Below are 230686 nucleotides of genomic sequence, written 5' to 3'. Positions count from 1 at the left end.
TCATTTCAATGGTGAACGTATTGGAACGCGTCAATTTCGTGATTTATTAGATGATCTGATTAAAGAATGGCCGGCTGTGGATCTGGCAAATCAACCTTTAAAACTCTTAAGCCATAAAGCCGATCAGCTCCTGGATGAATTATTAAATGGTTTACCCGGAGCGGAGGAACGGTTTAGTTGGCATGAAATAAAGCATAATAAATTGTTTATGGGGGCATGGGTTAATTGGTTGACGTTAAAAGATGAAGTGATGAACTGCTTTAGCGAATTGTCGCTTGCTGAATTTCCTGGACTGGTACGATGCAAAGAACGATTGGAAGAGTTTGCTCGAATTCTGATGTGCTTTACTCAGGAAAGTAATAATAAAATACGTTGGTTGGAGCGTTTTAAACATACTTTAGTTTTTCACATTACTCCCTACGATGTTGCAGAAACGTTCAGTCACTTGCTCCGGCGCCAAGAGTGTACTTATGTATTTACTTCGGCAACGTTAACTATTGCAGACTCTTTCGATTGTTTTTGTAAACCACTTGGATTACATGGGGCGAGAACATTATTGTTGCCGAGTCCTTTTGATTATCGACAACAAGCCTTACTTTATTTGCCGAGAGGATTACCCGATCCAAAAGATTCAGCCTATTATGAATTATTAGTATCACGAGCCATTCCTTTAATTGAAGCCTTAGGGGGCCGCTGTTTTTTTCTGTTTACCAGTCATAAAGCATTAAAACAAGTTGCTCAAATGATGAGCAATAATTTAAACTACCCCTTATTAATTCAGGGAACAGAGGCAAAACCAATTTTATTGGAGCGTTTTAGGCAATTAGGCAATGCGGTTTTATTGGGAACCGCCACTTTTTGGGAAGGAGTGGATGTCAAAGGTGACGCGCTTTCTTGCGTTATTATTGATAAGTTGCCATTCTCCAGTCCGGTTGATCCCGTAATTCGTGGTAGAATGGCTTACTTAAAAGAAAAAGGTTTGTCAGGTTTTGATGAGCTCTCTTTACCGGGGGCCGTAATTGCCCTAAAGCAAGGGGTAGGGCGGTTGATTCGGGATAATACTGATAAAGGGGTTCTAATGATTGCCGATCCTCGTCTAACCAGCAGAGATTATGGTGGACGTATTTTAGCCAGTTTACCCCAATTACCAAAAACACGAGATGAGCAAAAAGTGCTTTCATTTATTAAAGAATTAGAGCTGGATTATGAAACTGCTAGCGATTGATACATCAACAGAAACGGCCAGTGTCGCTTTACTTACTGGTAAAGAATTACTTTGTGAAGAACAAAGTAATCAAAAAACACATGCACAATTTATTTTACCGATGATTGATAGGCTAATGGCCCTCGCCAGTTTACAAATGCATCAGCTGGATGGCATAGTATTTGGTCGTGGCCCCGGAAGTTTTACCGGTTTGCGTATTGCATGCAGTATTGCTAAAGGATTGGCTTATGCTCATGATTTGCATTTGATTCCAGTGAGTAGCTTAGTCGCTATCGCTTGGTCGGTTCGCCAGAAAAAACAGCTGAACCAGATCCCTATATTGGCCGTGCTCGATGCGCGTATGCAGGAAATGTACTGGGCTTATTTTGCTCCAGATCAATGGACAGCAGAGGAACATGTTAATCCAGTGCATGAACTCAGTCTTCCTAGCAATCAACCTATAACCCTTGCAGGAGTAGGGGCAGACTTATATTGGGAGGCGTTTACACCGGAAGTTAAATCACAAATTATTGATAAAATAACAGTGAATCCTTCTGCGGCGGCTATGATTCAATTTGCGCAATTTTTTGGGCAAAAACCCATTTCAGTTGCTCAAGCTCAACCTGTATATGTACGTAATAAAGTGACTTAAGTTCATTGGAGAATTTTGTGGATAAAAAACTATTGGAAATATTGGTGTGTCCTTTATGTAAAGGAAAATTATTATTAAAAAAACAGGAACTTATCTGTAAATTCGATCGATTGGCATTTCCTATCCATGATGATATTCCTGTGATGTTAGAGCATGAAGCTCGAGTTATTTCATTGGAAGAAAAGGATACGCTGTAACATTAAACGGCACTTGTCGATTTACTCAAAATCGAGTCATCGAGCTCCGAATACCGATTTGCGGTGGAGCAAATAAAAACTCATCCAGATTCCTGAGAAAGGGAACTGGATGAAAGGAAAACCTCATTTGAAAGACATTAAGTAATATCTTTATCTTGATCCGAAGGTTTTGTAATGTATTTTTTTCGCCAATACAACAAAAATGCAGGAATCATCATGATTAGAATTCCCATAGAGAAAACCAAGCGAAAATGATTTGCGCCACCAAAATTCATAAATTCAACTGGTGGAATAAAACCAACAATTAAAGTCATAGTGCAGCCACATAAACCCAGAATACAGGTCAGATAGTAACCCGCTTTTTTGCCGGGTATTGCGAAAGGTCTATGAAGATGTGCGTATTTGCTTTTTAATTTCCAAGCGGCAATGAACATCAAAACATACATCATGATGTAGAGTTCAGTGCTTAAGGCAGTAAATAGCCAATAAATAGCATTAACACTCGGAAATAAGAGAAAACCACTGCATAAAAGCGTCACCAAAATCGCTTGAGTTATTAAAATTCGTGAGGCCATTCCGCGTTTGTTTAATTGACACATAAACTTCGGTAAGAAGTTATGATTAGCTGCCATAAGCAAGCCTTTAGCTGGCGAAATGATCCAATTGATCATACTGCCTAAACTGCCCAAAAGTAATAATGCAATTAAGATAGGTAACAGCCACTCAAGATTATACGCATGAAAAAAGTTAGTAAAGGCTTGCAGTACGCCGTCAATGAGACTAATCTTCTCTTTTGGAAGAACAAAAGCGATAGCTAACGAGCCGAAAATCATCGTTGTTAGGATAAGCAATACTGAAAAAAACATTGCTCGAGGAAAATTGGTTTGTGGGTTATGCACATTGCGGACATGGACCGCTGCAAGCTCCATACCTAAAAAGGAAGTCATAATTGCAGTCAGTGATACCCAGGATTGGCTGTCTTTCCAGTGCGGTATCAAATGCTCTAAGCTCATATTAATTGCTATAGGGTTTCCTTTAATAACCCAAATAAGGGCAAGAAAAATAATAAACCCCATGGGGAGTATCATTCCTACAATGGCACAAAGACCGGCAAAATGTGCTGAAGCGCGTAACCCAGATAATGCGATTAGAGTTAATGACCAAAAAATAACTAGAATTACTGAAATCAAGTAATATTTATTTTGTGCCAGTTCAGGATTGATTAAATAGGCCAAAACACCTGCTATAAAGGATAAAATTGTGGGGTACCAGACTAGGGTATTGATCCATTGCAACCAGATGGTAAAAAAAGCAAGATTCTCACCGTAAGCATGCTTCACCCAGCTGTAAATTCCGCCTTCCTCATCCGACCACGTTGAGGACAATTCTGCTGCTACTAAAGCCACTGGGATTAAGAAAACAATTGCGGAAAAGATAAAGAAAAAAATTAATGAAGAACCGAATAGGGCGGTTCCCGGTAAATTTCTTATACTATCAATTGCACCAGTAATTAGTAACACTAAGGCCAGGACAGATATTTTTTCAGAGGACCAGTTGTTCATTAATCAAATCGACTTGTTAAAATGCTAGGCATTATATAGGAAGTTAGCAATGGACGTTACTATTTATTTTACCATATGGAGGCAATTTTGTTGCTTCTAATTCAAATAATTACGGTGGAATACAAATTATATCTTAGTCTAGGCATTCAATACCTATTTTATCGTAGGTTTACAGACAGGTTTTTACAGGAGAGGAAGTGCAAAGGCTGTTTAGTCAATAAAAAACCTGTCAATAATCTTTTAAAATTATAAACCTTTTGAGCTCTCTATGTTAGGGATTGTCTCATAGGAGTCAGATTTTTTAATTCTGAGTTTCTTAAAGAACGAATTATTGTTACTCATCTGGCTGTGAGACTCAAAATCTCTTTTCAAACACTTCAAGAAATTATCAAATTCGAGAAAAATTTCGATCTTTAATTGATAATCACTTTCTTTATACTCGCTATTTGTTTTATAAAATACTACCGCTTCATTACTTAGAGCGGTAATTTCTTTTTGTAACTCAGGCTTTGATTTACAGGAACTACTGAGTTTCATGGCATGCTCGGTCAATTCAACAAATCTTTCTTTATATGTTTCTATTTTCATATTAAATCCTTTTAAATTATAGAGTTACTCCTCATCGCATGAAAGAAAAAGCAAAAACCATGCCGGCTCGTTCGCTTGAGTTGTTCATTTCCCGCTGTCTCGAGTTCCATAGCCTGTTTATTTTATGGGAGAATCTCTTGCGGGAGGTGAAAGGTCCTCGATTAGATGGTACTAACCGGGGTACATGCTAAGTATTCCGGTTTTCTTTATTAAACCCGCCTTTACAAACAGGTGAATTTAAAACGTTTTTACCCCTATTGTCCCATTCTTCAGGGGTAAATAAATGCATACTTAAGGCGTGTAACCCAAGATCAAACTCATTTTTTAGTAATTGATTTAATAGCCTATGACGTGCGATTCGTGATAGGTCAGTAAAGCGTGCAGAAACAACAGTAACTTTGAAATGTGTTTGAGCATTTTCAGGAACGTGATGATTGGCCGATTCATCTTCGACGTTTAAATAAATGGGAGCTAATTCTTGACTTACCAATTCTTCGATACGATTTTTACGTGACATAGTGATCTCTACTACAAATTAATAATAAAAAAGCCGCCATTAAGCGGCTTTTTGAATAATAACAGAACTAGATTCTGCAGTTCGCAGGAACATATCGATCATCTGCAGCATTTCCAACTGCACAGTTCCAGGTAATTGGATCTGTTGGTGGTGTTCCTGGAACAAGTGCTGCACCGTTAGCTTGCGGAGTTAAGGTTAGAACCACATTGTTTGCAAGAGCCGTATAAGTAATGGTTATTACTCCGGTATTCGCAGCAACAGTTACGCTCTGAACATTTGGAGTTGGATTATTAAAACTCCAACCCAAGCTTAAATCGTTAGCTCCCGTTGTTGCATTCTCGGATACAGTGGTTTTCGCTGACGATGCAATACTTAATCCCTCTGTTACACGAGCTCTAACAACGTAATCCTGATAAGCTGGAATAGCAATTGCGGCAAGAATACCAACGATTGCCACCACTATCATCAACTCAATTAACGTAAAGCCTTTTTGTTTCATCATTTGCTCCCTAATGATTGGTACAACGATAAACAAGCAAAAATAATGCCATTTATCTAAAACTTAAAACAAAATTGCCAGAACATATACACAACCTGCCATGGCAAGAAAAGGAAGTCCTCTTCACTCTCTTTTCCTCTTTTAATTGTAGCAGAAGCAGATAACTGTTGCTTATGTTCTACAATTATTTTAATCCGGCAATTCTTTGTTTCTTCTAGATAAAACAAATTTGAAAACAATGAGTAAGTTATAACCCGGACTAGCACTGCCTAATCCAGGCTACAATATTGTTTTGAGTCAAACATTATTTGAGTACTTTCGGTACTAACTGATTCTTTAAACGAACATAATCAGGTAATCCATTAATGTAATCTGGATAAGCTTCACCTTGAATTAGTGGTGACAAATACTGTTTGCATTCTGCAGTAATGCCCATTCCATCCTCTGTAATATAATGTTTGGGCATCGCTTTTTCTTGATTGGCAACATCGGCTAATTGGACGTGACCAATAGACCATTGGTAGGGTTCATCTTGTTCACGAATGATAATTGGCATGATGGCATTATGCCCTTTTATGGCATATTCTACTGCGGCCTTACCTAGAGCATAAGCCTGATCGAGGTCAACTTTTGAGGCGATGTGACGGGCAGCACGTTGTAAATAATCTGCGACTGCCCAGTGGTATTTGTAATTCAATTCCGCTTTGATGTACTGAGCAATGACTGGTGCAACGCCACCTAATTGGGCATGACCGAATGCGTCACGAATTCCTGCATCACTTAAAAATTTACCTTCTGTGTTACGAATTCCCTCCGAAACGACAACAACGCAATAACCATATTTTTTAACGCACTCATCCACTTTATTCAGGAATTTACCTTGTTGAAAAGGAACTTCTGGCAATAAGATTATGTGGGGTGGTTCATCAGGGTGTTGGCTGGCCAAACCACTGGCAGCAGCAATCCATCCGGCATGACGTCCCATTACTTCCAGAATAAAGACTTTTGTTGATGAGGCAGCCATAGAGGCAACATCAAAACCTGCTTCTCGGGTAGAAACAGCAACATATTTAGCTACAGAGCCAAATCCAGGGCACGCATCAGTAAAGGGAAGATCATTATCTACCGTTTTGGGTATACCAATGCAGGTAATCGGATAGCCCATTTTCGAGCCAATTTGCGATACTTTATGTGCGGTATCTTGGGAATCCCCGCCGCCGTTATAGAAAAAATATCCTATATCATGTGCTTTAAAAACTTCAATTAACCGTTCGTATTCTTCGCCATCATTTTTAAGTTTGTAGCGGCAAGAACCAAATGCACCAGAAGGCGTTTGTAATAATTTCGCAATATCTGAGTCACTCTCTAGTGATGTATCAATAAGCTCCTCATTCAAGGCACCAATAATCCCATTTTTGGCTGCATATACTTTGCCAATATGTTGTGGAAATTTTCTGGCAGTTTGAATCACGGCACAAGCAGAGGCATTAATTACCGCGGTGACACCGCCTGATTGAGCATATATTGCATTTTTTATAGTCATTCTTTCTCCTGGTTAAGGGTAATTACTTGTCTTCATAGCCTCTTGGCGAAGAGTAAGTGAGAAGATAGGTAATCATTTAAATTCTTATTTTTTGATGTTCATATTCGTTAATTACTGCATCAATGCTTTGAATTAATTCGGCAAAAGGGGTGGCGAGCTCTTCAATTGAAGCAGCATGTGTGGCCAGTTTTTCTACCTGGACTACTTTCTTCTGTAGCGTTGGCACTCCAGAAAAACAACATGCACCATGCAGTTTATGTGCTGCCTCGCCTATTTTTTTAATATTTTTATCATGCATTAATTGGATAAATTCTTCACGATTTTTATGTAACTCCTCCACAAATCGGCTAAGAAACTCTTCGGCAAGTGCTTGATTTCCAGATACTTTTTGCACACATAATTGCCAATCTATAGCGGCATGTTTTGCTTTATCGGTAATCCGCAGGATTTGGGTCAGTAATTGTTTTTCATCTATAGGTTTTTGCAAGCAAAAATCCACACCTGATTTTTTTAAATCAATGCTATTCACATCGCTGCCGTTCGCACTAATTAAAACTATAGGGGTATGGCGGTTCAGTTGTGATTTGTGTCGAATCAGTCGAGCTGCCTCTAATCCATTGACTTTAGGCATCTGCAAATCAAGCAAAATGAGGTCGTATTTTTTGTCATTACACGCCGATACCGCCATTTCACCGTCATCAACTGCAGTCATATTTGCATGAGTGCCCAATAAAGAGTCCAGAAGCATTTTGTTCACTGGGTTGTCTTCGGCAATCAGTAAATCAGGGTGCATAAAGCGTAATTGTTCTCTTAAACCATCCAATTCATGATTGACCGGTTTTTCAATGTTCTCCTGGCTAGTGAGGGATTCAATAACATCTTGAAGTTTTTGAATGCTGATGGGTTTGTATAAAAAGCCCTGGGCTCCAAGTGCGGTGTAATCATTAATAAGCCATTTGGAAATGAGCACGTATGGAAAATAGTTATGTTCGGCAATGATTTTGGCGATTTTTTGCTCATAACCTTTGTTGATATTGAGAAAAACAATATTGCAGTCTTTGTTATGCTCAAGAGCACTCGCAAGACGGTTAAACGAATTGACCGGAATACATTGAATTCCCCAATAACCTAAGCCATTGCATAGTGCTTCCAGATGGAGCGAATTATCATCAAAGCATAACATTTTAAAATGCGCGAAGGGGTGTATCTGATTTTTTTCTATTTCATAGGCAACTAACTTTTCAACCTTCACGTGAGCTGTGAAGCTAGAACCTTTATTGAGCTCGCTGGTAAAGCTAATACGTCCATGCATTTCTTCACAGAGCTTTTTACAAATGACTAATCCTAGGCCTGAACCGCCATAACGACGAGTAATGCTTGTGTCGGCCTGGTTAAATGCAGTAAATAATTTACTTTGATCCTCTTGAGAAATACCTAAACCAGTATCAGTGATTGTGATGCATAAAGTGTAATCTTTATCTGTTTCTTGTTCTACTTTAGTGCGGACCAATACATAACCATGATCGGTAAATTTAACCGCATTAGTCACAAGATTGGTGATAAATTGTTTGATTCTGAAGGGATCACCTAAAACAATTTTAGGTACACTGACATCGGTTATGGGGATTAAATCAATCCCTTTTTTATGAGCATTGGGTGCTGCGAGGGTAAGCACTTCATCGATACAATGACGGATATTCAGGGGAATGCAATCGAGGTGAAGTTTTCCCGCATCAATTTTAGAAAAATCGAGGATGTCATTAATAATTCCCAACAAGTCTTGTGCAGAAGCTTTGATTGTTTTTACATAATCTAATTGCAAGGGGTCAAGCTTGCTTTCCAATAAAACATTAGTAAAGCCAATAACACCATTCATTGGTGTGCGGATTTCATGACTCATATTGGCAATAAATTCTGATTTTTGCCGACTTTTCTCTTCTATTTTTTTCTTTTCAAGCGAAAGCTCAATGTTTTTTTCTTCTAAGAGTTCAAGACTTTGCTGTAAATCTTCAGTGGCGATTTCGATATGTTGATTTAAGTCGCGTATCGTTTCGAGGTATTTTTTTTGTAAATGGGCACATCCTTGCTCAATGATGCCTAGTTCACCTGGGCTCGTTGTTTTGATTTCTGTTTCGAACTCATTGCGTAAAATTTGTTTCATGCTCCGACGTAAACGGGAAATGGGTAAATAAATCCGCTTCGAGAGAAAGTAGTGGATGGTCAATCCCATGAGCAAACCAAAAAGAGTGATAAAAATGGTTACGATGAGCATTTGATAACGTTTGATGATCATCGAACGAGTATCGATATCAATGGACAACCAACCTAAAATATCATCGGCACGAGTGGCCATTGGACTGAGGATGTTTTTAAAAGACGAGTTGGAATAAAGATTAAATTTGGGGATCGTAACGGGTGCGATGAAGTTAATGGTAAAAGGATTAATTTGCTTGCTTTCTATATAATCCCCTGTAAATTTAGGAGGATTGAAGGGTTTATTCAGTGAATGTTTCCCACCGCGGTAAGCCAGCAGTTGTCCGTCACTACTGTAAAAAGCGAGGGCTTTTACTTCTGGATTGATTGTGGATGCATTAATCAACCCCTGCAATGTGCGATCATCACGTCGAAGCATGGCGTATTGTGCTGCAGGAAGTAATTGACGGATGTATGCTTCGCCCAGACGGGACATGTGCTGTTTTAAGTCATTACCAAACAGTCCATTATAAAAAATAGCGAGAAGCAGGGCGACTAAAAAGGCTGGAATTAGGGTGGTAATCCTCAGTTGATACTTGATACCTATGCTTTTCAAAGTGACTCACCAATATAGTTCGGATAATACTTTAATTTTAGCCTGCATAGAGTAGATCGTAACGTGAATGGTAATCAACAGACTTTAGGTGAGTCTGCTCATAATATCCTTCACCCAGGCTTCAAAGTCAGTTATTATAGCCCGATTATTTTATTCCTTACAATGTGGAAGAGATTATGACAGTTAGAACCCGATTTGCACCAAGCCCAACTGGTTTTTTACATGTGGGCGGAGTGAGAACTGCTTTATTTTCATGGCTTTATGCAAAGCGTCATCACGGTCAGTTCATTTTACGCATAGAGGACACGGATCAAGAGCGTTCTACCAAGGAATCGGTACAAGCTATCCTGGATGGTATGTCTTGGCTAGGTATGGATTATGACGAGGGCCCTTTTTATCAAACGGAACGTTATGAACGATACAACCAAGTAGCTCAACAATTTTTGAATGAGGGTAAGGCTTATCGTTGCGAGTGCAGCAAAGAACGTCTGGAAGCCTTACGCACCGCCCAATTAGCTGCCAAAGAAAAGCCCCGTTATGATGGCCATTGTCGAGATAAAAACTTACCTGTATCGGATAAGCCTCATGTAATCCGTTTTAAAAATCCTGAACAAGGTACTGTCTCATTTCATGATGAAGTATATGGAGAAATCCATGTGGCGAATAGTGAGTTAGATGATTTGATTCTGGTACGTTCTGACGGCCATCCAACGTATAATTTTGCTGTGGTTATCGATGATATCGATATGAAAATAAGCCATGTAATTCGTGGTGATGATCATATCAACAACACCCCAAGACAAATCAACTTGTTTCAAGCGCTTAATGCGCCAATTCCAGTATTCGCTCATTTACCCATGATCCTAGGTGAAGATGGCAAACGTTTATCCAAACGACACGGTGCAGTCAGTGTGTTGCAATTTAAAGAGTTAGGGGTTTTACCTCATGCATTACTCAATTATTTAGTCCGTTTAGGCTGGTCTTATGGCGATCAAGAAATCTTCAGTATCAATGAAATGATTGAATGTTTTGAATTAAAAAACGTGAGTCGGGGTGTTTCAAGTTTTAACTATGAAAAATTATATTGGCTCAATCAACATTATCAAAAAAATGATTCTGCTGAGGCGGTAGCTGAATCATTGCGTTGGCATTTTGAACAATCGGGCATTGATCTGACTAAGGGGCCAAAATTAACCGATTTGGTGGCAATTCAAGCTGAGCGATGTAAGACTTTAGCTGAAATGTGCCAAATGAGTTTATATTTTTTTACTGATTCAATTGAATATGATGAAGCCGCTGTGAAAAAGCATTTGCGCCCAGTCATCTTGGAGCCTTTGACGGCACTTTATGAGCGTTTACAAACAGTGGAGACGTGGGAGAAGGATCATTTGCAAGAATGCATTAATGACATCAGCGCACAATTTGATATCAATATGGGGAAAATCGCACAGCCATTACGGGTCGCCGTAACGGGTTCCGGCATGTCACCATCAATTGATATGACCTTGACTTTACTCGGTAGAGAAAGAGTCTTAACTCGTCTGAATAATGCTTTAGAACAATTGAAAATCAGAGCTCAAGCCAATAGTTGATTTCTCAATTTGTTGTAGGACCTAGTCTGCAGGTCAAAGTAAAATCGTGATCTGTAGACTCTAAATTATTAGATTCGTGACCATCATATATTGATTTGTATGAGTGATAATTTTAATAAAACACAGGGATAATGGCTTATGAAATTAAAATCACAGTTTTTAGGGTTAGCCTTTGTGGCTTTTTTCTCTCCACCCATGCTTTCTGCTGCTCATTCTGACTCATCTTCTAATATCACAAATCAATTACAGAAGGAGATTGATAACTATTATCAGCAATACAGTAAAAAGGAAAAGTTTACAGCGATTGCCGCATCCGTCTTGATTCCTCAAAATCAAATGAGCTCTAAAAAAGAAATCCATACGGTGGTACACGGTACCATGGGATTCCCTCCCTTATCTCAACCGATTACCTCAAGCAATTTGTTTGATATTGGCAGTATTACCAAATCATTTACGGCACTTATCCTTTTGCAATTGCAGACAGAAGATAAATTGTCTCTGGATGACCATTTGGGGAAGTGGTTACCTCAATATCCTAATTGGAAAGAGGTTACTTTAAGACAATTATTGAATATGACCAGTGGTATTCCAAACTATTCAGAAGATGATGAGTTTTCCAAAAAAATGGAAGCCAATTTAAATCGAGTTTGGACGGATGAAGAGTTACTTAAATACGCTCACCCTGAAAAACCGATCAAAAAGAGGCAGGGAAATCTTTTTGAATATTCAAATTCCAATTACATTCTTGCAGGCATGGTTATCGAAAAAATAACCAATGATACCTTTGCAAATCAATTAAAACTGCGGATTATCAACGCAAAAAATGGATTAAATAATTCATTTTATATTGCTGGTCCTGATGGGCAAGCGGGAGAAAAAGCCATTGAAGATCGCCGAGTTCATGGATATTTTTATGATGAGAATAAGAATAAATTAATTGATACATTAACCAATGATTTATCTTGGGCGGCTGCTGCAGGTGCAATCGTTGCAAATACGGAAGATGTAGTTCGCTGGGTACAACAGCTTTATCACGGAACATTGGTTAAGCCTATTTATAGAGAGCGGATTTTGGCTGAATTAGAGTCCGTTGTCTCTATGAAAACAGGACAACCTATTACTCAAGTCACTGAAGAAGATCCTCATGGATTTGGTTTAGGAGTAGGGTATCTTTATGATAAAGAACTCAAACAACGTTTTTGGGTGTATAAAGGGAGTACTCTAGGATTTCGCGTCATGTATTTTTGGCAGGCTTGCAATAATGTAACAACCGTAGTTGCTTTAAATAGTAAAGGCGGTGAAGGCAATCCAGATTCTAAATTAGGCGATGAGATTATTAAAGCGAACCTAGGTTTATACAAGGTCATTTTAAAAAATTATCCTGAACTCCAGTGTATTTCTTAGCTTCATCTTTTTTGACCCTTTTCTCCCAGTGGAGAAGGGGGTTATCTAACTTTTAAAGCCCCAATATGAATTAAATAAAAACAGGTTGTAGCAACAATGTAATACACGTGATACAATTTGTGCTTTACGATTTATAAATCAACATTTATGGCTACTTCTAAAGATGATACTATAAAATCTAATCTCCCACCTTCAGTCCTTAAAATTAATAAAAAAACCGATCATTTTTTTATTTCCATTAGTAAGCAGCAGGGGGTACATTCTTTCCTAATGCTAGGGACATATGACCCGCAAGGACATAAAATCCAACGGTTACTTAGTCGTGTTGGCAAGGGACACAATCTTACTAAACCTAACTTTTTGACTAATATGCAGTGCATCTGTAATGGATTGTTTTTTAGTAATCCAGCAAGTTTAAGGGATGAATGGATCTACAGGGAGAAAATTGGCCTACACCCGATCAGTTATCAAGCATATGATATTACCTACGAACAATATATCGAATTTGTACGAATATTGGAGTCATTGCAAACCGATGAAAATAAGTTCGCATGTTATAAACCCGTAGGGACAGCAGGACCTGTTGAATCCGAACAGGAGGGGCAATGTGCTGAAAAGCCTATAGAAAATCAGGATAAAATTAAATTAAGGTTCACTGAAGATAAAGTCTTTCCTTCTCGCGATGTACGTCAAATACAGGAGAGTGTAAGTGAATTGGATTTAGGTAACACCTGCAGGCATTCAGCAATCAAACTCGTTGAAGAAGTACAGCATGCACCAGTTGGCTCTTTAGTTTCTTCCAGTTTTTTTAGGGAGTTACCTTATCAAACGATATTGGAATACGGTAAACCCAGTCAAGATATCCCTTTTTATGTACTTCCACCTCCTCCAGCCGCTTTTGTTCTAGGTGATGAGGGGGATGGGGCAAAAGAAATGATACTCGGAAAGCTATACTCTCGAATGGAAGCGCTGCCGTGTTTAGAACCTGATTCAGAGGATACACAAATTAAGTTCTCAAAATTAAAAGAATTATATTTAGACCTGGTTGGACCAAAGAAAGATTTAACTTTGGATTTATTAATAGAAAATATTCAGGATTGGAAAGTAAAAAATAAACCGCAATTAGAGGTTTTGAGAAAAACCTACTTTTGGGATTATCTTCCTTTTGTCAAAAGAACATCATCTACTATGAAGTTACTTGATGAGATAGAAAATGATCTGAAAAGTGGACCGACTAATCAATTACATGGCTAGTATAACTGATTTCTAGTCTGCTCAACTGAATTCGAAAGAATATATTAATCACTCGAGGGGGATCGTATTCATTGTCATTCAGTTGAGGCAGGATACAATAGATCAAACTGTAAGTCGTGATTTTCCGCGAAAGCGGTAATCCTTCTATAAATTTTGTTTCATGCCAGTGGGCAATCCATTTTCGTCTTTGTCAAAATGAAATACAATAGTTTTCTGTAAAAGCTACTCGTGCAGAGGGTTTGTTCTTAACTTAACAGTAGTAATCTAATATTTGACCAGGAATCAAAGGAGTGAGTATGAAACTTTATTATGCCAAATCAGCATGTTCTTTAGCAGTACGTATTGTTCTTAATGAGTTAGGAATCGATTTTCAAGATGAAGAAGTCGATTTAAAGGCAAAAAAAACACGTTCAGATGAAAATTATTTATCGATTAATCCTAAAGGTGCAGTACCAGCACTTTACCTGGATAATGGGGATTTGTTGACAGAAAACCAGGTTATTTTGCAATATTTAGCGGATATAACACCTGGTCAAAAGCTTTTACCCGCAGTAGGAGACTTAAAAAGATACCACACCCTCGAGTGGATAAATTATGTTGCAACTGAATTACATAAAACTATTGGCATGTTCTTTAATCCCAATCTTAATGAAGAAACAAAAAAAAATTTTATGTCCATAATCACTACTCGATTGAAGTATGTTAATGAGCGTCTTGCAAAAGGGACCTACTTGATGGGGGATGACTTTTCTTTGGCCGATGCTTATTTATTTGTCATAACCAGATGGGCGTATCATTTTAAAATGGATCTTTCCGCGTATAAACATTTAGAACAATTTATGAAAGTGGTTGCACAACGTCCTGCTGTGGTGACTTCGCTAAAACAAGAAAAATTGTAATAAGTACTTGTCACTGAGTAAGAACGTTTGTATTGTGTGTATTTTTTGCCTTATCTGCACTTTAAATTCAATCGTTCTTCAAGTGTTTTGCCCTAAGATAAGGAAAATACTCATGTAATTATTTGGGATGTGGAATATGCCTATAAAATCTGCTTTTCAAGGTGGAATAGAACTTAATTTTTCCCCTCAACGCCAATTTGAACCCATTGAAGGTGCGGAACAAGAAAAACAGGCACCGATTATTGCGCGCAATGCGGTGCGCTTTTTAATGATGGGATGGACAGAGCAGTGGACTGAGTTTTTAACCCCAGCCGTAGCTTATGCTGTTTTTGTAAAACGTGATCATGAATTATTACGGGAATTACGTTTCGCTTTTCAACAGGGTTTCTTCGACCTTTTTGAGCAATTAAAGGATAAGGAATTAACTGCTCAGCAAAAAGAGCAATTTCATCTTTATTTAAGTAATTGTTTGACGTTACTCCCATATGGCGATTTAACACCTTATGAAGCCTTTAAAATCCCTCAATTTATTGACGGCCATCTGGAACTAGTCGAATATCAAGTCAAACCAATTGAATTAACCCAAAGAACAGGATGGAACCGTTTTATTATTCAAGACCAAGACCGTGTTTTTGCTTATGGACTTGAGCCGCTTTTTCAACAAAACGCAGAGTCTCACTTAATTTTCATGGGCACAACTTATCCTATGGGACAGGGCTTCATACCCCAAGTGAATACGGATTCCAAAGGCTTTGAAACTGTTGGCGAGTCTCTTTATCAAACGGGACGAGATCGCATTCATCAATGGCTTAGCAGTCAAAAAAATAAAGTGCATGTATGTGGTGTCAGCTTAGGTGGTTCACTAAGCTTATTACTTGCTATCGATAAAGGAAATTATGCATTGTCTCGTGTTGATGCCCTCAATCCTGCTGGGCTGCATGAGGGGTGGTTCAAAAATAAAAATGATCATTGGCATGAATTGGCCAATAAGCCACTCGTTGTTGTACAAAAGCAAGGAAATGATCCTGTTTCAGCCTTTGGAGTCTGGAAGGATGATTGGTACATTATGCAAGTCACTCCACCACCCGATAAACAAGGGCCCAATTGTTTTTGTGACCATTTTTTAAATTATGCCGGATTCGCCGATACAACCTTTACCTATATTGATGCCAAACAGGATAATGCCAAACGAAAAGCGCGTAATTTTTGGCTTTACACCCTTGGTAGGGCATTACTCTATGGTCTTTTCTTTCTGCCGTATACTTATGCAGTGCGTCCGCTTGCCTATTTTTTTGTTCAAAATTGGATGATTACAATAGCTGTATCAGGTGTATTAGCAGGAGTGGGTCTTACCTTGGCTGGGATCATACCCGTAGCTGCTTTATTTATCATTGCTGGAGGATTGTTGGCCTCCATTTTTGCCTGCTCAACATACCTTTCGAAAAAAAATCGAGAAAATTCTGCTATTCGATCGCTTGTAGAAAAAGAGGAGCTGGCTGAGATGCATGATCCTTCTCTTTCGCGCAATCCGACTATGGATATCTATAATAAAGACGAGACAGTTAAGATAGAACTTACTCATCCGCAAATACACACCTATTATGATGTGATGCGCCGGCTGGTAAAAGGAAAGAGCTATTTGCCTGACGACGAACACAAAAGTAACCATGTAGCAGGGGTTAGCAAAAAAAGAGTACTCGAAGAAAGTGCTAATTCCCAAAGTGCAGATATTGTAGTGCCTTTTACGGTTACTCGAGCTAAGGCCGCTCACATTCGGCGTACTTTATATTGGGTACAACAATTAGGAATGGAGAACGAGGCCTTATTAAAAGAGAATTTAGAAAAATGCTACAGTGAGTATCGAATAGGTAAAGGCATATAATTTATATTCATAGTTCACTCGGTTGGATTGGCTGGGCCCAAGTGATCTTTATTCAACGACCAAAACAGGGAAAGGGAGGTTGAATTGTCAGAAGGAACAACATTTAAAGGAGGTTTGGAACTCAAGTTTTTTGAGCAAGGGGAGTTTGAATCTCTTGATGGAGTGGACTCTTCTCAAACCGCTCCTATTTTGGCCCGCAATATACTGCGCTTTTTTACTATGGGATGGACAAAGTCTTGGACTCAATTTTTAACTCCAACAGTGTTATCTTCTTTTTTTCTTCAGCGAGATATGGAGTTATTAAGAGAAGTTCGTCTGGCCATGCAACAAGGGTTCCAAGAGCTTTTTAAGCAACTCCATGAAAAAGAATTGAATGACGAGCAAAGCGAACAAGTTCAACTTTATTTAAGTAATTGCTTGTCTATGCTTCCTTACGGCGACTTAACTCCTTATGAGTCCTTTAAAATTCCACAATGTAATGAAGGGCGTTGGGAATTAGTTGAGTATCAAGTTACTCCGATTGAACTAACAGGGAAACATGGGTGGAAGCAGTTTTTTACCTATGATCATGATCGCGTTTTTGCTTATGGACTTAAACCAATTTTTCATGAAAAAGCAGAATCGCATTTAATTTTTATGGGCACTACCTATCCTGCAGGGCAAGGTTTCTTAACTCAAATAAAAACGGACTCAAAAGGATTTGAAACGGTTGGTTTATCCTTATATCGCAGTGGTAGAGAAGCAATTCGAACATGGCTCAATCAACAGAATAATACAATTCATGTATGTGGAGTAAGTTTGGGAGGGGCTTTAAGTTTGTTGCTTGCTCTTGATAAGGGGGATTATAAAATATCACGTGTTGATGCATTGAATCCACCGGGGCTTTTCGATCCTTTATTTAAAAGTGGGTATGACCACTGGGAAGAATTGATTCAAAAGCCAAGAGTTGTAGTGCAAAAACAGGGTGATGATCCGGTTTCTTCTTTCGGTATTTGGAAAAAAGATTGGGAAATCCTTCAAGTGGTGCCGCCAAAAGACAAGAAAGGGCCTAATGCTTTTTTTGATCATTGTTTAAATTATGCAGGATTTGCAGATACCGAATTCAGATATGTTTCGGCAGAATACGATAATTCCCAGCGCAAAACGCATCATCTCTGGATTAATGTATTAGTGAGATCCCTGATTTATTATAATATATTGGTACCTTACAGCTATGCATTTCGTCCTTTTGGACATTATGTACTGAATAAATTACTCCCTCAATTGGCTAGCAGTATCTTTCAGGGGGTTAGGGAGTTAGCTCAAATACATCATCCTGCTTTGCCTCGCAATCGAATAATGGATATGTATGATGAACAGAATACTATTGAGCTGGATCTCACCTATCAACAAATAAATACTTATTATTATGTCATGCGCCGTCTGGTTAAAAATAAAAATTTTATACCCAGTAAAGACAATGAAATTCAGCATGTGAAAGGCATTAGAAAAAATGATTTCTTAAAGGTTATCAGTGATCCTAAAAATTCGCACCTAAATATACCTTTTACAGTAACTAAAGCTAAAGCGTCGCACATCATGCATACGTTATCCTTAGTGGACCGATTGGGTTTGGATGATAAAGAAACCCTTCAATACGAATTAAAGAAAAACTACGAAATATATCGGTTGGGCAAACAATAATTAATTTTCGTTCGATGGTTGCACGACGTTTTAACGTGTTCATTGGCTGCATACAAGATAACAAGAAGCTCGGATTAAATGATCTTAATCCGAGTGGAATTTATATCATGACAGTTGATTTAAAAACGAAAAATTAGATGAGCAGCAACTGAATAGAGAAAAGGATAATATGAGTCGGCAGGATTCAGTTGCGACTCCCCATAACCCGCATTAAAATTTCCAGCAATTTCACCAGTTATCTGTTCAGTAAAATTATAACTCATACCTACGGCAAAAGCAGGTCCTGGACGCCAGTCATCGACAACAATATCTTTACGATGCACACCTGCAACTCCAGCTCCGGAAAAGATTTTCATCTGGGAGTGAGGAATAGGGACCATGAGTTTGCCCATCAGGGTTACGACTTCAGTTTGGGTTGTTAAAACCTCTAAACCATCGTGTTTGAAACTGAATAAACTTATGGAGTCAAAATGAACATTCGCATCTGGAAAATGCATATAACTGGTTTCGATTGCAAAGAAGCGAGTAAATTCATAACCAGCTAAAACGCCCCATGCACTTCCACCTTCTTCCACATCAATAGGAGTTGATAACATCAAGGCCACATTTTGATTTTCTTCACTTGGAACTAAACCTTGCCAGGTAGTTGAACCAAAACCCGCAATTGCACCAATGTAAAAAGGGTGGTGGGGCATATCATTGGTCTGTGCCAAACAAAAAGATGTTGAAAGAAATAACAATGAGAATAAAAATGATTTTGAATTTTTATTTTGCACAATAAGTACTCTACGAAGATTGTTTTAATCATTAGAATTTCTGGTTGGGCTATAGCCCAACCTTAATCATTTTGTGTTGACTCTAACAATTTATATAAATTACTGACAGGGTTGTTTTGTGGAACTACAAATTCTACCACGAGAATCTATTCCACCGAGACGATAACAATTCCAATTATCGAGACAATCTTGTTTCGTAGTATAAGGTTGAGCGGCGCATGCTTTATCCAATGAACCATATACGCTGACCATACGAGCATACAACATATTCATATCTTGACACATGCCGGCAGGCAAGCCAGAACTAGTACAGTAACACGTTGCAACTTGTTTAAATGAAGAACAAAAACCGGCATCATTTGTAGGGACCGCATTACCACAAGTATTTCCATATGAAAAAGCTGAGAAACTGAGTAAAAAGATTAAACCAGCAAAAAATCCTCGAATCATTTTTAACATCCTCTATAAGGCTGAAAGTTTATCTGAATTACTCTATCAGAAAATTAATCGGGCTGCAAAAGATCGTATGAATAATGTAGCTGAGTTGAATACGAAGCCAGCATAGTTATTGAATTATTGCTGGAGAGTATTAATCAGCTGTTTTTTGTAAAAAAAAATCAACATGTAATTACCTAAATGGCAATCTTGGCACCGATTTGGCAGGGCGTGTTCTGCATGAGCGATAAGGGATAATTGGCTCCTTAACGTTGTAATAAAGGCGATAAAATGAATTCTAAATCGAGAGTGTCTAAAAAAATTGTTCTACATGTTCATGTTTCAGCATAAGTCCACGTGAATTGTTTTCAAATACAATTGATTCCATGATCTGAATGACTTCTTCGACAATTTTCTCACGAAATGTGGGTTCTAAGTTGGCTGAAATGACTAAATAATGCAGGTTCTCATTGTCATTGCGGATGAAACTGGCTTCAAAGATATAATTTATTGCAAGTAAATCATCATTATTGTGTTTAATCTGTTTCGAATTAAACCCAAATAACTCCAAATTTCTATTGGAAGGTTCTACGAAATTATCTCGGATATTGAGGTTAACAAGAAATTTTGTATTTCGTTTAAATGAGATCATCCGACTGCCACATCGTTGTAATATTTTCCGATAAATAGAGGGTATCTTGAGTAGCTTTGTACAGATTGGAGTAACGAGCTGGGTAAGGAAACGTTCTACCCTATTCGGCTTAAGCGAGCTAATAGAGCTAAGCTTTACAAGGTTTGAACAATATTGATAGTTACTGGTATCAATAATGGCGTTACGTATTTGTTGGGATAAACTAGTTAGTGTTGCCTTATCATCAAGACTGATTTTAGTCGGTTCCACTCTCAAGAAACAGCCAATCGTATTATCATAAATGGAGTTATCTCGTGTGGATTGAATGATGTTGATATAAGTATAAGGAGTTTCACTTGCGTAGCTTCCGCAGCAGTTTCGTAAAGCCAGCGCAATAACTGCGCATAATGTATTGTTCATGCTGATGTGGTTGCGCTCGCAAAAAAGTTTGAGATGATGGATTAAGTCCTTGGATATGACTGAATATGTTGAATAAGGAATATTTGCGCTGCGCATGTCATGAATTACATGCTCTTCGGGAAATGTAAATAAGCTGGCATCTTTCAAATATTCCTCCCAAAATGGGATATCTTCCTCCGAATGCATTTTCATTGCAGTTCGTTCACTAAAAATATGTTCTTTAAAACGCGTATCGATTTCAATTTTATCAAGTGTTACTTGATTATAAAGTTGATAAAATTGAGATAACTCAGCAAATAAAATATCGATGCAATGATCATCAGAAATGAGGTGCGGAGTGCAAATTTGCAGTTCTGATTCATGCTCATTTATGTAAAATAATTTGCCAATAATCAAAGGGGTTTTCTTAGGCCATGGATATAAATTGATGAGTTGAGTCATTGATATCTGTAATTCACGTTCGCATTGTTGCATAGGAAGTGATGTGAAATCATTAATACTCAATTGAAACGAATAGTGTTTTCGTTTTTTTTGTGCGGGTTTTAATTTTAATATCTGAAAAGTTAATGCTTCATGTTTTTTTAAAACTGCTTGAAAGGCAAATTCTAAAGCTTTTTCATTTAAATGACCGCCCAGCCTCTTTCTCGCGACAATATTTAGTTTCTGTGCTTTAGGCTCAAATATGTAAGACATCCAGAGTAAAAACTGGAAATCACTCAGAGGAATGTTGATGAGTTTATGATAGTCAGGCCGCTTATTTGCGCTTTTTTTCTTATTTTTTTTGGTACTCTTGATAATTGGGATTAGTTTGGCAATATTTGTGGCTTTATAAAAGTCATAGATGCTTATGCTTCTATTTAAATCTCCATTTATTTTCGCAATGATACGTGCTGCTGATAAGGAGTGTCCTCCTAAATCAAAAAAATCATCATGAATGCCGATGAGGGGAACTCCTAATTCTTCTGACCAAATTTGTGCAAGTTTTTTCTCTAAGGCAGTACAGGGTTCAACATAGTCATGACTGGCAATTAATGAGGGTAAAGGTAAGGCTGTTTTATCTAATTTACCATTAGCGGTCAGCGGGAAGGACTCAACCCTTACAAATACTGAGGGGATCATATATTCAGGCAAATATATTTGCAAAAATTGTCGTATTTGATTTGCATTTAGGGCGCAATCACCGTTTTTTAGGATGTAATAGGCTACCAATCGTTGCTCTCCAAAAGAATCTTTTTGAGTGAGTAGCACTGCTTCTTTAATATCAGGTTGAGTCAGCAAGTATTTTTGTATTTCACCCGGTTCAATACGATATCCACGTATTTTGACTTGCTCATCAATGCGCCCTAAATATTCAATTACTCCATCAGAACGTTTTTTGCATAAGTCCCCTGTTTTATATAAACGAGTTTGATTATAGGTAGTAAATTGTTGTTGCGTTAATTGGGGTTGATTTAAGTAACCACGAGCCAGACAGGCGCCACCAATATATAATTCGCCTGGCTCTCCACCTCGAACAGGCTGGCCTTTCTTATCAAGAATCAAGCAATTCATATTCGAACCTGCTTTCCCAATAGGCACGTTGTTATCTAAATCGGCGCAGTTTAAAATACTTATTTTATAAGTCGAAACGGCTACGGTAGTCTCTGTTGGTCCGTATTCGTTATATAAAACATGTTTAGGGTAGAGCTTAAGCCAAGATTGGCATTCGGCAGCAGACAAGTTTTCTCCACCCAGGATAATCGAGCGTAATTGGGGTAAGGCAATAAAGTTAGTTTTTGCTTCTTGCACGAGTACCTTAAAATAACTTGGAGTTGATTTTATGATGTTAATGCGCGATTTTGCCAAATAATGCAGATAAGATCGTACTTCCTTCTTAATCACCTCCTCGCAAAGAACAACGGTTAACCCAAGCATTAGAGGAACAATAGTCGAAGTGACTGACATATCAAAGATAGGATTGGCAGAAAAATCAATTCGTTGCTGAGGTTTACACTGAGTATAATCAGCAAACCATTTGCAATAATTCACCACGGAGCGATGTTCAATGAGCACGCCTTTTGGAGCGCCTGTGGAGCCAGATGTATAAATGATGTAGGCTAAATGTTCAGGAGTATTTGTGGGTGGGAGGTTGTCTATTGGCTGTTGATTAATCTTATTATGATCCCCATTCAAGAGAATTACTGCTCCATGGTAGGAAGTAAATGAATCAGTAAACTGAGATTGGGTGATTAAAATTGGTGCTTGACTATCATGAAGTAAAAATAATAAGCGTTCTTTGGGTTGAGATGCGTCTAAAGGCAAATATGCCCCGCCTGCTTTTAAAATAGCTAAAAGCGTTATTAGAAAATCAAATGAACGGTCCAAACAGAGTGCAACGGGAGTGTCTGGCTTTAAACCTGAACTTTGCAAATAATGGGCGAGTTGATTGGCTCTTTGATTAAGCTCGCCATAAGTCAGCTTTTCATTTCCTTTTAGCGCCGCGATATAATGAGGAAAGTGGCGCGCATATTCTTCAAATAAGGCATGTATTATTTTTTTATTAGCCATTTTTTATCCTAAATTCGGCAGTTAAAGAATAGCGTACAATCTAAATCTTTTGCTGAATTTAAAGGTTTCTTAGTTATTTTTTATTCATTACGCAATGCTTCTGATCTTGGAGCAATAAAAAAACACCTTTATTTTCACATAAAAAATAACTAAAAAACCTTTAAATTCAGTATAGTAAACACTTTTGCTATATTCAACGTAGAAAATAAATAATAGGGATCCGCTGCTTTTTATCGGTTAATTTTGCGAATTTAGGATTAAAGTTTGGGTAAGAGTCGATCTAACCATTTGGGAAGGTACCAGACCCAATTTTTAAAGAGCGCCATTGTAGCAGGTACTAAAAAGCTTCTTATTAAAAAAGCATCCACGAAAATGGCAACAGCAATGCCAAGTCCAAATGCTTTGACCATTAATACATCTGCTATCAAGAAGGAGCAGCAAATTACGATAACAATGAGAGCCGCACTTGTAATAATACGACTGCTTTTTTCGATACCAAAAATAATACTTTTATTGTTGTCTTTAGTCAGCTGATGCGCTTCTTTTATACGCGTCAGTAAAAATACCTCATAGTCCATTGAAAAGCCAAATAAGGCACAAAAGATAATTACCAATAAACTAATATCGAGCATTTCTTGGGGTTGGAAATTAAGTAATGTAGAGAAATATCCTTTTTGAAAAACGAAAACCAGCGCACCGTATGAGGCGCTGAGGCTTAATAAAGTCATTAAAATTGCTTTCAGAGGTAGAAATATCGATCTTAATAGCAAAAGCAAGATCAGATAAGAAAATACAATGATCCATAGAATGGCATAGGGAAGAACACGATAAATACTATGCAGCACATCAATATTACTTACAGCGATGCCAGTCAATTGCACTTTTAATCCCGAACCTAATTGGATGTGATGTAATTCATTAACCAGTTTTTTGGTTTCTTCTGAATTAACGGGATGCTTGCTGATTACATTGATAATTGCTAAGTGTTTGGTAGTGGTAGTCTCCAACAATTGCTTCACACGCGGATCGAGTAACTTTTTATCGAGGTGATAAAGGGTATAATATTGGCCCTTTTTGAGATCCGAATTACTGCTAATGATGCCATTGGCCTCTTTGACCAATGGATTTTGTTTTAACTTATGAACCAAATCATAGATTTTGGATAAGTTATGACGAGATAAAATTGAGGACGAGGGGGATTCTATGACCAGGATCACAGGATTTAGTTGTTCAATTTGAAATTTCTTCGCATATGTATCATAAAAAGCTCTGTGTTCTGATTGCTCAGGGAAAATCCGATAATCTGAAATGCCAAACTTTGCTACTAAAAAAGGATATCCAAGCACTAATAAAAAGATAAGAATAGGGAAGAAGAACAGGTAAGGGTGTTGCACGACCCGCTCTGCGAGCCAACGCCAAGAACCATAACGATCCTTTTTCCTAAATAAACGTATCGATAAAAAGTTAATTTTTGATTTCAGTACGGCAAGGATAGCTGGCAAAAATATGGTTGAGATTAAAACTGCAAAAAATACAGCCGCTAGACCACCAACGGCAACTGAGAATAAGATGTTGACCGGGAATAAAAATAAGGCGCTGAGACTTACAAAAACAGCCAAGCCACTAAAGAAAATGGCTTTACCTGCTGTTTCTTGAGTTGTTGCAATTGCTTCTTCAATATTTGAGCCGTTTTTTAATTCATCCCTAAATCGACTAATAAAAAATAATGAATAATCCAGACAAAGGCACAAACCAAGTAATAAAGCGATGTTGATTGTGAAGATAGAAAGAGTAAACAAATGCCCAAAAAAATAGAGTGTAGTTAAAATAATAATTGCACATCCACCACCCAAAATAATTGGAAGTGTGGCTGCAACTACCGAGCCAAATACAAGAAGTAAGGTAATAATCGCCACTGGTGTAGCGACAAAATCCGCTTTATAAAGGTCAATTTGTGTCTGTTGATTGACGTTTTGCACGAAAAGAGGTTCCCCACCAAGTTGCACGGTCATATGGGAAGGTTTTTTTATCGATTGCTTGAATTGCTTTAATAATTCATCACTAAGAGGTTTATTCGTTTTGAAGATGACTGCAGCATAGGCTGTATGTTTATCCTTGGAAATTTGATTTTTATCATCTGGGTAAATTATTTCATTTTTAATTGGAAAATCTTTTAAATCAGCCAAGGATTTTTTGATTTTTTCTTTAAATAAAGACTGAGTCGCTGAATATTTAGAACTATGGTACATGATGAGAAATTTATTTTTATCGTTGTAGCCTAGTTTTTTATTCATGTACTGTTCTGTTTTTGCACTTGCAGAACTCTCATCAATGAATCCAGTGGTTTTAAATGGGGTAATAATGTGGGGCAAAAATGGAATGCAAAACACGATTGCAAGTAACCATAAGGCTATAATTGGCCAGCGTAGCTTATTTATAAATCTTCCTAATCTGTATGAGAGCGCTTTTTTTTGCATTTTTATCGTCGGAACTCCAAATTCCGTAAACTTATAAATATAATGACTCTTTTAATATATTAGTATAAATTAGACAGTATGTGTAAATTAATGAGTGAAAAGCTATTTGTGCATCAATATCAAGATCTAATAACTCTTTTTTATAATTGTTTCGGTAAAGAATTTAATACCCGACTTATAAAAGGCGATAACGAGCCTATTTACTTACCCGCTGATGAGCAACGTCCTTATAATGCGCTCTATTTTGCTCATGGCTTTTTTAGCAGTGCGCTTCATGAATGTTCCCACTGGCTTATTGCCGGAGAAGAGCGAAGAAAACAAGTAGATTTTGGATATTGGTATATGCCAGACGGGCGGACTGAAGAACAGCAAGCTTTATTTCAGCGTGTTGAAGTAAAGCCTCAAGCTTTGGAATGGATACTTTCTAAGGCTGCAGGACATAAATTTTATATCAGTATCGATAACTTAAATGGGACAGAATCAGATACTGTTGCTTTTAAACAGGCAGTATATGAACAGGTTAATCATTATTGTACACATGGATTATCACAACGTGCGCAAAAATTTCGAGAGGCTTTATGTTCCTTTTATGGCCAGCCATCTGATTTAAAGATCGAAGATTTTTCTGTAGAAGAATTATGAACCATCAATGATGAAAATCCCCTCTCCCACGTGTGGGAGAGGGGCGGCGGGAGGGTTCATTATAAAAATCAATTCCCTCATTCGCCCTGCGGGCACCTTCTCCCCATAGAGAGAAGGGCTATGCCTCAGTTAAAGATAGGGACTGTTGTGTTTTCGCACAGGTTACATTCGGAGCTCAATGATGTAACACGACACCGAGAGTCCAATCCAGGTTCTGTGCAGAAGGGACATAATTCACCTTCTGGTTAGCTGTTAAGCCATAGCCTTCCACCATTAAAGCATAATAAAAAGCGGGTAACAGGCAATAGGACTCAATGTATTCATTATTGGGGAATTGACTGCTTAGGCTTTCCCATTGTTGATGACAAATTAGGTTATTTGCTTGTTGAAGTAAATCTTGAATCGCTAGTTGATTGTCATGGAACTGAAATGGTTTACTTTCTACAAGATTGGCAAAACCACCAATGGCATACCACGAGTTAATATGGCTGGCAGAAAGAATGGGTTGGACTTCATTTTTAACTTTATGCATTTGAATTAATGGAGATACCTCTTGTTCACAGGTCATCGCATCACCTTGTCCAGAGTTTCCATCTGGAAGAGGAAACCCCTCAGAGAAGCACGAAGTAGTGTCCAGAAGTTGATGGGTCATTTCGTTTTGGCCAAGTCCAAGAAAACTGTGAACGGATAAATTGATATGTTGACCATATAAATCTAATTCAACTTGCGGGCCTTTGTTATCCAAATTTTTTTGAATTGGGAAAACAATTTGCACTGAAGCGCCTCCAATATCCATAACTCCTACAGATTGGCCTGCTGACGTGAGGGCCCCGATATGATAATTCACTGCAAGCCAGTCATATAATGCTTCATCAAGCCCAGTAATTGTTTTTGCTTCCATCAATTGCCATTCAGATTTTTGACCAAACCACTTTTGCACTTCTTGATAATAAATTTTTTGTTTGGTTTGTGGTACAAGACGCATTCCCGCTGTTGCATAAAAATAAACAGGTATGTGTTGTATAGGAGCGCCTGAGAACAGTGTTGTTAAGTACGCATCGATGGTATTTTGACTTGCTTCAATCATCGCAAATCCGGGCTTGACCTTCTTAGACCATATTTCATTAATATGCGTAGGAGTGTTGGTTTCATCAAGATCATAGGCAAACACGTGAAGTCTTGATCCCGTACTTCCAGCATCAACAACGGCAACACACTGATGCTCAGTACACGAAGGAGAATCAGCATAAACATCGGTAATGACCACAAAGAAACAAGAGATGAAGAGCAAAAAACGAAGCATAGTTAAAATCTCAATAAAAAAGTATGCAAATAATACAGTATGTATTTTTTATTTTCAATATGGTATTATGTAGAAAAAATGATACACTATTTTTTACTTTTTTTATGTAGGTTGAATTTTTACCTCCATACTTTAGGCTGGGTCAAAACCCAAGCTTCTTTTTTATTTAAGTCAGTTTTCAGGCAGTATTATCATTATGATAAATCAAGAATATCGCGGTTCTCTCTATGCTATTTTATCTGGATTTCTTTATGGTTTTATTGGGTATTTTGGCTTAAGCGCGATTAATGGCAATTTGTCCGCAAGCACGATGTTGTTTTGGCGCTTTCTTATTTCAAGTATGATTATTTTAGTATTCATGCTTCCCCAAATTAAAAAAACCAATGATTCTTATAAAAATATGTTTATAGCTTTTTTCACAGGTGTTTTTTTCTATGGTATTTCAACCTGGCTTTACTTTTTAGCTTCTTACTACATAGGTTCTGGATTGGCAATGGTTATCTTTTTTACCTACCCAGTACTGATTATGTTGCTCAATTATTTCTTTTATAATCAATCGATTCCCAAAGTTTATTATTTGGCTATTGCCGTTATTTTAATTGGAATGGCACTTATGGTCGATTTAGATGCGTTATCTTTTAATTTATGGGGAATTTTACTCGGTGTTGCTTCCGCTTTTTTCTATGCATGCTATGTGATAGGTAGTGAAAAAAATGAACTTTCTCCTAATATGTCTACGTTGATGGTTTGTTTGGGGTGTATGACAACGAGTTTGGTTGTTTCCCTTTTTAGCCATTCGTTTGCAGTCCCGTCTTCTATGGATGTTTGGTATCATTTAATTGGAATTTCTGTTATTGCGACGGTAATACCCATAGTATTGTTGTTATACAGCTTAAAATATATCAGCTCAGAAAAAGCATCTATTTTATCCGTCTTGGAGCCAGTGTTTGTGGTCATTTTTGGTGTGCTACTGCTAGGGGAAGAGTTAAATCTGTGGGGGACTGTAGGTATTGCATTGGTATTAACTGGCGCATTAATTACTTTATTCAGCCATAAAATTAACTTTGGTCAATTAAAAATTCGCCTCATTCGTAGTGAAAATGCTGGATAGAGAGTCCCATATTGGTTTCAGGATTGCAGCAGGTGAAACGAATCATCCTGTACGGATCTTATTTTTTGCCTACGTCCCGCGGATTACCGCAGAACGCAGGCATGTCGTGGTTATGGAGTATTTTTAATACCAACTTCCATTGCAACCACCGCAGCCCCCACAATCACTCGCACAAGTTCCGCAACATGAACCATTAGAACAATTGCCTAGCAAGGCAGTTGAGCACACCAGTATTACAGCCAGTATTATTTTTTTCATTACCTGTCCTTATTATGGTATGTATATTAACTATACTCTACGTTTTTGAATTTAACCAATTTTTATTCAAGCCTTACCTTTTGTATTCTCAATCAAAGACTGTCCAACAAAATCTTAGAACAACTTGCATTTTGCTCGTATGCGCTAAGATGCTACGGCGTTATCCTTTGCTAAGCTCGGGATAACGCATTGGGAGCAAACGAGCAAAATGGAAACTGGCTCTAGTTTTCTTCAATGTACAGCCATTGTAATTTCCATAAATTATAAATAAATATTTGATTTTGTGTAGTATTCAAATAGATGATGAGAGATTGATGCGCTAAAGAGCGATTATTGGCAATATAGCTTATCAAATTTTGAGAAACTCCCGCGGTGTCCCATTCACAGCCATTTATATAAAGTTGATATTCCGATTGTTCGTCTAGAGTCTGATAAGCAAAACGACATGATGGGTCCCGAGCCAGATTTGCTCCGGCTTTTATTTCTTTAATAAAACTTGCTAAATCAATGGTTTCATTATCCTCTAAAGGTAAAGGTAATTGAAGTTCTGCTTGTTGATCCAGGCGTGTTGCAAAACATCCAAACCATGATTGGATTGTTTTATCGTCGCTAATTAATTGCTGCAGTAGTTTTTGCGCACTTTGCCAAGCTGGACGAGTAATCTCAGAGGTATTGTGTGACTGTGACCAGTCAGGATCTTGATATAGTGCTTTGAATGTCTCCTTTTCAGCTAAATATTCACTAAGACTATCTAACAACTCTTGTCCTTCATAACTCCGATAACCAAAAGAATAAGTCATGCATTCTTCTGAAAGTGAAATACCATAATGGCCTACATGGGGTGGAAGATATAACATATCTCCTTCTTCGAGAATGAACCGTTGTTCTTCCTCAAACTGGCTCATGATACGCAGTTCGAGATCTTGAATGTAATTTTCATTATTACACCCTTTTGTCGTAAGTGACCATTCACGCCGTCCTTGGGCTTGATATAAAAAAACATCATAATTATCGTAATGAGGACCAACACTTCCATGGAGCACTGCATAACTAATCATGATGTCATCAATTCTCCATTGTGGAATGAAATCAAAATGATCCAATAGGGCATAAACCTCTGGAATTAACCGATCAACCCCTTGAACGAGCAGAGTCCAATGGGTTGGGGGCAGGCTACTCAAATCATTTTCGAAAAATGGTCCTCGTTTTAAATGCCAAAAAGGTTTTTCATTAGGTGTTTCAAAGACTAGACGACTTTCAATATCCTCTTCAAGAGCAAGTCCAGCCAGCTCATCAGGAGATAATGGGGCGACAAAATCTGGCAAAGCATTGCGAATCACTAAAGGTTTTTTTTGCCAATATTCCCTAAGAAAGGTGTCTAAAGAAATATGCTGAAGGTTGATCATGTGTGGTTAATACTCCGTGATTATCATTTTTTAATCGGGGTGACGCCGACAGAAATCTTCGTCATCCCGGGCGAGGCTCGGGATGACAAAGTCTTTAATTTGATTGGAGAATACGTTCCAATTCTCCTTTTGCTTGACGCGAAAAATTGATTAAGTCACTTTCCTTTTCAAAAAAATCAAAGGATTGGATTAGTGTTGTTTCATCATGTTTTCTAAATGCAGATGCTTTTTTTTGAACGTCCTCATGGGAGTAGCCTAGAAACTTCATGACTTCTTTAGTCATAGATAAAGAGGAATCAAATAATTCGCGAATGAAATAATTCACACCCAGTCGATGCAGTTCATAGGCATGGCGACGATTACGTGCTCGAGCGAATATTTTTAAGTGGGGAAAGTGTTGTTTGGCGAGCTTCACAATTTTTAGATTTGCATCGACATTCCCTACAGCGACTATGAGCAGTTTGGCATGTTCAGCCCCAGCACTTTTTAACATATCCAATCGACTCGCATCTCCAAAATAGCCAATGTAACCAAATTTCCTGAGGAGCTCGATTTGTTCTGGATTTTTTTCCAATACGGTAATTGTGATGTTTTCCCCGTTGAGTAAACGTCCAATAATTTGACCAAAACGCCCATAACCGGCAAGAATAATACCATTTTGTTCATTGAAGGAGTCATACTCTCGCTCGGGTATAACACTCATAAATTTAGGTATAACAAACCGATGATAGAGCAGCATTAAAAAGGGAGTGGCGAGCATGGATAATGCAACAACAAGGGTAAAAAAGGCTTCAATTTCCTGACTGATTACTTTGGTAGAGCCGGCGTATTCAAAAAGTACGAAGGCAAATTCGCTTCCTTGGGATAAGGCAAAAGCAAAACCCATGCTTTGAAGTTTAGTTAAATCAAAGAGATTCCCCAAAAAATATAAAATAATTGCTTTGATGATAATTAAAGTAAACACAGCCACCACAATCATCATCGCTTTTTGAGAAAAAAGGGAGAAGTTCATCCCCATTCCCACTGAGATGAAAAACAATCCAAGTAGGAGTCCTTTGAAGGGCTGAATGTCTGCATCCACTGCATGTTTGTATTGGGAGTTTGCTAAGACAACCCCGGCAATAAATGCACCTAAAGCAGGGGATACACCTATTGATTCCATCAATAAGGTGACGCCAACAACCAAAGCAAGAGAAAAGGCGGTAAATACCTCACGTAAATTGGTTTTGGCGATGATTAAGAACAAGTGTCTGGATAAATAGTGACCCACTAAAATCACTGCCCCTATGATTGCAGCAACTAGAATGGCATGTAATCCTCTGGGAAGATGCATCATGAATGAAACTTCATGAGGGTTTATTTGAATGTTCTCATGTTGTGCGAGTAATGGAATGATGATTAATATTGGGATTACAGCGATATCTTGAAATAACAGCACTGCAAAAGAAGTTTCACCCTCTGCTGTTTTCAAAAGGTTTTTTTCTTGAAGCATTTGTAATACTAGGGCAGTTGATGAAAGCGACAAAGCCATGCTTACTGCTACAGTTGCCTTCCAGTTAAAACCGAGCATTAATCCAACGGCAATTAAAACACACGTCGTTAAAACCACTTGTAAATTACCTAAACCTATAATGAGTTTGCGAAGTTTCCATAACATAGCAGGTTCTAATTCTAACCCGATGAGAAATAACATCATGATCACCCCAAACTCACCAAAATTCATGATTTGTTGTGAATTTCCAATCAATTTCAATCCAAAAGGTCCAATAAGAATTCCCACTATCAGATAACCCAGGACAGACCCCAGCTTAAAACGGCTGGCAATCGGAACCATAATGCTGGCGGCAGCAAGAAAGATAAAAATATTAAGCATTAAGTGACCATTCATAGTTTAACTCGATTTTCCATGACAATTTTTAAATTTTTTACCACTACCACAAGGGCAGGAGGCGTTACGGGGGACCTGGGGTTTTCGGGTCTTATTTAAACCGTGTTTATGAATTCCGCTGACATAAAACCAGCGGCCGTTTTCCTTATGGAACTCACTTGACTCATGGATAATTTTCACTTGGCCGTGTTCTGAAAATCGCGCTGCAAATTCGACAAATCCTTTATCTGGATCTGGCATGCTTGCTTTGATGACTTCTAAATTTATCCAGGTCACGCTTTTGGCCCATTGTTCGGCTTCCAGTTCATTAAAACCAATTAAGGCTTTGCCCTTCATGGTGTGTTTAATGTAGTCAATTTTACCCATAGTGTATGCAGTATAACGCGATCGCATCAATTGTTCCGGGGTTTCAGGCACTTGTTGTTTATCTAAATATAAACCGCAGCACAGCTCATATGTATTTTGTGATCCACAAGGGCAAAGTGACATGGTATGATCCAGAAAAGTAAAAATTGAATTTTGGGATTATATTCGATGTCGCATTAAATTTTTACTAAAAAATTCAATATAGTCCAGTTCGACAGATTATTTAGGATAAAAGAATGAATTCTTATTTATTCACACAAAATATAGAGCAAATTGATCAGCAAAACAGTATGAGTCAATTGGAGGAAGGTAAAGTTTTATTTTTCCCAGAATATTGTTTCTCTCCTGTAGACCCTGACTTACTATCAGAACATATTCTGGATGGTAGTCGCAAAAATGTCAGTTATGACATTCGCAATAAAAAGTTGAATGCGTATAAAAAGGAAATGGGTAGTTTGGAGACTAAGCTTCGGGAGATGATGCACGGTTATGCGGAATTTGCACATCAATTAATTCAAACGACGCTGCCTGCTTATGTGCCTCATTTGCAATGGGGAAGGACCAGTTTTAGACCGGCACAAATTCACGGGCGTATTTCCTCAAAACGAAAAGATGATACGCGTTTGCATGTTGATTCATTTTCTGCAAGTCCTGTACATGGGTTGAGAATTTTGCGTGTATTTTGCAACGTCAATCCCCATAATGTACCTCGAGTATGGAATGTGGGTGAGCCATTTGCTGATGTTCTCGATCGTTTTGCGCCGAGGATCGCTCCTTACAATAAAATGAAAGCAAAAATGTTGAAACTGGTAAAAGCAACCAAAACTTTGCGTTCACCTTATGATCATTACATGTTGCATTTACATGATACGATGAAGTTGGATGATGCTTATCAGGCAAATGTTGAAAAGGTACAAATCGATTTTCCTGCTAAAAGTACCTGGATTGTTTTTACTGATCATGTATCGCATGCGGCATTAAGTGGCCAGCATTTGTTAGAACAAACCTTTTATCTTCCAGTTGATAAAATGGCAATGCCAGAACATTCGCCCTTAAATCATTTGAAGAAAATCAGACCGGAGGTGGGTTCTTATTTTTCATGAAGATTGGATCAATTGCTTGCATATCATTGGTTCTGGACAAGAAAGTTTTAAAGAAGTGCAATTGGGATAATTTCCTTCTTTTAAATTTATTATTATGTTTTTTGGGCAATTAAATATCTGTGAGGCAATTGGTGATATTTTATTCTTAATACGCCATATGCCTCGTGGATTATTCAATACAGCTAAGTAGGGGCTAACCTTCCCCTAAAGTGGAGAGCGAGAGTGACGCAAGCAAATTAAGATGCCACTGAAAATCTCTCACCCGATCCAGGCATTTTACCTAGAGGATTAATTGCGATGTTTTAAAAACTTTTCAATCCCCTGCGATGTCAAGGGCTTACTGAAAAAAAAGCCTTGCACTTCATCACAATGCTGTTTCTTTAAAAAATCCAGTTGTCTTTTGCTTTCTACTCCCTCAGCAATCACTTTAAAATTAAAGCTACGAGCCATGGAAATGATGGCTTCGATGATTACTTCATCACTACGTGAAGAGGATATATTTTGGATAAATGATTTATCGATTTTTAGGGAATCAATGTGAAGTTGTTTGAGATAATTGATACTGGAATTTCCTGTTCCAAAATCATCTAAAGCGATTTGGATACCAAATTGCTTTAGTTGATTCAGTGTCTGCACAATATCTCTATGCGTGATGATCACATTTTCAGAAATTTCAAATTCTAAATAGCGCGGATCAAGCAGATGTTCTTTTAAAATTTTTTCTACCGCATAAATAAAATTAGGGTGTTGCAACTGACGAGTAGTAATGTTGACAGCAACTTGAATGTAAGGTAATCCTTTTTTATGCCAAGACTTTATTTGTTGGCAAACTTCACTGATAATCCATTCACCTATAGGGATAATTAAACCAGTTTCCTCGGCAAAAGGAATGAAATCTAAAGGTAATAACAATCCTTTTTCCGGATGTTTCCAACGAATTAAAGCTTCAACCGCTAATATGTTTTCTTTATTTTCAAGACTGAATTGTGGCTGATATAATAAAAAAAACTCTTTATTTTTAATGGCTTGGCGTAAATCAGACTCGAGTTTAAAACATTTATCAATATACTCATGCAATTCAGAGGAGTAAAACGAATACTGATTTCCTCCGCGCTCTTTCGCTTGGTACATGGCCAAATCAGAGTTTTTTAACAAATCAGCCGGCATCTCTCCATCTTGAGGATAGATACTTATTCCTATAGCAGTGGTAATCACTAAATCCCGATTTTCGATTTTGAATGGCTCCCGCATGGAGTCTAAAATTTTATCGGCAACTATCCTAATATCCTCGTTTTTAGCTATGTGACGGGTCATGACGAATTCATCCCCACCAATTCGAGCTATAATGTCCTCTTTGCCGATTAAAGAGGACCAGCGTTGTGCAACCAAGCGTAGTAATTGATCACCCACTTCATGTGACAAACTGTCATTTACTAATTTAAATCGATCCAAATCAAAATACAGAAGCGCAAATTGTTGTCCATGCTTTTTCGCATAGTCAATACCAGCTTGTATTTTGTCGATTAACAAAGCTCGGTTTGGTAATTGGGTCAATGGATCATGCAAGGCTCGATGTTTAAGTTGCTTTTCAAGTTTTGCCTGTTCCGTGATGTCGCGAAAACTCCAAACTCGACCGATGGTATGTTCATTCAAACGGTGAGGGAGGGTATAGCATTCCAATATTTTACCATTCTTAAACGTCACAATATCTCGAGTGATTTCATCAATATTTTTCCTGAGATGTTTAATATTAGCTAAATATTTTCTGGGATGAATGAGCTGATTGAGCATGTAATACAAAATAATATTTCCATTATTAGTCTCTAACATGGACTGGGGGATATTCCACATCGAGGCAAACTTGGAGTTACAATCAATAACTTTGTTGTTGAAATCGATCACCAAGATTCCATCAGCAGATGATTCAAAGGTAGATCTCAAGAGCGACAATGACTGTTGCAAGGATTCTGTGCGCTCTTCAACGGTCTGCTCCAGTATTTTTCTATAATGTTTCGAATCATTGGCCAAAATCCATTTTCTCGTTAGTGCACAGGCAAGTTGTCTCACTGCTACCACATCGAAAGGTTTTTTCAGAATAAGGTAATTATCACCCATTCCTAATTTTTTTACGGTTTCTTCCCAACTGTAATCAGAGTATGCAGTACAAATGACTACTTGAATATCCGGATCAATTTTCCACATGTGCTTAATGGTTTCAATACCATCCCATCCAGGTGGCATTCTTATATCCACAAAGGCCAACGCATAGTGTATGCCTTCTTTTAAATCCTCCTGAATTTTATTGATTGCTTCTTGGCCCTGGCATGCTGATGTAAAAATAAATTTAGGTAAAAAGCCCTCAATTTCAGGATCATAAGGATTAGCTGAAGAGGCCTCATCATCAAATAATTGTTTGTCTAAATGATTCAATTCTGACCTCGTATTTGATGCACTTAAAACTTTAATAAAATCCTGATGTATCGATGGGTTATCATCAATAATCATAATTTGTAATGGGATATCACTCATCAGGGCCTCCCTGTCTATAGGAGCTGTGGACAATAGGTAAGGTCAATGTAAATCGAGCTCCATATCCTTCTCCCTTGCTTTCAGCTAAAAGCGAACCACCCATTTCTCGAGCTGATAACGCAGAGCTGTGTAGGCCAAAACCATGACCATTTATTTTTGTTGTAAATCCAAAGGCAAAGATACGTTGCAAATTTTCTTTATTAATGCCAACCCCATTATCTTCGACAATGATTTGTATTAACTTTTTTCCATTTTTTTGAATTGTTAATTTGATTTCTTTAATCGGCGAAGAGGTATTTTCTAAAAGGGAGTCTTTGGCATTTTGAATGAGGTTGACTACTATTTGCAGTAGCTTCGACTTATCCACAGTAATCAAAGGTGCCGGTTTAAATTCTCTAATAATCTGGATGTTAGCATTTTTTGAGGAGCTCATCGTAATGTTTACTGCTGTTTCGAGTAATTCAGGCAGGTAGACTTGTTCACTCATACTGGATAGGCCGCCAATTGATTGTTGAGTATCTACTATTTGACTAATATGCCGTAGATCATTCTGTAGATTATCTACTTCAATAGTATTTTTCTCATGTTCTTCCATGATAATTTTAGAAAGAGCGAGCACGTATTGCGGAATGATCTTTCCTTTGGGATCATGAGATAAAAAATCTACCAGATCAGGTTGATGTTGTACCATCATCTCCATGATTTTCAATAATTTTTGATGATAATTCAGATTAAAGCTGCTTTTTAAAAGAGCAATTGAAACATTGGAACTATTCAAAATATTGCCAATATTATGCAAAATAGTGGTTGCCACCTCCGCCATCCCAGCACGATGGGCAGTGGATGATATTTGCTGATTTAATTCTTTAATTTTCTCTTCAGAAATTTTACTTTTATGAATATCGATAACGATTCCAGCAAGTTGTTTTTCTCCTTTCTGACATTGACTAATTATCCTATACCAATGGTAATTCCCATCAGGATTTCGTACACGTACCTCACATTCATAATCTATTTTATCCTCAAGAGCACGCTTTACTTTTTGTATTAATTCAAATCGATCTTGCTCATGGATTAAATGGATAAACTCACCTAGTGAAGGCGCCTTATGGCTGGGGTTTATGTGAAGTAGATTGAATAATTCGTTAGACCAGATTGCGCGGTCGAGGATGCCATCATAAGACCAATAACCTAAACCAGCAATATGTTGCGCATATTCAAGTTTCTCATTCAAACTCATCATTTCTCGGGACGATATTTTTATAGAGCGCTCGTGCAAATAACGTTCCTGATCTGCTTCCACATAGGTATTATTGATGCGTTGAATAAAAATCTGCCACTGCTCATCAGTTTCTGGTCTCTTATCTTGAGCGATTTTTGAGTGTTCTAGCTGTCTTTTTAATAGTTTATGAATTTCCATATCACTCTTATTTTAATAATCATGTTTCGTAAATTGTTGTAATCGTCATCGTTTGGTTATGCAATTCGCAATTTCCAACAGAAAAAGGTGATAGTTCCCCATATGAATAAAAGCCAATTTGGGTCGAACCTTCAGGTAAAGCGGACATCGTTGATTCGATTTCTTCTTCTGTTCGCTCCCCTAAAAGCAGTCGCCTTCCCACACAACTGATGTCAATTGCCAAAACAGGACCTAATTCCTTTAAGTTGTCTTTGAGCATTAATTGATTTGCCAGAAGACCGGCTTCATTAGCGCTATCGATTAATCGGTCAAAATTAGCCCTCATTAATTGTGCATGCCATCCTGTCGGAATATCTCCTGCAAATACTAATGATTGTTCTTTCTCATCAACTGCCAGGATTGTACGAACCAATTGGGTGTCATTATTGGCCTCAGGATTATTGATTGCTAAAGGATAAAGCAACCCTGAAGAGGGCAGTTCAGAAGCCTTTTCACCTAAATACTCCTTATAAAGTTGCAAAGCAGGTTGATAATCTAACTCATATAAGACATTCGCTTCTGATCGCGTAACTCGGCGAACAGGACCAAAAATATCCCATCCTCCCTTAGAGGCGTGTCCAACATGAACATCGGAACCATATAAACCTACGGCTACGACATAATGATCAAGAATTTTATCGTTTAAAATGGTCCATGTTTTTTTGAAATTACTGCCATCACCTGCTAATCCACCAGTAATAATGAGTTTGTGAGTGCCATTTGCCGTATTCAATCCTTCTACTAATTCAGAACCATTGACATTAAGTCCATCAGACAAGATAAAGATGCTGTGTAGATCATCTGCTTTTAATTGTTCCGCTATTAATTTACCCGTAGTTTTTGAATCTTTACTGTGATTTACCTCGGCTTTTGCAAATTTTAGAGTTGTTTTGGTAAATTTGACTACAGCAACGGTAATGCTGTGGTCAAAAAGATCATCACCATAAATTTCGCCTGCTGTGGAGCAACCTATGACTTTTGATTTGCAATAAAAATTAGCTAATTGAATAATCGGTTCTTGAAAATCAATGAACTCTGGTGCTGCAAAAATAAGCACTAATGTGTTTTCTGAGTCTAGATCGGGAAACTCTTCCAAGTTCCATCCTTTATTTTTGAGGAATTGAAAGGTTTTTATTTCCATATTCTCTCCTGAGCGAAATAATGATGGGCAATAAAAAAATCTTTTTTATTAGTATAGTGTCAATTTTAGTTTTTTTCTTAGACAACAGGACGTATCTCAGAACACCAACAAGCGTGACCTATTTTTCATTAGATTTTTTTGCTACCCTCATGAAAATTCGTTATGATGACTTTCTTCATTTTCGCTCAAGGAAACTGGTTTTTATGGAAGAAAAAAAATCACCTAAGAAGCATCATCAAACGGTGATTTCTAGACGTTGGCAAGAACGTGTTTCAGCAGATAATTTCCTAGGGCTAGTCATCCTTTGCATTACTTTGGTTGCAGCATTATGGCTTTATGTCGCGACTAAAAAATCAAAAAATACAGTTCCCAAACCTATTCCTGTTGTTGCTGGAACTTCCTCCACTCGTGATGTACCCATTTATGCTCCAGCACTGGGTACGGTAACGCCGGTTTATACTGTGACAGTGCAAACCCAAATCAATGGGTTATTAATGAAAGTCTTTTTTAAAGAAGGGCAGTTGGTCAAAAAAGGGGATCTACTTGCCCAAATTGATCAACGTCCTTATGAGGCATTGCTTACTCAATATGAAGGGGATCTCAAGCGGGATTCAGCGCTATTGGCCAATGCCCGAATTGACTTAAAACGTTATCAAAAATTATGGAAAGAAGACTCTATTTCCCAACAAACCCTAGCGACCCAGCAATCACTTGTAGAGCAATACGAGGGTAATGTGAAAACGGATTTAGGCTTGATTCAGAGTACTAAAATCAATCTTATCTATTGTAATATTACTTCCCCAATAGATGGGCGAATCGGTTTGCGCTTAGTTGACCCTGGTAATTTTGTGCAAACTTCAAATACCCAAGGTATTGCAGTGATCACGACTCATAATCCCATTACTGTAATTTTCCCTGTTGCTGAAGATTATGTGCCACAAATTGCACCCCAGGCCTATGCTGGAAAAGAGATGCAAGTGAAAGTTTATGATCGGCAACAGAAGAATTTACTGGGAATAGGGAAATTGTTGGCATTGGATAACCAAATCAGCACGGCAACTGGAACAGTAAGGCTTCGAGCGATTTTTAACAATGAAAAGAATAAATTATTTCCGAATCAATTTGTTAATGTAAAAATTTTAATTGAGACCTTGAAACAAGCGACCGTTGTGCCCACGGCGGCGATACAACATGCAACCACAAAAGATTTTATTTATGTGATTCATGCAAATAATACAGTGACCGCACAAACCGTGGTTATGGGGCCCACCAGTGGTGATTATACTGTAATCAAAAGCGGTGTCCTGCCAGGCCAAAAAGTAGTCGTAAATGGTGCCGATAAATTAATGGACGGTTCGGCGGTATTTGTCCAAAATCAGCATTCCAGCGAGTCAGTTCAAAAAGCGGGTAATAAATCTCTCTCTAAATTCGCTTCGGAAAGACCACTAGGAGGCGCAAAACACATAACCGGAATGTATGCATTAGTACATGAGCATTCGAGTACTGTAGCGAAGACGAAGTGGTCCTCTACAAGAGAGCTTCGAAAGAGGCCTAATGAATCCATAACCCGCAATATCACATGAGTATTTCAGGTCCGTTTATTGCAAGAGCTATAGCTACCTCGTTGTTAATGTTCGCTATTTTTTTGAGCGGCATCCTTTCTTATAAATTGTTGCCTGTTTCCGCCTTGCCTGATGTGGAATATCCCACCATTCAAGTATCTACTTTTTATCCAGGGGGTAGCCCATACGTGATGAGCACCACGGTTACTGCACCACTTGAGCGACAATTTGGACAAATGCCAGGCTTGGATCAAATGACCTCAAATAGTTCATATGGTTCATCGATTATTACATTACAGTTTAAACTTGATATCTCACTGGATGTTGCCGAACAAGAAGTCCAACAATCAATCAACGCAGCGAGTAGTTATTTACCTGCTGATTTACCAAATCCCCCCGTATATAGCAAAGTAAACCCAGCAGATACACCAATTCTTACTCTAGCATTGACTTCAAAAACAATCCCTTTAACACACGTTGAAGATTATGCTGAGACGCGTTTGGTTCCTAAAATTTCTCAAGTAACCGGTGTGGGACTAGTGAGTTTGGGCGGAGGGCATCGTCCTGCGGTACGTATTCAAGCGAACCCTAATGCATTATCGGCTTATGGATTAACGCTGGAAGATCTGCGCGCTGTTGTTATGGCTTCGAATGTGAATACAGCCAAAGGGAGTTTTTCTGGTCCTCGTTTGGCCTATACAATTAATTCAAATGATCAATTATTGTCTGCAGAAGCGTACCGTCCTCTCATTGTGTCTTATCAAAATGGAGCTCCAGTTCGTTTATCTGATATAGCTCATGTCATCGATGGCGCGGAAAATACCATGCAGGAAGCATGGATGAACAATGAGCCTGCGATTATTGTAAACGTTCAAAGGCAACCTGGGGCCAATGTAATCGAAGTGGCTCAACGGGTTAAACATCTATTGAATCGAATGCAATCCGCAATTCCTGCGGGAATGGAAATTAAGGTGCTTACTGACCGTACTGTGAGTATTCAGTCATCTGTAAAAAATGTTCAATTCGAATTACTTTTGTCTGTAGCTTTAGTGGTTATGGTCATTTTTCTTTTCCTACGAAAATTACCTGCAACAATTATTCCCAGTATTTCAGTACCTCTGGCTCTCGTAGGCACTCTAGGGTTAATGTACTTATTAGGATTTAGTCTCAACAATCTGACGTTAATGGGATTGACTATTGCCGCTGGGTTTGTGGTCGATGATGCGATTGTGATGATTGAAAATATCATGCGCTACATTGAGTATGGTGAGAAACCATTAGTCGCGGCGATTAAAGGAGCAGAGCAAATTGGTTTTACAATAATTTCTCTGTCTATATCACTCATTGCGGTCCTCATTCCTTTGTTGTTTATGGGGGATGTAGTAGGTAGATTATTTCGAGAATTTGCTTTGACTTTAACGATAACGATCGCAATTTCTGCATTCGTTTCTTTAACCTTGACTCCTATGTTGTGCTCTCGCATTCTAACGCCAGAAAGTGAAAGCAAAAATAATGACTTACAACAATTTCTCGAAAAAAAATTAAACTATCTCATTGAACAATATCAATTGTCTTTGCGTTGGGTTTTATCACGCCAACCACTCATTCTACTCATTTTCTTTGTTACCATACTCATCACTGGGATTTTGATATTCCTAATTCCTAAAGGTTTTTTCCCTATTCAAGATACTGGGGTGATTCAAGGCATTTCTGTTGCGGCTGACTCCGTTTCATTTCAGGAAATGGCGAATCGTCAGAAAGCGTTAGCAAAAGCGGTGCTTTCTGATCCTGCTGTAGAAAGTTTATCTTCATTTATTGGAATCGATGGAACCAATATCACTTTAAATAGTGGACGGATTCTTATTAATCTAAAGCCTTTTGAGGAACGCCCCGGTGTGACTGAAGTGATAAGCCGATTGCAATCTAAGCTAAGAAAAGTGGTTGGGGCAACATTGTACATGCAACCTGTTCAGGATTTAACGATAGATACGTTAACAAGTCGCACTGAATTTCAATACAGTGTGAATGGACCTGACCTTGAGGAAGTGACCCAATGGTCAAAATTAATGTTGCAACGCATGCAACAGTTACCTGCGTTGAAAGATGTCAACTCGGATCAACAAAATCTGGGTTTGGTCACCGAGTTGAATGTTGATCGGGATACCGCATATCGCCTTGGAATCAGTATGCAAATGATTGATGATACCCTTTATGACTCTTTTGGCCAGCGGCAAATATCGATTATGTTTACCCAACGAAACCAATATCGAGTCGTTTTGGAGGTATTGCCTGAGTTACAAAAGGAGCCTGTTGCCTTTGATAACATTTATATCAATTCCACAGTCTATAATTCTTCTCCTGGTACTTCTTCAATAACGAACGCCTCAAGTCCAGGGATAAATTATCCGACGGTTAATTCATTAGGATCGCCGATTACCCCGGGCTCAGTATCCTCATCGATAACTACATCAAGTGGCTCAGTTCCTATTAAGACTATTGCCAGTGTGAAACAAACTGTAGGACCGTTAGTCATTGCACACAAGGATCAATTTCCAGCAGCTACACTTTCTTTCAATCTCTCTAAGAATGGTTCATTAGGGGATGCAGTAAAACAAATCGATGAGATGAGGAAAAATCTGAATTTACCTCTAAGTATTACTGCTGATTTTCAAGGGACGGCAAAAAGCTTTCAAAATGCGCTTGCGAATGAAGGATGGTTGATTGTTGCCGCAGTTGTCGTCGTGTACATTGTTTTGGGAGTGCTTTATGAAAGCTATATCCATCCCTTAACTATTTTATCTACCTTACCCTCAGCGACAATGGGTGCTTTGTTGGCGTTGTATCTCACCAATAATGAGTTCAGTATTATTGCTTTAATTGCCATTATTTTATTAATCGGCATTGTATTAAAAAATGCCATAATGATGATTGACTTTGCTCTTGAACAAGAGCGTGAGTACAAAAGAAAACCTGTAGATGCAATTTATGAGGCTGCGCTATTACGCTTTAGACCCATTTTGATGACGACTATGGCCTCTATGCTCGGTGCAATCCCTTTAGCCCTTAGTCATGGTATCGGCGGCGAGTTACGGCGCCCATTAGGAATTGCGATTATTGGTGGTCTAATGGTTAGCCAGTTAGTTACTTTGTACACCACTCCAATTATCTATCTGACATTTGATCGTATATCACGCAAAGTAATGAATTATCGCAGTAACACGGATCAAGTGAGGAGAGAAGTATGAATTTATCCTCATTATTTATTCATAAACCCATAGGAACAATATTACTTGCCTTTGGACTGAGTTTTGCGGGTATCCTCGCATTTAATTTTTTACCCGTGGCTCCTTTACCCCAAATTGATTTTCCCACAATTACAGTTCAAGCTCAGTTACCGGGCGGAAGTCCGGAAGTAATGGCCACCTCAGTAGCCGCTCCTTTAGAACGTCAGATTGGACTCATTGCCGGAATTACTCAGCTTACGTCATCGAGTACTTTAGGACAATCGATGATAACGGTTCAATTTGATTTATCACGTAACATTGATGGAGCTGCGCGGGACATACAGGCAGCTATTAACGCCTCTTTAAGTCAATTACCAACGAATTTGACGAATAACCCAACCTATCGCAAGGTAAATCCTGCTGATGCGCCGATTATGATTATTGCCTTGACCTCAGATAAAAAAAGCCCAGGCCAGTTATATGATGTAGCATCTACTTTTTTACAACAAAAAATTTTGCGAAGTGAAGGGGTAGGGCAAGTGAACGTCGGTGGAAGCTCTTTGCCCGCTGTACGGGTTGAAATTAATCCGACCGCATTAAACAGTTATGGAATAGGATTGACGCAACTTGCCAATGCAATTGCTGCTGCTAATTTAAACCAAGCAAAAGGTCAATTGATCCGTGATGATTTAGCCTCAACAATTAAAAGCAATGATCAAATACTCAGAGCTTCCGGATACGCTCCCCTGATTATTAGTTATTATAACAATCAACCTGTGCGGCTTTCTGATGTAGCTGAGGTGATTGATTCAGTCGCTGATGTTCATAATGCGGGTATCGCTAATGGAAAACCTGCTGTTTTGCTGGTTTTGTTCAAAGAGCCAGGCGCCAATATAATCAAAACGGTTGACAGCATAAAAGCAATGTTGCCACAACTTGAAGCGTCAATTCCCAGTGACATCAAATTAAATATTTTAATGGATAGAACAACAACAATTCGAACCTCATTGCATGATGTGGAAATTACCTTGCTTATTGCAATGTGTTTGGTAATTTTTGTTACTTATTTCTTTCTTGGCAGCATACGTGCCATGATGATTCCTGGAGTTGCTGTACCATTGTCTTTGCTTGGTACCTTCGCGGTTATGAAATTATTAAACTACAGTCTTGATAATTTATCCCTAATGGCATTAACCATTTCAACTGGTTTTGTAGTGGACGATGCGGTTGTTGTACTTGAAAATATTTCTCGTCATATTGGCATGGGTAAAAAACCATTTCAGGCCGCTTTAGATGGCTCCAAAGAAATTGGTTTTACAGTATTATCAATCAGTATTTCCTTAGTTGCAGTTTTTATTCCCATTCTGCTGATGGGGGGAATAGTTGGACGTCTATTTCGTGAGTTTGTGGTTACGCTATCACTGGCAATCATTATCTCTATGGCTGTTTCATTAACTTTGACCCCGATGATGTGCGCACGAATGCTTGATTCTGAGGAGGGTGAAAAGGACCACTTTTTTATCCGTTTCAATGAATATATCAGAATGCATTATGCACGGGGTCTGCGTTGGGCATTATACCACCCCATATTCATGATAGTGATCACTTTGGGTACCATTTTACTGACTGCTTATTTATTCATTATCATTCCCAAAGGTTTTTTCCCACAACAAAATACAGGCAGAATTGTGGGGCAATTACAGGCTGATCAAAATATTTCATTTGATGCAATGAAAATAAAATTGATTCAATTTGTTTCTGAAATTCGTAAAGACCCTGCAGTAGAAAATGTAGCTGCTTTTATAGGGAGCGGCCCAGGGAATAATACGGCAAATACTGGGTCTGTATTTATTATGATGAAGTCATCTGTACTCAATAAAGAGACTACAGATCAGTTGAAGGACAGGTTACGTGCCAAGTTATCTCAAATTTCTGGGGCAACACTCTATATGCAAGCGGCCCAAGATTTGACTCTAGGTGGGAGACAAAGCGCGGCACAATTTCAATATACAGTATCGGCTGACAATTTAAAGGATCTTGCGACTTGGACACCGCAAATTATGGATAACTTGTCAAAGCTACATGGAATTGTTGACTTGAATAATGATCAGCTAAATCATGGGTTGCAAATGTATGTAAATGTAGATCATGATGCCGCATCTCGTTTTGGTCTTACACCGGAGCAAATTGATAAGGTCTTATATAATGCTTTTGGGCAAAGTCAAATCTCCGTGATGTATATGCCAATGAACCAATATTACGTAGTCATGAATGTGGCGCAAAAATATTGGCAATATCCAAAAATGTTGGAGGAAATTTATGTTATTTCCCCTGATGGTAATAAAGTCCCTTTATCTGCATTTGCGCGTTTCGAACAAGGAGCAACTTTATTGTCTGTCAACCATCAAGGTCAGGCTCCAGCAGCAACATTTTCGTTTAATTTAGCTCCAGGTACCTCTTTAGGTGGAGCGGTACATAAAGTGACGCAAATTATTAATAGAATGAACTTGCCACCCACAATGCGTGGTGCATTTCAAGGAACAGCCCAAGCATTCCAGGAGTCTTTTGCTAATGAAAAATTTTTGATTATGAGTGCTATTCTTGCTGTTTATATTGTGCTGGGAATGCTTTATGAAAGTTTGATTCATCCGATTACTATTTTATCTACCCTACCCTCAGCAGGTGTTGGTGCATTACTCGCTTTAATGTTGTTCCATTCAGACTTAAGTATTATTGCGCTTATTGGGATGATCCTTCTTATTGGTATAGTGAAAAAAAATGCCATTATGATGATCGATTTTGCTTTAGAGGCAGAGCGCAAGGAAAATAAATCACCGCGCGAAGCGATCTATGAAGCAGCATTATTACGTTTTCGCCCAATTATGATGACGACTATGGCGGCCATATTGGGCGCTATGCCTCTGGTCATTGGCTTTGGTGTGGGTTCTGAATTACGTCGACCGCTTGGTATCGCGATTGTTGGTGGCTTAATCGTAAGTCAGCTATTAACACTGTACACTACTCCGGTCATTTATTTGGCAATGGATACTGCAGGATTACGTGTGCGTCATTTTATAAAACGATTTAAGTTACGAGGTGCCTATGGCCACTCATAAGCGATCAAAATCCCCACAATCTTTTAAGAAATTCAAGTTTTTCTTTTTTTTAGCGCTGTCTTCTTGCATATTTTCTTCTTGTATGGTTGGTCCTAATTATGTACCTCCAAAACTTGTAGTGCCGCCACATTTTAAAGAAGCCAAAGGTAAAACAGCAATTGGCACTAGGCGTAAAAATTGGAAACCTATTCAGCCTCAGGATGATAGGGATCGAGGTGAATGGTGGAAGGTTTTTAATGATCCAGTATTGAATGATCTAGAGAATCAGTTGTATCACTACAACCAAAGTATTGTGAATGCTGAGGCAAACTTTCGACAGTCGCTCGCAATTGTTGACCAGGCACGAGCGAGTTTGTATCCCACGCTAGTTGGTGCCTTTAGTTTATTTGAACAACGTCAAGCTGGAGGGTCCACATCCATTATCACTACCTCCGGAACTACAGGAACGGCAACAACAAATATTGTACCTGCTGCAAAAACCACAACAATTTATACCGCTTTTTTGAATGCAACCTGGGAACCCGATCTTTGGGGACTTGTGCGTCGAACCATAGAGGCCGATCTTTCTTTAGCAGAATCTAATGAAGCATTGATCGGTGTGACGCGTTTATCCGCTCAAGGTGCTTTAGCACAATATTATTTTGAATTACGTACACTGGATAAGGTGCAAAAGTATTTAGATGATACAGTGATTGCTTATAGAAAGCTTTTACAATTTACAAAAAATCAATACAAATCGGGGGTTGTATCACGTGCCAATGTGGTTCAAGCGCAAATCCAGCTTGAATCGGCTCAAGCATCAGCGATTAATAACGGTATTTTACGCGGTCAATACGAACATGCAATTGCTGTATTGATGGGACGTCCACCTGCTTATTTTTCGCTAAAACCTGTGATGATTAAATTAAAACCACCACCAATTCCCTTGCAAGTCCCTAGCGTTTGGCTGGAACGAAGGCCTGATATTGCACAAGCTGAGCGCTTGGTGCAACAAGCCAGTGCGTTAATTGGAGTCGCCGTTGCTGCCTATTTTCCTAATTTAACTCTGACTGGAACCATTAGTGCTGCTGGGCACAGCTTTCATCAACTGATCCACAAACCCGCAATCAGTTGGTCTACGGGTTTTCAACTGGCAGAAACTATTATTGATGGAGGCTATCGTTCCGCGGGAGTGAGGGCAGCAAAAGCCCAATACATGGCTCAGGTCGCTAATTACCGTCAGGTAGTGCTCTCTGCTTTTCAAAGCGTGGAGGATAATTTGATTTCTTTACGTCTTTTGGAACAACAGAGTTTAGTTCAAGATAAAGAAGCAGCCGATGCGCTCTTAGCACTCAAAATTGTTAAAAATCAATATGAGGCTGGAACGGTTACTTATGCTAATGTCCTTACTGCTCAGATCAGCGCACTTGCAGCAGAACAGGCAGCAACACAAGTAGATGGCCTGCAAATGGTTTCTGCTGTGGGTTTGGTCAAAGCTCTAGGAGGAGGTTGGGTAGCGAGTGTCATATCACCCCCTAAAAAACTAAAAACCTGAGTGAACCCTATTTCTATGAATTGACTTTGGAAGCGTCATTTTGAAACGGGTTTTCCTTTTCAATTTGTTCAAACATTTTTCTTGTGGATGTTTTAAAAAACGCAAATCTTCGAGGCCTATCAATAATCGTTGCATTGGCGCCTTCAGATATATAACGCTGAATATCACCCAATAAGTCGTTGATGCTCTGTTTTCCCTGTGTCAATTTATTGTACTGTTCTTGATAGAGGGTTTTGATTAAATCAAATTTTTCATGACTGCTATCCATGTTTTTACCCGATGCGGATTTGGCAATTTTATCCATTCTCCCGTACATTTTTTTTAAAATGTCCCATTGTGCTTTATCTTCAGGATTTTGGTGTACTGGCAAAGGAGGGGGATAAATAAATAGTTTCTCTTTGATCTTACCGTCACATAATTTTGCTTTAAAGGGAAGAGAAGTGAAAAAAAGGGAGGAAACATTAGGTAATGAGTCAACTCCCATCGTGGTTTGAGTGATATACTTCGCATTAGTTCTACAATTGGAATCCAAGGAAATTCCCGGCTTGATTTGATCTGGCTCATAACCACTATCATTCGCCTGATCTGATCTCTGCTCACTCAGGTCTTCGATTTTATTATTGGAATTTAACCAGGTAAAACTAACTTGTTCTCCAGACTCATGTCCTGCTTCAATCCAGGCGGTCGGTACAGCGAAGCTCGCAGCATTTGAGCGCCGATTCTTTTTCATTTTTGCTAAGAACTTGATGAGATCCGCATATTGATTTACGGTAATAGTAAAGGCTTGCATCTCAATAAGGCTTTGACTTTTTTTGGGCATGTTTTCTGTCGATAAGAGGGTTCCAAAAAAACCTTTACGCCCAAAGGTTGCAAGTACAAGTTGCTCTTGCGTTTTAGTATCCTTAACCCCAACAATCATATAAGAGTGATCTTTATATTTGCACACCGCCATGAACAATTCAGGTTTATTGCAAGTAAAACTGCCTTGGTTGTATGTATAGGTCATCTTACACTAAAAAGCATGTTTGAATTCATTAATTATAACGCAAAATGGTTTTTTAATCACCAATTAGGAATGAATTAATTCTTATGAGATTGGATGATTGAGCTTGAAGTATTATCTTATTTTTTTGAACAATTTTATTGGACTTTTGAATAGCCTATTGGATATTTTTCTTGCCCAGACGGCTATGGCGTGAGTTAAGAAACGTCAAGGGGGCCTAATGATCGCTCATTGACTATGGAATCAATTTCAATTCAGTATTGGGCTTAAATTTTTTACATTAATAAATTGACATCAACAAACCATCTCTTTAGCATGGGCAAAAACTAAACGCAATGAGGGATGTATGTTAGGATTAATCAGTTTAGATGAGATTAGCTATGTACTTAATGATCGGGATGATCCCAATCATTTATTGTCAGGTGAAGCAAAAAGATTTATTGAGATTTATAAAAAGCGTCCAGGCTTTTTTATGCCTTATCAAGATGGTAAAGAATTTGTTGGCGGTTTAATCGCGCCGGTTATTTATCCGTTAGGATTTGCGGCTTTAGGTTTAGTTGGAATTATAGCGGGCGTGGTTTTGCCTTTTGCTGCCCTGGGAAGTTGGTTTGTTGGCATAGGGGCTGGAGTATTGGGTTACACTCAATTACATAATGATGCGCTTACTGCTGCCAGCCAATGCTTATCTTTTACCGGTTATGTGCTTGCAAACGCAGCATCAAGCCTTTTATTGGCGGTTTTGAGTATTCCATGCTCTTTAATCACGTTGGCTACTCGTAGTCTCGCTACCGTCGGTGCTGATGTCCTTGAATGTATGAATGAGGCATCTACTACTGAAATCCAGACTAGTATGCTTATTTAAGATAAACAAAAAATTCCCTCTTGTTGTGGACTTTGTGAATAGCTTGGAAAAATATGATCACTGCAAAAAAATATTTGTCATTCCTGAGAAGGAACCAATCAAATGGGACATAAGTCCAACTGATGAATGAATTCCCCTTGTGGGATTGATCTTAAATTCAACAAAGCTCGCTTTGGGAGAAAGGCGGGGAGGAGGATATTGATGCTTTATTTACTCGGTGAAAAAGAACTCTATTACATTCTTGATGGACAAACCATTAAAGAGATCAAAAATAGATCGGTTGAAACGTACAGAAAGCGCCCTGGTTTTTTTACTCCCTATGAAAATATTTGTGAGTTCGGAGGCGAATTAATTGCTCCAGGTTTTTATCCATTTTGTGGCCTTGTTCTCTCTGGATTTTCTGCATTTGCTTTTATGGCTGCGGCTGTTGCTAGCATGGGGACATACCTTATTGCTGCCGGCGCTGACTTATTTGGTGCTACAAAGCTCCGAAACAATGTACTTGAATTAGCTGGATTTGCACTCTATTTTACCGGAGTAGCTCTCTTAACATCTGCTGTGGGTGCTTTACTGGCTATTATAAGTTTTCCTCACAGTTTACTCTCTTTAGCGACTCGCTCAATGAGTACATTAATTGCTGTAAGTTCCGAAACTTCTGATGCAAAAGAATCAGTATCAGAGATGATCGCCGTTGAGAGGAACACAGATGAGGAGTGTATGAGGGGATATTGTCTTGCTTAACTAAGCCCTTTTTTTCGGATGGTCCGCTTCTCGTTGTAAATAATGTTCTATCGTTTTTAATTCCATTTTAACGCGAGTAATTTTTTCGTTTAATTTACTTTCGAGTTCGTGGCAGTTTTTAAGATCTCGAGTCATCGCTTCTTTTCTTTCTTGCTGCTGCATGACGAAATTAAGCCAATTGATTTCAATTTCCGGATTCATCGTCAGGGAGTTGGGGATAGTTTGATCGATTTGCTCTTCAATATGTTGAATTTGATGTTCGAGCTCTTGCTTTTGGTGTTGCACTGCATGTAAATGCAAATCAAGATCATTGAATTGTTTGTTTAATTTGTTTATTAGGCAAACGAGTGACTTATTCATTGTAAGACTGGAGTTCATTTTCAATTCATGTATTTGATCTAAGGTTCTATTTCAAAGCCTAAAATTATACAAGGTAAATATTTAAAGTTCTGATTTAACCAAACTGATACAACGAAAACAACCCCCCATAAGAAAATTGAAGAAAAATCTGCTCTAAGTGATTGATATCAAATTATTTTGATTTAAATCATTTTGAATTCAAAATGTGATTACTATGATTGTTAATTGTTCATTTAAGTTGTTAGAATACACACAAAATTGCCTGCTCAAAGGGATACCTAATGAAAGAAATCACCTTAACCGCCATTTTTGAAGGAACTATCTACGAAATTGAAAAACCTCATACCCATTTGCATCGGGTTTTGATGCAGGATTGTAGGGGAGAACGTATCTGCTCAGCCAAAGAGGTTAATCAAGATAAAGATGCTACTCATTATAAAATGGGTTTTAATGGTTGTGGTATTGATTATGGTTACAAAGGGGTTTTATTTGGTGTGGGATTGGAGGAGCAAAGTGATCAGGTTGTCGAGGTGGTCAAAAAGCTCATTCAAGACGGATATAAAGTAAAGTTAAACTGCATTGGCTTAAGTCGAGGTGGTATTGCAGCGATTTTGGCAACCCTCAAATTATCCCAAATTGATCGCTTTCATCTGGAAACGAATTTGCTTCTTTTGGATCCTGTACCAGGTAATTTATTTTACACTGCTTTTTTGGATTTTTTTAACTATTCATTGGCTAATCGTGCGGTTGATTTATCTCGCTCTAAAAATTTAAATTATGTCGAAACACTTTATCCCTATCTTGAGGTAGGTGATGATACTGGCGAATTTGTGGATCAACTTCTTGCTAAATTCCATATACCTATAAGACCTACTTATCCCAAACATTGTGAAGTGAGAGAAGAGGTTATTTTGGGAGCTCATTTAAGGGCTTTCCAGGATCTTAAAAAAGACAATGATGCGAAACATTTGATTTATGGGGTTGATGTCATTCCTGTAATCAGGAAACTCAGTAGAGCAATTATGTACCAATTCTTGGGCCGAGTGGGCAGCTTGGCAAATTTGGGAGAAAATGTTGAGCAATCTGAGATCATTAACGAGTTTGAACGAGAGCGAATTAAATGGACACAAACTCTGACCAATATTATTAAAAATATTATCCCTAAAAGTAGAAATTTACATTCTCAGGATGGTTCAAAAATAACAGTTTCAAATACCGCAAAATATCTAAATAAAACGCACCGTGAACTCGTTGATACAACGTCTCATGATCCCGATGAATTATGTTTAAAAGTAGAACCGGAACGAATCCATTTAGAAAAGAAAAAAAATCAATTAACCCAAGCAGACTTATCTGATTTAATAGAGGTTATTCAAAATAATATGACCATTGAAAGCAAACAAGGTAAAAAGGGACAACTATTAATTAAAATGAAAACTGAGCTGGAACATGGAGCATTTTATAGTGAAGAGCAGTTGAGTTTTATACTTAGGGACATCCTCGCAATTGCATTGCAAAGAGACCGGTACAGCTATAGTTTTTATAAGACAACTGCCTCTGGTTTAGCACTGGTTGAGGCGTTGAATCAATCGAGATTTAATGCAATCAAAGAGTTGATGCAATCTGATGATAAGCCAATTGAATACGCTGATCTCAGTGCTTATGTGTTGGGTAGAGCTGATCCAGTCCATTTCAATAGTCAAGATCGGGATATAAATCTTTCTCAAGTGGAGCGGCATGGGTTAGGAGAAGACGGATACAGTCTGCTGATTTAGAATCTTGTTGAGCGGTGCAGCTCAAGATATCAGTCAAATAGCGAAGACAATCAGGGAAGAAAGCAATGCAACTAAAGAAAAAAATGAGAATATTATTTTATGTTATTAAAAGACTGCGTCGTGTTTTTTCAACAGAACTATTCCGTTTTTTTGTTTCAGTAGGGTTGGCGGAATGTTCCGCAGGTTGAAGGAATGGTGGTGTGAACGCATCATACGTCACTCACTGATAAGGAATGATGAGTGGAATGAGGCATTTCAAAATTTATTTTTATTGAGACGCTTGAGTGAGCAAGAAAAGATAAAACTAAAGCGATTAGCCATTTTGTTTCTTTATTACAAATCATTGGAGGGGGTTGGCGATCTGCAGATAACGACTCCTATGCAGTTAAGTATCGCGTTACAGGCATGTCTTCCTATTTTGAATCTTGGCCTTGATTGGTACGAGGGTTGGGTTTCAGTCATAATATATCCCGGGGCATATTCACGCGAAAACAAAGTAATCGATGAGTTTGGAATAGAACATTTGGGGAGAGCTCATTTAAGCGGGGAATCATGGCAACGTGGGCCTGTTATTATTTCTTGGGACGATGCACAACATCATGGTGGACTTAATGGCCGTAATGTGGTGATCCATGAGTTTGCTCACAAGTTGGATATGCGAAATGGTCGAGCGAATGGATTTCCTCCACTTCATAAAGGAATGTCTGCGACACATTGGGCTGAGGTTTTTAATTCAGGTTACAATGATTTGGTCAATCGACTCCAACAAAATGAGCCTATTCCGATTGATCCCTATGCGGCTACCTCACCATCTGAATTTTTTGCAGTGTTTTCTGAATTATTTTTCGAAAAACCCGAAATAATAAAACACTATTATCCTGAGATTTATTCTTTACTTGCCCAATTTTATCGTCAAAATCCGCTGAGAGAGCATTGTAGTCTGGTTACATCTACCCAAGAGTGAGGTTCTGGTCGATTCATTAAGATTTCGGTTGAGCGAAAGCCCAACCGAGTCAAAATTACCAACTGAATGTATACCGTGTTTCCTTGGAGCTCCATCCATCAGTCACGTAGACTTCAAGCATTCGTTCCGAAATGAGATTAAATTCGATTATTGAGCCCCAATAGGGATTATGAAACTCAAAACCTTGTTTTGTCTGCCCAGTTGTTAGTTTGCAAGACAGCTGCCTCGGTTCGGGAGCACCAAGACCATCGCCATAGCTTAAATCCAATTGCGTCGAACCCTGTGAGTTCCCCACAGAAGCCACTGCATTCAACCAATTGCATTCAATTTTTGCAGATTGAGCATTTTGGTTTTTAAGTTTAAGACAGCTTCTATGTGTACTAATACATGGTTTGGCAAAACTTGTACCAGCGAGTAAACCCATCAAAAGAAAAGCGTAAAATTTAGTCATTTTTATACCTAATCAGTTAGGGTGTGTGATGTTTTTATCATTGTTATTAAATTGTTGTCAATGATTTCAAGTAATGACTATTTATTGAAAAACCAAAAAATAAGCGTAATAACCCGACTAATAAGGATGCAGCGAGTACTAGAGAAATAAAAAGTGAAGTTGTTTTTCTGAATGATGCATCAGCTGGTAATTTCCCCAGTCCCATTTTTTTATAAATGCCCCCAAAATACCGGTTATCAGTAAAAATCACGCCATTAATGATTAAGATTTTTGCGGTCGTAAAATGAAATCGGAATTCAATAAATAATCGATTTTATAATAGACGATCTTCAGATAATATTCTTTATTACAATTCGCAGCAGAATTTTAACAGCAAGGAAAAAGGATGAAACAAAATATTTCAATGTACTCGGCTTCGGTACCGGTTTTCAAACAAATGCTTACGGCATTAAACGCAATTTTGGAAAAAACACAATCCCATATTGATCAAAATAAAATGGATCCCAACGTTTTTTTACAAGCAAGCCTTTTCCCAGATATGTTCAATTTCACGCGTCAAGTACAGATTGCGACTGATTTTGCTAAAGGTGTTGCCGCTCGTTTGGCAGATATGGAAGTGCCTGCTTTTGAAGATAATGAGAAAACATTTTTTGAATTACGTGGCCGTATCGAAAAAACCCTGTTCTTTCTTTCCAGCATTCTTCCAGAACATATTAATGGCAGTGAGACGAGACAGATTATTATTCGTCCGGGAACACCAAAAGAACGTAAATTTGATGGTCAAACCTATCTGTTACATTATGGAATACCACAATTTTTCTTTCACATGACTACAGCCTATGACATCTTAAGAAGTTTGGGTGTTACTATTGGAAAAATGGATTATATGGGAACATTTTAAAATTGCAGGTTGAGGAAGAGTGCTAAAAATTGGCGCGAAGCGAGAAATCCTGCGAGTAGCTTCTCGCGACTCTTAAGATGACAGGAGGAGCGATCTCCTCCTGCATTAAGCTACATAGAGCATTAGAACGCTGATACTGCTGTACTTTTAACATCCTCTAATTCGAATTCTCCAATAGGCCCTTCTTTTCCACATATCATTTCTTCTTCATGAGTTAAGAGCGCTTCATAGCGTAATAATTCACTTGTTTTGAAGAATCGGCGCGTCTGATAGCGTGATTTTTTGATTTCCTCATCTGCAATTTTATTAATAGCTGGCTCTGTTTCTTGAAGTTCCTTATCGATCATTGCAACATGTTGTTTCGCTTCTTCAACAAGATGAGCTGCCATATGGTGTTTAATCTGCTCAACAAGTTCAGATATAAACTCGCTTCTTTTTCTATCCAACAGATCGTCATTATCGCTTATTGCATCCATACATTCGGTTTCTTCGCCTTGAAATTCACTTAAAGTTTCACGAAGTGTTTCCAAGTATTTGTCAAAGGTTTGGACGTTTTTTTCTAGAAAATGGTTTTTAGCCTTTAACATATACCATTCCCAAGAGGGGCAATTAGACTCTTGCATACGGTCTTGTCCTGTTTTAATGAGATTTTGCGTGTCTGATTTTTCTTTTTCCTGTAAACGGATTTGTTCTTGAATATCCCCGATTTTACTTCGAATTCCCCCAAGATTAATTTTCAGCTTGGACTGTTCATCAAGAAGGGCAGTAAAACTTCCATCAGGTTCTTTACCCAAAAGCCCTCTGAGTTGATTCAGATTTACAGGGCTTACGTGCCAATTCAACTGTTTCAATTCATCGACATGTTGCAGTTTTTTTTGAATGAATTCAGGGAAATCATTGTGATCGATTTTGAGTTGATTCCAATCTCGATCTAAAAGTTCTTTGAGTTTGAATAATCTCTCAAATTCGGGACGCTTTCGTGCAGGAAGCGTTTCAATCGCTTTGGCATCAGATAAATTAAGAAGATTATTTTTATTCTCTTCAAAAACTGTTTTAACTCTTCGTAATTCATTTCGTTCCGCTTCAACGCGTTCAAGGAAAGAGGATTCATATCCAGTAAATCCTTGTTGCAATCGTTCATCTTCGATTTGTAATTCTATATAAGTTTGGATGCCATCAGTACCACTTTGGATACGTACATGCTCTGGATTTACCCTCAATAAGTTGGCAAACTGTTTTTGTTTTTGTGCAAATAGACTCTCCTGTACATCCTGATTTAGTCCATCCGGCTTACCCAATTCTCCTATTGAGTATGCGAGTTGTTTTTTCAATGCATTAAGTTGCTTTAGATAGGGCTGGTAGGCATTATAAGAACTAAAACGTTCGATCGCTTCATATAACTCATGCACCACATGACTGGGATTATCTTTACTCTGACGACTTATTTTAAGGAGTGTTTCTTTCAAATGCGTCCAAGTAGGGTCGACAGTCTTAAAGAAATAAGGGGATGTATTGCCCAAACAGTTCCGAAAAGCATTAATTTGATGCTCTGCAACAATTTTATCATGGCAGTTTTTTCTAAAATCCAGATCACAATGCGGGATGTTATTTAATGAATCAATTGCAGCAAGTGCATCGTTAATTACATTTCGAGGCGATGAGTGAATTATTGAAAACAGATACTTATCTTTTAAAACGGCTTTATGACGCTCAAGTGCTGAATAGAGCTCCTGTATTTTATCTTTATCCTGAGGGACATTATGTAACTCCTTAGCCAGATTATAAATTTCTAGGGCAGCATTTTTGGCTGCAGTTCGTTCGAAGTAAGCATGGAAGGGCTCTGGCTTTTTTTGTACCCAATCAAACTCATCGATTAGATATTCTGCCAATTTTTTCATTATTTCTTCGTCATAGGTCTTTTTCAAAGTGTCTAAACTCTCGTCTTCCGGCAAGCCTAAGTTTCGATAAAGAGTAGAAAAGGAAAGTACCAGGCCCTGTACTTTAAACTGTTCAACGAGTGAAAAATTGTTTAACTGACTACAGTAGCTTAAGATTAAAGGTTTGACTTTGGATAATAACTTAATGGGCTCATCATCTGACTCCATTAATTTTTTTTGATAAAATTGGATGATGCTTTCAGTAACTTCTTGTTTTTCCTCACTGCGCCATACTCTGTTTTTTTGTTCAATGAGTTTATTTATTGCCTTTCGAATAATTTCAGGTACAAATGAACCATTTTGAGACGTATTTTTAGGGAAAAGTGTTTCTATAGCCTCTGGACAAACAGTACAAAATGCTCCAGCCAAATAAGGTAAAACTTGTTTACTTTGCGCTAACTGTAAACTTTTTTTGGTTTGGTCAGAAGGCTGGGTATATTCGAGCACGGCTCCTGCTTTATCCGCAATAATCGTTTCAAGATTTTGGTACATTAAAGCTTTGGCTCCAGCTGAAAACTGTTTTCCTTTTTGTTGCAGCTTTGTTTGAATATTTAATTCTTGAGAGAAATCTAACTGTTTTAAAAACTTAAGTCTTAGGCCTTGCTCATAACTCATGTGAGATGCCTTCTCTGCTTTAGCTGCCCATTTTTCTTCAAGAGCAGTTCCCCAAAGTCTGCATGCTGACTTTTTAAATTGTTCAATACTTTCAGTCAGGGAGTTCTCGGTTACATTGGTATCTTGAGAACGGGTTAATTCACTCAAAAGTGTTTCGCGCCATTGGTAGAGCTCAAATTTGATTTGAAGTTTGTCCGGGTAAAGTTCACAAATTAAGCTTTCCCAGGCTTCAATTTGTTGCATCAGTATCTGTTGCGCTTCATCAATGGCCTGGGTATATATCCTATCTACAGTTGCTTGTAATTTGATTTTATTTCTTACTGCTTCAACTGATTGTTCGTTTATACGGTGCCGAGTCCACGGGAACACATAATAAAGAAACTGATCGAGTAAATTCTGAGGCGGCTTCACTTGATAGATTGGCAACCATTCACCTGGTTTTCCATTACGTGCAGCACGACCACCGATTTGAGTAGTCATTCTTTCGGTATCAGGGTAAGTTTGAATGACAAATAAGCCTTTAGGGTGATTCCCTGGATTGATATCTATACCTTTTGCAAGCATCGCTGTCCCAACAGTAATGGTATTCACTTTGCCTGCCTGTTCGATGAGTTTCTCGAGTTGTTCCGGAGATTCCTTACCGGTAATCACTTGGATTATGAATCCTTGCTTTTCGTATTCTTTTAAACTGTTACCAATCGCTTGGGCTTCATCAAAATCTTCACTCACAATTAGAATGGGTTGCGTTTGAGTGTAGCTCCACTCTTCAATGGCCTCTCTTCTTTCTTCAAAAAATTTTTGCTTTTGCTCATGGGTCTGAATCTCTTCATTGGGATTCTTAATCTCTAATTTTACTTTTGTAACCGGACACTTAATTTTATTGAAGGTCTCATGTATGGCTTTGATTGTCCCTTCCCGATCGGAAGTAAAAATCGGATCATGATTGATACGCTTGTCTCCAGCATGCGGTGCTACGCTGACTGCCTGGATTCCCAAAGATGTAGCCAAACTTTCAAGCTCACGTTTATCTCCCGGAGTTGCTGAGATTCCCAGTAAACGTCCTAAGGTCTTCTGGAAGAATTTGATTAAACCTTGTGCCGATTGACTCGCAAGTACTGAGGGAACTGGATCGATAAAAATATACTGGGCTTGATCTTTGCGTTCTGCTTTAAGTCGAGCCTGTAACGCTTGTTGTACTTCTTCAGTGAAAATTGAACCAAGCTTAGGTGTGCTGCGAATTAAAGGAACACAGGCAATTTTTTTTATGGTCTCATGACCTGTCTCATCTTTTTCTTTGACAGGTTGCATTATGAAATGTTTGTTTTCCACTAAAGTAGCAGCGATGCAGCTGGCATGGATCCATTGTTTGAGTTGGGTATTACTTGATGCCATCAAATAATTTTGTTTATCCACATCGCCATTAAATTGTTCGTTGATTTGTTTACTTAGAAATATACGAAATTGATCGAGATCCTCATCTTCGTCCCAGGCAGGATTCGTCTTACGGAATGCAGGAAGATTAACAAATTGATAGGCAAGGGGATATACCCATTGGGCAGGGTTGTCACCATGTGCTGCCTCGGCTTCAGCAACGAGTTTATAAAGGGTTAACTGATCTAAAAGTGCATCGTCACATTCGTCTAAAACAATATGTACAGGTCCCTTCGGTTTCAGTAAATCTTCATTTCCATCTATTTTTGCAGCTAAATGAAAACTGGCCATATCCTCAACTGTGGAGCAGTTAATTCCTCCATGGATAAAATTTTTCGTTGGTGTATTACTTTGAATCAGTGCTGTTCGAATTCCCAAAAAATTAAAAAAAGGCTCACAGCTGTTCTCATAATCTCGAATCAGAAGAGTTGGATTAGCAGTCCATTGAACCACAGTACCACCTTGTGCCCACTGAAGCACAGAGAGCATTGGTGTATTAATACTTTTTCCTTCCCCAGTTTTGATACGCATTAATAAATTGGAGGAGGGATCCTTTAAGGCAAGTAATAATACAAGCATTTGTGTCGTATTTGGGAATAAACCTGTCGTTCGAAAGTAGATTTCTCGTAAATAAGCTAAAAGTTCGAGATAGGTTTCTTCAACTTGCTCTGGATTAATTGTTTTTGAGCGTAATTGTTGAAGTAGAGTGCCGGCTCGTTCTTTTAAATCATGGCGTGAACAGGCGGTTAATTTTTTTAGTCCTGTGAAATTATTGGGATTTAAGGGGTCGGTGTATCCTAATGTTTCAATATAAGTTAATTGTTTGGCAAGCTGCATTTGTAATGCATGCGGGAAATCGGTTTCATGAAGTAAGTCTTGTAAACTGAGTAGTGCGTCTTTTATTCGATCCGTTGCAAACTGCTTCGCCAAATCTCTTTGTTCACCCGCTTTAGCAAAAGGATTGGTGTCGAAGCTCAAACAATAAGCACGAATTTGTTCAGAGTCATGAGCACTCAGTGCTAAGTTGAGACTTTGAGTATTAGGGTAGGGCTTCGTTGCAAATAATTTAAGGACTCGATCAACTTCCACCGAAGGCCGCCTTCCCAAACCTTGAGTGAGCTCTAACAAGGCCGGAAGATTCACTGTGGAGTCTTTTTTATTGTTTGCTAACCCACACAAGATGGTGGCAATTTTCACTCGATTCTCTGGATCAATTTGGGCTAATTGTTGGAGAATAAGAGGATAGGTGGTTAAATCTTGATCGGGTTTCTTGTGGGATACTTTATTGAGTAATGCAATGCATAGCTCTGCTTGGTTTTGATTTTGAGTCAAGAATAATTGGGTCTGTTGGATTAGGCCTTGAACCAGCTCAGAATTCGTACCAGATAATCCCACTAAAAATTGAATAATTTTCTTGATAATAGATGATTTAATCTCTTCAGGGAGATTGGACTTCTTGAATTGGTTTAATGCAGCAAGAGGAAAAGGGCTCGCATTTCTCAAATTGTGAGCAAGGCTCATTTTGAAGAACATGGTTTCTGTTTCGGGCTCAAGGTCAGCTATATGAAACAGATCCACTAGGCCATTGATGGCTCGTTCAATCGCGGTATCATCTGCAGTAGGATTTTCCTCTAAAGCTTGAGTTGTGAGCTTTAGATAAAGGTCCAGCTTTTCTGAACTGTCTTTGATTAATTTACCTGCTAAAATATGTTTTTGGGCATAATTTAAGCGTGTTAGAGCTCCTGTACTCAGTTGTTTGTAAATCTTATTGAATTGTTGTGGGTGTTGTGAGTTTATATCGATAAGCAAGTTGAGATAATTGGCAATCGACTCAATTTTATTTTTATAGTTTTGTAGCGCTATGTGTGAGGGAGCATTTTCATCGATTAAAGCTGCTTCATCAAGGATAGTTCGTTCAAAATCTGGATCTTGGGTATTGAGTTGATGTAATGTCTTTTTCAAAGCAGGCACTACTTTTTTCTGAATCAACTCTTCTTTGAAAAAGAAAGTTAAAGAGAGTGTCTCATTAAACTTTGCCATCCAACCAAGACAAGTCTCCAAATCCAAGTCTTTGACACTCTGCTTATGCTTGGGATTTTCAAAGAAGGCTCTCATTGGAGAAACAATTAAGTTGCTATGAACTGGCCCTAAGACAGCAGCAAAACCTGAGCCAGTGGTCTTATCAGTCTCTTTTCTTTTCCCAGTGAGTAGGAAACTTAAAATATATTCGCCTAGAGTTTTTACCTCGAGACCGACAATGTTAAGACCATAGGTTTCCTGAAGCAACTTAGGTTTTTCTTCTTCAAATTTTTTGAATTTTTCAAGAGCTTCTGAGAATTGAGGATTCGGTTTTTGTAATTCAGAAAATAAATCATTCACCGTATCAAAAAGTGGCATTAGTGTTTTATCTAATTTATCGCGCAATTGTTGAGGAACGATACGGCTTTGCAAATTCTTTTGGAGTTCGCTCTTCAGCTTGTCTACTTTAAATACAGCACTTCGTTTTTTAATTGCATCAGCTAAAGCATCAACAATTAAATCATCGAGTTTGGATATATCTCCATTACCAAGCACACAACCAGGTAAAAAATGTTTATCTATGATGAGTGCCTTTAACCATTCTTCTTGTTTTTCTGGAGTGTTGCATTCAGCAGGGATGAATATATCTTCTGAGCTGACAAATGTTTCCAGAAGAGACTGAATCTTATCGATTTTAGGTAATTCTTGTGACTTTGAGATATTGATTTGACTTAATGTACTCAGTAACGCGCTATGAAATTCCGGGCCTTTTGTATCCTGTATAGCCTTTATTGCTAATAATAAACGATCAATTTGATCATCAGCAAAATTGGGTTCATTAAGCTTTGCCAATACTTTAATGAGTTCTGGCGATAAGCTCTGACGTTTCTTTTGCAGCATTTCTGTAAATGATGCAATAGTTGATAGAGAAAATTGGTTGACTTCAGGTGCTGGATCTGTTTTTTGAATACGTTCTTGTAATGTAGTGAATAGTTCCATCCCTTCATTTTCCAAGCATGAAACCAGTGGTGTAATGAAATCATCTTTGATTTTTCTATCAGGGAATGCAGTTTTGAACTCAATACATTGGCTCATTAAGGTATTGATTTGGGCGAATGACAAGTTCGGCTTAAATTTAAAGGCTCGCGAAAATGCCTGCAATAAATCGGTACGATCATTTTGCTCCAAGCTTTGTAATGCATTAATGCAAAGACTTAAGGTATCTCTCCATTGGGCAACATTCAGGGGATCCTTATTTGAATAGGCACACGTTAAAATAAAAGTTAATTGATTTTTTTGAGCAGAGGTCCACGAATCGAGTTTTTCAATTTCTAAAAGTTGTGCCTGGATATCAGATAATCTAATTTCTGTTTTCCAATGTTGTCCCATATATCGAAATAGCCAAGGCTTAAGTTCGGGATCTTCATTGTTGAGTTGCACATAAATACGTTCCGGATCAGTAACACAATCCTCAGGTGTTTCAATTTGCATACACGCAGACACTTGTTTCAATTGCTCGGCATCTGATTTTTGCAGCATGGCATAATGTACGCCTGTTGAGCTCCAATTGAGATTCGACAATGAAAGGCATTGTTCCTGCGGATTTTTAGCGTGCTCTATAACATCCAGCACCCTATTTAATGTAAGGAGTATATGACCATCATGTCTGATGGGGCAGGGGTTAGGTAATGTTAGATTTTTTTCGGCAATCCGCGGAAGGAATATTTGTGTATAGGCTTCAAAAAAGACATTAAAATCGAAACTGTTTTTATCATAGTTTAAATGTGCAGCAACCAGGGTATTCCACCATTCTTTTTGTTCTGCAGGAAGCTGAGCTAATTTTTGAAGATTTTTAATTCCTCGAGCGCTCAAAAGAGCATTTTGTACCTCAGGAGTTTCGAGAAACTCAAGATTGATTTTTTTATTTAAACAGGCAGTAATGAGTCTGATTAAAACGATGGAATGTGCCTCACCCCCGAGTAGATATTGTTTGCAAAGAAACGGAATGATGAATTCATCCTGTTGTCGCAATTGAAGTAATGTTTTGATTTCATTTTCGTATAAAGGAAGCAATGTTAAAAAGGTATTCTTTTGATTAACTGAGTATGGGGTGTCTAAAAGAGCTGAAATGACTTGTTGAGAAAGCTGAGGTAAGAGCGCCGTTGCTTCTTCGAGTGAAGGCAAAACTAAAGTGTCTTGTTTTTTAAGTACCGGTGCTAAAGGAGAAGGAAGTTTTCTTGGTGTATCAGTATAACAAAATGCATTTTTGCTTTTGTCTATATAAAACCCTTTGGGGGGATTGTTTGGGATAATACCATCCCTAAAAGCATAGTGATGTTCTTTGATTACAGGAATAGCTGATTCTTGTACATTCTCGATGCCTAAGGCTCTAAGTTGTTTGACCAACTCGGGAAGCTCGAGAAGATCAATGGATACCAGGTGCAGATCGGGGCTTACCACATGTTCGCTCTGTTCTAAGTGAACAACTTTTTGTGAACCAGGAGGTTTAGGTAAAAGAATACTTTTTTGAATTTGGATACGCGGCCGAACCGCAGGCGACTTGGAATTCAATGCATATTTTAAAGGGTTGATCTTTGGAACGTTAGATGTATTTTTAAGTATCGTTTCTGCGGTTTTATTTAATACTGCGCGACGTGCATGGAGGGCGAGCTGCTTTGATACGGGTTCATTTTCTTTAATTTTGAAAATAAAGAGACGCTTGCGATCATCACTAACAAATGCTTTTAAAGCATCGACGTCCTTAACAGTGAGTTGTTGTGCTTCAAGATCAATTTCTAAGGGATTATAATTAACCTCTGTTTCATATGAAGTAATTAAATTTTCTAGTAAAGATTGCAGGTTTTTATTTTCTGAATATTGACGCACAAAATAGCTCCTTCTAGAATCAAAAAAATAGATAATACATCGTTATTCTTAACAGGAGATTAAGTGTTAGAAATGAAATGAATGTATTTTTAACCTGCTCATAACAAATTGTATTAAAATGATAATTAAATCACAAACTTTAATCAATATGCAAATTAATATTTCGCTTGTGGGCGAATCTTGTTAAAAAATTAGAAACTTTGAAAAAAAGTATCCTCCATAAAAATTTATCGAAACAACAGCTCAATGCAGTCCCACTACACTATATATAAACACATGCTATAATTAAGCTTAATTTGATTAAATTTTGTGCTTTATGGTGTATTGATGTTCTATCTCGGTGTGTTCGTTAGGAAATGTATTCATTGTAATGAAAGGGAAATCCATTTAAAACTCAAAGAGAATTCTTCATTGACCGAGCGCTTTAGTAACGAAAGACGCCATGTACTCGACTCAATTGTTGTAGAGTATCATCATGCTCCTTTAGAGCATTTTTTTTACGTCCTTCGGTGTTTTTTTAGCAGTCAATTGTCTCGTTCACCACGAAGCTTTAATTTCTCCCTCACACTCTTAGATTTTGATATTTACTCTAAACCCAATTTTTATTTTGGAGCATTGCAGGTAAAGACGATGATGTCCGCTATGGAATCTCGACTATTTGAATCTTTTGCTAAAGGGCATTTAGTGTGGGTCTGACTCAATTTAATGGTGTAAAAAATGATGCATAAATTGGTGTTTTCAACAGTGAGATAGAAATGAACGAATTACATTTGTACCGTTCTTTATCGCGTTCCGAAAAATGGTACAGTTTAGCCATAGTCTGGATTCCAGTTTTGGTGACAATTTATAGCATTGCTTCGGGAATGTTATTTAACATCCATTTAGGTACTTTAGTGCTGCTTTTGATTTGTTACAGCTGCACTGTGTTAGGGGTAACAGTTGGTTTTCATCGATTATTAACGCATCATTCATTTAAAGCGAACCGGTGGCTAAAAATAGTATTGACATGCTTTGGATGTATGGCTTACGAAGGAACTCCGTTCTTCTGGATAGCAGCGCATCGAAGACATCACAAGTACACAGAGACTGAATTTGATCCTCATTCACCTATCCCAGAAAAGACCAAGTCATTATATGGTCTCTATTATGCACACATGGGATGGATGTCTCAACATACATTAGAAAACTGGAGATACTACATTGGTGATTTGTTATTGGATCGAGATTTACGCTTCATCAACAAACATTATACCTTAATTGCTTTTTCTGGATTGATCATTCCAGGGGGCATTAATGGGCTGATGTATAGGGATTGGTACTCTTTTTTTGAAGGAATAATTGTTTGTGGGTTTTTCAGAGTTTTTTTCCAACAACATGTCACCTGGTCCGTCAATTCAATTTGTCATCTTTGGGGTAAAAAAGACTTTGATACACAGGATAACAGTAAAAATAACTGGATTTTTGCTCTCCTTGCATACGGTGAGGGTTGGCATAATGGACATCATGCGTTTCCAAGCTCAGCAAAACATGGATTAAAAAAATGGCAACTTGATATTTCATATTCGTTTATCTATTTCCTATTCCTAATTGGATTAGTCAATGGAATTAAACTCCCAACTGAGGAGCAGATAAAAAAAAAGTTTATAAAAAATAATGATTTATCTAGATAAAATTTCACTCTTCATTCCTTTAGTAAGACAGGTTATTGGCGCGTATCTTTTTTTTATCCTTAGTCTGTTAAATAGTCATTCCATCTTTTTATCGATTAAAAAGAAACTTCTTCATGAAAAATGTAAAATATACTTGACAGATCATGGGGAGCTCATTAAACTGCGAACCTAATTTTAGGGGTTATAGCTCAGCTGGGAGAGCGCTTGCATGGCATGCAAGAGGTCGGCGGTTCGATCCCGCCTAGCTCCACCATCAACATCTTTGATGTTGATGGGAAAAACGTTCAAGGTCCCCATCGTCTAGCGGCCTAGGACACTGCCCTTTCACGGCGGTAACAGGGGTTCGAACCCCCTTGGGGACGCCATTATTGGCATTTGAAGTTTTTAAATTGTAAGAAGATCCAGGTCCCCATCGTCTAGCGGCCTAGGACACTGCCCTTTCACGGCGGTAACAGGGGTTCGAACCCCCTTGGGGACGCCATGTCTATTGAATAGTTCATGGATTTTCTAATCATTCACCAAATCTAGACACACAAAAAAATTTAATCTGTCGTTTCATTTTAGTTTCTCTAAATGCCTCTTTTATTAATCTAAAAATGTTCTTCCCTGAATGTTTATAAAGATACTCGTGGTTTGACTCAGACGCACCCGATGTATTACTTTATTCTGAGCAAAAAGATCGCACGTTAATATTTCCTTAATCAATTTAAAATATAATCGGCCTCCAGCTATTTTTGGAGTAATATAAATGAAATTAAAATTTGATGGCTTTTTTGGCAAGAAAAATGATTCTTGCGTCATCATCCCTAAAATCAATAAAGGAAGCATTAATATAGATCGTGGTGGCTGTTTTGATAAACCCAGCATAAGCGTTACTGTGCCACATATTACTACGGATAATGAGGCGGTTTCTAAGCTCATCGCTAAAGAGCACACTTATACTTTTAAGTTTTAAATGTATAGCCCGGATTAGACAAAGTCGTAATCCGGGATGTTATATCCCCGTATGACGTTACGCTAATATGGTTACGTATGACGCCATTCCGATAACGCTTTTTCCTTAATCTTTATACAATCCTTTATTCACCTTGTTAGCAAGAGAAATTTGTTTAACGTACCCTTTAAAGTCGCTCGAAAATGGTTCTTGTATTAAACCCAAACAAACGTTCATGCATTCTGTAAGCATACTCATCCGTCATATTGGCCAAATAATCACAAACAACTCGATAGGCAATCGTTTCATCCTCAGCTTGTTTAAACAAAACTCGATTTTTGTTATCCAATAAACTACCAGGATTTGAACTGATGGCATCAAAGAGTCTAAGTACGACCGTTTGGCCTCCATATTCAAAAGTACGGGCTTCCTGGGAATCAATTACGTTATTGTAGATACATTGTTTTAAATAATTCAGAAGGGCATTTGCTTCGGGAGTAAGTGCCAAATTATATTTGAGTAAATTATTCTCAAACTGTTCATTGACTATGATGATTTGGGTTGATGTTATAAAATAATTAACCATTTCTCCTATAGTTTGTTTTCTTAAATAAAGATCCTGAGAAAAAAGTGAGTCGATTAACTCATTTTTACGTTTGCTTAATAGTGTATTGTCTAATAACTGTCTAAACTCCAACGTATCCAGATGAGAGGAATTGATAAGACGCAAATGAATCGCGTCTTCAAGATCATGAACTCCATAAGCGATATCATCGGCTATATCCATTATGGAGCAGTCAAAACTATGGTAAGCAGATTTTCCTGTTTTCGTACCATGTGGTTTTAGTGATAAAGATTGGAATAATTCTTTGTCATTATCCGAAAAAGGGGACAATAACCAATCAATCTCAGGTTGTTCACAATCAAAATAAGCTTTAGGTGGTAACCAGTCATTAATTTTGATGGTTTTATGAATGGATTCATGAACTGGAGGCTGTTTTGGGGCGACGACAGTAGAGCGTTTCACCGGGTATTTTAAAATACCCAACAATGCGCGTCGGGTTAAATCGAGACCGTAGGTTCCATAACTACTTTCAACCTTCGTGAGCAGTCGTAGAGTTTGTCCATTTGCTTCAAACCCTCCATAATTGCGCATCATATAATTAAGGGCTACTTCACCACCATGTCCGAAAGGCGGATGACCAATATCATGAAGCAGGCAAATAACAGAGATCAGATCATCATTAGGTAGTAAGCCTGCTAAAACAATATGCTTTTCTTGGTTCATTAAGAGGTTGTGTACGATACTGCGTCCAATGGAATCGACTTCCAGAGAGTGGGTTAGGCGAGTACGGTGGAAATCTCCTTCATCAGTCCCTAAAATTTGTGTTTTTCTTTGCAATCGTCTGAAGGCAGGACAGTGAATCACTCGTGTACGATCTCGTTCATAAGGATCTCGATGATCCAGATTTCCACGTTGATTTGTTTGTCCAGAACGTCGATGTGTCCACATAAGTTTTAGCCGTCTAAATAAAAAAATAATTACTGTAAGACATAATTTGTTCTTTAACAACACAAATTTCTAAAGTTTTTTCTAATTATGTAGATATAGTAGTCAGGGAGTAAATAATAAGAACTAGAAATTAGGGGAATGACTATGGATAAGAAAATAAACTTAGCGCTTATAGTAATTTGTGCTTTTGCTATGTCTTCCTGTACTAAAGATGAGTACATCTCATATCCAGCATATTCATATGTAGATATCACGCAACGGCCCTATAATATCGATAGTTACAATATGGCGAATTATAATTATGGATATCAACAAAAGCAGCAAGTAAATGTTCCTAACTCATATCATGTGGGAGAGTTACATTCTCCAGTTTCTTTTAAAGACAGAGATGAGACTTGGGTTAATAGTCAAAATCCTAAAGGATATACAATTGAATTGACTGAAGGGGACAAGGCATCGCAAGTTGCACAAGTCTTGTATAAAGCACCTAAAAAAGATCGGATGGCTCAAGTAAAATATGAGCGAGATGGCAAAACGCGATATAGAGGAGTATATGGAACCTTCGGTACTCCTGAAGAGGCACAAAAAGCCTTAAATTCTTTACCCCCAGAACTGAAAAGTAGTGCTTCAGTGATTAATTGGAGCAGTGTGCAACAACAATAGGGGTAAGCACTCAATCGCGAACAGTGAGGATTGGTTTGAGCACCTTTTGCGCTCAAACCCAATTCTCGAGGGTACACATAAATGATACTCAGATCGATTAGTGCGATTAAGCAGTTACTATAATTTTACCTATTTGTTCATTGGACTCCATGTATTTATGCGCGTCGACTATATGCTCCAAAGAGAAAGTTTGAGCAATTTTGGGTTGCAATGATCCATCTTGGATGTGATCAAAAATATATTTTTCAGCTGTTTGGCGAGCCTCGGGTTGAGTACTAATTTCAAAAAGTGTATAACCCCGCACGGAAATTCCCTTATTCAAGGCGGTGAAAAGAGGGAATGGAGTAATCTGCCCTAGAGACAAATTACCGTACACAAAAAGGGTTCCGCCTGGGGAGAGTGTTTCTGCTAAAACCTCAATGCCCTTACCCGCGATTGGATCAAAAACAATTTTTACTCCTCTACCTTTGGTTATTTCATCGACACGGGCAGGAAGATTTTCTTCATCAGTAACAATGACGTGATCGGCACCTAAAGAGAGTAATTCAGCTTTTTTCTTAGTGGTTCGTGTGGTAACAATACTAATAGCTCCCTGAGTTCGTGCAATTTGGATGGCAGCTATTCCTACACTACTGCTTGCTGCAGTAATTAAAACAAAATCATTTTTAGCGAGATGTCCATAATAGACCAGAGCTCCATAAGCCGTCATGTATTGCATCCAAATGGAAGTCCCTTCCGCATAGGAAAGTTTCTCCGGATAAGCCGCAAGCGCATAAACGGGGACTATAGCCACTTCTCCATAGACTCCATACTTGCCTAGATCAAAACAGGGGACAGTGCTGTAGGTCTTGCCAATTATTTTTTTATCTACATCCGGTCCAACGGCTTCAACCACCCCCGAGGCCTCATAGCCAATTTTTGATGGGAAATGTGGTTGTACTAAATAGCGCCCCGTGCGAAACATGATTTCTGCTCGATTTAGACCTATTGCATGAACACGCAAACGGACTTCACCTTTCCCTGGTTCTGGCAATGATACCTCTTCAAGCCTTAATACCTCAGGCCCCCCAGTTTCGTGAAAACGGACAATTTTTGCTGATGAATTTGACATGGAATATCCTTATTTTAATGAAATACTTGAATCACTCTTGTCCTGGAACCCTTTTTCGTCATTCCTCGTTGTACTCGGAATGACGAAGAGTACGCAGCGTTTCATCCAGACTAGAGTAAGCTAAGTTTTTGAAGCGGAACTAAGCAGGATCATTAAACGAGTGACGCCTGGCGTTTTCGATCGGTCTGCTTCAAACTGTTTTACTGTAATGGCATATCGTTGATTTATTTTTTCCAACCAGGTAATAAATAAATTAAAAGCAACTGAGTCAAAAGTAATTTGGATATCTCCTGAGCCAGTTTGTTGTAATTGATAAGGAAACTTTAAGTTGGTATCGTTTTTTAGTTGTGTGGCCAGTGTTGTCAATAATTGGCTGTTATCGACTATTTGCTTTTTCGTTTGTTTTGTATGACTTTGCTGTTGAATTTTTTTCATCCACTGGAGGGTAGCTGTTTTTTCAATAAGTTGCTTTGATTTTTGGTCAACTCGTTGGCTCAATGGGCTGTATAAAAACAAATAATACACATAAAGGATAAGGCACAATCCTGTTCCAATTAACATCCATTTTTCTCGTTCATTAAGTGTACTTATATAAGCTTTCACATTAACTCCAAAGTGGCGACAACTTGTTGTTCACGAGTTGATGCTTGGGTTTGTTTCACATGAAGTTGCAGTTTTTTCAATTCATTTTCCAATTCTTCTAAACTGGCGAAGTCAGTGCTGACCAAGGTGACTGATAAGGTCTTATTTTGATAACGTAATTGTTCCAGAGTATTGTGGTCATTTTTCATGACCTTGGAAAATTGATTGAGTAAGAACCAAAAGCGATTTTGCTCTTCCGTGTTATTGCTTTTTAATAGCTGTGTGATTCGAAATTTAGGACTAATAACTTGTTTTGCATCAGGAAAAAATTCATGATAAATCACTGCAATTTGCGCATCAATTTTTTGGGTTTCTTTATTGAGTAAATGCAATTTGATCCCATTCGTTACCAATAGTGAGATTAGCCAGACACAAAAAAGAGCACCGGCGGCCAGGTATCCCTTTTTTAGTAGATCGGATTTATTTCCGTGTTGCATTTCTCCTTGGCAGAGGTTCATTAATTTTGATCGGAGTATTCTTTGGGCAATCCACGTATAAGATGTTTCCTGCTTTTTAGGTAATGAAGAATCACTTTGAATTGTGCTGTCTGCAAAAAGCAAGGGTTGATGTTGCGGATGCTTTTTTAGATAGATATGAGCTAGCTCTCCAGAAAGAGCCCCTTTAAAATCATCGCTATGAATCAATAAGGTGCTTTCACAAACACATAATTCTTGGGGTTCCAGGGCAAACCAATCTACAGTAATTCCTGAAAATTCCATTCCGTGTTCATTGAGGAATTGCATCAGATATCGAATTCGTTGTTTACTGATCACCGTAATCAGGTACTGATTATTTTGATATCGTGTTTTATCAAAGGCAAAATGAAGCTCATCTACGGGTTGTGCTAGTTTTTCTTCTAAAGCATAAGGGATTGCTGTTCTTGCCTTTCGGTCTGGAAGCCATGAAAACTCAAGATTAAGAAGGCTAACCTGTTCACATGTTTCAATAACTAAAGTGTTACATTCTGTTTGTAACGGCTTAATTTCGGCAAAGCTACGTTGTGCGGGGGGAGCAATTAATGCTCCATCTGCATTTATTTTGAGGCATAAACAACCTGCTTCATCAAGATGTTTTGCAAAGAGAAAAAGTGTATCCATTCCTAGGCATAAGCTCTATGTTTTTTTATATTCATGGCAGTCCAGTGCTGTTTCAATTGTTGTGACAGTAGATAAACTACAAGCGCATACTGGGGACTTGAGTTGTATCGGGTTATCACAAAGAAATTGGGATAGGCGATCCAATATTCATTGCCTTGAGCGGTTACAAGCTCAATCAAGGCGGCGCGAGAAGGATGATTATGTGCTGCGGTGACTGGTCTAACCCCATTTGCAATCAATTGTGAATAGTAATAGTTGGCTTTTTTAGGATTGACTTGAATTCGTTTATAACGAGTACCAATTACTGTGGCATGTTGGGCAACCCCATCATTGGTCCGCCAACCATGATGGTAGAAATAATTCGCAATACTCCCAATTGAATCTGCGTTATTCGAGACAATATCTCGTTTTCCCGTATTATTAAAATCAACAGCAAAGTTACGGTAACTACTAGGCATGAATTGGGGTTGGCCGATCGCACCAGCATAGGAGCCTTTGAATTGCGTTGCAGGAACTCCATGTTCGCGACAAAGAAGCAAGTATTCTTTTAATTCTTTAGTGAAATAAGGCGCGCGTTTTGGATAATTAAAAGCCAGAGTTGCTAAGGCATCGAGAACTCTGTGTTCTCCTTGTTTCTCTCCATATAAGGTTTCCACTCCCAAAATAGCAATAATAATTTCTGGAGGAACGCCGTATTTTTTCTGTGCTTTGTCTAATGCCTGTTTATTCGCTGCCCAATAGTCTAACCCGCCTTTGAGACGCGCGGGAGTGAGAAACAAATCGCGATACACATCCCAATTCTTCTTTTCATAGGGTTTTTCCATTGATTCAATAATATCGGGGCGGATAACTACCTGATTCATAGTGGCTGTAAGCTCTTTAGCATTAAAGTGATATTCCTTAACCATGCTTTTGATAAAGAGTTGTACATCTTTTCTCTGTGTAAATGCGGTATCTGAATAAGTTGAGAACGAAAAAAGTAGCAATGTTATTGCTATAAAGCCCAAACTTGATATTCGTCGCATAGCGCACCCTGGATAATAGAAAAACGAAATGATAAATCTTATTAAAAATGCAGTGCATTAGCAAATACTTTAAGGCTGCGCTTATTTAAGCTAGAATGCGCTATTTGCAAAAAAGGGTATTTCAGTTGAGTGATTTAAAGCGAATTCGTAATTTTTCGATTATTGCCCATATTGACCATGGTAAATCAACCTTGGCGGATCGGTTTATCCAAATTTGTGGTGGTTTAACAGAGCGTGAAATGAGTGCTCAAGTTCTTGACTCAATGGATATTGAGCGAGAAAGGGGCATTACGATCAAAGCTCAATGTGTATCTTTAAATTACACTGCGAAAGATGGCAATAGCTATCTGTTGAACTTCATTGATACGCCAGGACATGTGGATTTCAGCTATGAAGTATCTCGTTCTTTGGCCGCTTGCGAAGGGGCAATTCTTGTTGTAGATGCCGCCCAAGGCGTGGAGGCACAAACTGTTGCTGTTTGTTATACTGCCATTGACCAATCATTAGCGGTTTTGCCTGTACTGAATAAAATTGATTTACCGCAAGCTGAACCAGAGCGTGTTATCTCAGAAATTGAAGATATTATTGGTGTAGATGCACACGACGCAATCAGGGCTAGTGCAAAAAGTGGGCTTGGTGTGGAAGATGTGCTGGAAGCATTAGTAACTCGTATTCCACCACCAGAAGGCGATATCAACGCGCCTTTACAAGCATTAATTATTGATTCATGGTTTGATAGCTATCTTGGAGTTGTTTCTTTAGTGCGTATTGTCAATGGGTCAATACGTAAAGGAGACAAGATGAGAGTGATGTCTACAGGTCGATCTTATGAGGTTGATCAAGTAGGGATCTTTACTCCTAAACGTACTAAGCTGGAAATGCTGAATGCCGGCGAAGTCGGTTATGTCGTTGCCGGAATCAAAGAAATTCAAGGCGCTCCAGTAGGTGATACCCTTACTCTCGAAAAAAATTCTGCGGAGAAACCACTTCCTGGTTTTCAGCGTGTAAAACCACAAGTTTATGCGGGACTATTTCCTATCAGTGCTGATGATTTTGAGGCATTTCGAGAAGCTTTGGCTAAATTAAGTCTTAATGATGCATCTCTGTTTTATGAACCTGAATCTTCTGAGGCATTAGGTTTTGGTTTCCGATGTGGCTTCTTAGGCATGCTGCACATGGAAATTGTACAGGAGCGTCTGGAGCGGGAATATAATCTTGATCTTATCTCTACCGCACCGACAGTCGTTTATCAAATTGTCACACAAAAAGGTGAGACCTTGCTTATTGATAATCCATCTCATCTTCCACCGCTTCCCCAAATTAAAGAAATGTATGAGCCGATTGTACGAGCCAATATACTCGTTCCTCAAGATTATCTGGGTTCCATTATTAATTTGTGTATTGAGCGACGTGGTGTCCAGGTCAATATGACTTACAGTGGCCGTCAAGTTTCTGTAACTTATGATATTCCTATGAGTGAAGTAGTTTCTGACTTTTTCGATCGATTAAAATCAGTGAGTCGTGGGTATGCTTCATTGGATTATAATTTCTTGCGTTTTCAGGAAGCTGATTTAGTTAAAATGGATATTTTGATTAATAGTGAACGCGTGGATGCACTTTCAGTGATTGTCCATCGTTCGTCATCACATAGTCGTGGAAAATTAATTGCTGAAAAAATGCGTGATTTAATTCCAAGACAAATGTTTGATGTGGCGATACAAGCGGCATTAGGCAGTCATATTATTGCCAGACAAACAGTAAAAGCGTTACGGAAAAACGTGACTGCAAAATGTTATGGTGGTGATGTGACACGGAAACGAAAATTATTGGAAAAACAAAAAGCCGGTAAGAAACGTATGAAGCAAGTGGGGCATGTTGAAATACCTCAAGAGGCGTTTATGGCTGTGTTTCAAACAGATAAAAAGAAATAGTAACGATTACCACGGTTCGATGAAAAGCCACATTTGATGCAAATTTGACTTTTCACCAAGATTTAAAATTGGTGTATGGTTATTGGAATATATAAATTAAGTTTGATTAGGATATAATTTTATGAATTTTGCTTTAATACTCGTTGTCCTATCGTTTATCAGTGGGTTGATTTACCTATTAGATGTACTCTTTTGGGCAAAAAAGCGTACTCAGGATCAAAAGCCCAATCGTATCATTGAATATTCGCGATCATTTTTCCCTGTTTTTTTCATCGTCTTAATTTTACGTTCATTCATCATTGAACCCTTTCGTATTCCTTCAGGCTCATTAGAACCGACATTGCTTGTAGGCGATTTTGTAGCCGTCAATAAGTTTATTTATGGATTAAGGCTTCCGGTTTGGGAAAAGAAAATTATTCCAATTTCTGATCCCAAAACAGGGCAGGTTGCTGTATTTCGTTGGCCACCAGACCCCTCTTATGATTATATTAAAAGGGTAATAGGAGTTCCCGGGGATAAAGTGAGTTACCATAATAAAGTATTAACCATTAACGGAAAGGAAGCAAAACAAACTTTTGTTGAGTACACCATTGATGAGAGTTCTGGAAAAGCGGTAGCTAAATATAAAGAAGATTTGAATGGAACCCTACATGATATTTTCATTAGAGCTGATGTTCCTGCTGTAGATTTTGATATTGTAGTGCCCGAGGAAAGTTATTTCATGATGGGCGATAATCGCGATGACAGTGCGGATAGCCGATTCTGGGGATTTGTACCCGAATCCTATTTGCGAGGCAAAGCATTCTTAGTTTGGATGAGTTGGAATAGCAAGACGGATAATGTTCGTTGGTCTAAAATAGGGAAATTGATACCCTAAGCAATGGTTTGTATGGTTCTTTGATCGAGAGATTGATTTTAATTTAGAACAGATAAAAGGAATAACAAATGCGAAAACAACATGGAATGACTTTTATAGGGACTTTGTTAACTGTAGTTGTGCTTGTTATGGCTGCCGTGGTAATAATGCGTATTATTCCTGTTTACTTGCAGTATTACTCTGTTCTCAAATCGGTCAAAGGATTAAATACGATACCTCCATCTACATTAACAGGAGATCCCGTTGCGGATGTCAATGTCCTGAAGAGTACTTTGGATAAACGCCTGGATATCAATGGGGTAGAAAGTCTAAAGGAGAATCAATTATCTATCGAACCCTTGGGGGCTAATAAATTTAGAGTAAAATTAAAATATCAGGTGATTAAGCCTTTAGTATACAATATGAGCTTATTATTTGATTTTGATCATACAGAAGAGGTTGTAACAGGCAGTGAAAGTTGATTTAGAAAGGCTATCCCGGCGATTGAATTATCAATTTAAAAACGTTGCTTTCCTTAAGCAAGCGTTGACTCATTGTAGTGTTGGCAGTGAAAACTATGAGCGTTTTGAATTTCTTGGCGATTCAATTTTAAGTTTTGTAATTGCTAATGAACTATTTCATCGGTTTCCGATGCAGAGTGAAGGACAATTAAGTCGTTTGCGTTCATTTTTGGTTCGGGGCGAAATGTTGGTCGAACTGGCTAAAGAAATTGATCTTGGCGAATTTCTTTTTTTAGGTCAAGGCGAGCTTAAGAGCGGCGGATTTCGTCGTGCTTCAATTCTATCCGACGCTATGGAGGCCGTTTTTGCAGCAATTTTTCTTGATGGCGGCATCGAATCCGCAAAAGAGGCCATATTAAAGTTATATCATTCTCGACTTGAGGACCCCAATTTAAATGATTGTTTAAAAGATGCTAAAACTCAATTACAAGAATATCTACAAGCAGAAAAAATTGCTCTGCCAGAATATACCTTAACTAAGGTAGAAGGTGATGAACACAATCAAATTTTTTATATCACTTGTTCGGTTAACGGAGCAAAACAAAAAACTTTTGGACAAGGTTCTAATCGACGAAAGGCAGAGCAGCTCGCTGCGAAGTCGATGTTAGAGTTATTGCGTTTAGCTAAGTAGTTTCCGATGCCGCTGTTATCCCTAGCAAATCCCGTTATCCTGAGGAGTTTACGCCTGAGGATCTCCCCGCTGTGGCACGGGGTATTCTGCGGCAAGACTCGGGAGAGAGGGCTTCAGATTGACCGGGAGTCGCAGCGTTCCACCCAACTTGGTTATGCTATATCTTCTAGACTGGTACTAATTTCTAACCATTCCTCCTCAGCCAAATTTAAAGAGGAGTGGATAACACTACGTTTTTGCACTAATTGATTGAGCTTACTTTGTTGGGTACTGTCCTCATAAAGACTGGCATCACCAAGTTGTGTATCCAATTTACTCATTTCACTTTGATATTGTTCAATCAATTGTTCCAGTTTTTTTAGACGGTTTTGTAACGTTTTCTTTTCTTTATAATCAATTGAAGTTGAAGTCACGCTATTGACTTTAACGGAGTCTTTAGTTTGTAACCAGGAATAATAATCATCTAAGTCTCCATCAAAAGCTTGAACTTTTTGCTGGTAAACCAGATAGAAATTATCGACGCTGGTTTTAAGCATATGACGATCATGAGAAATAAGAATCAATGCACCTTCATAGCTTTGCAACGCCAGCTCAATGGCTGAGCGCATTCCCAGATCCAAATGGTTTGTAGGCTCATCAAGCAAAAGTAGATTGGGTTTGAGCCAAACAAGTTTTGCTAAGGCTAAACGTGCTTTTTCGCCTCCAGAAAAATGATTTATAGGTTGAACTGCCATATCACCAGTAAAGTTAAAACCACCTAAAAAATCGCGTATGGTTTGTTCACGTACCTCTGGTGATAGAACTTGAATGGTTTCCACAGGACTTAAATTATAATCCAGCTGCTCTAGTTGGTGTTGCGCGTAATAGCCAATCTTTAAATGGGCAGAGCGGTGAATGGTACCACTCAAAGGGGTTAAAGCCCCCGTTAATGTCTTGATTAGCGTCGATTTTCCCTCCCCATTAGGGCCTAGCAAGGCTATTCTATCACCTGGACTAAGTGAGAAATTGATTCGTTTCAATATCGGTTGTTCTGGCTGATATCCGGCATCAACCAAATTGCATTGAATTAATGGATTTCCTGCTCGGGGACATGGAAAAAAATCAAAAGAAAAGGGGGAATCAGCCTGTGCTGCTGCAATAATTTCCATTCTCTCTATGGCTTTGAGACGTCCTTGCGCTTGTTTTGCTTTAGTCGCTTTTGCTCTAAATCGATTGACAAAGGACATCATATGATTAATTTTGGTTTGTTGTTTTTCATACATGGCTTGTTGTAACGCCAATTGTTGTGCATGTGTTTTTTCAAAACAACTGTAATCACCAGTATAAAGAGTCAGATTCTGCTTCTCGATATGCAGAATATGAGTAACAAAGGCATCTAGAAATTCACGATCATGGGAAATAAGGATGATGGTGCTTGGGCTTTGTTTTAAAAAGCGCTCCAACCAAAATATTGCTTCCATGTCTAAATGGTTAGTCGGCTCATCCAGTAATAGTAAATCAGCTGGGTTCATTAAGCAGCGTGCGAGGCTTAAACGCATGCGCCACCCCCCGGAAAAACTATTTACCGAAGCGTGTTGTTGCTCCCCTCTAAAACCCAGGCCAGACATAATTGTCGCTGCTTGAGCGGGTTTACTGTAGCCTCCACTATGACTTAATTCCTCATGGCAGGCTAATACTTCAGCATCATTGCCTGTGGCCTCTGCATCGCTCAAACGTTGGAGCAACTTCATGTATTGCTCATCACCACCGAGTACAAAATCCAGTGCTTTTTCATCACTATCCGGTAATTGTTGTGATAAATGGCTGATCGTGAGTTGAGGATTAATTAAAAAATCGCCGGTATCAGGTTGCAATTTTCTTAATAAAAAATCAAATAATGTTGATTTGCCACAGCCATTATGGCCAATAAGACCAATTTTTTGCTTTTCATATAATGTGACATTGACTTTATCTAATAAAACCTTGTTGCCACGACTGAGAGTAATTTGACGAAGAGTAAGCATGATAAATCTTTAGCCATAAATAGAGTGGGTTATACACAAATTATGAGTTCACATCATCGCAATTAAAGCGATAGAGCTCCTATCATAAGCTTGTGCTGCAACGCGGAGATCCTTCGCTATGCTAGGGATGACGGCAAAGTATACGGATTACACTGCGATAATCCGGGCAACAAAGCTACGAATTTACTTCAATTCTAACATAATTCCGCTTAACTGGGTTCTGGCTCAATAGATTTTTTCCTGGCAGACTGATAGCGAGCTTGTTTTTCAATATCAATATAACGATCTGTGGTTGCACTTGAACTGTGGCCAGCATCATCCCGTACATGTTCACGAGGACGAATTTTAACATCTTCAGAAATACCAGTATGCCTTAGCCAGTGAACTGTTGCTGCAGCCAAATTATCAGCCTCTTCCCTCTGACCTTTCATCCGAAGTTGCTCTCCGGCTAAGTCAAAACAGCGTTGAATAATTCTTCGTATCGGCGCCGTATCACTCATTGGACCATTTCCGCGAATTTTGGGGATGAGTGGGCTATTATCAGCAGGGGAAGGGAGGGGGGATAATCCCAAGAAACAACGCCATCGCATCAAACTTTCGAGCATCGCTTCGCTGACGGCGATTTGTCGCTCCTTATTTCCTTTACCAACTGTGGTGAACCACCAATGGCCGTTACTGTCCTTGGCAAAGTCATTCATACTGGGGATCCAACGGTCACTTGCTGCCAATTCGGAGATACGTAGATACATACCAAATAGTAGGCTCAACATAAAACGAGTGCGTTCATGTTTCAGGGGGGATTCTTCCGCTAGAGACTCGGCTGCATCTAACACGGCACTCCACTGAACTAAACTCAATCTGCGGATAGGGGCATTATGTTGCCGTTTACGAATAAATTTACTTTTTTGGCGAATCAGGGCGACTGGATTAGAAACCAGATATTCTTCAGCAATTAAGAAATTAAATAAGGTACTTAAAATGGCGAATATTTCTTGGATGGCTCCTTGAGACAAATTGAATTGATCAATTTGGGGTTTATGCCCATTTTTTATTGCTGATTTACTTAAGGTAACTACAAAAGGTCTCCATTCTTCATTGGGAATACGTGTACCGCCTTGTTCAATAAATCGCGGTACTTTTTTTAAACTAATCCAGGATTTAGGTGGGTTTTGGCAAAAATGAATGTAGTCTTCTATATCATCACGTTTTAATTCATTGATTGTTTTGTTTTTAATTAACCAGGACCATTGCAGTAATCGTTCAGTTTCTCTGCGGTAACTATTGAAGGTACCTTGACTGCCTGTATAGCTTTTCAAAAAGTTTAAAGCGTAATTAAAATCATTTTGAAATTGAATATCAGGCAGCACAACATGCTCATGATTTTTGTGCAGGTAATTCATGTTGTCAAAGAGAGGCAGCAGTTTAAATTTCATAGATTCAAAGTGAGATCAAAAGTATCTCCAATGCTAGCTGAAAAGTAATAAAGATTCGAGTAGTTGACTTGAGTGATTGTATGGACAATCGCCTAGATGATTGAAAAAATGACGATTTGGTCAAGGTAAATAAATATCTGCAGTAATAATTTAAAATTAACTGAAATTAAATGATTTAAGATATTGACCTTGATGAAAGCACCTAGTATTATCTGCGCTCTGTCCTTGGGGACGGGTTAAACGGGGTATAGCGCAGTCTGGTAGCGCGCCTGCTTTGGGAGCAGGATGTCGGGGGTTCGAATCCCTCTACCCCGACCAAGATGCGCCCGTAGCTCATCTGGATAGAGCATCGGCCTTCTAAGCCGAGGGTAGCAGGTTCGAATCCTGCCGGGCGTGCCAGCCCAGATCTTGTTCAAAAGAATTTCTGGTAAAAAGATTTATGGTGAGCGTAGCTCAGTTGGTAGAGCCCCGGGTTGTGATCCCGGTTGTCGTGGGTTCGAGTCCCATCGTTCACCCCATTTGAGAGAAACAAAAGGTTTATCGCTAAAGATTTTATCTGAGTCTTTACAAGACCGAATTACTGATTGATAATCCAACCTGATTTGCGAAAGTGGCGGAATTGGTAGACGCACTGGATTTAGGTTCCAGCGGGGCGACCCGTGAGAGTTCGAGTCTCTCCTTTCGCACCATTTATCATTATAAATTCCAAGAGGTGATATTAATGCAAGTTTCTGTTGAGACCCTAAAAGGTTTGGAACGTAAGGTAACAGTTTCTGTACCTTCAGAGAAAGTTGAGGAAGAAGTGAGCTTACGTCTCAAGAATCTTGCTCGCAAAGTTAAGATTGATGGTTTTCGTCCTGGTAAAGTACCCTTCCAAGTTGTTGTCAGTCGCTATTCACAAAGTGTTCGTGAAGAAGTCGCTCGAGATATGGTGCAATCTACTTTGTTTGAAGCATTACAAAAAAATGAATTAGTTCCTGCGGGCTATCCCTCTGTTGAACCTGAGCAACTAGAGAAAGGAAAAGACTTTAAATACTCCGCAATATTTGAAGTAATGCCTGTATTTGAAATTGTAGAATTAAATCAAGCGGCTGTTGAGCTGGCTCGTTCAGAAGTTACAGATAAAGACGTTGAAGACATGTTGGATAAACTTCGTGAACAAAATAAAGAATGGCATGATGTATCCCGTGCAGTCAAAAAAGGCGACAAAGTAGTTATCGATTTTGAAGGATACCTTGATGATAAACTGTTTGAAGGCGGTAGCGCTAAAGGACATGAGTTAGTCATTGGTTCAGGATCGATGATCCCTGGCTTTGAAGAAGGAATTATTGGTAATAAAAAGGATAAGTCGTTTGATATTAAAGTAACCTTCCCTGAGGATTATGGACATAAAGAATTAGCAGGAAAAGAAGCTGTTTTCAAAATTACACTTCACACTGTGATGGAAGGAAAATTGCCTGAACTCAACGAAGCCTTTGCTGAGAAATTTAATATCAAAGAAGGTGGCATTGACGCATTGAAAAAAGACATTAAAGAGAATATGGCTCGTGAGTTAGAGCGTCGCGTCAGTATGATGAACAGAGAAAAGCTGTTTGATAAATTAATGGAAGTTAATGTTATTGAATTGCCATTAGCTTTAATTGACAAAGAAATCGAACATTTGAAACATGATATGTATCATCGTCTTTTTGGACATGAACATCATGACAATGAAAAGATACCTGATTTTCCTCGTGAGCTGTTTGAAGAACAAGCAAAACGTCGTGTTCATCTTGGGTTGCTCTTTTCTGAATATGTTAAAAAACATCAAATTGTTGCAGATAAAGATAAAGTGAATGCGGTAATTGAACGATTTGCCAGTGCTTATGAGAATCCTGATGAGTTGCGTTCTTGGTATCAAAGCAGCAAAGAGCATATGGCTGAAATTGAAGCGATTGTTATGGAAGAAATGGTTGCAGATAAAATTGCTGAAGATGCAAAAATTAAATACAAGAACAAAGATTATGATTCAATCATGAATCCTAAGCCTGCAACTGAAGCAACTGAGAAAAAAGGAGAGTAATTGTATGTCGGGATATTCAGATAACATAATTCGCAATGCCAGTGGATTAGTCCCAATGGTTATTGAACAGACCTCACGTGGTGAGCGTTCGTATGATATTTATTCAAGATTATTAAAAGAACGTATTATCTTTCTCTTAGGTGAAGTTGAAGACCATATGGCTAATTTGGTAGTTGCTCAATTGTTGTTTCTTGAGTCTGAAAACCCTGAAAAAGATATTTCTCTCTATATTAATTCTCCTGGAGGTGTAGTAACCGCTGGCTTAGCAATTTACGATACCATCCAGTTTATTAAACCTGATGTCAGTACTTTGTGTATAGGGCAAGCAGCTAGCGCTGCTGCCTTGTTACTTTGTGCCGGAGCTGAAGGTAAGAGATTCTGTTTGCCAAACTCACGAGTAATGATTCATCAACCTTTAGGTGGTTATCGAGGCCAAGCTACTGATATTGAAATTCATGCGCGCGAGACATTAGCCGTAAGAGAACGTTTAAATACAATTATGGCACATCATACTAAAAAGACACCTGATCAGATTATGCGTGATACCGAACGTGATAATTTTATGAGTGCGACACAAGCTGTTGAGTACGGCTTAGTTGATAGAGTGCTTTATGATCGAGAGTCAGTGAATAAAAAAGAGTAACTATAACTTTAAATTCAAAGAACTGAACTATAATGTATCATAACCCAGGTGCAGTGAAGCGGAACCTGGGTTTTAGGTTCAGATTTACCGGGTTCCGCTTCGCTGCACCCAGGCTAGGAATGCGATTAGGGTTCTTTTATATTGATTCATTATTACTTTTTTTCGTATTTCTTTTTGTTTTTAAAGAAAGTAGTTGCGTGAAAAACAGTGGCATATCTTTTTCTGATTGACTAATATTTTACATATATTATCTTTTTTTCCGATAATCGTTGTAAGAAGGGGTTTGGTTATGAGTAAATCCGGTAACGGAAGTGGCGATAAAGTTTTGTATTGTTCTTTTTGTGGAAAGAGCCAACATGAAGTAAAAAAATTGATTGCTGGTCCTTCTGTATTTGTCTGTGATGAATGTGTAGAGCTCTGTAATGATATCATTCGTGAAGAAACACACGAAGCTCACGAAGAAGCTGAAGTACGTTTACCATCACCCAAAGAAATCTCAAACTTTTTGGATGAGTACGTCATAGGACAATCGCATGCAAAAAAAGTCTTGTCCGTAGCTGTTTACAATCACTACAAGCGATTACAACACAAAAGTGAAGACGGAGTGGAACTTGGTAAAAGTAATATCTTACTTATAGGTCCAACTGGTAGCGGAAAAACACTTTTAGCCCAAACATTAGCTCGAATTCTCAATGTTCCATTTGCTATGGCAGATGCCACTACATTGACTGAAGCGGGTTATGTCGGTGAAGACGTTGAAAATATTATCCAGAAACTTTTACAAAAGTGTGATTATGACGTGGATAAAGCACAACATGGTATCGTGTACATCGATGAAATTGATAAAATATCACGTAAGTCTGATAATCCCTCGATTACACGCGATGTTTCTGGTGAAGGAGTGCAACAAGCTCTTCTAAAACTCATTGAAGGGACCATTGCTTCTGTTCCACCCCAAGGCGGACGTAAACATCCACAACAAGAATTTTTACAAGTGGATACTTCCAATATTTTATTTATTTGCGGTGGTGCTTTTGCTGGATTGGAGAAGGTAATCAGAGAGCGAAGTGATAAGTCAGGCATTGGATTCTCTGCTCAATTAAAAAATAAAAAAGAAAGTAATGATGAAATATCGAAAGTATTGAACCAGTTAGAATCAGATGATTTGATCAAATATGGATTAATACCCGAGTTTGTTGGCCGATTGCCAGTCGTTGCTACTTTGCAAGAACTGGATGAATCAGCTCTTATCGATATTTTAACTAATCCTAAAAACGCTTTGACGAAACAATTCCAGTCTCTATTTAAAATGGAAGGTGTAGAGCTTGAATTTAGAGAAGAAGCATTGATTGCTATCGCCAAAAAAGCGCTTGAACGCAAAATGGGTGCACGCGGTTTACGTGCTATACTTGAAAATATTCTATTAGACACCATGTATGAATTACCTTCTCTTGAAGGAGTAATTAAGGTTGTAGTTGATGAGAGTGCTGTAAATAGCGCATCAAAACCAATTCTTATTTATGAGCAAGAAGGGATGAAGAGTGCAGCAGGTGGTCAAGAGTAGTATTTCTACTCCTCTCCTGCACCTAGTGTGGGAGAGACGTTCTTTAGACAACTTTCTTCATTATAACGCTTTGTTTTCTTGCAATAACTCTCCCTTCCTTTTAAATTATAATTAGTAGTCGCGTGAATTTTAAATAAAGTTTTTCGTTTGAATAAGGGTTCATTATGTCCACTGAAATTATAGAGACTTCGAATGAGGCAGAAAAACTGTCGAATATACCTGTATTACCATTAAGAGACGTAGTGGTCTACCCTCATATGGTTATTCCTCTTTTTGTTGGAAGAGGAAAATCAATCAAAGCCTTAGAAGCGGCTATGGTTGATAGTAAGCAAATCTTTCTGGTAGCACAGAAAAAATCATCCAATGACGACCCGGGTGAGGCTGACATATTTCAGGTCGGAACATTATCCAGTGTTTTGCAGTTATTAAAATTACCGGATGGCACCGTAAAAGTTTTAGTCGAAGGGGAAAAGCGTGCCAGGGCAAAAGAATATAATCAGGCGAAAGGATATCTGGAAGCTGATCTTGAATTATTAGAAGATGCAAATGCTGCGGTACAAGAACCAGATATTGGTATCTTGATGCGTTCTTTAATGTCGCAGTTTGAGCAATACATCAAACTGAATAAAAAAATTCCACCTGAAGTTCTGTCTCCGCTTGCTGGAATAGAAGAACCAGGGCGTTTGGCTGATACAATAGCTGCTCATTTAACACTGAAGGTCGATGACAAACAGGAGTTACTGGAAACTTTAGATGTAGGTACTCGCCTTGAGCGTTTAATGTCTGCCATTGAAAACGAAATTGACTTGTTACACGTTGAAAAGCGTGTGAGAGGTCGAGTCAAGCGACAAATGGAGAAAAGTCAGCGTGAGTATTATCTAAATGAACAAATGAAAGCAATTCAGAAAGAATTGGGCGAGTTGGGTGAAGAAGGAAATGAAATTGAGCAATTGGAAAATTCCATTAACAAAGCTGGAATGCCCAAGGAAGCCAAGGAGAAATCACTCGCCGAACTTCATAAATTGAAAATGATGTCACCTATGTCTGCTGAGGCTACGGTGATCCGCAACTATCTTGATTGGATGCTTTCAGTACCCTGGAAAAAGAGAACTAAAATTCAATTTGATTTACTCAAAGCAGAGAAATTATTAGATAAAGAACATTATGGTCTAGAGCGGGTTAAAGAACGTATCATCGAATATCTGGCCGTTCAACAAAGAGTTAAACGATTAAAAGGCCCTATACTTTGTCTGGTTGGACCTCCAGGAGTGGGTAAAACTTCATTAGGACAATCCATTGCCAATGCTACAGGTCGTACCTTTATTCGTATTGCTTTGGGTGGCGTAAGGGATGAAGCAGAAATTCGCGGTCATAGAAGAACTTATATTGGATCCATGCCAGGAAAAATAATTCAGAAATTATGTAAGGCTGGAGTAAAAAATCCTCTCATCATGTTGGACGAAGTCGATAAAATGGCGATGGATTTCCGTGGAGATCCTGCTGCAGCATTGCTTGAAGTACTTGATCCAGAGCAGAACCATACGTTCAACGATCATTATCTTGAAGTAGATTATGATTTGAGTGACGTGATGTTCATTGCGACAGCAAATTCTTTAGAAATTCCTGCTCCGTTATTGGATAGAATGGAAGTGATTCGACTGGCAGGTTATACAGAGGATGAGAAAGTCAGCATTGCTGATAAATATCTGGTTCCAAAACAAGTCGTCTTGAATGGTTTAAGTAATCAAGAAATTCATATTAGTGAAGGGGCAATTCGAGAAGTTATTCGCCACTATACTCGTGAGGCAGGCGTACGTAATTTAGAACGAGATATTGCGAGTATTTGTAGAAAAGTCGTAAAGGAAATCCTCTCGAATAAAAAAGTTAAAAAAATGACTGTAACTACCAGTAATATCGAAAAATATTTAGGTGTGAAAAAGTTTCGATATGGCTTAGCAGAAGAGTTTGATCAAGTGGGCCAAGTTACAGGCTTAGCTTGGACAAGTGTGGGCGGAGAGCTGCTAACAATAGAAGCATCGATGATGCCCGGTAAAGGGAAGGTCACGCATACTGGTCAATTGGGCGAGGTCATGCAGGAGTCCATTCATGCTGCGATGACCGTTGTACGAAGTCGAGCTCAAAATTTTGGCTTACCCGATGATTTTTATGATAAGAATGACTTCCACGTCCACGTTCCTGAAGGGGCTACTCCCAAAGATGGTCCAAGTGCTGGTATTGGTATGTGTACTGTTTTGGTTTCGGTAGTGACTCATATTCCTGTTAAAGCAGATGTAGCGATGACAGGGGAAATCACGTTGAGAGGGCAGGTATTGCCAATTGGTGGTCTAAAAGAGAAATTATTGGCGGCTCATCGAGGCGGAATTAAGCATGTCATTATTCCCGAGGAAAATGTAAAAGACCTGGAAGAGATACCAGATAATGTTTTGCGTAAGCTAACAATCCATCCAGTTAAGACCATAGAACAGGTTTTAGAACTGGCTTTACAACGCAGTCCTTGGGTAAATCAGCCAACAAATGTACAATCTGAGGCTTTAGTGGGTAAAAGATCAAAAAAAATTAAAAATAATGATTTACATACCCATTAATTAGAGGTATATTTCGTTTCGTAGCCCGCCACTAGCGGGCACTGCAAGGAAGTAACTACTTGACCGGTTAATTTGATGAGTTTAATTAAATTAGCTTGAAGTATGGAAGATTAACTGTATAGGGGAAGCAATGAATAAGAGCGAATTAGTTGATGCTATAGCAAGTGGTTCGGGTTTAACAAAAGCTGACGCCAGCAGAGTTCTCGAGACTTTTACTAGTACTATTACTGATGCATTAAGAAGCGGCGATCAAGTAGTAATACCCGGTTTCGGATCTTTTTCTACAGGCAATCGTTCAGCACGTACTGGTAGAAACCCACAAACTGGCAAAATTATTCAGATTAAAGCGTCACGAGTAGCCAAGTTTAAAGCGGGTAAAAACCTGAAAGAAGCGGTGCAAGAAGCATAAGTTTTCAGGGTGCTTAGCTCAGCTGGGAGAGCATCGCCCTTACAAGGCGAGGGTCGTAGGTTCGATCCCTACAGCACCCACCAAGAAATGGAGTGGTAGTTCAGTTGGTCAGAATACCGGCCTGTCACGCCGGGGGTCGCGGGTTCGAGCCCCGTCCACTCCGCCAGATTAACGCGCCGAAAGGCGCGTTTTTTTTATCTGGAAAGAAAGATTTGCTTTAGAACTCTTTGTTTCTTCTAATATTTGCTTTTATCTTAGAAAAGCAGTTAAAGATATGAAGTAGCGTATACATTGCAATTAATTTTCTAGTCATTTCAGAATGAAAATTTTTGTTGAATAGGTGAGTTTTTTGTTTTTATGTTGTTTTTTTCAGCCTGGGCTCTAATCGGTTCTCGCTAAATTGAATAAAGCTTTAATTAAACAATTATGGATCTCGGGACATGTTACAAAAGTTAAATGAACGTATACAGGGTGTTGTAGCTTGGCTAGTAGTTATCTTGATCGGTATTACGTTTACTCTGTTTGGTGTGGATTATTATCTGCAATCGCGTCAAACGACCAATTCTAAAGTAACCGTCAATGGTCAGGCTTTAACTCTACAATCATTTGAAAATAATTATAGACGCGCCCGTTCCATGCAGGATGTCGAGCAAATGACTGCCGCTGATGAGAAAAAATTGCAAAATCAAGTGCTCGATCAAATGATTACTAACGAAGTTTTGGTGCAAGCCGCACGTAAAAATGGCTTCGATGTGAGCTTAAACCAAGCTAATGCAGCAATTTTGAGCATCCCTCAATTCCAAGAAGACGGCCATTTTTCAGCTCAAAAATATCAACAAGCATTAAACGCAGCATTATTCACTCAATCAAGTTTTCAAAATGAAGTCAAACAAGGCATGTTATTAAATCAGCAACGATTTGCTTTCATGGGCAGTTCCTTTGCTTTACCTGATGAAATTGATCGCTTTGTGAGCTTGTACATGCAAAGCAGAGACTATGACTATTTAACTATTCCGGCTTCTAGTTATGAAAAGGATGCTCACGTTTCCTCAGAAGAGGTTACGAATTATTATAAGAAGCATAAAAAAGAATTCATGACTCCAGAAAAAGTGAGTTTGGATTATGTTACTCTATCGATGCATGACATTAAGGATAAAATTAAACTGACTGATGACGATGCAAAACGTTATTATGAAGAAAATCAAAGCAGTTATTTGATTCCTGCTCGCTGGCAAGTTGCCCATATCTTATTTGCTGTCCCAGAGGATGCGAGTCAATCTGATTCCGAGAAAATTCAGAAAAAAGCAAATGATGCTTATCAGTTATTACAAAAAAATCCCGAACAATTTGAACATCTCGTTTCAACCATGTCAGATGATAAACTATCCTTAGCTGATAAAGGTATTCTTCCCTGGATTACTGCGAGCGGACAAAATAATTACAATCAAATTTTATCTAATTTAACTAAGCCAGGACAGATTTCACCTCCTGAAAAAACAAAGCATGGATTTGAAATTTTTAAACTGATTGCTTATAAACCCGTTTCAACAAAACCTTTTTCTGAAGTAGAAACATCTATAAAAGAGCAGCTTATTGCTGAAGCTGCTCAAACTAAATATACCCAAGCTTTGGAGCAATTATCGGATTTAAGTTATCAGTCCCCCGATTCACTCCAACCCGTAGCAGATGCATTAAATCTCAAAATTGAAAAAACTCAACCTTTCTCAAGATCTGGTGGGGTAGATACTATTGCAAAAAACAAACAAGTCATTAACACTGCATTTAGTCATGATGTTCTTGATTTAGGAAACAATAGTGAGCCAATACAAATTGATAATGATTCTGTCGTAGTAATAAGGGTTGACCAACATTGGGCGGAAAAAGAACAGCCTTTAGAAGCCGTTCAGGATCAAATCAGCAAAATATTAATTAAAAAAATTGCTGAATCAAAGGCAAAGGAAACGGGTGTGAGTTTATTAAACCCAGTCGATGATAAGAAACAACAAGAACTCATTCGTAGCAACAACCTTTCTTGGAAGTCCGTAGTTAAATCTAGTCGTGATAATGATAAGGTTGATACCGATATAAATGATATGGCATTTAATTTATTACGACCAGAAAGCCGTAATGGTCTCGTTCTGCCAAATGGTGATTATGTCGTAGTACGATTGAAACAGATTCATGATGGCAAATTAAGTACGTTAGATAGGGAGCAACAAGATAGCTTAGTTCAACAAATTGAAGCAAGCTACGGCATGATGGATTATGACTTGTATGTAAAAAGTTTAATTAATCGAGCACAAATTGTAAGGCACTAGGTTTATAGACAAACGTGTTAGCTTGAGCTTCATGTTATTTGATTTTTTATATTGAAATTAATGTCTTAGGATCAGGATAGAGCGTTTGCCTATAAACCCAATCAATAGGAGTAAATGCTATGCCTGATTTAAGTACGAAATTTACAGATCACAAATTAAAGATATTATATGGACATTTATTAAATCATTATCAGAACTGTAAAGCACGAAAGTTAGATATCAATACGATGTACGCCGAGATGTATTACGCGGTACAATTTGCGATTGAATCAGACCTAAGCACAAGCCCGTTACATCTTCTTGAGTATTCTGAAAAAGCTAAAGCATACCATGCATTCAACACAATCTTTCGTGCCTTGCCTTTAGGAATTACTCTTCCTCAGTTTAATCCGTCAATGCCTCCGTATAATCCGAAGATTGAATATAAAATTACCACTTATAACAATTACAATTCTAACGATTCTGCGCTTTTAAACTATCTACTGATTCGATCCATAATACATGATTCTCATCATCATCATGGAGGGAGTTCTTGTTTCGGCTCTTCAAATCATCATGGCAATAGTTCCGCTTCAAACGACGATATGGCTAAATTGATCATCGCCTTGCTGGTTATCGCTTTAGCTGCAATCGCTGCTGTTTTGGCTTTTATTGCTTTGACTTATATGTTTTATGAGTTTGCAGACAGTATCGATCGCTTTTGGTATGGTGAAGGATGGCTTAAGGGCGCATTAATGTTCGCTTCTTCTATTGCCTTTGGTGCCGGTTCAGCGTTGTTAACTCTTAATTTTGGCGCTGCACCATTGATTGCGCTCGCGATAGCTGCTGGTTTCAATCCAGTGGGTTTAGTCATTACGGGCACAGTACTTCTTAGCATCATCGGTGCGGGTATTGGTTGTTTTGCAATGAGTCTTCTCTATGATTCTGGCAATAAATCAGTGAACAAAGAGGCTATGGATCCCAACGATCCAGATCGATTTAGATTAACGGCTTCAGAGGAAGAATATTTACGTGATAAAAAACACTTGGATCCTATAGCAGTAAAATGCGCTATGATCGCACTACGTGCTGAAATGGAAAATGTAGTCGGTAAAGAAAAGGCTATACCTTCTTTTTTCAGTCGTGATAATGAAACGCAGCAGTTGCTTACTCAATTAAGAAAATTACGTAAAGGCGAGCTGAGTGAAGTGGACATTGGCGGGCTACATTTTGATTGTCGTCTTCCTGAGGTGTCTTATGTTCCAACTTTCTATCAACCAGCCCAGCAAAATTCTTATTCCTATCAAGCGGATACACTTCCATATACCCCATCCGCTCCTCCTGCTTATAATTCGCAATACATATAATAGAGTTAGGAGTTTTTGACTGAGTAAAGATAATTTTACTCAGTCAAATCTTAATGTGGTATTTTCTATAATTTATTCTTCGATGTAAAAGGAAGCATCCGCTTTAATACCTCATCTTTGCGCATGAAGTGATGGTAAAGGGCTGCTAGAAAATGAAGTCCGACAAGAGCGAGAATTATAAAAGCAAGTGTTTCATGGGTTGAGAACATCACATTACCCAGTTGCTCGTTCGCTGGAATGAGGCAGGGTATAGTGAACCAGCCAAAGAAGTTTATCGGTTTACCATCAGAGCACGTTAAAAGGTAGCCTACGATGGGAATGAGTATTATCAGAATAAAAAGAGTATGGTGAACTATTTTAGAAAGTACATGCTGCCAACGAGGTTGATTTTCTGGTGGTAGGGGTTTGATATTGAGAAAATGCCAAATAATAAATAATATTCCGAGTACTAAAATAGTTAGCCCTATTGATTTATGCAGCATTATATAGCGGGGCATCAGGGGCGAGTTGTCACTAAGAGACCAAACCAAATAAAATTGAGTAGCGATAAGAATAACGATTAACCAATGCAGCAGCTTTGTGATACTGCCAAAACCTTTCAGTGTATTCCTTAGCATGTAATGCTCCATTAACGTAAGATAGTGTTACTATACCAACGGCCTAAATAATTTCAATAGCAAGCGCTTTAGTCTAGTTTAGAGGTTGTCATACACCCGGACTTAAGGATGCATCCAAGTCTTCTGGATCTCAAAATGTGAATAGGGAAACGATGAGTTTATAATCGTAACTGATTTTTAAAAGAAGTTTATAAAAGACAAATTAAAGGGAAATATAAGCTACTTAGTGAGTGATTAATTATCCAGTTTTACTTGGCGGAGAGACAGGGATTCGAACCCTGGGAAGGTTGCCCTTCAACGGTTTTCAAGACCGCCGCATTCGACCGCTCTGCCATCTCTCCAGGCGAGAATACTATCCTAACGACTTTGGATTTGCAATTATTTTTTTAAAATTATTAGAGATTATAGAGTACTTTTTTTATAAGGCTGCGTTTAGTGCGATCACGCTGCAAAAAAAGCGTAAGAATGTTCGCAAATTATATAGTCCTAGGTATAATGTTCCAAAATTTTGTGACTGTTGTGGATGCAACAGATATATATTTATAAATAGGTTAGGTGTAGTTTATGAAACGAATTCAAATGTTGTTCCTAATAGGTCTTATTGTATCTTTATCTGCATGCAAGACATGGTGGGGAAAAGATGATGAAGATACTAATCCCTACAAAGGGATGACAGCAGATCAACTTTATACGGAAGCCCAGAAGGACTTACGTAAGAAGGAATATGCGACAGCAATAAAACATCTTGAAGCAATCGAAACAATGTATCCATTTAGTGATTATACAGAGCACTCACAAATGGAACTGATTTATGCTTATTATAAAAATGAAGATTATCCTTCAGCTGCAGCTACTGCAGAGCGCTTTATTCATCTTTACCCACGTGCCAAAAATGTAGATTATGCTTATTACATGCGTGGCATGGCTAATTTTCAACAAACTCGTGGGGTTTTTGCAAAATTCCTGCCTCTGGATGAGTCATGGAGAGACCCTGGAACACAAACCCAAGCTTATTCGGATTTTGGTGTTTTGATTCAAAAATTCCCTGACAGTAAATACAAAGCAAATGCGTTGCAGCGTATGATCTATTTACGAAATATGTTTGCACAACATGAGTTAAATGTTGCAACATTTTATTTTAAACGTAAGATGTATGTCGCAGCAATAAATAGAGCAAGCTACGCCGTTAAAAACTATCCTCAAGCGCCGAGCGCAAAACAAGCTTTAGTGGTTATGTATCATGCGAATATGGCTTTAGGCTTCAAAAAGGCAGCGGATGAGGCGTTTACTGTGTACAAGGCAACTTATCACACAACTAAAATGGACAGAATTGTTTAATCTCTAAATCAGAGGGTTGAACGCTTTGTAGCCCGGATAATTACGTTATCCGGGCTTTTTTTTGCTGGCTCGATATAATGCTGTAAAGGTTTAGACTTTTTTTAATTGATTGCTATTGAAATAACCGAAGCTTAAAGTATCTTAATAAGAGTCGATTCAAAAGGGAGCGTTATCAAATGCTCCCTTATAGACACTCCTATGCGATCACTTCTAATTCAGGTTCTTTTTCTTTTGCTGCGAGCGCAGCTAAAAGATCATGAGTCAGTTCACGTAGCTCACCGGATAATAAAGCAAGCGCTGCATCGCGTTGTTGATAGTCTTCATCAAGTTGTTTCACTTCATTAAAATCATCGAGAAGAAAATCAAGGCACTTAAGCTTTTTAAAGCTAAAGTCATGCGTTAGAGTCAATTGAATTCGTTCTTTCCAAATTAACGAAACTTCAGCAGTGCCCATTCCTTGCGATAATAATGTTAAGACTTCTTCTGCTGGTAGCTCATAACCCTTGCAATGCACCCGTTTTTTCTCATCATCCAGAGAAAATAGGATGCAATCAGACGCTAATTGAAAATGATTAGGAAGGGTGCTAGGGGAGTGAATCCACTCCGCAAAACGCACGGCAAGATTCTCTGTGTGGGTAATGGGTTCAATCGAGATACCTGCTACTGATTTACGTAAAAGAGAGGTAAGTTGTGCGGCCTGGTTATTACTTGAAGCATTAACTATTATTCTTTTGCTGACACTGTCAAGGATAGCAAACATTTTTTTCTGAATGCAAAAGGACTTAGGCAATAACTCAAATTCGATGTCTTCAGCCATTTGTGCTTTTTCAGCGCGTTTTACTGGACGGCCTTGTTGCGTTTCGAGCACTTGTACTTTCTCTGCCAACATTTTATTGATCACTCCACGTGGGAGCAATCGTTCTTCCTTGCCCATGCAAATCAGAGAACTTCCAGCAACTTCTTGAACCATCTCATCTGCAAAAGCCGGAAGCCATCCGTACACAAATCGAGCGTGAGGGGGGCAAGGTTTTAGAATGTTTTCAGCCAAGGACGCTGCTAAATCACTCGCGTCGTCCAATTCATATTGATAAATTAGTGCATTGTTAAACCACATAAAAAACTCCTGAGATTACATAATATAATAGGTACCGATGGCCATTGTTCTGTTGTAGGGCAGTTTATAAAAGTCGATATTTAAATTGGCTGAATAATTGCGTATTAAAAAAGCAAATAGTTTTTCTTGCCAATAGAAGGTTAATGATTTTTTTGATTTTGATGCAGTAATATTGGGAATTTCCACCATATAAGTAGCGCGATCAACATTGAGCTTAAATGGGAAGAGATTCTTGTTAGAAGCTCGTTCTAGGGCCCTGGGTATTGAAATCGTTTCCATAAATCCATAATGCAAGGTGAGATTGAAGATCTTCTCATGCAAGCATGTAATCTCATAACGTTGGCTGTAATGAACATAAGGGATGTTGTCCACAATATAATTAACAATCAGGACACGTTCTGGAACTGCACGGCTCAACTTGAGAAAGTGAAGGAAGCTGCCTCCGCTTTTATCATAAACATCAGTAATAAAAATGGCGGTCAAATCGGTAAGCTGATTCAAACTTTTGTATTCCAATTGCCGAATAATCTTGGAAATATCATCTTTGTTCATGTAATAATTTTCGCGCAAATATTCCAAGCCAAATTTCCAGGTGTACATAATGGTTGCTATCAGTAGAGCAAAGGTGACCGGGACCCAGCCTCCGGTCAAAAACTTATGTAAATTTGATCCGAGAAATGCAAAGTCTATGGTGAGAAATAATCCAAATATCAGTGTCACTTTAAATTTTGACCATTTCCAAATCGATATTGCAGCATAAGCAACCATTGCATCAATCAACAGCATGTATGCATTTACGGCGATTCCATAGGCATGAGCTAAATTATCTGATGTTTTAAAGGCAACACAAAAAGTGATTGTCCCAATAAATAGAATAAAATTAATTTGAGGGACATAAATTTGTCCAGAGAACTCCTTGGATGTTTGTACTATGGGGATACGAGGACATAGACCCAGCAAAACGGCCTGTTTTGTTAAAGAAAATGTAGCTGAAATAACAGCTTGCGAAGCAATTACCGTTGCAATAGTCGCAAGAATGATTAATGGAATATAAAACCATTGGGGTGCAATCATATAAAAAGGATTGCCAATCGCTTGCGGGTGTAAGAGTAAGTTGGCTCCTTGGCCAAAGTAATTTAAAATCAAGCAGGGAAGAACAACGGCAAACCAACTGGCACGAATGGGATTTTTTCCAAAATGCCCGATATCGGCATAAAGTGCTTCTCCGCCTGTAACTACTAGAAAAATTCCTCCGAGCAATAGATATCCTTTAAATCCTGTATCGTGTATCAATACAAAAGCATGGTAAGGATTGATTGCCGTCAACACTATTGGGGCTTTTACTATTTGTATTATTCCAAGCACCGCAATGGTTATAAACCAGAGCAGTATAAATGGACCAAATAGATTTCCTATACTTCCTGTTCCTCTTGCTTGCAACATGAAAAGAAAGATCAGAATTACTCCGGCTATGGGCAAAATATAGGGTGTAAATGAGTCTGAGAGAGTACTGAGACCTTCAACGGCACTGACTACAGATATGGCAGGGGTCAGCATGCCATCTCCTAAAAGTAATCCCGCACCAAAAATTGCAACAATGTAAAATAAGGGGACATATCGAGTGCTTTTATGCTTCATTAGTGCCAAAAGAGCGAGAATTCCTCCTTCTCCATCATTATCTGCTCGAAAAATCATAATTAAGTATTTGAATGAAATAATAATAATCAAACACCAGAAAATAAGTGAAAGTACTCCCATAATATTGGATTGAGTAATAGGGAGATTATCCAGGGTGACTTTTAAGGCATATAATGGGCTGGTACCTATGTCACCAAACACAACTCCTAAAGCTCCTAGAGTGAGTCCATAAGAGAATTTTTGCGTATTTTCCATATCGATTACCAAAATGTGTTAATTGTTAGAACGTAGGTCTTAAAAAGGGGGATAAAACGTTTCTTTATAGTCTGTGGCATCACTGTCTCTAATTCTTATTTTTAGTTAAGTTGAGCGGGTACTGCTTTTTAAGCTTTATAGGAGGCTGTTTACAATTTTATTACCCCCACATTTCCCGGCACAGCGAGGGATCTCCACGATGTAGCACGATATTACGATAAGAGATCCCTCGCGGCGCTCGGGATGGCGTAGAAGCAGGCTACGATGCTCTAATATGACGCCATTTAGACTCAATCTAGCGAATTATATACAGACCCTAAAATTTATGAACTATTGCAGGTCTATCGTTCTTTGTGTAGATTAGCCGATTTTTGTTCTTTGGGAAATAGAAAAATGAATGCAAAAGTTATTTTGCTTAAGGCAAAACAAAATACAGTGTTACGCGGTCATCCATGGATATTCCCCAAGGCCATTGCTAAAACTCAGGGAAAATTAGTCACAGGACATTTAGTTGATATTTACAATGCAGATGAAGAGCTTATTGGTGTCGGTGTTTATAACGAGCATTCTCTCTATAGAGTCAGAGTATTAGCCCTTGCAAATGAATCCATAGATAAATGCAATTTACATTCCTTGATTGCACATCGTCTCATGCAGGCAAAACAAGTTAGAGAATGTTTAAATCTGCCTAATGAAGAAACGACTGCTTATCGTTTGTTTAATAGTGAAGCAGATGGTCTTTCCGGATTAACGATTGATCGTTTTAATCAGATTTGTGTTGTTGCGAGCTCTGCCTATTGGGTTGAACTCAATCGAGAAGTAATCATTAACGCGTTACACAATTTATTTCCTACAGATCAGATTGTTTGGATGCCACAAAGTAAGCCATTAGGACAAGACGGATGGAAACAAATTACTGAGCAAGAGAAGCATTATGATACAAAAGTTCTTGAGGCTGGGGTTGTTTATGAGGTTGAGTTTGCTCAAGCTCAAAAAACAGGCTTGTTTCTTGATCAAAGAGAGAATCATCAGCGTATTGCTCCATTATCAAAAGGTAAGAACGTATTAGATCTTTACTGTTACAGTGGCGGTTTTGCTTTACATGCTGCTCGCTCTGGGGCCTCAAAAGTCACCGCGGTGGATAGTTCTGCTCAGGCAATCGCGCAAGCGAAGAAAAATGCTGCGTTAAATGGTGTGACTCAGATTGAGTTTATTGAGGCAGATGCGCGTGATTATTTAACAAAAGCAGGAGATTATGATCTTGTTATTCTGGACCCTCCTAAATTGGTTCCATCAAAACAACATGTGGAACGAGCTAAAAATTATTATCGATTTTTGCACCGTGAAGTATTTAAATACATGAAAGCGGGTTCATTGTTAATGACATGTAATTGTTCTTCGGCACTTTCATCCCAGGAATTTTGTTCTTTGGTCAGTGCCCAAGCTGGAGCGGTTGGCAAACAAGCTCGTATTTTAGGTGTTTATGGTCCAGCAAGTTGTCATCCGACTTTAAGTTCATTTCCAGAAGGAAATTATTTGACTGCGATCTTGTTGGCCGTAGTTTGATCGAATGTGTAGTGTGGGTGTAGGCTTAGTCCTAACCCGTGAATTATGTCGTCATCCCTCTCTATGCTCGGGATGACGAGATAGGCTACTCAGACTAAGTATGAACACTGCGGTCTCTGTCACGCAAACACTGCAATACATCATAAAAACTTAATTCACAGGCTTTTAATAAAACAAATAAATGAAAAATTAAGTCAGCGCATTCATTAACCAATTCTTCACGATTATTATTTACAGCCGCAATCACCGTCTCTACTGCTTCTTCACCGACTTTTTGGGCGCATCGAGAAAGTCCGGAATCCAATAGTTGTGCGGTATAGCTGTTTTCATTGTTGGAGTCTGCACGCTCATTGATCAGTTCAATTAACTCATCGATAAATCCTAAATTGGTGTTATGCGTAGGTTGAAAACAACTCGTATAACCTAAATGACAGGCAGGTCCTTTAGGTAACACCTGAATTAAGAGGCTGTCACTGTCACAATCTACACTGATATGTTGTATGGACATCGTATTACCGGAACTTTCTCCCTTGCGCCATAAGCGTTTTCGACTTCGGCTGTACAGATTTAATTGGCCGGTGGTCAGTGTAGCGATTAAAGCCTCTTGGTTCATATAACCTAACATTAGAACACTACCGTTTTCTGCATTTTGTATAATCGCTGGTAATAAACCATTCATTTTTTTCCAATCTAGAGAATTAATTTCCATGTGAATCATAATCGTACCTCAATATTTTGTTTTATTAGTGCTGATTTTATTTCGTTTATTGTCAAAATTTTGTCATGAAAAATGCTGGCAGCTAACGCCCCATCAACTCGAGACTGGAGAAATACTTGCGTAAAATCACCAAGCGCCCCGGCACCTCCTGATGCAATTAATGGTACCTGACACAAGCGGCGCATCATTTTTAATTGATATAAATCATAGCCCTTGCGTATCCCATCGGATTGCATACAATTTAATACAATTTCTCCTGCTCCTCGATCTTGTACTTCCTTAATCCATTCTTTGGTTTTTCGTTTGGAGTTAACGGTTTTTTTTTCATCACCTGTATATTGATAGACATAATAATCATCATCTATCCATTGACTATCAATCCCTATGACAACGCATTGACTTCCAAAATTTCGACTTAATTCATTGATTAAGTCAGGCTTTTCTAATGCTGGGCTATTAATGGATATTTTATCGGCCCCAGAATTTAATACTGATTTTGCCTGATTAAGAGAGCGAATTCCACCAGCCACGGTAAATGGAATATTAATTATTCCAGCTACTTGGTTCACCCAATCGGGACAAACGGAACGTTGCTCGGCGCTTGCAGTAATATCATAAAATACAAGCTCATCTGCACCAGCTGCAGAATACTCTGCTGCAAGCTCAAGGATATTTCCAACAATGCGATGATCGCGAAATTTAATACCTTTGACTACTTGATTATCACGGACATCAAGGCATGGAATAATTCGTTTGGTTAACATAACTCTTTCTCACATTTATAACCCGCCATCCCAAGTATAATGAAGGATGACGGCAAAAAGACCCTGGATTACGCTGCGCTAATCCGGGCTACATACCAGGCTATAACATCGACTCCAGGTCAATATTGCCTTGGTACAGGGTTAACCCAAGAATCGCTGCGCTCACTCCTAATGCATCCAATTGATTAATATCATCTGTATTCCGTATGCCTCCCGACGCTTGCCATTCAATATGCGGAAAGCGTTCGACAGCTTCTTTATAAAGCTCAAAATTGGGTCCTTGCATCATTCCATCACAGGCAATATCGGTACAGAGTATTTGCTTAATCCCTAATTGTTGGTAATAGAAAACTACGTCCCAGAGACTCTGATCGGTCGTTATTTGCCAACCATGAATAGCAGGGATAGGAATCTTATTTTGCATGCGAACATCTAGAGCCAGAATAATGTGTTGAGGACTTATTATTTTAATAATTTCTGTTGTCAGTTCGGGATTACTTAGGGCAATACTGCCTATAACTAGATTAGATATTCCTGATGAAAAGCATAATGTCGCTTGCTCCAAAGAACGAATCCCGCCACCTGCTTGAACGGGGATTCCTGTGTTTTGCATGGCACAAATTAAAGCAAGTTGTTGCATTGTCCCGGTTTGTGCACCATCCAAATCAACTACGTGCAAACGTTTCACCCCTAATTGAGCGAAATAGGTGGCGCGTTCTATAGGCAGTGCATCGAACTGAGTGACTTCATCAAATTGTCCTTGCCGTAAACGCACACATCGACCCGCTTGGATGTCAATTGCAGGGATAAGGATCATAAAGCCTCCATATTTTGATGACTTCTCTGGAAAATCTACTCCAGAGGTGAATTGCTTGATCGATACGATGCTCGAATCCTCATGCACTTATTGTACACTCCGGTTCAGTACCTCGCGTCTTCTTGCATTGCTCCTCTGTAGCGAGTATTCAAAAAAAGTCTAATGATTACAAAAATTATTGAGTAAGGTCATGCCAGTTTCTGCAGATTTTTCTGGATGAAATTGCATACCCCAAATATTATTCTTTTGAATTATTGCCGTGAATGGTTGACCGTATTCACAATACGCCAAAGCATACTCACTCTCACCAAGGGCGTAGCTATGGACGAAATAGACATAATCCTGTTCTTTTAGTCCTTGTTTTAAAAAGGTCTCAGTGCACCAATGCAATTGATTCCAGCCCATGTGAGGCACTGGATAGCCATCCTGGTGGTGCAAACGACGTACTTTTCCTGGAAGCATCCCCAGACAGCAAACATCATTTTCTTCACTGTGTTCGAACAATAATTGCATCCCCAGACAAATACCAAGTAGTGGTTGTTGCAGTGAGGTCACTACATCAATCAAGTCATACTGGCGCAAGGCACTCATACCATAAGCTGCGGTACCTACTCCGGGTAAAATCACATGGCTTGCACTGCGTATTTCCTTTGGATCGTGGGTTAATTGATAATTAAAGCCTAATCTCTTTAATGCATTACCTAAAGAGGTTAGATTGGTTCCACTGACATCAATCACAGCAATCATAATAGTCCCTTGGTTGATGGAAGGGCGTTATTGTTCTGCGCACAGGCTTGGCCTAGTGCTCTCCCTAAAGATTTGAAGCACGCTTCAATCATGTGGTGGTGATTTTGACCCTTAACTTCGACATGAATGGTGGCACCGAGAGCAGTGGCTAAGGAATTAAAGAAATGAGGAACCATTTCTGTTGCCATACCGCCAACAAATTCCCGAGTAAATTGGCCTCTAAAGTCGCAAAAACTTCGGCCACTTATATCTATAGCGATTGTGGCTAACGCTTCATCCATCGGTAAAGTAAAGCCATAACGGTTAATGCCCCATTTATCACCAAGCGCTTTTTTTAGTCCTTCGCCTAATGCAATTGCTGTATCTTCGATTAAATGATGATCATCCACGTCGATGTCACCATTGGCATATAATTCAAGATTAAATCCACCATGTTTTGCTACCTGCTCCAGCATGTGGTTAAAAAAGGGCAATGGTGTATTGATTGGACTACTTTGATCGACATCCAAGGTGAGGTTCAATTTAATCTCAGTTTCTTTTGTCTTTCTTTGAATCACTGCAGTTCTTTTGTGATTGAGAATTGTTTGTGTGATTTGATCCCATCCATGCTCTTTAGATACTGGCAAAAATTTGATGCCTAGATTATCAGCCAATTGTCGATCAGTTTCTCTGTCACCAATAACCCATGAACATGAATGATCAATTGTTTTTTCTTTAAAAAATTGATCCAGCAATCCTGTTTTAGGCTTCCGGCAGAGGCAATTGTCTTCGGGCATGTGGGGACAAATAAAAATTTCATCAAAAAATATGCCCTGTGAAGAGAAAAGATCCAGAGTAAATTCATGACAAATCATAAAATCATCTTCAGGAAAAGCAGGGGTTCCAAGACCATTTTGATTGCTGACCATCACCAAGCGAAAACCTTTATTTTGTAGTTGCAGTAATGCGGGAATAACATAAGGAGTAAGCTTAATTTTATCCAATGAGTCTACTTGAAAATCAAAGGGTTCTTCAATTAAGGTACCATCACGATCAATAAATAAGATTTTTTGCATTTTAATATCCTAAGCCATTATTTTGAAAAGAAGATAGAGCATTCAGCAACAGCTGATTTTGTGGCTCATCACCTACAGTGATTCGTAAATGATCGTGCAACGAGGATTGAGGTGAAAAATTTTTGATCACCATGCCTTGTTTGATAAGCCAAGAGACTAATTGGTTTGTATGCTTTGTTTTAATAAGAATAAAATTCGTTTCTGTTGGATAGACTTTCTCAATCACTGGACAAAATTGTAATTTCTCGATTAATTTTGTTCGCGAATTTCTAATCCTATCAATTGCTTCTAAAAACCAATCAGAATTTTCCAATGCGCGTAGTGCTAAATCAATCACAACACTTGAAAGTGGAAAGGGAGGCATAATTTTATTAAAGGTTTGGATGAGCTGTTCTTGTGCCAATATGATGCCCAAACGAAGGTTGGCAAGACCATAGGCTTTCGACAAAGTACGTAAAACAATCAAGTTATCATATTCAGGAATTAAACGAGTTGCACTTTGTGCCTGAGTGAATTCGATATATGCCTCATCAACCACGATGACGGAGCGATTTTTGTACTCAACACAAAGCTGTGCGATAAAATCCAGATCGACTCGGTGAGCAGTTGGATTATTGGGGTTACACAAAAAGATAATTTTACAATTTTTTTGCCAACTCCTGCCAATATCTTCTATTGAGATTTTAAACTGACACAGAGGATCTAAAGGGCACTCGATAAGCTGGGCATCTTGTAATGATGCATAAAAGGAATACATGGAAAAGGTAGGGGGAAATTGCATGCAGGCATCCTGGCCTGCACTTAAAAATAGACGACTGATTAAGTCAATGCCATCATCTGATCCTCGAGTAAGTACCATTTGATTTGTATCAACTAGATAGCGTTTTGCTAATTGCTCTTGCAGCTGGTCTTGTAAACCTTTTTCGGGATAAAAATTTAAGTCGATATCCGTACTTAATGCAGACCAAGGAAGCTCGTTTGCGTGGAGTCGGTATTTCATTGGAGTGCTGCTAAGAACATAGGGTTCTTTGTTTAACAATTCAGAGCGTATTAAGTTAAGTACAGACATTTATTTCTCCAACGAAGCGAGTCTAATTTCTACTGCTTTGGCATGGGCATCCAATCCTTCAATCTCTGCCAGTGCAATTGCCGAGGACCCTAACTTCCTAATTCCCTCGGTGCTAATCGATTGCACGTTAAAACAAGTTAAAAAATCGAGGGTACTCAGGCCATTGTGATTTCTGGCAAAACCATAGGTTGGAAGCACATGGTTTGATCCGGTCACATAATCCCCAAGGGTTTCGGCAGCCCAGGGACCGAGAAATACAGTTCCTACAGAATGGATTTCCTCAATCCAAGACTCGGCATCTTTTCGATTGAGAATCAAATGCTCTGGAGCATAGGAGTTAATGATGTCTAATTGTTCTGTCTTTTCGGCGCAGACAATAATCTTGCTGTTCGCCATGGAGTGCTTGATTATGTGCGTTCTTGACAAAGTACTGAATTGAACTTGCAGCTGTTGGTTCACTTGTTGTGCACATTGGAGCGTGTCACAAACCAAAATGACTTGGGAATCGACACCATGCTCTGCTTGCGCCAGCAAATCAGCAGCGATAAATGCCGGATTTGCTTCATTGTCTGCAATAATCATGACCTCGGATGGTCCGGCGGGCATATCTATAGCGGCACCATAGGGATCTGAGGCAACTAGTGTTTTGGCTTCAGTAACATAACGATTACCTGGCCCAAAAATTTTATCTACTTTTGTAACTGTTTCTGTACCATAAGCCATAGCTGCGATTGCTTGTGCTCCTCCAAGGGGATAAATAGTATCTATGCCGCATAAACGTGCTGCTACTAGAAGATGTTCATTAATTGAACCTGATGCATCAGGTGGGGTGCATAATATTTTTACAGGACATCCTGCTACGACTGCAGGTACAGCTTGCATTAATAATGAGGAAACTAGGGGCGTATTATTACCTCCTGGCACGTACAGACCAACCCGTTGAATGGGTCTATAGGTGGTGTATATTGTCACACCATGGGCAGTACTAATTTTTTTGTTTTCTGGTAACAAGGATTGGTGATACAGAGTAATTGTCTTTATGGCTTCAGTGATGGCGGTTAGTGATTTCTTACTGATGTACGAATTCTCAATTTTTTGTTTGGGAATTTGTAGGCTTTCCAAACGAGCGCCATCAAACTGCTCTGTGAATGCAAATAATGCATCATCTCCAAAGGTTCGCACCTGTTTAATAATCTCTTCTACTTTGCCTTTTGCGAAAGAGGCTTGCAAGGGACGAGTAAGAGCGTGTTTTTTTTCAGTCTGCGAGAGTGATTGCCAATTTTTAATCGATAACATCATATTACTCCAACATTTTTTCTATAGGTAACACCAATATAGAACTGGCTCCGAGGGTTTGGATGGTTTCTAAAGTGTTCCAAAATACGCGTTCACTAGAAACGACATGAACGGCCACTTTATTCATAGTTCCGGGTAAAGGCAGAATGGTGGGTGACTCAGCGCCAGGTAGTTTTTCTGCAATCGCTTCGAGCGCTGATTTTGGGGCATGAAAAACAATGTATTTTCTTTCTTGTGCCTGTTGTACGGATTGAATTCTGCGCGAGAGCATGTCAAACAATTCCTGAAACATGCAGGAAGGCCTCTCATCACTTTGGATCAATACCGCTTGGCTGGAAAGTACGGTATCAACTTCGTAGAGCTTGTTCTCTTCTAAGGTTTGCCCACTTGACACCAGGTCACAAATCGCATCGGCCATACCCATGCGTGGAGCAACTTCAATGGAGCCTGATAATACGAGGCTTTCCGCACAGATTTTTTTATTCCGCAAATATTGGTTCAGCAAATTGGGATAGCTGGTAGCAATTCGCTTACCATCTAAACTCCCAGGACCTCGATAATCTGTGGATTCAGGGACAGCTATAGATAAACGGCAAGTACAAGTGCCTAATGCAGCTGAAATTTTGTATGATTTGGTTGGATTCGCAAGCGCTGCTTCAAATAAGACATTTTCACCAACGATGCCGCCATCACATAGGCCATCGAATACCAAAGTAGGAATGTCATCATCACGTACAAACAGTAAATCAATAGGAAAATTATCAACATGGGTGAGCAAGCTATTGGGTTTGATACGAAATTTTAAACCGCATCGCTGTAAAAGACTTAACGACTCTTCTGATAAGCGCCCCTTCTTCTGCAAGGCTAAACGTAAACGATTTTTCACGATGACTCCAATCTCTTGGCGATTAATTCATAACCGCCTGTACCAAAACTTAAACAGCGCGCCACACGGGTTATGGTGGTTACACTGACCCCCGTTTGTTCATGAATGGTGCGATAGGGGATACCTTGTCGCAACAAAGGAACGACCTGCCACCGATCTGCCATCGCTTCCAATTCAGCTGGGGTGCATAGATCAGTAAAAAACTGTAATGCTTCTTCTTTATTCTCAAGCAAGCTGAGGGCATGCATTAAATCAGGGAGAGCAGAATGTTTTATCGTAGTATGTGTTTTCATATTAATGTATTAATGTAGTAGAACATTAACTCGATAGTAATGTCTATTTTTAATACTGTCAATAAAAAATGATGGCAAGAATGAATCTTTGAGTAACTAAATAACACCGTATCCTGGATGCGGCAAAAAGGAAGAGGTTTTTTGGTCTCTTCAAGCTGAGGGATTAAGGAGGTGGGGTGCACTGAATCCAGAATCCAAAAGCAAACCTAAGGTCGATGAACTAAATTGATAAACTAACTGATATTGGTTGAGCTTCGGACTTCCATTGGAGCGCCTGGGGGGAGGGTAATTATCTCCCCAAATGGTCACCATCTTGCCTATTGAGAAGAAGGGAATAGCAATGTTGTTGCGCTCCCCTCAGGTTATCGAAAAGAGATGTACTATTTTGATTGATGCGCAAAATCTTATAGGCTAACACCATAAAGTGCCTGATAATCCTCAAGCTTTTTAACCTGGTCGTGTTGATTGACACTTTTTAAGTAGTCGATTAAATCAAATAAGGTGATAATGGAATAAACATCAATCCCTTGAGCTTTAATTTCAGCTAATGCTGAGTTTTGAGATACTCCACGTTCGCAGCGATCGAGTGCGATGATTACTCCAGTTAATTGCCCTCCATTTTCTTTAATTAAAATTTGAGACTCTCTAAACGCTGTGCCTGCAGTAATGACATCATCAACGATAATCGTTCTTCCAGTTAATGGAGCGCCAATTAATTGACCTCCTTCACCATGATCTTTTACCTCTTTACGGTTAAAAGTAACGGTAGTTTCTTGACCGAATTCTGCCAAGGCTATTGCTGTGGCGGTGGCAAGAGGTAACCCCTTATAGGCTGGTCCAAACAAATGGTCAAATTGAGCCTTTTGTTCGGTGAGCGTCTTTGCATAAAATTGTCCCAATTGCCGTAAAGCATTTCCTTGATAAAATAATCCTGCATTAAAAAAGTAAGGACTGATCCGACCTGACTTTAAAGTAAATTCACCAAATTTTAATACTTGGCAATCAAGTGCTAATTTTATAAAAGCTGATTTCATCTGATTCATTATGTAGTTCCAGTAGAGAAAAAAAATTTAAAGATCGCGATTTTTTTTAAAAAAATCCTTAACAATCAATAAAAAACTGCTATGCTAATCTATATGTAGTGAATTATTTCCTACATGAGTAAATGTTTATTATAACTCAGTGTTTTAATCATGAGTATTTTTTACACTGGAAATAAACATCTGTAATAGTTGGATAGTAAAGCTTAAGACAAAGGGGATAGCTAATGTCGCAAAGAGAAACGGGCCATGTAAAATGGTTCAATGAGAAAAAAGGATTTGGATTTATTATTAATGAAAATGGCGATGACATTTTTGTTCATTATAAAGATATCCAAGGTGTTGGATTTAAAACTCTTCATGAAAATGATCCAGTTTCCTTTGTGCTTGATAAAGGACCAAAAGGGTTGAAGGCACAAGACGTTACAATTATTACTGAATAAGTAAAGTAACGAATGAAATATTCTCAGCTATCGCTGCGTGTTAAGTTTAACCTGGGCTAAGGATTTCCTACAACCTGGGTTTGCTTTTCATGCAATTAAATTTTGGTTATAGCTGCAACCTCAGAATCATTGTTCTGGCGAAGTCTTTTACTGAGCCTGATCGAATAATCTAAGGATGTGGTCAACTAATCAATAGCGTTTTTTGTCTAAAAATTCATTCTAAAAACATAATCTAAAAGAAAATCTATCAGTACTCTTGAATTTCCTCTAAAGATCTTCATATATACCGTTCTTGTTATGGAATCATCGTTTTAGGGGTATGTATGAAAAATTTACCAATTTATCAAGTGGATGCATTTGCATCCAGTCTTTTTGAAGGTAATCCAGCAGCAGTTTGTCCTTTAGATAATTGGCTCACAGATAATGAAATGCAAAAAGTTGCTGCAGAAAATAACTTATCAGAAACGGCTTTTTTTGTTCCTCAAGAAGAGGGGTTTTATATAAGATGGTTCACGCCCAATGAAGAAGTTGCATTATGTGGCCATGCTACGCTAGCTACGGCGCATGTCATTTTTAATCAATTAGGATTTAAGGGAGAAGAAATAAAATTTAATTGCAAGAGTGGGAGGCTCATTGTACGCAAGCACGGAGATGGATTAATGATGGATTTTCCAGCATTACCCTATTATTCAATTGAACTTTCTCCCGAGCTGCACCTGTTAAATTTAAAAAAACCTCAGAAAGTCTTTAAAAGTCAGTTTGATTTAATGTTTGTTTATGAAAATGAAAGCGACGTGAGCGATGCAGAGCCTGATTTGGATGCGGTAGCCCGTTTGGATTATAGAGGTTTAATTTTAACTGCCCCAGGTCAAAATAGTGATGTTTATTCACGCTGTTTTTATCCTGGATGTAATGTTCCAGAAGATCCAGTAACGGGTTCTGCACATTGCGTTATTGCACCTTATTGGTGTGAACAACTCGGTAAATCACATATCGATGCGATGCAAGGAGGTAACCGCCAAGGCAAGCTGCAGTGTGAGGTTAAAGAAGGGCGTGTGTTTCTTTATGGAACGAGTCATCTTTATTTACAAGGTACAATTTATTTGCCATGAACACTATCGAGACACCTAGGCTATTTTTAAGAGCTTGGAGCGATGAGGATATCGCTCCATTTTTTTCTATGAATCAAGATCCTAAAGTGATGGAGTTCATGCCTAATCTATGGACTATGGATATGGTGACTTCTTTTATAGAACGGATGAATACTCAACTCGCTGAAGCCCATTATACTTTATGGGCTGTTGAACAAAAAAGTACACACCAATTCATGGGGTTTATTGGCTTAAATAGTCCAGTTTGGGAAGCACATTTTACACCCTGTGTAGAAATCGGATGGCGTTTGGCATTTTCTTTTTGGGGTAGGGGTTATGCAACTGAGGGAGCCAAGGCTGTTTTGAATTACGCTTTTAATGTTTTAAATTTAAAAGAAATAGTTGCCTTTACCGTACCTGATAATTTACGTTCCCAACGCGTTATGGAAAAGCTTGGAATGGTTCGAGATGAGCAGGGAGATTTTCTTCACCCCAAAATTGATCCTGTCAATTCTTTGGCGAAACACTATTTATTTAGGATAACTAATAACCGGGATGATTAGTTTTTATGATTAATTTCATTGATTTGATTGGGCTACCTAGTCATCCCTGCTTTACGCTTGGGTAGACGTTCTAGCGCATTTATTTAATGACTTTATATACCGTTCTAATTATTATGAGTTGTATTAGGAATGTTCATATGAGAAAAGGAGTGCTATGACTATCTATATGTTTCCTGGGCAAGGTTCCCAGGCAAAAGGAATGGGAATTGAATTATTTTCATATTTCCCTGAACAAATAAAACAAGCTGATGAGGTTCTAGGATACTCAATTAAAGAATTATGTTTAGAGGATCCAAAACAGCAATTAAGTCATACCGAATACACTCAACCTGCCTTATATGTTATTGAAGCCCTTTCTTTTTTAGCCAGAGCAGCGGAAGAACCAATGCCAGAATATCTCATTGGACATAGTCTAGGAGAATATGCTGCATTATTTGCTGCGGGTGCTTTTGATTTTATTACTGGGTTAAAACTGGTGCAAAAACGTGGCGAGTTGATGGCGCAGGCTAGTGGGGGAGGAATGCTTGCTGTCATTAATTTAACCGAGGATCGAATCAAGTTTTTACTTAAAGTTAATGGATTGGATTCTGTGGATTTTGCTAATTTTAACTCGCCCAAACAAATAGTCCTTTCAGGTCCTGCTGTCGATATTGCCAAAGCGAACGAACTACTTGCCAGTGAGGCGTTGATGTGTGTGCCCTTAAAAGTGAGTGGCGCTTTTCATTCGCGTTATATGCAATCAGCTGCTGATGAATTTGCAAAATTTATTGCCCCTTTTCAGTTTGCCCCGCTTCAATCGCAAGTGCTCGCTAATGTCTCATCAGAACCTTACAGCGACAATACAGTTAAAGATAATTTGGTGAAGCAAATAACTCATCCTGTACGCTGGACTGAAACAATTCGCTATTTAAAGAATCAAGGTGAAACAGTCTTTATCGAGGTGGGGCCCGGAAATGTGTTGACTCGCTTGGTCGCGCAAATTTGATCGTCTTAAAGAAATACCTTATTCGCCTTAAGAGGGCGTCTTTTGGTGCATTTTTGTCGTCCCAAACAGAGCGAGGGAGCTCCATAGTGTGGTACGACGTGACCCTTGGGAGAGCCCTCGCGACATTCGGAATGACGGGAATAGGAGTGAATGATAAATTCTCTAATTCGTGATATCCAAATGAAAAAAATCATCTACACTTAATCATGGTTCAATTTACAGAGGAAGTAATATGACGATTAGACTGAAACATGATGGCGGAACGTTAGAAGCGATAGAGCTTGTTCACCTACAACATCATTTAGCGATTCCTCACCTTATGAAGTATCTGCAGTCAAAAGGTTCCAGACAATGTAAATCAATCAAAAAAATTAGTGTGGATCACTCTTGCTTGAATGATAAAGATTATTTTGCATTACATGATATCTTGAAATTATCATCAAAAATTAATGAGATTTCATTTGAAGCGAATCATATTGATACGGATCGCATTGCTTATATATTTGAATCTTTGCCCAGTAAAGAACTCAACAAAATCAAATTCACTGACAATTGGATAGGCGATAAAATTTCGAGTGATTTTTTCTCTTTTTTAAACACTAAAAAACTGGCTGTTTTGGATTTATCCTTAAATTGGTTGCGAGATATTGGTGTGCAGCGCTTACTCAAAGCCCTAGATGCAAATACTGAATTAAGTGAGTTGGTGTTAAGCTGTAATGATTTCGGTCTGGATGGAATGAAAGCATTGCGTTATTTTGTATTGAGGCATCCTTCATTGAAAATTTTGGATATATCCTATAACAACTTGAATGAACGATGCGCTGAAGAAATTTCCGCAATGATCACTGAATCACGATCTTTGACTCATTTGAACGTCAGAAGTAATAAAATTGGCGATGCTGGTGCTGAGCTTATTGCACAATCATTAAAATCTAATAATAATTTAAAATATGTCGATTTATCAGATAATAAAATCACACAGACAGGCCTGTCTCAACTCGTACGTGAGGCAGAAGCTCATAGCCATCTTGAAGATTTAATATTGAAGCATAACGATCTTCTTTCCTCAGCATTAAAAACGAGTCGTGCAGGCTTGCAAATTGTGTGTTGATAACATAAATGCAGAATTAAATAACCGTTCAGTGTAGTATGCATCCTTAATGATGAATATGAATGAACGGTTATCGTTTAAACTTTGGAGTTATGTTGATGGGCTTTGGTGTTTTTTACCTTTTGAAAAAGCGAATTTTCTTGCCTTTTTTTCTTACCCAGTTTTTTGGCGCTTTTAACGATAATGCATTCAAATTAGCGATGCTCACCTTGATTAGCTATCACTTAACCCATGACCAAGCTCAATCTGAATTTTATCAAGCAATAGCAGGTGCTTTATTTATAACGCCTTTTTTTCTTTTTTCAGCCACTGCCGGACAATTAGCGGATAAATACGATAAAACTTTAGTGACCAGGGTGATTAAAATATTAGAATTATTTTTAATGATTATTGGGAGCTTTTCTCTATATTTTGGCAATATTTTTTTGATGATGATAACCCTGACCGGCTTAGGCATTCACTCAACATTTTTTGGACCCATAAAATATGCCATTCTTCCCGATCATTTACCCAAAAATGAGTTATTAGGTGCAACAGGTCTTATTGATGCAAGTACCTTTATTGCTATATTAGTAGGAACTACCATGGGTACCTTATCCATCGGAGCAAATAATCCCAAACCTTACATGGCAGTATTTTTAACGGTGATTGTTGCTCTTGCTGGGTTAACTTCAAGCATGTTGATACCCAGGGCTCCTTCGACATCCAAATCGATTAAGGTTGATATCCAGATTTGGCGTGCCACTTATCAAATGTTGAAGCTGGCTACCGAGCATTTTGGTATTTTATTATGTATTTTAATTTTATCTTGGTTTTGGCTGTTAGGGACAGTAATCCTTACTAAACTACCGGACTACACGAATTATGTTTTAGGAGCAAATAATACTGTTTTTGCACTATTCCTGGCATTGTTTTCATTAGGCATAGCATTCGGCTCTCTAGCGGTTAATTCTATTTTTCAAGGCCGGATTAATCTGGCTATGGTTCCTTGGGCTATGTTTGCCTTTACTTGTTTTTCAATGGATCTGTATTGGGCCTCACCTAATGCAATGGAACAAAATACTTTACTCTCTTTAGATACCTTCTTCACACACTTTAATCATTGGCGGATTGCTTTTGACTTGTTTATGTTGGCCTTTAGTTCAGGTTTCTTTCTTGTTCCCCTGTATACTTATTTACAGGTGATGAGTCCACCCGACTCTAGAGCACGAATTATTGCGACCAATAATATTTATAACTCGTTATTTATGGTTGTGGGGACATTTATGGTCATTGGTCTCTTGCATTTTAGCGCGGCAATTCCACAAATTTTTTTCATTTTAAGTCTACTCAACGCCATAGCTGCAGCTCTTGCTCGCATTTATTTAAGAAGGGTGGCTTTGCCATGAATGTGATAGAAAAAAATGAAAAGAAACAATCAAGGCTGAATCAATAAAATGCCGGTTGGGCAAAGGGCCCAACCTCTATTGAATTCAGTATTGTAGCCAGATTAGCCCATCCTAATCTAATTTCAATGGTTGTCTCGAGGCTAACCAATCACGCGCTGGCAGAAAATCAGTATAAAGTTTCGCTTCCGCACTCTGTGCTGCAGGTTGCCAGTTGTATTCCCACGTGACTTCGGGGGGTAAGGACATTAAAATGGATTCGGTTCTGCCGTTGGACTGTAATCCAAATAAAGTACCGCGGTCATAGACTAAATTGAATTCTACATAGCGTCCTCTTCGATAATTTTGGAATGCTTTTTCTCTTTCACCAAAGGGATGGGATTTGCGACGCTCCACTATGGGCGCGTAAGCTTCAATGTAGTGATTGCCTATGCTTTGCATCAGGGAAAAACTATGATCAAAACTTATTTCATTATAATCGTCAAAAAATAAACCACCAATACCACGCGCTTCATTTCGATGTTTGATGAAAAAATAATCATCACACCATTGTTTGAAGTGAGGATAAATCGATTTGCCAAAAGGTTGGCAGGCACGTAATGCAGTTTGATGCCAATGGATGCAATCTTCTTCAAATCCATAATAGGGGGTTAAATCAAATCCACCACCAAACCACCAAACGGGGTCAGCGCCTTCTTTTTCTGCAAGAAAAAAACGAACATTCGCATGTGACGTGGGTACATAAGGATTATCAGGGTGAATGACTAACGAGACACCAAGGGCATTAAAGTGTCTTCCTGCTAATTCGGGACGGTGTGCACTGGCTGAGGCAGGAAGTTTTTCTCCAGAGACGTGGGAAAAATTGACACCTGCTTTTGCAAAGACGGAACCTTGAGTCAAAACACGGGTAATTCCACCACCTCCAGAAGGACGCTCCCAAGCATCTTCAATAAATCGAGCTTGGCCATCCAAATTTTCAAGTCTCGAACAAATGGTATTTTGCAATTGCAGCAGATAGGTTTTTACTTGGTGTATCGCATGTTCAGGAAGGGTGTTGTCTTGTGACATGGTTGAGCTCCCCAGGTTATAACCTGTTTATTTTCTCACTTATTTGAAATTGGCACAATGTTTGCTTTTCTAGTTGTACTTACTTTATGAGGGGGAACTATGGCGTTAGATCTTGATACCTATTTTGGAATACACGCTAAAGCCTTAGTAGCACGCGAACATAGAGCTTCGCAGTTGGCAAACAATTTGGCTAATGCCAATACGCCGAATTATAAAGCTCAAGATATCGATTTCAATGAGTTTTTAGCTGCCAGTATGGCTGGTGGAGCACAAAAAATGCAGGTTACCTCGCCAGAACACATTAATGCGAATGCCGATTTTTCAGCGAATTTGAAATATCGAGTGACTTCGCAAATGTCATTAGATGGGAATACGGTAGATAAAGATTTAGAAACCACAGAATTTGCACATAACTCGCTTAACTATCAGGCTAGCCTGAGTTTTCTTGATAATAAAATTAAATCCATGATGCTGGCGTTGAAAGGAGAATAATCATGACATTAGGCGCGATATTTAATATTGCAGGTTCCGCATTAACTGCTGAGACAGCGCGTTTGACGACTAGCGCTGAGAACATGAGTAATGCTAATGTAGAGTCAGGTAATGCGAATGAAGTTTATAAAGCAAAATATCCTATTTTTAAAGCAGTTCAGGAACATGCGAATCAATGGATGGGAGAACAAATATCAGGAGGCGTTCAGCTAAAAGGGACTTATGAGACGACTTCGGACCCTATAAAGCGCTATGCACCTGATAATCCCCTAGCGGACAAACAAGGTTTTGTTTATACACCGAATGTAAATTATGTTGAAGAGATGGCAAACGTAATTTCAGCTTCAAGGTCATATCAAATGGATGTTGAATTGCTTAATACAACAAAACAGCTTATGCAGCGTACCTTAAAGCTGGGTGAATAAAGGGAGGAATAGGAATGACAACAAATTCGGTTAATGGGACGAACGCATCGAATCTACCGTATAATCAAATTGATTCTTCAGCAAAGAAAAGTTTGGGACAACAGGATTTTCTACGTTTGATGGTCGCTCAAATTCAAAATCAGGATCCCATGCAACCTCAGGTGAATGGTGAATTTTTATCCCAGTTGGCTCAGTTTAGCACCAATGATGGGGTTACTAAAATGCAAGAATCATTACAGCAGATGGCTACCTCGCTCCAATCAAATCAGGCGTTACAAGCGTCAGCTTTGGTTGGTCGTAAGGTTTTGGTCAATAGTAATACCCTTCAATTGGGTGCAGAGGGTGATTCAAAGGCAGCAGTAGATATCCCACCAGGTCTCAGTAATTTGAGTGCCTCTATTTACTCAGATACTGGAGAACTTATAAAGACAATTTCCTTAGGCCAACCTACACCTGGATTTTTTCAATTCAGCTGGGATGGTACGGGCGGAGACAATAATCGCGTAAAAGAAGGTAAATATAAGGTAGATGTCCATGCCGTTTATGGAGGGAAAGAGGTGTCTTTAAAAACAATGACCTCTGCAAATGTTGATAGCGTAAGCCTTGGTCAAAATGGTGAAGGCTTAAAATTAAATGTTGCAGGAGTTGGACCAATATCATTGGATCAGGTAAGACAAATATCAGTTTAAAGCAGGAGGCTAAAATGATTTTTGACGCAGCGCTAAGTGGACTTCAGGCAGCAACAAGTAATTTGGACGTTATAGGAAATAATATCGCAAACTCTTCTACAGTAGGATTTAAAGGATCGCGAGCAGATTTTGGTGATATTTACTCATTTGGTGGTTACGGTAGCTTTGGTGCAGGCAGTACATCCATCGGTGGTGGGGTAATGTTAACTTCGGTTCAACAACAGTTTGCATCAGGAAATTTGACTAATAGTACAAACAGTCTGGATTTGGCAGTGAACGGTTCTGGATTTTTTATTTTGGAGAATCCAGGAGGCGGGACAGTCTATACACGTGCTGGTCAGTTTAGCTTGGACAACCAAAATTATATTACCAATGCTAATGGACAATATCTTACTGGACTACTTACGGATGGACAAGGAAATATCACTGGGACATCAGGGAAATTACAGATAAATACAGCAAATATAAGTCCTAAGGCAAGCAGCACAGTGAACACCGGGGTTAATTTGAATTCGCAAAGTACAGCCCCAGCAGTTGACTGGACTGGTGGCGCAACACCGCTTAGTAGCTCGTATAATAATCCTACGTCCTTGACTATTTACGACAGCCTAGGAAATTCTCACGTATTGAGTATGTATTTTATCAAAGCTGACTCTGCTGCGGCATCAGGACAACCTAATGCTGCAACTCCTCCAGGCACACAAAATCAATGGTATGTTGCATTCCAAATCGACAATCAAGATGTTCCTCCTATTGCAGGGACTGGCAACACCGCGAACCTGTTTGAGATGAATTTTAATACGGATGGAACTTTTGTAGGAGTTGCGAGTCCTGGAGGCGCTCCTATAGCCAATAATCTCATTCCATTGGCATTTAATCTAAATAATGGTGCTGATCCTTTAAGTTTAAGTATTGATTTAACAAACAGCACGCAGTTTGGTAGCCCATTTGCTGTTCAATCAACCTCATCAAATGGTTATACAACTGGAAGTTTGGCGAGCTTGAATATTGATGACAGCGGACTAATTCTGGGTATTTATACCAATGGTCAGTCCTTGGCTATGGGGCAGATTCAATTAGCTAATTTTGCTGATCCTACAGGCTTACAAAATGTAGGGAATGTTTCTTGGGCACAAACTGCAGCTTCAGGTCAGCCTTTGATCGGAGTGGGCACAACAGGTGGATTAGGTGCGATTAAATCGGGTATGTTGGAGCAATCTAATGTGGATTTGACCAGTGAATTAGTCGATTTAATTAGTGCACAACGTGATTTCCAAGCGAATGCGCAGTCCATTCGTGCAGGGGATGCGATCACACAGACAATTATTAATATGCGTTAGGAGGTAACTCATGGATCCTATCTTATATAATGCTGCAGGTGGCGGACGAATTGGTTTTAAGCGTCAGGAAATAATCGCCAATAATTTGGCGAATGTAAACACTCCTGGATTTAAAGCGGATATGTATCAAGCTCAAACCATGTATGCAAATATGGGTGGATCGGACAGCGGCGCAGCCTTTGCGATACAAAAGCAGAATGCACTGGATCTGAGCCCTGGCGATATTACGACAACTGGACGAAACCTTGATATTGCAATTGAGGGTAACGGTTGGTTTGCAGTGAGTAATGGACAGGGCAAAGAGGGGTATACAAAGGCTGGAAATTTACGCTTGGATGTCAATGGGTTATTAACAACTGCCTCTGGGCATCCTGTTTTGGGTAATGGGGGACCTATTTCAATTCCTCCAGCTCAAGAAATAAACATTGGTGCTGATGGTACGATTACAATTGTGCCACTCGGTGGCGACCCCAATAGCGCCGCAGTATTAGATAGAATTAAGCTTGTTACTCTAGATAAAAATAATATTGTTAAGAGTTCAGAGGGGCTTTACCAATTAAAAAATGGTGGTACTCCCGCTGCTGCTGACGCCAGTGTTCAGGTACGAAGTGGTGCTATTGAAGGCTCGAACGTTAACGCGATTGATCAGATGGTAGAAATGATTACCTCTGGGCGTGAGTATGATGCCCACATGAAAGTAATGTCTACGGTCGAAGACAATTTTTTAAAATTGGCACAAGTATTGCACGAATAACCCCATTTTAGTTTACAAGAAAGAACAATTGCGGAGGGATCTCCATGGAACCAGCATTATGGGTAAGTAAATCAGGCTTGGAAGCCCAGGAAAAAAATATTTCTACAATTGCCAATAACTTGGCAAACGTCAATACAACTGGCTTTAAAAAGGATAGAGCAATATTCCAGGATTTACTGTATCAAAATACAAGCCAGGCGGGGGCTCAATCTTCCGAGAACTCTTTAATTCCAACAGGGATTAATGCAGGGTCAGGAGTTCATTTAGCTGCTACTGAAAAAATATTTGAACAGGGGAGTGCGCAAAATACACGCAATCCATATGACCTGATGATACAAGGTCAAGGTTTCTTTACGATATTGATGCCTGATGGTACCCAAGCATATACCCGCGATGGTACTTTTACAGTTGATAGTACAGGACAGCTCGTTAATATGAATGGGTATCCATTGCAACCCGCAATAAATATTCCTGCGCAGACTCTGGGTGTAACGATTAGTACGGAAGGGGTGGTGAGCGCTACAGTAGTTGGAAGTAATACTCCTACTGTTCTTGGAACCATTCAATTAGCGAATTTTACTAACCCAGCAGGACTTCAACCTATTGGACAAAACCTGTTTACAGAGACGGCTTCAAGCGGTGCAGCCACATTAAATAACCCAGGAAATTCAGGTGTTGGTACCTTGTTACAAGGTTCTCTAGAAGCATCGAATGTGAATGTGGTTGAAGAGCTAGTCAATATGATTCAAGCACAAAGAAGCTATGAGATTACGGCAAAGGGTATCCAGACAGTGGATAACATGCTGCAATACTTAAATCAAACCGTTTAAGAAGATTTCATTGATGAAATTATTTAATTTGCTTGTTGCAAGCTCCTTTGCGATTCTTTTGAGTGGGTGTGAACTTTTAAATCCTCCTCAGCGTGGGAAGGATCCAGAGTTTGCGCCTACATATCCTACCACACCTGACCCCAAGGAATTAAGGAAAGAGTCGGGTGCAATTTATAGCGCGGAAACTGCCTTACCACTTTTTGAAACACCAAGAGCGCGACACGAAGGGGACATAATTACAGTATTTTTAGTTGAAAGTACGAACGCATCAAAAAACGCAACACTGCAGCAGATGAAAAGAGATACCAACGTAGTCAAGAACAAACTGTTTTTAGGACGGCCTATTTCTTTTGGTAGTGGTTACAGCATGGATTTTGACTTGAACAATCAACGACAATTCAATGGATCTGCACAAGCGGTACAGAATAATAAATTAGCAGGAAGTATTTCAGTTACCGTATCTCAAGTGTTGGCCAATGGTAATATGGTCGTACAAGGCGAAAAGTGGGTTAAAATCGATCAAGGGGAAGAATATGTGCGATTATCAGGGATTATTCGTCCTCAGGATATCAGAGCGGATAACTCCATCACCTCAGACCGTTTAGCAAATGCGCGTATTGCATATGGTGGCACAGGCCAAGTCAACAATACAAACGCACAGGGTTGGCTGTCGCGATTTATGTGGGGTCCATTATTCCCAACTTAATTTGAGATAAAGGACTTTGTAGAAACAATCATCCCATTCCTGGCTAAGCAGGAATGGTCAAGAGACAAAGCAGGGGTAAAGCAGCGCGGTTCACTATGGGTGCTTTTAACCATTATCAATTAAAAAGGAAAAATTGTAATGCGGCGATTGCTGATAATTACATGGATGTTGGCGATAAACTTGATTGCAAATCAGGTTTATGGTGAGCGAATTAAAGATATTGCTACTTTGGCTGGTGTTCGCACCAACCAACTAGTAGGTTATGGTTTGGTGGTTGGTTTAAATGGTACTGGAGATAAAACCGGAACACGATATACCGAAGATACTTTTGCAAACTTGCTGACCCAATTAGGGGTAAACATCCAACCGGGAACTAAGCTTAATTCAAAAAATATGGCAGCAGTTATGGTGACTGCGAGTTTGTCCTCTTTTATGAAAAAGGGACAAGCTATGGATGTTAATGTGTCTTCTATTGGTGATTCTAAAAGCTTATTAGGCGGCACCTTATTGATGACCCCAATGAAAGGAGCTGATGGGCGAGTTTATGCAGTGGCTCAAGGAAATGTGATTGTCTCCGGGGTAAGTGCAGCGGGAAGCGATGGTACCAGTGTTACCGTAAATGTTCCTAGTGGAGCACGAATCCCAAATGGTGCGACTATTGAGGTCGATATACCTAATCCCTTTTATTTTACAAAAGAATTAACATTCAATTTACACATGCCTGATTTTACAACAGCAAAACGCATGTGCGATGCCATTAATGAAATGATGGGACCAGGAACTGCTCGAGCTTTAGATGCGACATCGGTCGTTGTAACTGCCCCCAAAAAAATGTCCCAGCGTGTCGACTATGTTTCAGTGTTAGAAAATATTGAATTTAAACCCGCTGAGGCAATAGCAAAAATTATTATTAATGCGCGTACAGGAACGGTGGTTATTTCTTCTAATGTGATTGTCAAATCAGCGGCGGTCTCACATGGAAATTTAGTGGTGAGCGTGACTGAAACCCCTGTGATAAGCCAACCCAATGCTTTTGCACGTGGACGTACGGTTTCGACCCAACAGTCACAAGTTTCCATTGAACAAAGAAATAATCATGCTTTTGTTTTACCACCGGGTGTTACATTAAAGGATATCGTTCGAGGTATTAATGCTGTAGGAGCAACACCTGCTGATGTGATCGCGATACTTGAAGCACTACAACAAGCGGGTGCTTTAAATGCTACTTTAATCGTGATATAGCTAGGATTATATTGGTAAACAGGATCCATAAAGATAGAGGATTAAGATGACGGTACAGGGAATTGCAACCAGTGATTTTAGTGCATTGAATGAACTCAAAGTTCAAGCACAAAATAATGCAAAAGAGGCCTTACCTGAGGCAGCGAAACAATTTGAAGGGATATTCTTGCAATCCATGCTGAAAAGCATGCGTATGGGACAGCATTTTCTTGAAGAATCGAGTCCATTTAGAGGTAAGGACAGGGAAACCTTTCAGGATATGTTGGATGCTCAATATGCTAGTACTATTGCCAATTCTAAAGGTGTTGGTTTAGCCGAGATGCTTGCAAAACAAATGGAGCATAATTTGCCTAATGCAGAACCAACAGAAAAAAGAGGAACAGAGACGGTTAATTCTGACTCAATATCCGCAAAGCCTGTGAAACAAGAGCAAGACAAATCAACGAGCACCATTGATGAGTTTGTCAAATCGATCTGGCCCAAAGCCAAACAAGCCGCATCAATTATTGGTTTGGATCCTAAAATTTTAATGGCTCAAGCCGCATTAGAAACAGGGTGGGGAAAATTTGTTACAAAGGATGCTAATGGGGCCAGCAGTAACAATTTATTCAACATTAAATCAGGTAACAGCAAAGAGTTTGATTCAGTTAATGTGACAACAACGGAATACATTGCAGACACACCGATTAAAATCAATGCATCATTTAGAAAATACCCCTCTGTGGAGCAAAGCTTTAATGATTATATTTCTTTAATTAAAGGAAATGACCGATATCAAAATGCTTTAGCCAGTGCCGCAAATCCCGAACTGTTTGTTAATGAGCTGCATAAGGCGGGCTATGCCACCGATCCTGATTACAGTACAAAAATTTTATCCATTTATCATGGAGATGAATTAAATCAGGCAATACAACGTTGCGAGCGAGCAGAACAAGTTTAAAGGGGTTTTTGCTGTGATGGATTGTGCTTAATAAAAATGGTGTAATAAAAAATAGGACATTTTTGCAGGACGTTTGAAGAATAGGTCAGGGAGCAAATAATTATGTCAATACTAAGTATTGCTTATTCAGGAATGAATGCTTTTCAAAACGCATTGAGTGTTACTGGAAATAATATTGCAAATTACAAAACAGGAGGGTACTCAAGACAAAGCATTCAATTTGCTCCAAATCCAGTCAGAAGTTTTGCAGGATCTTTTATCGGTACAGGCGTGGCTGTGAACAATGTGTATCGTAACGTAGATCAATTTGCGAATGCCCAAGTAAGAAGTACATTAAGTGTTAAATCCCAATATGATACTTTTTACCAGCAGGCCTTGGAAATTAATAAACTACTTTCTCAAGATGGCAGCAGTCTTTCTGTATCTTTGCAGTCCTTTTTCGATTCATTAGGTCAATTAAACAATGCACCAGACAATGTAGCCTCACGCAATGTGATGATGAGTCAAAGTCAATTATTGGCAAGTCAATTTTTGTTTTTGCAGCAAAATCTGGATGAATATCAAGCAAACTCGACAGCGCAGATTAAAGAAATAGCAAATACAATTAATCAATTAACTTCCAGTCTTGCAGCAGTTAATGCGCAAATAACCAACTCGCCGAACTCTCCTGATTTACTGGACCAACGCGATGAATTACTCAAAGAATTATCCCAGTATTCTGATTTAACTGTAGTAGAACAGGATAACGGGATGGTGGATGTGGGGATTGGTAGTGGTCAAATGTTAGTGATCGGAACAACTCAAAGAGCTTTATCAGTTAGTTTTGACCCAATAACAGCGCAGGGTACTCATGTTTTATTGGATAATGGTGCGGGACAAACAGAAATAACCAATCAATTATCCAGTGGGACTTTGGGGGGGCTATTGAGTTATGAACGAAATATTTTATCTAAAGCCAGTCAAACTATAGGACAAATGGCAATTGGTTTGGCACAGACGTTCAATGCTCAGAATAGTTTAGGTATGGATTTAAATAACCAACTGGGACAGAACATTTTTACTGATTACAATACTCTGGCTATGCAACTCAATCGCTCAGTTGCAGCAGCGACAAATACAGGATCTGGAGTATTGTCAGTGAACATTTCTGACATAACACAAACTAAAATTACTGATTATCAATTAGTTGTCACTAATGCAGGGTTGAATCAGGTAACACTCATTCGTGATTCTGACGGCTCCGCAGAGACCTTAAATTGGACAAGCAACCCCCCAGCTCCACCCGCCGGACAAATTGTAGTTGATGGCATGACCATTACTGTAGATAACATCGGTAATTTAGGAAATAATGATTCGTTTACAATCATGCCGACACGTGGCGCAGCGGACAAATTTGCTTTGCTAATGAAGGATCCTCGTCAGTTAGCCCTCGCATCCCCCGTGCAAACCAGTGCATCTCTCAGTAACACTGGTCAAGGCCAAATAGCTTTAGGTCCTATTTTAAATACTACTGAGGTCACGAAACAATATACTATTGATTTTATTTCTCCCACTCAATTCAATCTGATCAATGTTACTGATGGTATTACAACGGGGCCACTCCCATTTGTTCCCAACACCGATAATGTGATTCAGATTCCAAATGCTACCAACCCATCTTATTCCATTACTTTATCCGGGGCACCGAATGCTGGAGATCAGTTTACTGCACAGTACAATCAGGGGGGGTATGGTGATAACCGCAATGGATTACTGCTAGCTGGAATTCAACAACAAAATATTTTTTCCAACGGCACTGAAACAATTTTTGATGTTTATTCTGATTTGCTCTCTGAGACAGGAAGCCAAACCAATGAGGCTAAAAATCGTTCTGATGCGTTTCAGATTTTATATAAGCAATCTGTTGATTATCAGGATAGTATCAGTGGTGTAAATCTTGATGAGGAAGCAGAAAACTTATTACAGTTCAAGCAAGCATATGAAGCTGCAGCAAAGTTAATGGAAATCGCCAATCAAATGATGGACTTACTCTTTCAAATAATGAGGTGATAAATGCGTATTTCAACCAATCAAATTTATCGGAATAGTATTGATAGTTTATTACTCAAGCAAACACAGGTAGCTAAACTTCAGGAGCAGCTCGAGGAAAACTTTTTAAGAGTGCGTTATTCATCAGATGATCCTATCGCTTTTGCGCAAATTGAGCTCATGAACCAGCGCATCAGTTTTACCGAACTCCTGCAAAAAAACCGTGAAAGTGCGGATAGTGCGCTGAGTATGGAGGAATCGGTCTTAAATGATTGCACAACGAGTTTACAACGATTGCGTGATATTCAGGTTCAGGCAGGTAATACCACTTTATCTGAAGAGGATCGTAAGGCATTAGCAATTGAGGCGACTATCATCTTGAACGAGTTGGTCGATTATGCCAATACAAAAGATATTAATGGTGATTATATGTTTAGTGGTGGGCAAACCGCTACATTACCCTTTTCAATGAATGCCTCAGGGCAATATGTTTATAATGGGGATAGCACACAGCGTTTCCAGCTCGTTGGGAGTAGTTTTCAAATGGCCATCAATGATCCTGGCGATGGTCTTTTTATGCGTATTCCTAATGGGAATGGTCAATTTGCTATTAAACAAACAGGAACTCTTAATACAGGAACTGCAACAGTAACTGCAGGTTCTGTATCTGATCCTTCAGCTTATGTGCCAGACAATTATACAATGAGCTTTGCATTGAATTCACAAGGTAATCTGGTTGTTATGGTCAGCGGTGCAGCAAGTGGTAATGTTATTCCTCCATCAGGACTACCTGATGATGCACCTTTATATGAGGAAGGAATGACCGTTAGTTTCAACGGCATGGCAATGGTTGTTTCAGGTACACCTGCACCTGGAGACGCCTTTTTGATCACTCCCTCTCAGAATGACTCTGTTTTTGCCACAATACAGGATATGATAAATAACTTGAATCAACCTTATTCAACCGCAGCGCAAAAGGCAGCAGCAACAACCGTGAACAATCAACTACTGGCGCAATTGGATAGTGCATTAAGCACCATCTTGGATGCTCGAGCCAATTTGGGCGCTCGTTTAAATCAGTTAGATCATGCGGATGTAGCAAACACTGATTTAATTGAACAAAGCAAAATTACATTGAAGCGATTACAAGAAGTCGATCCTATAGTCGCCGCTTCTGAATTTAAACAAGAGTTATATAATTTGGAAGTCGCCCAACAAAGTTTTGTGATGATACAGGGATTATCTGTTTTCAATTTTATATAGTTCAACAAATTGTAAGTTGGGCCTTGGCCCAACAAAAACCGCATGATGAATTGGTATTTAGGAAATGTTAGGCCAAGGACTAACCTATGGAAGGGAAGTTTGCATCCAAAAATGAGCTATATCGATACGTTTTGTGATCCAAATGTCCTGATACTGGGTTAAATGATCTAAAAATTGTTTTAAGACAAGACAACGGTCGGGTTTTCCGCTCAGGCGTGGATGTAAGCCTATGGTCATGATGGCAAGACGTTTTTCCTGATAAAGATAATGAAATGTATTCATCAACGAGTCATAAAATTGTTGGGCGCTTGAAAAGCCAGGCGTTGTAGTGAATCGAAAATCATTGCAATCCAGAGTGTAGGGGATTACGAGATGTTTATTAATATAATAAGGCAATTCGTCAGCATAACTGTCTGAGTCATAAGTAAAACCGCCGAGCTCAAGCAATAACTCCCGTGTATTTTCACTGCGCCGACCTGTGTACCAGCCTTTCGGTTTATGTCCAGTAAGTTTTTCTATCGTTTCAACACACAAAAGGATGTGCTTCTTTTCAACTCGTCTAGGAATATGGGTGTAATTTATCCAGCGCCATCCATGTCCCGCTACCTCATGATCCCGTTCGGCAAGATAATTAGCAAATAAGGGATTCAGTATCAATGCTTGACCTGAGACAAAAAAAGTAAGAGGTATTTTATAGTGATCGAATAGGCGTAGAAGACGCCATATTCCGACTCGACTACCGTATTCATAAAAGGATTCTACACTGAAATTTCTTTGGCCTTTGGCTTTTGGAACAAATGGAAAATCTGTACCACTCGTTTCAGCGTGTGCATCGCCATTCATTGGGCTTAATTCAGCTCCCTCTTCGTAGTTAATTACAAAATTGATGGCAATCTTTGCTTTATTTGGCCAGTACAAATTTTTGTCTTTTGGCCCATAGCCCACTAAATCCCTCATGGTTATCCTAATTCAAAAGTGGTAACGCCATAAATACCCACGTTAGACAGTTTTGGTGCTCCTTTTAAATACATTCGTGCAGTAGCAAATACTTTAGTCATGCGATATTGATTGACTAAATCGACCGCTAAGGGGTTATTTTCTGGAATATCCAGATAGACAGTCTCACCATGAGCATAATCAACCAATTGTTCAAAAAGTTTTTCGGCGATGAAAGGGCTTTCTGCAAACAATGGACCTATTTTGTAACCCTTAAAACATTTTCTAATGACACCATAACCTTTTAATTGATTTTCTTTAATATAACCAATCGCTGATGCCTTATTTTGTTGAATCCAAGCGGATAGGAATTTTGCTCTGGGGGCAGGAAAATAGTGACGGTCATATTGGAGTATCTGATCCCACGATACGCTTTTTAGATCAACTAGATGCGAATCGATTTTGGGGCTTAACTGTGAGTGCTCTAATGCATAACGGGCATTACTATGGGCGAATTGATAGCCTATTTTTGCATAATTTTCGACCATAGCGAGTACACCATCAATACCTGCATTCCGATCTCCAACATAAGCTAAACGTGCGCGAGTTAACTCCATCCCATAACCTTGAGAGCGGTATTTTTTATCGACTATATAAAAACCACAAAAAGCAAAATGTTCGTCATAAATTACAGCAGAACCCACCGCAATAATTTGACCATTTAATTTACCAGCGAAGAAACCCTGCGGATCGGTTTGATAAAAACACTCTGCATCATTTAAGCCTGGATTCCAACCTTCTTTTCGTGCCCATTCCACAGCGACTGAAACTTCGTCACGCGTCATGCGTTCTATGCGATATTTGGACATGGTTTGTATTTTTTTGAATGGGTAATACTTAAATTAAATATTAAATTACCCTTTAAAGCAAATAGGTACGCTTCTCTTTTTATTGTGTAAATTCGAATCAACCGTTCGCTAATTTATTTTCTTCCTACCCAAAAATTAATAGATACTAAATGCCAAAATTTCATGTATTATGATCCTCCTTAGCCTTTTTTAAATGTAAGGAAGCATTATGAATTTCAACATTAGGAATACCTTAGGCCCCATATTTCTCATTCTTACATGCCCCGTTTTTGTTATGTTGATGTGGTATACCAACACTCATCTTCAAGGGTCTTTATCTGCTCTTTGGGAGTTACTGCTCCAAAACGGCTTCATTCAAACGGTCATGACTATTTGGGGGCCTTATTTCTGGGGCTCTGCAGTCGCTTGGAAAATTATTTTAATATTTACTGTTTTTGAACTGGCTTTAATGCGGATATTGCCAGGAAAAATCTTTAATGGGCCTATTACCCCAAAAGGCAACGTGCCTGTGTATAAAGATAATGGTGTTTTGGCATTTATCGTCACGATGATGACTTTTTGTGTTGCCTCTTTTGGCCTCAATTTATTCTCGGCGTCCATACTTTATGACAACCTTGGGGCTTTATTTGGCGCGCTTAATTTGTTTAGCCTTATTTTGTGTGTGTTTTTATATCTCAAGGGACGTTTTTATCCCTCATCAACCGACTCAGGCATAACCAATAATATTTTGTTTGACTACTATTGGGGAACTGAGCTTTATCCTCAAGTTTTAGGATGGAGCATTAAAAAATTTATTACCTGCCGTTTTGGCATGATGAGTTGGGGCTTATTTCTTATTTCCTATTGTGCAAAACAAGCCGAACTAGGGGATTTATCAAATTCCATGCTCATTTCCGTTGTATTGCAATTTGTCTATCTCAGTAAATTTTACATGTGGGAAAAGGGGTATTTACGATCCCTAGATATCATGCATGATCGTGCGGGTTTTTATATTTGTTGGGGTTGTATGGTATGGGTACCTTGTGTCTATACTTCACCTAGCATGTATCTTGTACTGCATCCAATTCATTTATCCTATGTATGGGCAACCCTTATTTTAGGTTTAGGCTTGGCAAGTATCATTATTAATTATCTTGCTGACAAGCAACGACTTATTGCCAGGGCTACTCAAGGTGATTGTAAGGTATGGGGTAAAAAACCGGTTACTGTATTAGCTCATTATGAGACTACCGAAGGCGATAAAAAGCAAACGATATTACTTGCTTCCGGATGGTGGGGAATAGCCAGACATTTCCATTACATTCCAGAACTTGCTGGTACATTTTTTTGGTCAGTGCCGGCGCTGTTTACTCATTTTGCACCATACTTCTATCTTTGTTTTTTAACTGTTTTATTGGTCGATAGGGCGTTTCGTGATGATAAACGCTGTTCTGCGAAGTATGGAGCTGATTGGAATAAATATTGTGAACTGGTTCCTTATAAAATTGTTCCTCTGGTAGTGTGATGAAATGGAATCTCCCATTACCTTTTTAAATCGAAGTAACCTGGGAGTCGCAACAGCGAAACCCAGGTTTAATTAAAAAGTCGAAGGGCGTAGTAAAAGAACTCCAAACAGAACAATTACAGGCTGATATAATAATTCACCATTAATTTCTATCTTTTTAAACTCACAACTATATAATGCCATTTTTTGAACTTTAGGGTGGGGTTTTCGTATGAGAAAGAAAATTAATTTAGAAGAAGTTGAAATTGGAAAATCCAAGAATACTTATTCAACTGGCAAAGAAGTGGTCATTTTTACCTTTGGACAATCGTTCATGGGGGCAATTGGACAAACTGGCTCCTTTTTTTGGACCAATTCAATTCCAGCTTATAATGAGTTTGTAGGTTCTGAGGAATTCAAATCATTACATCCCGATGTGTTCATTACGTATGGCGATTCGAGTCGAACAGAATTGAGTTCAAATAAATTGAATCCAAGCGAAATTATCGCTTTGCTTCAGGAAAAATTCGATTCACCTGCTTTGGATGCAGCGAATTTAAAAACTAAAGATAAAACTATGGAGAAAACACTCTAATTCTTCTTTAAAAATCGTAGCTTGAGTGAAACACAGCAAAATTTAAGGTTTGGTGCATATTTTTTCATCCAAAATGACTCTTTGCTTCACTCGAGCTGCAAGGGATTTCGACTAAAATTCCATATCCCTAAAAAGAATGATAGGGATAAAAATCACCTTGCTAAAAATTCGGAATGGATACATAACACGCAATTAAGATTCCCCACAGATGGATGTAATCGCCCACCAATACATTCTTTAGATACCAACGAGGTAAGCCTGCATTTCTGATATCATCTTGCAAGTATTTAATTATAGGTACAAATGCGACAACAAAGAAGACCATTAAAACATGGTAGAGAAAGACCAGTTCTTGAGTGTTATGGTATAAGTATGTTTTATAGCGCATTTGCCATGGCGTGATGTAGAGGATAACGAATGAAAAGAAAAAGACTTTAATGATGCTGGTCATGTCGGTCATAAAAGGAAGTTTTTTTCGATTCAATACAATTTCTTGTTCTTCTGGATTAAGTGCATTGAATGACTGGGATTCAACAGCGGCACTTATCAAAAAAAAGACACAATAAATATAAATGCTGGTTAGCGTTAGTGAAGGCATTAGGAGAATAGCTTCTTAGGAATAATGAAAAATTGTATATAATTTTATCATAATGTGAGTCTGTTGTCGATCCGAAACCCGTAGATAAATCGTGATAAAAGTTCGCTAACTATCGGTGTTGGGTGAATGAGTAGCGAGACGATGATTATTCTCTATAAATCCTCAAAAGTTGCTGGAAATAGACAAGAAAGGACAACAAAATTGGGGTCGCTTCCAGTACACGTAAATAAAACACCGGTAGGTTTACTCGAGTCTGCGGATAATAAAATCTGATGGGTTAACTTCATCCCACCCGCATCATGACATGCGCTGGATAAACTACTAAAAACATTATTTATGGTTTTAATTTCCCCTGCGCTCTCGTAGGCTTGTCCGCATTGAGGGGATTGCCCACTAGGCTCAGATAGTGCCGTTTGGGCATAAATATTTGGGTAACTGAGTATAGAGAGTAGAAGTAATCCTTGAAAAAATTTCATAAAGACCTCCGTGTTCTATCTTTTATCAATTATAGATGTGAATGGAGCAATTGAGCAATTAAATTTATAGGGAAACAAATTGCGAGAACTCTTCTTTTTCTTCTACGAGCTCTTCGATACCCCCGATATTTAAGCGCCTTAGGTTATTAAAAAACAACAGATCTGTTGATTCGTTTATTGATAGGGAAAATTTTGCCAGCGGTCGATTTTCTTTATTCGCTAAGGATATTTTAATTTCATCTTGCTCTCGCTCAATGCTTGATTTTTCGATATCTTCCAAATCGATACATCGAACTTTGAAATAAGAGCCCAGAGAGCCATAACTAACTAAAGGAGATTTTTCTGGAGCAAAATATTTTTTTAAATCATGGAGCTTAACCAATGAACAAGAGTATTCTAAGTCTGATTTTCTCATGAAACGCTCTATGTCATTAATCCTTATATTTTTTTGTTGATTTTTCCCCATTTCTTGGCGGAAACGCTCTATGTCATTAACCCTTATATTATGAGGTTTATGTGAAAAATCAATGTAATACAGTTGGTTATCTCTTTCAAGAAAAATAAAGCAGTGTTTAAAATACTCAAGTTCAGAAGGGAGTGTAGAGGGAGTAAAATACAATAGTGAATGATTCCATTGAATATCATAGGAAAGAATGTCTTCTTTTATCTTGTTTCCCTTTTCTTTTGTGACCGCCCAAGCGATTGAAACAAAGGGTAGACTGATCAACATCATGGCGGTAGCGAATAGGAGGCGAGGTAGGTTAAATACAAGCGTCAGTATACCTACAGGAATTAACACAGCCTTTTCAGCGCCCTTAAGTGAACGAATGAGTAGGGAGGAAATGAGGAAGTGAATTCCCAAGGTTAAATAATCAAAAATCCCAAAATGGATTTTCTTGAAAGGATCTTGTGCTTTGTCTTGATAATTAGGGAATAAGTGTCCAGAGAAAACGAGAAAGGTGTCGGCCATCTTTCCCCAAAAAGTGGTTCTGTATGCTCTAGCGTGAGGGTACTGTTTGGTTTCAATCAGGTTTTTAATGGGACTAAAAATACTCATAATCATCCTTTTTAATGTGCGGAGTATATCCAATAAGCTATTTAAGGAAAAGTTCCGTATATAGGATGAACATACCGTACCTAGCCGTAACCCGGAATTAGTGAGGCCATTAAGATTCAGCCCCAGGCTCGCTTACTCCTCACCTGCTACAAATCGGAAAGTATAAAACTGTATTTGCAGCTTCTGTGTGCCCGCGTATTATGGAGCAATACATTTATGATCGTAAAACAAATGCTGCGAGTTCTTCTGTTTGTTCTATATGTTCTTCAATACGACCGATATTTAGGCGTCTCATGTTGTTAAATAACCTTGAGTCGTTTGATTTTTGTGTTGACAAGGAAATCTCTGTCAGCAATTTTGTTTTACCCCAAAGCGTGAGTTCAATATCATTTTGTCTAATCGAAATATTTGAACTTTTTATATTTTCCAAATCCACTTCTTGAGCTTTTAAAAGCGCGCCTATGGAATGATAACTCTCGGGAGGAAATGCAATATAGGGTTTTAAGTAATCGCCTTTTTTGTAGATAAAAGAGGGCTCTGAACAAATAACTTTGGAGTAAAAAAATCTATTTTCTGGATTATCCATACCTATATGGTGGCGAAAGCTGTTATCAATCGGTATGTCGTGGGCTTTACCCGAACAATCAATGTAATAGAGGAGATTTTTTTCATCTATGAAAAAAAAACAGTCCTTATAATGTGCCAGTTCAGAAGGGGCTACCCAGGGGACAATATAAAATTTATACCAAATTGTTTGCGCCTCATAGGAAAGAATGTCTTCTTTGATTTTGTTTCCCTCTTCTCGTGTGGCAGCCCAGGCGATTAATACAAAAGGGAGACAAATTAGCATCATCGCTTCAGCGAAGAGAAGGCGAGGTAGGTTCAATAGAAGCGTCAGTATGCCTAAAGGAATTGACACAGCCTTTCCGGAACCTTTCAGAGCACGAAGCAGCAAAAAAGAAATGAGGAAGTGAATTCCCAGGGTTAAATAATCAAAAATTCCAAAATGGATTTTCTTGAAGGGATCTTTGGGCTCCTTTTTATAACTAGCGAGTAAATGACCGGAGAAAACGAGAAAAGTGTCGGCCATCTTTCCCCAAAAAGTGGTTCTGTATGCTCTAGCGTGCGGGTACTGTTTGGTTTCAATCAGATTTTTAAATGGATTGAAAAGACTCATCGCTACTAGATTTTTAAATGGGTTGAAAAGACTCATCACTACCCTTGGGTCTTAAATGCGCAGATTATAACCAATAGTAATATCTTTAAGAAGAAGATGGGCAGATATGATGTAAATAGTTCTAAAATTGGCCTTTTATGATAAATTTCGATGTGACAATATAAAAATTTGATGAATTAACAATCCATTTTAAACCGTTCAGGCTGAGGATGCCGCTCTAGCGCTGTCTCGACAGTCTTGATGGCCTGGGATAAGGCCCTTAGAGAGCATCAGGAAAGGCTTCGAGACCGCATAAATGCCTCTTCAGCCGAACGGATTAGCGCAGAGGACGGTAAAAAAGATGCGTAGGTGCTGCACCTAGTCCTTTTTAGGTGCCTATATTCACGTAGCGTAATACGGTAAAACGTTTAAAATTATAGAGAAACAAATTGTGAGAATTCTTCTTTTGCTTCTACCTGCTCTTCTATCCCGCCGATATTTAAGCGCCTCAGGTTATTAAATAACAATAAGTCAGTTGATTTTTTTATTGATAAGGAAAATTTTGCCAGCGGTCGCTCTTCTCCATCAGCTAAGGATACTTTAATATCATCTTGTTGACGCTCAATACTTGATTTTTCTATATCTTCCAAATCTACATTTCTAGCTTTTAAAAGAGTCCCTAAGGAGCGATAACTATCCAAAGGAGAGTTTTCTGAAGCAAAATACTTTTTTAAATCATCGTTCTTAACAAATATAGAAGAGTATCCTATACCGATTCGTATGACTGTTCTATGTTGGTTTATCCCCATTTCTTGGCGGAAACGCTCTATGTCATTAATCCTTATATTATGGGGTTGATTTGAAAAATCAATGTAGTACAGGTGGTTATCTCCCTCAATGAAAAAAAAGCAGTCTTTATAGTGATCAAGGTCAGAAGGGAGTGCAGAGGGTGCAAAATATAATCGTGATTGATTCGTGTGAACCTCATAGGAAAGAATGTCTTCTTTGATTTTGTTTCCCTTTTCTTTTGTGACCGCCCAAGCGATTGAAACAAAGGGTAGACTGATCAACATCATGGCGGTAGCGAATAGGAGGCGAGGTAGGTTAAATACAAGCGTTAGTATACCTACAGGAATTAACACAGACTTTTCAGCGCCCTTAAGCGAACGAATGAGTAGGGAGGAAATGAGGAAGTGAACTCCCAAGGTTAAATAATCAAAAATCCCAAAATGGATTTTCTTGAAAGGATCTTGTGCTTTGTCTTGATAATTAGGGAATAAGTGTCCAGAGAAAACGAGAAAAGTGTCGGCCATCTTTCCCCAAAAGGTGGTTCTGTATGCTCTAGCGTGGGGGTACTGTTTGGTTTCAATCAGGTTTTTAATGGGATTGAAAATACTCATAATTATCCTTGTTTTTTAATGGGCGGAGTATATCCAATAATCTACAGAAGAAAAAGCTGCCTAAAAAATAAACTTATACTCTTCATCTTTCTCTTGAAGATAGCCGATATTTAAGCGTTTCATGTTTTCGAATAACCTCTGGCCTTTTGGCTCGAAACTTAAATGCGCAGATTATAAGAAGAAGATGGGCAGATATGATGATAAATAGTTCTAAAATCGGACTTTAATGATAAATAGTTCGGTGTGACATTATAAAAATTTGAATAATAATTTGTGAATGGGTTCAAATATTAATCTATTATTTATTTATACTAACCATAAAATCGAGTTAAATTGACCGATGCATTAATGAACACTCTTCTAGCACGTCAAAGTATCTATGATAGGGATCGGCTAGTTAGAGCCTATGAGTTACTTTATAGAGAAGGACACTCCACCATGGCTCATGTAGATAATCTGGACCTGAGTGCTGGTGATGCAGCTACCTCCTCAGTCATTACCCAATTATTTACCAATTTAAATATGGATGATGTAATCGATAATAAACTTGCATTTATAAATTTCACTTATAATCATTTAGTCAATCAAGTCCCTAAACTTCTTCCTAAAAATCGAATTATTATTGAAGTAATTGAAAGCATCCAAATCGATGATCAATTAATCCGTAGTCTGATTGATTTGAGCAAGGAAGGGTATCAAATTGCTTTAGATGACTTTGTCTATACAGAGGAAATTGTGCCGCTAATTCAAGTTGCAGATATTATTAAAATCGAGGTATTGCATCAAAATAAACATCAAATCCGAAAACAACTCAGTCTTTTGCAAAATTTCAAGGGTAGACTTCTTGCTGAAAAAATAGAGAATAGAAATCAATTTAATGATTGTATGGAACTCGGATTTGATTATTTTCAAGGTTTTTTCCTGAGTAAACCTGATCCATTAAGAGGGCAAGCTATTACTGAAAATAGAGCACATTTAATAAGATTATTCGGCGAATTGAATGATCCGGTAGTGGCGATTGAACATATTGAAAATCTTATCTTGCAAATTCCAAAACTCAGTTATCGTATTTTACGATTAGTCAATTCCGTTGCTTTATATAATGGAAAAAAGATTGAATCTATATTGGATGCAATTAAACTACTAGGAATTGTTTGCATCCGAAACTGGATTGGACTTTTGATGCTATCAAGTATTCACGATGTGGAACTGGATTTACTTGAGCGCACTTTAATCCGAGCAAAAATGTGTGAAAATCTTGCTAACGTGCAATGTAAATCGGATGCGCATTTAGCATACACTGTTGGTATTTTGTCCACTCTTGATGCGATTCTTCATGAACCCATGGACTCTTTATTAGCCAAGATCCAACTCAGCACCCAACTCAATAATGCAATCCTTTATTTAGAGGGGGAGTTAGGGAATATTTTACGAATTGTAATGGATTATGAAATTGCCCATTTTAAACAATTAGAATCTGCTTCGGTTGATAACACTCTATTGATGCGGGCTTATCTTGATAGCGTTAAATATGCAATCAAAACGATTCACTTAATTAAATAGTTTATTTATTTAGAATGAGCTTTCCTAGACCACGGAATGCTCTATAATCTAACTCTTTTTTGTGTTTAATCAGTTGATTGAATCTTTGTTCAATAATAAATCATGGAAATTTTCTAAAATGAAAATTAAAAAGAGTCAGAAACGCACTTTTAAAGGTAATGGCCCTAGGGCAACAAAAAAAATAAAGAATCAAGAAACATTTGCTTACGGAACTCATATTGAAGAAATACCTTCCAACCGACTCTTAATATTGGATGGGTACGCGTTTGATACGGAAGAGTTGATGTCTTTGCCCGAAAAAGATCTGTTTACTAATATGCATACTCAAACGGAGTTTAGTGAAGAGGCAAAAAAAACTCTGTTAGCCAATGAATTATTGAAAGAGAAAGTACAACAAAATCTTCCTAAAAAACAAGATTTTCCAATAACCTTACTCACTGATGTTTATCAATTAGGGATTATTTTGCTTCAGAAGCGTGATGGTAAAGAAAGTGTTGAGGCACTTACACATTTCGGTCAGAAATTAGATGGCGTCCATCCAGACATCAAAAATGAGTTTTTAAATAGTACCATCAAAATGAGTAACTACAATTACCGCGCAAAAAGGACCATCCTTTCAAGCATGCAGGTAAAAAAATTACTTGCGGATTTATCTGTGGGTAAGATATGCGCTCGTGTTGGTGGAAACTGGTTAATCCAATTGGTGCGAAGCGTTAATCCCAGTAGGGTTAACGAAGCTTACGTTTTAAAATTAAATCAAGAATTTATTCAAGCGACTCCTGTAGCTAAAGTACGAACTGCACCAAGAACTCCTGCCTTTTTCGCTATGGGTACTCTGAATGCAGATTTACAAAAAATGATGGAAAGCACTATTTAATTCTAGGGACGTTTAAACAACATGGTCGATTCCCTAGCAAATAACCTGCGATTACCCGATAACTATTCTATTTGACTCTTGGTGTCCTCTTTGGTGCTGCGAGGGGTGATCTCAAGGGTACTTGTGAGTATAAGGTAGCAGGTTATTTTAATTTATTTTCAATTCGCCTGTCTGGAATGAACCAAAGCATTGCAACGATTACATAAAGCATTTGGGCAATCCAGGCATACACATAAGCAAGAGGAATTGCAAGTACATAGAGTACGATGGAAATATTTCCTTTTAAGTCATTGCCAATGGCTCGTGCCACCAGTGACTCTTTGCCTTCATGCGAGATCAGGGTATGAACTAGGATGGAGTAAGAAATAGCTGCCATTAAAAGGACTATGCCATAAAACGATGTTGGTGTCGCAGTATAATGGTTTTCTCCCATCCATCCTGTGGCAAAAGGAAATAAGGAAATCCAAAATAAAAGATTTAAGTTTGCCCAAAGAACTTTTCCTGAGATACTTTGGGTAGCGGTAAATAAATGGTGGTGGTTATTCCAGTAAATACCAATATAAATAAAACTCAGTATGTAACTTGAGAAAATAGGAATAAGCGGTCGAAGACTAGTAAAATTATCACCATGTGGGATTTTAATTTCCAATACCATAATGGTTATAAAGATCGCCAGCATACCATCACTAAATGCTTCTAATCGTGTTGTTCTCATCCTTTCTTCCTAATTGAGTAGATCGACCAATCCTTTTTCCTATAAAAATGAATTAATTCCTATCGTCCCAAGATATCTATAAATCAAATTGTAGAACACTACTCTTCACTAGGCTAACTCATGGAACGATTGTCGGTTTAAGAATTGCTTTAGAACGCAATTTTCCATGAGTTCAATTTTTTCCCCACCATCTTTTTCGATACATTTTGTATTAGATCTATTGACGCTGACCTAAAAATATGCAAAATAGATATTTTATCTGCACTTATTCTGATGTAGCGTCTAAGGTAATTTATTATGAGTTCAAGTTGTAAGCATGCCAAAATTTCATTGTTTAGTGCAACAGCGCTTTCTGCTACGGCCATGGTTGGATCCGGATGGCTCTTTAGCGCTCAATTAAACGCTAAGATTGCGGGAAATTATTCATTTCTTGCATGGATTTTAGCGGCATTATTGGTGATGGCCGTGGGACTATGCCTGGCACAAGTCGCCTCGATTTTCCCAGTGCGAGGCGCTACAGCTCGGTCCAGTGCCTTATCACATAATAGTATTTTTGGTATGCCGTTTGCGTTTGCCAACTGGTTTGGACTCATGGTTACGATTGGTACAGAAGCTCAGGCCACCACACAATATTTAGCTGCCACCATCAAAAGTGATACCTTAATGGCGGCAAATAGCCTCACGATTTACGGTAAATTATTTGCGCTGGGGATCTTAGTCATTTATTTATTCATAAATTACTTTGGCATTAAATTATTAACCAAGATTAATAATACAATTACGGTAGTAAAAATTCTCAGCCCGATTTTTACGATTATGATCTTTTTGATCATGCGTTTTGACACGAGCAACTTTAGCTTAGATACCAACACTCAATATGGTATTGGCTCAGCTATTACTGCAATTATTTCAGCTGGACTCATCTATTCGTACAACGGATTCCAATTGGCTGTAGCTTTTGCAAGTGAGATGGAGAATCCCAAGAGGAACATTCCTTTATCAATTGTTCTCTCAATTGTCATCGTCATGGTAGTTTATATGTTACTTCAATTATCCTTTATGGGGGCAGTTCCTCATGACATGTTAGCCGGAGGTTGGAGTAGTCTGAATTTTCATTCACCTTTGATTAATTTAGCCATGTTGATGGGCGTACACTTTTTAGCGATGCTGCTCATTGCTGATAGTATTGTGAGTCCATCAGGCACTGGATACTCTTATCTAGGTGGTGCTTCCCGGATGTTTTATGCGATGGCTAAAGAGGGGCAAATGCCTAGCCGTTCGATTACTAAATTACATCCTAAATATAATTTGTGTCGTCGTTCCTTACTCATTAATTTTACCTTAACTGCAATATTTCTCTGGAACTCCGATAGTTGGGCCTCACTCATGGTGATTGTTACTGGTTATCATTTAATTGGATATATGGCTGCACCGATTAGTATGGGAGCTATCAAACCCAATACCAGGATATTTGGTTTAATCGTTTTCTGTATTCTTGGCGTCATGATGAGTACTTTGCCAGCAAATGATTTTCTCAAAATGAATTTGTCCATTTTAATTTTAATGGTCATTTATGGAGGAATTCAGGTTACACGGCGCATGAAGGCAAGTACGTTACTCGTACTAACAACGCCATTTCTCTCCTATTTGTGGTTAATTTATTTTTACCAAAATGCCTATTACATTCTGGTAATCTCTGCTCTATTTTATTTATTAATAACCCACAAAGAGTACGTCAGATTATGCAAGGAAACTCAATTTACTTCCACAGATACTGAGATGGTCACGTCTGTTGTTGTCAGTCAAGGCCAACAAGCTTAAGAACAAATAGCCCGTCCAGTACGGGCTTTGATTTTTATGTTCTATTCGTTCATTTCATTCTTTCTTCACTTAAAAAAACATCTACTCATGTATTAAGATGTTATGCTAGTGTCCTGTTTGGTGCATATTTTTAATTCTAAGAGAAGGACGGGAGGGATTAAAATTAATTCTACAGTACTCGCTTCGAAACGTTTCATTACATTCGGCGCTTTATTCGCAATGATTGCTACCATTCTCGGCGCATTTGCTGCACATGGTTTGAAGACTCAGCTTAGTGATGTGCAGATGGATGTTTTTAAAACCGGAGTTTTCTATCAGATGATACATAGTTTGGCTTTATTATTTGATGGGATGCTACTGATGCAATTTAATAACCGATTCATATACATTTCAGGATGGCTATTTCTTGCAGGCATTTTCTTCTTTTCGGGAAGCTTGTATTTAATGACTTTGTTTACAGTAAAAGCCATTGGGATTGTCACTCCGGTTGGTGGTCTGTTCTTTATTTTGGGTTGGTTTTTATTAGCTATTGGCATACATAAAGCATAGCACTCTCTTATGTAGCCGTAGCGTACGACTTTGCACGTCGGGGTATTCTGTTGCCCAGGTTTTACAGAGGGGTTATAGTAGCTCCGGTGGCGGGGCTCACATTCTATCTATAGGGATACCCCAGACGCTAGCGAAGGCTTCCCACAATAGAATACACGCGGTTTCGGCCTGAGTTTTTCGCTTGATACAATGCCTCATCAGCTTCATATAAGCATTCTTCAACGGTAGCATTCACAACATCCGAAATATAGACTCCGATTGAGACGGTGTAATATATTTTTTGTCCTGATAGCACCTCAAAAGGGCTCTTTTCAATGAGAGAACGAAGCTTTTCTGCAACCTCAAGAGCACTTTTCTCCAAAACATTAGGCAGAATAATGGCAAATTCCTCGCCACCAATGCGACCAACCAAATCAGTGCTCCGTAAATGCTGCTGCAAAAGCGTGCTAAAATGCTGTAACACTAAGTCACCCACTTTATGGCCGTTCATGTCATTGACTTTCTTAAAATAATCAATATCGACCATTAAAATAGCGATGTTATATTTCATACGTCTAGCACGTTCAAATTCTAACCCACCTTGCTCAATGAAATATCTTCTATTGTTTAAGCCGGTAAGAAAATCTTGATTAGCATGCTGTTCTAATTTGGCTATCAGGGATTTTTGCTGGGTTATATCCATAATTTGCGCAATGAAATATTTGATGTTTTTATTTGTATCATGGACTACGGAGCCGGTTAATAAAATCCAAATGATGCGGCCGTCTTTATGAGCGTATCTTTTTTCTAATTGATAACTACTGAGTGTTCCCTCTAATAATTGTTTTACATAACCAAGATCGGTCTGGAGATCATCGGGATGTGTAATGTCTATGAATGTTTTTTTCAACAGCTCATCCGATGTATATCCTACAAGTTGACACAATGCCTGATTAACCTGTACAAAACGTCCAGTAATGTCAACTATGGCCATCCCTATAGCAGCAGCTTCAAACACAGAATGAAAGCGTTCTTCAGATTCCCGAAGTGCATCTTCATTAATTTTCCGTTCAGTGATATCGATAGATACCCCACACAAACCATATATGTTATGGTCATCGTCTTCGTCATATAGCGGTGTTTTTACCTCCCAATACACCCGCGAATGACCATCTGGTTCTATGCTGTGAATTTCTTCTTGTGTGGTTGTTTGCTGGTAAAATACCCTATCATCGATCTCATGCAACCGTTTCACAGTGGCCTCAGGAAAGAAATGATTATCATCGAAATTTGCTAGTTCTGATTCAGAACATTGAAACAACCTAAGCGTTGGTTTATTAGCATAGATATAGTGGTGATTAAGGTCTTTCATATAGACATATACTGGGATACAATCCAGCGCATCGGATAAACGTTTTGCCTTGGATAAGGCCGATCTCATTTTTTTTAGAGTAAATCTAAAATATTCCCCGACTAACGAAAAAATAGCCCCATTAACACAAAAGTAAATCAGCGTTACTATGGAGTTATGTTCGTCAATTTGAGCAGGCTGAATAAAGCCAGAATAATAAACAAAAAAACAACTAAAAAATGTTGCAAATATTCCTGCATAAAACCCGCCCCATAAAGCAGGGAGCATCACTGCGACATAAAAAGGTCCATACCCTAAATAAACAGAATATTGATTCCACGCCAAGATGCGGATTAATCCGCAAATAATAACTATAATGCTCGTTGAAACAAGCTTGATAATTATATTCATATGGGAAAATGCTTTCAAATTGCTCCCCAGCGCAGAGTTGATAGCCATATTATAAATGTAACACAAAATTACAAGTCTACTTTGTATTGACTGCAAGTACGCCACAGCAACAGGATTGTTTGAGTTGGTTGATGGACCCTTTGCACATGGCAAAGCGACCGTATTTCTTCGTGTTACATGTTATGATTCTCAGTCACTATGGGGTAGTATTTATAGTGAGGGCTATTGTGTAACAAGGCAACTCTGAAGGTCTTAATAAAACCTTAAGGTTTATTGTATAAAATATGATCTCTATATTCAATGGTTAATCAGCTTGGGCGTTAACGTCATTAAGGATGTAATGTGAATAAAATTATGACCCTCTCTCTATTCATTATCATAGGATTGTTCTGTTCACAGTCTAATGCGTCGCAAAAAACATTTAAATTGAGTCCTAATGAAACAAAGTTACTTGCTAATAATACGCTCTGGACACTCAATGCGACATGCGTTGTTCAATGTAGCCATCCAAATAACAGTAAAATTAAAATTAATGTGATCAAAAATAGTGGCACTATCAATGGGAAAAAATTGTCCACCGGACAGGGGACCTTAGTCAGGGTAAAGAATAACAGCAGTGTCTCGGTCAGTGCGGAATCGGGAACCCAAATCAATCTTATCAATTTAGGCTCAGAGGAATTACAAGCCGTTTGTTCTATATAAGCCAATACACCGTAGCCCGTATTAGCGGAGCGTAATACGGGGATAAAAATCAAATTTCCAATAACCAAAAATCCACTGTATTTATCTGTATCATCTTGTGATGTTAAGGATCTACCTCCTTCAAAGTTTAGTTTCTCATATTACGCTGCGCTAATACGGCTATAAGACTAAGGTAGTTCGAAGTTAAAAAAACTGCCCCTCAAATAATTTTCCATTCTGCTGATAAAAATATGAACTATATTTAAAACAGAAGCTGTATTGTCTATGAGCATTGTATGAGCCAAGAAAAAATCAATAGCGAAATATCGCGTAGAGAACAATTTCATCAAAAAATTGCTCAGCATTTAGGACCAGAATGGACTGCTAATAGCAATGGAGTTACCAGTAAAACTGAGACCATTAATGATCCTAATAGGCTTAATACTTTATATGGAGCCGCTACCAGGACACATGACGAATATATCAAGATGGTGAAAGAGGAAAATACAAAAATTGCCGCAAAATTAAATGAATTGATGAAAGAGGAGCAAATCATTTGGCATGCTGACGCGTTTCAAGTTTCTTGCACGCATCAGCAAGAGATAGCTGAAGATAAATATCTTAGATCAGATAGAGAAGAAAGCGGTATATATAACTTTAAATGTGCTATTAGAAATTATGGAATTAATGTGCAACCATTTATCTGGCAGGAACAAACTCGAAGGCGAGAGTTTGGAGGAGTTCAAGGTAAGGTTAATATCGATGCATATTTTATGGGTGGAAAAGATCTTGAAGACGTAAGTGCACAAATAGATAAAGCATTAGTTGCAAAAAATGCTCAACAATTTAATTCGAAAACCGATAAAGTAGTACCTCAGAAAAAGGGCGACGGCACTTATTTGGATAAAAATTGTCCATCCACTCAGCATAAAGAAAGTTTAAATGCTCTAAAGCAAGATAAAATTAAAAAAGACTTGTGTGAAAACCTGTGTAATGAAATAGCAAGATTTTGTAACAAATATCCTAAGGTAGATGGCTTACAACAAATGAATGTCATAATTACAGGCATGGCATGGAACTCGGAAGATGCAAATAAAACGTTAGCAAAACTAATCGAGGTAGCTCAGTGGAAGAAGTCAGATTCGGAAGTTATGAAAGGATTTCATGAAATCCGTGGCCGAGATCCTAAGGTAGAGACATTTTATCAAAAACTTGCAGCCCTTGATCCCGATGATATAGAACAAGTTAAAAAATTTAGGATTGATCTGGACCATAAAATCAATGATGACATTTTTACAAAAATAAGAGCATTTCAAAAAAATTATCCTGATGTTGACGGCTTACAACAAATGGTCGGCATAATAACGGGCTTTGAAAGTGGCTCTGTAAGTGCAAATGAAACGTTAACAAACCTAATCGAGTTAGCCCAGAGTAAGAAGTCAGATTCTGGAGTTATGAAAGCATTTCATGAACTCCGTGGCAGAGATTCTAAGGTAGAGGAGTTTTATCAAAGACTTGCGACCCTTGATCCTCAGAACGAAGAGAATGTGAGCGAGTTTTTAGAATTTCTTGATGAGAAGCAATCTCAAAAACTTAATATGTAAGATCAATATTGATCGCACGAACCGGTGTAAACATATCTCCCTTAGAGCACATCCTTATATGGAATAAAAATCCAAGGTCCAGTCCTTTATAAACATAAATGCATTCGAATTCTAAAACCATTCATTAATTAGGTTTTGAGCGGGTTTTACTTCTCTATCACCTAATCAAACAAATGAATTCCAATAGTACGCTGCGCTAATATACCAATGGCTAATATTTACTACTCTATTTTTTATCCAGCCTTCTTTTGAAGAAGGGGACATTGATTTTTTTATATTCATTATGCTATGGTGGCCTAATGAGGAACAAATGCCGCCCACTAATCCTATTGCTGCTCATGAGTGCTGTCTTTCTTGCACCACTTAAAATGCCAACCTGTCCGAAACAAAAAATACAGGCACCTATCGCATTTTCTTTTTCCGTAACGCCTTGTTCCCAGCAGCAATCGATGAGCAGTAGTTGTTTTTCTTCTTCTTATTGGCTTAAGGAGGAATTTCATTTAGCATCATCCTGGATAATTCGAAGCCTCGTGGGCCTATTAAGCTTTCTTCTTATTTGCTCTAAATATAATTCACCATTCGACGAAATTTATCGCCCTCCCATTTTGGTTTCTTGTTAATTTTTAAAATTCAAAAAATAAATTATTGAGGAATCAAAAATGAACAAACTAATTGTGTCATCATTGATGGCCTGTATTCCCTTTTCTGTTTTTGCGGGAATTGGCAGTGCAAACCCTGCAGATGCATTGATGTTTATCCAAAACCATAGTCCAATTTTTTATCTGACTGCATTCTTTCTCCTTGGTGTCCTGCTGGCATTTACACCGTGTGTTCTGCCTATGGTGCCGATTCTATCCAGTATCATTACCGGCCAAGGTGCAAGTACCGGAAGGCAAGCTTTTAAATTGTCTTTGGGCTATGTGATTGGGATGGCGCTTACTTATGCCATAGCGGGAATGTTGGCAGCATGGTTCGGGTCTACCGTGCAAACGTTAATGCAGCAGCCGATAATTATTGGAAGCTTTAGTATTTTATTGACGCTTATGGGCTTATGGCTGTTGGGTGTATTTGAATTGCGCATTCCAGTTTTTAATCAGGTTGCGTCAAACAACTCACGCCAATATGGAATTATCTCTGCGACGGTAATGGGCGCATTATCCACCTTGGTTGTATCCCCGTGTGTCACAGCGCCATTAATTGGGATTCTGACCTATATTTCGCAGAGCCATCGTGTTGCTCAAGGTGGTTTATTACTCTTTGTTATGGCTTTGGGTATGGGAATGCCTTTGTTGATTGTAGGGGCTGGTTATGGTCGTTTTTTACCGAGCTCTGGCCCATGGATGGTGCGCATCAAACAAATATTTGCCCTAATGATGTTTGCTATGGCTGTTTGGCTATTGAGTCGTGTTGCACCCCCGTTTTGGATTAATGTACTTTGGGTTACTGTTTTGCTCATGAGCTCATGGATCTTGGGTGCTTTTCGTCAAGAACGTCATTTAGCTGGGCGACTGTTGCAAGGATTGGCTTTATTATCCATGATGGGGGCAGGGGCTTTGGCTTATCATGCGTTTACACCCACTTCCATTCAGAGGCCTGTTGTGCATGCTCCATTTGTTATGGTACATACGCTTGAAGAGGTTCATGCCAAATTAGCTGCAGCCAAGGCAAAAAATCAACGAGTTTTTATAGAGTTTTTTGCGGGGTGGTGCAGTGATTGCCAAGCAATGGATAAGTATGTTTTCAATCAACCTGAAGTCATTGATGCCATGTACGATTCGGTAAATCTTCGCGTTGATATTAGTGAAAAAACGGAGGCAGTCGCAATGATTCGTCAAGCGTTCCATATTTATGGTATACCCACTATGCTATTTTATGATGCGCAAGGAAATAAGCTGACTGAGTTAAGTTCAGTTGGTCAGCTATCCAAAGAAAAAACTTTGAAATTATTCACAGAATTTCGAGGCTAGAACAAGAAACTTTCCTTCTCTCCTCGGGGGAGAAGGTATTTTTAGGATTTATTCAATCAATGGGTTTTAACTGAGTCAAAACCCATTGATTGAATAGTAATACTATCTACTCATTGAGAATAAGCTTTTTCCAAGGGGTTGAGTGTAGACCCCACTCTCATATTGTTGCCAGGTTTCAGCAGGTTTGATGTTGCATTTTTTTGATACCATGTGCCATCCGGGCTCATGTTTATAGCATCCTGCTTGGGCCGTTCCAAAGGCTGCAATCATACTAATAGCAATTAATGCAGCTGTTGATGATTTGATCTTCATTTAGAACTCCTTATCTTATATTTAGATGCAAAACGCATCAATATGATTATATTATCAACATTTAAAATGCGCAAATTTCTTCCATATTTCAGCCGAACACCGTCACACTGATAGTGAGCGTGTTTGATTGGTTACTCATAAATTACCGCTTAGTGTGCCTTGAATTTTATAATTTTTTGATAATTAATCCGTTTTAGTCTGTTCCGAAGGACAATTCTTTAACAATCTGCCTTGCCAGTTCGTTTTTTTCCTAATAACCAAACCTGAAGCATATAACACCACACCGGTGAGAATTAGAGACAGTGTTCGTATAATTGTTGGTGTGGATGCCGCATCATAAAGGAGGGCTTTGCCCGCAGCAAAAAATAAAACAATCAATACCGATTTTGCAATGAGGACATCATTTCTTAAGGATGAAACTTGCAAGATGATGAGTACGTATGCAAGCCAAGAGGCAGATACCGCTAGGGTTCCATAGTCAGTGGTCAGCTGGTAGAGGCTCATAATTGCAAAAAGATGTGCCGCTGCCAGTAAAACATAACAATATTCTTCTTTATGACCTAACTCCTTACGATTTCGTATTAATAGGAACCAAATGCTAACAAAAGAAGCCCATGCTACAACGGACCAGGATAATCCCTTACTACTAAGTAAATGGCCTAAGATATTTAAATATTCAATACCCAATATTGCAGAAAGTGCCACAAATGGAATTAAAAGAGGAATGCTCCATTTAATCGAGCTTACTTGGGTATGTCCAAAGGCATATCCAAAAACTATCAAAGGGAAAAGCCAAGGTTTTAGCGTTAATGGTAAAAGTCCAAGGTAAATCGAATGAAAACAAACAAGTGTTACAAAAGTCAATAAAACGTTGCGGCTATTAAATCGGCGTTCAGGAAGCCATCTTTTAGCGGAATAATAAAGTCCAATTAAAAGGGCTGCTGCAGCTAGCGAGCCACACGAGGCTATAGTCTGATCAATACGGCTTAGATAATAATATTCCATTGCATAGAAAATAAGTAATACAGGGAAAAGACTCCAAGATTCTTTTTCAGTAAGTTGTTTCTTGGTCAATTGAGTATAAAAGAGGGTCCCTATAGAGTAGATTAAAAAATTAATAGCAAGTACTGCTGCAATTAATACATCTTGATCCAGCTCTAGCCCAATCACCGCAGTGATTGATATTGCCAAGTACGCTGAAATCATTGTTAAGGTGCGTGACTCCACCCAAATAGCAAGGGTTGCGAAGTTTAAGGAACAAATTGTGAAGTAATATAAAGAAAATAAAGTATTATTTTCAACACCTGAAACAATTGGGACAATATAAGCACCCAAGGCTGCTATAATGGCATAAATATCATGCCTAAACCTTAGATAAAACAAAATTGAAATTCCCGAGACAATTGTGGTGATGGCAATAACCGTTTGAAATGAAATGAATAGATAATACTCATAGGCAGCAAAACCAGTAAAATAAAGTACAATTGCCCCTGCAGCTGGTAAAAAACATGCGTATATTCTATCGGCAGTGGAAATGACAATGCCTCCTGCAAACAATGCCATTCCAAACAGAGTCGCTACCCCAAGCTGCTTTTCATGAGTTAGCCATCCTGATTCAATCGATAATTTAACAATGAAACAAGCAGCTAAAATAAAACATACTGAGGCGACGAATCCCAGCCAATTTCCTGACATCGGTCTCGGTGTTGATTTTGAGCGGTCTACACTTTTCTTATTTTTAATTAACTTTGATTGCTTTACTGGCGTGATTGGCGATACACTGCCAATAATTTTTTCAACTGTAGATACGCGGGTGTCCAGGGACTGTAAGCTTTTTTCAATATCAACTGATTTCAAAGAAATATCCTACCTACATAGTAACAATTGCTCAATTTTACACCATTTTGCTGGATCTTTTCGAGTATTCTTTTGAATAATTTATTCATAAAGCCAATTTTTATTGGGTTTTTAATCGTATTCTCACTGTCGAAGATGGAAAATCAAAATAAAAATAGAAAATTGTTCGAGTCAAGACTGTTTTTTTATTTTTTATTTGTTAAGATAGCTACGTCTATAATCCTTTCAAATATGCGTGTGTGGATATCTCCTCTCCATTCACGACAGAATTGCAACTTAAAGCCTGCCCTCAAACCATACCCCATCTCGTTTATTTATCTTTTAAAGTACAATATTCCTTTGTGAGTTATTCACATTTTCTGTGGATAAGTCTGTTTATAGTCTGTCAAACTCTATGTAGAATTTAGAAAATTAATGGCTGATACATCATGTCCCAGAGTGTTGTTGATGAAGCGGAGAAAATGATGTAAAGCATGAATTAATCTCACCAAACTTATCCATCATCTACTTGATTTGGTCTTCAAGCCAACATTTCAATAATGAGGTTACTGTTTGAGGCTGCTCAACATGGAGCATGTGACCACAATCTTCAATAATTGCTAGTTTTACCGAAGCAATTGCCTCTTTCATTGATTGTTGTGACTCTATGGTAAATGCGCTATCTTGCCTGCCGTACATGATCAACGTGGGACAAACAATTTCATGAAGCTGTGCCGTAGTTGATTGGCTATTGAGCATTGCTCTAGTTTGATTCAAAAAACCTTGTTTGGGAACTTTTGCTTGTCCTTCAAAAAGAGTATTCATCAACAGTTTATCATTGCTGCGGGAAGGGTGAACGCTGGTTGAATTTACCTCATGGAGTAAACCTTCAAGATTGTTGTTTTCAATCTCATGTTGCCAACGTTCAAAATATTGGCGTTTACCCTGATCTAAATCACCTGTCCAACTTCCCATGATAACCAGATGAGATACTCTATGAGGTGCCTTTATGGCGACGTGTTGTGCTACCCATCCCCCTAAAGAATGGCCGCAAATAATAAATTGTTCTGGTGCCTCAGCAAGTAATTGTTCTGCCATTTTTTCTATTGATACTATATCAAAAAAATAGGTAACCGTGCTATCAACAATATCGGCAAGATGTTGGCATTGATATTCCCACAATTTTTCTGTGCCTCCCCAGCCAGGGACTATAATAAGTTTGTGCTTCATGGTTACTCCTTAGATAAAACAATGTCATGATACGCATAACCAGCTCAACTCTTAGTGTTGAATGGGCTTGAATTCAGCGCAGAGAATTATAGAACACTTCCATATAATGAAATACTCTAATGGACAACATGTTTGAACGATTTGCATAAAAGGTTGAATACCGCGCAAAAACAGGCCTTAAATAATTCGCATCTGGTGTTCCAATTATTTTAGCTATCCCACTCAAACAACAGATGATGCGATTAATTGACTATGGATTAAATACCATCCCTCACTACAACATGATCAAAAATGGTCTAGACTTATTAAAAATATGTCAAATAATACGTCCATTTGCGGGTTGTCCTATGTCGCTATCAGAATTCGAGTTCAATCAATTAATGCTTCTAACTGACGCTTTAGATATTCACGCGCAAAGAACACCAAACTCAGTTGCTTTATATTACCTTAATGAAGATGGAGTGAGAGAGGAATTAAGTTACAGTAAGCTGCAATCTGAGTCTCGTTCCTTAGCGCGGCTAATTATGAACAATACTCAAAAGGGGGATCGCGCTTTGTTGATTTACCCACCAGGCTTGGAATTTGTTATCGCATTTTTTGCCTGTGCTTATGCTGGGGTAATTAGCGTTCCAAGCTACCCTCCATTGAATCAAGGATTAATCGAGAAATTACAAGGAATTATCGTCGATGCACAGCCGACTATTCTTTTAACCACGCAAGAGCTTTATAAGAAACTCTACAATTTGAAGATTCTTAAAAAAGTCATGCAATTTTTGCCGATTAAAAAATTATTAATTTATATTTTAGGGCGACAATCCCAACAGTTAAATTGGGATGTAGAAAAACTTAAGCTGATAAAATGTTCCTCTTATCACATGAGCTCATTCGCTCGGATGGAGTTCAATGCAACGGATCCGGATTCGATTGTTTTTTTACAGTATACTTCTGGGTCCACAGGTTTGCCGAAAGGCGTGATCAATACCCATCAGAATTTATTGCATAACATACAGTTAATCATTAAAGGATATGGAGTTCATCAGGATAGTCGGGGCGTGTCTTGGCTACCTCCTTATCATGATATGGGCTTAATTGGGCATATTATTTTACCGATTATTTATGGTGTCCCTTGTCTGTTGATGTCACCCCTTAAATTTCTTAAAAATCCTTATTCTTGGTTGCACGAGATCAATACTTTTCGTGCGGATGTGAGCGGAGGACCTAATTTTGCCTACGAGTACTGCCTGAGCAAGATTACGGATCGTCAAAAGAAAACTTTAGACTTAAGCGGTTGGCGGGTGGCTGTGAATGGAGCAGAGCCAATCCATTATGAGACCCTTGAACGTTTTTATCAGGCTTTTAAATCCTGTGGATTTAAAAAAAGCAGTTTTTCACCTTCCTATGGCCTAGCAGAATCGACCGTAATGGTCTCCGTGCAACAACCCCAAGGGCATCTGCAAAAGTTGATAGTCTCCCAGTCAGATTTAAGTCGAAACATAGTAACCCCCACTAAAAAACGCGACTCAGATAGCAAAATTTTATTGAGCCATGGGACCCCCAGCTTAGACGTAAAAATTCTTAATCTGAGTACGGGACAATTTGGTGATGAAAATGAAGTAGGTGAGATATTAGTTGCGGGTCCAAGTGTTTCATCAGGGTATTGGCACTGTGAGGAATTAAACAAAACAATTTTTTATCAAACTCAAGATCAGAGGACCTTTCTTAGAACAGGAGATTTAGGGTTCCTTCACCAAGGTGAGTTATACGTTACCGGGCGCATAAAACAACTGATTGTGATCCATGGTAAAAATTTCTATCCTCATGATATCGAGTTTAAAGCAAGTTCAGCGCATGGCTCGATTAAACTCGGTTGTTGTACTGCATTTTCTATTTCAAAAGACAAAGAAGAGAAATTAATTATCTTGGCTGAGATAAATTCTGGTATCCCTAAAAAAGAATATGAAGACATTTGTTTGGCGGTGAGAAAAGTAATCACTCAAACTTTTGCCATAATCCCTTATTCCATAGTTTTATTACCTGCTCGTGCAACCCTAAAAACAACGAGTGGTAAGTTACAACGTAATGCCATGAAGGACGCTTACATCAATCAAAGCCTACCAATGCTGTATGAGTATCAAAGTGAAAAACATGATTTAGAACAGAGCAAATTGAATCAGCCTTTCACTGAGTCAGCTCTTGACTCCAAAACCAATAGCATTAAAGAGCACGAGATCCAATCCTGGTTATTAGAACAAATTGCTCTGAAGACATCGATACCGCAGCATAAAATCTCATTAGAGCAGCCTTTAATTGAGCTGGGGATAGATTCAGTTGGTTATTTTGAGTTATTAGCAGATTTAGAGCAAACCTTTCATTGTCAGGTAGATCCCAACTTAATTGAAACCTATCCCTCAATTCATCTGATTTGTAACAGCATCATGAACAATACAGCACCAGTAGAACATCAAATCGTACCTTTTAATCCCTATCAAGAGGAGTTAGGCGCACATGGTTTTTTACTTAAGCGTAAAGAGGTTGGTGTTCTATTAATACATGGTTACAGCGGAACCCCCGGTGAAGTAAGTGAATTGGCATTTCAGTTAGCTCGCTCGGATATAACCGTTGCTGTTCCTCAATTAGCAGGACATTGTTCCAGTTATCGTGCTCTCAAAAAAACCAGCTGGCAAGATTGGTATATGTCCGTTAAAAAGGCCTATGATTTATTGTCACAGCATTGTGAAACAATATTTGTTGCGGGTCTTTCTGCAGGTAGCCTGCTTGCCTTGAATTTAGCGGTAGAATACCCAGATCGTATAGCAGGAGTGATCCTTTTAAGCCCTGTATTTTTTTATGATGGCTGGAATATTTCAAGATGGCAACGTGTGTTTCAGTCTCTCATGATTCACAGTTATTTGCGTCATATTTATAAAGTTCAGGATAAGGCGCCTTATGGAATTAAAAATGAGGCAATACGAGAGTCAATTGCATCCTTATTGGCGAATGGTAAAGAAAAAAATATCGCTAAAACCGGTAATATGATAGTGCCTGCGCTTGGGTTGTATGAAGTGGATAAGTTGATTAAACATATTCAAGGAAAATTACCTCAAATTAAGAGTCCCACCTTAGTTGTCCATTCGTTAGACGATGATATGGCAAGTTACAGAAATGCTGAGTATGTTAAAAATCATATTGGTGCGGAATTAATAGAAATCGTTTATTTAAACAATTCCTACCACATTATTACTCTGGATAATGAAAAAGAGCTTGTTGCGCTCAATTTGATTCGCTTTATCAAGCAAAACAGTAAATCAAAAAAGGTAAGGTATATATCTTGAATATTTTTATAGATTTTGATGGAACGATTACGAAAACGGACACTACAGACAGCTTATTAGAAATATTCGCACAGGGTGATTTTAATCAAATAGAGCAAGATTGGCTTTCTGGCCGCATAAGCTCCAAAGACTGCATGCAAGCCCAATATGCAATGATTCGAGGGATGGATGCTGAAATTAGGTATGAATTAGAACATATTGAAATTGATGCGGGTTTTATTGAATTTTGTACTTTAATGCAAAACAAGGCAAAACTTATTATCGTTAGTGATGGTATTGATTATCCCATCCAGTATCTGCTAAAAAAACATGGACTTCTTTCAATACCTTATTACTCAAATCATTTGTCATTCCTGAAAGAAGGGGTTGCGATTAGTTTCCCTTTTGAAGTGAAACAGTGCAAATCAAGATGTGGTTTATGTAAATGTCATATCTTTCATGAGCAGCAATTTAATGACTCAGGCAAATCGATTTTAATTGGAAATGGCAAATCCGATGTGTGTTTATCACATCAAGTTGATTTTGTATTTGCGAAGGAATATTTATTAACGTATTGCCAACAACATCAAATAAAGCATTTAGAGTTTAATAGCTTTTTGGATCTGGTAAATCTATTTCAATGCGAACAACTTGAAAAATTTCTTTAATTACTTTCCAAGTTTATTTTGACGAAACAATCAATGGCTTATAAACAACTTCAGTCTTTCATCCTGGGGGTACTCACAGGATGAAAGAGGACTTAACCTCAGGAGGCTAGGACCAACCTATGCTGCCTTGCATTGCATGAGTAATTGTTCTAAAAGAATGATGCCTAGGTCAATTTCCTCTTTACTGATTTCTAAAGAGGGGGCTAGAGTAAATGTATTTTTATAGTAACCGCCAATATCCAGTACGAGACCGTAGGCTTGTCCATTGACCTCAAGATCGCCACGTAACCCTGCATTGAAAATTGCATCGGCTAATTCTCGATTCGGAGTAAAACCATCTTCTTTACATAACTCAATACGTAGTGCCAGACCAAGCCCATCAACATGACCGATCATTTTCCAGCGTTTTTTAAGTTCATTCAGTTTATTTAGAAAATAAGCCCCTTTTTCATTGACCTGTTGCTCATAATTTTTTTCCGACAACATCTTCATCACTTCAAGACCAATAGCAGTTCCTAATGGATTGGACGAGTAGGTAGAATGAGTTGATCCGGGAGGAAATTTTTCTGGAGAAATGAGTTCTTCCCTGGCCCAAATTCCGGCAATTGGGTTTAAACCATTCGTTAAGGCTTTACCGAAGACAACGATGTCTGGAGTGATCCCATAATGTTCAAAGGACCAAAATTTACCAGTACGATGGAAACCCATTTGAATTTCATCTGCAACCAACAAAATGTCTTTTTCCTTAAGAAATTGTGCCAATTCTTGAAAATACCCTGGAGGGGGAATGACATAACCCCCGGTACCCTGTATCAATTCGACAAAAAACGCAGCATATTCCGCTTCTTTGGACTTATCATCCCATACAGCATAGTATTCTGTTTCAAATAATTTTTTAAACTGATTCAAACAATATAGGCCGCAGGTCTCACGTTTCATTTCATAAGGGCAACGGAAACAATAGGGAAAGGGTTGAAAGGATGCTTTATCAGAGAAATGGCCAAATCTACGACGGTAGCGGTAGCTTGAGGTAATCGAAGAGGCACCTAGTGTTCGGCCATGATATCCGCCCATAAAAGCGAACATCAAGTTTTTCTTCATTTCATTACGAACCAGTTTGAGCGCATCTTCAATGGCTTGAGAGCCTCCCACATTGAACTGTACACGTCCTTTTGCACCGGTTCTTTGTTCGATATTAGTACAAATGGCTTCCGCTAGTTCTACTTTTTCTTTATGCAGGTATTGACACGCAAGCTGAGGCAAGTCATCCAGTTGTTGTTTTAAGGCATTACTAATACGTTGGTTTTTGTATCCAAAGTTAACCGCTGAATACCACATTTGCAAATCTAAATAGGGAATGCCTTTCTCATCATAAAGATAACTCCCTTGGCAGTTACTAAATATTTTTGGTGGATTTGCATAATGGACTGTGTCACCGAAAGAACAATATTGAGCATCTTTTTGTAGCAGTGAATTGATATTCATAATTAATCGAACAAATTGAGTAAGATATACTAACTATAGACAATTTTTAAAATTTTGCGGGATGAGTAGTCTGGATGATATGAATTTTTGGCTATCCTGAAAGGTGAAAATGAACACCATAGCAATTTAAAATCGTCAAGGAATTGCAAAATCGTTATCTATCATGACTCAAATGCAATATACCTTGAGGCTGAAACAGTTGTTCGATTTGTACTTAATACTCAGGTTGAAGCTATTAAAGGGAAAGATTACAACCATGGAGGTCATGGTCCTCATAAAGCCATTCATTGATTCGATCTTGTAGCTGAGCCAACGCTTGTGGGGGGACTAGTCCGGCTGGAGTCACTAATGTGGATGGGCTAGTTGGTGGATTCGTATGAATAAAGAATCTATTCCTATTAACCATTTTTTTACCTGGATGTGTCACGCTATGACTGAACAACTCAGTATCATCTTGACTCATCTCCTTGATGAACTTCTGGGCCTCTATAAGAGTGGGATTAAAATCTAAATTTTCAATTACTACTTGAAGTGACAAGAATTTTGTTGTTAAGTTGTCATTTTCAAAAAGCGTTTCGTTAGAAAATTTTGCCATTAAGTCAGTAGTAGAAATAGGCCAATATTCTGTGTCATGTGTTGTCACATCACAAAATAAAAGTTTTATTTCGAGGATATCCCATGAATAGTAAAAGAATCCTCTGTGACTCTCAGTAGATAGAGGAAGGTGTTTTCCTCTATCTCAGTATTTTTTAAGTCATAGGATCCCAATATGTGGGCATGGTATTTCTCTTCTTAAATAAAAATGTCCTAATCATACTATTGGGTAGAATAAGGTCAAAATGATTTATTTTGAATGCCAATGGATGTGAAACGGTTTCCCTGGAAATCATTTATTATGAGAGATTTTGTTCACGTTTAGGTCAGTACCATCTAATATGGTTTTTACTAGGATAGAGGGTCAACATCAAGGAAAGACAATGCGCAATAGCAATCAAAAAAATCAAGATCCTTTTGATGAACTTGCCGATGAGATGCTGTTGGAGGTTCTAAATGCCCGCGATAATGAGAATAATTACATTATTGACCCAAAGGATATGGCTTCGGTTGCCTTAAGTTGCAAGCGTTTTAACTCGATAAGCCAGAGCGCCAATTGCCTATTTTTCCCCGTTTCGTATAGAGATCTTCGCGAAAAAGCTTCAGATTATCGTGACTTTAAGGAAAAACAACTGAGTCAATTAAGACGCGAACAAAAAATGATTTACGAAAAGAGTGGCCCGATTTATTGGAATAAAACGATTAGAAAAGCGATTGCTTGTGGTTTAGGCTTACTTGCAGCATCCTTTTTGGCATACCAATTTGATATGGAATATAGTCAATTTTTTCTCACCACGATTGCTTTCGCCCTAATGACTCTGATTATCAATGAACTCCTTTCAGATCATTTCCAGTATTCTTTAGATCAATCCAAGACGAAAAAAATTCCTCTTCAATTTTTTGATGAAGAAATAGCAAGGAAAACAGTCTCTTTTGGCCTTTAATTTAGCAACAGATTGACATGAACCTTTTAACATTGTGATAACGTTTTAGGATGAACAAGGTTTAAAAAATCATTACATTTAATTTTTAGCAGTTGGGTATGATTGCCTGCATTAAAGACTAACCATTCTTTATGTGCCAAGCTGTCTGCAAGATAAACATCCATACCATAAAGCTCACCAAAAATCGGTAGGGCGCCGACTTCACAATCAGCAAATTTATCTTGAAACTCAAACTCCTTAGCAATTTCTACCTGTTTGGCATGGGTTTCGTTTTTTAATCGTTCTAAATCCAGACGGACATTTGCAGGAATGGCGATGAGGACAAATTTTCCATCTAATTTGACAATAACCGATTTAGCAAAAGACTCGCCTTTAATATGCGCACCTTGTGCACATTGCGAAGCGGTATATGCTCTAGGGTGATTGATAGTTTTATAGGCAATATCATGATCCTTCATATATTTTCTAAGAGATAAACTTAACATGAGGGGCTCCAGCAAAAAATAGCGCTGTTTAATTATAGTCCAATTTATCGATGTCAGCGAATCCTCTAGCTTAGCCATTTTTGACTAGCGGTTTAAAAAATAACAAAAAGGGATTGCCAACGCTAACAAACACATTATGCTTCAGTTCGCCTAAAAAAATGCATGTGGTATGAGCTTTGATACCCAAGGTTGGAGCATCTCTGAACGTATTTTCATCTGATTTTCACAACCGACCTGGAGAAATATTCAGGTTCTTTTGATTGGTGCAAGACTCTACCGTGGGCCACGAAGGGTTAGTAGTATACTGCGTGTGATGGGATTTGCATCGATACGTAATTTTTAAAAATATCATCGTGTCTCAAGCCGAGCTCTGTGGAATGGTTTGGTGCTTGCTAAAATCTTGCTTGGCTTGTTTGTAAGGTTGCTTCCCCAGCCCATGGCCTATTCTTGTAGCAGTAGATGAGACATTAGAGCGGCGTAAAGGTATAAAAATTAAAGCAAAAGGTTTATATCGAGATGCGCTCAGATCCAGTAAGTCTAATGTAGTCACCAGCTTTGGTTTAAAGTGGGAGTGTATGACGCTTATTGTTCCATTACCTTGGTGCAAACGGCCTTGGGTATTAGTTTTTTAACAGTACTTGCTACTTCCAAAAATTCGAATGAAAAAGCGGGACCTTAGGCAAAAGACCTCCTTGGACTGGACACGCTAAATGGTTAAGGTACTGAGTCGTAGGCTCAAACGTCCCTGAATGAAGATGGTGCTTATGCTCGTATGGATCTGGCTATTTCTTGCATTCAATGTCATGTAGCCCTAATCTCCAGACTACGACTTGATGGCAACTATTCGAATTCGTGGTACCAGAAAAGAAAAAATTAGGCAGGAAACCCATTAAGGGTAAGCGAACAGGTCTTAAAGACCTTCTGAACGACCCAAAGCGAAGTTAGTAGATAGGTACAGTAACCGGTATGCTGGAAAACAACGAGAGATTGAGTACCTCTCCTTTGTATGCTTGTGGTATCCCGCAGGCCTTGTTTCTATTATATTACGCGTTGTTTTTGTTAAAACACCCGATTGGAAAAACACTGCTGCCACTTTTTTCAGTACCGATTTTAATTTGGAGCCAATAAAAATCATCAATTACTTTGTCCTTCGCTGGAATATCGAAGTCCCTTACGAGGAAACTCGTGCCAACATTGCGGTAAAAACTCAGTGACAGTGGTCTGACAAAGCAATTGCTTGAGCCACTCCTTTATTAATGGGACTTTTTTTTATGACTCTGGTTTCCTTTAAAAGACATCATACAAAGAAACTGATTAGCATGGAATTGGCATCTTGGTATGATCAAAACGGGGAGCTTACTTTCTCGGAAATTTTAGCGATTGTTCGATGCTATATTTGGCTGAAAAAGCATTTTTTAAAGTCTGAAAATCAGCTTGATTTCGATAAATGCTCTGAAATACAATCAACTCCTTGGTTGATAAGCTCTCAATAGCCGCTTAAATGGCTAAACTCGAGAACTGCAGATGCTATCAAATTGCTAGCCTTAGCAGTTTTTCTAATTTAGGCCACTGTTTAAACCGCAACAATACTTACTAGTAATAAACTACCAATTCGCTTCAGGAGTACCTGTAAATGACCGTTTCGAAATTTGAAAAATATGCATTCCAAAACGATGGTGAATTTTATGCCTCGATGCTCTGGATAAAGCTTTTAGAAATACTCGATCCACCTCAAGCAGAATTATTTTTAAAAGATTACGGTGATTACATTCCTTTAAACGAAATGGTAAAATTTACTCAAGAAAAGTTTCTTCGCAAATCAGGACAACGCTGGGCTTTGGAAAATTATAACGAATTTGATCCTACCATTAAAAGCAAGCTTGAAAGACTGCTTAGAGAGAGTGATTTGTTGGACACAATACCTATGCCCCATAAGTCACATTCTGTTTTATTTCTCGGAACTTCCTCAGCAAATATTTTCAAACGCGCCTTTCATCTTTACAATGAAATTACCCTTGAAAACAAATTAGTGGAGCAAGTTATAGTATTAGGGAACACGGAGCCTTATGACAGTTATATTGATACAATAAAAGAAATTATTTCTTTATATCCAAACATGTTTCGAGATGGGTTTAGGGCTGAAGAGGTTCCATCGTCAATCACGATGCACGATACTATGATGATTGTTCTAGATAATCTCAACTGGCCAGAAGGTAAAAAACCCGCATTTCTCGAACTCGCGGTAAAACATCCTTGCAATACTAATGATGAAATTAACACAGTAACAGACTATCTCTCTAGTAAAGAAACTGGTATCACGCAGTTTGGACATTTCCGTAAATCCGGTGAAGAGAAAGTATATCAAGTTACCATTCTTTCCCACCAGCCTTTCAATGATAGACAAGGTATTACGGCGCTTGCTGGATTTATTAAAGCTAAACTAACTCAAAAATATTTAATCGAAGCAACAGGATGTGGACTAGATTCATGGCCACAACTAACATCTTTTCCCGCATCGAACATGAGTGCTGCACAAATTCTAGATAATCTTGCACGCACTCTCTATGAAATTAATCAGAATAAGGAGTTACTCCCTTGGACATCAATGAGTAAAAGTCATGTAAGCGAGTTTGGTTTGTAAAGAATTCCACCTGCTGGCAACCAAATCTAATTAATAACCTTCTAGGTTAAACCTCTTTTCCCAGCAGGTAAATCTAAATTTTATCTAGCATAATCTTTATCCTTATATAAAATATTTCCATTAAATCAGATTCTAGTTAATCGCATCATTATCAGCTCGTACCTTGCTTAAACCAATCTAATAGTGCCAATCCGTGTGATATTGAATAGAATTTGTCTACCTAGCAGAAATCAGTGTCTAGTATGAGCAAGTATATGGACTAGAAGCCTAGCTTCTGCCAAATCAGTTGCATCTATGTGATGAAACGCCACACACTTTATGAAAAATTTATGCCTCATATCGGGTATTTCAAAACTAAAGAATATTTTTTTGACTTCCAGGCTCAGCGAGAATGGTACAACCTTGGGGAGTATCAGGAGCTAATTGAAGTTTTTGAAGAACTGCTGGAATTATAGCTCGGCAGCTTTCCGCCGGCTACTTCAAAGTCATTAATAAGCTCTGCATGGAGACAGTTCTGGTTCTGCTGACCTTAAGATTTCAAGCGATAACTTAAGATCGTCGGTTCTCACCTCATCGAGGCGGCAAATCGCCGCTAAATCCATCTCGATTATCTTTGGCATTGGAGACATATTCTTGCAATATACATCCTCCAAGCGGCACCCAGTACGATGACAGTACCTAATGAGTACAGAAGTTACACCGAGATCAGATGAATTTGAAGCTAATAACGAAAAAAGATCTCTATTTGATGTTTTTCTAGCATCGAAACATGTTACTGCGCGAGGCAGCGTAGGTTCATCAAACTCAGGCGTCGGCTCAAACGAGCGGTCAGGCTTTCCAAATTCGCTAAAGACGTGAGCCGGAAGGTCGAGCTGCACTCGCCCAATCGCAACCCAGGCTTCTTTCAGGGCCGTATAATTGCGCGTGTTAATCCACCTATTAAATCCCGCACTAACATAAGTCATTGCGTTCATGAGTGGCCCAAAATCAAAATGTTTTGAACCCTTAACCTCGATGCCATATTGTTTATACGTTAACCCCTCTTCTTCTATCGCTTCACAACGTATTAGCATAGCCCTTTTTGTAGTCGCATCCATTTGTTGTTCCAACATCCGACGCATATGGGTGTCTTTTGCCCAGTAGGCGTACTCATAAGCCGTGCAGTAGAAGGTTCTGCCCGAGTAATCGGTAAAAGGAGCAGGGGTTAATAGTAATTTTTGAGTATTAGATGATTCTTCAAGCAATTCTTTTGCCTCTTCTTGCTTGCCTTGGGCTACTAGTGTTGCTAGTTCATGCGCTTCTTTGTTTAGTGCTAACTTAGACTGAGCAGGTCCAAAAAAGGTCTCCTTTGAGGAAAGAGAAGCTGTAACTAATTCTTTTGGTTTAAGATAACTCAAAATTTTTACAAGCATCTCAGTAGGCAACAAATTAACAAAATCGCTCTTCTCTTTCATGTGTTATCCTATTCGCCACTTAAATTGGCATTGAATTTATCAATAATGTTATCTATTGATAGCCATGGTTTGTAAAAAACCACAAAAATCAATATCGTCACTCTCGAGTTTAGCCACTTAAGCAGCTCAGAAATGCTACAATCTCGGGTGTCAAAGCTCATGCTCTATGCATAGTTTTTAGTCGAACTGAAGCATAAATTTGTTTGTTAGCGATGGCAATCCCTTTTTTGTTTTTTTTCAAACAGATGGTCAAAAATGGCCAAACTCAAGCGAATTGATAAGTGCTAGGGAGCGCTTTGATCGAATGCTTAGATAAGGTTTCTGCGATAATCAAAATAAGGGACTGCAAGATACAGGGGCACTCAGCTAAAATATTCAAGTAAAAAAGGGAAAAAAATGAAAAAAAGTCCCAAGATCAAATAAGACAGAAATTGGTCTTGAATGCGTTTTTGCTCTTCTTCTTTTGGGCGAAGCATATAAAAAGCAATAAATAGAAATGCAATCCCGATCGCTATGCAAAAAATTTGTACGTATAACAATACCGATGCAAAAATGGGTGAAGTGTTTTGCACCAGATTTTCTTTTACTGGATTTATCTCAATTGCAGCAGCATATAAATTCATTTTGTAGTCCTCGTCCTATCTGGTCCATATTTTAGTATAAGCAAAAAAAGGTACTCCATTAGGCATAACTGTTGATATACCGCCAAAATGCAATTAAAATATACAAATTAAATTAATTTTATACTTTGAACTTATGAAAATTTATTTGGTAGGTGGGGCAGTACGCGATAAATTGCTGGGCTCTCATCCTAAAGATAACGATTGGGTAGTTGTAGGTGCTTCTCGTGAGGATATGTTGAAACTAGGTTATAAGCCAATAGCGAGTCAAGAAGCTAAAGATATTCCTGTGTTTTTACATCCAGTGACGAAAGAAGAACATGCGCTGGCGAGATGCGAAAAGCGGGTAGGTCCTGGGCATACGGGTTTTGAGTTCGATGTCTCTTCTTCTATTACTATAATTGACGATTTGAAGCGGCGAGATTTGACTATCAATGCCATGGCGCAGCCACTCGAAGAAGGCGGTTTGGGCGAGTTGATTGACCCTTATCATGGAAAAGATGATCTGGAAAATCATATATTACGGCATGTATCCCCTGCGTTTATTGAAGATCCGCTTCGATTAGTACGCACAGCCCGCTTCGCAGCTTCCTTAGGTTTTCAAGTAGCCAAGGAAACGATGGCACTTATGGAACAGATGGTTGTTGAAGATAAAGTGAGTGAACTGAGTGCTGAACGAGTCTGGAGGGAATTAGAACGTGCACTTATGGGATCACACCCGGAACATTTTTTCGATGTTCTTAAACAATGTGGAGCAGATAGTATTTTATTCCCTTGTATAAAAATAACAGGAGCTGGCATTCAGGCTCTCCAACGCTCCGCCGATCACAAAGATTCTTTTAATGTACGTTTTGCTGCTTTGATGCATGACCTGCCTAAAGAGGAAATAATCAAGTTTTGCAAACAATTTAATGTACCAAACCAATACCGGGATTTGGCGTTATTAATCAATCAAAACTTAGCACAATTTCGTCGTGTCTCTGAATTAGATGCAGAGGGGGTATTGGATTTATTAATCAACATCGGTGCTTTTTATAGTAAAGAACGTTTAAATGAATGCTTGCATATTTTTGAGCTTTGCACCCAAGAAACATCCTATGCAGAGCAAGTACGTAATGCCTTTCAAGCAGCCAAATCGATTAATACTAAAGAGCTCTCCTCACAATATACTGGTCATGAAATAACGAATAGAATTAAGGCATCTCGTCTCGAGGCAATCCAAAAATGTATCCATAATTCGGAATTTATCTCCACAAATCACATGTCTTAAATATAAGCACAGTTTGTGTTGGGCCAGGCCCAACCTACTGAAATTCTTATCGGGCGGCTAAGGTTGGAGATGAGGGCAAGAAAGCGCAGCGCTTAATCCATTGATTATTGGATAAAGTCATGGATAGTCTCTAAGAATTGTATCCAAATAGGGGATAAGCTCTTCTTGAGCATTTTCCATTTTCTTAGCGCTGGTGAAAAACATGATGCGATGCGGCAGTGTCTGATGTAGGGTTTCAGTCTCTTGTTTGTTTGGCTTTATAACTTCTTCAATTTTGTTTAATTGAGTGGTACACGCAAGACAATTAATATGATATTTACTTAAACCGGCTTGTATTAATTTATCCCTTGCAGTTTGCACATAATGCGAGGCGATGATTAATTTTTCTTGGCGCTCCTCACTATTATTCGATGCCAAAGCCGCTAAATAATAGAGTAGACCAAAATCATAATCGCTAAACGCAAAACTAATAGTTCCCAATGGAGGATTGGACGCAGGCAAACTTTGATAAAAATCTTCTTTCAATTGCAAAGCAAGCTGGATTAACTTGAACGCTTGATCAAAATTTTGATAGCCATTTTGGATGAATAATTCAATCGCATATTCGCTAATTAAAGAAGCCACATCAAATTTATTATCTACTGTGAGTAATTCTCTTGCTGAGTTAAAGTCCAGTCTCGGAATAAACTGAGAAATTGTTTCCTCTAGTTGTTTTAACGCTTCTTTGGGCTGATTTTGGTACTGAAGTAATCTATGGTTAACCTGAGCTAATCTGACGTATGCAGAATGGGTTTTCTCTTGGATGGCTTCTACTTGAGATTTGAAGTGAACGATTTCCTCTTTGGCCTGAGCAAAATTATCGCCAGCAAGTTGCAGAAGAATACTGTAAAAATAATTACGTAATAAGTCAGGTTGAACTTCTGAGGCCGAAAGTTGGGCCTGTTTGGCGTAAATGCCATAGGCCCATTTTAGATTGGTTTCTGCTGCCAATAATTGGTTGTTTTTTATAAACAGCAGGGCTTGGCATTGGTACAGCAGTGCAATATTTGTATGTTCATTCTCAAAATGTTTTTTCTTTTTTTCCAGGGATGATTGGAAGAGTTTTGTAGCGAGTTCATGCTCCCCAAGAGCGGTTAACACATCTGCCTGATCATGCTCCAGGTAACCGAAGTCGATATGGTCTTCTGGCAAATGCTTTAAGCGCAATTCTCGAGCTTCAGAAAACAGGGCTAATGATTTGGAATAGGCCCCAATATTGTAGTATGCATTACCCGCAGCATGAAGTACAAAAGCCCGTGCCAAATCTGAATCTTTATGGTCTTTGGCCTGTTGGTATATTTGATTTGCTTCTTCAAAATGTATGATTCCGAGGACAGTGTTACCATTACGATAGGCACAGTCCGCCAAATGAGCATGAGTTAATGCACGTGATTCTGGGGGAGCATCCGTTGCTTGTTTCGTATCTAATGCAATTTGGAACAATTCAAGGGCTCTGGGATAATTGGACACTACATGGGTATTAAATACGCCTAGATTATGAGCTAACTTACCTAATAGGATGATTGAGGATTCTTCTTTTTCTGCTTGTAATAATTTAATGTATTCTTCCGCCTGATTTAGCTGTTCTATTAATTCATTCCAGTGTGCTTTTTTAGCATGCATTTCTGTATAATCGCTAGGATATTCTTGAATCAGTTTCTCAATAATTTCTTTTAACTCGGGTGACATGGTTGATTAATATCCCTATTCATTGAAGAAAAATCGCATCATATCAGTTGATTACATTAAGTAAATCAATTTGATTTGGTTAATGAATAAAATATTGAGATGGTAGGAATCACCTAAATGATAATCAAGGATTAATGAAGGATGTATTGGATGAGTGACACTATGGGGGCTCTAATCGCTCATAGTAATATGGCGCCCGCCATCAACAAACATAATGTCCCCAGTAATATAGTCAGCCTCAGCCAAATATAAAACAGCCCCGGCAACATCTTCCGGTTTTCCCCAGCGCTTCAATAAGGTACGTTCTGCTGATTTTATTTGTCGCTCTGCTGAATATTGTTCCGGTGGTAAAACTGGGCCGGGTGCGATAGCATTCACCCTAATGTTGGGTCCCAATTCTACTGCAAGATATTGGGTCAAGCTTGCTAGTGCGGCTTTTGACATACCATGAAACATCATATTTTTACGAGGGTAAAAAGCAAATAAATCAATAATGTTGATAATTGCTCCACGCTCTTGCTTTAACATGATTTTTGCTGCCTCGTTGGCACAATAGAGACTTCCATAAACACCCACCTCAAAAGAATCGTGCAACAGTTGAAAATCCTCGCAAGGAAAAGGGTGATTTACATAAAGCGAAGCACTATTCACCAATAAATCCATTCGACCAAAGGATTCATGTATCGCCGCAAACATATCACGAGTTTCTGCAAGAGATCGAATATTCGCTTTGATCACAAGCCCCTTTTGACCAAATTGCTCTACAATTTTTTGTACCTCTATAGCTTGCTCATCAGATGCATGATGATTAATGACGATGTCATAACCGTTTTGCGCTAATTTTTCAACAATACTTCGTCCAACGCGCTTAGCCCCGCCAGTAACAAGTGCCACTTTATTATCTGATTGCATTGCAGTATCCCTACATGATTAGGGTCAGTTTACAGTTCCACTTTTTTTTCTAGTGAATTGTTAATAAACCCCAGTTGTCTCATTTAAAAGTTTTTTATCCATATGGAAACAATAACTCAAACAAACAACGCTTTTCGCGTTTTCGTACATCTAGACCTAATTGTAGTTCGAATTGCTTTATATGTTTTAACGCTTCATATTTTGATTCCTTGACGCTTTCAATTTCCAATGCATATAACTCCCTATCTTGAGTAATTGCTTGGTATAAAACTACTTCTGCTTCAGGGAAAAGAAAGACTTGAAGATGTTTCATCAATTTATATTCTTTATAGCTATTGAACACGGTTAAAAATTTTTCTACTGTTTGTAACTGATCACCCTGTTCTTGAGCTAGAGAAATTTCAACTTCGAGCCGTGTTTTTGAATCTTTTCCGGGGGTAAATGATTTCAGGGTCAAGCTTTGTTTCTCTTCATCAACTTTATGTCGAATGATAAAATTATTTAAGCCATCTATAAGAAAATAACGCTCAGCAACATCAACTTTATAATCGCGGAGAGGGTAAAGTCGCAAGATAGCTGACTCTACTTTTTTGAAGCTTTGCATAGTATCAAAGCAAAATTTATGTTCCACTTCAACAAACTTAGGCATAATTACCTCACCACATTATCCAAAGTTTTTTTTTGAAAATACTTGTAATAGGCAATGAGCCAAGAAACAGTACCGCAAGTGATTAAGCTGAGGATGCAACCAAAGGCCAGGATAAGGTCATTTACAATCCAACCATGAAATAAGGTGAACAATTGAATCACATTAAACCCCAAAAAGGTGAATAACGACAGGCCCTCTGAGTTTTTTACTTTTAATAAGGCAAAAATTTGTGGAATATATAATGCCGCATTTGCAATTAAGCAAATTGAAAAACCAATATTAATAATTAGCTCTGCATATTGCATTTTTTATCTCATGTTTTTTATCTTTAATTATAGACCTTGAAAAAAGTTTGACCAAATTCTGGATTGAATGGGATGTTTTTATTCCTCATTTTATTCTTGAGTAGTTTGCTCCTTATTTCATGAACTAAACTTAGAATTAGCATCAATTAAGGAGTTGTTACAATGCAAGCAGAAAAATATTCGATTAATACCGATGAAGAACAACAAAAAACCGATGAGAAAGGGGCAGGAGACCTTATCAAAAATTTACTTAGGCTGATTGGAGAAGATCCGGAACGGGAAGGTTTAATTGACACTCCGAGAAGGGTCGTCGATAGCTGGAAAGAATTATATGAGGGCTATTCTATTGATCCTGAAAAAGTTTTAAGCACCTGTTTTTCAAATAAAAACCAATACAACCGACTTGTATTACTTCGTGATATTGAAATGTTTTCGATGTGCGAACATCATATGCTGCCATTTTACGGTCGAGTGCATATAGGTTATATCCCTGATAATAAGGTAGTAGGATTATCAAAATTAGCCAGGATAGTGGAATGCTTTTCCCGCCGACTCCAGATCCAAGAGCAATTGACTGTACAAATTGCAGAGGCGATACATACTCATCTAAAACCCAAAGGGGTTGGGGTAATGATTGAGTGCCAACATTTGTGTATGGTTGCTCGTGGTGTAAACAAAAAAAATCCGTATATGGTAACCTCTCATTTTATGGGTATTCTAGAAACTGAATCAGAACTTAGAAAAGAGTTTAATGAGCAGATAACAAGAAAGTTATAGATTATCAATGCGTTTATTTTTTATCAAAACGGAACACTAGAAGCTCTATATAGGAAAGCTAATGGGAAAAAAAACAAGCAAAATAATTTTGATTACTGGAGGGAGGATTGGTCTTGGCAAAGCCTTAGCAGAAAGCTTAATAAAGAAAAATGCTACAGTTATTGTTACCTCAAGGCAGGCACAATTTCAAGAAAATATGAGATTGACTCCAGGAGAAATTCATTTACAACAATTGGATGTCACACAGGAAAGCTCGGTGCAACGCTTATTTTCTTGGCTTAAATCCTTGAATTATCCCTTAGATGTACTGGTTAATAATGCAGGTATTGGTATTTTCAATTCTATTGAAAATACGACAACTGCTGAATGGGATTTAATAATTAGAACCAATTTAACAGGTGCCTTTCTATGCTCTAAAGAAGCCTACCGTCTCATGAAAGAGCATGATGGTGGGCGAATTATTAACATTGGTTCTGTAGCCAATAAAGTCGGATTAAATAATAACTTAGCTTATGGCGCCTCTAAGTGGGGGCTAAAAGGTTTATCAACCAATTTAGTTGAAGAAGGAAAAGATTGTCATATACGGGTTACTCATGTCACTTTAGGTGCAACTTATACAGAAATCTGGAACGATCGACCAGGTTTTTCAAAAAGTGATATGTTAGATCCTGAGCTAGTCGCTCGATGTCTATCCCAGCTGGTGCTCTTACCTTTAGAAATTGCCGTCAACGAAATTGAAATATTGCCGGAAAAAGGAGTTTTATAATGAAATCTAATAAACGGCGTATTGCTTTAGTGACTGGCGCTGGCTCTGGCATTGGAGCCGCTATTGCACAAAAAATCATTGAAACAACGGATCATTTAATTTTATTGGATCTTAATCTCGAACCAATAGATTCACTTGCTCAAGCACTGCAGCTGAAACATAATAAAATGATTCAAGCTTATCAGTGCGATGTAGGCAATGGTTTCCTCGTAGAACATGTTCTAAATCAGCTAAAAGAAGCAGGAAATCTTCCCAATATTCTTGTAAATAATGCGGGTTATGGTGGTCCTTTTCATACGGTTGATCAAGTGACTGATGCTGAGTGGGATAGGGTGATTAATACAAACCTGAGAAGTATTTTTCTTTTTGCTCGTCACTTATTGCCCGAAATGAAAAAACAATCATATGGAAGAATAGTTAATATTGCTTCCATACAAGGTTTTTTGGGTGCTGCCTTATCCTCTACCTATGTTGCAAGCAAGCACGGTGTTATTGGTTATACCAAAGCAATTGCAGCTGAATGGGGTGAGCATGGTATTACTTGTAATGCAATTTGTCCTGGTTATGTCAATACACGGATGGGGGTACAAGATAACGAGATTAATAACCACATGGAGAAAGTAATTCATTTAACTCCGGCAAGACGTATTGCTACCCCTCAGGAAATAGCTGAACTTGCGAATTATTTGATTGGGGATGAAGCGGCTTTTATTAATGGATCCAGCATTACTATCGATGGTGGTCTGAGTTGTCACGTAGGCGTTTCATGAGTAGGTATTGTATAAATTACGAGCATAATGTGTTGGTGCTGACGCAACATTTCAAATGTATAAATAAGAAAATTAAATTTGTTTAGCCCCTTTTATTTTTCGAAAAAGTATGTCATCTATCATGACGCACATCCAAAAGAAAATCGATGCAGAATGAAAAATGTGTAAGTTGTTCGCCATCTTAAATAGGTTGTCCAACTTGTTGTTTAATAAGAAGATAAAAGGAGAAGGATAGATATATGAATCCTAAAGCATATCGTGTTCAAGAAATACGCGCAACAGAGGTAAATATCAAAATAAAACAACAAGAATTTGAAGTAAAAGGCGTTTGCAAAAACTCTTTATTTACGAGTTCAAGTCTTCACAAGCATAAAAGGAAACAACCCTCATGAATGAGAACAATTATCAAAGACAACCACGCTCAAACGAAGAGCTAATTCAATTCAGAAAAGAACACTTTTTACCTACCGCTGGATTTTACCATAAAGATCCAATACAGCTTGTCAAAGCACAGGGAACTTATGTATGGGATTCTGAAGGAAAACGTTACCTTGATGCCATAGGTGGAATTGTTTGCATCTCAGCAGGACATAATCATCCTAAGATAAAAAAAGCACTTATCGAGGCAATTGAAGATGATGTCATTCAACACACTAGTCTTCTGTATTTAAATCAGGCCCCCGTCGAAACTGCAGAACGTTTGCTTGAGGAAGCACCTAATGGTATGGACAGGGTATCCTTTACTAATTCTGGCTCAGAAGCAAATGAACTTGCCATAATGGCAGCACGTCACGCAACTGGAGAAACGATGGTAGTGAATGTGCGTCACTCTTATCATGGCGGTACTTCTGCTGCTCTTGCCTCATGTGGCCATTCCATCTGGAGATTCAAGGGGCAGCCAGTTACTGGAGTGACATCTGCAGTTGAACCTTATTGCTACCGCTGTCCATTTAAACAAAAGCCTGACAGTTGCGATCTGGCCTGTGCAAAAAATGTTGAAACAACCATTCAAAATTCGACGCATGGAAAAATAGCAGCTTTCATACTGGAGCCCGTGATGGGGGTGGGAGGCTTTATTACTCCTCCAGATGAGTATTTTACCGAGGTCGCCCGTATTGTTCATAACTATGGTGGCAAATACATCAGTGATGAAGTACAAACTGGAGCAGGACGTGGGGGTGGCGATCTGTTATTGACCAAAACTTTGGATATTGATGCCGATATGGTAACCATGGCTAAAGGATTAGGTAACGGCGCGGCAGTTGGGGCCGTACTTATGAAAACTGAGGTTGCGGAAACTATGACTGGCAAAACGTATTTTAATACCTTTGCAGGTGACCCATTGCAAATGATCCAAACTAAGCTCACACTGGAAATCATTCAAGAAGAGCAGCTTGTCGAAAATGCGCGCATTATGGGTAATGTCCTCAAGGATGGTTTTCAACAATTACAAAAGAAACATCCTCTTATTGGAGATGTTCGAGGGCGCGGCTTGCTTTTAGGGATTGAACTGGTCAAAGATCCTATAACAAAAGCTCCAGCATCTGAAGAGGCATTTCAGCTAATGGACCTATGTAAGGATAAAGGGTTATTAGTTGGAAAAGGTGGGCAATTTGGCAATGTCTTCCGAATAGCACCGCCGTTGACCATTAATCGGGAGCAGGTGAATTTTATACTTGAAACACTTGATCAGTCTTTATCCGAGTTAGCGCGATTGTATACTCTATAAATACCTATGTTGGGTCTAAAGATCCAACTAGCTTATGCAAATTCTAGTTTCGATGATGGTAACGTTGAAACCCGGGGCTGGATAAAAAATTATGTTTTAATTCAATAAAAGAGAGGGTTTGCTTATTTTTTATCCATCACCCCAGCTGATAAAAATCAGATTTCATAGGGGCATTTGGTTCAGTTAAGCCGTCAATTCGATTATGCCTCCATAAAACCCATAGCGCTGGGTGATTTTCATTCTATTTTTCTTATAAAAACAACAAGAGATCAAGTTGATCGTTATTTGATCTATAATAATTTTAATCGCTTTTTAAAATTTTTGACCATTATGAGATACAACTTTTTTAATAATGAAGCGTTTGGGATTTCTAAAGAAGATAGAGTGAAAAGATTTTTTAATAACTTCCCAGAGAATGAATTTTGGCGGTTCTTCGTGGAGAGAATTCGGTACGATTTTCGACAGCAATTATATCAAAAATTGTTTGCCAAAATGAATGGTATCCCTGAGGAGAAAGCTAAGGAGACTGATGTTTCCATAATTGCAGATGGTCTAAAAGATGTCACTATAGGCGATGTATACCAACTTGCAGAACAATTAGGCGATCACGAGGCTTTGACGGGTCTAAACAATTTACTTCATGTTGCAGATAGAAAAGTTGAACGTATTGTCCCCCTTTTTAACAAACATCGAGGATGGTTAGGATTTGAAGATAATGAACCAGGCTATTTATTAAATGTGACCAACGGACTGTGTTTTGCTATCGATCATATGCTATCTGGCAAACCGTTTACACTGGATTTTCTTAAAGAATTACATAAAACCTGTACTAAAGATGTAGCAAAAATGTTGGATCAAACCCCGGGTGAATTTAGAAATAGAGGTGCCTCATGGCAAATGGAGCTTGAAACTGATTCTCTAGAGGGATTAATTGAAACGATTGATTACTTAAAATCTGTAGAGGCAAAAATGGGTACCGCTGGCGTTGATATTACAATACAAACCAAGGATGGTGTCGCATTCATTTCAAGCTTTTGTACAGAGGATACTCATTCTTTAGCCGATAAAATATGGTCAAATTTGAAGGCGGGTGCAGTGATCTATTATACCGCCCGAGAGGAAAATAAGACCGACAGTAATTCATTTTTAGACGCTGTTTGCTCTGATCATATTCAACAACTTGAAGAAGCCTTAGAGAATGCGAGCACAAAGCAAGAAAAGTTGACTGCTGTATTTACGTATTTAAAACACGATGTATTGCATCATCCTTTTCAAGATGGGGTAGGCCGTACCTATTCAATGGTTTTATTGCAATATTTATTAATGCGTGACAATTTTTTACCGGTTTTGTTGCTTAATTCAAATGTAATACCAGGTTATTCCGTAAAAGAACTTGTAGATGAGTATTCACGAGCAGAGAAAGAAATGGAGCGAATTTTAGATTTTCCCCAATATATTTCCAGTGAGGAAATGGCAACACCTAACGTGGATACTGAAATGCTTTTATCAACTGCAAGTGCTGTGGAGAAAGATATTTTTATAAAAGCTTTAACTCAATTTAAGGAAATAAAAAGGCGCTATTTGGATTGGAATAATTCACAAGCAAATGAGCCTCCCACAATTCAGAATACCAAAGTTTAAATAGAGATAAAGCGATTTTCACGCATTTATCCTATGGCGATGATCTTCCAATCCCTTGATTCCACAGAAATAGCAAATGCTTCTGACTGGAACTATGCAGCATTGCTAGGGGGGTTGTTAAGTACTTAACTTATGCGTGCTTCGACTGTTTAGGCCCCTTCTTGTTGATTTTTTTTGCGAATGGTTTTTTATTGAATTGACTGGCTGTTGAAGTGGTCTTCGTTTTAGCTGGGAAATTTTTTTTAGTTTTAGACGAGGGATTGGTTTGAGGGACATTGTGTTTGGGCTCAAAATCTTCAATTTCAATACGGTTTAATTTGTGCTGAATCAGTTTTTCTATCGCGTGTAATTGATTGACTTCATCAGCGCTGACTAGAGAAATCGCAAGTCCTGAGGCACCAGCGCGGCCTGTTCGTCCAATACGGTGGACGTAATCTTCAGCAACCTGGGGTAAATCAAAATTAACTACACAAGGTAATTGATCAATATCAATACCGCGAGCAGCAATGTCTGTGGCCACTAAAATATGTAATTCACCTGATTTAAATTCTGCTAAAGTCTTAGTCCGTTGGGATTGAGATTTATTGCCATGGATCGCTGCCGCATGAATTTGTGCGTCGGCTAATTGTTTGACTAATTTATTTGCCCCGTGCTTGGTTTTTGAAAACACTAAGGTCTGACCCCATTTATTTTTATGAATTAAATGGCTCAATAAAGCTGCCTTTTGACTTTTATCAACTGGATGTACTGTTTGTTTGATTTTCACGACAGTTGTGTTTCGAGGAGTAACATCAATTTCAACAGGGTGATTCAGAATGGTTTTTACCAGATTTCGAATTTCATCAGAAAACGTGGCTGAGAACATGAGGTTTTGCCGGTTTTTAGGCAGCCAATTGATGATTCGTTTCATGTCGTGAATAAAGCCCATGTCCAGCATTCTATCGGCTTCATCAAGAACTAAAGTATCAATTTGATCAAACTGGATGGCGCGTTGCTGATGTAAATCTAATAAACGACCTGGCGTGGCGACTAACAGTTCAACGCCCGAACGTAACTTCATCATTTGGGGGTTGATTTTTACCCCACCAAAGACTACCGTAGAACGAAGTGATAGATAGCGTCCATATTGCAGTATACTCTCATGTACTTGACTGGCTAATTCACGTGTTGGAGTTAGAATGAGGATTCGAGTTCTATTACTTTTGGCCCGTGGTTGTGAGCTCAGTTTTTGCAAAAGAGGTAATACGAAACTTGCCGTTTTACCTGTGCCTGTTTGTGCCGAAGCAAGGACGTCCTTACCTGCTAATATTTGTGGAATCGCTTGAGTTTGAATAGGAGAGGGTTCTTTGTAGCCTAACTCATCTATGGATTGAAGTAAGGGGTCGATTAAACCAAGTGACTTAAAACTCATGTAGTTTCCTTTATTGATGGATTACTGCGAACAGGAGAAGAGGGCATTGATTATAATGCTCAACATGCTTATTTAATTGGCAATTATATCACGAATATCAAAAAAATAGGTTAAAACAGTCGCTTTTAATGCGCATTGCCTACAGATAACACGCCTCGTTGCAATTAATCAGGCTAATTCAATGGAAAAATTAGTGTCGATTCGCGGAGTTGCACCGGCTAAGCTGGACTGTAAGCCCAGCCTCCCTGTATTAATGTTTGTACACTGAAAAATAAGCGCCATTCGCTGTATGATGTTCTGTAATATCCTCCAGATGATGGTCGCTGGTTTGCTCAGCAATTTTCATCATTGCTTCATTTTGTAGGACAGCCATTCTCTTATGTGTTGCTTTTTCAAAAGTTTTTACCTTTTCTGGCTCTAGCTGACTAAAAAAAAGCCCTTGTCGCTGTCCCTGTGCTAAGATTTTTGCTGCCTTTCTGATTTCTACAAAATCCTTAGCGCCTTCGTTAATTATCTTAGGTGAGGACGGCGAGCTGGGAGTTCCTCCTAAACGCTCTGCTATGGCTAGAGAATTAATCGGATCACTCATTATACTTTCAAAATTTAATTGATTTAATTTATTCCCATTGGCTAAACATATTGCTGCGCTAGCAATAGTTTTGATGTATTTCAACCGGGCTATTACCTTATGAAGATTAGGTAGGTCTAAGAGTTTCGCCGCTTGCATTATGTCGAATAATTTAATCAACGAGTCGTCCGTTAACTCTGCTTTACACACTGCGGCAACAATTGAATTAGAACCTCGTTTTGCTTTTCCTTTATGGGGGGCAGTCTTACCATGGGGGTTGTGCAAGAGTGATTTTTTATGTAAGTACTCGATGGCCCTTGCTGCTTTATCCGCACTTTGAGGATATTTCATGATTCCATCATAAGCTGCGCGTGCCGTATAATCTATACGGTGAAATTGAACCAAAGCCTGTGCTAATTCAACAGCATACTCAGGATGAGCGCCGATAGCTTCGCGTGTTTGTTCATTGAAACACTTTTCTTTTCTAAGTTCTGCTATCGCTGCAGCGACTCGATTAGGATATTTAGTGGCGAAAGCCAAATCCATATCCTCTTTTAAGTGTTCCCCTAGAAGACCCACGGCGTGGACTAGAGCAATACTCTCGTTAGAGCGGGTAAATAGTGTTTCTAATATTATCGGAAGTAACTCGGGTTCGATGTTCATGTTCATCAACAAACTTGTAGCACGCTCTAAATCAACCCCGTTTGTAGTGCCACTAAAAATATATTTTAAATAATGATCGAGTTCCCAACCTGCGCTTTTAAAGTTCTTAATAATCGCTTCTGCTCGAGAACATTTATCGAGTAGGTCATCCACGGCAAATAACCTATTTAAGCTTTCTTGCGTAGTGGGTAGAAGTGCAAAAATTTTATAAAAATAATAGGGGTTTTGTAATTTCATGATCGCAATAACATTATCGCGATTGAATAATTGCGAGTCAGTCCTACTCAATAGGTCTAATACCTTTTTTATAGGAAGTAGTTGTTTTACTTCACTTAATAAGGGAACAACATCATCCATGTTGATTCTATAACGATTGAGGAGATTGATTAATTCAAAATACAGAGCAGCATTCTCAGAGAGTGCACATTGTTCACAATATTTGAACGTCTCTACTAATCGATCCTTATCTGTTATTTTTTCTGCAGCTTGAAGCAGGATGGTCAAAGTAGAAGGAGAAAGTTTACTGCCAATAGAGATTAATAGAGGCGTTAACTGTTTGGCATGAGTGTGATTTTTTTCAAGGAATGCTAGATGTTCACCTGTTAATTGCTTGTGTTTATTTAAACTTTCTAATGTGTCATAGCCGCCTAAGTACTGAACAAGCTCTCTAAAAATCTGACTGCTTTCTGAATCTCCATTCCTATCATTTTTACCTAACAGAATGACCGCTAACTCTTGAAGCAATGGTGGTGATAAAGTATGTACTCCCTGTAGTTTGCTATTGTAAAATTCACGTAACGCTTTAATATGTGGCTCATCTTTCAGTACTCTAAAAAGCCCTTTGTTTTGATCATAGAGATCCAGTTTACTTTTTATAATTTCTGCTTTCATTGTCAAATCCTTATGTTTTTACTCCTGCTTCATCTAAAATAATACTACTGCAGCGACAAACAAAAAAATAGAAAAAAAGAGAAGCAAATGGGGCGGGGCATGGTTCTGCTGCAGTAGAAAGAGGTCTCCTCTTTTATGCCAAGCTTATTACTAAAATGCCAATGAAAATAAACAGTCCACCAATGATGACTGAGAGATTCACATGAACTTGGTTAAATAAAAACCAGGTGAAAATAATAGTAAAGATGGGGTAAGTTAATTCGACAATACCCGCAATGGTCGCATTTTTAAGACTAATGGAGGTCGCGATAAAATAACTCGCGACGAGTACGATTGCTATCTCGGCTACAGTTAATAATAATAAACCAGAGTCTGTTGTTAAAAGCGCAACATCTCTTTTCATCGTAGTAAAAAAAGAAATGCAGGTAAACAATACAGCACCTATTGTCATTTCCAGAGCCAATAGCGTAATGGGGGAAATACTGTTTAATATTTTTTCAGCTAGAGCGTAATTAAAACCCCATAAAATGGCAGCAAAAATAGCAAATGTGAACCACATGACATACTCCGAGGAATAGTTTTTTCCTTTTGTATTTTTAAAGAGGTCGTGCTTTTGAAAGCAATTTGGAACTCTAAAAAGAATGAACATTATACCATCAAATAGACTAAAATTCAATCTTGGTATCGGGTGACGCGACAAAATCAGACTTTATAAGTTGCCTCGATAGGAGCACATCTGGAGAGAGCATCAGTGCTTCATTCCATAAAACAGGGTTATTCTCTTTTTGCAGAAATTCAAGAAATTATTGATAAACGCCTTTAAATTTAGAACATCCTGATGGGGTTGAGTGGTATCAAAATCGACATTAAGTAGCATGTAAAGCACAAAAATGTAATTCAGCCTTCATTCTTAAAGCGGTGAAAGCAGGTTTTGAGTCAGCGATTGTCGAGTTTAATGGAGTACTGACCAGCAGGACTAACTAACGCCTTTACTGCAATGCTCTAACGCAACGTGCAGCAAAGGTATAAAGTCTAATATAAAATACACCGAGGCATTGAGGGCTGTTTCTGATTCGAGGACTCTGCCTTTTCCTCGCTCTTTTCATCAGCAGCATAAAATCCATGTTGGCTTCGCCCCGGATTGCTTAGTCCTGTTTGTGAGTTGATGGCTATTGACCCTGCGGGCAGAACGGGCTGAGTTTCCTCTGCTTTCTCCGCTTCTTTTTCCCCTTCCTGTGCTTCAAATTCTGTAGCCTCTAAAGATTGACTCACTGTAAATGGGGTTTCATCAAGGTCAAGCTCCCGACATACCGACTGGACTCGTTCCGTTATCTCAGTCGGCACACGTTCCTTCTGATATAAGCCGGGGTTCCTGGCATAGTACTCAGCAACAATATCCACTAAGGCCTTTGGATTTTCAGGATGGATAGACAACTTTGCATACTCATCACGGAGGGAAGTAGATCTTAGCAACAAACCTTTAACATGCTTCGCAAAATTAAAGTACACGAGCCCCTCACCTTCAATGGTGTTGTATAGAGTCGGCTCTCCACCATCATAGTGGTTTAAATTTAAGGTCATCCCCTTGGGAATAAGATGCTTATGCTCGGAAAAAAAACCTTTTGTGAACTCCAGAGTGTGATGATGACTATCAAATACATCAAAAATAATTTCTTCACCGGGATGCTGGGCTGCGGCATCAACAGCGGCTTTTTGCAGTTGCGCGAAAAGTAGGGCTGTTTTGTCATAATCAAAGGGGGAGGTTGGGTGGTCTTCGCAGTCAGGATTGAACATATAATTCCCGTTTTTTACTTCTGCCAAAGCTTTATTGAATGCAGTTCCATAAGGTAAATCATTATATAGATCAGCTAAGAGAAAGGGATCAAAGACTATACCCAAATCGTGACACACAGTCTCAATTGCGGAAAAAGCTGAGCCTTTGAATCGAAGGTGAGAACCGGCACTGGCCACATCGACATCATAAGATTGCCTATTGGAATATATAAAGGCATAGACAGAGGCGAACGATTTGTTTTGCTCCCTCAAGGTGTCGAGAAAGGCTTTATTATGCACTAAAACGGCATTACCCAAATGCTTTGTATAATTTTCATGATCCGCTTGTACATAATTTAAATTAAATAGCCCGTTGTCAATAGCTAGCGAAATATAGCGTATTGTCATATGAATTTCCTTTTGAAAGTAAAGTGGTGATTTAGGGTGCTCATTCTAACTAACAACAATTAAGGAATTATTAAATTTATGAGCTATTTGTGTATTGTGTAATCGATCTAGGGTGAAATGGAAGAAACTTAAGGTGTCTACTGCTTTGGATTAGCGCTTTTAAAGGAGCTGAGTTTAATAGAAGTTAGCATCCCTGGGGTTATACCAAAAAGGCCAATAGGGGAGGCCTTTTTGGGTTCCTTACTGGTTCACAACCGTTAATCTGTATGGGATGGGAGAAGATTCGCATTTATTCCATTATTGAAATTAACTCAAAGTTCCAAGTTTTTAATGGATTTATTTTTTCTCTATAAAGCCATGCAAGAGTAGCCTGTAAATGTTAAGCCAACAAGAAATAATCTAAATATAACTCTTCTATATATACATACCACTGAATAGTTCGATAGCATAAAGATGAGTTTGAGTTATAGTAGTCAGCATATCAATGATTATCTTTTGTTGAGTTGCTAAATTGGGAAGAAATTGACCCGCCTTTAAAAGGGTATCTTCTAAATTAGCCATACCCCTATATATCTTTTGTAGGTGCAAATAAGATTCATGCAAATCATTAATTTCTTTTTCAGTATATTTATTCGATTGAGCTAGCCAATCTTTAAAGTCCAAGAAAATTTTATCTTTTCCAGCCTTACCAGGGATTCTGAAGTAATCACATTCTAGCAATTTGAGTAAAATTCCTAGGTCTTCCTCATTGGAAATGATCTTCATTAAGGCACCAATTTGCTTCACACACAGGCTTTCAATGATGTTTTTTTGCTCACTGTTGGCCATATCACGGTTTAAGTCATATGTAATTTTGGACTTCTCTTCGAAACGTACAACATCTTCCAAATCCGCTCTATCCGAATTTCCTATCAATCCTTTGTTAAGTAAAAAATCCATAATATTTCGAATTTCTTCACGTTTATAAGATCTAATTATAGATAGACCGTCAGCCCTATTTCTATGAAATTCAAATTGATTGTCGTTTAATAAATCCAATAGCTCCATCATATTTTGTAACCCATCTGAATTGAATTCAATTTGGATGCTTGCCAACCCTGAAAAAATGTTTTTTTGATATGATGATGAATGGATATATATGGTCTTTATAGGAGAATTAGCTTTTACTTCGTGCCTCATTTATTGCCTCTAATTGTGTAAGTAAGCGGTTCAATGCTGAAATTGTTTATATATTATCTTTTATTTTCAAGCAATAAATAAATATGACTATAATGAGTCAGGACTGTGCCATGTGTAAGCAGAGTTTTCAGTTTACTTTAAGGCCATTAGATTACATATAAATTTGAGTTAGATTGTTAATTAATGTGGCAACTCTTCTCATGCGACTTACTTGCAATGAGCGGCTTTTGTTGAAAGTTTGTGCGCTCTATGTTTCATGCTTACTTTCTTTGAGCATTTATAAAAAACCTTTTGCATTCTGAGTTTCAGTAATTAATTGGTTTGAAATTAAGATAGACTATGATTTTTCAAACATCTCAGCAGGCAATAAGTGAGTTACACCGCTTATTCTTACTAACAAAGGCTACACGACTTTCTCCGTTCATGTTTAAATCAAAAGAGAAGCAAGAGAATATCGAGTACGTGAGTTGCCCTTTAGGTGATTGAAGGACAGGGCTTATTATTTCCTCCCAATTTGAGCCTAATTAGGCATATATTGATGGTTACTGTTTTATTTTATTATAGATTCGCTTTGCACCCTGATCGCACCATTTTGCCCGCGAGCATTGCTAGTAACTCATTGATTGTACTGGCGTCCCGGAGAGGATTTGAACCTCCGACCTGCCCCTTAGGAGGGGGCTGCGCTATCCAGCTGTGCCACCGGGACTTTGACTGAGTCGTAAGTCTACCGTTATCCTTGTAAAATAACAACTTCCGGAGCAATCAATGTGTCTTGTTCATTTTGCCGCACCTCAAAATGACTTAATTATGAGCATCTTGGCTGTTTCTTATGGTATACTTTGATGACTCTTAATTTTGAGCATAAATAGTGGACCCTTTAGATTTAAAATATCCAGTTTATTCGGCATGGAATTTTTTATGGCAAGTCATTAAACCTTATCGATGGTGGTATGTTTTAATGTTTCAGGCGCCGGTGCTCACTGCGATTTATATTTTTGCTAATAATTACTCCTTTAAACTTTTAGTGGATGCCTTTTCTAACGAAACAATCACTTCATATGGACAACTGGTGTTTCCTATTGTGTTATTTATCACGGCACAAATCGTGTTGGATGTTGTGTGGCGCATTAGTGATTTCGCTGAGTGGAAGGCTGAGCCATATGCCAGACAAAGATTATTATCCTCTGCCTATAATTACGTGCAGCATCATTCTTATAACTATTTTCAAAATACACCTAGTGGTACTGTAATTAGTAAACTGAAAGGGCTATTGGATGGATATGATAGCGTTTTTGCTAATCTCCATCATATTGTAGGGAAACATTTTTGTGTGGTCATTGTTTCAGTTTTTGTTCTGCTGGTTGTCAATTTCAATGTGTTTTGTTTCATGCTGGCCTGGTGTGTGTTGGTTATGGTCATCATGCTTCCTATGGCACTCAAACTGAATCGACTTTCTAATGAGGTGGCTGAAAGTAAGCACCAAATCATTGGTTCTTTTTCAGATAATATTACCAACATCTTCTCTCTGTTTTATTTTGCCAAACGACGAGCCGAGCATCGACGGGTGAATGAACTGATGTCGGATGATTTTGTTCCGCGACAAATAGCACTGTATCAATACGATTTTAAATTTAATATGGTTGGCTCAGTCCTCTATTGGTTCATGCTGATTGCTGTTTTTATATTTATGATCTATCTACGGACACATGATGAGATTTCCACTGGAGATTTCCTGTTTGTGATGCTCACAGCCATTACCATTTCCTTTGATTTATGGGCTCTGATGAGCAGTCTTTGTACTTTTTTAAAAGAAATAGGGGATTTCAAATCGTCGTTTAGCATTTTATCGACTCCGCATGACGAGGTTGATGAACCCGGAGCACAAGCCTATCCGATTCACCAGGGTAAAATTGAGTTTCGGCAGCTTTCTTTTGCCTACAACGAAGGAAGCTCGGTATTTCAAAATCTAAATCTATTGATCAGGCCTGGGGAGAAGATTGGGTTGGTTGGCCATTCTGGAGCGGGGAAGTCAACACTGATATCCTTGCTATTAAAAAATTTTAAGCCTACCTCAGGGCAAATTTTAATCGATGATATGCCGATTTCAGAGATTACTTCAGATTCTTTGCGTCAACAAATAGCGCTTATTCCACAAGATATTATGCTTTTTCATCGAACACTAGGAGAGAATATTGGCTATGCGAAAGAAAATGCTACGCTTGAAGAGATTAAGCATGCAGCTGCAATGGCTAAGATAGATAATTTTATTGAATCATTGCCGGAACAATATGATACCTTGGTTGGTGAGCGTGGTGTGAAGCTTTCTGGAGGACAGCGCCAGCGTATTGCAATTGCACGTGCATTTTTAAAAAATGCATCGCTTGTTGTTCTGGATGAAGCGACTTCAAGTCTCGATACGCTCTCAGAACAAGAAGTGCAACAATCAATTAACGCCATGCTCGAACAAAATAATGCTACAGTTATCGCCATTGCACATCGGTTGTCGACCATTCGACATATGGATCGAATAGTCGTGATGGAGGGTGGGGCAATTATTGAAGAAGGGACTTTTAATGAACTTGTAAATAATGAGCAAAGCTATTTCAAAAAGCTTTGGGACAGTCAAGTCAATGGGATGGTTTTGTAACATAAAAATGACTTATTAAAAGCGTAACCGAGTAAAGTTTCTACGATTACGCTTTCATTTAGTGTTCTATTGAGCGGAGTTTTTGATTTTAGTCTGCATAACAATAGATATCGTTTCCACCAGAAGTACCTGCTTGGAATACGACTGCATTGACGCCGACTATATCTCCTTTTTCTTTTAAACAACGGTAGCCTGGATAAGTGTAATAATAATCTCCTTCAGGCAACGTGATTCCTTTCTCAACAGTATAAGTATGAGCTTCCTCATCTACAGTAATGGGGACGCTTTGCCAGGTTTTTGTTTGAGTGACAATGACACTTTCATCTGCCAAAGCCGCTGTAGTGAATGCGAGCAGTAGTGCTGTTAGTAATACGCTTTTCATTTCGTATTCCTCCTACCCCCCCATTTATCCTAAGAATTATCTTTATTTAAATATGTCTCATTAAGTATAGTAAAAATTAGTATAAAACTCGCTCATGAGGGATAAGTTAATGGGCTTTTGCAGTGAAACAAATGAACGTAGCAATGGATCTCCAATAGGTGCGATGGGCATCATGATAAAAATAGAATGCTCAAAATTAGAAGATCCAGCCATAGACCCTGCGAAATAATTACAATCTGCTGATTTTAAAAATGTCCATGTCGAGTAGTATCATGTCCATGTCGATTTCCATCATGGCCATGTGTATTTGAGCTACCATGTACATGCACGGTACCTTCAGAGGCAGGATGCCCATGGGAGTGAGCGCTACTGATGTAAACGTTACTACTCGTATCATAATTAGGAAAAGTATAATCGGGGGTAGGAGGATAAAAACTATAGCTCCCATAACTTCTGTACCCAGGGGTTACGGTCGTTCCTACCGTAGTATATGTATTACTGTTGCAGCCGAATAAAAAAGGTAATACAAAAACAAGTCCAATCGCAACAAGTGCAAATGGAAATACAGCTGGTGCAAATATTAAAGTTGATGCAAGGAGCGTTTTCGCGGCGATTGCAGTTGTGGCTGTTGCAGCAGATTTTAATGTTACTGCGGCAATAATTCCCGCTGTCACCATCGCTGCAGCAGTGACTGCAGCCATACTCTTAAGTAAAAAGCTATAATTGGTATTGTCTTCCTTTTTCTTGGCCATAGGACACCTCCTGTGTTTTAGTCGATATAAATAAACTATTTTATTGAGTGCAATGGTCGATATTGCATTTTCGACACCTTAAGATTCTACTATAGGGAAGAAAAATATCATCTTAATTTTTTTAGTTGGGCTAGCAAGATGATCTTTTTGTTTGTCATTTATGGATTAGACGAACGATTTAGGTATGGTCTTATTGGAGGCGAAATCTTCTGGAACCCGGACCTCATCCTTCAGACTAATACCCAGGCTAATTTACCTATAGAACTTAAATGCTGGAAATCCTATTTAATAAGAAAAATGCCAATAATCCATTGGCCTTAGGCATTGTTGGGCTTAGGTTGATCCTCGTTTTCCGCGTCAACACTATCCTCTTCTTCTTCCCCAATTTTTCTAGCATCGATAATATGATGGAAGTGTTTGTGTGCTAATTCCCTCTTACTTTGAAAGAGCAAATAATGACTTCCCTTTTTAACACTATCGACCTCCGTCCGAATTGAATTTTTGAGTTCATCAAGTTTTGATCTTTGATCTTGACTATCCTGAATTTGTTTGATTTCATCTAATCGCTGAGAAAATTTGTTGGCAATATCAAGGTAATGAATGTTGTCATGCAATAAGCCTTTCGTTAAAGGAAAATCAGCAAGTAGTTTCGTAATCCATCCAATGAATGGCGTTCTTGTTGAAAATTTAATAAGCTCATCCTCTTTGAGTGTTTCCACATAGGATTGGATGGATTTTTGTAAACGCTCTATTTCTATCCGTAAATCATGACCCATCGTGATTAAATCTAAAATATCTCCAGAACTGGCCGCCTTGAGATCCTCTTCGCTAATCTCTGTTATACCAGAGACAGCGTGACTAGCGGATGCTATTTTACTGGTTACATGCGATTCAAAATGTTCTTTAAATCGTTTAAAACGCGCGTTTTCATCGACACCCATTACCCAAGGAACATAAGCCAATGGGTTAAGCCGAGCATGCATAAAGCCTTGGAGAAAAGCAGGAGTATAATTGTTCACTCCCTCGGTAATTTGATCCTTCTTTGATTTTTTTCCCTTGGCGAATGACTCTGCTTGGTCCCATATTTCTTTGGCTTGTGCACCATAGTCCTCGTCCAGAGTATCCGCAAAGCGAGCAAAAGTTGCATCGGAATATTCAGTAGTATTCGTTATAAATTCTTTTAATTTTTTGTAGAGATATAGAGTCTTTAGTTCTGCTTCTGCGTCCTGCAGCTTCGTTCTGATTTTTTCGCAGTTCTCTACAGCAATATTGTGTAATTTCTCATGAGATTGTTCCTCAATATCAAAATCTAAATGCTGGGCTATTACCCGATGCGCAAAATCTTGATATTGTTCAGCTAAGCTTTTGGGTTTAAATAAATCATTGCCTAGTTCGTTCGGTGGAGGGAAGAGTTCAATAAAATTTGAATGGGCGGATGTGGCAATCTCTATGTTATTAGAACAATAGTCTTTAATTTTTACCCTTAACGCTTCTGCCTCTTTTGCAACCCCGGGCTTATTTTGTTCTATGCCTGGTTTTCCAAGAGCACCGTTTTGAATGGTGGAATTTATTGATTGAATATGTTGAAACCGGCATTGGGAGCGATAATACACCACGGCAAGTAGTAAACTTTTTTCATCAGTGATTTTGGGAACGTAATGCGGCTCCTCATCTGGAGACTTCTTCTGTAATGGCTCACCTAGTTTTTTTGAAGCAGTAGCTATCCTACCTGCAATACCTCCGGCACTAAGGAGACTAATTGATTCGATTGTGGACCCAAGACTTGCCATGGCATGGACGGCTTCCCAAGGAGTCAAGTCCGCATTGTCATTTATGGCGTTAGCAGGAGTTAATGCATCAGGGTAGCTATACGCATATTTTTTTGCAACTTCGCGAGTCTCCTGGTCTAGTTTCGTCCACCATTCAGTTAATGTCATTGACATAACATTCTCCAATAGCAAAAAGTTCTTTCTGTTTATTATTTTATCACATGATTATTATGTAACCATTAAGTTTATGAAAACTACTATTTGCAAACAAATTCTTGGGATTTATCTTTGATTAATATATGTGAGTTGCGATTATTTTTGGCAAGCAGTTGGAAAAAATAAATGGCGTTACTTGATTAAATGAGGAGTCGAAAGAATATTAAAGCGGTATCTAAATTTAGGGCTTGTTTGCAACACTGCAAAAAGCCCTACTTGAAGTTATTTTTAATGACCATTTGGGATACTAGAAAAGATACTCTTATTCATCATCCCAGCTGAGAGTACCACCTGCTTGATACTCAATGACGCGAGTTTCAAAAAAGTTTTTCTCTTTTTTCAAATCCATCATTTCACTCATCCAAGGGAATGGGTTTTCAGCGCCAGGGTACTGTTCTGGAAGTCCGATTTGATTTAAACGGCGGTTAGCAATGAAGTGCAAGTATTCTTCGAACATTTCTGCATTCATTCCTAAAATGCCTTGAGGCATAGTGTCCTTAGCATATTGATACTCCAGCGCCACACCTTGGCGAATCAATTGAATCATTTCTTCTTTAAATTCAGGTGTCCACAAATGGGGGTTCTCAATTTTAATTTGGTTGATGACATCAATACCAAAATTCATATGCATGGATTCATCACGTAAAATATATTGGAACTGCTCTGAAGTGCCTACCATTTTATTTCGACGTCCCATGGAGAGGATTTGCGTGAAGCCAACATAGAAAAAGATCCCTTCAAAGATTACATAGAAGGCAATTAAATCGCGCAATAGGCGCTGATCATTTTCTACAGTACCGGTATGGAATGTTTCGTCACCCAAGCTTTGAGTAAAAGGTAACGCCCAAGCTGCTTTAGTTGCAACAGAGGGGATTTCACGATACATATTAAAGACTTCTGCTTCATCAAGTCCTAGACTCTCAATAACGTACTGGTACGCATGAGTATGCAATGCCTCTTCAAAGGCCTGACGTAACAAGTATTGTCTGCATTCCGGATTGGTAATATGTCGATAAACAGCGAGCACTAGGTTATTGGCAACCAATGAATCTGCGGTTGAGAAAAATCCCAAATTACGTTTGATAATTAAACGCTCGGCTTCTGTAAGTCCATTAGGATCTTTCCAGAGCGCTACGTCAGCGCTCATATTGATTTCATTAGGCATCCAATGATTCGCACAAGCGGTTAAGTACTTGTCCCAAGCCCATCTATATTTAAAAGGAACGAGCTGGTTTAAGTCTGCCCGGCAGTTAATGATACGTTTATCATCAACGTGAATACGCGCAGCTCCCATTTCAAGAGGCTCATATCCTGTGGCACCAGTATGAATTATATCGTGTTGTTGTATATTTTCTGACATTTAAATTCTCCTGATTATTGGCACGCTTCGCAGTCTGGATCGAGAATAGAGCATACCTTTGGTTCCTCTGCTATTATTTTAACTGCATTGAGTGCACCGTCAGTTACAGTGGATTTCTCCGCATTGGATGCTCCTAGGCTGCGTAAGTAATAAGTAGTTTTTAATCCACGTATCCACGCATGCATGTAGAGTTGGTCCAGTTTCTTACCCGATGGTTGAGCCATATAGATATTCAACGATTGCGCCTGATCAATCCATTTTTGACGACGAGAAGCGGCATCAACTAACCAAATCGGATCAATTTCAAATGAAGTGGCGTAACGTTGTTTCAATTCAGCAGGAATACGGCTGATTGGTTGCACACTACCGTTAAAGTATTTCAAATCATTGACCATCACTTCATCCCAAAGATTCAATGCTTTTAAATCCGCAACCAAATATGGATTGACTACAGTGAACTCACCTGACAAATTCGATTTGACATACAAGTTTTGATATGTAGGCTCAATGGATTGTGATACACCGCAAATATTAGAAATTGTAGCGGTCGGTGCTATGGCCATCACATTGGAGTTACGCATTCCTTGTGTGCGAACTTTAATACGTAAACTTTCCCAATCCAATCGTTGTGAGCGATCTTGTTCTAAGTATTTGCTACGTGCTTGCTGTAACAAGTTAATTGAATCAATTGGCAGTATGCCTTTACTCCATAGAGAACCTTCGTAGCTGGAGTAACTCCCTCGCTCCTTAGCTAAATCACAAGAAGCCTCAATAGCATAATAACTGATTAACTCCATGGACGAGTCAGCAAATTCGACTGCCTCAGGGGAAGCATAATCAATTTTTAACTCATACAATGCATCTTGAAAACCCATAAGGCCTAAACCAATAGGTCGATGTTTCAAGTTGGAATTACGTGCTTGCGGTACGGAATAGTAGTTAATATCGATTACGTTATCCAACATACGAATAGCAGTTCTAATGGTACGCTTTAATTTCTCAGTATCCAGTTTGCCCTTTTTGATGTGTGCGGGAAGATTGATACTGCCCAGATTACATACAGCGATCTCTTCTTCTGAGGTGTTCAGTGTAATCTCAGTACACAAATTAGAGCTATGAACTACACCAGCATGTTGTTGTGGCGAACGTAAATTGCAAGGATCTTTAAAGGTCATCCATGGATGGCCAGTTTCAAAAAGCATGGATAGCATTTTACGCCACAGTTTGACTGCAGATAAAGTTTTTGCATTTTTGATGAGACCTTGGCGTGCCTTTTCTTCATACTCACGATAGAGTGTTTCAAAAGCTTTACCATATTGATCATGTAAATTAGGCACTTCATCAGGTGAGAATAAAGTCCAATCACCATTTTCACGTACACGCATCATAAATAAATCAGGTATCCACAATGCAGTATTCATATCGTGTGTACGGCGTCGATCGTCCCCAGTATTTTTTCTTAACTCAAGGAACTCCTCTACATCTTTATGCCAACACTCCAGATAAGCACAGACTGCTCCTTTACGTTTACCTCCTTGGTTTACTGCAACTGCGGTTGCATCAGCAACATTCAGGAAGGGAACCACTCCTTGTGATTTTCCGTTGGTGCCTTTGATATGTGAACCCATTGCACGTACTGGAGTCCAGTCATTACCCAAACCACCTGCATATTTGGAAAGTAGGGCATTGTCTTTAATGGCACTGTATATACCATCTAAATGATCAGGAACAGTGGTCAAGTAGCAGCTGGATAATTGAGGTCTAATTGTCCCAGAGTTAAACAGAGTCGGTGTTGAAGACATGTAATCAAAAGAAGACAGCAATTGATAAAACTCAATGGCTTTATCATCTTTATTTTGCTCACGCAGAGCCAGACCCATAGCAACACGCATAAAGAATGCCTGAGGCAACTCATAACGTATGCCATGATCATGGATGAAGTAACGATCATATAAGGTTTGTAAACTTAAATAGCTAAACTTCATATCACGCTCAGGCAACAGCGCCTTGCCGAGTTTTTCTAAGTCAAAATCGGCCATTTTTACATCCAGCATTCCTTGTTTGATGCCGTGAGCAATATACACTTTGAAGTATGCTGGATAAATCTTGATCATTTCATCAAAGGTTGCATCCGCTTGGATCTCTAATTTAGTTAGTGCTTCCATACGCAAGCTGTCTAATAACAAACGAGCACTGACATAAGTATAGTTGGGCTCTTTTTCAACCAATGTACGTGCAGCCATAATCAACGCTTTGTGCACATCCTCAAATTTCGCTTGGTTGTAAAGATTGCGCATTGCTTCTTTAATCACAGGTTCTGCCTGAACATGCTCTAAATTACGGCATGCTTCATTAACAATAGTGTTCATGCGCTCAGTATCTAATGGCTTTAATTCACCATCCGGCATCGTAATTAATAGAATTTTGTTGTCACTGGCTTGTTGTTTTAATTCATTTTCACGTGCTTTACGGTGTTCTTCGCGGTACAACACATAAGCGCGGGCAACTTTGTAGTGGCCAGTACGCATGAGTGCTAACTCTACTTGATCCTGAATGTCCTCAATATGAACTGCACCACCGCTGGGCAAACGGCGTTTAAACACTTGAGTTATTTGACGGGTAAGTTCTTCAATTTGTTGATGAATACGATCTGAGGTTGGAGCTGTACCGCCTTCGTCGGCAATGAATGCTTTAGTGATTGCAACTTTAATTTTCGTATCATCATAATTTACTACTTTACCATTGCGTTTAATGGTTTTTAATAAACCAGGGGCATTAGCAGTCAATTCCAGTTGACTCGTTTGCGGCACATCATTTACCGGATCAAGAATTGCGGACATTTTTCCTCCACGCATTTATTATTATTTTATTATTAACAGGCAGTTAAATTTATTCACTATTAATCAGATTATAGCACAATATATTGGGTTGTTCTCGGTACAAAATAACAAGATAATGTGTTTTGGCATAATGGTCAAGAGAATAATATGGGAGTATTTTGTGGATAACTTGTGGGTTTGTGCACAATTGTGCTTTATTGACGGCTCGTAGCCTAATTGCTTGCAATCAGGATTTACGAAAATGTACCCACTACTAAAAAGTATCCATGAGATCCCAGGTTATCCGTTTTAGCTGAAAGTCACCTTTCCCGCTTGCGGGAGAGGGGTAGGGGTGAGGGTTCATATGAACTAGAGCTATGTCTTTTTTACAATAATTGCATCACTGACATTAGAAAAACCATGAACATTTAGTAGGAATGAACCAATATGGGCATATAGTTGGCTTGAACTCCCTCCGTCGAGATTAATCGCATCAACACATGATAAGGGTTGTGATCTCAGTAATTGAGCGAGCTTATTCGTAGTCATTGCAGCATTAGTTGAAACCAAAATAATGACTCTCCCATCCGCAGTAATCCCAAGAGCCGAACGGTCAGCGATACCTGGTTTCAGGGAGGGAATTTTTCCTTTAATTAATAATCGAGGGCCGCTTTGAATGGCAAAATCGATATGATCGTCGTGCTTAAAATGGTTTAAACTGGAAATATGGGCTTTATTATTTTTTACATAAAAAATTCCCCACCAACTGATTCGTTTTAAGGGATTGATCAATTTTTTATTATTAATCCTAAGTCCAAGGGGGTTAAACTCGTGATCAAAAAAACCGCCATTGATACTCAGTAGCGCTTTACTGTGTTCAGCAAATTGATCTACCGAGGCATTTTTTAATGACAGTTTTTTTGCATTGACCAAGGCGAGTTTATTTTTATTGAGATCGATACGGAATGCATAGATATGCGACCAGGGCGAAAGAATGCCTCCTGAAAGATCCTGATATTCAATACCGGGACTTAATTTACGCCAGTACCCTTCAGCATAAGATGAACAAAGTGGCGTAAAGACGATGCAAAGTACAAATAATAAACGGAACAAATATGATTTGTTTGCAGGATAAACATTGGTTTGTGAAGACATGTTATTGTATCCTTATGTACATCATTCAATACCACGGAATCTCTTATGCAAATTAAAACGCAACATAACAATAGTGATATACAGAAGTCAACAACAGATTTAACTCATTTGATGAATGATGTGCTTGAATTGGCCAAAAAAGAAGGTGCAACGGATGCGATGGTGGCAGTAAATAATGATAAAGGTTTTTCAGTTGATGTCCGTATGGGGGAAGTTGAAACAGTTGCATTTAGTGAGGATAAAGGGGTTGGTTTGACAGTTTATATCGGTCAACGTAAAGGTGGAGCAAGCAGCACCGATACGTCTCCTGCCGCTTTAGAGGCGATGGTAAAGGCTGCGTGCGACATCGCGCGAGTGAGTGCCGAAGACCCTTGTTTTGGACTGGCCGACAAAGAGCTGATGTCTAAAAATCATCCGGATTTGAATTTATTCCATCCTTGGGATATCGATCCCCAACAAGCAATTGAGATGGCTTTAAAATGTGAGAGGTATGCATTGTCACTGGATAAACGAATAACGAATTCAGATGGAGTGAATGTTTCTTCATACGAATCACATCATGGATTTGCCAATACCTATGGTGGGTCTGGATTTATTCACAGTACACGTCACAGTTTAAGTTGTTCTTTAATCGCAAAGCATGGCGAGGAAATGCAACGTGATTATGACTATACAACAGCTCGTAATGCACATGATTTAACAGACCATCACATCATTGCTAAAAATGCAGTGGATCGTGCAATAAGCCGTTTGGGTGCTCAGCAGATTGCAACTCAAGCAACCCCTGTTATTTTTTCATCGCGTATTTCAAGTGGTTTATTTTCAACCTTTATTAATGCAATTAGTGGTTCAAATCTTTACAGAAAAAACACATTCTTACTCGATTCTATAGGACAGCAAGTGTTCCCTGAGTTTATTCGTATTTATGAACAGCCTCACTTATTAGGTGCTTTGGGCAGTTCCTCTTTTGATAGTGAAGGAGTTCCAACACGACCTAACCTCCTTGTTGAAAAAGGCCGTGTGATGCAATACGTATTAGGCAGTTATTCTGCCCGAAGAATGGGATTAAAAACTACAGCAAATGCTGATGGGGTTCATAATTTAACGATTGATCCTACAGCAGGTGATCTTGCCGATTTATTAAAAATAATGGGCAAGGGATTATTAGTCACTGAATTAATGGGGCAAGGAGTAAATATCGTAACGGGTGATTATTCTCGCGGTGCGAGCGGTTATTGGGTTGAAGAGGGTGAAATCCAATACCCAGTTGATGAAATAACTATTGCAGGGAATTTAAAAGAGATGTTCAAAGCCATTCTTGCAGTGGGCAGCGATATTAATCCCAATATTGCAACACGATGTGGCTCTGTATTAATTGAAAAAATGATGATTGCAGGAAAGTAAAAGGTCATTCAGATCCTTGCGTTCCGGCAGGGATCTGTGTTTTTCGCGACTGAATCACATGAGCTTAGAATAATAGACGATCCCATCCAAAAAGAGCGCAAAAATACAAATAACCCAATAGGATAGACAAAATGTGGGCGGATAATATTCCGATTGTTTGTGTCGACCCACATCATCGATTGATAAAATAATGCTGAATAAGATTAAAGCTGGGAAAACAATTGGAAAACCACCGAATTGCATCAGTGTCACACCACAAATTATTCCAATCAAAAAATAGCGAAAAAATCTCTTTAAGCCAAAGTGAATTAGTTGCATATTATTTTTCATAGTGCACCCGTCATGGCTAAATAGAGTAAAACGAAAAGAAACAATCCAATAGCAAGGGTAAAAGTCCAGCTGAGTAAATAGGCATACATAGGGGTAAAAGAGGGTAAAAATTCGCCTGTTTTTTTTGCAATAACCAAATCATGGAGTGCAAGTACACCACTCAACTGAATTAAGAAAGGCAGGATAATCGTCAAAAACAGAGGAAAAAACGTGACACATCCTGCAAAGGTACCCACTAACAGATAACGTACAAATCGTTTGATAAAGTATTTTATATAATCAAAAGTTTTTGGATCTCGCATCGTTTGTGAGTCGATTCTTTCAGCAATATTCAAAGAATATCATGTTTTTAATCAAGGTGGTGAACTTGCTTTGTTGATTCTTTATTCTACGCTTTAGATAAGAGGATTGAATTGGAGTCGGCATGCGCAGGGTCATTTTAGCAGCATTGCTGGTAGTGAATACTGCTTTTGCAGGTGAAGAGATTGTTGGTTTTGCAGCATATCAAAATGGAGATTACTCCACTGCTTATCCCTATTTAATGAAGTCCGCAAGGGATGGAAATCCGGAGTCGATGTATTTAATTGGTCGTATGAACCAATACGGTGAAGGTATAACTAAAAATTATACTGAAGCCATCAGTTGGTATCAAAAATCAGCAGATAAAAATAATCCGTTAGCACAACTCAGTCTGGGCTTTATGTATGACCTAGGCCAAGGAGTAAAGCAAAATTTTCCAGAAGCGTTTAAATGGTACATGAAGTCCGCCATGCAAGGAAATGCGATTGCGCAAAGAAATATCGGTCTAATGTATGTGACTGGTGATGGTGTGAAACAAAATAAAAAGAGTGCATTCGAATGGTTCGAAAAATCTGCAAAACAAGGATACAGTAAAGCGCAGGTGAATCTTGCTTATGCCTATATTGTTGGTGAAGGAACAGCCAAAGATGTTAACAAGGCCTTATATTGGTATCAAAAGGCCGCGGATCAGGGAGATGTTCGTGCCGAGTATAGTCTTGGTCTTTTGTATACTGGACAACAATCAGGTGTTGCCCAAGACGACAAATTAGCATTTTACTGGTTTTCCCAAGCAGCTAATCAAGGACACGTCAAAGCAGAGACTTATTTGGCTTACTACTATCTTAAAGGATATGGTGTTGAAGCCAATCCAGAAAAAGCCGCATACTGGTACCAAGCTGCGGCACTTAGTGGTCAACCTGAGGCACAAGCTGAAATTGGGCAATTACTCCTCACTGGAACAGGAATTGATAAAGATTACCAACAAGCTGCATACTGGTTTACCAAGTCTGCCGCACAGGGAAATCCTGTTGGGCAGGCTAAATTAGGCTATATGTACCTTGCGGGATTGGGTGTCGATAAAGATTGGATTAAAGCGTATGCCTTGTTTAAAATTGCAGCACAAAATAAAAATGAGGAAGCAATAAAAGAGCTGAAGATGTTGAAAAATAAACTCTCCGATGCAGACGTTAAAGCAGGTAACGATTTAGCCAAAGAAATTATTCAAAACAATAATTTTAAGATACCTCAAAAAGAAGAATAGCATTGTTTACAACAATGTGTTACTAACAACAGAGTAAGGGCTCTCCAATGGGCGGTATCAGTTTTATTAAAATAGGTTCAAACCAGCTGATTCTTCCCCCTCAATTCCTCTGAGGCAAACGACATCACGAACTGGGTGAAGGGTCGTCAAGAGCTTACCTGAGTCACAGCAGATTGTTCGTCGTCAACTCATACGATAAAGTGGTCCTAGTACACATTGAAAGTTTGTCGAAGCACATTCACCGATATTTTTTCATTTTTATCTTTGGTTCTTTTAAATAAAGTAAATACGGTAAGATTTAGATTATCGCTCGTAGCATAAGCGACACCGAGAAAGTAAGAGCTCTCTAAAGTTATCTGATCAGTAGCTATGTCAAGTTTTTTGAGTAATTCCGAGATTTTTTCTAAGTCTTTAATCCCACTTTCTTTTCTTATCTTGATTAATTCATTGAGTTGTTCTTCCTTCATGCCGCTGCTTAGTGATTTGAGTACTTTTATTGGGGCAGTATTGATGTTAATGGGTGTAGTTTCAGGTAATGCGGTAACTAAAGGTTCTAAGGATAAATAAAGCGGCGCACTCACATCTTTAATCAGACGCAATTCGGACTTACTGCTCATCAGTTGATGGCTGGGGTAGTAGGGCGGTTTTTGGTTGACATAATAAGATAAATAATTGTCCTTACCCCGCGCGAGGTCATAAGCAGAGAGCCAATCATTAATTGCTAAGGCTAATTTCACTTTTTCTGACTCACTATTCTGTGGTATGGCAGTTCCGATAAGGTTTATAAAACCTAACATCGATTTTCGATTTCCTAAATTATTAATATTGTATTGAGCTTGTAAATCATAAAGTGCCCCCTTTACCGCGACGTTGCTATAGATATTTTCCATATCCGCGGGATAGAGACTGACAATTCCTTGGGGAGTTGCTTTAATCAATTTATTTTTTTTATCGGCTAATTGACCTAGCCCCCAAAAAGTAACTGCTTGTGAAGCAAGATAAAGCCTATCGTGAGTGATTATCAGCCGAGTACGGTAAATATCTAATTGCACTTTGGTGCTCATTGCAGTGGCTACAATGGCAACTAGAGTCATAATAAATAGAGCGGTGAGTAGGGCACTACCTTTTATCTTTTTAGCCTGCTGCATAAACTGCACCCGGTACAATAAAAAGTAAATTGATCTCGCCCTGGTCTTGCAAAGTCATATTAACTTGTATGGCTTTGGGGAAAGGCTCTTTACGCTGGTTTAGGGCTACAGCCTGTTCCCTCCATTCAGGCAGTACTTGTAAATTTTGATTTAAATAACCAAAATGACAATTAGAAAGGCGATTCAGTAACGGTTTATCCTCATAGATATCTTGATTCATTCTATCGAGAGTACTCCAAGTTCTTCGGATTAACGTTCCTTGTTGACAAAGATAAGCAACTCGCTTTAGCGTGCTGCGTTTTTCAAGACTACCTGGATTTACATCTCCATCACGAGTGAATTCTAGAGAGTGTGTTTGTCCTACAAAAGCCGGTGCCAATTGCATGTCATTACTGCGAATGGGGCGCTCCACTATTTGACTTGTATCCTGCTGAATAAGGCTTATCGCAAGTTGCAGTTCATTTAAGCGTTCACTTTGTTCATTGACTCGAGCGCGTGTTGTGAATGCGTTATACAAAACGGACGAAGTAATTGTTGCCAGAATGGCAAACACGGCAAGCGCGATTAAAATCTCAATGAGTGTAAAACCATTCAGCGTTGCAGATGGGGTATTTTTTTTCATGATACATACCGGAATGCTTGCAGTTCCTCTCTAAAAGGTCCTGATTTTTCAGTACTCACTGAAATAATAATTTTTTGAATGTTCTTTTGTGGCGTGGAACTTACACTGGCTCGCCAGTACCAGTGCTCATTTAACATCGTTGTATCCTGGGTGGTTTCCTGGCTTTGATTCATCTGCAATAAATTGAGTTGAATCATGGCTACCCCTTGCATAGCGATCCAATGACTTACGGTCTTTTCTTTAACACGACGAGTTGTTTCTACATTTTGGGATATTGCTTTCAAAAGCGCAGTTAATGCAATCGCTATTATAGAAAGTGCTAATAATACTTCGATTAGTGTGAAACCTGATTTGCGGCTTTGAGCTCTCATTTAGTGGGCACCAAATTAAGTTGTAACACGCCATTCCGCTTACCAATCAGTGATGCTAAGTTAGGGTCTTGTTTGCTGCCAAAATTCAAAGTAAAAGGGGTCATATCACCAGAGGCAGAAATAATAATGGCAGGGGTTCCTGGTGGGGTAGCGTAATTGGTTTTCAGAGTAATATGCGAGTTTTGCGGAAAATAAGTCATTTTAAACACTCCTTTATCGGAAATGGGCTTCCATAGAGCGTTGTTGAGTTGCAGGACCTGATAACTGACATTATCAATACGCAAACCAAGGGTGCTGGTTTCCAAAATAGCCTGTTGCTGAGCTAAACGAAGTGTATTAGCTAATTGTTCTACAGAAAACAAGATACGTCGATTTTCACCGAAATCACCAAAAGCGATTAAGGCAAAACCAAAAGTGATGCCTATAATCACTAAAACAATTAAGATTTCAATCAGGGTAAAACCTCGATTATATCTATTTTTTCTCATCCCAATTACCAATTTCGGCATTAATACCCGTACCTCCAGGTTGTCCTTCAGCACCGTAGGTAAATACATCGACATCACCATGTTGACCAGGATTTAAATAAAGATAATCTCGGCCCCATGGATCTTTGGGTAGTGACTTAAGATATTGTTTCCAATTACTCGGTGTGGGATTTGAGGTGGGTTTCTCAACAAGCGCCATCAAGCCTTGATCGGTGGTTGGGTAATTACCATTATCAAGCTTATAGAGATCGAGAGCATTTTGTATTGCGAGTACGTCTTGTTTCGCCTTTACCTTTCGTGCCTCATCGGGACGACCCATAATTTTAGGTACAACTATAGAAGCCAGGATACCTAATATAACAACTACCACCATGATTTCAATTAATGAGAAACCTTTTTGTCGATTCATTTTTACTCCAATTTAAATGCAGACTGATTGTAACTTTAAGTAATTAATTGTTCCATTGAGAAAATAGGTAATAACGTAGCCAGCACAATAAACAAAACAATTGCACCCATAAACAAAATCACCATCGGCTCTAGTAATGTCAGGGAAGTATCAATGATTCGTTTTACTTCATTATCCAGATGGACTGCCGCGCGTTCCATCATATTTGATAATTGGCCACTTTTCTCACCGCTGGCAATTAAATGGATTGCCATGGGGCTAATATAACCTGTTTCTTTCAACGCCTCATTAATACCACATCCTTCCCTAACTTTAACCGCAGCAGCATCAAAAGCTTGTCGCATAACGATATTCGTTACTAGACTCGCTGCAACACGCATTGTTTCCAGAACGCTCACACCAGCTGCGAAAAGTATACCAAAAGTATGAATATAACGCGAAACATTAACTGTTTTAACTAAATATGAAACGATGGGTAATTTCAATAAGAATCGATGCCAAAATAGTTTAATTTTTTCATTGGCAAGACTTTTTTTAAAGCCAATAAAAATCAGAATAATGCCTAGCAAAGTATAGAGGCCATAATCTTTAATGAAGTGGCTAATATGAATCAATACGAGTGTCATTTCAGGGAGCGTTTGTCCTCCACTGGTGAAGACTTCGATGATTTTAGGAACTACAAAACTGAGCAAAAAGCAAATAATAGCAATTGAAACCAGGATCATGATGAATGGATAAATCAATGCTTGCTGAACTTTTTGGCGGGTTTGCTGTTGATTTTCAGTATAATCGGCTAACTTTTCTAAAACCACATCAAGGTGCCCAGTTTGCTCACCGGCACCCACAGTCGCTCGATACAATTCGGGGAATGCCTGTGGAAATTGCCCCATAGCTTGTGCCAATCCATAACCTTCAAGCACTTTGGCGCGAACCCCAATAATCAGTTCTCTGACTTTGTCTTTTTCTGTTTGCTCACTGACCCCACGCAACGATTCTTCGACGGGAATGCCTGCAGCGAGCAATGTAGCTAATTGACGTGTGAATAGGGCAAGATCAGCAGCAGAAATTTTGCCTTTGGCATTGCTCCCTGAACGTTGCTGGGTTAGTACGCGGATTTGGGTTGGAATTAGTCCTTGATCCCTTAAAAGTTGGCGCGCATGACGTTCAGAATCAGCTTCCAGTACCCCTTTGGTTGCGTTGCCGCTTTTTTGAAGCGCCTGATATTGATAAGCACCCATAATTTTTTATGGTTTATGTGAAAACATAGAGTGTAATCTATTGGGTTTAATAAGTCACTTAAGGTACACTATATACCCAGACTATCCTGGAGAGCAATAATGAGCAAAAATACAGTACAAGAGGCTATTAAAGAACATGATGTCAAATTAATTGATCTGCGATTTACCGATATCCGTGGCAAGGAACAGCATATTACCATTCCTGTTTCAGCTGTAGATGACGATTTTATTGAAAATGGAAAAATGATTGATGGGTCTTCCTTTAAGGGTTGGCAAAAAATACATCAATCTGATTTGGCTCTTATGCCTGATTTGGAAACAACCAAACTGGACCCTTTTTTTCAAGACAATACACTATTTATCCGATGTAATGTAGTTGATCCTAAAACCATGATGGGATACGAGCGTTGTCCTCGATCACTGGCTTTGCGTGCTGAAGCTTATTTGCAATCTACTGGTATTGCAGATACCGCGCTTTTTGGACCTGAACCAGAATTTTTTGTTTTTGACAGCGTACAGTGGGAAACAACCATTGGTGGTGCTTTTTATAAAATCGATTCAGAAGAAGCACAATGGTATTCAGGAAAAGAGTTAGAAGGTGGAAATATTGGTCATCGTCCCCCAATAAAAGGCGGGTATTTTCCTGTTCCTCCAGTAGACTCCTCCCATGATATGCGTTCTGCAATGTGTCTCACTCTTGAATCCTTGGGAATGGTAGTTGAAGCACATCATCATGAAGTGGCCACGGCAAACCAATGCGAAATTGCTACTCGGTTTAATACATTGACCAAGAAAGCAGATGAATTGCAGATTTTAAAATATGTAGTCCATAATGTAGCCCATAATTATGGGAAAACAGCTACTTTTATGCCTAAACCTCTGGTTGGTGATAATGGAAGCGGGATGCACTGTCATCAATCGTTAACTAAAGATGGCGTGAATTTGTTTTCTGGCGATCAATATGCTGGGCTTTCAGAAACCGCGCTTTATTACATCGGTGGAATCATCAAGCATGCCCGTGCATTAAACGCCTTCACCAATCCATCAACCAACAGTTACAAGCGGTTAGTACCTGGCTTTGAAGCGCCAGTTCTCTTAGCTTATTCTGCAAGAAATCGATCTGCTGCGATTCGTATTCCTCATGTGAACAATCCTAAGGCGCGTCGTATTGAGGTACGTTTCCCTGATCCTACAGCAAACCCATACTTAGCATTTGCCGCTATGATGATGGCGGGTTTGGATGGGATTCAACGAAAAATTCATCCAGGCCATGCAATGGATAAAGATCTCTATGATTTACCACCAGAAGAGCTTGTTGACGTACCCACAGTATGTGCTTCTTTGGAACAATCTATGGAAAATCTGAAGATGGATCATGATTTCTTGATCCAAGGTGATGTATTTACTCAAGATTTCATTAATAACTACATCAGCATGAAGGAAGAGGAAATTAGTAAAATAAGAAGTTTGACTCATCCTTATGAATTTGAGTTATATTACAGCCTTTAGGAATAAATGGTGATGAATAAATTTTTTGTTTTTCTATCATTGATGATAGTGATTTGCGCATCTTATGCGCAAATCTACAAATGGACTGACAGTCAGGGTAATGTTCATTTCAGTGATACTCCGCATGAGGGCGCTGTAATTGTAACGATTCCTGATGCACAAAGTTTTTCATCACCAACCCCGTCAACTTCTCCAGCACCACCCTCATCAGAACATGAGGATCACACGGTAAAGTTAAAGCATACTTATACAAAATTAGCGATTGCTCAGCCTCAATCGGGCACAACCATTCGTAATAATCAGGGTTTTGTAGCGGTGACTGTAGAAGTAGAACCAGAATTATTTCCTGGAGATAAATTACAGTTGTTATACGATAACGGTGCCCTTGGCGAACCGCAAAGAAATCCTGTGTTTGAAATAAATGGTATGTATCGAGGCACCCATACTTTGGCAGTCCAAGTTTTGGATGCAGATGAAAATGTGATTGAAACAAGCGATCCAATAACTATTTATGTTTTTAGACCACGGGTAGGAATGGTTCCTGGAGGTGGAGCTCGTTAGTTTGTTTGTAGTGCTCTATTGTGGTTCAAGATAACGCATTGTAAAACAGACCCTAAATTGGGGGATTAATTATGTTAATTTTATTATCACCAGCAAAAAAATTATTAAATAGTTTTAAGCCATATACTGGAACTACATCCGAACCAACATTTGCGGATAAAACAAGTATTCTTGTGAAACTGATGAAAACGAAATCAGCTAACGAGATAGCTGCCTTGATGGATTTGTCTAAAGATTTGGCTGAATTAAATTACAATCGTTATCAATCTTTTGATTTAGAAGAAAAAGAGCGGTCACACTCATATCCCGCTTTATTTTTATTTCAGGGGGATGTTTATCAAGGTTTAAAAGCTGCCAGTTGGGAACAAAAGACTGTGGACTATTCACAAAATCACTTGCGAATATTATCTGGTCTTTATGGCTTATTGAAGCCCTTGGATAGTATTCAGCCCTATAGGCTTGAAATGGGCGTGCGTTTGGAGAATCCTGCGGGCAAAAATTTATATGATTTTTGGCAGGGAACAGTGACTCATTCACTCAATCAACAATTAGCAAATCAAAAGAATCCTGTTTTGATTAATCTTGCTTCTACCGAGTATTTTAAAGCCGTGGATGAAAAGGGATTAGATTATCCTATTGTTACCATCAATTTTTATGAAAAAAAGAATGAACAACTGAAAATGATTGGTATCCATGCTAAAAAAGCTCGCGGGACGATGGCAAAATTTCTGATGCAAAATCAATTGGATGATTTGACTCATCTGAAGCAGTTTAATGAGTTAGGTTATAAATTTCATGAGCCGACTTCAACTGATCAGCATTTTGATTTTGTAAGAGATACCCATTAAAAAAATCATGGATCCAAATTGCTTCCAGGCAGGTCCGGTGAAGGTTAGCCTTGGTCCAACCCAAAGCAAATCCAGCTTTGAAGCGGGGATTAGCGTATAATCCAGCCTGCAATTGACACAGGCTACCAATATAATTTGATATTTAATCTATGTGGAATTTATCCAGTCGAGTACATCGTTTAAATCATTTTCCTAATGATGAAGTGAATTGCTATGTCAAGCGGGATGATGAGTTAGGGTGTGGGATTAGTGGTTCAAAGCTGCGTAAGTATGCCAGCCTTTTCCCTTTTTTAATCGAGCAGGGGATACAGCATTTAATTATAATTGCTGGACCACAATCCAATAATTTACTTGCTGCTTTGCAATTGGCTAGAGAGTTTCATTTAAAAGTGACTGCTTTTCTAATTAAACCTTGGAAATTAGATCTGCAGGGAAATTATAAATTAAGTCGTCTATTTCTTGACGAGCATGAAATTGTTTGGATTAGTCGCGATCAGTGGTCACAAGTTAATGAATTGGCATATCATCATCTACTCAGCTTAAGGGAAAAAGGGTTTGTTTTACAAGAAGGAGCAAGTGTTCCCGAGGCAATGAGTGGGGCATTGACCCTTGCTGATGATATTATTCTAAACGAACAAACTTTAGGTTTTAAATTTCAACATATTTTTATTGATGCCGGTACAGGTTTTTCTGCGGCTGGACTGTTAAATGGATTAAATCGCTCCCATCATCCGGCACATGTTCATGTATTGTTACTCGCGGATAGCGAATCAATATTTCGCTGTAAGTTGAAGCAATGGATTGGATTCATTCCCGAACATTTTTTTTGCTTTTATCCAACGACAGCGAAGGCTTTTGGTTCTGTAAATCAAACCATTAAAAATGAAGTCAGACGTGTGGCCCGAGAAGAGGGCATTTTGGTTGATCCAATCTATGCAGCAAAACTCTTCTATGAGTCAAGGAAATACATCGAAACCCAACACTTAAAGGGTAATGCCTTAATCATTCATTCTGGTGGCACATTAACCATGCCTGGATTTAATTATTAGGGGGTTGTTGAATTGTCAGCAGCCCTTATGAGCTCAAATGATAATTTCATTTCATTTCCCCCTTGAAATTTATTAACTGAAACCCTATATGAGAAACATCATCATAAAATGTGTAACAAGGAGATTAGGTAAATGTCGAATAAGCAACAAACTATGGGCTTTCAAACAGAAGTAAAGCAGATGTTGCATTTGGTAGTGCACTCGCTTTATAGCAACAAAGAAATATTTTTACGTGAATTAATTTCTAATGCTTCCGATGCATTAGACAAATTGCGATTTTTGGCTTTATCAAACAACACACTTTATGAAAATGATTCCGATTTAAAAATTACCGTCGAGGTTAATGAGAAACTAAAAACGATAACGATTAAGGATAATGGTATCGGTTTAAGCTGGGATGAGGCAGTGGAGAATTTAGGGACCATTGCGAAATCAGGTACTAAAGAATTCATGAGCCATTTAACGGGTGAAAGTGCAAAAGATTCACAGTTGATTGGACAATTCGGTGTAGGATTTTATTCCGCATTTATTGTTGCAGATAAAGTAACCGTAAAAAGCCGACGAGCCGGGATGAAGCCTGAAGATGGAATCGTTTGGGAGTCTAATGGTGAAGGTGAATTTACCATTGGTACTGAAAATAAAGCAACACGCGGCACCGAAGTTACTTTACATATCAAAAAAGATGATGATGAGTTCCTGAGTAATTGGCGTATACGAAGTATTATCAGTAAATATTCAGACCATATTTGCTGGCCTATCGAGATGAAGAAAATATCTCAGGATGATAAAGAATCCAATGAATATGAAACTGTAAATAAGGCAACTGCCTTATGGACAATGCAAAAATCAGACATTACTGATGAAGAGTACAAACAACTCTATAAGCACATTTCCCATGATTTCCAGGATCCACTTATTTGGTCACATAACCATGTTGAAGGAAAGAATGATTATATTTCTTTACTGTACATTCCTGGGCATGCACCGTTTGACTTGTGGCAACATGAAGTGAAGCATGGCTTAAAACTTTATGTGAAACGTGTTTTTATTATGGATGACGCCACTCAATTTTTACCTCGTTATCTGCGTTTTGTTAAAGGTATTGTTGATGCAAGCGATTTACCACTGAATGTCTCCCGAGAAATTTTACAAGACAACAAGCAAGTAGAGAGCATACGTTCTGCATGTACCAAACGTGTTTTATCCATGCTTGAAAAAATGAGTACCCAGGATAAAGAAACGTATCAAAAGTTTTGGAATGAATTTGGTTTGGTCTTGAAAGAAGGACCCATTGAAGATTTTACCAATAAAGAAGCGATTGCTAAATTACTACGATTTGCGACAACTGCAAACGACTCTGAGAAGCAAGATGTGACTTTGGATGAGTATATAAGTCGTATGAAAGAAGGCCAGGATAAGATTTATTATATTACTGCCTCAAGCTACAATGCGGCTAAGAACAGCCCTCATTTAGAAATTTTTAGGAAAAAAGGAATTGAGGTGTTATTACTCAGCGACAAAGTGGATGAGTGGTTGGTTGGCTATTTGAGTGAATATGCTGGCAAGAAACTTCAGTCTATCTCCAAAGGTAAAGTGGAATTAAACGATGAATCAAGTGAACAAATCAAAGAACAAGAGAAAACGCTTGAGCCTTTGTTAAAACATATTAAGCAAGTCTTAGAGACGCAAGTAAAGGATGTCATGGTTACAAACAGGTTAACTGATTCACCTGCTTGTGTGGTTGCTGATGAGCAAGATATGGGCTTGGAAATGCAACGTATTCTCCAGGCTGCTGGTCAACAAGTACCTACGAGCAAACCTGTTTTCGAAATTAATCCAGATCATGCATTAATTAAACGCTTACATGATATTCAGGATGATGATTTGTTTAAGCTATGGGTTACCATGTTGTTTGAACAAGCCGTTTTAGCTGAGGGCGGTCAACTAGATAATCCAGCGGATTTTGTCAATCGAGTCAATAAGCTTTTGGTTTCAACGGCGGTATAGAGATAATTTCTTTAGCCTGGGTACATCGTCGTTGAATCCAGGCTCTATTGTTCTGTTCCAATTAAACTCTTGATTGTTGTACTTTTGTATTGAGAGTTTCTTTCAAAATGACGAGTAAAATCACCGCTGCTTCTCGGCCAGTAGGGCAAATGTCCTTGCTTTTAAAATAGATATTTACAAGGAAATACAGATCAAGTATTTTAAATAAAATACAGATTGTATATTTAAAAGGAGTTAATATGTTTACAAAAGGATTATTGTTCTCCTCTGCATTTTCTTGGGATCAAGATTTATCTATCAGAGATAATGTTAAGTCGATAATGCATGATTATATACCTTATGGATTTAATGTGCTGACAAGAAAAACACACTTGGCTGATGCAAAGAAGTTGATTTCCTTCTTAGACACAAATAAAAGTAGTACTGATTTAGAAATATATTTACTGATACAAAAGATCAGGCAGGAATTGCATGATGAATCGGGTGAGTTTAAAAAAAGACTAAATTTTTGTGTGCGAAAAATGGAAGAGCAAAATGTTTTGTTCAAAACTATGGGGGAAACTGGGCAAGCGATTAAATCTCTTTTTTGTATGAACCAATAATACCTCAATAGTAGTTGTTTGAATTTAAAGTGATACCGGAGGGTGGGACTGTTATCGCACGGCCAAACTTTGATTCGCATATTAAAATTTAACAGGCCAAAAACGATGTTCATCTCACTGCTGATAAGTATCATTGTTGTTATGAGAAATCTACTCAAGAGGCTGCATTGAATACAGGCAACAATCTGATGTGATTTTCCCATATTTTTTTATTTTACTCTCTTGGCAAGCTCTAGCGTACTATGCTGTTTATCTTTCTATAAAATCCTGGGAAATGTCTCTTTTTACAGTTTTCCCAGGATTATGTGGTGATTATGCGTAGGGGAGTACTAATACCGTGGTTCCTACATCAATGAAATTTTCATTAAGCCATTTTGCCGCCCCAGGTAAAACACGAATACAGCCATGGCTGCTGTTGTATTTAGGTACTTCATAAGCCGCATGAATTGCATAACCGTCATGGAAATGCATGCAATAAGGCATTTTGGCTCCACCTATCACATGGCCATCACGAGCAATAGGATATTCATTGGATTTACAGTCAGCTCCTTTTTTATTGAATACATGGAAGGTTCCTGTAACTGTTCTACATGATTCATGAATGTCATCACAATAATCCATTCCGCCAGAGGCACTACCGGTCATTACTCTGTTTCCTTGCGCATCATAAGCTGCCCATGCATAAGCTTTGGGATCAAAAACAAAGAGTTTTTTTCCTTGAACATCTCGTTTCACAGGAAAAGCTGTGCGACCACGTTTATCGTCTTGATAGGGCGTTGTGTAATGTAAGTTACCTGCATCATCTGCAATGACATCCGGTTTATCAGTGACACAGGAAGCTAATAGTAAGCCAATTAGAGGGGTTAGATAGATTATTTTTTTCATTACAAATCCTTAAAAGCTGGTTTACCTACTGCAAAAAAAAGGCTCGATATTCGAGCCTTTTTAGCATAATTAATATTTATTATTCATCAGTTAAGCGAAAATATTTAGTTCCAAAATATCTTTGCAGTTTCTTACGGATTGTGCCACGGCTAATACCTAGCATCTTAGCAGCTTGCAGTTGATTGCCACGACGTTTTTCCATAACTGCTTGCAGTAATGGAGGCTCAACCTCAGATAATATCATGTCGTAAAGATCATCGATGTTTTTGGTCTTGTTTTCAGCAAGAAAACGAGTGACTAGATTGTAGACTAAATCTTGTAGACCTTGGTCTTGTTTAGTCATGTTTAGAGTAGTATCAGGTGTTTCAATGACAGTCATCTTAACTTCCTTATTATTAATTAAATCACACATTCCAATTGCTAACATTTAAAATGAAAGCAAAATTAATTGTACATGAAGGATAATTGATATTCTATATCTTTAAGAGAAAACTATGCATTATTTTCGAGCAATTCATCCACCACAAGACTAAATAATGAGCGATCAGATTTTTCAGAGGACAATGATTTCTTTACCTTGGTTAATTGCGAAATCATTTTTGTAGGTTGCTCGGGATCATTATAAAAATGATCAATATAGCGAGTTAATTCATGAGCATTACAGTCGTATTGTAAAAACTCTGGCACAATCATTTTGTTCGCCAAAAGATTACACAGACCAAAAAATTTGACGCGAATAAATCTCATCGCCAATACGTAAGATAGAAAAGAGGATTTATAAATAATACACATAGGTTTTTCTAATAAGGCACACTCAAGAGAGGCCGTACCTGAAGCAACTATGATGAAATCCGCAGCAGCCATACAATTTATTGCTTTACCTTGGACAAAGCTAATCGATAGCTGCATATCCGAAAAATAATGTTTAATCGTATCTGGATTAATTGTATCGGCAATAGGGATTACAAAATGTAAGTTAGGATAACGTTGCTGCAAAATTTGAGCGGTATCACGCAGGATGGGCATATGATATTTGATTTCGTTTGTACGACTTCCAGGAAGAAGCGCAAAAATGTGTGCATCCTGGGGCAGGCCTAGAGCGTTTCGTTGCGCTTGGCTGCTGTCTACAGATGTTATTTTTTCTACCAAAGGATGGCCAACAAAATTGACTGGAACTTCGGCTTTTTCGTATATAGTTTTTTCAAAAGGCAATATAACTGCCATGTGGTCAACGCATTTCTTGATTAGATGAATACGATTTGCTTTCCACGCCCAAATTTGTGGGCTTATGTAATAAAGAATTTTAAGACCTAATTTTTGCTTTGCATATTTAGCCAGCCTCAAATTAAAGCCTGGGTAATCGACAAGAATAAGTAAATCTGGTTTTTGTTGATTTAAATGTTTTTTAATGGCGATAAATGCCTTGCGGATTACATTAAGGTGACGAATAACAGCTGTAAGTCCTGTTACACCAAAGCGGGCTAAATCAGAAATTACGTGCGCTCCGGCTTCTTGCATATGTTGACCACCAATCCCACTAATCTCAATATCAGGATAGGTGGCTTTTAATTGCCGAATTAAAACGGATGCATGAACATCACCTGATTCTTCACCAGCAATAATGACAACTCGTTTAGATTTTTGCATGTCGTTCTATTAAATTATTGTGGATGAGCGAGGTAATGGTCTCAGCGGTTTCAAGCGCAAGACGGCCATCTTCACCAGTAACCAAAGGAATACTGTCCTCTTCAATGCACTTGATGAACGATTTTATTTCTTCAAGCAAAGCGTCACTCTTTTCAAATTCTTTTTCATCACGAATGATATCAGGAACACCAGGAAATAGTTCACCCTCTCCTTTTTTAAAAACGGCAAATTTTTTGTGCTGATAATCGATTGAAAGATACGAATTAGGCTGAAAGATTCTTGTCCTACGTTCTGTCTTAAAGCTCACTCGACTCGCCGTAATATTGGCGACGCACTGGTTAGCAAATGTAATATGTGCGTTGGCAATATCGATTGCTTGAGTAATTACGGGTGTCCCATGGGCTTGGATTGAGGCAATGGGGCTTTTTACTATATTTTGAATTAAATCGATGTCATGAATCATTATATCAAGAATCACGTTAACATCAGCACCACGAGGATTAAATGGAGCTAAACGTTCTGATTGAATAAATAAAGGCGTATCTAAATATTCATCCAAAGCGAGTCGTGCAGAGTTAAAGCGTTCGAGATGTCCTACTTGCAATTTTACATGGTTTTTCTTGGCAAGATGAATTAATTCCTCGGCCTGAGTTATTGTTTCAGTGATTGGCTTTTCAATTAATACATGGATGCCATGTTCCAAGAATGCTTTGGCAATTTCAAAATGCTTATTGGTCGTGGCGGCAATGCTTACTGCATCAACCTTGCCAAATAAGTCGCGATAATCGCTATAGCCTGGGACATCCAACTCTTGTGATACGCCGTCTAATGCTTTCTGATTCAGATCGCAAACCCCAATTAACTCGGCATTTGGAAGGAGTTTATATTTTTGTGCGTGAAATCTACCTAAATAACCTACACCAATTACTGCGCAACGAATTTTACTCATCAATGTCTATATGTTAATTATTTGTGCGAATGATCGCATTTCCAGGATGATAAATCAATTTTAAAAGAGTATTATTAGCCGACCTTAAAGCCCAAGACTATACTGATTTAAAAATGAGATAAATATTATGCTTATAGCTGGAGTAGATGAAGTAGGACGTGGTCCTTTGGCAGGTGCTGTGGTTACTGCGGCAGTTATTCTAAAAAAGCCTATAGCTGGGCTTGCCGACTCAAAAAAATTGAGTGCGAAAAAGCGGGAATTGTTAGCTGCGCAAATAAAAGAAGAGGCCTTAGCTTACGCATTTGGCAGGGCGGAAGTGGATGAAATCGATACGTTGAATATTCATCATGCTACATTGCTGGCAATTCAACGAGCAGTTGAAGCTTTGCCAATCCGGCCTGATCAAGTATTAGTTGATGGCTTACATCTCCCCAAATTAAGTATTCCCTGTAAGGCAATTGTGGACGGTGATGATTTGATTCCTGAAATTAGTGCTGCTTCCATTCTTGCCAAAGTATTCCGAGATGCGGAAATGACAGCGCTTGATGCGATTTATCCCGGATATGGTTTTGCTGGACATAAGGGTTATGCAACAGTGGCACATCGGGAAGCATTAAATCGACTTGGCCCGTGCATGATTCATCGTCGAAGTTTTGAACCAGTTGCCGCATTGCTGTAAAAATAAACTGAGGCTGAGTGGTGCAGCGTCTTTCACCACTGAAATCCCCGTCATCCCGAGCTTAGAGAGGGAGCTCCCTGCAGTAGCACAGTGCTATTCTATGGGAGATCGCTCCCTACGCTCAGGATGAAGGTACATCAGTGTAAGCTATTGAATAAAATCTTGTGTGAGCTAATGGACATTAAGATCCCGAAACTCGCTAAAAAAGTAACCATTGCCGTACCACCGTAGCTGACTAAAGGCAAAGGAATACCCACTACTGGAATAATCCCCATAACCATGCCAATATTTACAAAACCCGACATAAAAAATGACATCGCAAGACTTGCTGCTAAGAGGCGAGTATAAGTCGTTTGGGCATTTGAGGCGATATTTAGACTTCTTAGGGAAATTAAAACAATCAGGGCTATAATAGCGAACCCTCCTGCGAATCCAAATTCTTCACTAGTTACTGCAAAGATAAAATCGGTCGCATGCTCAGGTAAAAAGTTAAGATGTGATTGGCTTCCTTGCAGCCAACCTTTGCCGGCAAGCCCCCCTGAGCCGATGGCAATTTTAGACTGTATAATATGATACCCTGACCCTAAGGGATCTTGTTCTGGGTCAAGCAGTGTATAAACGCGTTGTTTTTGATAATCATGCATGACATGCCAAACCACTGGAATCGCAGCGCCAACCAGGAGCATAAGTAATAAAATCACCTTAAAACGAATTCCAGCTAAAAATACCACACATAAGCCAGCAGCAGCCACCATAATTGCAGTCCCTAAATCGGGTTGTTTGGCAATAAGAAGGGCGGGGACACAAATTATGAGTCCGGCAATGCTAAGCGATTTAAAACTACTGGGTCGAGTCTGGCGGTCGAAATACCATGCGGCCATCATCGGGACTGCCAGTTTCATTATTTCAGAGGGCTGAAAGCGAAATAAGCCCAATTCAAGCCAGCGCTGCGCTCCCTTCCCAATTTTACCCATGAGCATTACTGCAATTAATAATGTTAACCCGACGCTATAAATCCATGGAGTCCATATTTTATATTTATGAGGCGGGATAAAACCAAGCACAATCATGATGAGTGATGCAAAGATAAGTCTCATGGATTGTCGTAAAATCATACCTGAATTAGCATTGGAAGCGCTGTATAATATTAACAGGCCAAAACTGATTAATACGAGCAATAACCCCAATAAAGGAAAATCTAAATGGAGTGATTTGGTGGTAAAACGATAAACGGGTTTACTGTGGCGTCTGTTCATGAGTTTTCATCGGATAAAGTTGATAGTAAGTATCGAGAACTTTGCGTGCAACCGTTGAGGCTGCAACATCATTCTCAACAACAACTGCAAGTGCAATTTCAGGCTCTTCAACCGGAGTGAATGCAATAAACAAGGAGTTATCGCGTAATGCTTCGGGGATGTCCTCATATTTTGCTTTTTCATATTGTCTACCGCTAAATACCTGTGCGGTACCTGTTTTTCCTGCAACCGGGTAGGGGGGATTACGTCCAAAGCGATAACCTGTACCTTCATTACTGGTTAATACACTATGCATTGCATCTGCAACAATATCCCAATTTGCTTCATCTTTCAGGTAAATTGGGTATTCTTCAACAGGTTTATAGTGTTTGACCTCACCACTATCGCTGTTCACGGTTTTCGTCAATAAATGAGGTCTAAAGCGTTGTCCATGCTGGCTTAAAGAGGCTGTTGCATTAGCCATCTGTAGGGGGGTAGCCAGCATAAAACCTTGACCTATAGATGAGATTAAAGTATCCCCAGGATACCAGGGCACTCCTTTAGTTTGTTTTTTCCAACGTAAGCTGGGTACAATTCCTGATGCCTCTTCATAAAGATCAATATGGCTTAAATGGCCTAAACCAAATTTAACAAGCATGTCTTCGATATTGGAAATACCCATTTTATTTCCTAGCTGGTAAAAATAGGTATCACAAGATACGGTGATTGCACGTTTAAAATTAATCATTCCATGCCCTGTTTTTTTCCAGTCTCGGTAAATGTGGCTGGCCGTGGGAAGTTTATATCTTCCCGGATCATAAATGGTTGTTGCTGTGGTGATAAAACCTTTATCTAAGCCTGCTAAACCCACAAATGGTTTGATTGTTGAGGCGGGTGGGTAGACACCCCTTACCGCACGATTGAATAAAGGTCTTTGTAAGGTATTAGAGAGTTTTTTATAATCTTTAGAACTTACCCCGCCTACAAAAATATTAGGATCAAAACTAGGAGAGCTCACCATGGCCAAAACTTCTCCATTTTTGGAGTTAATCATGACCACGGCTCCTCGTTTGTCTTTTAGCGCCTCATATGCTGCTTGCTGGAGTCTAACATCGATACTTAAATAGAGTTTTGCTCCTGAACGAGGATTAATTTTATCAACGACCCTGAGTGTCCGTCCGCTGACGTCGGTTTCTACCATTTGGTATCCAACTTTGCCATGCAGTACATCCTCGTAGTATTTTTCGATACCCGCCTTACCAATAAAGTTTGTAGCCCGATAATTAGTAGGATCGACTGCCCTTAATTCCTCAATATTAATTCGACCGACATAACCCAAAACATGTGCCGTCATTTCGCCTAAAGGGTAATGGCGCATCAGGCGTGCCTTAATACTGACACCTGGAAAATGATATTGATTTATAGCAAAAAGCGCGACTTCTTCTTGAGTTAATTTTAACTTAATGGGTATGGGGACAAAGGATCGATTTTGTTTTCGAGTTCGTTTAAAGTTTTTTATATCTTCCTCAGAGATGGAAGGAATTAGTTTTTGTAGTTCAATTAACGTTTTATCCATGTTTTTGACATGTTCAGGAATAATTTCCAAAACATAGACAGGAATATTTTCTGCAAGCAATACTCCATTTCTATCAAGAATTACGCCTCTAGGTGGGGCGATAGGAATAACACTCATTTGATTTTTTAAAGAGAGTGTTTGATATTTTTTGAATTCAGAAATTTGTAGAAAAGCGAGTCTTAAAACAAGAATTAAAGATAAAATAATAAGAAAGGCTACCAGCAATTTAATTCTAAAGAGTTGGTGTAGGGATTCTGTTCGGTAATTTTTAAAAGATTGATAACTCATTGACGCACAGTCAGTTAAGCAGGACTCAAAGATTTGCATAGTAACTTAAAATCCGAATGTTTACTAGCATTCTAGCTGGGTGTAGCGCTGTGGAAACTTGGCATTATGAGGTTTTATTCATATTTTAAAATACGGGTAGCCCAGTATAAAGAAATTTTGTTTAAAAACCCCTCACCCTAACCCTCTCCCCAACGGGGCGAGGGTTAGGGTGAGGGGTAAATCTTTTCCTAAAGCTTATAAAGAATTCATTCAGGCTACACTTACTACTTATGATAAGGATGATTGTTAATAATCGACCAGGCTCTGTATAAGGTTTCGAGTAATACGATACGTACTAGGGGATGAGGAAGGGTGAGTTTGGATAAAGACCAACGCTCATCGCATAATTTTAGAATGTCTTTTGAAAGGCCTTCAGGTCCACCGATTAAAAAGCAGAGGTGGCTGGTTGTTTGATTCAACTGAGATATTTTAAGGGCTAACTCTTCACTACTAAACGTCTTACCTTCGATTTCTAAAGCAATAATTCGTGCGTTATTAGGTAAAGCCTCTCTCATTAAAGCAGACTCTTTTTCCATAATCCGCGACAAGTCCGATGATTTGCTGCGACGAATTAGAGGGATCTCGATGATTTTTAGCTGAATCCCATCATTAAAGCGTTTGGCATACTCATTCGATCCTTCAGTAACCCAGTCGGGCATTTTATTACCTAAAGTAATGAGAGTAATTTTTAACATAATGAATGAATCAAAATATTTAGTCTTTGGAGTGTTCTTCCCACAGACCCTCTAGATTGTAATATTGTCGGTACTCAGGCTGCATGACATGAACTATGAAGTCGCTAAAATCAATAAGAACCCAATCACCAGTTTCCAAACCGGTACAATTCATAGCAGGCGAGCCGTAAGCCTTCATATCTTCCATCATTTTTTGCGCTATGGCTTTGACATGGCGGGATGAACGTCCTGAAGCAATGATCATATAGTCAGTAATTGTTGTTTGCTTTCGAACATCAATTACCTTAACGTCAATGGCTTGGTTATCATCAAGTAGTTGTAATAGTTTTGTTAATATTGGATTTTGATCTGACATAAGTAAGTGAATCATTTATAAAAAGCGCTGAATGATAGCAGTATTTTCTCTATATAAAAAGGGTTGAAACCGTTCGTATTGTTCTTTTAGATGTAATTGATTGAATTATCAAGAAACATCATCTTGTTTTTATTGATGGGATGAAATAAACGGGCCTTCTTTATTTCACCCCAAATAGGATTATTCAGTTAAGTGCACATGAGTTAATAAAAATTTAATCACTGCAAACAAAACCAAACAGCATAAAGCCGCAATAAACAGGATTCCCAGTTGTTGCGCAAACGCAGCGGCGTAGAGCGTTTTTAGTACCGTGATGTTTGTTTCACCAGAAGGTATCGCCGTTAATGAGGCTAGCTTGCCTGATAAAAATCCACCAATTCCTAAAGAAACGAAAAAGATCCCCATCAAAGTACTTACTTTATTCTTATCCGCTAACAAAGTAATTGCAGATAATCCTACCGGAGACAAAAGAAGCTCGGCTAAAGAAAACATTAAATAAGCTGGGATGATTAAAAGTGGGGAAAGTAAGGCATTTTTGTCAGTGAAATTACTGACTAATGCAATCACAGCATAGGCTGCAGTGATGATAAATATAGCAAGCAGAAACTTTTTTCCAATACTTAAGCCACGTTCGATTAGGTTAAGTTTTGGATTTTTCTTTGCAAGAAAATAGCCTACAAGTAACATGCCGACACTTTGAATGGTCACATAATACGGTGCCGGAAATTGGATACCAAAAAATGTGGGTTCGACAACTCGCGAAATGAACAGAGTTAATGACATAAACATTTGAAAGTAAAAGGACCAAAATACCACCGAAATAATACACAATAAGCCAATGACCAGTGTTTGTCGCGATTGATTCGCATTTTCCCCGCTTACTGAGTATAAAATGTAGCCGGCAGAGAATATGACAACCAGACCAAAAATAATATTGGCTAATTGTGGGGAATTGAGAATATAAAAAGATAATGACCACAGAAATACGATGAGTACAGCAGCAGCAATGATCTTTTTATATTGAAAAACAAAAGGATTATAATCTCGGATGTTGTATTTTTTGATCCCATAAAAAAATACAAAAAAGGCAATCACCATGCCAATTGCAGCGCTGGTAAATGATGCGACCCAACCAAAATTCTCATTGAGAATACTAGGCAGAGTAGTTCCTAAAATAATACCGGTGGTAATTCCCATATAAAAAATGGTAAAACCACTCTCACGACGTGCAGAACTCATTAGATATTCATTACCCAACAGTGAAGAGATATTGGGCTTCAGTAAGCCAGTTCCTACAGCAATCGCAGCCAGCGATGCCGTAAGCATCGTGGTGTTATCCACTAACGATAAGATGCAGTAGCTTAAAAAGAGCACAATCGCACCAAGTAAAACAGCTCTTTTTTGACCGATTAATTTGTCGGCTATCCATCCTCCGACTACAGGGGAAAGATAAGTCAATGCAGTAAACGAACCTACTAAGGCATAAACTTGTTTGTCAGGCCATTTAAAATGTAAGGCTAAATAAAGTGCTAAAAGAGATTGAACTACATAAAAACCATATCGTTCCCACATTTCAGTGGCAAAAAAAATACGGAGTGACTTTGGATGTTTTTCAGAGGAGGTATGCACTGTACTTACATGGTTGGTTAACGTAAGGCGAAGTATAACATAGAAGCTTAGGTATTAGTAGACAATATGTGCTTTTAATGGTCAAAAGGCTCTGTCTTTTGGGGATTCTTATGAATCCCATTACTAAAAACACATGCAAAGAAATGAGGCTGTTTTCCTCTGTGTTTCTAATACTGAAATTGTATCTTTGCGCTGAAATAGGTCTAGTGTATGATGCATTTATTTTTAGTTCATTATGGAGCATTCTTAATGGAAGAATACAAGTCAAATCGAGTAATTAGAGCAAATCATGGCAAAGAGAAACAAGCTAAAAGTTGGCTTACTGAGGCAGCACTTCGCATGTTGTGCAATAATCTTGACCCCGATGTAGCAGAAGACCCAGATTCTCTAATTGTTTATGGCGGCTTAGGGAAAGCGGCTCGCAACTGGGAGTGTTTCAACAAGATTGTTGAAGTGCTAAAGACCTTAGATGATCAGCAAACACTATTAATTCAATCGGGAAAACCTGTAGGTGTTTTTACAACACATGAGGATGCACCTCGGGTGCTTATTGCTAATTCCAATTTGGTTCCTCGTTGGGCTACCTGGGAACATTTTAATGAATTAGACAAAAAAGGTTTAATGATGTACGGACAGATGACTGCCGGCAGCTGGATTTATATTGGTTCACAGGGGATTGTGCAAGGGACTTACGAAACTTTTGTTGCTGCAGCGCGTAAACATTACGCAGGAAATCTAGAAGGGCGTTGGATTTTAACCGGTGGCTTAGGGGGGATGGGTGGTGCTCAAACCCTAGCGGGAACTATGGCTGGAGCCAGTGTATTGGCAGTTGAATGTGACCTTTCACGAATAGAAAAACGTATTAAAACCAGATACTTGGATCGTTACACGACGGATTTAGAAGAAGCCCTAAGCTGGATAAACGAATCTTGTCAGAACAAGATGCCGATCTCCGTTGCTATTTTAGGAAATGCTGCTGAAATTTTCCCTCAATTGGTGCAACGAGGAGCCTCTCCAGCATTAGTAACTGACCAGACCAGTGCCCATGATCCATTAAACGGTTATCTGCCTGCTGGATGGACTTTGGAGCAAGCGGCTCAATTGAGAAAGTCAGCGCCTGATGAGGTTGTTAAAGCAGCAAAAGAATCTATGGCATTACAAGTACATGCGATGCTTGAATTCCAAAAAAGAGGCATTCCTGTTTTTGATTATGGTAATAACATAAGACAAATGGCTTATGAAGCCGGTGAGAAAAGTGCTTTTAAATTTGAAGGATTTGTACCTGCTTACATACGCCCTTTATTTTGTGAAGGAATAGGACCTTTTAGATGGGTTGCTTTATCCGGGGATCCCGAAGATATCTATGCAACGGATGAAATGGTGAAAAAACTTATTCCAGATAATAAGCACTTGCATAATTGGTTGGATATGGCCAAGAAAAAAATCGCATTTCAGGGATTACCCGCACGCATCTGCTGGGTTGGACTAAAAGATCGAGCGCGTCTCGCCCTGGCTTTTAACGAAATGGTCCGCACAGGCGCTGTTAAAGCACCAATCGTAATAGGCCGTGATCATTTAGATTCAGGTTCGGTTGCAAGCCCTAATCGTGAAACCGAGGGGATGATGGATGGAAGTGATGCTGTATCTGATTGGCCTTTACTCAATGCCTTATTAAATTGCGCAAGTGGCGCAACGTGGGTTAGCATTCATCATGGCGGTGGTGTAGGTATGGGATTTTCCCAACATGCAGGAGTGGTGATTGTTGCAGATGGAACAGAAAAAGCAGCGCAGCGTTTAGCAAGAGTACTCCATAACGATCCTGCTACTGGGGTCATGCGTCATGCTGATGCTGGTTATGAAATTGCAAAAAAATGCGCTAAAGAAAATGCACTCTGGTTACCCATGGAAGCGTAGATTGGATTTTTGGTGTGGTTATTGGTGACACAATATTATAAATAGTAGTTGGTATGGCGATCTATTGGGAGCAATTCCAACTTACTCTAAGGAGATACGTTAATGCAAGAGCCATTTCTTCTTCAACCTGGTCAGTTGGACTTGCAATCGATTAGACATATTTTAAATCAGCAATTACCTTGTGCTCTTCCTAAAGAAGCATTTGAGCGGATTGACGCATCACGGCAAACGGTTAAAAAGGTAATTCATGAAAAAAAAACAGTTTATGGGATCAATACCGGTTTTGGATCATTAGCAAATCAGACCATTTCAGAAGAAAACCTGAAACAGTTACAACGCAATATTGTGCTGTCCCATGCATGTGGTACTGGTGAGTTACTTTCTGATGAAATAGTTAAATTAATTTTACTGCTTAAAATAAATAACTTAGCGCAAGGATATTCTGGCGTGCGGCTGGAGCTGATCGAGGCGTTGATTTCCTTATATAACCATAACGTTTATCCTTGTATCCCTTCTAAAGGCTCAGTAGGTGCTTCAGGTGATTTAGCGCCTCTAGCGCATATGTCTTTACCCTTACTCGGTGTTGGCGAAGTACGCTATCAAGGGAAAATTATTCCTGCTCTTGAGGGACTGAAGATTGCGGGTTTAAAACCCGTTGAGTTGGAAGCAAAAGAAGGTCTAGCGCTTCTAAATGGGCTGCAAGTGTCTACCGCAATTGCTTTAAATGCCTTGTTTGCCTCAGAAAGTTTGTTTGAAACGGCACTCATCGCGGGCGCCTTATCTGTTGATGCGGCAAATGGCAGTGATGTTCCATTTGATGAGCGGATACAAAAAGCTCGTGGTTATAGGGCCCAGTACGATGTAGCAAAGTGCTACCGTGAGCTTTTAAGCAGGAGTGAGATCCGTGCAGCCCATTTGCACTGCTCGCGTGTTCAAGATCCCTATTCATTGAGATGCCAACCACAGATTATGGGAGCGATATTGCATCAAATTCGTTTTGTTAGAGAAACCTTGCAAGTAGAAGTGAATGCAATTTCTGATAACCCGCTCGTCTTTAGTGAGCAAGAGCAAATAATTTCAGGGGGCAATTTCCATGGTGAAATTGTAGCTATGGCCGCTGACAACCTTGCTTTGGCAATTGCTGAAATAGGAGCCAGTTCCGAACGGCGTATTGCATTGTTAATTGATAAAAACTTTAGTAGTTTACCCGCTTTCCTTATCAAAGAGAGTGGATTGAATTCAGGATTTATGATTGCTCATGTCACTGCTGCGGCTTGTGCTAGTGAAAATAAGGCGCTTGCTCATCCCCACTCAGTGGATAGCCTTCCTACTTCTGCGAACCAAGAAGATCATGTTTCTATGGCAACCAGTGCTGCCCGCAGATTGCATGATATGAATGACAATACGGCAACTATTTTAGCCATCGAATTGCTAGCAGCTGCTCAAGGAGTGGAATTTTATAAACCTTTAAAATCATCTGCATTATTGGAAGATGTTCATCAACGTTTACGCTCTTATGTAGCCCCCTATGATACAGATCGTTTTTTTGCACCAGATATTTCCATAATCAAACAAAAAATTTTGAATGAGGAATTTAAAACCCCATTTTTGCATTTGTGGAATTAAGATTAGGGATCAAAGTGACTATTGAAATTTATACCGATGGTGCATGTAAAGGAAATCCAGGGCCTGGTGGTTGGGGCGTATTACTTCGTTATAAGGGACAGGAAAAAACGTTATATGGTGGTGAAGCACATACTACCAATAACCGTATGGAGCTTATGGCGGCAATTAAGGGGTTGGAAGCCTTAAAACGTCCCTGCATCGTTAATCTTTATACTGACTCTCAATATTTGAGACAAGGCATGACTGAATGGTTAGTTAATTGGAAACTCAATGGATGGCGTAACTCTAAAAAAGAACCTGTAAAAAATGCAGATCTTTGGAAATTACTCGATGAATTGGCGTCACGTCATCAAATAAAATGGCATTGGGTAAAAGGGCATTCGGGTCATGTAGAAAATGATTTAGTTGATGCATTGGCCAATCAAGCAATTGAAGAGTTAAGTGAGTAAATCATGCGACAGATTGTTTTAGATACTGAAACTACAGGTATAGGGCATGAGCAGGGGCATCGTGTTATTGAAATTGGCTGCGTGGAATTATTTGATAGAAAATTAACAGGGAAACATTTTCATGTTTATCTTAATCCACAACGCCTGGTTGATGAAGGTGCCTTTCGTGTCCATGGAATTAGTAATGAGTTTTTACAAGATAAACCATTATTTGAAGAAAAAGCAGACGAATTTTGGAGTTTTATTGTTGGTGCTGAACTCATAATTCACAACGCACCTTTTGACGTCGGATTTTTAAATTCAGAATTTAAACACATCCAATGGAACAAAAGATTAGAAGATTCTTGCACAATTATTGACACCTTAGTCCTAGCCCGTGATAAATACCCCGGACAACGAAACAGTTTAGATGCTTTATGCAAACGATTTGGAATCGATCACTTCAATCGCGAACTTCATGGCGCGCTACTCGACGCGGAGATTCTTGCATACGTCTATCTGGCTATGACCGGTGGTCAAACCAGTTTATTTGCAGAAGTTGAAGAGGCTTCCATCTCTACCAAAATCAGACCCCAAGAAATTGCAGCACTTCAGTTAGCAAACCCAATAGTTTTGTCCGCCGATACTAAAGAGCTTGAATTGCACCAAGAGTTTGTCGCATTTCTCAATAAGAAATCAGGAGTTAATTATTGGGAGGAGGGTTGACTCGGTATAACCCGGATTACACGAGATTATAATCCGGGGATTATGCTGGTACCGAACTTATTTGCATTTATCGGCTCGTTAGTCCTTCATTAGCTTTTAGGGATTAAATATTTTAGTGCAAAATCTTTACCAATACATTCACCAAGTGATTTTCCCCAAACAGCTGCACTGTCGTTATTGATTTTATCAGGAATGCTTCCATACAATTGTTGTTGGCATTTACTGACGCTTTCAGGAATTGCAGCGATGCACTTATCATAGTTCATTTTGATGTCATCTAGTCGTTTTTTTAGCTGAGGGTCATTTTCAAATCCTTTGCAAATGAGATCGGGCAATAAAGGGGTTACTGATTTTAACCAGCTATCTTTGGATATTTCCATTGAGCTGTCAGAGGATGCAGCACCGTTAGTATTTGTAGTTGTGCTTGTACTTGTACCTGTGCCCGTAGTTGTACCCGTGCTTGTACTCTTGGATGTATCTTCAGCGTTTGATGTGAAAGAAATAAGGGTACATCCTAAAAAAATGTATAAAGCTGCCTGCAATTGTTTAGTCATGATTGAATACCTTTTGTAATCATTTCATTAAAATAGTAGAACAAATATCTCAATCTTGCTTAAAATTAATTTGTTTTGGTTAAAAAATAATCTAAAATTAAGGTGACGATGGATAAATCTTAGGAATTTATTATGGAAAAACAAAGTTCTATCTTATCACCATTAGCTTATTCTTTATTCATTCTACTGTTCGCCTTTCTTTTTTATTCTTCTTCTGCTTTAGCGAATACCTTTGTTTTCAATCCCAACACACTGACTTGGAAAGCGATTGATTCAAACGGAAAAGTAGTACGTACTGGCAGAGGATCTGGAGGTAGACGATATTGTCCAGACATCCATAGAGGATGTAAAACTCCAATAGGCGTTTTCACTATATGGAGTAAAGGAGGGGCGGGTTGCAAATCTTCACGTTACCCGGTAGGTAAGGGGGGCTCACCTATGCCTTATTGTATGTTTTTTACTAAGTATTATGCGGTACATGGTTCTTATGAGGTACCAAATTATAATGCGAGTCATGGTTGCATACGTGTGCATCCTAGCGATGCTTACTGGCTTAGTAAGCATTTTATAAAAATAGGAACAAAAGTCGTTGTTAAACCGTACTGATTTCTGCTTCTAACCACGTCATCTCTCGCTAAGCTCGGGATGACGTGGTTAAAAATTATTTTAATAATCATCCTCATCATCAATGCTAAATGATGAACCGCATCCACAAGTGGTTTTTGCATTGGGATTACGAATAACAAATTGTTCACCTTGGATGCCTTGAACGTAATCAATTTCAGCATCATGCAAATATTGGTAACTCATTGAATCAACAAGAAGTTTTACTGAAGACACACCATCTGAGCATTGTTGAACAATGACAGTGTCGTCCTCGTTGATCTCTTCATCAAAACTAAATCCATATTGAAACCCGGAACAACCTCCGCCTGTAATGGATACACGTAGATTTAATTTGAAATTATCTTCCTCTTTTATGAGTTCAGCCACTTTGTCTGCTGCGCTCACAGAAAAGTGGATGTCGCTAGTAGTTGGGGATATATCAATAGCAGCCATTTTAACTCCCATAGTTATAATATAATTATAACGTAATTATCGTATAATCTGTTCAATAGTAGCTCCACCCAGGCATTGGTTTTTATCATAAAAAACCACATATTGACCCGGTGTAACTGCTCTTTGTGGATTTGAAAACATTACATAATGCTGATTTTCATTCTGAGGCGAAATAATACAGCCTTGTTCTGCCTGTCTGTATCGTGTCTTGGCATAACAGGTCAGCGGTAAATTATCCGCACAATCAGCTAACCAGTGGATTGGACCGCAAATCAGGCCTTGTGCATAGAGCATGGGATGTTGGCTGCCTTGAGCTATATATAAAGTATTCGTAGCTACTTCTTTATCAACCACATACCAAGGATCATCGGTTGAGTTTTGTAAACCACCAATTCCAAGCCCTTGCCGTTGGCCTAAAGTATAAAACATTAATCCGTCATGTTGTCCTAAAACTTTGCCATCCGTGCTTTTTATCTCGCCTGGTCGCGCTAAAATAAATTCCTGCAAAAAGGATTTAAATCGTTTTTCGCCAATAAAACAAATCCCCGTCGAATCCTTTTTAGCTTGTGTTACTAAGCCCAGTTTTTTCGCGAATTCTCTCACCTCTGGCTTGGTATAGTCTCCGATAGGAAATAAAGTTTTGGCCAAAGCGTTCGGGCTAACTGCGTGAAGAAAATAGGTTTGATCTTTATCGCGATCTTTTGCTTTATATAAGAGCCCAATATCGCCTTCTATTTTATTTTTAGCATAGTGTCCTGTTGCAATGTAATCTGCTCCGAGGCTTAATGCATGATTTAAAAAAGCATTGAATTTGATTTCCTTGTTACACAATACATCAGGATTGGGCGTTCTTCCTTTTTCGTATTCATTTAAAAAATGAGTGAAAACTCTTTGCCAATATTCTTCTGAAAAATTAACTGTATGCAGCGGAATGCGCAATTGATTGCATACTGCCTGGGCATCAGCAAGATCTTGTGCTGCAGGACAGAACCCATCTTTATCATCTTGTTCCCAGTTCTTCATGAACAAGCCTTCAACTTGATAGCCTGCTTCTTGCAATAACCAGGCCGCAACAGAAGAATCCACACCACCAGACATTCCAACTATAACTTTAGCTTTCATAAAATTGAGATACCGCTTAATATTCTATTTTTCGAGAATCGTAGCCTAAGTGAGTGGAGTTGCTGTCATCCTTCGCTATGCTCGTGATGGGGGCAAATGAGCGAGGCTCTCATGTCCAGGCTACGATTCTGAAAATTCTTATACAAATTATAACTCTTTAGGATACGACAATAATGCTGCACTTACAAGAAATGGTTAAACAAGGGCAACAAACTAAGACAGTGACACTTAGTGAACGTTTACCTAATTTCATTACTACTTCCTGTCAGCTTGAGGTGACTTATCATGTTGAAGCAAAAGAAGATTTTTATCTTATTCATCTTCATGTTAAAGGCGATTTGCCAACACAATGTCAACGCTGTCTGGACGAATTTAAATTTCCATACGATAATATGACAGTAGTTGCTGTATGTCGTAATGATGAGAGGGCAGAGCAGATACTGGAACATTATGAATGTATCGTTTCTGAAAATTTGCAGGTGAGTTTGGAAGATATGCTGATTGATGAGTTACATCTCTATGCGCCACAGTTTCATCCTGAAATTAATGATTGCAGCAGTGAAATAAACCAAATTTTAGTGGGAAAAAAATGAATTTTATTGAAATTTTATCTAATTAACACTAATATTCCCGCTTTATGAATGCAATTTGTTTAGGAGTAATACAATGGCCGTACAACAAAATAAAAAATCACGCTCTCGTCGTGACATGCGTCGTTCGCACGATGCTTTGACAAAGCCAACACTTTCTGTGGATGAAACTACAGGCGAAACACATCTTCGTCATCATATGACTCCAGATGGTTATTATCGTGGTAGAAAGATTATTGACACTGATACTGTTTACGAACAAGAGTAATTTTCTTGAAAAATATCACCATTGCAATTGATGCGATGGGTGGGGATCATGGTTTGAATGTTGTGATTCCTGCCTGTATTCGCGCAGCAAATAATAATCCTGATTTGAAACTCATTCTTGTTGGAGTTCACGATAAAATTCATGCTTTTTTAAAAAAGCATGGAGTGGCTTCTTCAAATCAATTTTCCATAGTCCATGCTTCTGAAGTGGTGACTATGGACGAATTGCCTTCGCATGCTTTGCGCAATAAAAAAGATTCTTCCATGCGTGTAGCCATTAATTTGGTGAAAGAGGGAATGGCGCAAGCTTGTGTCAGTGCCGGAAACACTGGCGCTCTTATGGCTACAGCACGTTATGTTCTAAAAACTTTACCCGGAATCGATAGACCCGCAATTATTTCTGAGTTACCGACTATGCGTGGTAGGACTTGGGTGATTGATTTGGGTGCAAATGTTGATTCTTGTGCGGAACATTTATTCCAATTCGCCGTAATGGGATCTGCATTAGTTCAAGCGGTAGCAAATAAGCCCAAGCCTAAAATTGCCTTATTGAATATCGGCGTGGAAGAAATGAAGGGAAATGATCAAGTGAAACGTACGGCACACATGCTTGCAGAGTGTGACGTTATGAACTACGTTGGTTATGTAGAAGGTGATCATTTTTATACTGGGGAAGTTGATTTAGTAGTCTGCGATGGTTTTGTGGGTAATGTTGCTTTAAAAGCGAGCGAAGGCCTTGCAAAGTTTTTTGTAAGTTTACTTATGGAGTCATTTAACAGGAACTGGTATACCAAACTTTCTGCTTTAATTGCACGACCTGCATTAAAGCATCTTAAGAAACGCTTTGATCCTTCTCGTTATAACGGCGCAAGCATGCTCGGATTAAATGGCATTGTTGTAAAAAGCCATGGCGGTGCTAATGAATTAGGATTTCAACATGCTATCGAACAAGCAGTTCTTGAAGTTAAAAATAACGTGATTGATTTAGTGCGTGTACAAATAAATGATTTTATCAATCAGGGATTGCTGTTATGAAAAATGCTGTAATACGTGGTACTGGAAGTTATATTCCTGAAAAGCAACTCACAAATCTCGAGCTTGAGTCAATACTGGATACGAGTGATGAGTGGATTGTCACCAGAACTGGAATCAGTAGTCGTAGTGTGGCGCAAGCTCATGAAACCACCTCATATATGGCTTCTAAAGCTGCTGAACAAGCATTAAGTGCTTCCGGTATGGATGCTGATGAAATCGATTTAATCTTAGTTGCTACCTGTACCCCAGATCATTTTTTTCCGGGGGTTGCTTGTTATGTCCAGCATGCCTTAAAAATTAAACGCCCCATCCCTGCTTTTGATGTCGGCGCCGCATGCAGTGGCTTTGTTTATGTAATGGATATTGCAAAACAGTATATCGAGTCCGGTGCTGCTAAAAATATTCTGGTTATCGGCAGTGAAAGTATGTCAAGAGCCGTCGATTGGACCGATCGTGCAACTTGCGTGCTATTTGGAGATGGTGCCGGAGCAGTCGTTTTAAGTGCCAGTGACAGACAAGGCATTATGGGTAGTGTGCTACATGCCTCTTACGATGCAGAAAAATTACTGAATCTGAGTAATGCTACATTTGAAAATCAACGTGCAACGATTACCATGCGTGGTAATGAAGTTTTTAAAATCGCCGTTAAAATTATGGGTGATGTTGTTGATGAAGTTTTAGAGGTAAGTCATTTGAAAAAATCTGATATTCAATGGCTCATTCCTCATCAAGCAAATATGCGTATCATACAAGCCATCGCTAAAAAACTGGACCTTCCTATGTCACAAGTGATTGTTACTATTGGTAGTCAAGGTAATACTTCGGCTGCATCCATTCCTTTGGCTCTGGATCATTCTATTCGAACCAATCAGATTAAAAGAGATGAATTATTATTGATTGAGTCTTTTGGAGGTGGAATGACTTGGGGAGCTATGGTAATTCGTTATTAATAATTTTATTGAGTTCATTTTTTGAATTAATTTTTTAGTTCGGAGCTATTTTTGATATGGTAAAAACAGCATTTGTATTTCCTGGGCAAGGTTCACAATCAGTAGGTATGTTAGCTGATTTTGAGTTGCAGTATCCTATTGTTGTCAATACGTTTGCAGAAGCATCTGAAGCGGTAGGTTACGATCTATGGAAACTCGTGCAACAAGGACCTGAAGAAAAATTAAATCAGACAGAACATACACAGGTCGCAATGCTTACAGCTGATGTTGCAGTATATAGGGTATTGATGCAACATGATGTCGGGCAACCAACGCTCATGGCCGGCCATAGTTTAGGTGAGTATGCAGCTTTGGTTTGTGCTGATGCATTATCATTGTTTGATGCAGCGTGTTTAGTAGCGCGTAGAGGACAAGTAATGCAAAATGCAGTCCCGTTAGGCTTAGGTGCTATGGCTGCAATCGTTGGTTTAACCGATGAACAAGTAAAAGCACTGTGTGAGCAAGCCAGTCGTGAAAATGAAGTGGTCACACCCGCAAACTATAATGCAATTGGACAAGTTGTTGTAGCAGGACATACTCCAGCGGTTAACAGAATATTGGGCTTAGCTGAAGAGGAAGGTGCACGTCTTGCTAAAGTAATCCCAGTCAGTGTTCCATGTCATTGTCCTCTATTGTCTGAAGCTGCTGAATCATTTGCCGATTATCTTGCAAAAATAGAGTTTAAAAAACCAACAACTGAAGTTGTCAGTAATGTTGATTTAAGTTTTTATCAATCAGCACAGCAAATACGCGAAAAACTAAAAGAACAGCTATACAGTCCTGTGCGTTGGGTCGAAACAATTCAACTCTTTAAAAACAGTGGCATAGAGCTCGTTCTGGAGTGTGGCCCAGGTAAAGTGTTGAGCGGATTAATTAAAAGAATCGATAGAAGCTTAAATACAATTAGTGTTTACGATACGATTAGTTTAGAGCAACTTGAGGAGCAATTTGCTTAGCCTAAGTGTGGCGAATTAAGTGCTTAAGGGATATGCTGAAATGTAGAATGAGTAGCACTTAAAATGACATTGATGTAGAGAGACATGTTCAGCCTAAAGAAATAACTTTTTCTATAGAGGAAAATAAATGACAAGTTTAGAGGGTAAAATTGCCTTAGTAACAGGGGCAAGCCGAGGAATAGGTCAGGCAATAGCAGTTAAATTGGCCCAGCAAGGTGCTTTTGTCTATGGCACTGCTACTACTGAACAGGGGGCTCAATCAATAAATGCCTATTTTGAAAAAGAAAAGTTATCCGGAAAGGGGCTCGTTCTAGATGTTACAAATTCAGAGCAAATAGAAAAAGTAATCGGTGAATTGGTTGAGAAGAATCAATCTCCTTCGATATTAGTGAATAATGCAGGGATAACTGCAGATAATTTACTGCTGCGTATGGATGATGATGAATGGTATAAGGTAATTGAAACAAATTTGAATTCAATATACAAAATGTCTAAAATTTGTATAAAACCCATGTTTAGAGCGCGATGGGGACGAATTATTTCTATAGGTTCAGTAGTCGGTTCAAGTGGGAATTCAGGCCAAGTAAATTATACTGCAGCAAAAGCCGGTATTGTTGGTTTCAGTAAATCCTTAGCTCAAGAAATTGGAAGTCGAGGAATTACGGTCAATGTTGTGGCGCCTGGGTTTATTGATACAGATATGACAGCAGCTTTACCCGATATGGTAAAGGACGAGATGTTAAAAAGAATTCCTATGCGGAAGCTGGGAGATCCCAAAGATATAGCCGAAGCAGTAGCTTTTTTAGCATCAGAAAGTGCTAAATATATCACGGGTGAAACAATTCATGTCAATGGCGGCATGTATATGGATTAAATGCACTTGCGTTATCTGTATAAATGAATAAACTATACCACTTCCATTTAACTTTGGTTGTTTGGTATTTGAGATTGCTTTTAAATTTCAGTGATTAAGCAATCAAAGTTAAGTGGAAGTTGTATTTTAATAATCTGGAATTTTTTTAAATTTCTATCAACCGAAAGAGGAAAATCAAGTTATGAGTACAGTTGAAGAGCGTGTTCGCAAGATTGTTGTTGAACAATTAGGCGTTAAAGAAGAAGAGTTAAAGAACGATGCATCATTTGTTGATGACTTAGGTGCTGATTCTTTAGATACTGTGGAATTGGTTATGGCTCTTGAAGAAGAATTTGAAACAGAAATTCCTGATGAAAAAGCTGAAAAAATTACCACGATTCAAGAAGCGATTGATTATATTGAATCTAATTTAAATAAAGAAGAAGCATAAGCATTTGCTTTTATCTCTTTCTCTCCTACGCAATGTGTGGGAGAGAGATGGGAATTGTTTTACGAGGAGCCTTCATTGAATAAGCGGCGTGTAGTAATTACTGGTATGGGTATGATTACCCCTGTCGGGCTTAATGTAGAAGAAACTTGGCAAAATATATTAGCTGGTGCAAGTGGTGTTGTTTTGGCAGATGAATTTGATGCCAATGAATACAGCACACGGATATGGGCTAAAGTTAAGAATTTTAATATTGAGAATTATGTTCCGCTTAAAGATGCACGTAAAATGGATGTATTCACCCAATATGGCATTGCTGCAGCTGATGAAGCAATGCTGGATTCGGGTTTGAAGATTGATGCTAATTTAGCCAATCGTATTGGTGTTGCCGTTGGGGCAGGTATTGGTGGCATCCAAACAATTACCAACAATCAAGATAAATTGATGGCTGGTGGGCCTCGAAAGGTTTCTCCATTTTTTATTCCAGCAGGAATCATTAATATGGTTGCTGGGCAGATTTCAATAAGACATCAGCTGAAAGGACCTAATATTTCAGTCGTTACTGCATGCACAACCGGTACACATAATATCGGACTTGCGGGACGAATGATTGCTTATGGCGATGCTGATGTTATGGTATGTGGTGGGGCTGAAATGACCTTAACCCCACTGTGTTTAGCGGGATTCTCTGCTGTGCGTTCCCTATCTAAACGTAATGATGAGCCTGAGAAAGCATCAAGGCCTTTTGACAAAGATAGAGATGGATTTGTTATGGGAGAAGGTGCAGGCATTCTGATTTTAGAGGAATATGAGCACGCTAAGGCTCGTGGTGCAAAAATTTATGCCGAACTTGTTGGGTTTGGTATGTCTGGTGATGCTTTCCATATTACTGCACCTGATGACGATGCGGATGGTGCAGCTCGTGCCATGGAAGCAGCCATACATGATGCAGGAATTGATCCAGAACAAGTTGATTACATTAATGCACACGGCACATCGACTTATCTTAACGATTTGAATGAAACAAAAGCCATTAAGCGTGTTTTCAAACAACACGCTTATGATCTGGCAGTGAGTTCTACAAAATCAATGACAGGTCATTTATTAGGTGCTGCTGGTGCTGTTGAAGCAATATTTAGTATTTTAGCACTCAGGGATCAAATTGCTCCCCCAACCATTAATTTAGATAATCCTGATGAAGGATGTGATTTGAATTATGTACCTTATACACCTCAAAAAAGAGCGATCAATTTTGTTCTTAGCAATTCACTTGGTTTTGGTGGAACAAACGGTAGCTTGTTATTTAAGCGGGTCTAAATGACATTTTCAAGACATAAAAAACTGATATTTTTTATAGTAATACTGTTTTTTATGTCTTGTTTTCTCTTCTTTTTTAGCAATTATATTCAGATTATCCGACCCATTATTCCCAAAGAGGGTGCGCCAGTTATTATCACCCTTGACCGAACTGCTTCAGCGTCACAATTTGTAAAAATACTCAAAGAGAAAAATCTAATCCACTCAGATTCGGCCCTTCTAATGATGATTCGTTTCTCTGGTTTATCATCCCAGCTTAAAGCGGGTGTATACCAAATTAAACCGGGTGAAACGGCAATGCAACTAGTACATCGAATCGTAGCAGGGGATGTCTTAACCCAAAATTTCACGGTTATTGCGGGTACCACACAGCAAAAAATTTCCCAAGATTTGGCTAAAGCGGCCTATTTGAATTATAGTCCCGAAGACTGGCGCTCTATTCAAGACGACCATCCCAATGCAGAAGGGTTGTTGCTTGCGGATACCTATCAGTATCATGGTGGAAGTAGTGGTAAAAGTTTATTAGAGCATGCCCATCGTAATTTAATTAGCTATTTAAACATGAGCTGGACGAATAGAGCGCCTAATTTACCTTATACAACCCCTTACGAATTGCTTATTGCTGCCTCAATCATCGAAAAAGAAACCGCTGTTCCACAAGAGCGTAAGTTAATTTCTGGCGTGATGGTGAATCGGTTAAATAAAAAAATGCCATTGCAGATGGATCCTACAGTGATCTATGGCTTGGGTGCTGCTTACAAGGGAAAGCTTTCTCATAATGATTTGCTTATTGACTCTCCCTACAACTCCTACCATTATAGAGGCTTGCCGCCAACACCTATTGCTATGGTCGGTAAGGAAGCATTGGATGCTGCAGCTCATCCGCAACTCTCCAACTATCTGTATTTTGTGGCCAAAGGGGATGGAACACACCAATTTTCCGAAACGTACGAACAGCAAAAACAAGCAATTAATCAATACAAACGCAAGGATCTCTAATGTCATCTTTAGCTGGGAAGTTAATTGTTATTGAAGGATTAGAAGGCGCTGGTAAATCTACCGCGATAAATACTGTTACAGAACTTTTGGCAAAAAGAGACATTCAGACCTTAACGACTCGAGAGCCTGGTGGTACAGCAATAGGTGAGATTTTGCGTGAACTAATTAAGAATCCCAAATATCGGGATGTTTTAGATGATCGCAGTGAATTGTTATTGCTTTATACTGCTCGAATTCAGCTTCTTGAGGAAGTCATTAAACCAGCCTTGCGGCAAGGAATTTGGGTTATTGCTGACCGATTCGAACTTTCAACGATGGCTTACCAAGGTGGCGGACGACGATTAGATCAAGAGATGATCCACAGGTTATCTTCTTTTGCACTTAGGGGATTTAAACCCGATCTGACTTTATATTTGGACATTAACCCTGAAGAAGGAATGATGCGCGTTAAATCAAGGGGAGAATTTGATAGGATTGAGCAACAATCAATTGATTTCTTTCATCGTGTCCATGAAAGTTACACACATCATGTAAAAATGGACTCTCATGCGGTAATTATCGACGCTCGAAGTCCTCTTCATGAGGTGCAGCAGGCAATAGAAAATGCAATAAATGTATTTATTGAGCATCAATAATGAGCAGTTTTAACGAGTTATCGGATCAAACAATAAAATATCAATCTCAATGGAATCAAATTCAATCGGCATGGACAAATCAGCGTATTGCTCAGGCTATGCTGTTTGTGGGCGCGTTTGATTGTGCCTTTATGGATTTTGTAAAAAAATTAAACCAGCTGATTTTCTGTAAAAAAGAAGAGAATCAGCCTTGTTTTGTATGCTCTGACTGTCGCATGGTTGCATGCAGCGAGCACCCGGATGTCGAATGGGTTAAACCAGAAAAAAGCGGTGGGGCCATCAAAGTCGATCAGATAAGAGAGTTACAAAATAATGCGTATTTGACTCCCCAACGCACTAAATACCGTTTAATCGTTATTGAATCCGCTGATCGCATGAACCTTGCTGCCGCTAATGCATTATTAAAAATTTTGGAAGAACCTCCTCCACAGACCATATTTTTACTTTTGGCTCAGCAAATAAGTACCTTATTACCTACAGTCTTAAGCAGATGTCAGATCATACGTTTTGCTTCATATGAGGATTTATTCCGGACTAATTATTTGCAATTGGCTGAGTACTATCCAGAAGAGTCTGAGCAAGCAAGGATTGTGAAACAATCAGAATTTATTTTAGATGGGTTAATTGCAGTAATTGAACAAAAGGAGCATCCAAGCCGTGTTGCTGCTCAATGGAGTCAATTTGAGTTAGGGACATTGCTTTGGTTTCTGTATTTGGTTTATGCACAAATACAAATGATGCAAATTATTACACCCGCAGATACTGGTCCAATTCTACCGCAGATGAGTTGTTTAATGTCTTTATTGAATCCCATAATGATTTTTTCTCAAATTGATAGAATCAATACATTACAGCGAAAATTAAGCCATAATATGAATGTAAATCAAACTTTGGCCTTGGAAGATTTATTGTTAACAACATACAGTGAATCTAAAGCGCCTCAAAATATGTAATGTTTTGATTTTTATGAAGTCCAGAGTATTTAAGGAAGATCTATGATGGATACAACACAACAAATCAATTGCTCGTTTCTGAGTGAGTCAGATCTTTATGCAGCGTACATGCCTTTTGTCAAAGGAGGCGGGTTATTTATCCGCACTAAAACAAGCTACCCATTTGGCTCAGAGGTTAAGCTATTGATTAAGCTAATGGACGAGGATGAGTTCTATGTTGTTGAGGGTAAAGTAATCTGGATTACTCCTCAAGGAGCGCAGGGAAATAAAGTACCAGGAATTGGAGTACAATTTATCAGTGAAAACAGCCGCTATTTATGCAATAAAATAGAGACCTATTTAGCAGGCATGTTAAAATCCTCGCAATTTACAGATACAATTTAGCTTCATTCAATATAGGGAGCTAGATCGTTCTAGTCCTTATGTCGGGATAACGAACATTTTAAGAGGCCATCCATGTTAGTTGATTCACACTGTCATTTGAATTTTCTTGATTTAGCTGATTTTAATCATGATATGGCGAATGTTCTGGCGCAAGCAAAAGCAAATGGCGTGCAGCATTTTTTATGTGTTTGCGTTGAATTAAAAGATTATCCACAATTAGAAAAGCTTGCTGCAGAATATTCTGATATTAGTATTTCGGTTGGTGTTCATCCAAATACTGAAATGGATGTTGCGGTTACCTCAAAGATGTTGCTTGATTTAGCAAAGAATCCAGCATGTGTTGCAATAGGTGAAACAGGTTTAGATTATTATCGAACTCATACTGAAGAAGCCAGAGAAATACAACGTAGTCGATTTAAAGCGCACATACATGCTGCGTTACAATCTTCAAAACCATTGATTATTCATACTCGTCAAGCAGCAGAAGATACTATCGCATTAATGGCAGAAGAAAATGCCCAACAAATTGGCGGTGTTATGCATTGTTTTGCTGAAAGTTTGGATATAGCACATCAAGCCATGGATTTGAATTTTTATATTTCATTTTCGGGAATAGTGACGTTTAAAAATGCAACAGCCCTTCAAGATGTAGCAAGAAAAATACCTTTGGACCGAATACTCATTGAAACGGACTCACCTTATTTGGCTCCAGTGCCTTATCGCGGAAAACAAAATCATCCTGCACTAGTAAAACATGTGGCGGAAGCTATCGCTGAGCTTCGTGGAATGTCCTATGCTGAAATAGCTGAAATTACTACCAATAACTTTTATACTTGTTTCAAATTATAGGCGGATAGAGATGAGTGAAAGAAATGCCCTCTACCGCTATCGGGAGAGGGGCAGGGGTGAGGGGCATTAGGTACGATTAATACCTCCATTCGCCATCTCGGACACCTTCTCCCCAGGGGGTAAGGGAAGTTTTTTTAATTTAATTGAAATGCCAAAGCGTTGTACCCAGTTACATGCTTTTAATTTTTTCTATTGGGGATCACAGAATGACTTTGTACATAGGCTTGATGTCTGGAACAAGTATGGATGGTATTGATGCTGCGCTGGTTGATGTATCAAATAATACACTGGTTTATGGGATCACTAATAAGTACAGCGATGAAGTAAAAGCACGCATGGATATGATGCTCCATGGTTCAGACCTCAGTTTGGCTTCTATTTGTCAACTCAATACATTGATTGGAAGAGATTTTGCCAATTCAGTAAATGAATTATTACAAAAAGCAAAACTATCAGCCAGGGATATTTGTGCAATAGGAAGTCATGGTCAAACCGTGTGCCATAATACGAATTGTTCTATTCCATATACTTTACAGTTGGGATGTGCTCATACTATTTCAACATTAACTGGTATTACTGTTGTTGCTGACTTTAGAACTCGGGATTTGGTACTGGGTGGGCAAGGAGCTCCTTTTGCACCTCTTTATCATCAGCAGTTATTTAGTGGCAGAACGAATCATATCGCAGTAGTGAATGTAGGTGGTATAAGCAATATTACCTTTATTCATGCAAATGAGCCAACTAAAGGCTGGGATGTTGGCCCTGGGAATTGCTTAATGGATGCTTGGATTAGGGCGAAGCAGGGAAAAGATTATGATGCTGGTGGAGAATGGGCGCAACAAGGAGAAGTGATTGCCCCTCTTTTTGAAGCATTGATGGCAGATTCTTTCATTACCTCGTCAGCACCAAAGAGCATAGGTAAAGAATATTTTTCTTTATCATGGCT

The 230686-nt window shown here is 38.7% G+C and carries 198 protein-coding genes and 11 tRNA genes (2 of these 209 only partly in view); 112 read left to right on the top strand and 97 right to left on the bottom strand.

Features of this window, described 5'->3' with window-relative positions:
• The 3 genes in view from OQJ13_RS02570 to OQJ13_RS02560 are tightly spaced (at most 17 nt apart) and all read left to right on the top strand, a layout consistent with a single transcriptional unit that may run on beyond the window.
• Positions 1 to 1225, top strand: partial view of an ATP-dependent DNA helicase gene (locus tag OQJ13_RS02570; RefSeq protein WP_265708977.1) — the 3' portion only. The gene continues 734 nt to the left of window position 1, outside the view; 1225 of the gene's 1959 nt are visible here — the last part of the coding sequence; its start codon lies off the left edge, out of view; its stop codon occupies positions 1223 to 1225.
• Positions 1206 to 1856: a tRNA (adenosine(37)-N6)-threonylcarbamoyltransferase complex dimerization subunit type 1 TsaB gene (gene tsaB, locus OQJ13_RS02565; RefSeq protein ID WP_265708974.1), complete on the top strand. Its 651-nt coding sequence runs from the start codon at positions 1206 to 1208 to the stop codon at positions 1854 to 1856. The genes OQJ13_RS02570 and tsaB overlap by 20 nt, the downstream gene beginning before the upstream one ends.
• Positions 1857 to 1873: 17 nt before the next feature.
• Positions 1874 to 2053, top strand: a complete 180-nt coding sequence (locus tag OQJ13_RS02560; protein ID WP_028380212.1) for a Trm112 family protein — start codon at positions 1874 to 1876, stop codon at positions 2051 to 2053.
• A gap of 137 nt (positions 2054 to 2190) precedes the next feature.
• Here OQJ13_RS02560 and OQJ13_RS02555 read toward each other — a convergent pair whose 3' ends face one another.
• The 6 genes from OQJ13_RS02555 to letS form a co-directional block, all read right to left on the bottom strand.
• Entirely contained in the window at positions 2191 to 3615 is a 1425-nt protein-coding gene (locus OQJ13_RS02555) for an APC family permease (RefSeq protein WP_265708972.1), read from the bottom strand.
• Between the two features lie 246 nt (positions 3616 to 3861).
• On the bottom strand, positions 3862 to 4203 hold the full coding sequence (locus OQJ13_RS02550; protein ID WP_265708970.1) for a hypothetical protein: 342 nt from the start codon (positions 4201 to 4203) through the stop codon (positions 3862 to 3864).
• Between the two features lie 187 nt (positions 4204 to 4390).
• The gene (locus OQJ13_RS02545) at positions 4391 to 4720 is read right to left on the bottom strand and encodes a BolA family protein (protein WP_265708969.1); all 330 of its coding nucleotides are present in this window, start codon (positions 4718 to 4720) and stop codon (positions 4391 to 4393) included.
• A 67-nt stretch (positions 4721 to 4787) separates the two neighbouring features.
• Positions 4788 to 5219 (bottom strand): pilin, encoded by a 432-nt coding sequence (locus tag OQJ13_RS02540; protein WP_322783751.1) that lies wholly within the window; start codon positions 5217 to 5219, stop codon positions 4788 to 4790.
• A gap of 304 nt (positions 5220 to 5523) precedes the next feature.
• Positions 5524 to 6762: a 6-phosphofructokinase gene (locus tag OQJ13_RS02535; protein ID WP_265708964.1), complete on the bottom strand. Its 1239-nt coding sequence runs from the start codon at positions 6760 to 6762 to the stop codon at positions 5524 to 5526.
• 76 nt (positions 6763 to 6838) lie between these two features.
• Positions 6839 to 9571 carry a two-component system sensor histidine kinase LetS gene (letS, locus tag OQJ13_RS02530; RefSeq protein ID WP_265708962.1) on the bottom strand — a complete coding sequence of 911 codons (2733 nt, stop codon included), beginning with the start codon at positions 9569 to 9571 and terminating at the stop codon, positions 6839 to 6841.
• Between the two features lie 176 nt (positions 9572 to 9747).
• On the opposite strand from letS, the gene gltX reads away from it, so the two are divergent.
• From gltX to OQJ13_RS02500, 6 genes are all read left to right on the top strand, one after another.
• Positions 9748 to 11163, top strand: a complete 1416-nt coding sequence (gene gltX / locus OQJ13_RS02525) for a glutamate--tRNA ligase (RefSeq protein WP_265708960.1) — start codon at positions 9748 to 9750, stop codon at positions 11161 to 11163.
• Between the two features lie 138 nt (positions 11164 to 11301).
• Positions 11302 to 12567: a serine hydrolase domain-containing protein gene (locus OQJ13_RS02520; protein ID WP_265708958.1), complete on the top strand. Its 1266-nt coding sequence runs from the start codon at positions 11302 to 11304 to the stop codon at positions 12565 to 12567.
• Positions 12568 to 12714: 147 nt separating this feature from the next.
• Entirely contained in the window at positions 12715 to 13821 is a 1107-nt protein-coding gene (locus tag OQJ13_RS02515) for a hypothetical protein (protein WP_265708956.1), read from the top strand.
• 296 nt (positions 13822 to 14117) lie between these two features.
• The gene (gstA, locus tag OQJ13_RS02510; RefSeq protein ID WP_265708955.1) at positions 14118 to 14720 is read left to right on the top strand and encodes a glutathione transferase GstA; all 603 of its coding nucleotides are present in this window, start codon (positions 14118 to 14120) and stop codon (positions 14718 to 14720) included.
• A gap of 136 nt (positions 14721 to 14856) precedes the next feature.
• Positions 14857 to 16602, top strand: a complete 1746-nt coding sequence (locus OQJ13_RS02505) for a hypothetical protein (RefSeq protein WP_265708953.1) — start codon at positions 14857 to 14859, stop codon at positions 16600 to 16602.
• Between the two features lie 84 nt (positions 16603 to 16686).
• A complete protein-coding gene (locus tag OQJ13_RS02500; RefSeq protein WP_265708952.1) occupies positions 16687 to 18285 on the top strand; it encodes a hypothetical protein in 1599 nt (532 codons plus the stop codon).
• A 119-nt stretch (positions 18286 to 18404) separates the two neighbouring features.
• Here OQJ13_RS02500 and OQJ13_RS02495 read toward each other — a convergent pair whose 3' ends face one another.
• From OQJ13_RS02495 to OQJ13_RS02480, 4 genes are all read right to left on the bottom strand, one after another.
• A complete protein-coding gene (locus OQJ13_RS02495; RefSeq protein WP_265708950.1) occupies positions 18405 to 19061 on the bottom strand; it encodes an outer membrane beta-barrel protein in 657 nt (218 codons plus the stop codon).
• A 99-nt stretch (positions 19062 to 19160) separates the two neighbouring features.
• On the bottom strand, positions 19161 to 19511 hold the full coding sequence (locus tag OQJ13_RS02490; protein WP_265708949.1) for a hypothetical protein: 351 nt from the start codon (positions 19509 to 19511) through the stop codon (positions 19161 to 19163).
• Between the two features lie 298 nt (positions 19512 to 19809).
• Positions 19810 to 23094: an amino acid adenylation domain-containing protein gene (locus tag OQJ13_RS02485; RefSeq protein WP_265708947.1), complete on the bottom strand. Its 3285-nt coding sequence runs from the start codon at positions 23092 to 23094 to the stop codon at positions 19810 to 19812.
• Between the two features lie 257 nt (positions 23095 to 23351).
• The gene (locus OQJ13_RS02480) at positions 23352 to 25571 is read right to left on the bottom strand and encodes an MMPL family transporter (protein ID WP_265708945.1); all 2220 of its coding nucleotides are present in this window, start codon (positions 25569 to 25571) and stop codon (positions 23352 to 23354) included.
• A gap of 108 nt (positions 25572 to 25679) precedes the next feature.
• On the opposite strand from OQJ13_RS02480, the gene OQJ13_RS02475 reads away from it, so the two are divergent.
• Positions 25680 to 26213 carry an elongation factor P hydroxylase gene (locus OQJ13_RS02475; RefSeq protein ID WP_322783750.1) on the top strand — a complete coding sequence of 178 codons (534 nt, stop codon included), beginning with the start codon at positions 25680 to 25682 and terminating at the stop codon, positions 26211 to 26213.
• A gap of 175 nt (positions 26214 to 26388) precedes the next feature.
• Here OQJ13_RS02475 and OQJ13_RS02470 read toward each other — a convergent pair whose 3' ends face one another.
• Positions 26389 to 27516 carry a multidrug DMT transporter permease gene (locus tag OQJ13_RS02470; protein ID WP_265708943.1) on the bottom strand — a complete coding sequence of 376 codons (1128 nt, stop codon included), beginning with the start codon at positions 27514 to 27516 and terminating at the stop codon, positions 26389 to 26391.
• 196 nt (positions 27517 to 27712) lie between these two features.
• Between OQJ13_RS02470 and OQJ13_RS02465 the strand changes: the two genes are divergently transcribed.
• Positions 27713 to 28627, top strand: a complete 915-nt coding sequence (locus OQJ13_RS02465) for a DMT family transporter (protein ID WP_265708941.1) — start codon at positions 27713 to 27715, stop codon at positions 28625 to 28627.
• 479 nt (positions 28628 to 29106) lie between these two features.
• Here the strand turns inward: OQJ13_RS02465 and OQJ13_RS02460 are convergent, their stop codons facing one another.
• From OQJ13_RS02460 to OQJ13_RS02450, 3 genes are all read right to left on the bottom strand, one after another.
• Positions 29107 to 30291 (bottom strand): cupin domain-containing protein, encoded by a 1185-nt coding sequence (locus OQJ13_RS02460; RefSeq protein WP_265708939.1) that lies wholly within the window; start codon positions 30289 to 30291, stop codon positions 29107 to 29109.
• Positions 30292 to 30385: 94 nt separating this feature from the next.
• Complete coding sequence (locus tag OQJ13_RS02455) at positions 30386 to 32179, bottom strand: monovalent cation:proton antiporter-2 (CPA2) family protein (protein WP_265708938.1); 1794 nt, start codon at positions 32177 to 32179, stop codon at positions 30386 to 30388.
• 3 nt (positions 32180 to 32182) lie between these two features.
• Positions 32183 to 32668: a YchJ family protein gene (locus tag OQJ13_RS02450; RefSeq protein ID WP_265708937.1), complete on the bottom strand. Its 486-nt coding sequence runs from the start codon at positions 32666 to 32668 to the stop codon at positions 32183 to 32185.
• A gap of 113 nt (positions 32669 to 32781) precedes the next feature.
• Between OQJ13_RS02450 and OQJ13_RS02445 the strand changes: the two genes are divergently transcribed.
• Positions 32782 to 33648, top strand: a complete 867-nt coding sequence (locus tag OQJ13_RS02445) for a Kdo hydroxylase family protein (protein WP_265708936.1) — start codon at positions 32782 to 32784, stop codon at positions 33646 to 33648.
• Positions 33649 to 33936: 288 nt separating this feature from the next.
• On the opposite strand, the gene OQJ13_RS02440 is transcribed toward OQJ13_RS02445, so the two are convergent.
• From OQJ13_RS02440 to OQJ13_RS02430, 3 genes are read right to left on the bottom strand one after another with little or no spacing between them, the layout of a single operon-like run.
• Positions 33937 to 36177, bottom strand: coding sequence for an EAL domain-containing protein (locus OQJ13_RS02440; protein WP_265708935.1), 2241 nt, complete (start codon positions 36175 to 36177; stop codon positions 33937 to 33939).
• Complete coding sequence (locus OQJ13_RS02435) at positions 36170 to 37597, bottom strand: sensor histidine kinase (RefSeq protein ID WP_265708934.1); 1428 nt, start codon at positions 37595 to 37597, stop codon at positions 36170 to 36172. Before OQJ13_RS02435 ends, OQJ13_RS02440 begins: the two co-directional genes overlap by 8 nt.
• A gap of 19 nt (positions 37598 to 37616) precedes the next feature.
• On the bottom strand, positions 37617 to 38777 hold the full coding sequence (locus OQJ13_RS02430; RefSeq protein WP_265708933.1) for an FIST signal transduction protein: 1161 nt from the start codon (positions 38775 to 38777) through the stop codon (positions 37617 to 37619).
• A 203-nt stretch (positions 38778 to 38980) separates the two neighbouring features.
• Between OQJ13_RS02430 and OQJ13_RS02425 the strand changes: the two genes are divergently transcribed.
• The 4 genes from OQJ13_RS02425 to OQJ13_RS02410 are packed head-to-tail and all read left to right on the top strand — an operon-like array spanning position 38981 to position 48213.
• Positions 38981 to 40360: an efflux RND transporter periplasmic adaptor subunit gene (locus tag OQJ13_RS02425; protein WP_265708932.1), complete on the top strand. Its 1380-nt coding sequence runs from the start codon at positions 38981 to 38983 to the stop codon at positions 40358 to 40360.
• Positions 40357 to 43584 carry an efflux RND transporter permease subunit gene (locus OQJ13_RS02420; RefSeq protein ID WP_265708931.1) on the top strand — a complete coding sequence of 1076 codons (3228 nt, stop codon included), beginning with the start codon at positions 40357 to 40359 and terminating at the stop codon, positions 43582 to 43584. The genes OQJ13_RS02425 and OQJ13_RS02420 overlap by 4 nt, the downstream gene beginning before the upstream one ends.
• Entirely contained in the window at positions 43581 to 46679 is a 3099-nt protein-coding gene (locus tag OQJ13_RS02415) for an efflux RND transporter permease subunit (protein WP_265708930.1), read from the top strand. Before OQJ13_RS02420 ends, OQJ13_RS02415 begins: the two co-directional genes overlap by 4 nt.
• Complete coding sequence (locus tag OQJ13_RS02410) at positions 46666 to 48213, top strand: efflux transporter outer membrane subunit (protein WP_265708929.1); 1548 nt, start codon at positions 46666 to 46668, stop codon at positions 48211 to 48213. Before OQJ13_RS02415 ends, OQJ13_RS02410 begins: the two co-directional genes overlap by 14 nt.
• 13 nt (positions 48214 to 48226) lie before the next feature.
• Here OQJ13_RS02410 and OQJ13_RS02405 read toward each other — a convergent pair whose 3' ends face one another.
• On the bottom strand, positions 48227 to 49219 hold the full coding sequence (locus OQJ13_RS02405; protein WP_265708928.1) for a hypothetical protein: 993 nt from the start codon (positions 49217 to 49219) through the stop codon (positions 48227 to 48229).
• A 343-nt stretch (positions 49220 to 49562) separates the two neighbouring features.
• Here OQJ13_RS02405 and OQJ13_RS02400 point away from each other — a divergent pair, with 343 nt between their 5' ends.
• Positions 49563 to 50078 carry a hypothetical protein gene (locus OQJ13_RS02400; protein ID WP_265708927.1) on the top strand — a complete coding sequence of 172 codons (516 nt, stop codon included), beginning with the start codon at positions 49563 to 49565 and terminating at the stop codon, positions 50076 to 50078.
• A 201-nt stretch (positions 50079 to 50279) separates the two neighbouring features.
• Positions 50280 to 50819 (top strand): hypothetical protein, encoded by a 540-nt coding sequence (locus OQJ13_RS02395; protein WP_265708925.1) that lies wholly within the window; start codon positions 50280 to 50282, stop codon positions 50817 to 50819.
• Here the strand turns inward: OQJ13_RS02395 and OQJ13_RS02390 are convergent, their stop codons facing one another.
• Positions 50820 to 51197, bottom strand: a complete 378-nt coding sequence (locus OQJ13_RS02390; protein WP_265708923.1) for a hypothetical protein — start codon at positions 51195 to 51197, stop codon at positions 50820 to 50822. It lies immediately after the preceding gene.
• Positions 51198 to 51460: 263 nt separating this feature from the next.
• Here OQJ13_RS02390 and OQJ13_RS02385 point away from each other — a divergent pair, with 263 nt between their 5' ends.
• Together OQJ13_RS02385 and OQJ13_RS02380 are read left to right on the top strand one after the other, a co-directional pair.
• The gene (locus OQJ13_RS02385) at positions 51461 to 52954 is read left to right on the top strand and encodes a hypothetical protein (protein ID WP_265708922.1); all 1494 of its coding nucleotides are present in this window, start codon (positions 51461 to 51463) and stop codon (positions 52952 to 52954) included.
• A gap of 172 nt (positions 52955 to 53126) precedes the next feature.
• A complete protein-coding gene (locus tag OQJ13_RS02380; protein ID WP_265708921.1) occupies positions 53127 to 53918 on the top strand; it encodes a zinc-dependent peptidase in 792 nt (263 codons plus the stop codon).
• 55 nt (positions 53919 to 53973) lie between these two features.
• Here OQJ13_RS02380 and OQJ13_RS02375 read toward each other — a convergent pair whose 3' ends face one another.
• The gene (locus OQJ13_RS02375; RefSeq protein ID WP_265708920.1) at positions 53974 to 54369 is read right to left on the bottom strand and encodes a hypothetical protein; all 396 of its coding nucleotides are present in this window, start codon (positions 54367 to 54369) and stop codon (positions 53974 to 53976) included.
• A gap of 77 nt (positions 54370 to 54446) precedes the next feature.
• Positions 54447 to 54542, bottom strand: a complete 96-nt coding sequence (locus OQJ13_RS02370) for a DUF2905 family protein (RefSeq protein ID WP_265711872.1) — start codon at positions 54540 to 54542, stop codon at positions 54447 to 54449.
• 212 nt (positions 54543 to 54754) lie between these two features.
• On the opposite strand from OQJ13_RS02370, the gene OQJ13_RS02365 reads away from it, so the two are divergent.
• A complete protein-coding gene (locus tag OQJ13_RS02365) occupies positions 54755 to 55270 on the top strand; it encodes a DUF1993 domain-containing protein (RefSeq protein ID WP_265708918.1) in 516 nt (171 codons plus the stop codon).
• Between the two features lie 122 nt (positions 55271 to 55392).
• On the opposite strand, the gene OQJ13_RS02360 is transcribed toward OQJ13_RS02365, so the two are convergent.
• On the bottom strand, positions 55393 to 64158 hold the full coding sequence (locus OQJ13_RS02360) for a hypothetical protein (RefSeq protein WP_265708916.1): 8766 nt from the start codon (positions 64156 to 64158) through the stop codon (positions 55393 to 55395).
• A gap of 755 nt (positions 64159 to 64913) precedes the next feature.
• Between OQJ13_RS02360 and OQJ13_RS02355 the strand changes: the two genes are divergently transcribed.
• From OQJ13_RS02355 to OQJ13_RS02335, 5 genes are all read left to right on the top strand, one after another.
• On the top strand, positions 64914 to 65828 hold the full coding sequence (locus OQJ13_RS02355; RefSeq protein ID WP_265708915.1) for an acyl-CoA desaturase: 915 nt from the start codon (positions 64914 to 64916) through the stop codon (positions 65826 to 65828).
• A gap of 177 nt (positions 65829 to 66005) precedes the next feature.
• Positions 66006 to 66081, top strand: a tRNA-Ala gene (locus OQJ13_RS02350).
• A gap of 36 nt (positions 66082 to 66117) precedes the next feature.
• A tRNA-Glu gene (locus OQJ13_RS02345) sits at positions 66118 to 66193 on the top strand.
• 40 nt (positions 66194 to 66233) lie between these two features.
• Positions 66234 to 66309: transfer RNA gene (locus OQJ13_RS02340), tRNA-Glu, on the top strand.
• A 267-nt stretch (positions 66310 to 66576) separates the two neighbouring features.
• Entirely contained in the window at positions 66577 to 66783 is a 207-nt protein-coding gene (locus OQJ13_RS02335) for a hypothetical protein (RefSeq protein WP_265708913.1), read from the top strand.
• A gap of 166 nt (positions 66784 to 66949) precedes the next feature.
• Here the strand turns inward: OQJ13_RS02335 and OQJ13_RS02330 are convergent, their stop codons facing one another.
• Complete coding sequence (locus OQJ13_RS02330) at positions 66950 to 68275, bottom strand: anti-phage deoxyguanosine triphosphatase (protein ID WP_265708911.1); 1326 nt, start codon at positions 68273 to 68275, stop codon at positions 66950 to 66952.
• Positions 68276 to 68419: 144 nt separating this feature from the next.
• On the opposite strand from OQJ13_RS02330, the gene OQJ13_RS02325 reads away from it, so the two are divergent.
• The gene (locus OQJ13_RS02325; protein WP_265708910.1) at positions 68420 to 68938 is read left to right on the top strand and encodes an SPOR domain-containing protein; all 519 of its coding nucleotides are present in this window, start codon (positions 68420 to 68422) and stop codon (positions 68936 to 68938) included.
• A gap of 106 nt (positions 68939 to 69044) precedes the next feature.
• Here the strand turns inward: OQJ13_RS02325 and OQJ13_RS02320 are convergent, their stop codons facing one another.
• The 4 genes from OQJ13_RS02320 to mltB all read right to left on the bottom strand — a co-directional run bounded on the left by OQJ13_RS02320 (position 69045) and on the right by mltB (position 72813).
• Positions 69045 to 70049 (bottom strand): zinc-dependent alcohol dehydrogenase family protein, encoded by a 1005-nt coding sequence (locus tag OQJ13_RS02320; RefSeq protein ID WP_265708908.1) that lies wholly within the window; start codon positions 70047 to 70049, stop codon positions 69045 to 69047.
• A 120-nt stretch (positions 70050 to 70169) separates the two neighbouring features.
• Positions 70170 to 70652 carry a GspM family type II secretion system protein LspM gene (gene lspM / locus OQJ13_RS02315; protein WP_265708905.1) on the bottom strand — a complete coding sequence of 161 codons (483 nt, stop codon included), beginning with the start codon at positions 70650 to 70652 and terminating at the stop codon, positions 70170 to 70172.
• Positions 70649 to 71788: a type II secretion system protein GspL gene (gspL, locus tag OQJ13_RS02310; protein ID WP_265708903.1), complete on the bottom strand. Its 1140-nt coding sequence runs from the start codon at positions 71786 to 71788 to the stop codon at positions 70649 to 70651. The genes lspM and gspL overlap by 4 nt, the downstream gene beginning before the upstream one ends.
• Before the next feature lie 2 nt (positions 71789 to 71790).
• Positions 71791 to 72813: a lytic murein transglycosylase B gene (mltB, locus tag OQJ13_RS02305; RefSeq protein WP_265708901.1), complete on the bottom strand. Its 1023-nt coding sequence runs from the start codon at positions 72811 to 72813 to the stop codon at positions 71791 to 71793.
• 95 nt (positions 72814 to 72908) lie between these two features.
• Between mltB and lepA the strand changes: the two genes are divergently transcribed.
• From lepA to rnc, 4 genes are all read left to right on the top strand, one after another.
• Positions 72909 to 74744, top strand: a complete 1836-nt coding sequence (gene lepA / locus OQJ13_RS02300) for a translation elongation factor 4 (RefSeq protein WP_265708900.1) — start codon at positions 72909 to 72911, stop codon at positions 74742 to 74744.
• Positions 74745 to 74865: 121 nt separating this feature from the next.
• A complete protein-coding gene (lepB, locus tag OQJ13_RS02295) occupies positions 74866 to 75621 on the top strand; it encodes a signal peptidase I (RefSeq protein WP_265708898.1) in 756 nt (251 codons plus the stop codon).
• 68 nt (positions 75622 to 75689) lie between these two features.
• Positions 75690 to 76082 (top strand): DUF4845 domain-containing protein, encoded by a 393-nt coding sequence (locus OQJ13_RS02290; RefSeq protein WP_265708897.1) that lies wholly within the window; start codon positions 75690 to 75692, stop codon positions 76080 to 76082.
• A complete protein-coding gene (gene rnc, locus OQJ13_RS02285) occupies positions 76072 to 76752 on the top strand; it encodes a ribonuclease III (RefSeq protein WP_265708895.1) in 681 nt (226 codons plus the stop codon). The genes OQJ13_RS02290 and rnc overlap by 11 nt, the downstream gene beginning before the upstream one ends.
• A gap of 152 nt (positions 76753 to 76904) precedes the next feature.
• On the opposite strand, the gene OQJ13_RS02280 is transcribed toward rnc, so the two are convergent.
• The gene (locus OQJ13_RS02280; RefSeq protein WP_265708894.1) at positions 76905 to 78755 is read right to left on the bottom strand and encodes an ABC-F family ATP-binding cassette domain-containing protein; all 1851 of its coding nucleotides are present in this window, start codon (positions 78753 to 78755) and stop codon (positions 76905 to 76907) included.
• 209 nt (positions 78756 to 78964) lie between these two features.
• Positions 78965 to 80188 carry a tyrosine-type recombinase/integrase gene (locus tag OQJ13_RS02275; RefSeq protein WP_265708893.1) on the bottom strand — a complete coding sequence of 408 codons (1224 nt, stop codon included), beginning with the start codon at positions 80186 to 80188 and terminating at the stop codon, positions 78965 to 78967.
• A 241-nt stretch (positions 80189 to 80429) separates the two neighbouring features.
• Between OQJ13_RS02275 and OQJ13_RS02270 the strand changes: the two genes are divergently transcribed.
• From OQJ13_RS02270 to OQJ13_RS02210, 13 genes are all read left to right on the top strand, one after another.
• Positions 80430 to 80506 (top strand) — tRNA-Pro (locus OQJ13_RS02270).
• A 4-nt stretch (positions 80507 to 80510) separates the two neighbouring features.
• Positions 80511 to 80587: transfer RNA gene (locus tag OQJ13_RS02265), tRNA-Arg, on the top strand.
• A gap of 43 nt (positions 80588 to 80630) precedes the next feature.
• Positions 80631 to 80706 (top strand) — tRNA-His (locus OQJ13_RS02260).
• Between the two features lie 86 nt (positions 80707 to 80792).
• Positions 80793 to 80877 (top strand) — tRNA-Leu (locus tag OQJ13_RS02255).
• A gap of 32 nt (positions 80878 to 80909) precedes the next feature.
• Complete coding sequence (gene tig, locus OQJ13_RS02250) at positions 80910 to 82250, top strand: trigger factor (protein WP_265708892.1); 1341 nt, start codon at positions 80910 to 80912, stop codon at positions 82248 to 82250.
• Between the two features lie 4 nt (positions 82251 to 82254).
• The gene (gene clpP / locus OQJ13_RS02245) at positions 82255 to 82893 is read left to right on the top strand and encodes an ATP-dependent Clp endopeptidase proteolytic subunit ClpP (RefSeq protein WP_265708891.1); all 639 of its coding nucleotides are present in this window, start codon (positions 82255 to 82257) and stop codon (positions 82891 to 82893) included.
• Between the two features lie 289 nt (positions 82894 to 83182).
• On the top strand, positions 83183 to 84457 hold the full coding sequence (gene clpX, locus OQJ13_RS02240) for an ATP-dependent Clp protease ATP-binding subunit ClpX (RefSeq protein ID WP_265708889.1): 1275 nt from the start codon (positions 83183 to 83185) through the stop codon (positions 84455 to 84457).
• Positions 84458 to 84621: 164 nt separating this feature from the next.
• Positions 84622 to 87063: an endopeptidase La gene (gene lon, locus OQJ13_RS02235; protein ID WP_265708887.1), complete on the top strand. Its 2442-nt coding sequence runs from the start codon at positions 84622 to 84624 to the stop codon at positions 87061 to 87063.
• Between the two features lie 130 nt (positions 87064 to 87193).
• A complete protein-coding gene (locus OQJ13_RS02230; protein WP_010653977.1) occupies positions 87194 to 87472 on the top strand; it encodes an HU family DNA-binding protein in 279 nt (92 codons plus the stop codon).
• A gap of 7 nt (positions 87473 to 87479) precedes the next feature.
• Positions 87480 to 87555 (top strand) — tRNA-Val (locus tag OQJ13_RS02225).
• Between the two features lie 6 nt (positions 87556 to 87561).
• Positions 87562 to 87638: transfer RNA gene (locus OQJ13_RS02220), tRNA-Asp, on the top strand.
• Between the two features lie 274 nt (positions 87639 to 87912).
• Entirely contained in the window at positions 87913 to 89790 is a 1878-nt protein-coding gene (locus OQJ13_RS02215) for a SurA N-terminal domain-containing protein (RefSeq protein ID WP_265708885.1), read from the top strand.
• Positions 89791 to 89909: 119 nt separating this feature from the next.
• Positions 89910 to 91136: a hypothetical protein gene (locus tag OQJ13_RS02210; protein ID WP_265708884.1), complete on the top strand. Its 1227-nt coding sequence runs from the start codon at positions 89910 to 89912 to the stop codon at positions 91134 to 91136.
• A gap of 65 nt (positions 91137 to 91201) precedes the next feature.
• Here OQJ13_RS02210 and OQJ13_RS02205 read toward each other — a convergent pair whose 3' ends face one another.
• Both OQJ13_RS02205 and OQJ13_RS02200 read right to left on the bottom strand, forming a co-directional pair.
• Positions 91202 to 91753 carry a cytochrome b gene (locus OQJ13_RS02205; protein ID WP_265708883.1) on the bottom strand — a complete coding sequence of 184 codons (552 nt, stop codon included), beginning with the start codon at positions 91751 to 91753 and terminating at the stop codon, positions 91202 to 91204.
• A 253-nt stretch (positions 91754 to 92006) separates the two neighbouring features.
• Positions 92007 to 92094, bottom strand: a tRNA-Ser gene (locus OQJ13_RS02200).
• 223 nt (positions 92095 to 92317) lie between these two features.
• On the opposite strand from OQJ13_RS02200, the gene OQJ13_RS02195 reads away from it, so the two are divergent.
• On the top strand, positions 92318 to 93091 hold the full coding sequence (locus tag OQJ13_RS02195; protein ID WP_265708880.1) for an outer membrane protein assembly factor BamD: 774 nt from the start codon (positions 92318 to 92320) through the stop codon (positions 93089 to 93091).
• Between the two features lie 196 nt (positions 93092 to 93287).
• Here the strand turns inward: OQJ13_RS02195 and OQJ13_RS02190 are convergent, their stop codons facing one another.
• Together OQJ13_RS02190 and OQJ13_RS02185 are read right to left on the bottom strand one after the other, a co-directional pair.
• On the bottom strand, positions 93288 to 94205 hold the full coding sequence (locus OQJ13_RS02190) for a recombination-associated protein RdgC (protein WP_265708879.1): 918 nt from the start codon (positions 94203 to 94205) through the stop codon (positions 93288 to 93290).
• A 15-nt stretch (positions 94206 to 94220) separates the two neighbouring features.
• The gene (locus tag OQJ13_RS02185) at positions 94221 to 96098 is read right to left on the bottom strand and encodes a potassium transporter Kup (protein WP_265708878.1); all 1878 of its coding nucleotides are present in this window, start codon (positions 96096 to 96098) and stop codon (positions 94221 to 94223) included.
• 393 nt (positions 96099 to 96491) lie between these two features.
• On the opposite strand from OQJ13_RS02185, the gene OQJ13_RS02180 reads away from it, so the two are divergent.
• A complete protein-coding gene (locus tag OQJ13_RS02180) occupies positions 96492 to 97664 on the top strand; it encodes a class I SAM-dependent rRNA methyltransferase (protein WP_265708876.1) in 1173 nt (390 codons plus the stop codon).
• 94 nt (positions 97665 to 97758) lie between these two features.
• Here OQJ13_RS02180 and hisIE read toward each other — a convergent pair whose 3' ends face one another.
• The 10 genes from hisIE to pyrE form a co-directional block, all read right to left on the bottom strand.
• Positions 97759 to 98382 (bottom strand): bifunctional phosphoribosyl-AMP cyclohydrolase/phosphoribosyl-ATP diphosphatase HisIE, encoded by a 624-nt coding sequence (gene hisIE / locus OQJ13_RS02175; protein WP_265708874.1) that lies wholly within the window; start codon positions 98380 to 98382, stop codon positions 97759 to 97761.
• On the bottom strand, positions 98379 to 99146 hold the full coding sequence (hisF, locus tag OQJ13_RS02170) for an imidazole glycerol phosphate synthase subunit HisF (protein ID WP_265708872.1): 768 nt from the start codon (positions 99144 to 99146) through the stop codon (positions 98379 to 98381). Before hisF ends, hisIE begins: the two co-directional genes overlap by 4 nt.
• Before the next feature lie 100 nt (positions 99147 to 99246).
• Positions 99247 to 99963 carry a 1-(5-phosphoribosyl)-5-[(5-phosphoribosylamino)methylideneamino] imidazole-4-carboxamide isomerase gene (locus tag OQJ13_RS02165; protein ID WP_265708870.1) on the bottom strand — a complete coding sequence of 239 codons (717 nt, stop codon included), beginning with the start codon at positions 99961 to 99963 and terminating at the stop codon, positions 99247 to 99249.
• A 159-nt stretch (positions 99964 to 100122) separates the two neighbouring features.
• Positions 100123 to 100710 carry an imidazole glycerol phosphate synthase subunit HisH gene (gene hisH / locus OQJ13_RS02160; RefSeq protein WP_265708868.1) on the bottom strand — a complete coding sequence of 196 codons (588 nt, stop codon included), beginning with the start codon at positions 100708 to 100710 and terminating at the stop codon, positions 100123 to 100125.
• Complete coding sequence (gene hisB, locus OQJ13_RS02155; RefSeq protein ID WP_265708867.1) at positions 100707 to 101765, bottom strand: bifunctional histidinol-phosphatase/imidazoleglycerol-phosphate dehydratase HisB; 1059 nt, start codon at positions 101763 to 101765, stop codon at positions 100707 to 100709. The genes hisH and hisB overlap by 4 nt, the downstream gene beginning before the upstream one ends.
• Before the next feature lies 1 nt (position 101766).
• The gene (gene hisC, locus OQJ13_RS02150; RefSeq protein ID WP_265708866.1) at positions 101767 to 102834 is read right to left on the bottom strand and encodes a histidinol-phosphate transaminase; all 1068 of its coding nucleotides are present in this window, start codon (positions 102832 to 102834) and stop codon (positions 101767 to 101769) included.
• On the bottom strand, positions 102835 to 104130 hold the full coding sequence (hisD, locus tag OQJ13_RS02145; protein ID WP_265711871.1) for a histidinol dehydrogenase: 1296 nt from the start codon (positions 104128 to 104130) through the stop codon (positions 102835 to 102837). It abuts the gene before it with no gap.
• A 4-nt stretch (positions 104131 to 104134) separates the two neighbouring features.
• Positions 104135 to 105016: an ATP phosphoribosyltransferase gene (hisG, locus tag OQJ13_RS02140; protein WP_265708865.1), complete on the bottom strand. Its 882-nt coding sequence runs from the start codon at positions 105014 to 105016 to the stop codon at positions 104135 to 104137.
• Positions 105013 to 105309, bottom strand: coding sequence for a YerC/YecD family TrpR-related protein (locus OQJ13_RS02135; protein ID WP_028380281.1), 297 nt, complete (start codon positions 105307 to 105309; stop codon positions 105013 to 105015). The genes hisG and OQJ13_RS02135 overlap by 4 nt, the downstream gene beginning before the upstream one ends.
• 404 nt (positions 105310 to 105713) lie before the next feature.
• Positions 105714 to 106352 (bottom strand): orotate phosphoribosyltransferase, encoded by a 639-nt coding sequence (gene pyrE, locus OQJ13_RS02130; protein WP_265708864.1) that lies wholly within the window; start codon positions 106350 to 106352, stop codon positions 105714 to 105716.
• A gap of 224 nt (positions 106353 to 106576) precedes the next feature.
• Here pyrE and OQJ13_RS02125 point away from each other — a divergent pair, with 224 nt between their 5' ends.
• From OQJ13_RS02125 to OQJ13_RS02100, 6 genes are all read left to right on the top strand, one after another.
• On the top strand, positions 106577 to 106792 hold the full coding sequence (locus OQJ13_RS02125; RefSeq protein ID WP_003631957.1) for a cold-shock protein: 216 nt from the start codon (positions 106577 to 106579) through the stop codon (positions 106790 to 106792).
• A 323-nt stretch (positions 106793 to 107115) separates the two neighbouring features.
• Positions 107116 to 107904 (top strand): PhzF family phenazine biosynthesis protein, encoded by a 789-nt coding sequence (locus tag OQJ13_RS02120; RefSeq protein ID WP_265708862.1) that lies wholly within the window; start codon positions 107116 to 107118, stop codon positions 107902 to 107904.
• On the top strand, positions 107901 to 108446 hold the full coding sequence (locus tag OQJ13_RS02115; RefSeq protein ID WP_265708859.1) for a GNAT family N-acetyltransferase: 546 nt from the start codon (positions 107901 to 107903) through the stop codon (positions 108444 to 108446). The genes OQJ13_RS02120 and OQJ13_RS02115 overlap by 4 nt, the downstream gene beginning before the upstream one ends.
• A gap of 154 nt (positions 108447 to 108600) precedes the next feature.
• A complete protein-coding gene (gene fabD, locus OQJ13_RS02110) occupies positions 108601 to 109431 on the top strand; it encodes an ACP S-malonyltransferase (RefSeq protein ID WP_265708857.1) in 831 nt (276 codons plus the stop codon).
• Between the two features lie 232 nt (positions 109432 to 109663).
• Positions 109664 to 110542 (top strand): hypothetical protein, encoded by an 879-nt coding sequence (locus OQJ13_RS02105; RefSeq protein ID WP_265708856.1) that lies wholly within the window; start codon positions 109664 to 109666, stop codon positions 110540 to 110542.
• A 98-nt stretch (positions 110543 to 110640) separates the two neighbouring features.
• A complete protein-coding gene (locus OQJ13_RS02100) occupies positions 110641 to 111930 on the top strand; it encodes an MFS transporter (RefSeq protein ID WP_265711870.1) in 1290 nt (429 codons plus the stop codon).
• A gap of 111 nt (positions 111931 to 112041) precedes the next feature.
• On the opposite strand, the gene hemF is transcribed toward OQJ13_RS02100, so the two are convergent.
• The gene (hemF, locus tag OQJ13_RS02095) at positions 112042 to 112995 is read right to left on the bottom strand and encodes an oxygen-dependent coproporphyrinogen oxidase (protein ID WP_265708854.1); all 954 of its coding nucleotides are present in this window, start codon (positions 112993 to 112995) and stop codon (positions 112042 to 112044) included.
• A 99-nt stretch (positions 112996 to 113094) separates the two neighbouring features.
• Here hemF and flgB point away from each other — a divergent pair, with 99 nt between their 5' ends.
• From flgB to flgL, 11 genes are all read left to right on the top strand, one after another.
• On the top strand, positions 113095 to 113487 hold the full coding sequence (gene flgB / locus OQJ13_RS02090; RefSeq protein WP_265708852.1) for a flagellar basal body rod protein FlgB: 393 nt from the start codon (positions 113095 to 113097) through the stop codon (positions 113485 to 113487).
• Positions 113488 to 113489: 2 nt separating this feature from the next.
• Positions 113490 to 113912 (top strand): flagellar basal body rod protein FlgC, encoded by a 423-nt coding sequence (gene flgC, locus OQJ13_RS02085; protein WP_265708850.1) that lies wholly within the window; start codon positions 113490 to 113492, stop codon positions 113910 to 113912.
• Positions 113913 to 113926: 14 nt separating this feature from the next.
• Positions 113927 to 114601 (top strand): flagellar hook assembly protein FlgD, encoded by a 675-nt coding sequence (locus OQJ13_RS02080; protein WP_265708848.1) that lies wholly within the window; start codon positions 113927 to 113929, stop codon positions 114599 to 114601.
• Positions 114602 to 114615: 14 nt separating this feature from the next.
• A complete protein-coding gene (gene flgE, locus OQJ13_RS02075) occupies positions 114616 to 115941 on the top strand; it encodes a flagellar hook protein FlgE (RefSeq protein ID WP_265708846.1) in 1326 nt (441 codons plus the stop codon).
• A 10-nt stretch (positions 115942 to 115951) separates the two neighbouring features.
• Complete coding sequence (gene flgF, locus OQJ13_RS02070; protein ID WP_265708844.1) at positions 115952 to 116695, top strand: flagellar basal-body rod protein FlgF; 744 nt, start codon at positions 115952 to 115954, stop codon at positions 116693 to 116695.
• 44 nt (positions 116696 to 116739) lie between these two features.
• Positions 116740 to 117525, top strand: a complete 786-nt coding sequence (gene flgG / locus OQJ13_RS02065) for a flagellar basal-body rod protein FlgG (RefSeq protein ID WP_265708843.1) — start codon at positions 116740 to 116742, stop codon at positions 117523 to 117525.
• A gap of 13 nt (positions 117526 to 117538) precedes the next feature.
• Positions 117539 to 118231, top strand: coding sequence for a flagellar basal body L-ring protein FlgH (locus OQJ13_RS02060; protein WP_265708842.1), 693 nt, complete (start codon positions 117539 to 117541; stop codon positions 118229 to 118231).
• 138 nt (positions 118232 to 118369) lie between these two features.
• Positions 118370 to 119473 carry a flagellar basal body P-ring protein FlgI gene (locus tag OQJ13_RS02055; protein ID WP_265708841.1) on the top strand — a complete coding sequence of 368 codons (1104 nt, stop codon included), beginning with the start codon at positions 118370 to 118372 and terminating at the stop codon, positions 119471 to 119473.
• 46 nt (positions 119474 to 119519) lie between these two features.
• Positions 119520 to 120413, top strand: a complete 894-nt coding sequence (flgJ, locus tag OQJ13_RS02050) for a flagellar assembly peptidoglycan hydrolase FlgJ (protein WP_265708840.1) — start codon at positions 119520 to 119522, stop codon at positions 120411 to 120413.
• 102 nt (positions 120414 to 120515) lie between these two features.
• Positions 120516 to 122462, top strand: a complete 1947-nt coding sequence (flgK, locus tag OQJ13_RS02045; RefSeq protein ID WP_265708839.1) for a flagellar hook-associated protein FlgK — start codon at positions 120516 to 120518, stop codon at positions 122460 to 122462.
• Between the two features lie 3 nt (positions 122463 to 122465).
• Positions 122466 to 123704, top strand: coding sequence for a flagellar hook-associated protein FlgL (gene flgL, locus OQJ13_RS02040; protein ID WP_265708838.1), 1239 nt, complete (start codon positions 122466 to 122468; stop codon positions 123702 to 123704).
• A gap of 84 nt (positions 123705 to 123788) precedes the next feature.
• Here the strand turns inward: flgL and OQJ13_RS02035 are convergent, their stop codons facing one another.
• Positions 123789 to 124661 carry a polysaccharide deacetylase family protein gene (locus tag OQJ13_RS02035; RefSeq protein WP_265708837.1) on the bottom strand — a complete coding sequence of 291 codons (873 nt, stop codon included), beginning with the start codon at positions 124659 to 124661 and terminating at the stop codon, positions 123789 to 123791.
• A 2-nt stretch (positions 124662 to 124663) separates the two neighbouring features.
• Positions 124664 to 125509 (bottom strand): GNAT family N-acetyltransferase, encoded by an 846-nt coding sequence (locus OQJ13_RS02030; protein WP_265708836.1) that lies wholly within the window; start codon positions 125507 to 125509, stop codon positions 124664 to 124666.
• Positions 125510 to 125717: 208 nt separating this feature from the next.
• On the opposite strand from OQJ13_RS02030, the gene OQJ13_RS02025 reads away from it, so the two are divergent.
• Together OQJ13_RS02025 and OQJ13_RS02020 are read left to right on the top strand one after the other, a co-directional pair.
• Positions 125718 to 127013, top strand: coding sequence for a 7-dehydrocholesterol reductase (locus tag OQJ13_RS02025; RefSeq protein WP_265708835.1), 1296 nt, complete (start codon positions 125718 to 125720; stop codon positions 127011 to 127013).
• Positions 127014 to 127224: 211 nt separating this feature from the next.
• Positions 127225 to 127587 (top strand): hypothetical protein, encoded by a 363-nt coding sequence (locus tag OQJ13_RS02020; RefSeq protein ID WP_265708833.1) that lies wholly within the window; start codon positions 127225 to 127227, stop codon positions 127585 to 127587.
• A gap of 160 nt (positions 127588 to 127747) precedes the next feature.
• Here the strand turns inward: OQJ13_RS02020 and OQJ13_RS02015 are convergent, their stop codons facing one another.
• The 5 genes from OQJ13_RS02015 to OQJ13_RS01995 all read right to left on the bottom strand — a co-directional run bounded on the left by OQJ13_RS02015 (position 127748) and on the right by OQJ13_RS01995 (position 132274).
• Complete coding sequence (locus OQJ13_RS02015; protein WP_265708831.1) at positions 127748 to 128185, bottom strand: hypothetical protein; 438 nt, start codon at positions 128183 to 128185, stop codon at positions 127748 to 127750.
• A 152-nt stretch (positions 128186 to 128337) separates the two neighbouring features.
• Entirely contained in the window at positions 128338 to 128661 is a 324-nt protein-coding gene (locus OQJ13_RS02010) for a hypothetical protein (protein ID WP_265708829.1), read from the bottom strand.
• Between the two features lie 64 nt (positions 128662 to 128725).
• Positions 128726 to 129718: a hypothetical protein gene (locus OQJ13_RS02005; RefSeq protein ID WP_265708827.1), complete on the bottom strand. Its 993-nt coding sequence runs from the start codon at positions 129716 to 129718 to the stop codon at positions 128726 to 128728.
• A 214-nt stretch (positions 129719 to 129932) separates the two neighbouring features.
• Positions 129933 to 130931 carry a hypothetical protein gene (locus OQJ13_RS02000; RefSeq protein WP_265708825.1) on the bottom strand — a complete coding sequence of 333 codons (999 nt, stop codon included), beginning with the start codon at positions 130929 to 130931 and terminating at the stop codon, positions 129933 to 129935.
• Positions 130932 to 131308: 377 nt separating this feature from the next.
• The gene (locus OQJ13_RS01995) at positions 131309 to 132274 is read right to left on the bottom strand and encodes a hypothetical protein (protein WP_265708823.1); all 966 of its coding nucleotides are present in this window, start codon (positions 132272 to 132274) and stop codon (positions 131309 to 131311) included.
• Between the two features lie 348 nt (positions 132275 to 132622).
• Here OQJ13_RS01995 and OQJ13_RS01990 point away from each other — a divergent pair, with 348 nt between their 5' ends.
• Positions 132623 to 133837: an EAL and HDOD domain-containing protein gene (locus tag OQJ13_RS01990; protein ID WP_265708821.1), complete on the top strand. Its 1215-nt coding sequence runs from the start codon at positions 132623 to 132625 to the stop codon at positions 133835 to 133837.
• A gap of 118 nt (positions 133838 to 133955) precedes the next feature.
• Positions 133956 to 134714 carry a hypothetical protein gene (locus OQJ13_RS01985; protein ID WP_265708820.1) on the top strand — a complete coding sequence of 253 codons (759 nt, stop codon included), beginning with the start codon at positions 133956 to 133958 and terminating at the stop codon, positions 134712 to 134714.
• A 142-nt stretch (positions 134715 to 134856) separates the two neighbouring features.
• Here OQJ13_RS01985 and OQJ13_RS01980 read toward each other — a convergent pair whose 3' ends face one another.
• Positions 134857 to 135429 (bottom strand): TMEM175 family protein, encoded by a 573-nt coding sequence (locus tag OQJ13_RS01980; protein ID WP_265708819.1) that lies wholly within the window; start codon positions 135427 to 135429, stop codon positions 134857 to 134859.
• Between the two features lie 297 nt (positions 135430 to 135726).
• On the opposite strand from OQJ13_RS01980, the gene OQJ13_RS01975 reads away from it, so the two are divergent.
• Together OQJ13_RS01975 and OQJ13_RS01970 are read left to right on the top strand one after the other, a co-directional pair.
• Complete coding sequence (locus tag OQJ13_RS01975) at positions 135727 to 137250, top strand: APC family permease (protein ID WP_265708818.1); 1524 nt, start codon at positions 135727 to 135729, stop codon at positions 137248 to 137250.
• A 102-nt stretch (positions 137251 to 137352) separates the two neighbouring features.
• The gene (locus OQJ13_RS01970; RefSeq protein WP_265708817.1) at positions 137353 to 137799 is read left to right on the top strand and encodes a DUF423 domain-containing protein; all 447 of its coding nucleotides are present in this window, start codon (positions 137353 to 137355) and stop codon (positions 137797 to 137799) included.
• Positions 137800 to 137926: 127 nt separating this feature from the next.
• Here the strand turns inward: OQJ13_RS01970 and OQJ13_RS01965 are convergent, their stop codons facing one another.
• Positions 137927 to 139540, bottom strand: coding sequence for a diguanylate cyclase (locus OQJ13_RS01965; RefSeq protein ID WP_265708815.1), 1614 nt, complete (start codon positions 139538 to 139540; stop codon positions 137927 to 137929).
• Positions 139541 to 139882: 342 nt separating this feature from the next.
• On the opposite strand from OQJ13_RS01965, the gene OQJ13_RS01960 reads away from it, so the two are divergent.
• From OQJ13_RS01960 to dsbD, 3 genes are all read left to right on the top strand, one after another.
• On the top strand, positions 139883 to 140242 hold the full coding sequence (locus OQJ13_RS01960; RefSeq protein WP_028380313.1) for a hypothetical protein: 360 nt from the start codon (positions 139883 to 139885) through the stop codon (positions 140240 to 140242).
• Between the two features lie 275 nt (positions 140243 to 140517).
• Positions 140518 to 141825 carry a hypothetical protein gene (locus tag OQJ13_RS01955; RefSeq protein ID WP_265708813.1) on the top strand — a complete coding sequence of 436 codons (1308 nt, stop codon included), beginning with the start codon at positions 140518 to 140520 and terminating at the stop codon, positions 141823 to 141825.
• 659 nt (positions 141826 to 142484) lie between these two features.
• Complete coding sequence (gene dsbD, locus OQJ13_RS01950; RefSeq protein WP_265708812.1) at positions 142485 to 143792, top strand: protein-disulfide reductase DsbD; 1308 nt, start codon at positions 142485 to 142487, stop codon at positions 143790 to 143792.
• A 102-nt stretch (positions 143793 to 143894) separates the two neighbouring features.
• On the opposite strand, the gene OQJ13_RS01945 is transcribed toward dsbD, so the two are convergent.
• The 3 genes from OQJ13_RS01945 to OQJ13_RS01935 form a co-directional block, all read right to left on the bottom strand.
• Entirely contained in the window at positions 143895 to 144104 is a 210-nt protein-coding gene (locus tag OQJ13_RS01945; protein ID WP_028380318.1) for a hypothetical protein, read from the bottom strand.
• Between the two features lie 183 nt (positions 144105 to 144287).
• Positions 144288 to 145961: a DUF2339 domain-containing protein gene (locus OQJ13_RS01940; protein ID WP_265708809.1), complete on the bottom strand. Its 1674-nt coding sequence runs from the start codon at positions 145959 to 145961 to the stop codon at positions 144288 to 144290.
• 504 nt (positions 145962 to 146465) lie between these two features.
• On the bottom strand, positions 146466 to 147170 hold the full coding sequence (locus OQJ13_RS01935) for an alpha/beta fold hydrolase (protein ID WP_265708808.1): 705 nt from the start codon (positions 147168 to 147170) through the stop codon (positions 146466 to 146468).
• A 233-nt stretch (positions 147171 to 147403) separates the two neighbouring features.
• Between OQJ13_RS01935 and OQJ13_RS01930 the strand changes: the two genes are divergently transcribed.
• A complete protein-coding gene (locus OQJ13_RS01930) occupies positions 147404 to 150502 on the top strand; it encodes an alpha/beta fold hydrolase (RefSeq protein ID WP_265708806.1) in 3099 nt (1032 codons plus the stop codon).
• Positions 150499 to 151149, top strand: a complete 651-nt coding sequence (locus OQJ13_RS01925) for an MtnX-like HAD-IB family phosphatase (protein WP_265708804.1) — start codon at positions 150499 to 150501, stop codon at positions 151147 to 151149. Before OQJ13_RS01930 ends, OQJ13_RS01925 begins: the two co-directional genes overlap by 4 nt.
• Before the next feature lie 117 nt (positions 151150 to 151266).
• Here OQJ13_RS01925 and OQJ13_RS01920 read toward each other — a convergent pair whose 3' ends face one another.
• Complete coding sequence (locus OQJ13_RS01920) at positions 151267 to 152634, bottom strand: aspartate aminotransferase family protein (RefSeq protein ID WP_265708803.1); 1368 nt, start codon at positions 152632 to 152634, stop codon at positions 151267 to 151269.
• A 235-nt stretch (positions 152635 to 152869) separates the two neighbouring features.
• Positions 152870 to 153277, bottom strand: a complete 408-nt coding sequence (locus OQJ13_RS01915; RefSeq protein ID WP_265708802.1) for a hypothetical protein — start codon at positions 153275 to 153277, stop codon at positions 152870 to 152872.
• Positions 153278 to 153611: 334 nt separating this feature from the next.
• Between OQJ13_RS01915 and OQJ13_RS01910 the strand changes: the two genes are divergently transcribed.
• Complete coding sequence (locus OQJ13_RS01910) at positions 153612 to 154172, top strand: hypothetical protein (protein ID WP_265708801.1); 561 nt, start codon at positions 153612 to 153614, stop codon at positions 154170 to 154172.
• A 26-nt stretch (positions 154173 to 154198) separates the two neighbouring features.
• Here OQJ13_RS01910 and OQJ13_RS01905 read toward each other — a convergent pair whose 3' ends face one another.
• Positions 154199 to 154657, bottom strand: coding sequence for an aminoacyl-tRNA deacylase (locus tag OQJ13_RS01905; protein WP_265708799.1), 459 nt, complete (start codon positions 154655 to 154657; stop codon positions 154199 to 154201).
• Between the two features lie 1633 nt (positions 154658 to 156290).
• On the opposite strand from OQJ13_RS01905, the gene OQJ13_RS01900 reads away from it, so the two are divergent.
• On the top strand, positions 156291 to 157298 hold the full coding sequence (locus tag OQJ13_RS01900) for a hypothetical protein (protein ID WP_265708797.1): 1008 nt from the start codon (positions 156291 to 156293) through the stop codon (positions 157296 to 157298).
• Between the two features lie 488 nt (positions 157299 to 157786).
• Here the strand turns inward: OQJ13_RS01900 and OQJ13_RS01895 are convergent, their stop codons facing one another.
• Together OQJ13_RS01895 and OQJ13_RS01890 are read right to left on the bottom strand one after the other, a co-directional pair.
• Positions 157787 to 158752 (bottom strand): F-box-like domain-containing protein, encoded by a 966-nt coding sequence (locus tag OQJ13_RS01895; RefSeq protein WP_265708795.1) that lies wholly within the window; start codon positions 158750 to 158752, stop codon positions 157787 to 157789.
• 362 nt (positions 158753 to 159114) lie between these two features.
• The gene (locus OQJ13_RS01890) at positions 159115 to 159375 is read right to left on the bottom strand and encodes a non-structural protein NS4A (protein ID WP_265708794.1); all 261 of its coding nucleotides are present in this window, start codon (positions 159373 to 159375) and stop codon (positions 159115 to 159117) included.
• A gap of 133 nt (positions 159376 to 159508) precedes the next feature.
• Between OQJ13_RS01890 and OQJ13_RS01885 the strand changes: the two genes are divergently transcribed.
• A complete protein-coding gene (locus tag OQJ13_RS01885; protein ID WP_265708792.1) occupies positions 159509 to 160642 on the top strand; it encodes a CCA tRNA nucleotidyltransferase in 1134 nt (377 codons plus the stop codon).
• Positions 160643 to 160759: 117 nt separating this feature from the next.
• On the opposite strand, the gene OQJ13_RS01880 is transcribed toward OQJ13_RS01885, so the two are convergent.
• The 4 genes from OQJ13_RS01880 to OQJ13_RS01865 form a co-directional block, all read right to left on the bottom strand.
• Positions 160760 to 162370, bottom strand: coding sequence for a tetratricopeptide repeat protein (locus OQJ13_RS01880; protein WP_265708790.1), 1611 nt, complete (start codon positions 162368 to 162370; stop codon positions 160760 to 160762).
• 171 nt (positions 162371 to 162541) lie between these two features.
• Entirely contained in the window at positions 162542 to 163282 is a 741-nt protein-coding gene (locus OQJ13_RS01875) for an SDR family NAD(P)-dependent oxidoreductase (protein ID WP_265708788.1), read from the bottom strand.
• 94 nt (positions 163283 to 163376) lie between these two features.
• Positions 163377 to 163931, bottom strand: a complete 555-nt coding sequence (locus OQJ13_RS01870) for a hypothetical protein (RefSeq protein ID WP_265708786.1) — start codon at positions 163929 to 163931, stop codon at positions 163377 to 163379.
• 2 nt (positions 163932 to 163933) lie between these two features.
• Entirely contained in the window at positions 163934 to 164236 is a 303-nt protein-coding gene (locus OQJ13_RS01865; RefSeq protein ID WP_265708784.1) for a hypothetical protein, read from the bottom strand.
• A gap of 162 nt (positions 164237 to 164398) precedes the next feature.
• Here OQJ13_RS01865 and folE point away from each other — a divergent pair, with 162 nt between their 5' ends.
• The 6 genes from folE to OQJ13_RS01835 all read left to right on the top strand — a co-directional run bounded on the left by folE (position 164399) and on the right by OQJ13_RS01835 (position 169919).
• The gene (gene folE / locus OQJ13_RS01860) at positions 164399 to 165013 is read left to right on the top strand and encodes a GTP cyclohydrolase I FolE (protein WP_265708783.1); all 615 of its coding nucleotides are present in this window, start codon (positions 164399 to 164401) and stop codon (positions 165011 to 165013) included.
• Between the two features lie 61 nt (positions 165014 to 165074).
• On the top strand, positions 165075 to 165779 hold the full coding sequence (locus OQJ13_RS01855) for an SDR family oxidoreductase (protein ID WP_265708781.1): 705 nt from the start codon (positions 165075 to 165077) through the stop codon (positions 165777 to 165779).
• On the top strand, positions 165779 to 166549 hold the full coding sequence (locus tag OQJ13_RS01850) for an SDR family NAD(P)-dependent oxidoreductase (protein ID WP_265708780.1): 771 nt from the start codon (positions 165779 to 165781) through the stop codon (positions 166547 to 166549). Before OQJ13_RS01855 ends, OQJ13_RS01850 begins: the two co-directional genes overlap by 1 nt.
• Before the next feature lie 239 nt (positions 166550 to 166788).
• Positions 166789 to 166941 carry a hypothetical protein gene (locus OQJ13_RS01845; RefSeq protein ID WP_265708778.1) on the top strand — a complete coding sequence of 51 codons (153 nt, stop codon included), beginning with the start codon at positions 166789 to 166791 and terminating at the stop codon, positions 166939 to 166941.
• The gene (locus OQJ13_RS01840; protein ID WP_265708776.1) at positions 166938 to 168278 is read left to right on the top strand and encodes an aspartate aminotransferase family protein; all 1341 of its coding nucleotides are present in this window, start codon (positions 166938 to 166940) and stop codon (positions 168276 to 168278) included. The genes OQJ13_RS01845 and OQJ13_RS01840 overlap by 4 nt, the downstream gene beginning before the upstream one ends.
• A gap of 384 nt (positions 168279 to 168662) precedes the next feature.
• On the top strand, positions 168663 to 169919 hold the full coding sequence (locus OQJ13_RS01835) for a hypothetical protein (RefSeq protein ID WP_265708774.1): 1257 nt from the start codon (positions 168663 to 168665) through the stop codon (positions 169917 to 169919).
• A gap of 130 nt (positions 169920 to 170049) precedes the next feature.
• Here OQJ13_RS01835 and OQJ13_RS01830 read toward each other — a convergent pair whose 3' ends face one another.
• From OQJ13_RS01830 to OQJ13_RS01805, 6 genes are all read right to left on the bottom strand, one after another.
• The gene (locus OQJ13_RS01830; protein WP_265708772.1) at positions 170050 to 171330 is read right to left on the bottom strand and encodes a DEAD/DEAH box helicase; all 1281 of its coding nucleotides are present in this window, start codon (positions 171328 to 171330) and stop codon (positions 170050 to 170052) included.
• A 250-nt stretch (positions 171331 to 171580) separates the two neighbouring features.
• Positions 171581 to 173452: a hypothetical protein gene (locus OQJ13_RS01825; protein WP_265708771.1), complete on the bottom strand. Its 1872-nt coding sequence runs from the start codon at positions 173450 to 173452 to the stop codon at positions 171581 to 171583.
• 133 nt (positions 173453 to 173585) lie between these two features.
• A complete protein-coding gene (locus tag OQJ13_RS01820; protein ID WP_265708770.1) occupies positions 173586 to 174011 on the bottom strand; it encodes a DMT family transporter in 426 nt (141 codons plus the stop codon).
• A gap of 473 nt (positions 174012 to 174484) precedes the next feature.
• Entirely contained in the window at positions 174485 to 175633 is a 1149-nt protein-coding gene (locus OQJ13_RS01815) for a hypothetical protein (RefSeq protein ID WP_265708769.1), read from the bottom strand.
• Between the two features lie 414 nt (positions 175634 to 176047).
• Entirely contained in the window at positions 176048 to 176812 is a 765-nt protein-coding gene (locus OQJ13_RS01810; RefSeq protein ID WP_265708768.1) for a hypothetical protein, read from the bottom strand.
• 629 nt (positions 176813 to 177441) lie between these two features.
• A tRNA-Arg gene (locus tag OQJ13_RS01805) sits at positions 177442 to 177518 on the bottom strand.
• Between the two features lie 162 nt (positions 177519 to 177680).
• Here OQJ13_RS01805 and OQJ13_RS01800 point away from each other — a divergent pair.
• The gene (locus tag OQJ13_RS01800; RefSeq protein WP_265708767.1) at positions 177681 to 179459 is read left to right on the top strand and encodes an ABC transporter ATP-binding protein; all 1779 of its coding nucleotides are present in this window, start codon (positions 177681 to 177683) and stop codon (positions 179457 to 179459) included.
• An 88-nt stretch (positions 179460 to 179547) separates the two neighbouring features.
• Here the strand turns inward: OQJ13_RS01800 and OQJ13_RS01795 are convergent, their stop codons facing one another.
• From OQJ13_RS01795 to OQJ13_RS01770, 6 genes are all read right to left on the bottom strand, one after another.
• Positions 179548 to 179841 carry a hypothetical protein gene (locus OQJ13_RS01795; RefSeq protein ID WP_265708766.1) on the bottom strand — a complete coding sequence of 98 codons (294 nt, stop codon included), beginning with the start codon at positions 179839 to 179841 and terminating at the stop codon, positions 179548 to 179550.
• Between the two features lie 245 nt (positions 179842 to 180086).
• Positions 180087 to 180593 (bottom strand): hypothetical protein, encoded by a 507-nt coding sequence (locus OQJ13_RS01790; RefSeq protein ID WP_265708764.1) that lies wholly within the window; start codon positions 180591 to 180593, stop codon positions 180087 to 180089.
• Positions 180594 to 180910: 317 nt separating this feature from the next.
• Positions 180911 to 182536, bottom strand: a complete 1626-nt coding sequence (locus OQJ13_RS01785; protein WP_265708761.1) for a hypothetical protein — start codon at positions 182534 to 182536, stop codon at positions 180911 to 180913.
• Between the two features lie 304 nt (positions 182537 to 182840).
• Entirely contained in the window at positions 182841 to 183938 is a 1098-nt protein-coding gene (locus OQJ13_RS01780; RefSeq protein ID WP_265708759.1) for a ribonucleotide-diphosphate reductase subunit beta, read from the bottom strand.
• Between the two features lie 14 nt (positions 183939 to 183952).
• A complete protein-coding gene (locus tag OQJ13_RS01775) occupies positions 183953 to 186778 on the bottom strand; it encodes a ribonucleoside-diphosphate reductase subunit alpha (RefSeq protein ID WP_265708757.1) in 2826 nt (941 codons plus the stop codon).
• A 354-nt stretch (positions 186779 to 187132) separates the two neighbouring features.
• The gene (locus OQJ13_RS01770; protein ID WP_265708755.1) at positions 187133 to 187912 is read right to left on the bottom strand and encodes a phosphodiester glycosidase family protein; all 780 of its coding nucleotides are present in this window, start codon (positions 187910 to 187912) and stop codon (positions 187133 to 187135) included.
• 45 nt (positions 187913 to 187957) lie between these two features.
• On the opposite strand from OQJ13_RS01770, the gene pmbA reads away from it, so the two are divergent.
• Positions 187958 to 189316, top strand: a complete 1359-nt coding sequence (gene pmbA, locus OQJ13_RS01765) for a metalloprotease PmbA (protein ID WP_265708754.1) — start codon at positions 187958 to 187960, stop codon at positions 189314 to 189316.
• Between the two features lie 54 nt (positions 189317 to 189370).
• On the opposite strand, the gene OQJ13_RS01760 is transcribed toward pmbA, so the two are convergent.
• Positions 189371 to 189646, bottom strand: coding sequence for a hypothetical protein (locus OQJ13_RS01760; RefSeq protein WP_265708753.1), 276 nt, complete (start codon positions 189644 to 189646; stop codon positions 189371 to 189373).
• On the bottom strand, positions 189643 to 189981 hold the full coding sequence (locus OQJ13_RS01755) for a hypothetical protein (RefSeq protein WP_265708751.1): 339 nt from the start codon (positions 189979 to 189981) through the stop codon (positions 189643 to 189645). The genes OQJ13_RS01760 and OQJ13_RS01755 overlap by 4 nt, the downstream gene beginning before the upstream one ends.
• Positions 189982 to 190070: 89 nt before the next feature.
• On the opposite strand from OQJ13_RS01755, the gene OQJ13_RS01750 reads away from it, so the two are divergent.
• Complete coding sequence (locus OQJ13_RS01750) at positions 190071 to 191207, top strand: tetratricopeptide repeat protein (protein WP_265708749.1); 1137 nt, start codon at positions 190071 to 190073, stop codon at positions 191205 to 191207.
• A gap of 206 nt (positions 191208 to 191413) precedes the next feature.
• Here OQJ13_RS01750 and gspK read toward each other — a convergent pair whose 3' ends face one another.
• From gspK to lspF, 6 genes are read right to left on the bottom strand one after another with little or no spacing between them, the layout of a single operon-like run.
• On the bottom strand, positions 191414 to 192355 hold the full coding sequence (gspK, locus tag OQJ13_RS01745; RefSeq protein ID WP_265708747.1) for a type II secretion system minor pseudopilin GspK: 942 nt from the start codon (positions 192353 to 192355) through the stop codon (positions 191414 to 191416).
• Positions 192342 to 192977: a GspJ family T2SS minor pseudopilin variant LspJ gene (gene lspJ, locus OQJ13_RS01740; RefSeq protein WP_265708746.1), complete on the bottom strand. Its 636-nt coding sequence runs from the start codon at positions 192975 to 192977 to the stop codon at positions 192342 to 192344. The genes gspK and lspJ overlap by 14 nt, the downstream gene beginning before the upstream one ends.
• Positions 192974 to 193348 carry a GspI family T2SS minor pseudopilin variant LspI gene (lspI, locus tag OQJ13_RS01735; RefSeq protein ID WP_265708744.1) on the bottom strand — a complete coding sequence of 125 codons (375 nt, stop codon included), beginning with the start codon at positions 193346 to 193348 and terminating at the stop codon, positions 192974 to 192976. Before lspI ends, lspJ begins: the two co-directional genes overlap by 4 nt.
• A complete protein-coding gene (gspH, locus tag OQJ13_RS01730) occupies positions 193345 to 193836 on the bottom strand; it encodes a type II secretion system minor pseudopilin GspH (RefSeq protein ID WP_265708743.1) in 492 nt (163 codons plus the stop codon). The genes lspI and gspH overlap by 4 nt, the downstream gene beginning before the upstream one ends.
• Complete coding sequence (gene lspG / locus OQJ13_RS01725) at positions 193823 to 194245, bottom strand: GspG family T2SS major pseudopilin variant LspG (protein WP_265708741.1); 423 nt, start codon at positions 194243 to 194245, stop codon at positions 193823 to 193825. Before lspG ends, gspH begins: the two co-directional genes overlap by 14 nt.
• Positions 194246 to 194280: 35 nt before the next feature.
• Positions 194281 to 195483 carry a GspF family T2SS innner membrane protein variant LspF gene (lspF, locus tag OQJ13_RS01720; protein WP_265708739.1) on the bottom strand — a complete coding sequence of 401 codons (1203 nt, stop codon included), beginning with the start codon at positions 195481 to 195483 and terminating at the stop codon, positions 194281 to 194283.
• Positions 195484 to 195582: 99 nt separating this feature from the next.
• Between lspF and glnA the strand changes: the two genes are divergently transcribed.
• The 6 genes from glnA (at position 195583) to OQJ13_RS01690 (ending at position 202059) form a co-directional block, all read left to right on the top strand.
• Positions 195583 to 196992 carry a type I glutamate--ammonia ligase gene (gene glnA, locus OQJ13_RS01715; RefSeq protein WP_265708738.1) on the top strand — a complete coding sequence of 470 codons (1410 nt, stop codon included), beginning with the start codon at positions 195583 to 195585 and terminating at the stop codon, positions 196990 to 196992.
• Positions 196993 to 197004: 12 nt separating this feature from the next.
• Complete coding sequence (locus tag OQJ13_RS01710) at positions 197005 to 197553, top strand: DUF4124 domain-containing protein (RefSeq protein ID WP_265708737.1); 549 nt, start codon at positions 197005 to 197007, stop codon at positions 197551 to 197553.
• Positions 197554 to 197624: 71 nt separating this feature from the next.
• Positions 197625 to 198401 (top strand): peroxide stress protein YaaA, encoded by a 777-nt coding sequence (gene yaaA / locus OQJ13_RS01705; RefSeq protein ID WP_265708736.1) that lies wholly within the window; start codon positions 197625 to 197627, stop codon positions 198399 to 198401.
• A gap of 149 nt (positions 198402 to 198550) precedes the next feature.
• The gene (locus tag OQJ13_RS01700) at positions 198551 to 199450 is read left to right on the top strand and encodes a 1-aminocyclopropane-1-carboxylate deaminase (RefSeq protein WP_265708733.1); all 900 of its coding nucleotides are present in this window, start codon (positions 198551 to 198553) and stop codon (positions 199448 to 199450) included.
• A gap of 132 nt (positions 199451 to 199582) precedes the next feature.
• Complete coding sequence (htpG, locus tag OQJ13_RS01695; RefSeq protein WP_265708732.1) at positions 199583 to 201457, top strand: molecular chaperone HtpG; 1875 nt, start codon at positions 199583 to 199585, stop codon at positions 201455 to 201457.
• A gap of 239 nt (positions 201458 to 201696) precedes the next feature.
• Entirely contained in the window at positions 201697 to 202059 is a 363-nt protein-coding gene (locus OQJ13_RS01690; protein ID WP_265708731.1) for a hypothetical protein, read from the top strand.
• A gap of 312 nt (positions 202060 to 202371) precedes the next feature.
• On the opposite strand, the gene OQJ13_RS01685 is transcribed toward OQJ13_RS01690, so the two are convergent.
• The 4 genes from OQJ13_RS01685 to OQJ13_RS01670 form a co-directional block, all read right to left on the bottom strand.
• A complete protein-coding gene (locus OQJ13_RS01685) occupies positions 202372 to 202944 on the bottom strand; it encodes a L,D-transpeptidase (protein WP_265708729.1) in 573 nt (190 codons plus the stop codon).
• A gap of 79 nt (positions 202945 to 203023) precedes the next feature.
• Complete coding sequence (locus tag OQJ13_RS01680; protein WP_265708728.1) at positions 203024 to 203323, bottom strand: helix-turn-helix domain-containing protein; 300 nt, start codon at positions 203321 to 203323, stop codon at positions 203024 to 203026.
• A 113-nt stretch (positions 203324 to 203436) separates the two neighbouring features.
• Positions 203437 to 204591, bottom strand: coding sequence for a lipid-A-disaccharide synthase (lpxB, locus tag OQJ13_RS01675; protein WP_265708726.1), 1155 nt, complete (start codon positions 204589 to 204591; stop codon positions 203437 to 203439).
• Positions 204578 to 205540, bottom strand: coding sequence for a Gfo/Idh/MocA family protein (locus tag OQJ13_RS01670; RefSeq protein ID WP_265708724.1), 963 nt, complete (start codon positions 205538 to 205540; stop codon positions 204578 to 204580). Before OQJ13_RS01670 ends, lpxB begins: the two co-directional genes overlap by 14 nt.
• A gap of 127 nt (positions 205541 to 205667) precedes the next feature.
• Between OQJ13_RS01670 and rnhB the strand changes: the two genes are divergently transcribed.
• Positions 205668 to 206219 (top strand): ribonuclease HII, encoded by a 552-nt coding sequence (rnhB, locus tag OQJ13_RS01665; RefSeq protein ID WP_265708722.1) that lies wholly within the window; start codon positions 205668 to 205670, stop codon positions 206217 to 206219.
• A 137-nt stretch (positions 206220 to 206356) separates the two neighbouring features.
• Here the strand turns inward: rnhB and rodA are convergent, their stop codons facing one another.
• The 5 genes from rodA to OQJ13_RS01640 all read right to left on the bottom strand — a co-directional run bounded on the left by rodA (position 206357) and on the right by OQJ13_RS01640 (position 212036).
• Positions 206357 to 207475, bottom strand: coding sequence for a rod shape-determining protein RodA (gene rodA / locus OQJ13_RS01660; protein ID WP_265708721.1), 1119 nt, complete (start codon positions 207473 to 207475; stop codon positions 206357 to 206359).
• Positions 207456 to 209318 carry a penicillin-binding protein 2 gene (mrdA, locus tag OQJ13_RS01655; RefSeq protein WP_265708719.1) on the bottom strand — a complete coding sequence of 621 codons (1863 nt, stop codon included), beginning with the start codon at positions 209316 to 209318 and terminating at the stop codon, positions 207456 to 207458. The genes rodA and mrdA overlap by 20 nt, the downstream gene beginning before the upstream one ends.
• A 263-nt stretch (positions 209319 to 209581) precedes the next feature.
• The gene (gene rlmH / locus OQJ13_RS01650) at positions 209582 to 210052 is read right to left on the bottom strand and encodes a 23S rRNA (pseudouridine(1915)-N(3))-methyltransferase RlmH (protein ID WP_265708717.1); all 471 of its coding nucleotides are present in this window, start codon (positions 210050 to 210052) and stop codon (positions 209582 to 209584) included.
• A gap of 19 nt (positions 210053 to 210071) precedes the next feature.
• Positions 210072 to 210407 (bottom strand): ribosome silencing factor, encoded by a 336-nt coding sequence (gene rsfS / locus OQJ13_RS01645; protein WP_028380370.1) that lies wholly within the window; start codon positions 210405 to 210407, stop codon positions 210072 to 210074.
• Positions 210408 to 210587: 180 nt separating this feature from the next.
• On the bottom strand, positions 210588 to 212036 hold the full coding sequence (locus OQJ13_RS01640) for a peptide MFS transporter (RefSeq protein WP_265708715.1): 1449 nt from the start codon (positions 212034 to 212036) through the stop codon (positions 210588 to 210590).
• A gap of 249 nt (positions 212037 to 212285) precedes the next feature.
• Here OQJ13_RS01640 and hutU point away from each other — a divergent pair, with 249 nt between their 5' ends.
• The 4 genes from hutU to dnaQ all read left to right on the top strand — a co-directional run bounded on the left by hutU (position 212286) and on the right by dnaQ (position 216730).
• Entirely contained in the window at positions 212286 to 213950 is a 1665-nt protein-coding gene (gene hutU, locus OQJ13_RS01635; RefSeq protein ID WP_265711869.1) for a urocanate hydratase, read from the top strand.
• A gap of 102 nt (positions 213951 to 214052) precedes the next feature.
• Positions 214053 to 215576 carry a histidine ammonia-lyase gene (gene hutH, locus OQJ13_RS01630; protein ID WP_265708714.1) on the top strand — a complete coding sequence of 508 codons (1524 nt, stop codon included), beginning with the start codon at positions 214053 to 214055 and terminating at the stop codon, positions 215574 to 215576.
• Between the two features lie 14 nt (positions 215577 to 215590).
• Positions 215591 to 216025, top strand: coding sequence for a ribonuclease HI (gene rnhA / locus OQJ13_RS01625; RefSeq protein WP_265708713.1), 435 nt, complete (start codon positions 215591 to 215593; stop codon positions 216023 to 216025).
• 3 nt (positions 216026 to 216028) lie between these two features.
• A complete protein-coding gene (gene dnaQ, locus OQJ13_RS01620; protein ID WP_265708711.1) occupies positions 216029 to 216730 on the top strand; it encodes a DNA polymerase III subunit epsilon in 702 nt (233 codons plus the stop codon).
• Positions 216731 to 216819: 89 nt separating this feature from the next.
• On the opposite strand, the gene OQJ13_RS01615 is transcribed toward dnaQ, so the two are convergent.
• A complete protein-coding gene (locus OQJ13_RS01615) occupies positions 216820 to 217284 on the bottom strand; it encodes a hypothetical protein (protein WP_265708710.1) in 465 nt (154 codons plus the stop codon).
• A gap of 132 nt (positions 217285 to 217416) precedes the next feature.
• Between OQJ13_RS01615 and OQJ13_RS01610 the strand changes: the two genes are divergently transcribed.
• Positions 217417 to 217890, top strand: a complete 474-nt coding sequence (locus tag OQJ13_RS01610; RefSeq protein WP_265708709.1) for a L,D-transpeptidase — start codon at positions 217417 to 217419, stop codon at positions 217888 to 217890.
• 60 nt (positions 217891 to 217950) lie between these two features.
• Here the strand turns inward: OQJ13_RS01610 and erpA are convergent, their stop codons facing one another.
• Together erpA and mnmA are read right to left on the bottom strand one after the other, a co-directional pair.
• The gene (erpA, locus tag OQJ13_RS01605; protein WP_028380378.1) at positions 217951 to 218343 is read right to left on the bottom strand and encodes an iron-sulfur cluster insertion protein ErpA; all 393 of its coding nucleotides are present in this window, start codon (positions 218341 to 218343) and stop codon (positions 217951 to 217953) included.
• A gap of 36 nt (positions 218344 to 218379) precedes the next feature.
• Positions 218380 to 219465: a tRNA 2-thiouridine(34) synthase MnmA gene (gene mnmA / locus OQJ13_RS01600; RefSeq protein WP_265708708.1), complete on the bottom strand. Its 1086-nt coding sequence runs from the start codon at positions 219463 to 219465 to the stop codon at positions 218380 to 218382.
• Between the two features lie 173 nt (positions 219466 to 219638).
• On the opposite strand from mnmA, the gene OQJ13_RS01595 reads away from it, so the two are divergent.
• The 14 genes from OQJ13_RS01595 to OQJ13_RS01530 all read left to right on the top strand — a co-directional run.
• Positions 219639 to 220058, top strand: coding sequence for a YceD family protein (locus tag OQJ13_RS01595; protein ID WP_265708707.1), 420 nt, complete (start codon positions 219639 to 219641; stop codon positions 220056 to 220058).
• A 73-nt stretch (positions 220059 to 220131) separates the two neighbouring features.
• On the top strand, positions 220132 to 220323 hold the full coding sequence (rpmF, locus tag OQJ13_RS01590) for a 50S ribosomal protein L32 (RefSeq protein ID WP_028380381.1): 192 nt from the start codon (positions 220132 to 220134) through the stop codon (positions 220321 to 220323).
• Between the two features lie 5 nt (positions 220324 to 220328).
• Positions 220329 to 221357 carry a phosphate acyltransferase PlsX gene (gene plsX / locus OQJ13_RS01585; RefSeq protein WP_028380382.1) on the top strand — a complete coding sequence of 343 codons (1029 nt, stop codon included), beginning with the start codon at positions 220329 to 220331 and terminating at the stop codon, positions 221355 to 221357.
• Entirely contained in the window at positions 221354 to 222307 is a 954-nt protein-coding gene (locus OQJ13_RS01580) for a beta-ketoacyl-ACP synthase III (protein WP_265708705.1), read from the top strand. Before plsX ends, OQJ13_RS01580 begins: the two co-directional genes overlap by 4 nt.
• 56 nt (positions 222308 to 222363) lie before the next feature.
• The gene (gene fabD / locus OQJ13_RS01575; protein ID WP_265708703.1) at positions 222364 to 223302 is read left to right on the top strand and encodes an ACP S-malonyltransferase; all 939 of its coding nucleotides are present in this window, start codon (positions 222364 to 222366) and stop codon (positions 223300 to 223302) included.
• A 127-nt stretch (positions 223303 to 223429) separates the two neighbouring features.
• The gene (gene fabG / locus OQJ13_RS01570; protein ID WP_265708701.1) at positions 223430 to 224176 is read left to right on the top strand and encodes a 3-oxoacyl-ACP reductase FabG; all 747 of its coding nucleotides are present in this window, start codon (positions 223430 to 223432) and stop codon (positions 224174 to 224176) included.
• Positions 224177 to 224357: 181 nt separating this feature from the next.
• Positions 224358 to 224606 carry an acyl carrier protein gene (gene acpP / locus OQJ13_RS01565; protein ID WP_003631752.1) on the top strand — a complete coding sequence of 83 codons (249 nt, stop codon included), beginning with the start codon at positions 224358 to 224360 and terminating at the stop codon, positions 224604 to 224606.
• Between the two features lie 75 nt (positions 224607 to 224681).
• Positions 224682 to 225920, top strand: coding sequence for a beta-ketoacyl-ACP synthase II (fabF, locus tag OQJ13_RS01560; protein WP_265708700.1), 1239 nt, complete (start codon positions 224682 to 224684; stop codon positions 225918 to 225920).
• Positions 225921 to 226919, top strand: coding sequence for an endolytic transglycosylase MltG (gene mltG, locus OQJ13_RS01555; protein WP_265708699.1), 999 nt, complete (start codon positions 225921 to 225923; stop codon positions 226917 to 226919).
• Positions 226919 to 227554 (top strand): dTMP kinase, encoded by a 636-nt coding sequence (tmk, locus tag OQJ13_RS01550; RefSeq protein WP_265708698.1) that lies wholly within the window; start codon positions 226919 to 226921, stop codon positions 227552 to 227554. Before mltG ends, tmk begins: the two co-directional genes overlap by 1 nt.
• The gene (locus OQJ13_RS01545; RefSeq protein WP_265708697.1) at positions 227554 to 228507 is read left to right on the top strand and encodes a DNA polymerase III subunit; all 954 of its coding nucleotides are present in this window, start codon (positions 227554 to 227556) and stop codon (positions 228505 to 228507) included. Before tmk ends, OQJ13_RS01545 begins: the two co-directional genes overlap by 1 nt.
• 45 nt (positions 228508 to 228552) lie before the next feature.
• Positions 228553 to 228891 (top strand): PilZ domain-containing protein, encoded by a 339-nt coding sequence (locus OQJ13_RS01540; protein ID WP_265711868.1) that lies wholly within the window; start codon positions 228553 to 228555, stop codon positions 228889 to 228891.
• A gap of 72 nt (positions 228892 to 228963) precedes the next feature.
• The gene (locus OQJ13_RS01535) at positions 228964 to 229740 is read left to right on the top strand and encodes a TatD family hydrolase (RefSeq protein WP_265708695.1); all 777 of its coding nucleotides are present in this window, start codon (positions 228964 to 228966) and stop codon (positions 229738 to 229740) included.
• Positions 229741 to 229946: 206 nt separating this feature from the next.
• Positions 229947 to 230686, top strand: partial view of an anhydro-N-acetylmuramic acid kinase gene (locus OQJ13_RS01530; protein ID WP_265708694.1) — the 5' portion only. It continues 355 nt past the right edge of the window; 740 of the gene's 1095 nt are visible here — the first part of the coding sequence; it begins with the start codon at positions 229947 to 229949; its stop codon lies off the right edge, out of view.

Origin of the sequence: Legionella sp. PATHC035 (assembly GCF_026191115.1) — a bacterium.
GTDB lineage: Bacteria > Pseudomonadota > Gammaproteobacteria > Legionellales > Legionellaceae > Legionella.
The sequence above is the reverse complement of the archived record's forward strand: the minus strand, read 5'-3'. Positions and strand labels throughout refer to the sequence as shown.

What these genes read in the sequence shown, in the direction of transcription:
- tsaB (WP_265708974.1), top strand. Translation starts at nt 1,206, where the DNA reads ATGAAACTGCTAGCGATTGATACATCAACAGAAACGGCCAGTGTCGCT.
- OQJ13_RS02555 (WP_265708972.1), bottom strand. Translation starts at nt 3,615, where the DNA reads ATGAACAACTGGTCCTCTGAAAAAATATCTGTCCTGGCCTTAGTGTTA.
- OQJ13_RS02550 (WP_265708970.1), bottom strand. Translation starts at nt 4,203, where the DNA reads ATGAAAATAGAAACATATAAAGAAAGATTTGTTGAATTGACCGAGCAT.
- OQJ13_RS02545 (WP_265708969.1), bottom strand. Translation starts at nt 4,720, where the DNA reads ATGTCACGTAAAAATCGTATCGAAGAATTGGTAAGTCAAGAATTAGCT.
- OQJ13_RS02540 (WP_322783751.1), bottom strand. Translation starts at nt 5,219, where the DNA reads ATGAAACAAAAAGGCTTTACGTTAATTGAGTTGATGATAGTGGTGGCA.
- OQJ13_RS02535 (WP_265708964.1), bottom strand. Translation starts at nt 6,762, where the DNA reads ATGACTATAAAAAATGCAATATATGCTCAATCAGGCGGTGTCACCGCG.
- gltX (WP_265708960.1), top strand. Translation starts at nt 9,748, where the DNA reads ATGACAGTTAGAACCCGATTTGCACCAAGCCCAACTGGTTTTTTACAT.
- OQJ13_RS02520 (WP_265708958.1), top strand. Translation starts at nt 11,302, where the DNA reads ATGAAATTAAAATCACAGTTTTTAGGGTTAGCCTTTGTGGCTTTTTTC.
- OQJ13_RS02515 (WP_265708956.1), top strand. Translation starts at nt 12,715, where the DNA reads ATGGCTACTTCTAAAGATGATACTATAAAATCTAATCTCCCACCTTCA.
- gstA (WP_265708955.1), top strand. Translation starts at nt 14,118, where the DNA reads ATGAAACTTTATTATGCCAAATCAGCATGTTCTTTAGCAGTACGTATT.
- OQJ13_RS02505 (WP_265708953.1), top strand. Translation starts at nt 14,857, where the DNA reads ATGCCTATAAAATCTGCTTTTCAAGGTGGAATAGAACTTAATTTTTCC.
- OQJ13_RS02490 (WP_265708949.1), bottom strand. Translation starts at nt 19,511, where the DNA reads ATGATTCGAGGATTTTTTGCTGGTTTAATCTTTTTACTCAGTTTCTCA.
- OQJ13_RS02485 (WP_265708947.1), bottom strand. Translation starts at nt 23,094, where the DNA reads ATGGCTAATAAAAAAATAATACATGCCTTATTTGAAGAATATGCGCGC.
- OQJ13_RS02480 (WP_265708945.1), bottom strand. Translation starts at nt 25,571, where the DNA reads ATGCAAAAAAAAGCGCTCTCATACAGATTAGGAAGATTTATAAATAAG.
- OQJ13_RS02470 (WP_265708943.1), bottom strand. Translation starts at nt 27,516, where the DNA reads ATGCTTCGTTTTTTGCTCTTCATCTCTTGTTTCTTTGTGGTCATTACC.
- OQJ13_RS02465 (WP_265708941.1), top strand. Translation starts at nt 27,713, where the DNA reads ATGATAAATCAAGAATATCGCGGTTCTCTCTATGCTATTTTATCTGGA.
- OQJ13_RS02460 (WP_265708939.1), bottom strand. Translation starts at nt 30,291, where the DNA reads ATGATCAACCTTCAGCATATTTCTTTAGACACCTTTCTTAGGGAATAT.
- OQJ13_RS02455 (WP_265708938.1), bottom strand. Translation starts at nt 32,179, where the DNA reads ATGAATGGTCACTTAATGCTTAATATTTTTATCTTTCTTGCTGCCGCC.
- OQJ13_RS02450 (WP_265708937.1), bottom strand. Translation starts at nt 32,668, where the DNA reads ATGTCACTTTGCCCTTGTGGATCACAAAATACATATGAGCTGTGCTGC.
- OQJ13_RS02445 (WP_265708936.1), top strand. Translation starts at nt 32,782, where the DNA reads ATGAATTCTTATTTATTCACACAAAATATAGAGCAAATTGATCAGCAA.
- OQJ13_RS02440 (WP_265708935.1), bottom strand. Translation starts at nt 36,177, where the DNA reads ATGAGTGATATCCCATTACAAATTATGATTATTGATGATAACCCATCG.
- OQJ13_RS02435 (WP_265708934.1), bottom strand. Translation starts at nt 37,597, where the DNA reads ATGGAAATTCATAAACTATTAAAAAGACAGCTAGAACACTCAAAAATC.
- OQJ13_RS02430 (WP_265708933.1), bottom strand. Translation starts at nt 38,777, where the DNA reads ATGGAAATAAAAACCTTTCAATTCCTCAAAAATAAAGGATGGAACTTG.
- OQJ13_RS02425 (WP_265708932.1), top strand. Translation starts at nt 38,981, where the DNA reads ATGGAAGAAAAAAAATCACCTAAGAAGCATCATCAAACGGTGATTTCT.
- OQJ13_RS02420 (WP_265708931.1), top strand. Translation starts at nt 40,357, where the DNA reads ATGAGTATTTCAGGTCCGTTTATTGCAAGAGCTATAGCTACCTCGTTG.
- OQJ13_RS02415 (WP_265708930.1), top strand. Translation starts at nt 43,581, where the DNA reads ATGAATTTATCCTCATTATTTATTCATAAACCCATAGGAACAATATTA.
- OQJ13_RS02410 (WP_265708929.1), top strand. Translation starts at nt 46,666, where the DNA reads ATGGCCACTCATAAGCGATCAAAATCCCCACAATCTTTTAAGAAATTC.
- OQJ13_RS02405 (WP_265708928.1), bottom strand. Translation starts at nt 49,219, where the DNA reads ATGACCTATACATACAACCAAGGCAGTTTTACTTGCAATAAACCTGAA.
- OQJ13_RS02400 (WP_265708927.1), top strand. Translation starts at nt 49,563, where the DNA reads ATGTTAGGATTAATCAGTTTAGATGAGATTAGCTATGTACTTAATGAT.
- OQJ13_RS02395 (WP_265708925.1), top strand. Translation starts at nt 50,280, where the DNA reads ATGCTTTATTTACTCGGTGAAAAAGAACTCTATTACATTCTTGATGGA.
- OQJ13_RS02390 (WP_265708923.1), bottom strand. Translation starts at nt 51,197, where the DNA reads ATGAACTCCAGTCTTACAATGAATAAGTCACTCGTTTGCCTAATAAAC.
- OQJ13_RS02385 (WP_265708922.1), top strand. Translation starts at nt 51,461, where the DNA reads ATGAAAGAAATCACCTTAACCGCCATTTTTGAAGGAACTATCTACGAA.
- OQJ13_RS02380 (WP_265708921.1), top strand. Translation starts at nt 53,127, where the DNA reads ATGTTCCGCAGGTTGAAGGAATGGTGGTGTGAACGCATCATACGTCAC.
- OQJ13_RS02375 (WP_265708920.1), bottom strand. Translation starts at nt 54,369, where the DNA reads ATGACTAAATTTTACGCTTTTCTTTTGATGGGTTTACTCGCTGGTACA.
- OQJ13_RS02365 (WP_265708918.1), top strand. Translation starts at nt 54,755, where the DNA reads ATGAAACAAAATATTTCAATGTACTCGGCTTCGGTACCGGTTTTCAAA.
- OQJ13_RS02355 (WP_265708915.1), top strand. Translation starts at nt 64,914, where the DNA reads ATGAACGAATTACATTTGTACCGTTCTTTATCGCGTTCCGAAAAATGG.
- OQJ13_RS02335 (WP_265708913.1), top strand. Translation starts at nt 66,577, where the DNA reads ATGAAATTAAAATTTGATGGCTTTTTTGGCAAGAAAAATGATTCTTGC.
- OQJ13_RS02330 (WP_265708911.1), bottom strand. Translation starts at nt 68,275, where the DNA reads ATGTGGACACATCGACGTTCTGGACAAACAAATCAACGTGGAAATCTG.
- OQJ13_RS02325 (WP_265708910.1), top strand. Translation starts at nt 68,420, where the DNA reads ATGGATAAGAAAATAAACTTAGCGCTTATAGTAATTTGTGCTTTTGCT.
- OQJ13_RS02320 (WP_265708908.1), bottom strand. Translation starts at nt 70,049, where the DNA reads ATGTCAAATTCATCAGCAAAAATTGTCCGTTTTCACGAAACTGGGGGG.
- gspL (WP_265708903.1), bottom strand. Translation starts at nt 71,788, where the DNA reads ATGGATACACTTTTTCTCTTTGCAAAACATCTTGATGAAGCAGGTTGT.
- mltB (WP_265708901.1), bottom strand. Translation starts at nt 72,813, where the DNA reads ATGCGACGAATATCAAGTTTGGGCTTTATAGCAATAACATTGCTACTT.
- lepA (WP_265708900.1), top strand. Translation starts at nt 72,909, where the DNA reads ATGCGCTATTTGCAAAAAAGGGTATTTCAGTTGAGTGATTTAAAGCGA.
- lepB (WP_265708898.1), top strand. Translation starts at nt 74,866, where the DNA reads ATGAATTTTGCTTTAATACTCGTTGTCCTATCGTTTATCAGTGGGTTG.
- OQJ13_RS02290 (WP_265708897.1), top strand. Translation starts at nt 75,690, where the DNA reads ATGCGAAAACAACATGGAATGACTTTTATAGGGACTTTGTTAACTGTA.
- OQJ13_RS02280 (WP_265708894.1), bottom strand. Translation starts at nt 78,755, where the DNA reads ATGCTTACTCTTCGTCAAATTACTCTCAGTCGTGGCAACAAGGTTTTA.
- OQJ13_RS02275 (WP_265708893.1), bottom strand. Translation starts at nt 80,188, where the DNA reads ATGAAATTTAAACTGCTGCCTCTCTTTGACAACATGAATTACCTGCAC.
- tig (WP_265708892.1), top strand. Translation starts at nt 80,910, where the DNA reads ATGCAAGTTTCTGTTGAGACCCTAAAAGGTTTGGAACGTAAGGTAACA.
- clpP (WP_265708891.1), top strand. Translation starts at nt 82,255, where the DNA reads ATGTCGGGATATTCAGATAACATAATTCGCAATGCCAGTGGATTAGTC.
- clpX (WP_265708889.1), top strand. Translation starts at nt 83,183, where the DNA reads ATGAGTAAATCCGGTAACGGAAGTGGCGATAAAGTTTTGTATTGTTCT.
- lon (WP_265708887.1), top strand. Translation starts at nt 84,622, where the DNA reads ATGTCCACTGAAATTATAGAGACTTCGAATGAGGCAGAAAAACTGTCG.
- OQJ13_RS02230 (WP_010653977.1), top strand. Translation starts at nt 87,194, where the DNA reads ATGAATAAGAGCGAATTAGTTGATGCTATAGCAAGTGGTTCGGGTTTA.
- OQJ13_RS02215 (WP_265708885.1), top strand. Translation starts at nt 87,913, where the DNA reads ATGTTACAAAAGTTAAATGAACGTATACAGGGTGTTGTAGCTTGGCTA.
- OQJ13_RS02210 (WP_265708884.1), top strand. Translation starts at nt 89,910, where the DNA reads ATGCCTGATTTAAGTACGAAATTTACAGATCACAAATTAAAGATATTA.
- OQJ13_RS02205 (WP_265708883.1), bottom strand. Translation starts at nt 91,753, where the DNA reads ATGCTAAGGAATACACTGAAAGGTTTTGGCAGTATCACAAAGCTGCTG.
- OQJ13_RS02195 (WP_265708880.1), top strand. Translation starts at nt 92,318, where the DNA reads ATGAAACGAATTCAAATGTTGTTCCTAATAGGTCTTATTGTATCTTTA.
- OQJ13_RS02190 (WP_265708879.1), bottom strand. Translation starts at nt 94,205, where the DNA reads ATGTGGTTTAACAATGCACTAATTTATCAATATGAATTGGACGACGCG.
- OQJ13_RS02185 (WP_265708878.1), bottom strand. Translation starts at nt 96,098, where the DNA reads ATGGAAAATACGCAAAAATTCTCTTATGGACTCACTCTAGGAGCTTTA.
- OQJ13_RS02180 (WP_265708876.1), top strand. Translation starts at nt 96,492, where the DNA reads ATGAATGCAAAAGTTATTTTGCTTAAGGCAAAACAAAATACAGTGTTA.
- hisIE (WP_265708874.1), bottom strand. Translation starts at nt 98,382, where the DNA reads ATGATTCACATGGAAATTAATTCTCTAGATTGGAAAAAAATGAATGGT.
- hisF (WP_265708872.1), bottom strand. Translation starts at nt 99,146, where the DNA reads ATGTTAACCAAACGAATTATTCCATGCCTTGATGTCCGTGATAATCAA.
- OQJ13_RS02165 (WP_265708870.1), bottom strand. Translation starts at nt 99,963, where the DNA reads ATGATCCTTATCCCTGCAATTGACATCCAAGCGGGTCGATGTGTGCGT.
- hisH (WP_265708868.1), bottom strand. Translation starts at nt 100,710, where the DNA reads ATGATTGCTGTGATTGATGTCAGTGGAACCAATCTAACCTCTTTAGGT.
- hisB (WP_265708867.1), bottom strand. Translation starts at nt 101,765, where the DNA reads ATGCAAAAAATCTTATTTATTGATCGTGATGGTACCTTAATTGAAGAA.
- hisC (WP_265708866.1), bottom strand. Translation starts at nt 102,834, where the DNA reads ATGTCTGTACTTAACTTAATACGCTCTGAATTGTTAAACAAAGAACCC.
- hisD (WP_265711871.1), bottom strand. Translation starts at nt 104,130, where the DNA reads ATGTTATCGATTAAAAATTGGCAATCACTCTCGCAGACTGAAAAAAAA.
- OQJ13_RS02135 (WP_028380281.1), bottom strand. Translation starts at nt 105,309, where the DNA reads ATGAAAACACATACTACGATAAAACATTCTGCTCTCCCTGATTTAATG.
- pyrE (WP_265708864.1), bottom strand. Translation starts at nt 106,352, where the DNA reads ATGAATCAGATGAAATCAGCTTTTATAAAATTAGCACTTGATTGCCAA.
- OQJ13_RS02125 (WP_003631957.1), top strand. Translation starts at nt 106,577, where the DNA reads ATGTCGCAAAGAGAAACGGGCCATGTAAAATGGTTCAATGAGAAAAAA.
- OQJ13_RS02120 (WP_265708862.1), top strand. Translation starts at nt 107,116, where the DNA reads ATGAAAAATTTACCAATTTATCAAGTGGATGCATTTGCATCCAGTCTT.
- OQJ13_RS02115 (WP_265708859.1), top strand. Translation starts at nt 107,901, where the DNA reads ATGAACACTATCGAGACACCTAGGCTATTTTTAAGAGCTTGGAGCGAT.
- fabD (WP_265708857.1), top strand. Translation starts at nt 108,601, where the DNA reads ATGACTATCTATATGTTTCCTGGGCAAGGTTCCCAGGCAAAAGGAATG.
- OQJ13_RS02105 (WP_265708856.1), top strand. Translation starts at nt 109,664, where the DNA reads ATGACGATTAGACTGAAACATGATGGCGGAACGTTAGAAGCGATAGAG.
- OQJ13_RS02100 (WP_265711870.1), top strand. Translation starts at nt 110,641, where the DNA reads ATGGGCTTTGGTGTTTTTTACCTTTTGAAAAAGCGAATTTTCTTGCCT.
- hemF (WP_265708854.1), bottom strand. Translation starts at nt 112,995, where the DNA reads ATGTCACAAGACAACACCCTTCCTGAACATGCGATACACCAAGTAAAA.
- flgB (WP_265708852.1), top strand. Translation starts at nt 113,095, where the DNA reads ATGGCGTTAGATCTTGATACCTATTTTGGAATACACGCTAAAGCCTTA.
- flgC (WP_265708850.1), top strand. Translation starts at nt 113,490, where the DNA reads ATGACATTAGGCGCGATATTTAATATTGCAGGTTCCGCATTAACTGCT.
- OQJ13_RS02080 (WP_265708848.1), top strand. Translation starts at nt 113,927, where the DNA reads ATGACAACAAATTCGGTTAATGGGACGAACGCATCGAATCTACCGTAT.
- flgE (WP_265708846.1), top strand. Translation starts at nt 114,616, where the DNA reads ATGATTTTTGACGCAGCGCTAAGTGGACTTCAGGCAGCAACAAGTAAT.
- flgF (WP_265708844.1), top strand. Translation starts at nt 115,952, where the DNA reads ATGGATCCTATCTTATATAATGCTGCAGGTGGCGGACGAATTGGTTTT.
- flgG (WP_265708843.1), top strand. Translation starts at nt 116,740, where the DNA reads ATGGAACCAGCATTATGGGTAAGTAAATCAGGCTTGGAAGCCCAGGAA.
- OQJ13_RS02060 (WP_265708842.1), top strand. Translation starts at nt 117,539, where the DNA reads ATGAAATTATTTAATTTGCTTGTTGCAAGCTCCTTTGCGATTCTTTTG.
- OQJ13_RS02055 (WP_265708841.1), top strand. Translation starts at nt 118,370, where the DNA reads ATGCGGCGATTGCTGATAATTACATGGATGTTGGCGATAAACTTGATT.
- flgJ (WP_265708840.1), top strand. Translation starts at nt 119,520, where the DNA reads ATGACGGTACAGGGAATTGCAACCAGTGATTTTAGTGCATTGAATGAA.
- flgK (WP_265708839.1), top strand. Translation starts at nt 120,516, where the DNA reads ATGTCAATACTAAGTATTGCTTATTCAGGAATGAATGCTTTTCAAAAC.
- flgL (WP_265708838.1), top strand. Translation starts at nt 122,466, where the DNA reads ATGCGTATTTCAACCAATCAAATTTATCGGAATAGTATTGATAGTTTA.
- OQJ13_RS02035 (WP_265708837.1), bottom strand. Translation starts at nt 124,661, where the DNA reads ATGAGGGATTTAGTGGGCTATGGGCCAAAAGACAAAAATTTGTACTGG.
- OQJ13_RS02030 (WP_265708836.1), bottom strand. Translation starts at nt 125,509, where the DNA reads ATGTCCAAATATCGCATAGAACGCATGACGCGTGACGAAGTTTCAGTC.
- OQJ13_RS02025 (WP_265708835.1), top strand. Translation starts at nt 125,718, where the DNA reads ATGAATTTCAACATTAGGAATACCTTAGGCCCCATATTTCTCATTCTT.
- OQJ13_RS02020 (WP_265708833.1), top strand. Translation starts at nt 127,225, where the DNA reads ATGAGAAAGAAAATTAATTTAGAAGAAGTTGAAATTGGAAAATCCAAG.
- OQJ13_RS02015 (WP_265708831.1), bottom strand. Translation starts at nt 128,185, where the DNA reads ATGCCTTCACTAACGCTAACCAGCATTTATATTTATTGTGTCTTTTTT.
- OQJ13_RS02010 (WP_265708829.1), bottom strand. Translation starts at nt 128,661, where the DNA reads ATGAAATTTTTTCAAGGATTACTTCTACTCTCTATACTCAGTTACCCA.
- OQJ13_RS02005 (WP_265708827.1), bottom strand. Translation starts at nt 129,718, where the DNA reads ATGAGTATTTTTAGTCCCATTAAAAACCTGATTGAAACCAAACAGTAC.
- OQJ13_RS02000 (WP_265708825.1), bottom strand. Translation starts at nt 130,931, where the DNA reads ATGAGTCTTTTCAACCCATTTAAAAATCTAGTAGCGATGAGTCTTTTC.
- OQJ13_RS01995 (WP_265708823.1), bottom strand. Translation starts at nt 132,274, where the DNA reads ATGAGTATTTTCAATCCCATTAAAAACCTGATTGAAACCAAACAGTAC.
- OQJ13_RS01990 (WP_265708821.1), top strand. Translation starts at nt 132,623, where the DNA reads ATGAACACTCTTCTAGCACGTCAAAGTATCTATGATAGGGATCGGCTA.
- OQJ13_RS01985 (WP_265708820.1), top strand. Translation starts at nt 133,956, where the DNA reads ATGAAAATTAAAAAGAGTCAGAAACGCACTTTTAAAGGTAATGGCCCT.
- OQJ13_RS01980 (WP_265708819.1), bottom strand. Translation starts at nt 135,429, where the DNA reads ATGAGAACAACACGATTAGAAGCATTTAGTGATGGTATGCTGGCGATC.
- OQJ13_RS01975 (WP_265708818.1), top strand. Translation starts at nt 135,727, where the DNA reads ATGAGTTCAAGTTGTAAGCATGCCAAAATTTCATTGTTTAGTGCAACA.
- OQJ13_RS01970 (WP_265708817.1), top strand. Translation starts at nt 137,353, where the DNA reads ATGCTAGTGTCCTGTTTGGTGCATATTTTTAATTCTAAGAGAAGGACG.
- OQJ13_RS01965 (WP_265708815.1), bottom strand. Translation starts at nt 139,540, where the DNA reads ATGAATATAATTATCAAGCTTGTTTCAACGAGCATTATAGTTATTATT.
- OQJ13_RS01955 (WP_265708813.1), top strand. Translation starts at nt 140,518, where the DNA reads ATGAGCCAAGAAAAAATCAATAGCGAAATATCGCGTAGAGAACAATTT.
- dsbD (WP_265708812.1), top strand. Translation starts at nt 142,485, where the DNA reads ATGAACAAACTAATTGTGTCATCATTGATGGCCTGTATTCCCTTTTCT.
- OQJ13_RS01945 (WP_028380318.1), bottom strand. Translation starts at nt 144,104, where the DNA reads ATGAAGATCAAATCATCAACAGCTGCATTAATTGCTATTAGTATGATT.
- OQJ13_RS01935 (WP_265708808.1), bottom strand. Translation starts at nt 147,170, where the DNA reads ATGAAGCACAAACTTATTATAGTCCCTGGCTGGGGAGGCACAGAAAAA.
- OQJ13_RS01930 (WP_265708806.1), top strand. Translation starts at nt 147,404, where the DNA reads ATGATGCGATTAATTGACTATGGATTAAATACCATCCCTCACTACAAC.
- OQJ13_RS01920 (WP_265708803.1), bottom strand. Translation starts at nt 152,634, where the DNA reads ATGAATATCAATTCACTGCTACAAAAAGATGCTCAATATTGTTCTTTC.
- OQJ13_RS01910 (WP_265708801.1), top strand. Translation starts at nt 153,612, where the DNA reads ATGCGCAATAGCAATCAAAAAAATCAAGATCCTTTTGATGAACTTGCC.
- OQJ13_RS01905 (WP_265708799.1), bottom strand. Translation starts at nt 154,657, where the DNA reads ATGTTAAGTTTATCTCTTAGAAAATATATGAAGGATCATGATATTGCC.
- OQJ13_RS01900 (WP_265708797.1), top strand. Translation starts at nt 156,291, where the DNA reads ATGACCGTTTCGAAATTTGAAAAATATGCATTCCAAAACGATGGTGAA.
- OQJ13_RS01895 (WP_265708795.1), bottom strand. Translation starts at nt 158,752, where the DNA reads ATGAAAGAGAAGAGCGATTTTGTTAATTTGTTGCCTACTGAGATGCTT.
- OQJ13_RS01890 (WP_265708794.1), bottom strand. Translation starts at nt 159,375, where the DNA reads ATGAATTTATATGCTGCTGCAATTGAGATAAATCCAGTAAAAGAAAAT.
- OQJ13_RS01885 (WP_265708792.1), top strand. Translation starts at nt 159,509, where the DNA reads ATGAAAATTTATTTGGTAGGTGGGGCAGTACGCGATAAATTGCTGGGC.
- OQJ13_RS01880 (WP_265708790.1), bottom strand. Translation starts at nt 162,370, where the DNA reads ATGTCACCCGAGTTAAAAGAAATTATTGAGAAACTGATTCAAGAATAT.
- OQJ13_RS01875 (WP_265708788.1), bottom strand. Translation starts at nt 163,282, where the DNA reads ATGCAATCAGATAATAAAGTGGCACTTGTTACTGGCGGGGCTAAGCGC.
- OQJ13_RS01870 (WP_265708786.1), bottom strand. Translation starts at nt 163,931, where the DNA reads ATGCCTAAGTTTGTTGAAGTGGAACATAAATTTTGCTTTGATACTATG.
- OQJ13_RS01865 (WP_265708784.1), bottom strand. Translation starts at nt 164,236, where the DNA reads ATGCAATATGCAGAGCTAATTATTAATATTGGTTTTTCAATTTGCTTA.
- folE (WP_265708783.1), top strand. Translation starts at nt 164,399, where the DNA reads ATGCAAGCAGAAAAATATTCGATTAATACCGATGAAGAACAACAAAAA.
- OQJ13_RS01855 (WP_265708781.1), top strand. Translation starts at nt 165,075, where the DNA reads ATGGGAAAAAAAACAAGCAAAATAATTTTGATTACTGGAGGGAGGATT.
- OQJ13_RS01850 (WP_265708780.1), top strand. Translation starts at nt 165,779, where the DNA reads ATGAAATCTAATAAACGGCGTATTGCTTTAGTGACTGGCGCTGGCTCT.
- OQJ13_RS01845 (WP_265708778.1), top strand. Translation starts at nt 166,789, where the DNA reads ATGAATCCTAAAGCATATCGTGTTCAAGAAATACGCGCAACAGAGGTA.
- OQJ13_RS01840 (WP_265708776.1), top strand. Translation starts at nt 166,938, where the DNA reads ATGAATGAGAACAATTATCAAAGACAACCACGCTCAAACGAAGAGCTA.
- OQJ13_RS01830 (WP_265708772.1), bottom strand. Translation starts at nt 171,330, where the DNA reads ATGAGTTTTAAGTCACTTGGTTTAATCGACCCCTTACTTCAATCCATA.
- OQJ13_RS01825 (WP_265708771.1), bottom strand. Translation starts at nt 173,452, where the DNA reads ATGAAAGCAGAAATTATAAAAAGTAAACTGGATCTCTATGATCAAAAC.
- OQJ13_RS01820 (WP_265708770.1), bottom strand. Translation starts at nt 174,011, where the DNA reads ATGTGGTTCACATTTGCTATTTTTGCTGCCATTTTATGGGGTTTTAAT.
- OQJ13_RS01815 (WP_265708769.1), bottom strand. Translation starts at nt 175,633, where the DNA reads ATGACAATACGCTATATTTCGCTAGCTATTGACAACGGGCTATTTAAT.
- OQJ13_RS01810 (WP_265708768.1), bottom strand. Translation starts at nt 176,812, where the DNA reads ATGAGGCACGAAGTAAAAGCTAATTCTCCTATAAAGACCATATATATC.
- OQJ13_RS01795 (WP_265708766.1), bottom strand. Translation starts at nt 179,841, where the DNA reads ATGAAAAGCGTATTACTAACAGCACTACTGCTCGCATTCACTACAGCG.
- OQJ13_RS01790 (WP_265708764.1), bottom strand. Translation starts at nt 180,593, where the DNA reads ATGGCCAAGAAAAAGGAAGACAATACCAATTATAGCTTTTTACTTAAG.
- OQJ13_RS01785 (WP_265708761.1), bottom strand. Translation starts at nt 182,536, where the DNA reads ATGTCAATGACATTAACTGAATGGTGGACGAAACTAGACCAGGAGACT.
- OQJ13_RS01780 (WP_265708759.1), bottom strand. Translation starts at nt 183,938, where the DNA reads ATGTCAGAAAATATACAACAACACGATATAATTCATACTGGTGCCACA.
- OQJ13_RS01775 (WP_265708757.1), bottom strand. Translation starts at nt 186,778, where the DNA reads ATGTCCGCAATTCTTGATCCGGTAAATGATGTGCCGCAAACGAGTCAA.
- OQJ13_RS01770 (WP_265708755.1), bottom strand. Translation starts at nt 187,912, where the DNA reads ATGTCTTCACAAACCAATGTTTATCCTGCAAACAAATCATATTTGTTC.
- pmbA (WP_265708754.1), top strand. Translation starts at nt 187,958, where the DNA reads ATGCAAATTAAAACGCAACATAACAATAGTGATATACAGAAGTCAACA.
- OQJ13_RS01760 (WP_265708753.1), bottom strand. Translation starts at nt 189,646, where the DNA reads ATGAAAAATAATATGCAACTAATTCACTTTGGCTTAAAGAGATTTTTT.
- OQJ13_RS01750 (WP_265708749.1), top strand. Translation starts at nt 190,071, where the DNA reads ATGCGCAGGGTCATTTTAGCAGCATTGCTGGTAGTGAATACTGCTTTT.
- gspK (WP_265708747.1), bottom strand. Translation starts at nt 192,355, where the DNA reads ATGCAGCAGGCTAAAAAGATAAAAGGTAGTGCCCTACTCACCGCTCTA.
- lspJ (WP_265708746.1), bottom strand. Translation starts at nt 192,977, where the DNA reads ATGAAAAAAAATACCCCATCTGCAACGCTGAATGGTTTTACACTCATT.
- lspI (WP_265708744.1), bottom strand. Translation starts at nt 193,348, where the DNA reads ATGAGAGCTCAAAGCCGCAAATCAGGTTTCACACTAATCGAAGTATTA.
- gspH (WP_265708743.1), bottom strand. Translation starts at nt 193,836, where the DNA reads ATGAGAAAAAATAGATATAATCGAGGTTTTACCCTGATTGAAATCTTA.
- lspG (WP_265708741.1), bottom strand. Translation starts at nt 194,245, where the DNA reads ATGAATCGACAAAAAGGTTTCTCATTAATTGAAATCATGGTGGTAGTT.
- lspF (WP_265708739.1), bottom strand. Translation starts at nt 195,483, where the DNA reads ATGGGTGCTTATCAATATCAGGCGCTTCAAAAAAGCGGCAACGCAACC.
- glnA (WP_265708738.1), top strand. Translation starts at nt 195,583, where the DNA reads ATGAGCAAAAATACAGTACAAGAGGCTATTAAAGAACATGATGTCAAA.
- OQJ13_RS01710 (WP_265708737.1), top strand. Translation starts at nt 197,005, where the DNA reads ATGAATAAATTTTTTGTTTTTCTATCATTGATGATAGTGATTTGCGCA.
- yaaA (WP_265708736.1), top strand. Translation starts at nt 197,625, where the DNA reads ATGTTAATTTTATTATCACCAGCAAAAAAATTATTAAATAGTTTTAAG.
- OQJ13_RS01700 (WP_265708733.1), top strand. Translation starts at nt 198,551, where the DNA reads ATGTGGAATTTATCCAGTCGAGTACATCGTTTAAATCATTTTCCTAAT.
- htpG (WP_265708732.1), top strand. Translation starts at nt 199,583, where the DNA reads ATGTCGAATAAGCAACAAACTATGGGCTTTCAAACAGAAGTAAAGCAG.
- OQJ13_RS01690 (WP_265708731.1), top strand. Translation starts at nt 201,697, where the DNA reads ATGTTTACAAAAGGATTATTGTTCTCCTCTGCATTTTCTTGGGATCAA.
- OQJ13_RS01685 (WP_265708729.1), bottom strand. Translation starts at nt 202,944, where the DNA reads ATGAAAAAAATAATCTATCTAACCCCTCTAATTGGCTTACTATTAGCT.
- OQJ13_RS01680 (WP_265708728.1), bottom strand. Translation starts at nt 203,323, where the DNA reads ATGACTGTCATTGAAACACCTGATACTACTCTAAACATGACTAAACAA.
- lpxB (WP_265708726.1), bottom strand. Translation starts at nt 204,591, where the DNA reads ATGCAAAAATCTAAACGAGTTGTCATTATTGCTGGTGAAGAATCAGGT.
- OQJ13_RS01670 (WP_265708724.1), bottom strand. Translation starts at nt 205,540, where the DNA reads ATGAGTAAAATTCGTTGCGCAGTAATTGGTGTAGGTTATTTAGGTAGA.
- rnhB (WP_265708722.1), top strand. Translation starts at nt 205,668, where the DNA reads ATGCTTATAGCTGGAGTAGATGAAGTAGGACGTGGTCCTTTGGCAGGT.
- rodA (WP_265708721.1), bottom strand. Translation starts at nt 207,475, where the DNA reads ATGAACAGACGCCACAGTAAACCCGTTTATCGTTTTACCACCAAATCA.
- mrdA (WP_265708719.1), bottom strand. Translation starts at nt 209,318, where the DNA reads ATGAGTTATCAATCTTTTAAAAATTACCGAACAGAATCCCTACACCAA.
- rlmH (WP_265708717.1), bottom strand. Translation starts at nt 210,052, where the DNA reads ATGTTAAAAATTACTCTCATTACTTTAGGTAATAAAATGCCCGACTGG.
- rsfS (WP_028380370.1), bottom strand. Translation starts at nt 210,407, where the DNA reads ATGTCAGATCAAAATCCAATATTAACAAAACTATTACAACTACTTGAT.
- hutU (WP_265711869.1), top strand. Translation starts at nt 212,286, where the DNA reads ATGGAAGAATACAAGTCAAATCGAGTAATTAGAGCAAATCATGGCAAA.
- hutH (WP_265708714.1), top strand. Translation starts at nt 214,053, where the DNA reads ATGCAAGAGCCATTTCTTCTTCAACCTGGTCAGTTGGACTTGCAATCG.
- dnaQ (WP_265708711.1), top strand. Translation starts at nt 216,029, where the DNA reads ATGCGACAGATTGTTTTAGATACTGAAACTACAGGTATAGGGCATGAG.
- OQJ13_RS01615 (WP_265708710.1), bottom strand. Translation starts at nt 217,284, where the DNA reads ATGACTAAACAATTGCAGGCAGCTTTATACATTTTTTTAGGATGTACC.
- OQJ13_RS01610 (WP_265708709.1), top strand. Translation starts at nt 217,417, where the DNA reads ATGGAAAAACAAAGTTCTATCTTATCACCATTAGCTTATTCTTTATTC.
- erpA (WP_028380378.1), bottom strand. Translation starts at nt 218,343, where the DNA reads ATGGCTGCTATTGATATATCCCCAACTACTAGCGACATCCACTTTTCT.
- mnmA (WP_265708708.1), bottom strand. Translation starts at nt 219,465, where the DNA reads ATGAAAGCTAAAGTTATAGTTGGAATGTCTGGTGGTGTGGATTCTTCT.
- OQJ13_RS01595 (WP_265708707.1), top strand. Translation starts at nt 219,639, where the DNA reads ATGCTGCACTTACAAGAAATGGTTAAACAAGGGCAACAAACTAAGACA.
- rpmF (WP_028380381.1), top strand. Translation starts at nt 220,132, where the DNA reads ATGGCCGTACAACAAAATAAAAAATCACGCTCTCGTCGTGACATGCGT.
- OQJ13_RS01580 (WP_265708705.1), top strand. Translation starts at nt 221,354, where the DNA reads ATGAAAAATGCTGTAATACGTGGTACTGGAAGTTATATTCCTGAAAAG.
- fabD (WP_265708703.1), top strand. Translation starts at nt 222,364, where the DNA reads ATGGTAAAAACAGCATTTGTATTTCCTGGGCAAGGTTCACAATCAGTA.
- fabG (WP_265708701.1), top strand. Translation starts at nt 223,430, where the DNA reads ATGACAAGTTTAGAGGGTAAAATTGCCTTAGTAACAGGGGCAAGCCGA.
- acpP (WP_003631752.1), top strand. Translation starts at nt 224,358, where the DNA reads ATGAGTACAGTTGAAGAGCGTGTTCGCAAGATTGTTGTTGAACAATTA.
- mltG (WP_265708699.1), top strand. Translation starts at nt 225,921, where the DNA reads ATGACATTTTCAAGACATAAAAAACTGATATTTTTTATAGTAATACTG.
- tmk (WP_265708698.1), top strand. Translation starts at nt 226,919, where the DNA reads ATGTCATCTTTAGCTGGGAAGTTAATTGTTATTGAAGGATTAGAAGGC.
- OQJ13_RS01545 (WP_265708697.1), top strand. Translation starts at nt 227,554, where the DNA reads ATGAGCAGTTTTAACGAGTTATCGGATCAAACAATAAAATATCAATCT.
- OQJ13_RS01540 (WP_265711868.1), top strand. Translation starts at nt 228,553, where the DNA reads ATGGATACAACACAACAAATCAATTGCTCGTTTCTGAGTGAGTCAGAT.
- OQJ13_RS01535 (WP_265708695.1), top strand. Translation starts at nt 228,964, where the DNA reads ATGTTAGTTGATTCACACTGTCATTTGAATTTTCTTGATTTAGCTGAT.